The organism is Kitasatospora sp. NPDC093550 (genome assembly GCF_044764985.1).
GTDB lineage: Bacteria > Actinomycetota > Actinomycetes > Streptomycetales > Streptomycetaceae > Kitasatospora.
This window is the reverse complement of the sequence record NZ_JBIWJF010000017.1, coordinates 1-183141: the sequence shown is the minus strand read 5'-3', so window position 1 is coordinate 183141 and position 183141 is coordinate 1. Positions and strand designations below refer to the sequence as shown.

The following is a 183141-nucleotide window of genomic DNA, read 5'->3' as shown; positions in this document are numbered from 1 at the left end:
CCCCCCCCCCCCCCCCCCCCCCCCCCCCCCCCCCCCCCCCCCCCCCCCCCCCCCCCCCCCCCCCCCCCCCCCCCCCCCCCCCCCCCCCCCCCCCCCGACCCCCCACCCTCCCGAAAGCCACCACCCACCCCCCAGCCCCGCGCAGCGGCACGGCACGCCCCCCGAACAGCCCAAAGGCCCCCACCGATCACCTCGGCAGGGGCCCCAAGCCACCCTCAGCGGTGGTCAAGCGCCGGATTCACCGTCACCTCGACCCGCTGGAACTCCTTGAGCTCCGTGTACCCCGTGGTCGCCATCGCCCGCCGCAGCGCCCCGAACAGGTTCATGGTCCCGTCCGGCGTGTGCGAGGGCCCGGTCAGGATCTCCTCGGTGGTGCCGACGGTCCCGAGGTCCACCCGCTTGCCGCGCGGCAGCTCCTCGTGGACGGCCTCCATGCCCCAGTGGAACCCCTTGCCCGGGGCATCCGTCGCACGGGCCAGCGCCGCACCGATCATCACCGCGTCCGCACCGCAGGCGACGGCCTTCGGGATGTCCCCGCTGTAGCCGACCCCACCGTCCGCGATCACGTGCACGTAGCGCCCGCCCGACTCGTCCATGTAGTCGCGACGAGCCGCCGCCACGTCCGCCACCGCGGTCGCCATCGGCACCTGGATGCCCAGCACGTTGCGGGTGGTGTGGGCGGCGCCGCCGCCGAAGCCGACCAGCACGCCGGCCGCGCCGGTCCGCATCAGGTGCAGCGCCGCGGTGTACGTGGCGCAGCCGCCGACGATCACCGGGACGTCCAGCTCGTAGATGAACTGCTTGAGGTTGAGCGGCTCGGCCGCGCCGGAGACGTGCTCGGCCGAGACGGTGGTGCCGCGGATGACGAAGACGTCGACGCCGGCGTCCACCACGGCCTTGGAGAACTCGGCGGTGCGCTGCGGCGAGAGCGCGGCGGCGGTGACGACACCGGAGTCACGGACCTCCTGGATCCGCTGCTTGATCAGCTCGGCGCGGATCGGCGCGGCGTAGATCTCCTGCAGGCGGCGGGTCGCGGTGGACGCGTCGGTGATCGAGGCGATCTCGTCCAGCAGCGGCTGCGGGTCCTCGTAGCGGGTCCACAGGCCTTCCAGGTTCAGCACGCCCAGGCCGCCGAGGCGGCCGATGGCGATGGCCTGCTGCGGCGAGACCACGCTGTCCATCGGGGCGGCCAGGAACGGCAGCTCGAAGCGGTAGGCGTCGATCTGCCAGGCGATCGAGACCTCCTTCGGGTCCCGGGTACGGCGGCTGGGGACGACGGCGATGTCGTCGAAGGCGTACGCCCGGCGGCCGCGCTTGCCTCGCCCGATCTCGATCTCAGTCACTTCGAGCCCTTCTGCTGTGTTGCTCATGCCCGCCGGGTCACCCCGGCCGCCCCCAGTATCCCGTACCGGAGCAGGCACCGCCCCGACGGCCCGCTCCCCGGACACCCCGAAGAGCCCCGCCACCGCGACCCCGGACACGCCGGAGGGCCCGCCCCTGCACCGCAGCGACGGACCCTCCTCGACACTCAGGCCACCGGCCCCCCGCTCACCGCGTCGAGTAGTTCGGCGCCTCGACGGTCATCTGGATGTCGTGCGGGTGGCTCTCCTTGAGGCCCGCCGAGGTGATCCGGACGAAGCGGCCCTTGCTCTCCATCTCACCGATGGTGGCGGCGCCGACGTAGCCCATGGTCTGGCGCAGACCGCCGACCAGCTGGTGCAGCACGGCCGACAGCGGACCGCGGTACGGCACCTGGCCCTCGATGCCCTCGGGGACGAGCTTGTCGTCCGAGGCGACCTCGGCCTGGAAGTAGCGGTCCTTGGAGTACGAGCGGCCCTGGCCGCGGGACTGCATGGCGCCCAGCGAGCCCATGCCGCGGTACGACTTGAACTGCTTGCCGTTGATGAACATCAGCTCACCCGGGGACTCCTCGCAGCCGGCCAGCAGCGAGCCGAGCATCACGGTGTCGGCGCCGGCGGCCAGCGCCTTGCCGATGTCGCCGGAGTACTGCAGGCCACCGTCGCCGATGACCGGCACGCCGGCCGCCTGGCAGGCCACCGCGGCCTCGTAGATGGCGGTGATCTGCGGGACGCCGATGCCGGCGACCACGCGCGTGGTGCAGATGGAGCCGGGGCCCACGCCGACCTTGACGCCGTCCACGCCGGCGTCGATCAGCGCCTGGGCGCCGTCCCGGGTGGCGACGTTGCCGCCGACCACGTCGACGCCGACGGCCGACTTGATCTTGGCGATCCAGGCCAGCGCGTTGTGGCTGTGGCCGTGCGAGGTGTCCACCACCAGGAAGTCCACGCCGGCCTCGACCAGGGCCTGGGCCCGGTCGAACGCCTCGGCGCTGGCGCCGACGGCGGCGCCGACCAGCAGCCGGCCCTCGGCGTCCTTGGCGGCGTTCGGGTACTGCTCGGCCTTCACGAAGTCCTTGACGGTGATCAGGCCCTTGATCCGGCCCTCGTCGTCGACCAGCGGCAGCTTCTCGATCTTGTGGCGGCGCAGCAGCGCCATCGCGTCCACGCCGGAGATGCCGACCTTGCCGGTGATCAGCGGCATCGGGGTCATGATCTCGCGGACCTGGCGGCTGCGGTCCGACTCGAAGGCCATGTCGCGGTTGGTGACGATGCCGAGCAGCTTGCCTGCCTCGTCGGCGATCGGGACGCCGGAGATGCGGAACTTGGCGCACAGCGCGTCGGCCTCGGCCAGCGTGGTGTCCGGGCCGACCGTGATCGGGTCGCTGACCATGCCGGACTCGGAGCGCTTCACCAGGTCCACCTGGTTGACCTGGTCCTCGACCGAGAGGTTGCGGTGCAGCACGCCGACGCCGCCCTGGCGCGCCATCGCGATGGCCATCCGCGACTCGGTGACCTTGTCCATCGCCGCGGAGAGCAGCGGGATGTTCACACGGACGTTCCGGGAGACCCGCGAGGAGGTGTCCACCTGGTTCGGCAGCACCTCGGAGGCCCCGGGCAGCAGCAGGACGTCATCGAACGTGAGCCCGAGCATGGCGAACTTCTCGGGTACGCCTGCGGCGTTGTAAGACATTTGGGGGGTACCTTCCGTGGCCGGCCTAATCCGCTCACGCCCTGACGGTGCGGGCGCATTCATCGCTCACTCGCGCAGACCACCGAAGCCGGATGCAATGGGAGGATCCTCCAAGAAGACCCTGCGCGCACCCGTGAAACTTTGGCAACCCGCCCAGGCGCCGATACCCCATGGTACTGGCACCGCGAATGTGTCCTCGTGTGCCCTTGACAACAACCCCGCCCGAAGGCTCATTCCGGCCGCCCGGGCAACCCCCGAAGACCTACCCGCACCAAGGGGCCCAGCTCAGGAGGACTCCTCCGCGAGCGCCCGCAGCCGGCTGAGCGCCCGGTGCTGGGCGACCCGGACGGCGCCCGGCGACATCCCGAGCACCTCGCCGGTCTCCTCCGCCGACAGCCCGGCGGCCACCCGCAGCAGCACCAGCTCGCGCTGACGGGCCGGCAGGTTGGACAGCAGCTCCTTGGCCCAGGCCGCGTCGCTGCTCAGCAGCGCCTGCTCCTCCGGGCCGAGCGCCTCGTCCGGCACCTCGGGCAGGTCGTCCTGCGGGACGACGGTCGAGCCGGGCCCGCGCATCGCGGCCCGCTGCAGATCGGCGATCTTGTGCGCCGCGATCCCGTACACGAAGGCCTCGAACGGCCGCCCCTGGTCCTTGTACCGGGGCAGCGCGCAGAGCACCGCCACGCAGACCTCCTGGGCGACGTCGTCCACGTGGTGCCGGGCCCCGCCCGGCAGCCGGACCAGCTTGGCGCGGCAGTACCGCAGCGCCAGCGGGTGGACGTAGGCGAGCAGCGCGTCGATCGCCGGGCCCTCGCCGCGCACCGCGGCCGCGACCAGCTCACCCACCAACGGCGAGCCACTCGAACCGATCACCGGCGGACGGACCGGCCCGACCGCGGCTCCCGAGCCGCCCGAACCCCCCGGAACACCGGGGCCACCCGGACCGCCCGCATCGGCGTACGACGGATCGTGACCCGGGTCGGAGGGCTCGGCCTCCACCGGGTCCGCCTGGCCGGCTGCGCCGGCGACGTCGTCGCGCATCGGTCCATGGTGCCTGGTCGAGCGGGAAAACGCGGCACCGCGTCCGGAGTTGTGCACCGGAACGTTATGCGCTGCCGCACCGTGGGGCGTGCCGCGCACCACCGGCCCCTCCTGCACCGTGCCGCCTCCCGCCCCGCCGTCGGTGGTCCCGTCCGTCGTGCCGTCCGCCGAGTGTCCTGCGGCTGCGTGGTTCGCCGCAGTGCCTGTCCGCTGGTCCCCGAGGTGCTCCACTCCTCCATGGTGCAACCTCGGGACCGTAACGTCACACGCCTGTGCGGCGCCCGTTCCGGAGACCACCGGCGGTGCGCCGCACCCGGCGGCGCCGCCGGCGGTCAGCGGACCAGGCCCCAGCGGAAGCCCAGCGCCACCGCGTGCGCGCGGTCGGAGGCCCCGAGCTTCTTGAACAGCCGTCGGGCGTGGGTCTTGACGGTGTCCTCGGACAGGAACAGCTCGCGCCCGATCTCGGCGTTGCTGCGGCCGTGGCTCATGCCCTCCAGCACCTGGATCTCACGCGCCGTCAGGGTCGGCGCCGCGCCCATGTCGGGGCTGCGCAGCCGACGCGGCGCGAGCCGCCAGGTCGGGTCGGCGAGGGCCTGGGTGACGGTGGCCCGCAGTTCGGCGCGCGAGGCGTCCTTGTGCAGGTACCCGCGGGCACCCGCGGCCACCGCGAGCGCGACACCGTCGAGGTCCTCGGCGACGGTGAGCATGATGATCCGCGCGCCCGGGTCGGCGGACAGCAGCCGCCGGACCGTCTCGACCCCGCCGAGGCCGGGCATCCGGACGTCCATCAGAACGAGATCGGAGCGGTCGGCCACCCAGCGGCGGAGGACCTCCTCCCCGTTCGTCGCGGTGGTGACCCGGTCCACACCGGGTACGGTCGCGACCGCGCGGCGAAGCGCCTCGCGGGCGAGCGGGGAATCGTCGCAAACGAGAACGGAAGTCATGACCGTCGTCCTCCGCAGCTGATCCGCGTCACGTTGAGCCTCCTGGCTGGTACGAACCTCTCCGACACGGCCGATCGGCGACAGACTCCGTGCTGATCGCCCCAACTTGCCCGCGATCGTTCCCGACGTCCGGCGCCCGCTAACCGCCTCCGCACTTCCAACGACCGTCACTCGAATGAGTTACGGCCTTCAGGGCCATCTCCACCACTGTACGTGGCCAACCCATTACGGATCAGCCGCATCGCGGTGCACACGCCGCACTTTTGCGCAGCTCGCGCGCGGTCGGCGCACGACCCGCACACCGTTTCGGGGCGTCCGCGCGCCCGTCGGCCACCCGATTGCCACGTCCGCGCCCGCCGAAGACCATTGCCCACTTTGCCCGTTTTTATAGCTTTCGTATGGTCATTGACTGTTGTGCCGGTGTGTGGGTGACTTGTCCATGGAGTTGCCTTAAGTCATATTTCCAGGTGTCCACACCAGTGCATCGAAGCCCCGCCGTACCGCTCGGCAGCAGCCCGCCGAGCGCCCGGCCGACGGCCGACGGCCTCTGAAGGGAATGAGCCATGGCAGATTTCTCCCGCCTCCCCGGTCCCAACGCGGACCTCTGGGACTGGCAGCTCTCCGCAGCCTGCCGTGGCGTGGACAGCTCGCTCTTCTTCCACCCCGAGGGCGAACGCGGGGCCGCACGCAGCTCGCGCGAGGCCAGCGCCAAGGAGGTGTGCATGCGCTGCCCGGTGATCGCCGAGTGCGCGGCGCACGCGCTGGCGGTCCGCGAGCCGTACGGCGTCTGGGGCGGGATGACGGAGGACGAGCGCGAGGAGATGCTGGGCCGCTCGCGGCACCGGCTGGTGGAGGTCCCGCTGACGCCGCCGGCGGTCGCACAGCACTAGATCCGACTCCGCGGCGCGCCGTGAAGAAACGTTTCTTCGCGGCGCCTCAGGGCGTTCGCGGCCGGTAGGGGGATCCACCCTCCCCCGGGACCAGCCGTCAGCGGGCGGCCGCCGCCCCCGCCAGCCGCTCCAGCATCAGGGCCACGGCCGGCACCTCGGCCAGGTCCGACAGGGTCAGCGCGACCACCTGGCGCACCGCCGGCGCCCCCGACGCCGTCCGCACCGGCACCGTCGACACGCCGTCAGGACGCACCGACTGCAGCGCCAGCCGGGGCAGCACCGCCACTCCGAGCCCGGCCGCCACCAGGCCGACCACCGCCGGGTAGTCGTCCGTCGCGAAGTCGATCCGGGGCTCGAACCCGGCACCCGCGCACAGCTCCACCAGGTGCCCCCGGCACTGCGGGCAGCCGGCGATCCACTGCTCCCCCGCCAGCTCGGCCAGCTCCACCGCCCCGCCCCGCCCGGCCAGCGGGTGGGCGGCGGGCAGCAGGCCCACCAGCGGGTCGTCCAGCAACGGGGTGACCACCAGATCGGACCAGTCGGTGCCGGCCGTCAGCTGCTGGGCCTCCAGATTGGCCTCGGCCCGCGCCTCGCGCGGCGTGCCGTGGGCGGGCGCCGGCAGCGCGGCGGCGCCGTCGGAGTGCGGGTAGCGGAAGGCCAGCGCGATCTCGCACTCGCCGCCGCGCAGCATCGCCAGCGACTCCGGCGGCTCCGCCTCGACCAGCGACACGCGCACCCCCGGATGGCCGTCCCGCAGCCGGGCGACGGCGGGCGGCACCAGGGTGGAACTCGCGGTCGGGAAGGACACCAACCGCACCCGCCCGGCCCGCAGCCCGGCGATCGCGGCCACCTCCTCCTCGGCGGCGGAGAGCCCGGCCAGGATCCCGGTGGCATGCTTGAGCAGGACCCGCCCGGCCTCGCTGAGCTGCATCCCGCGGCCCGAGCGGACCACCAACGGGGTGTCCACGGACTTCTCCAGCGCCTTCATCTGCTGGCTGATGGCGGGCTGGGTGCACCCCAGCTCCCGGGCGGCGGCGGAGAAGGAGCCGGTGCGGGCGACGGCACGCAGGACGCGCAGGTGGCGGGCCTCGATCATGCCTCAGTTATAAGGCAATCTTTGCGTTATGCAAAATTCTACTGATAGTTGAACCCTCAAGGGCGGCGCCCGCCACGAGCCCGTACGGCCCTACGGGCGGGCGGACAACGGCCGGAGGCCCGGCCCGCCTCCCCTCGCGGGGCGCGGACCGGGCCTCCGGTCAGTGGCTCGGGCCTCAGTGGGAGTGGCCGTGACCGTGGGAGTGGCCGTGACCGTTGTCGGCCTCCTCCTCCTTCTTCTCCACCACGAGGGTCTCGGTGGTGAGCAGCAGGGAGGCGATCGAGGCGGCGTTCTCCAGGGCGGAGCGGGTGACCTTGACCGGGTCGATGACGCCGGCCTTCACCAGGTCGCCGTACTCGCCGGTGGCGGCGTTGTAGCCCTGGCCGATCTCCAGCTCGGAGACCTTGGAGGTGATGACGTAGCCCTCCAGGCCGGCGTTCTGGGCGATCCAGCGCAGCGGCTCGTGCAGCGCCTTGCGGACCACGGCGACACCGGTGGCCTCGTCACCCGACAGGCCCAGGCCGTCGTTCAGCACCTTGGCGGCGTGGACCAGGGAGGCGCCACCACCGGCGACGATGCCCTCCTCGACCGCGGCGCGGGTCGCCGAGATGGCGTCCTCCAGGCGGTGCTTGCGCTCCTTCAGCTCCACCTCGGTGGCGGCGCCGACCTTGATGACGCAGACGCCGCCGGCCAGCTTGGCCAGGCGCTCCTGCAGCTTCTCGCGGTCCCAGTCGGAGTCGGTGGCGGCGATCTCGCCCTTGATCTGGGCGACGCGGCCGGCCACGGCCTCGGCGTCACCGGCACCGTCGACGACCGTGGTCTCGTCCTTGGTGATGGTCACGCGGCGGGCGGTGCCCAGCACGTCCAGGCCGACCTGGTCGAGCTTGAGGCCGACCTCCTCGGAGATGACCGTGCCGCCGGTCAGGGTGGCCAGGTCGCCGAGGATCGCCTTGCGGCGGTCGCCGAAGCCCGGGGCCTTGACGGCGACGGCGTTGAAGGTGCCGCGGATCTTGTTCACGACCAGGGTCGACAGCGCCTCGCCGTCGACGTCCTCGGCGATGATCAGCAGCGGCTTGGAGGCACCGCCCTGCAGGATCTTCTCCAGCAGCGGCAGCAGCTCCTGGATGGAGGAGATCTTGCCCTGGTTGATCAGGATGTACGGGTCCTCCAGGACCGCCTCCTGCCGCTCCGCGTCGGTGACGAAGTACGGCGACAGGTAGCCCTTGTCGAACTGCATGCCCTCGGTGAAGTCCAGCTCCACGCCGAAGGTGTTGGACTCCTCGACGGTGATGACACCGTCCTTGCCGACCTTGTCGATCGCCTCGGCGATCAGCTCGCCGACCTGGGTGTCCTGCGCGGAGAGGGACGCGACGGCGGCGACGTCGTCCTTGCCCTCGATCTCGCGGGCGACGGACAGCAGGTGCTCGGAGACGGCGGCGACGGCCTTGTCGATGCCCTTCTTCAGGGCGGCCGGGCCGGCACCGGCGGCGACGTTGCGCAGACCCTCGTTGACCAGGGCCTGGGCCAGCACGGTGGCGGTGGTGGTGCCGTCACCCGCGACGTCGTTGGTCTTGGTGGCGACCTCCTTGACGAGCTGCGCGCCAAGGTTCTCGTACGGGTCGTCCAGCTCGACCTCACGGGCGATGGTGACACCGTCGTTGGTGATGGTCGGGGCGCCGAACTTCTTGTCGATGACGACGTTGCGGCCCTTGGGGCCGATGGTCACCTTGACGGTGTCGGCCAGCTTGTTGACACCGCGCTCCAGCGAGCGGCGGGCGTCCTCGTCGAACTGCAGGATCTTCGCCATGTTCCCTATTCCCTCGGGGCTGCGGCCGGCCCACCGACCGCTGAACAACGTGAGCCAACAACCGCGCCCCGGGCCACTGTCACGAAGGACACGGATCCGGGGCGGGTCGGGACGTCTTACTTCTCGATGATCGCGAGGACGTCGCGGGCGGAGAGAACCAGGTACTCCTCGCCCTGGTACTTCACCTCGGTGCCGCCGTACTTCGAGTACAGGACGATGTCACCGACGGCGACGTCGAGCGGCAGACGCTGGCCGTCCTCGAAGCGACCCGGGCCGACGGCCAGGACGACGCCCTCCTGGGGCTTCTCCTTGGCGGTGTCCGGGATGACCAGGCCGGAGGCCGTGGTCGTCTCGGCGTCGAGCGGCTGGACCACGATGCGGTCCTCAAGCGGCTTGATGGCAACCTTGCTGCTGGTGGTCACGTCCGAGCTCCCCTTCGGAGATTACGGGGTTTTCTAACGGGTAGGGGCGAGCCTGCGAGCCTGCCGTCGCGGGGGTCAGACACGCTTCTTCGCGTTAGCACTCCCCCGGTGGGGAGTGCCAAGGACGACCATAGGCCCGTGTTAGCACTCAGTCAACCAGAGTGCCAACGGCGCGCCCGGGCAGTACCGGCTCACGGATGAGCGGCCGTACTCACGTGCGACCACCGGCGCCCTCTGCACACTCGTGCCACCGCCCCCTTCGTGATCCCCGTACTGCTCTGCCCGGGGATCTTCCGGTGAGTGCGGCGTCGCGCCGACCCGCGAGAATGGGCCCGTGGACACCGAGAACCTCCAGCCCCTGCTGACCCCCGAAGGCCAGGCCCTGCTCGCCGAGTTGCGCGAGTTCACCCCCGAGGAGGAGCTGGCGCTGGCCACCCGGTTGCGGCGGGAGCACCCGGCGGAGCTGGTGTCGGCGGCCTTCGGGCAGGCGCGGCTGCGGCAGCGGGCGCGGGCGAAGTTCGGGGCGGACGCGGACCTGATGTACTTCACGCCGAACGGGGTCGAGCAGTCCACCCGGCGCAGCGTGGCCGAGTGGCGGGCCCGGCGCTTCGCCGAGCTGGGCGTACGGCGGCTGGCGGACCTGTGCTGCGGCATCGGCGGGGACGTGCTGGCGCTGGCCCGGGCGGGCATCGAGGTGCTGGCCGTCGACAAGGACCCGGCGGCCTGCGCCGCCACCGCCGCGAACGCCGCCGCGCTGGGCCTGGCCGAGCTGGTCGAAGTGCGCTGCGCGGACGTCGCCGAGGTGGACGTCGCCAGCTACGACGCGGTGTTCACCGACCCGGCCCGGCGGACCTCGCGCGGCCGGGTGTTCGACCCGGAGGCGTACGCCCCGCCGCTGTCCTGGGCGATCGAGGCGGGCCGGCGGACCCCGATCGGGGCGCTGAAGGTCGCGCCGGGCATCCCGCACGAGGCCGTCCCGGCGGACGCCGAGGCCGAGTGGGTCTCCGACCACGGCGACGTCAAGGAGGCGGTGCTCTGGTTCGGCACCAAGGCCGCCCACCCGCACCGCGCCACCCTGCTGCCCCGGGCCGCCAGTCTGACCGGCGGCGACCTGCCCGACCCGCCGGCCGGCCCGGTCGGGCGCTACCTGTACGAACCGGACGGCGCGGTGATCCGGGCCCATCTGGTGGCCGAGGTCGCCGAGCAGGTCGGCGGCCGGCTGATCGACCCGAAGATCGCCTACCTGACCTCCGACGAGCTGGTCGCCACCCCGTACGCGCACGCCTTCGAGCTCACCGACGTGCTGCCCTTCCACATCAAGAAGCTGAAGGCGCTGCTGCGCGAGCGCGCCGTCGGCACCGTGGTGATCAAGAAGCGCGGGATGGCGATCACCCCGGAGGAGCTGCGCCGCCAGCTCAAGCCCTCCGGACCGAACACCGTCACGGTGATCCTCAGCCGCACCGACCACGGCCCGTTGATGATGCTGGGGCAGCCGGTCCGGGCGTCCTGACGGCGAGGGGAACGCCGGTTTACGAGGCCGGGGCCTGGATGTAGTCCTCCAGCCGGGCCACCGAGAAGCCCTGCTCCTGGATCCGGGCCAGCAGGTCGCCGAACATCTGGGTCATCGTGGCGCCCTTGAGCTCCTTGGGGCCGCGGAAGTGCGCCAGGACGATGTCGCCGGGCTTCAGCTTCTTGTCCGCCGCCTGGTACTGCATGTCGTGGATCTGCATCGACTCGCGCCACAGCACGATCGCGCGCGGCCCGCACTCCTGCACCGAGGTGTTGAGCGTCGGGGTGTTGGCGCCGTCGCCGAACGGCGGGCGGAACAGCAGCGGGGCGGTGCCGTACTGCTGGGTGAGCGCGGCCTGGTCGTCGCAGATCTCGGACTTCTGCTTGTCGGCCGGGAGCTTGCTCATCACCGGGTGGGTGACAGTGTGGTTCTGCACGTGGTTGCCCAGGGCCTGGAGCGGCTTGAAGTAGCCGTAGTCGTTCTTGACGATGTCCTTCGTCAGGAACATCGAGATCGGCACCTTGAGGTCGGTCAGCATCTCGACGAACTTCGGGTCCTTCTCGGCGCCGTCGTCGATGGTGATGAAGACGACCTTGTCGCTCGTCTTCACCTCGCTGAACACCGGCACCGGGCCGGTCCGTTGGAGCTTGACGGGCTTGTCGGCGGGCGGTGCCGGGGCGGGTGCGAGCGGGGTGAGGTTCCACTTCGCCCAGGCCGCCGCGTCGGCGCCCGCCGGGGCGGTGGCCCCGGCGGTGGCGGCGCCGCCGGTCGGGGCGGGCGCGGCTCCGCTGGGCTTGGACGCGGCCGGCGCCGTCGTGCCGGCCGCCGGGGCGGCGCTGCCGCCGCCGTCGTCGCCGCACGCGGTGGCGAACGCCAGCAAGGCCAGCGCCCCCGCCGCGTACGTCCTGGTCCTGCTCAGCCCGTTCCTGCTCACCGCACCGCGCTCCCGGTTCCCGTCCAGCTTCCTCTCAGCTATGCACGGTAACGGCCGGGGTCCCGGTTCCCGCTGAAGGCCTATTCGACGGGCAGGGCCCGTTCGACGTGCTCGCTGGTGAAGGACCAGCGGTGCACCGGGCGGCCGAGCAGCTCGGCCGGCGGGTCGGCGACCGGCACCGGCTCGCCGCTCCACCAGGTGATCAGCAGCACCCGCTCGCCCGGTGCGGAGAGCAGCTCGGCGCGTTCCAGCCCGGCCGCACCGCGCACCGCCGGCAGCGCCGATTCCCGGACCCAGGCGGCGAGTTCGGCTCCCCGGCCGACTGCCGCCCGGGCCTCCCACATCGCGGCGACGGTCACGCGGCGCCGCCGCCGAGGGCGTCGTAGGCCTGGCCGTGGAGGTCCCCGTGCCCGATGCCCGCAGCCGGCACGTGGACGTCGGTCACCGGCAGCGAGGAGTCGGCGGAGAGGTCGAGGGAGGACGGAGCGCGGTCGCGCCACACCATCTCGGCGCCCAGCGCGGCGACCATCGCGCCGTTGTCGGTGCACAGGCCCGGCCGGGGCACCCGCAGCCGGATGCCGGCCCGGTCGCAGCGCTGCTGGGCCATCTCGCGCAGCCGCGAGTTGGCCGCCACACCGCCGCCGATCATCAGGTGGTCGACGCCGTTGTCCTTGCAGGCCTTGACGGCCTTGCGGGTGAGCACGTCGGTGACCGCCTCCTGGAAGGACGCCGCCACGTCGGCGATCGGCACCTCCTCGCCGGCCCGGCGCTTGGCCTCCACCCAGCGGGCGACGGCGGTCTTCAGGCCGGAGAAGGAGAAGTCGTACTCGGGGTCGTTCCGGCCGGACAGGCCGCGCGGGAAGGCGATCGCCTTGGGGTCGCCCTCGCGGGCCGTCCGGTCGACCACCGGGCCGCCGGGGAAGCCCAGGCCGAGCACCCGGGCGACCTTGTCGAAGGCCTCGCCGGCCGCGTCGTCGATGGTCGCGCCGAGCGGGCGCACGTCGGTGGTGATGTCCTCGCTGAGCAGCAGCGAGGAGTGCCCGCCGGAGACCAGCAGGGCCATCGTCGGCGAGGGCAGCCGGCCGTGCTCCAGCTGGTCGACGCAGATGTGCGAGGCGAGGTGGTTGACCCCGTACAGCGGCTTCTCCAGCGCCCAGGCGTACGCCTTGGCGGCGCTGACGCCGACCAGCAGCGCGCCGGCCAGGCCGGGGCCCGCGGTGACCGCGATGCCGTCCAGGTCGGTCGCCTTGACCCCGGCGGTGTCCAGCGCGCGCTGGATGGTCGGGACCATCGCCTCCAGGTGGGCGCGGCTGGCGATCTCCGGGACGACGCCGCCGAAGCGGGCGTGGTCGTTCACGCTGGAGGCGACCGCGTCGGCCAGCAGCGTGGTGCCGCGCACGATGCCGACGCCGGTCTCGTCGCAGGAGGTCTCGATGCCGAGGACGAGCGGTTCGTCAGCCATGGCGGGTGTCCTCAATGTCCTTCGGGTCAGTGCTGTCAGTGCGGGGGTGGTCGAGGCGCATCACCAGCGCGTCGACGTTGGCGGGCTGGTAGTAGCCGCGCCGGATGCCCACCGGTTCGAAGCCGTGGCGCTCGTACAGCCGCTGGGCGCGCGGGTTGTCCACCCGCACCTCCAGCAGCAGTTCGGCGCAGCCGCGCCGGACGGACTCCCGGATCAGGTCGGTGAGCAGCGCCGTGCCGAGGCCGGCGCCCTGGTGGCGATCGTCGACGGCGATGGTCTGGACGTCGCCCTCGCCGGCGATCGCCATCAGCCCGGCGTAGCCGACGATCGCGCCGTCGGCGGCGGTGGCGACGGTGTAGTGGCGGGTGCCGCCGGGGTGGGCCTCGGCCAGCTCGGACCAGAACATCCCGGTGGACCAGGCGTCCTCGGGGAAGAGCCGCTGCTCCAGTTCCATCACCGGCGCGATGTCCCACCAGCGCATCGGGCGCAGGGTGGTGCCGTGGTTCACGCCGGCAGCACCGCCTTGCCCCCCAGAACCGTCTTGTAGCCGGCCGGCACCTGGGCGTCCGGGCGGCGCAGGTACAGCGGGACGTTCGGCAGCAGCTCGCGCCCGGCGGCCAGCTCGGCGGCGGCGAAGCCGGCCAGGGCGCCGGCCGACACGTGCTCGGGGCCGTGCGCGTCCGGGAAGGCGTCGGGGTAGAGCAGCGCACCGGCGCCGACGGCGCGCGGCCGCGCTGCCAGCTCGGCGGGGCGGTCCACGCCGGGGCCCTCGCTGCGGCGGCCCTCGGCGTCGTAGGAGGCCCAGTAGACCTCCTTGCGGCGCGCGTCGGTGGCGACCGTGAACGGTTGCCCGGCCAGGCCCTCGGCGCGGGCCTGGAAGGCGATCGCGTCCAGGGTGCAGACGCCGTGCACCGGCAGCCCGAGGGCGTGGCCCAGCGCGGCGGCGGTCACCAGGCCGACCCGCAGGCCGGTGTACGGGCCCGGACCGACGCCGACCGCGATCCCGGTCAGCCGGTGCTTGTCCACCCCGGCCGTCCGCAGGACCCGGTCGATCGCGGGCAGCAGCAGTTCGCCGTGGCGCCGGGCGTCGACCTGGTGGGTCTCGGCCAGGACGGCGGTGCCGTCGTGGACGGCGGCGGTGACGGCGGGGGTAGCGGTGTCGAACGCGAGCAGCAGCACGGGTCAAGGTTAGACCGACGTTGGGCCGACCGGCCGATCGGCAAGGTGTGCCAGCCGGGAACACACATCCGAGGCGCTGCGAACCGGACGGACGGACCTGGCACGATAAGGCCGTACGGAATGGGACGGCAGCGGGAGCGCACGTGGCGAAGATGGGTCCTGGAGTGGTGGTCACGGGGCTGACCCTGGGGGCCCTGGCGGTGGTGAGCCTGCTGGCCTTCCAGGCCAACGGCGCCCAGGACCGGGCCGGCGGTGCCAAGCCCACCGTCACCACCACGGCGGCCGGCACGGCCACCGCGCCGGCGCCGACCGCCTCGGCCACCCCGACCGTCCCGCCGCTGCCGGCCACCTCGGGCGCGGGCACGCGGGTCGTCTACTCGGTCAGCGCGCACTACGTCTGGCTGGTCGACCCGAAGAAGAACCCGCAGGTCGCGGCCGCCTTCCCGGTCATCCCGGGCACGGTCGAGCCGGCCCCGGGCAGCTACGCGGTGACCAGCCGCACACCGACCACGACGGGCACGGACGGCCGGCAGATCGAGCACGTGGTGCGCTTCGCGCAGCAGAGCGGCGTGGTGTTCGGCTTCAGCGCGGCGGTGGACGGCACGACCCCGACCGCCGACCCGAAGGCCAAGACCGGCGGCATCCGCAGCGGCCGCGCCGAGGGCCAGCTGCTCTGGGACTTCGCGCCGAACGGCACCAAGGTGGTCGTGGTCGCCTAGCGCCCGGGGGACGCACCCCGCATCACGAAGAGCGGGCCCCTCACGCGGCCCGGGGTGTCTCCGCCTCGGGCTCCTCGGCCTGCCTGGGCGCGGGTTCGGGCGGTGTGGACACCGCCTCGGCGGCCGCGCAGGCGGCCAGCAGCGCCCGCATCGGCTCCCCCGGAGCGGGGCGGGCGGACTCTCCGGCCCCGGCGGCGCGGACGGCGCGCTCCGGGGCGGGGGTGGTGCTCGACATGGCGCCTCCCTAGTTAGGCAGACCTAACCGCAGCACCCATCCCACCACGCCCGGCACCCGGCCCGCAACATCTTGCCGACAGTCCGTCGGCAAGTCGGCGCGACCCGCCGCGCGGCCGGAGGGCCGCGCGGACACGCGGCTACGCCAGCTTCGCCAGCTCCACGTCCGCCCAGCGCGGGCCGATGCCGGTCAGCACCACCCGGCGGGGGTCGTGGTCGTCCCCGGCGGTGTCGCCCAGGGCCCGCTCGATCCGGACCTCCAGCCGGTCCTCGGACAGCCGCTCGACCTTGCCCTCGCCCCACTCGACCACGATCACCGACTCCGGCAGCGAGACGTCCAGGTCGAGGTCCTCCATCTCGTCCAGGTCCCCGCCCAGCCGGTACGCGTCCACGTGCACCAGTGACGGGCCGCCGACCAGCGAGGGGTGCACCCGCGCGATCACGAAGGTCGGCGAGGTCACCGCCCCGCGGACCTGCAGTCCCTCCCCCAAACCGCGGGTCAGCGTGGTCTTCCCGGCTCCCAGCTCGCCGGAGAGCAGCACCAGGTCACCCGGCCGCAGCAGCGCGGCCAGCTCCCGGCCGAGCCGGCCCATCCGGTCCGGGGTGGGGACGGTGAGAGTGGCGTGCGAGCCCATGCGCGATTCTTGCCCTTCGGTCCGTACCGGCGCGCCGACCACCGGCCGCCACCGCTACCGTGCCACATCGCCGCTCCCGGGTGCGGCGGGCGGGTGTCGGGACGGGCTGTCAGACGGGGTCGACGGCCGACTCGGCGGACGGCGCGACGGCCGACTCGGCCACCCGTTCCCGAGCCAGGTCGAGGACGGCCGCGGGCAGCGGCGCGGCCCCGGCGGACTCGGCGGCCCGGCGCAGCAGCAGGGCCAGCTCGCGGTCGACCGGCTCCGGTCGCTCCAGCATCACCAGGTGCCCGGCCCCCTCGGCCAGCACCAGCTCGGCGCCCGGCAGCCGCGCGACCATCGCCTCGCTGTGTGCCGAGGGCGTCAGCAGGTCCTTCGTCCCGGCCAGCACCAGGACCGGCAGACCGCGCAGCGCGGCCAGCGCCTCGTACTTCTCGTGCGCCCCGAAGACCGGGTAGAACTCGGCGACCACGTCGATCGGGGTGGCGTCCAGCAGTTGCTCGGCGAAGCGCACCACGCCCGGGTCGACGTCCCGGCTCCCGAAGGAGAACTTCCGGTAGAAGACCGCGGTCACGTCCGAGCCCAGCCGCCTGGTCGCCTCCACCAGGTCCACCTGGCGGCCCAGCAGCCTCACCACCCCGGGCGCGACCTTCTTGAACAGCTTCGCGCCGGCCGTCGGCAGGCCGAGGTTGACCTCGTTCCAGTCACCCGCGAGCGTGCCGATCAGGGCGACCCCGGCGACGCGCTCCCGGAACAGCTCCGGGGCCTGGTCGGCCAGCGCCATCACCGTCATGCCGCCCATCGAGTGGCCCACCAGCACCAGCGGTCCGGTCGGCGCGACGGCGTCGATCACCGCCTTGAGGTCGCCGCCCAGCTGGTCGATGCTGGCAGGCTCGCCCGCCAGGTACGTGCGGGAGCGCTCGGAGCGGCCGTGGCTGCGCTGGTCCCAGAAGACCAGCCGCATGCCCTCGCGCAGCGCGGCCCGCTGGAAGTGCCAGCTGTCCTGGTTGAGGCAGTAGCCGTGGCAGAACACCACCGTCAGTGGTTCGGCGCCGCTCGCCCGCCCGTCGGGCCCGGGGCGGTCCCCGGCGCCGTCCGGCGAGTCCCAGCCGGTGCCGTCCAGCTCCACGTACAGCTCGGTGCCGTCCGGTGCGGTCACCGTGCGCGGGCGCCCGCGCAGCGAGCCGTACGGGGCACCGGCGTCCAGCTCGGCCCTGGCCCGGCGGCGCATCGCCCGGCCGACCGTCAGCCGCTCGATCGCCACACCCGCGGCCGCACCGGCCGCCAGCACACCGACCGAGATCCCGATCACGCCCGCCCGGCTCACCCCGGAGGCCGCGCCGGCCGCCTTGGCGACCGCCGCGACCGCTCCGTCCCCGGTCGGCGTCTCGGTCATGCCGACGGCACCCGGGGGTGGCTGCCGCCCAGGTAGCGGCGGGGCACCCGGGCGCCGATCCGGGTGACGATCTCGTACGAGATGGTGCCGCAGGCGCGGGCCCAGTCCTCGGCGGTCGGCTCGCCGCGCTCGCCGTTGCCGAACAGCAGGGCCTCGTCGCCGATCCCGGGGGTGTCCCCGCCGAGGTCCACGACGAACTGGTCCATCGCCACCCGGCCGGCCACGGTGCGCCACTTGCCGCCGATCTGCACCGGCCCGGTGCCGCTGGCGTGCCGGGGGACGCCGTCGCCGTAGCCGACCGGGACCAGGCCCAGGGTGGTCGGGCCGGGGGTCGTGTAGTGGTGGCCGTAGCTGACGCCGTGCCCGCCGGGGACCTCCTTGACCAGCGCGAGCCGCGCGGTCAGCGCCATCACCGGGCGCAGCCCGAAGTCGGCCGGCGAGCCCACCTCGGGCACCGGCGACAGCCCGTACGCGGCCAGGCCGGTGCGGACCAGGTCGAAGTGCGACTCCGGCAGCAGCAGGGTGGCCGGCGAGTTCGCCAGGTGCCGCACCTCGGGGCGCAACCCGGCCGCCTCGGCCACGGCCAGCGCGCTGCGGTAGGAGTCCAGCTGGGCCCGGATCGACGGGTGGCCCGGCTCGTCGGCGGCCGCGAAGTGCGACCAGACGCCGACCACCGTGAGCAGCCCGTCGGCCTCGGCGCGCCGGGCGGCGGCCACCAGCTGCGGCCAGTCGTGCGGCTGGCAGCCGTTGCGGCCGAGGCCGGTGTCGGCCTTCAGGTGCACGCGCGCCGGGATGCCGGTCTCGCGCACGGCCGGGAGCAGCTCGTCCAGCGCCCACCGGCCGCTGACCGAGATGTCCAGGTCGGCCCGGAGCGCCTCGCGCCACGGCCCGCCGGGCGTCCACAGCCAGCACAGGATGCGGGCCCGCTCGGGGCCGATGCCCGCGGCCCGCAGCGCCAGCGCCTCGTCGGGCGTCGCGCAGCCGAGCCAGCCGACCCCGTTCGCGACCGCCTCGCGGGCGCACTCGACCGCGCCGTGGCCATAGGCGTCCGCCTTGACCGCGAGCATCACCGCCGTGCTGCCGACGCGCTCGCGCAGCGCCGCGAGGTTGCCGCGCAGGGCGGCGAGATCGATGGTCGCCTCGGCCCGTACGCCGTCGGTCAGGGTGGCTGTGCCGGTCGTGTTCGCAGTTGTCATCAGGGTCAGTCTCCCAGACGTCCCGGAGTCCTCGCCGAACGGCCCGTCGGTGCGGCGGCCGACGGGCCGCGGGCGGTGGTCGGCCGGGCCGCTCGTCGTACCCTCCTCGGACGCCGCGGACGGAGCGCTCGGTTCCGCCGGTCAGTCCTCCCGGACGGCACGCCAGACGGCCGGCAGCGCCTCGGCCACCGCGAGTGCCGTCACCGGCGCGCCGGGCGTGCCGGCCGCCTCGCGGCCCGCCAGTCCGTGCAGGTAGGCGGCCACCGAGGCGGCGTCCAGCGGCGACAGGCCCGCCGCCAGCAGGGCGCCGGCCAGCCCGGCCAGGACGTCGCCGCTGCCCGCCGTGGCCAGCCAGGAGGTGCCGGTCGGGTTCACCCGGACGGCTCCGCCCGGATCGGCGACCACGGTGGTGGAGCCCTTCAGCAGCACGGTCGCGCGGTAGGCGGCCGCCAGTCGGCGGGCGGTGGTCAGCCGGGCCGCGGCCAGGTCGTCGGCGGCCGGCGGCGGGGTGCCCTCGGCGCCCGCGAGCAGCCGGGCGGCCTCGCCGGTGTGCGGGGTGAGCAGGGTCGGCGCGGTACGGCCGGCCAGCGCCTCCGGGCCGAGCCGGCCCAGCTCGGTCAGCCCGTCCGCGTCCACCAGCACCGGGACGTCGCCCGCCAGCGCCTCGGTCAGCGCCTGCCGCGCCCCCTCGCCGCCGCCCGGGCCGACCACCCAGGCCTGCACCCGCCCGGCACCGGCCGGCCCGCCCTCGGTGACCAGCGCCTCCGGGAAGCGCCGCACCACCTCCTCGGCCGCGGTGCCCACGTACCGGACGGCGCCCGCGCCGCCCCGCAGCGCCCCGGCGACCGCCAGCAGCGCCGCCCCCGGGTACCTCGCCGAGCCGGCCGCCACCCCGACCACGCCGCGCCGGTACTTGTCGCTCTCCGCGCCCGGCAGCGGCAGCAGCGCCGCCACGTCCGCGTGCTGCAGGGCCGTCACCTCCGCCTCCGGCGGCTCCAGCCCGATGCCGACCAGCTGCACGGCACCCGCGTACGAGGCCCCCGGGTCGACCAGCAGGCCGGGCTTGTACGTGCCGAAGCAGACCGTGACGTCCGCGCGCAGCGCGGCTCCCGGCACCTCCCCGGTGTCGGCGTCCACCCCGCTGGGCAGGTCCACGGCGACCACCACCCCGCGCCGTTCGGCCCGCGCGTACGGCTGCGCCCCGGGGCGCAGCCCGCCCCGGCCGCCGATGCCGACGATCCCGTCCAGCACCAGGTCCGCGCGCGAGAAGTCGGCCAGGCCGACGTCCTGCTCCGCCGTCACCCGTCCGCCGGACGCCCGCAGCGCGGCCAGCCCGCCCGCGTGCACCCGCTCCGGCGCCAGCAGCACCGCCGTCACCCGGGCCCCGCGCCGGGCCAGCGCGGCCCCGGCGTACAGCGCGTCACCCCCGTTGTCCCCGCTGCCCGCCAGCACCACCACCCGGCTCCCGTACACCCGCCCCCGACGCCGGGTGAGCAGCCGCGCGCAGGTCACGGCCAGCCCCGCGGCCGCACGCTGCATCAGGGTGCCCTCCGGCAGCCGCGCCATCAGCGCGCCCTCGGCGGCCCGGACGGTTTCCACAGGGTGTGCATGACGCATGGGGACTCCTTCGGCAGGCGCGGCTACCGCCGACGCTAGCCCGCGTCACGGCTCCGCGGCAGCCGGGCTTGCGGCACACTTTCGAGTGACAACCACTTCGATCCCCCACCGGTGTCGGTCCGTATGCCTACCTTGTGGTTCGGCGCGGACCCACAGGAGGGAGAAGGGCCATGGTCGCCATGCCGGCAGTCGAGCACCCGCTGGGCGAGGACAGCGTCCTCCAGGCGTTTCTGGAGCTGGACACACCGCTGGGATTCAAGGCTGAACTGATCGAAGGGGAGATCGTCGTGACGCCGCCACCGGACGGGGCACACGAGACTGCGTTCTCGCTGCTCACCCGCCAGTTCATGCGCAAGGCCGAGGCCGAGCTGGACATCTCCGGCAACAAGGGACTGATCACACCGAAGGGGCGGTTCATCCCTGACGGCACGCTGAGCCCGGTCGGCCACTTCGAGCACGCCGATTCGTGGGCCCCCGCGGAAGGGGTCCTGCTGGTATTCGAGATCACCTCGACCAACCCGCACAAGGACCGCGAGCCCAAGCGCAGGGGCTATGCGGCCGCAGGCATCCCCTGCTACCTGCTGCTCGACCGCACGGCGGGCAAGGTCACGCTGTTCACCGACCCCGAGAACGGCGACTACACGGCACACACCCAGACCGACTTCGGCAAACCCATCGACCTGCCCGCCCCGTTCTCCTTCACGCTCGACACGGCGCCCCTGCGGTAGGACGCAGCCACCGCAGGGACGCCGTCGTCGGAAGGTCCCGGCTACTCGACGGTGACCGACTTCGCCAGGTTGCGAGGCTGGTCGACCTCGTGGCCCTTGGCCGTGGCCAGCTCGCAGGCGAAGACCTGCAGCGGGACGGTGGAGACCAGCGGCTGGAGCAGGGTCGGGGTGACCGGGATGCGGATCAGGTGGTCCGCGTACGGCACGACCGCCTCGTCGCCCTCCTCGGCGATCACGATCGTGCGGGCGCCGCGGGCCCGGATCTCCTGGATGTTGGAGACGATCTTGTCGTGCAGGATCGACCGCCCGCGCGGCGAGGGGACGACCACCACGACCGGCAGCCCCTCCTCGATCAGCGCGATCGGGCCGTGCTTGAGCTCGCCCGCCGCGAAGCCCTCGGCGTGCATGTACGCCAGCTCCTTGAGCTTGAGCGCGCCCTCCAGGGCCACCGGGAAGCCGACGTGGCGGCCGAGGAACAGCACCGAGCGGGCGTCGGCCAGCGAGCGGGCCAGCTCGCGCACCGGCTCCATGGTCTCCAGGACCTGCTCGACCTGCTTCGGCGCGTCGCCGAGCTCCTTGATGACGGCGAAGATCTCGTCGCCCCACTTGGTGCCGCGCACCTGGCCCAGGTAGAGGGCGACCAGGTAGCAGGCGACCAGCTGGGTGAGGAACGCCTTGGTGGACGCGACCGCGACCTCCGGACCGGCGTGCGTGTACAGCACCGCGTCCGACTCGCGCGGGATGGTGGAGCCGTTGGTGTTGCAGATCGCCAGCACCTTGGCGCCCTGCTCGCGGGCGTGCCGCAGGGCCATCAGGGTGTCCATGGTCTCGCCGGACTGCGAGATGGCGATGACCAGCGTGCCCGGGCCCATGATCGGGTCGCGGTAGCGGAACTCGGACGCGACCTCGACCTCGCAGGGGATGCGGGTCCAGTGCTCGATCGCGTACTTGGCGATCATGCCGGCGTGGAAGGCGGTGCCGCAGGCGACGATGACGACCTTGTCCACCGAGCGCAGGTCGGCGTCCGAGATGCGCAGCTCGTCGAGGGTCAGCCGGCCGTCGGTGCCGATCCGGCCGAGCAGGGTGTCGGCGACGGCCTTCGGCTGCTCGGCGATCTCCTTGAGCATGAAGTAGTCGTAGCCGCCCTTCTCGGCGGCCGAGGCGTCCCAGTCGACGTGGTACTCGCGCACGTCGGCCGGGGTGCCGTCGAAGTTGGTGACGGTCACGCCCTCGCGGCGCAGCTCGACGACCTGGTCCTGGCCCAGCTCGATCGCCTCGCGGGTGTGCGCGATGAAGGCGGCGACGTCCGAGGCGAGGAAGTTCTCGCCCTCGCCGCGGCCGACGACCAGCGGCGAGTTGCGGCGGGCGCCCACGACGACGTCCGGCGCGTCCGCGTGCACGGCGACGAGGGTGAAGGCGCCCTCCAGCTGACGGCAGACCACCCGCATGGCCTCGGCGAGGTCGCCCTGGTAGGACTCGCCCAGGAGGTGGGCGACGACCTCGGTGTCGGTCTCGGACCGGAGGGTGTGGCCGCGCTCGGCGATCTCGGCGCGCAGCTGGGCGAAGTTCTCGATGATGCCGTTGTGCACCACGGCGACCCGCAGGTCGTCGTCCAGGTGCGGGTGGGCATTGGCGTCCGTCGGGCCGCCGTGGGTGGCCCAGCGGGTGTGGCCGATGCCGGTGGTGCCGCCGGGCAGAGGGTTCTCGGCGAGCGACTTCTCCAGGTTGGCGAGCTTCCCGGCCCGCTTGTCGGTCGACAGGCTCCACTGCCCGTCGGAGTCCTGAACCTGCACCGCGACACCGGCCGAGTCGTAACCCCGGTACTCCAGGCGCTGCAGGCCTGCGATAACTACGTCGAGGGCGGACTGCGCGCCCACGTATCCAACAATTCCGCACATGCGTGCCAGCATAAGGGCGGTTCTGTGGCCGTTTTCCCGCTTCTCGCGAACGCTGCGTGACCGACACCACAACCACCGTGAACGCCGCCACGGCTCACAATGGAGCATGTGCTGACCGAACTCTGTACGCGGGGCGCCGCCACGCCCGGCCCGTCACCGTCCCCCTACGTGGACCTCAGCCGGGCCGAGTGGAGCGCGCTGCGCGAGCGTACGCCGCTGCCGCTGACCGCCGAGGAGGTGGAGCGGCTGCGCGGCCTCGGTACCGCCCTCGACCTGGACGAGGTCCGGGACGTCTACCTGCCGCTGTCCCGGCTGCTGAACCTGTACATCCACGCCACGCACGATCTGCGCGGCGCCCTGGGCACCTTCCTGGACACCCCGGACACCGAGCGCACCCGGACCCCGTTCATCATCGGCGTGGCCGGCTCGGTCGCCGTCGGCAAGTCCACCACCGCGCGCCTGCTGCAGGCGCTGCTCGCCCGCTGGCCGGAGCACCCCCGGGTCGAACTGGTCACCACCGACGGCTTCCTGCTGCCCAACGCCGAGCTGCGCCGCCGCGGCCTGATGGCCCGCAAGGGCTTCCCCGAGTCGTACGACCGCCGGGCGCTGATGCGCTTCGTCGCGGACGTGAAGGCGGGCAAGGAGCGCGTCAGCGCCCCGGTCTACTCGCACCTGGTGTACGACATCGTCCCGGACGAGCGGCTGACCGTGGAGCGCCCGGACATCCTGATCGTCGAGGGCCTGAACGTGCTCCAGCCGGCCCTGCCCGGCACCGACGGCCGCACCCGCCTCGCGGTGGCCGACTACTTCGACTTCTCGATCTACGTCGACGCCCGGACCGACGACATCGAGCACTGGTACCTGGACCGCTTCCGCAAGCTGCGGCAGACCGCCTTCCAGGACCCGAACTCCTACTTCCGCCGCTTCACCGAGGTGCCGGAGGAGGAGGCGATGGAGTACGGCCGACAGGTCTGGCGCACCATCAACAAGCCCAACCTGCTGGAGAACGTGCTGCCGACCCGCGGCCGGGCCACCCTGATCCTGCAGAAGGGCGCGGACCACAAGGTCCGCCGGGCGCTGCTGCGCAAGCTCTGACCGTACGACAGCGGGCCTGCGCCGCAGGCCCCGTGAGCGCCCCACGACACAGGGCCCCCGCCGACACCGGCGGGGGCCCTGCGCGGTTCCGCGGGCTCAGCCCAGGTGGGTGCGCACGGCCTCGGAGAGCCGCTGCGCGACCGCCTCGGCCTGCGCCGGGTCGGCGGCCTCGACCATGACCCGGACGAGCGGCTCGGTGCCCGACGGGCGCAGCAGGACCCGGCCGGTGGAGCCCAGTTCGGCCTCGGCCCCGGCCACCGCGGCGGCCAGCTCGGCGCTGGTCCTCACCCGGGACTTGTCGACGCCCTTGACGTTGATCAGGACCTGCGGCAGCCGGGTCATCACGGCGGCCAGGTCGGCCAGCGGCTGCTTGGTGGCGGCCAGGCGGGCGCCCAGCATCAGGCCGGTCAGGGTGCCGTCGCCGGTGGTGGCGTGGTCCAGCAGGATCACGTGGCCGGACTGCTCGCCGCCCAGCGCGAAGCCGTGCTCCTTCATGGCCTCCAGCACGTAGCGGTCGCCGACGGCCGTCTCCACGAGCTCGACGCCCTCGCGCTCCATCGCCAGCTTGAAGCCGAGGTTGGACATCACGGTGGCCACCGCGGTGTTGCCGCGCAGGGTGCCGGCCTCCTTCATGGCGACCGCGAGGATGGCGATGATCTGGTCGCCGTCCACCTCGTTGCCGTCGGCGTCGGCGGCCAGGCAGCGGTCGGCGTCGCCGTCCAGGGCGATGCCGAAGTCCGCCTTGTGCTCCTTCATCGCGGCGCGCAGCCGGTCCAGGTGGGTGGAGCCGACGCCGTCGTTGATGTTCAGGCCGGTGGGCTCGGCCCCCAGGGTGTGGACGACCTCGGCGCCGGCCCGGGCGAAGGCCTCGGGGGCGACGTAGGCGGCCGCGCCGTGGGCACCGTCGATGACGACCTTGACGCCGTCCAGGCGGTTGGGCAGCACGCCGATCAGGTGGGCGACGTACTTGTCGAAGCCCTCGGTGTACTCGCGGACCCGGCCGACGGCGGCGCCGGTCGGACGGTTCCAGTCCTCCTCGCCCAGCGTGTGCTTGCGGTAGTGGGACTCGATCGCGTCCTCGATCCGGTCGTCCAGCTTGTGGCCGCCGCGGGCGAGGAACTTGATGCCGTTGTCCGGCATGGCGTTGTGACTGGCGGACAGCATCACGCCGAAGTCGGCGCCGAGCGCGCCGGTGAGGTAGGCCACGGCGGGGGTGGGCAGGACGCCGACGCGCAGGACGTCGACCCCGGCGCTGGCCAGACCGGCGATGACGGCGGCCTCCAGGAACTCGCCCGAGGCGCGCGGGTCACGGCCCACCACCGCGACCGGCCGGTGGCCGTCGAAGGCGCCCGCCTCGCCCAGCACGTGTGCCGCCGCGACCGACAGGCCGAGCGCGAGCTCCGCCGTCAGTCCCTCGTTGGCCACGCCGCGTACGCCGTCCGTACCGAAGAGTCGTCCCACTGTCCCGTCCTCCATCACCACTGCTCGGAACCCAACCGATGATCCCGGCCGCCGCACAGTAGCCGGGGAACACGTCGCCCCGGAGTACACGGGGTACTCCGGGGCGACGGTTTCGCGCAATCCAGGGGGTGCGCCGCCAGGGCGGAACGCACCCCCGGGGACGCGATTAGCGCTTGCTGTACTGCGGCGCCTTGCGGGCCTTCTTCAGACCGGCCTTCTTGCGCTCGACGGCGCGGGCGTCACGGGTCAGGAAGCCGGCCTTCTTCAGCGCGCCGCGGTTGTTGTCCACGTCGGCCTCGTTCAGGGCACGGGCGACGCCGAGGCGCAGCGCGTAGGCCTGGCCGGAGACGCCGCCGCCGCTGATGCGGGCGATGACGTCGTAACGGCCGTCCAGCTCCAGGAGCTTGAAGGGCTCGTTCACGGTCTGCTGGTGCACCTTGTTCGGGAAGTAGTCCTCGAGGGTGCGACCGTTGATCTTCCACTGGCCGGTGCCGGGGACGATGCGCACGCGGGCGATCGCCTCCTTGCGACGGCCCAGACCGGCGCCGGGGACGGCCTCGCCGAAGCGGCCGGCCAGCGACTCGGAGGTGTAGCTCTCCTCGGAGGTGTACTCGCCCTCGACGACGGTCTCGTCGAAGTCGACCTCAAGGGTTTCAGTGGTCTCGGCCACGGTGTTCCTCAGCTCTTTTCAGTGATGGGGGGCTTGGTGGCCGGAATTACTGCGCGACCTGGGTGATCTCGAACGGCACCGGCTGCTGGGCAGCGTGCGGGTGCTGGTCGCCCGAGTAGACCTTCAGCTTCGAGAGCATCTGACGGCCCAGGCTGTTCTTGGGGATCATGCCCTTGATGGCCTTCTCGACGGCCTTCTCCGGGTTCTTGTCCAGGAGGTCGTCGTAGCGCACCGAGCGCAGACCGCCCGGGAAGCCCGAGTGGCGGTAGGCCAGCTTCTGGGTCTTCTTGTTGCCGGACAGGTGCACCTTGTCGGCGTTGATGATGATGACGAAGTCACCAGTGTCAACGTGCGGCGCGTAGATCGCCTTGTGCTTGCCCCGGAGGAGGTTGGCGGCCTGGGAGGCCAGGCGGCCGAGCACGACGTCGGTCGCGTCGATGACGTGCCACTGACGCTGGACGTCGCCGGGCTTGGGGCTGTACGTACGCACGGTCGTAGCCTTCGCTTTTCAGTGAGTGGGTCCTGACAGGAGCACCCGGTCGGAAGAGCAGCCTGGCCACCCTTGGACGCAATTCAAGGGAGGACCGCTGGTCGACGACCTGATGTCTCCGGCGTACCGACCTCTCACGTGAGATAGAGCGAGCCAATACGCACATCAAGCGTCCAGGTTACCGGCCAGGCCCGAAGGGGTCAAAAGCGCCCCGGCCCGACCCCCGTCGTCACTCAGCGTTCGCGCTCCACCCGGGTGACGTCCCAGACCGGCTCGGGCGACTCGTACACCCGGCCGTCCGCGCCGAACACCAGGAAACGGTCGAAGGTCCTGGCGAACCAGCGGTCGTGGGTGACGCACAGCACGGTGCCGTCGAAGGCCTCCAGCCCGGCCTGCAGCGCCTCGGCGCTCTCCAGGTCCAGGTTGTCGGTCGGCTCGTCGAGCAACAGGGCCGTCACACCGGAGAGTTCGAGCTTGAGGATCATCAGCCGGGCCTGCTGTCCGCCGGACAGCGACTCGAACTTCTGCTCCTCCTGGCGGTCCAGCTCGTACCGGCGCAGCGCGCCCATCGCGGCGCCGCGGCTGAGCGCGTGCTCCTCCTCGACGATCGAGCGGACCGTCCGGCCGAACAGCTCCGGGTGGGCGTGGGTCTGCCGGAAGTGGCCGGGCACGACCCGGGCGCCGAGCTTCCACTCACCGGTGTGCTCCACCGTGCCGTCGCCCGCCAGCAGCCGCAGCAGGTGCGACTTGCCGGCGCCGTTGGCGCCCAGCACGGCGACCCGCTCGCCGTAGAAGACCTCCAGGTCGAAGGGCTGCATCAGGCCGGTCAGCTCCAGCCGCTCCATGGTGAACGCGCGCACGCCGGTGCGCCCGCCCTTGAGCCGCATGGTGATGCTCTGCTCGCGCGGCGGGGCCTCCGGCGGGCCGGCCTCCTCGAACTTCTTCAGCCGGGTCTGGGCGGCGGAGTAGCGGGAGGCCATCTCGTGGCTGACGGCGGCGGCCTGGCGCAGGGTGACGACCAGCTTCTTGAGCTTGGCGTGCTCCTCGTCCCAGCGGCGGCGCAGCTCCTCGAAGCGCTCGAAGCGGGCCTTGCGGGCCTCGTGGAAGGTGTCGAAGCCGCCGCCGTGCACCCAGACGCTGCTGCCGGCCCCGCCGGACTCGACGCTGATGATCTTGTCGGCCGTCCGGGAGAGCAGCTCGCGGTCGTGCGAGATGAACAGGACGGTCTTCGAGGTGGCCTTGATGGCGTCCTCCAGCCAGCGCTTGGCCGGGACGTCCAGGTAGTTGTCGGGCTCGTCGAGCAGGAGCACCTCCTCCGGGCCGCGCAGCAGCGCCTCCAGCACGAGCCGCTTCTGCTCGCCGCCGGAGAGGGTGTTCAGGCCGCGCCACTGGGCCTTGTCGAACGGCATCCCGAGGGCCGCCATGGTGCAGACGTCCCAGTCGGTCTCGTAGTCGTAGCCGCCGACGTCCGCCCAGTCGGAGAGCGCCTGGGCGTAGGCCATCTGCGTCTTCTCGTCGTCCTGGGCGATCATCGCCAGCTCGGCGGCGTCCACCGCGCGGGCGGCCACCGCGATCCGCTCGGGGGCGACCGAGACCAGCAGGTCGCGCACCGAGGCGTCGGAGGGCAGCGCGCCCGGGGAGGACTGCTGGTCCTCCCGGCCGGTGGTGCCGACGAACTGGCGCATCACGCCGAGTCCGCCGCTGATCGTCACCGAGCCGCCGTGCGGCTGGAGGTCCCCCGCGATCATCCGCAGCAGCGTGGTCTTGCCGGCGCCGTTCGCGCCGACCAGGGCGACCGCGGCGCCCTCGCCGACCCGGAAGGACGCGTCGTCGAACAGCACCCGCCCGTCCGGCAGGTAGTACTCCAGGTGCGAAATCTCGACGTGTCCCATGGGAGGGATTGTCCCAAGCGGACGCGCCGGGCCAAAACCGATTATCCCGTGACCGCCGGCTGCCCCGGGAGGGTGCGCATCCGCCGGGCCGCCCGGTTGCGCTCGGCCAGCTGGTCGTCCGGCGGGTAGCCGACCTCCTCCAGCGTGAGCCCGTACGGCCGGATCACGTTGACGGCCGAGTTGCGCACCCCGCCCGCCAGCACCTCGCCGGGGAACTCCACCGGCCGGTGCCCGTCGCCGACCAGCAGCATCGCGCCGACCAGCGCCCGGACCATGTTGTGGCAGAAGGCGTCGGCCCGGACGGTGGCGACCGCGAGCGAGCCCTCCTGGGCCGCGTAGGAGTCCACCGGGACGCGGTCCCAGTGCAGCTCCAGCAGGGTGCGGATGGTGGTGGCGCCCTCGCGCTTCTTGCAGTACGCGGCGAAGTCGTGCTCGCCGAGCAGCAGCTTCGCGGCGGCGTTCATCCGGTCCAGGTCCAGCGGGCGGTCGTGCCACAGCACGTGGCCGCGCAGCAGCGGGTCCACCCCGCCCGGGTGGTCGGCGACCCGGTAGGCGTACCGGCGCCAGATCGCCGAGAAGCGGGCGTCGAACCCGGCCGGCGCCTCGCCGACCCGGTAGATCCGGACGTCCCCGGGGAGCCGGCCGGCCAGCCGGCGCAGCAGCTTCTCCCGGTGCGCCTCCCACAGCTCGGCGGGCAGGTCGACGTGCGCGACCTGGCCGCGGGCGTGCACCCCGGCGTCGGTGCGGCCGGCCACGGTCAGCGGGAACGACTCCGGGCTGCGGGTGACGATCTGCAGCGCGGTCTCGATCTCCTCCTGGACCGTCCGGCGGCCGCCCTTCTGGCGGGCCCAGCCGGAGAACTCGGCGCCCTGGTAGGCGAGGTCGAGCCGGACCCGGACGTACCCGTCGGCCGGACCGTCCTTCACCGGCGGCTGCTCGGCGCAATCGTTGACCACTGCTTCTCTTCTCCCGGGTCCTCGAAGACAAGGAACGGGCCCGCTCCCCCATCACTGGGAGAGCGGGCCCGCGCAACACCTAGAGGTGTCAGGCCTGCTCGGCGGCCTCGGCCTCGTCGGCCTTGCTGCCCTCGTCGGCCTTGGCGACGGCGGCGGCCTCGTCGGCCTCCTTGACGGCGCGCTTGGTGGCGGCCTCGGCCTCACCCACGGCGGTCTGCGCGACGGTCAGCGCCTCGACCAGCTCGATCACGGCCATCGGGGCGTTGTCGCCACGACGGGGACCGATCTTGGTGATGCGGGTGTAGCCACCCGGGCGGTTCTCGTAGCGCGGCGCGATCTCGGTGAAGAGGGTGTGCAGCACCGACACGTCGGTGATGGTCTTGCGCACCAGGCGACGGTTGTGCAGGTCGCCCTTCTTCGCCTTGGTGATCAGCTTCTCCGCCAGCGGGCGCATCCGACGGGCCTTGGCCTCGGTCGTGGTGATGCGGCCGTACTGGAACAGCTCCCGGCACAGACCGGCGAGCAGCAGCGGCTCGTGGTGCGGGCCGCCGCCGAGGCGGGCACCCTTGGTGGGACGCGGCATGGAATTACTCCTCGAATCTCCGACTGCGGCCGTACCAGGTACCACAGCGGGCGTACGGGCACTGTGCCCGCACGACTTTCACGACAGCGGAGGCGGTTCCGGGGAACCGCCCCCGCGGTCAAGTCTCTCAGTACTGCTCGGTCTCCGCGTAACCCGCGTCGTCCAGGTCGTCGGCGCCGAAGGCGTCGGCGGCGGCGGTCGGGTCGAACCCGGGCGGGCTGTCCTTGAGGGCCAGGCCCATGCCGGCCAGCTTCGCCTTGACCTCGTCGATCGACTTCGCACCGAAGTTGCGGATGTCGAGCAGGTCGGCCTCGGAGCGGGCGACGAGCTCACCCACGGTGTGGATGCCCTCGCGCTTGAGGCAGTTGTAGGAGCGGACGGTGAGCTCCAGCTCCTCGATCGGCAGCGCCAGGTCGGCGGCCAGGGCGGCGTCCGTCGGGGACGGGCCCATGTCGATGCCCTCGGCGTCGATGTTCAGCTCGCGGGCGAGGCCGAACAGCTCCACCAGGGTCTTGCCGGCCGAGGCCATGGCGTCGCGCGGACGCATGGCGGGCTTGGTCTCGACGTCGACGATCAGCTTGTCGAAGTCGGTCCGCTGCTCGACACGGGTGGCCTCGACCTTGTAGGTGACCTTCAGCACGGGGCTGTAGATCGAGTCGACCGGGATGCGGCCGATCTCCTGGCCGGAGGCCTTGTTCTGGACGGCGGAGACGTAGCCGCGACCGCGCTCGACGGTCAGCTCCATCTCCAGCTTGCCCTTGCCGTTCAGGGTGGCGAGGACCAGCTCGGGGTTGTGCACCTCGACACCCGCCGGCGGGGCGATGTCGGCGGCGGTGACGACACCCGGGCCCTGCTTGCGCAGGTACATCACGACCGGCTCGTCGTGCTCCGAGGAGACGACCAGCTGCTTGATGTTGAGGATGAGGTCGGTCACGTCCTCCTTGACGCCCGGCACGGTGGTGAACTCGTGCAGGACGCCGTCGATGCGGATGCTGGTGACAGCGGCACCCGGGATCGACGACAGGAGCGTGCGGCGCAGGGAGTTGCCGAGGGTGTAGCCGAAGCCCGGCTCGAGCGGCTCGATCACGAACCGCGAGCGGAACTCGTCGACGACCTCTTCGGTCAGCGAGGGACGCTGAGCGATAAGCATGGGGGGTAATCCTCCAGTTGTCTTCGGCACCCACTATTTGATGCCGACAGGACCAAGCGTACGGGCTCCCGTCCAAAACGGGAGCCCGTACGAGGTTTACAGCAGAACCCAGCGTGACCGGGTCGCCCCCGAAGGGACGATGGGGTCAGACGCGGCGGCGCTTCGGCGGACGGCAGCCGTTGTGCGGGGTGGGGGTGACGTCCTGGATCGAGCCGACCTCCAGGCCGGTGGCCTGGAGCGAACGGATCGCGGTCTCGCGGCCGGAGCCCGGACCCTTCACGAAGACGTCAACCTTGCGCATGCCGTGCTCCTGCGCGCGACGGGCAGCGGCCTCGGCGGCCATCTGCGCGGCGAACGGGGTGGACTTGCGCGAGCCCTTGAAGCCGACGTGGCCGGCGGAGGCCCAGGAGATCACGTTGCCCGACGGGTCGGTGATCGAAACGATGGTGTTGTTGAACGTGCTCTTGATGTGCGCGTGGCCGTGAGCGACGTTCTTCTTTTCCTTGCGGCGGATCTTCTTCGCGCCGGCAGCCTGACGACCCTTGGGGGGCATAAGTCTGTTCTCCTACTGAGGTGGTCGGTCCGCTGACCCGCGGGCCGGAGGGATGTCCGGTTACGGGACGGACTACTTCTTGCCCGGCTTCTTCTTGCCGGCGATCGCGCGACGCGGGCCCTTGCGGGTACGCGCGTTGGTGTGGGTGCGCTGGCCGCGGACCGGCAGGCCACGGCGGTGACGCAGACCCTCGTAGCAGCCGATCTCGACCTTGCGGCGGATGTCGGCGGCCACCTCACGGCGGAGGTCACCCTCGACCGTGTAGTTGGCGTCGATGTACTGGCTCAGCTTGACCAGGTCTTCCTCGGAGATGTCGCGAACGCGGACATCCGGGTTGACGCCGGTCTCGGCGAGGGTCTGCTGGGCGCGGGTACGGCCGATGCCGTACACGTAGGTGAGGGCGATCTCGATCCGCTTCTCACGGGGGAGATCAACGCCGGCGAGGCGTGCCATTCATGGCTCCTGTGGTTCTTCAGAGGTCTTGCGTGCTACCTACTCCGACACCTCACGGTGAGGGAGCCCCGGCCTCTGACCGGGGGCGGCAGTCCGTACGGAACGGATCGGGTAGCCCGCTCATGACGTTTTCGCGTCGCGCGAAGTACTACGAGAAATGCTGGGGAGAGATCAGCCCTGGCGCTGCTTGTGGCGCAGGTTGTCGCAGATCACCATGACCCGGCCGTGACGGCGGATCACCTTGCACTTGTCGCAGATCTTCTTGACGCTCGGCTTGACCTTCATGTTTCAGGTTCTCCGGGTCTAGATCTGACGTTCTTACTTGTAGCGGTAGACGATCCGGCCGCGCGTGAGGTCGTAGGGGCTGAGCTCCACGACGACCCGGTCGTCCGGCAGGATGCGGATGTAGTGCATGCGCATCTTGCCACTGATGTGCGCGAGGACCTTGTGACCGTTCTGCAGCTCGACCTTGAACATCGCGTTCGGAAGAGACTCGATCACGGTGCCCTCGATCTCAATGGCGCCTTGCTTCTTAGCCATGAACTGCGAGATCCACCTTCCGGGACCGGCTACCGTATGCGGAACGCTCGTGCGAACCTGGGTTCACCCCGCCCCCGAGGGGAAGAGGGCGTGCTGAAGCACGCTACGAGTGAGCCGACGGTCCATCCTACGCCAGCGCGTCCGGTGGACCAAAACGGGGGTACCGGAAAGCGGCACCTGTCACACCGGCCCCGTCAGGCCCCGGTGGACACCACCAGCGGCTCCACGTGCGCGGTGCAGGCCGAGCAGCGGCGGGCGGCCTCGGGGATCTCGGTGAGGCATTCGGGGCACGGACGCTTCGGGGCCTTCGGCTTCTTCGGCAGGTAGCGCTCGGTCGCCTTGGTGATCGGCAGCACCACGCAGAAGTAGAGCACCGCGGCGGTCATGACGAAGGCGATCAGGACGTTGAGGAACTGACCGTAGGGGAAGGTGACCCCGGCGACGTGCGCCTTGTACGAGCTGAAGTCGCCCGCCGCGCCGACCACCACGCCCACCAGCGGGGTGAGGAAGGCCGACACGAAGCCGGTCACGACCGCGGTGAACGCGGCACCGATGACCACACCGACGGCCATGTCGACGACGTTGCCGCGCATCATGAAGTCGCGGAATCCCTTGAGCACGCGCTCTCTCCTGCATCGCTCGTGAACCGGTCAGGCCACAGCGGCCCCCTGTCAGCCGATAAAAATAGGACAAAAGCCCTGGAGGTCCAAACCTCCAGGGCCCTGATCCCTCGTCAGTGACGGCCTCCGGCCGCCCCCGCGACTACGCGAGCGGGTCCGGAGCTGCGGTGATGCCCAGCTTCGCCAGTTCGGCCTTGCCGCCGTCGAAGGCGGTCAGCACCAGCGGACCCTCCTCGGTCACGGCCACGGAGTGCTCCCAGTGCGAGGCCCAGGTGCCGTCGTTGGTGACGACCGTCCAGTCGTCCTCCAGCACGGTCGTGTGCGGGGTGCCGAGCGAGACCATCGGCTCGATCGCCAGCACGGTGCCGGGCACCAGCTTCGGTCCCTTGCCGCGGCCGCGCTCGACGTAGTTCAGCACGTGCGGCTCCATGTGCATCGCGGTGCCGATGCCGTGGCCGCCGTAACCCTCGGTGATGCCCCACTTGCCCTTGGGCGGCAGCGGCTGGCGGCGGATGTAGCCCTCGATCGCCTTGGAGACGTCGACCAGGCGGTTGCTCTTCTTCATCTGGGCGATGCCGGCCCACATCGAGCCCTCGGTCACCCGGCTCAGCATCTCGACCTCGGGGCGGACCTCGCCGACCGCCACGGTGATCGCCGCGTCGCCGTGCCAGCCGTCCAGGATGGCGCCGCAGTCGATCGAGATGAGGTCGCCCTCCTGCAGCACCCGCTCGCCGGGGATGCCGTGCACGACCTCGTTGTTCACCGAGGCGCAGATCACGCCCGGGAACCACAGGCCGCCGTGGTGGGCCCGGAAGTTCGAGGTGGCGCCGTGGTCGGTGATGACCTTGTCCGCGACGTCGTTGAGCTCCTGGGTGGTCACCCCCGGCGCGACCGCCGCGCGGCAGGCCTTGAGGGCCTCGGCGACGACCAGCCCGGCCGCTCGCATCTTCGCGATCTGCTCGGGGGTCTTGATCTCCACCATCTGGTCACGCCTTCCAAGTCCGGATTACCACTGCCTACCACCGTACGACGCCGAAACGGCCGGGCCGCCCGCTGGGCGGGCGACCCGGCCGTACCGTCGTACGTTCGCCGAGAGACTCAGCTGTCCTGCTTCAGCGCCTCGATCGCGCGGGCGGTGACCTCTTCCACCTTGCCGAGGGCCGGGATGGTCACCAGGAGACCCTGCTCCTTGTAGTACCCGATGATCGGCTCGGTCTCCGTGTGGTAGACCTCCAGGCGCGTGCGCACGGCCTCCTCGGTGTCGTCCGAGCGCTGGTACAGCTCGCCGCCGCACTCGTCGCAGACGCCCTCGACCTTCGGCGGGTTGTACGCGACGTGGAACACGTGGCTGCCGTTCTTGCGGCACAGGCGACGGCCGGCGATCCGGCGGACGACCTCGTCCTCGGGGACCTCCAGGTCCAGCACGCCGTCCAGCTTGATGCCCTGCTCGGCGAGGAACTCGTCCAGCGCCTCGGCCTGGCCGAGGTTGCGGGGGAAGCCGTCGAGCAGGAAGCCGTCGGCGGCGTCCTCCTGGAGCATGCGGTCCTTGGCCATCCCGATGGTGACCTCGTCCGGTACCAGACGGCCCGCGTCCATGTAGCCCTTGGCCTCGAGCCCCAGCGGGGTGCCCTGGCCGATGTTGGCACGGAAGAGGTCGCCGGTGGAGATGTGGGGAATGGACAGGGTCTTGGCGAGCAGGTGCGCCTGAGTACCCTTCCCGGCCCCGGGAGGACCAACGAGGACGATACGCATCAGCGGAGGAACCCTTCGTAATTGCGCTGCTGGAGCTGGCTCTCGATCTGCTTCACAGTTTCGAGTCCGACGCCGACGACGATGAGAACGCTGGTGCCGCCGAACGGGAAGTTGGTCTGCTGTCCGAAGGCGACCAGGGCGATCATCGGGATCAACGCGATCAGGCCCAGGTAGAGCGAACCCGGCCACGTGATTCGGGTCAGCACGTAGTTCAGGTACTCGGCCGTCGGCCGGCCGGCCCGGATGCCCGGGATGAAGCCACCATACTTCTTCATATTGTCGGCAACTTCTTCGGGGTTGAAGGAGATGGCGACGTAGAAGAACGCGAAGAAGACGATCAGCAGGAAGTAGGTGGCCATGTAGATCGGGTGGTCACCCTTGACGAAGTTCGTCCGGATCCACGTGGCCCAGCCCGCCTGGCTGTTGGTCAGCTGGACCACCAGGGCGGGGATGTACAGCAGCGACGAGGCGAAGATGACCGGGATGACACCCGCCTGGTTCACCTTGAGCGGGATGTAGGTCGAGGTGCCGCCGAACGCCCGGCGGCCGATCATCCGCTTCGCGTACTGCACCGGGATCCGGCGCTGGGCCTGCTCGACGAAGATGACCAGCATCACGACGACGATGCCGACCGCGACCACGGAGAGGAACTCGACCCAGCCGTCGCCGATGGTGCCGGACTGCTTGATCGCCCACATCGAGGACGGGAACTGCGCCGCGATCGAGGTGAAGATCAGCAGCGACATGCCGTTGCCGATGCCGCGGTCGGTGATCAGCTCGCCCAGCCACATGATGACCGTGGTGCCGGCCGTCATGGTGAGGACCATCACCGCGATCCGGAACACACCGGTGTCCGGCACGATCTGGTTGGCCAGCGGGCAGCCGGAGAACAGCGCACCGCTGGAGGCCGTCGCCACGATGCCGGTGCCCTGGAGCACGGCGAGCGCGATGGTCAGGTAGCGGGTGTACTGGGTGATCTTGGCCTGGCCGGCCTGGCCCTCCTTCTTCAGCATCTCCAGTCGCGGAATCACGACCGTGAGGAGCTGGAGGATGATGCTCGCCGTGATGTACGGCATGATCCCGAGGGCGAAGATCGTCAACTGGAGGAGCGCGCCACCGCTGAACAGGTTGACGAGCCCGAAGAGGCCGCTGTTCTTGGTCTCCTTCACGCACTCGTTCACGGCCGTGAAGCTCACGCCCGGAATCGGAATGTGCGAGCCCAGCCGGAACAGCACCATGATGCCCAGCGTGAACAGCAGCTTCTTGCGCAGGTCGGGCGTCTGGAACGCCCGCGCGAACGCACTGAGCACGGTGCCTCCTGCGCCTCCCGCGCGTCGTCGGCGGGAGGGTCGGTCCTGAATTGGGGAGTTTGCGGTTCGGGCCCCCGTACAGACGGCACAGGCGAGCCTACGCGCAGCCTACAAGGGAACTCCACGGACTCTAACAGTGCGCGGCCACTCCGAAGAAGCGCGCACGGTCGCTCCCCCACTCACGGGGTACGGGATGCCCGGTTTTGCCACACAAAAGAACGAGGGCCGTTCCGGCCTTTTTTCCGTCCGTGGCCGAACCGGACAAGGCGCGAGCCCCGCACCTCCCGGGGGAGGTGCGGGGCTCGAAGCCGGGTGTCAGCGGGCTCAGACGAGCTCGGTGACCGTACCGCCGGCGGCCTTGATCTTCTCGGCGGCCGAGCCGGAGACGGCGTCCACCGTCACCTGCAGGGCGACCGAGACCTCGCCGGTGCCGAGCACCTTGACGAGGGAGTTCTTGCGAACCGCGCCCTTCGCGACCAGGTCCTCGACCGTGACCTCGCCACCCTGCGGGTAGAGCTCGGCCAGCTTGTCGAGGTTGACGACCTGGAACGTGATCTTGAACGGGTTCTTGAAGCCCTTCAGCTTCGGCAGACGCATGTGGAGCGGCATCTGGCCACCCTCGAAGCGCTGCGGAACCTGGTAGCGGGCCTTGGTGCCCTTGGTACCACGACCAGCGGTCTTACCCTTGGAGCCCTCACCACGACCCACGCGGATCTTGTCGGTCTTGGCACCCGGGGCGGGACGCAGGTTGTGGATCTTGATCGGGTTGTCGCCCATGATCAGTCCACCTCCTCAACCGTCACCAGGTGACGGACCGTGTGGGCCATCCCGCGGATCTCGGGACGGTCCTCCTTCACCACGACGTCGTGCATGCGCTTCAGGCCGAGCGAACGCAGGGTGTCACGGTGGTTCTGCTTGCTGCCGATGTACGACTTGGTCTGCGTGATCTTCAGGCGAGCCATCAGGCGCTCACCCCAGCAGCACGCGCCCGCAGCAGAGCGGCGGGGGCCACGTCCTCCAGCGGCAGGCCACGACGGGCGGCGATCTCCTCGGGGCGGACGAGGCCCTTCAGAGCAGCCACGGTGGCGTGCACGATGTTGATCGCGTTGTCCGAGCCGAGCGACTTCGACAGGATGTCGTGGATGCCGGCGCACTCCAGGACGGCACGCACCGGACCACCGGCGATAACACCGGTACCGGGGGCGGCGGGCTTCAGCAGCACCACGCCGGCGGCCTTCTCACCCTGAACCGGGTGAGGGATGGTGCCCTGGATACGGGGGACGCGGAAGAAGTTCTTCTTGGCCTCCTCAACGCCCTTGGCGATGGCGGCCGGAACCTCCTTCGCCTTGCCGTAACCGACACCCACGGTGCCCTCGCCATCGCCCACCACGACGAGCGCGGTGAAGCTGAAGCGACGGCCACCCTTGACAACCTTGGCGACACGGTTGATCGCGACGACGCGCTCGACGTAAGCGGTCTTCTCGACGGCCGGGGCGTTGCCCTGACCATCACGCTTACGGTCGCGCCGCTCGCCACCCGTGCCGCGACCGGCGCCGCCTTCGCGGCGCTGGGGTCCAGCCATTGGAATTACCTCTCTCGTTTACGTCCGTCGACAGAGTCGACGAGCGGCTTAGAAGTCGAGCCCGGCCTCGCGAGCCGCGTCCGCCAGGGCGGCGATGCGGCCGGCGTACCGGTTGCCCGCGCGGTCGAAGACGACCGACTCGATGCCGGCGGCCTTGGCGCGCTCGGCGACCAGGCTCCCGACCTTCTTGGCCAGCTCGGTCTTGTCGCCCTCGGCGCCCTTGATGGACACGTCGAGGGTGGACGCCGACGCCAGGGTGTGACCCTTGGCGTCGTCGATGACCTGGGCGACCATGTGACGGTTCGAGCGCGTCACGACGAGGCGCGGACGCACCTCGGTGCCGACGACGCGCTTGCGAACGCGGATCGCGCGGCGCTTGCGAGCGGCGCTCTTGTAGGCGTTGCCCTTGCCGATCTTGACAGAGACACTCATCGCTTACTTACCACTCTTTCCGACCTTGCGGCGGATGACCTCGCCCGCGTACTTGACGCCCTTGGCCTTGTACGGGTCGGGCTTGCGCAGCTTGCGGATGTTCGCGGCGACCTCGCCGACCTTCTGCTTGTCGATGCCGTCCACGTGGAACTTGGTGGGGGACTCGACGACGAAGGAAATACCCTCGGGCGCGGTGACCAGGATCGGGTGGCTGTAACCGAGCGAGAACTCCATGTCGGAGCCCTTCGCGTTCACACGGTAACCAACACCGCTGATCTCCAGCGACTTGCGGTAGCCCGCGGTCACGCCGGTGATCATGTTCGCCACCAGCGTGCGGGTCAGGCCGTGGAGGGCCTTCGAGCGACGCTCGTCGTTGGGGCGGGTGACGAGCACGGTGCCGTCCTCGCCCTTGCCGATCTCGATCGGCTCGGCGACGACGTGGGTGAGGGAGCCCTTCGGGCCCTTCACCGAGACCGCCTGGCCATCGATGGTGACGTCCACGCCAGCGGGGACCTGGATGGGCAGCCGTCCAATGCGCGACATTGCTGTACCTCCGTTTCCCGAATTACCAGACGTAGGCGAGAACTTCTCCGCCTACGCCCTTCTTGGCGGCCTGCTTGTCGGTCAGGAGGCCGGACGACGTGGAGATGATCGCCACGCCCAGGCCGCCGAGAACCTTCGGCAGGTTGGTGGACTTTGCGTAAACGCGCAGACCCGGCTTGCTGATGCGCTTGATGCCGGCGATGGAGCGCTCACGGTTGGGGCCGAACTTGAGCTCGATGGTCAGCTTCTTGCCGACCTCGCCCTCGACGGGCTCCTCAACCTTGTAGGAGGAGATGTAACCCTCCTGCTGCAGGATCTCGGCGACGTGCGCCTTGATCTTGCTCGACGGCATCGCGACAGAGTCGTGGTACGCCGAGTTCGCGTTACGCAGACGCGTGAGCATGTCTGCGATGGGGTCGGTCATGGTCATGATGGCCTCAGGCCTCTCTCGCCGTGGTTTCTCCGCGCCAGGTCCCCCTTCCGCACTCTCGCGAGTTCGTCAGGGGCACAAGCGCAGGGGACCTGCGACGTAGTAAGACTGGGTGCGAGCCCTTCAAGAGGGCCACGGACGTCCATGGGGAAGCCGTGGCAGGGGGCCCGACCCCACTACCTTACGGGAATCCGTACGGCAGCCCAAAAACGGGCCGTGTGGGATCGGGCACCTCTGCGTCGCTGCGTACCTAAAGCTCCGGGACTACCAGGAGCTCTTGGTCACGCCCGGCAGCTCGCCGCGGTGCGCCATCTCACGGAGGCAGACACGGCACAGGCCGAACTTGCGGTACACCGAGTGCGGACGGCCGCAGCGCTGGCACCGGGTGTAGGCCCGGACGCCGAACTTCGGCTTGCGCTCGGACTTCGCGATGAGGGACTTCTTCGCCATTGGCTCACGCCTCCTTGAACGGGAAGCCCAGAGCGCGCAGGAGCGCCCGGCCCTCGTCGTCGGTCTGAGCGGTGGTCACGACGGTGATGTCCATACCGCGCTGACGGTCGACCTTGTCCTGGTCGATCTCGTGGAACATAACCTGCTCGGTCAGACCGAACGTGTAGTTGCCACGGCCGTCGAACTGCTTCGGGGAGAGACCACGGAAGTCACGGATACGCGGCAGGGCCAGCGACACCAGACGGTCCAGGAACTCCCACATGCGGTCACCGCGGAGGGTGACGTGGGTGCCGATCGGCTGACCCTCGCGCAGCTTGAACTGCGCGATGGACTTGCGGGCCTTGGTGACGGCCGGCTTCTGACCGGTGATCGCGGTCAGGTCCTTGATGGCACCCTCGATCAGCTTGCTGTCACGGGCAGCCTCGCCGACACCCATGTTGACCACGACCTTGACCAGGCCGGGGATCAGCATGACGTTCTCGTACGAGAACTGCTCCTGCAGCTGACCCTTGATCTCGGAGCGGTAGCGCTCCTTGAGACGGGGGGTCACCTTCTCAACAGTCGTCTCAGACATCAGATGTCCTCACCGGTTCGCTTGGCAACGCGGATCTTGTTGCCCTCGTCGTCGAAGCGGTAGCCAACGCGGGTGACGACCTTCTTGCCGTCCTTCTCCACGACCAGCTGGACGTTGGAGACGTGAACCGGGGCCTCGACGGTGACGATGCCACCCTGGGTGCCCGGACCCGGCTTGGTGTGCTTCTTGACCCGGTTCACACCCTCGACCAGGACCTTGTTCTCAGCCGGCATGGCCTGGATGACCTTGCCCTGCTTGCCCTTGTCCTTGCCGGTGATGACCTGAACCAGGTCACCCTTCTTGATCTTCATGCTGTTCGCCATGGGTTAGAGCACCTCCGGCGCCAGCGAGATGATCTTCATGAACTTCTTGTCGCGCAGCTCGCGGCCGACCGGGCCGAAGATGCGGGTGCCACGGGGGTCACCCTCGGTGTTCTTCAGCACGACAGCGGCGTTCTCGTCGAAGCGGATGTACGAGCCATCCGGACGACGACGCTCCTTGACGGTGCGGACGACGACGCACTTGACGACGTCACCCTTCTTCACCGAACCACCGGGGATCGCGTCCTTGACGGTCGCGACGATGACGTCCCCGATACCGGCGTAGCGGCGACCGGAGCCACCGAGAACACGGATGCAAAGGATCTCCTTGGCACCAGTGTTGTCGGCGACACGCAGTCGCGACTCCTGCTGGATCACAGCTTTCTCCTGATCGTCAACGAGAGTCGACGGGCCGGCCGCTGCTCACACCGGCGCCCCCGGGGGGACCCGCTGCACATACGGCCGTACCTCATCGGCTTCGTTACTTGGCCTTCTCGAGGATCTCGACGACGCGCCAGCGCTTGGACGCGGACAGCGGGCGGGTCTCCGCGAGGAGGACCCGGTCGCCGATGCCGCAAGCGTTCTGCTCGTCGTGCGCCTTCAGCTTGTTCGTACGGCGGATGACCTTGCCGTACAGAGCGTGCTTGACGCGGTCCTCGACGGCGACGACGACGGTCTTGTCCATCTTGTCGCTGACGACGAGACCCTCACGGGTCTTGCGGAAACCGCGCGTCTCGTTGGTGTTCTCAGTCATCAGGCGTTCTCCACCGTCTCGATGCCCAGCTCGCGCTCGCGCATCAGGGTGTAGATCCGCGCGATGTCCTTGCGGACGAGCTTGAGCCGTCCGTGGTTGTCGAGCTGCCCGGTCGCCGCCTGGAAGCGGAGGTTGAACAGCTCCTCCTTGGCCTCGCGCAGCTTGGCAACGAGACCCTCGTTGTCCAGCGAGCGAAGCTCAGCAGCCTTGGTAGCGGCCGACATCAGCTCTCACCGTCCTCGCGCCGGACGATCCGGCACTTCATCGGCAGCTTGTGCGCGGCGCGGGTGAGCGCCTCGCGAGCAACCTTCTCGTTCGGGTACGACAGCTCGAACATGACCCGACCCGGGTGCACGTTCGCGATCCACCACTCCGGCGAACCCTTACCGGAACCCATGCGGGTCTCGGCCGGCTTCTTGGTGAGCGGGCGGTCCGGGTAGATGTTGATCCAGACCTTGCCGCCACGACGGATGTGACGGGTGATCGCGATACGAGCGGACTCGATCTGACGGTTCGTCACGTAGGCCGGGGTCACGGCCTGGATGCCGAACTGGCCGAACGCCAGCTCGGTGCCACCCTTGGAGGCGCCACGGCGCTTGGGGTGGTGCTGCTTGCGGTGCTTGACCCGACGGGGGATCAGCATTGCGGTCAGGCCTCCGTTCCGGTGTTCTCGGCAGCCGGAGCCTCGGCGACCGGGGCCGCGGGGGCCTCGGCAGCGGCGGGACGACGGCCGCGGCCACCGCGCTCGCCACCACGACGCTCGCCACCGCGGGCGGGACGACCACCCTCGGGACGGGCCGGGCGGTTGCCCGAGCGGGCAGCGGCGTTCTCAGCGCGGACCTCGGCGATGTTCTTGACGTCGCCCTTGTAGATCCAGACCTTCACGCCGATGCGGCCGAAGGTGGTCTTGGCCTCGAAGAAGCCGTAGTCGACGTTCGCACGCAGGGTGTGCAGCGGCACGCGACCCTCGCGGTAGAACTCCGAACGGCTCATCTCGGCGCCGCCGAGACGACCGGAGCACTGGACCTTGATGCCCTTGGCGCCGGACTTCATGGTGCCCTGCATCGACTTGCGCATGGCACGACGGAACGAGACGCGGGAGGACAGCTGCTCCGCGACGCCCTGAGCCACGAGCTGGGCGTCCAGCTCGGGGTTCTTGACCTCGAGGATGTTCAGCTGGACCTGCTTGCCGGTCAGCTTCTCGAGGTCGCCGCGGATGCGGTCGGCCTCGGTGCCACGGCGACCGATGACGATGCCGGGGCGGGCGGTGTGGATGTCGACGCGGACGCGGTCGCGGGTGCGCTCGATCTCGACCTTGGAGATGCCGGCGCGCTCCATGCCCTTCGTCATCATGCGACGAATGGCGACGTCTTCCTTGACGTAGTCCTTGTACAGCTTGTCGGCGTACCAGCGGGACTTGAAGTCCGTGCTGATGCCGAGGCGGAACCCGTGCGGGTTAACCTTCTGGCCCATTACCGGGTCCCTTCCTTGCTGCTGACGACCACGGTGATGTGGCTGGTCCGCTTGCGGATCCGGTAGGCGCGGCCCTGGGCACGCGGACGGAACCGCTTCAGGGTCGGGCCCTCGTCAACGTACGCCTCGGAGATGTAGAGGTCGTCCACGTTGGAGTGGTTGTAGTTGTGCGCGGCGTTGGCGATGGCGCTGTCGAGCACCTTGCCGACCGGCACGGTGGCGGCCTGCGGAGCGAAACGCAGGACGGCCTGGGCCTCCGTGGCATTCATGCCACGGATGAGGTCCACCACGCGGCGGGCCTTCATGGGCGTCACGCGGATGTACCGCGCCTGAGCCCTGGCTTCCATGGTTGTCCCCTTAATGGAGTAAGTCATTGAGTCTTTTTGGCGCGCAAGCTCAGGCTTAGCGGCGCTTCGACTTCCGGTCTTCCTTCACGTGACCACGGAAGGTACGGGTCGGAGCGAACTCGCCGAGCTTGTGGCCGACCATCGACTCGGTGACGAACACCGGGACGTGCTTACGGCCATCGTGAACCGCGATCGTGTGACCGAGCATGCTCGGGGAGATCACGGAACGACGGGACCAGGTCTTGATGACGTTCTGGGTACCCGCCTCGTTCTGAGCGTCCACCTTCTTGATGAGGTGGCCGTCGATGAAGGGGCCCTTCTTGAGACTGCGCGGCATCTGACCTGCTCCTAGCGCTTCTTGTTGGTCTTGCGGCGGCGCACGATGAGCTTGTCCGACGCCTTGTTCGGGCGACGGGTACGGCCCTCGGGCTTACCCCACGGCGAGACCGGGTGGCGACCACCGGAGGTCTTACCCTCACCACCACCGTGCGGGTGGTCGATCGGGTTCATGGCGACACCACGCACGGTCGGGCGGACGCCCTTCCAGCGCATGCGGCCGGCCTTGCCCCAGTTGATGTTCGACTGCTCGGCGTTGCCGACCTCGCCGACGGTGGCGCGGCAGCGCGCGTCAACCAGGCGGATCTCACCGGAGGGCATGCGCAGGTGCGCCATCTTGCCCTCACGCGCCAGCAGCTGGATGCCGGAGCCGGCCGAGCGGGCCAGCTTGGCACCGCCGCCGGGACGCAGCTCCACCGCGTGGATGGTGGTACCGACCGGGATGTTGCGCAGCGGCAGGTTGTTGCCCGGCTTGATGTCGGCGCCAGCGCCGTTCTCGATCCGGTCACCCTGCGCGATGCCGCGCGGCGCGATGATGTAGCGCTTCTCGCCGTCCGCGTAGTGCAGGAGCGCGATGCGCGCGGTGCGGTTCGGGTCGTACTCGATGTGCGCGACCTTGGCCGGCACGCCGTCCTTGTCGTGACGACGGAAGTCGATCACGCGGTAGGCGCGCTTGTGACCGCCACCCTGGTGGCGAGCGGTGACACGACCGGCGTTGTTACGGCCGCCCTTGCTGTGCAGCGGGCGAACCAGCGACTTCTCCGGAGTGGACCGCGTGATTTCTACGAAGTCGGCCACGCTGGAGCCACGACGGCCCGGCGTAGTCGGCTTGTACTTGCGGATGCCCATTTGGCTCTCTCGTCCTCGTCCTAATCGACGATCACGATCTCCCTGTTCAGGAGACCGGACCACCGAAGATGTCGATGCGGTTGCCCTCGGCCAGCGTCACGATGGCGCGCTTGGTGTCCTTGCGCTTGCCAAAGCCCGTCTTGGAGCGCTTGCGCTTGCCCTGACGGTTGATCGTGTTGACAGCCTCGACCTTGACCGAGAAGACCGCCTCGACGGCCTGCTTGATCTGGGTCTTGTTGGCGCCCGGCGACACGATGAACGTGTACTTGTTCTCGTCGAGAAGGCTGTAGCTCTTCTCGGAGATGACCGGCTTCACCAGGACGTCACGGGGGTCCGTGAACGTCTTGCTCGTAACGTCGCTCATCAGGCGGCGCTCCCTTCGAGCTCGCCCTCAGCGGCAACGGCCTTGGCGGACGCGGCCGGACCGGCCACGAAACGCTCGAAGGCGGCCTGGGTGAAGACCACATCGTCGGAGACGAGCACGTCGTAGGTGTTCAGCTGACCGGCGTCCAGGATGTGCACGTGCGGCAGGTTGCGAGCGGACTTGAGGCCCAGCTCGTCGTCGCGCTCGACGACCAGGAGGACGTTCTTGCGCTCGGTGATCTTGCCGAACAGGCTCTTGGCGGCCTTGGTCGACGGCGCCTCGGTCGCGGTCACGCCGGTGACGACGTGAATGCGGTTGTGGCGGGCCCGGTCGGTGAGCGCACCGCGGAGGGCGGCGGCGATCATCTTCTTCGGGGTCCGCTGCGAGTAGTCGCGCGGCACGGGACCGTGCACGACGCCACCGCCGGCGAACTGCGGCGCACGGGTCGAGCCCTGACGGGCGCGGCCGGTGCCCTTCTGGCGGTACGGCTTCTTGCCGCCACCGCGGACCTCGCCACGAGTCTTGGTCTTGTGGGTGCCCTGACGGGCCGCAGCGAGCTGCGCCACGACGACCTGGTGCATCAGCGGAACGCTGACCTTCGCGTCGAAGATCTCGGCCGGCAGCTCGATGCTGCCGGTCTTGTCGCCAGCCGGCGACAGGATGTCAATGGTGCTCATTTCCTCACAGCCCCTTCGCCGCGGTGCGGACGAGGACGAGGCCGCCGTTCGGGCCCGGGACGGCGCCCTTGATGAGCAGCAGACCCTTCTCCGCGTCGACCGCGTGCACGGTCAGGTTCTGGGTCGTGACACGCTCGTGGCCCATCCGACCAGCCATGCGCAGGCCCTTGAACACACGGCCCGGGGTGGCGCAGCCACCGATGGAACCGGGCGAGCGGTGCTTGCGCTGGGTGCCGTGACCGGCGCCGAGACCACGGAAGTTGTGGCGCTTCATGACACCGGCGAAGCCCTTGCCCTTGGAGGTGCCGGTCACGTCGACCTTGACACCCGCCTCGAACAGCTCGGCGGTGATCTCCTGGCCCAGGGTGTACTCGGAGGCGTCCGAGGTACGCAGCTCGACCAGGTGACGGCGCGGGGTGACACCGGCCTTGGCGAAGTGACCCGCGAGGGGCTTGTTCACCTTGCGGGGGTCGATCTCGCCGAAGCCGATCTGGACGGCGTCGTAGCCGGCCGGGCTGTCGGCGGTGTGGACCTGGGTCACGACATTCGGCCCGGCCTTGACGACGGTCACCGGGACGACCCGGTTGTTCTCGTCCCAGACCTGGGTCATGCCGAGCTTCTCGCCCAGGATGCCCTTAATCTGCTTAGCCATCTTCGGTGCGCCTCTCAGAGCTTGATCTCGATGTCGACGCCGGCCGGCAGGTCGAGACGCATCAGCGAGTCAACCGTCTTCGGCGTGGGGTCGAGGATGTCGATCAGACGCTTGTGAGTACGCATCTCGAAGTGCTCGCGCGAGTCCTTGTACTTGTGCGGCGAGCGGATGACGCAGTACACGTTCTTCTCAGTGGGCAGCGGCACCGGGCCCGCGACCTGCGCACCAGTACGGATCACCGTCTCGACGATCTTCTTCGCCGAGGAGTCGATGACCTCGTGGTCGTAGGCCTTGAGCCGGATGCGGATCTTCTGTCCCGCCATGGCTACTCAGTAGTCCTTTGTCCTTAGTTGCCACACGACTCCCCCTCCGGCCCCCGCGCTCGGGCGTGTCGCCTTCGCGCTTGCAAAAAACCGGCGAAGAGGTCTCGTCGGTTTCGAACTTCGGGGTAGGGGGCAGCCGGGCCGAGGCCCCGCACACGCTTCCCGGAAGATTCCCGTACTTTCGCCCCGCAGCTGCCGTGGCGTAGAACTCACGCTTGACGGCCATCACGGGAACGACGAGTACATGGGACTCGCTTCCGGTCCTCCCGGCGGGAGGCGCGCAGCATCGGCACTCAACCGAGCAACTTGGACATACTGCCACATGGAGCAGCCCGGATGCCAATCGGGGCCGGTGAGGTGCTCCTCACCGGCCCCGACGGGGTGATCGCGAAGGTCAGTTCTTCTTCGGCGGGCGCCCGCAGGTGACGTCCGCGTCCTTCGACGTGACGTTGGCGCACCAGAGGTGCCCCTCGTCCGGGCCGAAGGTGTACTCGGAGAGGTCCATGTTGATCGGGTTGCAGTTCTGCTTGCCCTTGTACGGCGAGTACTTGGGGCACTGCCCGTTGTCGAGCTGCTGCAGGTGGGCGCGGAGCGCGTCCAGGCCCATGTCCTCGACGCCCGGGTTGGTGGACGGCATGAAGCGGTTGGCCGACCAGGAACCGCCCATGGTCGCGAACAGCGCGAGCGCGCACACCAGGCCCGCGGCCAGCTGGGACATCACCCGCGGCGAGATCCGCGCGGCCCGGGCCGGGGCCACCTCCTGCAGCGTGCCGCGGATCCAGCCGAAGCCGCGCTCGTACGTCAGCATGACGCCCATCACGGCCAGGATGATCAGGCAGTAGAAGATGATCCAGGTGGTGCGCGGGTACAGCTGGACGGCCTGGTTGTGCTCCATGTGCGAGGCGAACCAGAAGCGCATCAGCCAGGCGCCGGCCAGGACGAAGCCCGCGGTGCGGACCACCATGTTGCGCAGGCCGAGGCCGACGCCGATGCCCACGCCGACGAGCAGCAGCACGCCGAAGCCGGTCTGCCCGGCGATGTCACCCTCGCCCGGCCAGTTGTGGTAGGTCAGGGAGCCCGAGCGGTCCGAGGCCCAGCCCATGACGTAGGCCGGGTCGATGTAGGTGTTGATGTAGGCGTACCGGTCCATCGTGGACGCGCCGAGGCGGGCCAGCTGGTACAGCAACGGGGCTCCGATCACGCCGGCGGTGACCAGCATGGTGGCCAGGAACACCAGCCCGCGCTTCAGGGCTATCCGGCCGCGGCGCCACGGGAAGAGCATCAGCACGAGGATGAACGAGCCGGGGGCCGCCCACAGGTACCAGCCCGAGTACCAGAGGAACATCACACCGAACGCGGCGCCGAAGCCGAGGCCGCGCAGCACCGCCGAGCGGGTCGAGAGCTCGTCGGCCCGGCGGATCTCCCGGAAGCAGGCCGCCAGCAGCGGCAGCAGCACCAGCATGGAGCCGTGGCTGTAGGGGCGGATCGGGTCGAGGAAGACGATCGAGGCCGGCACCGCGACCGCCATGGCCCAGAACGGGCGCAGCAGCAGCCGCCAGGAGAGGTAGGCCATCGGGCCGACCAGCGCGCTGAGGATCAGCTGCAGGTCCTTGAGCGCGTGGCCCACCCCGGCGACGCCGTTGTGGAAGACCTTGGCCCAGGCGGCGAGCAGCGCCGGGAACAGCGGGGGGTAGACCCCGGGCAGGCCCTTGCCGCGCAGCATGTCGTTGGCCATGCCCATGAGGTTGCCCGGGTCGCCCTCCTGGCCCCCGAGGCCCCAGGGGGTGCCGTGCAGGGCGACCACGATGCCGCCGGCCACGACGCCGGTGCCCAGGCCCGCGACGGCCGCGCACGCCAGCCGCTGCGCGACCCGGTAGTAGCGCAGCGTCCCGCGGTAGGCGAGCAGCAGCAGCACCGCGAGGACGGGGATGCCGAGGAGCGCCGCGTACTGCTGGATCTTGGCGAGGCCGCTGACCTGGCCGATCCGGGTGGTGGGGTTGACGCTGATGTGCGTGCACAGCAGCATGAAGCCCAGCGCGACGCCGACGCTGACGACGCCTTCCGCCAGTGGGAGGAACCACCGCTTCTCGGTCCACCGCGAGAAGCGGTCGCCCCGCCGCCCGGTCGGCGACCCGGCGGACGCCGTGGTCGCGTCGTCGGGCACGGTGGCACGGCCGCCGACGACGTCCGGGGCCAAATCCGTCATGTCTCTTCGCTTCCGTGAAGCGGCGCAGTGCCGCGGGTCGGACGGACTCGCCGGATGGGGGCGAGCTCGGCGGGCGGCGGCCGGGCGCCCGATCGGCACAGGTCGGCCGAAACTCTCGGAGGTGCTGCGGGCGTCCGGCGGATGTGTCATCGCCGACGGCGATGCCGGGCCCGGGCCGCGACTTATGGTAATCGCACCCCCAAGAGCGTGTCATGGCGCGTCACCCCGCCATCAGGGGCCTCTTGCGCCCCGTCGGGGGCCGCGGCCGGGCGGATAGGGTGAGCTCCGCGCATTCCGTCCCCGCCCACCCCACCACGGCCCGGAGCCTCCCGCCCATGTCTCGCACCGCACGCACGAGGTCGGTTCTGACGGCCTCTCCGCCCTTGGCCCAGGCCCTCGGACGGAAGAACGGCTTCGGCCTGCTCCGGCTCGTGCTCGCCCTCGCCGTGATCTTCGCCCACGCGATGCCGCTCGGGATGGGCAAGCCCGACCTCGGGCTGCTGGAGAGCCGGGGCCAGACCAACGTCGGCGCGATCGCGGTGAGCGGCTTCTTCGTGCTCTCCGGCCTGCTGATCACCCGCAGCGGCATGCGGCTGAGCCCGGCGCGCTTCCTCTGGAACCGGGCCATCCGCATCCTGCCCGGCCTCTGGGCCTGCCTGCTGCTCACGGCCTTCGTGGTCGCCCCGGTGGTCGCGTACCACCAGGGCCGACTGGCCGGTTTCTGGTCGCACCCGCAGGGCCCGCTGGAGTACCTGGAGGCCAACTGGTCGATCGGGGTGTACCAGTGGGGCATCTCCGGGCTGCTCGACCACGTGCCGCACCCGACGGCCTTCAACGGCTCGGTGTGGTCGCTGGCGTACGAGGTCCTCTGCTACCTGCTGGTGGTCTCGCTGGCCGCGGTCGGCGTGCTGCGGCGGGCGCGCTGGGCCGTCACCCTGATGGTCCTCGGGCTGTACGCGTACATGGTCCACCTCGCCTCGGCCTTCCACCTGCTGCGGGCCCCCGAGTACGCGCCGACCGGCCTCACCGGCTGGCAGCTGCCGTTCCTGGGCTCGATCAGCCTGGACATGTTCATACCCCTGACCTTCATGTTCGGCCTCGGCGCGCTGGCGGAGCTGTACAAGGACCGCCTGCCGGTCAACGACGTGGCCGGTGTGCTGGCCGCCGTCGCCTTCCTCGGCTCCGCCCGGTTCGGCGGCTTCACGGTGCTCGGGCTGCCGGCCTTCGCCTACCTGCTGGTCTGGCTGGCCTGCCGGATGCCCGGCCCGCTGACCAAGGTCGGCACCAGGGTCGACCTCTCCTACGGGGTGTACATCTACGCCTTCCCGATCCAGCAGTGCCTGGCGCTGTGGGGCGTCGGCAAGCACGGCTACTGGGCGTACACGGCGGCCTCGGTGGCGCTCTCGGTGGTCGCCGCGTTCTGCTCCTGGCACACCGTCGAGAAGCCCGCGCTCAAGCTGAAGGACCTGGGGCTGCGCAAGCCGCCGCGGGGCCCGGAGCGCCCGGGGGCCGTCCCGGCGGAACGGCCGCTCTCCCCGGCGGCCTCCTGAACCACCGAAGAGCACCGGGCCCGGTACGCGCACTGCGTACCGGGCCCGGTGCTTCCGCGGTCCCGCGGGGACCGTTGGGAGCTAGTTGGAGACCTTCTCGTCGAAGCGCTCCTGGTTGAGCCGCGCGCCCTCGGTGATGGCGACGGTGCGGGCCATGTCGGTGAGCTTCTTCTCCAGGGAGCGGAAGCGCAGGTAGGTGTTGAGCGCCAGGAAGGCCAGCGCCAGGACCATCAGGTACAGCACCAGGTCGGTGCCGCGGCCGACGCCGAGCCGGTTGGCCACCCAGGTGACGTCGTTCGGACGCAGCACGGCGTAGATGTTCGCGATCACGAACAGCACGAAGCCGATGCGCTTCCAGGCCCTGGTGTTGGTCCGGTCCCAGCGCCGGATGAAGATGAGCGCCGCGGTGCCGGCGCCGAGCACCAGCACCAGCTGGATCCAGAAGTACTTCATCGCCGGCCACGCTCCCGGAGCGAGATGTCGAAGAGGATGTTGACGCCGTTGATCAGGGACTGGCCCTTGGCGCGGGAGTAATCGGTGTAGAGGATGTCCACGGGGACCTCCACGACGCGCAGCGAGGACTTCGCCAGCAGGCCGACGATCTCCGAGGCGTGCGCCATCCCGTTCATGGTGATGCGCAGCTGGGAGGCCGCCTCGCGGTTGATCACGCGCAGACCGTTGTGCGAGTCGGTCAGCTTGAGCTTGCGGGCGGTCGGGCTGACGGCGGCCGCGGTGCGGAGCACCACGCGCTTGATCATCGGGACCTGCTCGGACTGCTCGATGAAGCGGGAGCCGAGGACCACGTCGGCGCCGCCGTCGCGCAGCACGGCGACCATCTTCTCGACGTCGTGCGTCTGGTGCTGGCCGTCCGCGTCGAAGGTCGCGAAGTACTGGGCGCCGGGCTGCTTCAGCGCGTAGGAGAGACCGGTCTGCAGGGCGGCGCCCTGGCCCAGGTTGACCGGGTGGCGCACCAGGTGGGCGCCGGTGGTCAGGATGTGCTCGGCCGAGCCGTCGGTGCTCCCGTCGTCGACCACGACGATGTTCGGGAACGTCTTGCGGGCGTTCTCCACCACATCGGCGATCACCTGGCCTTCGTTGTAGGCGGGGATCACCAGCCAGACGTCGTCGTATTGGGACATGGTCGCTTCCTGGGCACTGGGAGGGGGTTGCTGGAGGGGTCTCACGGGTCAGGCCCGGCGGCCGGCCACATGGCTCAGCATCGCCCCGACGCCTCGCAGGCCCGCCTTGCGGCCGGCCGCGGGGATCATGCTGAGCGCGTGCAGCCGGGAGGAGATGAAGCGGCGGGAGATGGTGGCCGCCCGGTGCCAGCCGTGGGCGTCCAGGCGGTCCGCGGTCTCCCGGAAGAAGCGGCGGGCCTCGTCGAACCGCTTGCCCGTGAAGGCGGTGACCGAGGACTCGCTGACCGCGTGCCGCCGGTAGCTGAAGCACACCTCGGGCACGACCGCCAGCGACACGTCCGCGAGCAGCAGGTCGACGATGATCGCGAGGTCCTGGATGACGCCCAGGTCCGCCCGGAAGGCGGTCGCCTGCATCTCCTTGGTGCGCCAGCACACGGACGGGAAGTACAGCCAGTCGCCGCGCATCAGGCTCATCGCGAGCGGCTCGCCGGACATCAGCAGCGGGCCCGGGTCCTTCGGCGCGTACAGCCGGCGCTTGACGGTGTCGGCGAGGCTGCTCACCGGGTTGCCGTCGGCGCCGATGACCAGCACGCCGGGCTGGACCATGCCCGCGTCCGGGAAGCGCGCCAGCGCGTCCCGGACCACGGTGAGGTAGTTGGGGTGCATCAGGTCGTCGCAGCCCATGAGCACGAGGTACTCGTACTCGGCGAGCTGGACGCAGCGGTTGAAGTTGCCGCTGACGCCGAGGTTGGTCTCGTTGCGCAGGTAGCGCACCCGCGGGTCCGCGAGGGACTCGAACCAGCCGGGGACGTCCGGCTCCTTGCCGTCGTCGACGACCGTCAGGCGCCAGTCGTCACCGTCCTGGGCCAGCACGCTGCGGACGGCGTCCTGCATCAGCCGGACGTCGCCGTAGTACGGCATCAGGATCTCGAAACGGGACATCGTGGTACCTAGACCTTGCCGATGAGCTCGGGCCGACGGGCGGCGGCGCGGGTGGCGGGCTCGATGGCCTTCACGTTCGCCGGCATCCGGCGGATGAGGGCGAGCAGCAGCACCAGGCCGGCCCGGGCCAGGTAGATCGTCGCCTTGATCGGGGAGGCGGAGGGCGTGCCGGTGGTCCGCTCGCGCATCGCGACCGGGACCTGGCGGATGACGAAGCCGCAGCGCGCGGCGCCGACCATGCTCTCGATGGTGTCGCCCAGGTACTCGACCGGGTACCAGTGCGAGAAGAACTCGATCATCGGCTTGTTGCAGGCCTTGAAGCCCGAGGTGGTGTCGGTGAGCCGGGTCTTGGCGACCCGCGACAGCACCACCGAGAGCAGCTTCATCGCCCAGGCGCGCGGGCCGCGCACCTTGTACGAGCCCTCGCCGGCGAAGCGGGCGCCGATGACCAGGTCCGCGGTGCGGAGCTGCTCCAGCAGCGCCGGCACGTAGGCCGGGTCGTGCTGGCCGTCGGCGTCGCACTGGATCGCCACGTCGTAGTCGTGCAGGTGCGCGTAGCGGTAGCCGAAGCGCATCGCGCCGCCGACACCGAGGTTGTACGGCAGCTGCGCGACCTTGGAGCCGTAGGCGGCGGCGACGGCGGCGGTGCTGTCCGTCGAGCCGTCGTCGACGACCAGGGTGTCCACGCCGGGCAGCTTCTGCTGGATCTCGCGGAGGATCTTCGGCAGGCCCTCGGCCTCGTTCCAGGCCGGGAGGATGATCAGTACCCGCTTGCCGTCGATCATGCCTTCACCTCGGGGTCGTTCACGTCGCTGCCGGAGCGGGCAATCGGGAAGTCGTGGTGCTCGGCGAGGTGGGCGCGCATCATCGCGACGTCCTCGGCCAGGGTGCGGGTCTCGGCCTCCAGTCGGCTGGTCTCCCAGCTGAGGTGCACGCAGACCAGCAGGACCAGCACGAAGCCGGCGAACAGGACGAGGCTGACCCCGGAGGCCACGCCGAGCCGGCGCGCGGTCGAGTCCAGCAGCCGCGGGAAGAAGCCCAGCGGGGCGATCACCACGCCGATGGCCAGCCAGAGCGCCGCGTACTTCTCCCGGAGCTGCTGGCGTCGCAGCAGCTCCAGGATCCACACGAGCACCAGCACGCCGGTGATCGAAGTCAGCACACTCAGCTGCACGATGGATCTCGCCTTTCACGCGTTGGTGAGGCATGGGGGTGAATGGAGCACATGGTAGGGACGCCGCGACCGCGGGGCATCGCCGGGGGGAGCCGTGACGACATCGCGATCAGCCCGCGGAGACCGTGTCCGGCGAGACGGCGACGTGCGGCTTGTCCGTACCGGCGCCGCGCACGCTACCGTCGCCGCGCAGCGCCAGCAACATGACCATGAGCACGACGAGCGGACCGACGGTGTACGCGGCCTCCACCCGGGTCGCCGGGGCGCCCGGCAGGCAGGTGATCAGCAGCAGCGCGGCGGTGCCGAGCACCCAGCCGAGCAGCTGCCGGCGGTGGTGGCCGCGGGCGATGACCGCCTGGCCGACCACCGTGGCGAGCAGGTAGGCGAGGGTGCCCACCGACAGCCAGAGGAAGTCCACCGGACCGAGAGCATGCCGGTCCGCGTTGAACGCGACGTGAATCATCCATGGCCCGAGGACCACGGCGGGCACTCCGCCGAGGACGCCGAGGGCCGTCACCACGCCGCAGGTCTTGGTGAGGAGCTTGCGGAAGCCGGCCCGGTCGCCGGTCGCCACGGCCGTCGACAGCCCCGACATCAGCGAGGCCTGCAGCGCGCCGAAGACGAACAGCGGGACCCGGCTGAGCACCATCGCGCCGGTGATCGCGCCGACCAGCACGGCCTGCGAGGGCGCCAGCACCTGGATGCTGAGCACGGCGGCGTTGGCGACGAACTGGGCGAGCAGGAACGAGGCGGTGAGCATGCCCAGGCCGCTGTACAGCTCACGCCAGCCGATGGCCGGGCCGGGGCGGGCGATCCGCAGCGTCCGCGGCAGGCTCACCAGCATGGCCAGCACCGGGGAGACGGCCAGGACCAGGCTGTACGCGAGCGCCGAGTGCACGCCCGCCACCAGCAGTCCGACCGAGAACGCCATCCGCAGGAAGCCGTCCAGGCCGAGCTGGAAGCCGTACGCGCCGAAGTGCCCGAGGCCGGCCAGCACCCCGCGGGTCAGGTAGCAGGCGGCCGGGCCGACGAAGGCGGCGGCCAGCGCCACCACCAGGCTCCGGTCGCCGTGGAAGAACGTGTCGGCGAGCTGCCGGGAGAACACTCCCAGCCCGGTGAGGACCACCAGCAGCAGCCCGCCGGTCAGCACCGTCGCCTTGCGCAGCACCGGGGCCGCGCCCTCGCCCCGGGCGGTGCGGGCGGCGATCACCCGGGTGAGCTCCTGCTCGACCGGGAAGAACAGCCCGAGCGCGAACGCCATGGCGATCGTCCACAGGACGTTGACGTCGGCGATCGCCTGGCGGTCGAGCGCGTGCCCGGCCACCCCGAGGTGGACGTACGAGGCGCCCCCGAGGGTGACCGTCCCGACGCCGACCGCCAGCAGTCCCGGCGGCAGCGCGCGCGTCAGCCGGCCGAGCACGCCGATCACCGCTCCGCCGCGGTGCGCAGCGCCCGGAACTCCGGGCGCTCCAGGGCCTCGGCCAGCATGGTCCGCCACTCGGCGAGCGGCGCCAGGCCGGCGGCGGCCCAGCGGTCGTGGCCGAGCACGCTGAAGGCGGGGCGGACGGCCGGGCGGACGAACGCCTCCGAGGTGGTCGGGCGGATCCGCTCCGGGTCCAGCCCGCTCAGCGCGTAGGTCTCGCGGGCCAGCCCGAACCAGGTGGTCCGGCCGCTCGCGGTGCCGTGGTAGATCCCGGCCGGGGCCCGCCCGCCGAGCGCGGCCCGGCCGAGCTCGACCAGGCGGACGGCCAGCGCGTACGACCAGGTCGGCTGGCCGTGCTGGTCGTCGACCACGTCGAGGGTGTCGCGCTGGGCGGCCAGCTTGAGCATGGTGGCCACGAAGTTCGGGCCGTGCTCGCCGTACAGCCAGGCGGTGCGCACGACGTAGCCGTGCTCGGGGAGCAGCTCGGTGACGGCCCGCTCCCCCACCAGCTTGCTGCGGCCGTACGCGTTGACCGGCGCGGTCGGGGCGTCCTCCGGGCAGGGCTCGGTGGCGTCGCCCGGCAGCACGTAGTCGGTGGAGACGTGCAGCAGCCGGGCGCCGGTCTTGGCGCAGGCCGCGGCCAGGTGGCGCACGCCGGTGCCGTTGACGGCGGTGGCGGCGTCCTCCTCGGTCTCCGCGCCGTCGACGTCCGTCCACGCGGCGCAGTTGACCACGAGGTCGTGGCCCTCGACGGCGGCCTGCACGGCCGCGGCGTCGGTGATGTCGAGGTCGGCCCGGCGCAGCGCGGTGACCTCGGCGGTCGGGTCGCCGGCCAGGACCTGCAGCAGGTCCCGGCCGAGCATCCCGGCCGCGCCGGTGACCAGCCAGCGGACCCGGCCGGCGGCGTTCGCGGTCACTTGGCCAGGGCCGCCTTCTGCTTCAGCGGCTCCCACCAGGCGCGGTTCTCGCGGTACCAGGCGATGGTCGCGGCGAGGCCGTCCGGGAAGGAGACCTGCGGCTCGTAGCCGAGCTCCTCGCGGATCTTGCTGATGTCCAGGGAGTAGCGCAGGTCGTGGCCCTTGCGGTCCTCGACGTACTCGACCATGTCCCAGCCGGCGCCCGCGGCCTCCAGCAGCAGGCCGGTCAGTTCCTTGTTGGTGACCTCGGTGCCGCCGCCGATGTTGTAGACCTCACCGGCCCGGCCGCCGCGCATGACCAGCTCGATGCCCCGGCAGTGGTCCGAGACGTGCAGCCAGTCGCGGATGTTGCCACCGTTGCCGTACAGCGGCACCTTCTTGCCGTCGATCAGGTTGGTGGTGAACAGCGGGATGACCTTCTCCGGGAACTGGTAGTGCCCGTAGTTGTTGGAGCAGCGGGTCACCACGACGTCCATGCCGTGGGTGCGGTGGTACGCCAGCGCCAGCAGGTCGGAGCCGGCCTTGGAGGCCGAGTACGGCGAGTTGGGGGCCAGCGGCCAGGACTCCGTCCAGGAGCCCTCGCTGATCGAGCCGTAGACCTCGTCGGTGGAGACGTGGACGAAGCGGCCGACGCCGTGCTTGCGGGCGGAGTCCAGCAGGACCTGCGTGCCGAGCACGTTGGTCACGACGAACGGGCCCGCGCCGGCGATCGAGCGGTCCACGTGCGACTCGGCGGCGAAGTGCACCACCACGTCGTGGCCCGGCATGACCTGGTCGACGGCGTCCGCGTCGCAGATGTCGCCCTGGACGAAGGTGTAGCCCTGGTGGCCGGCCACCGGGGCCAGGTTCTCCAGGACGCCCGAGTAGGTGAGCTTGTCGAAGACGGTGATCCGGGCGCTCTCGTCCGCTCCGAGGAGCTGACGGACGAACTCCGAACCGATGAATCCGGCGCCGCCGGTAACGAGGATGCGCATAATGCGCGTAGTCTACCGTCGCCGATCGGCCCCCTCGCACGGCCCGGGACGGACCGTACACGGCCCTCACTTAAGCTGCTCGCATGCGTGGAATCCTCCTGGCCGGTGGGACCGGCTCGCGTCTGTGGCCCCTCACCCGGGCGGTCTCGAAGCAGCTGCTCCCGGTCTTCGACAAGCCGATGATCTACTACCCGCTGTCCACCCTGGTGATGGCGGGCATCAGCGAGATCCTGATCATCACGACCCCCGCCGACCGCGAGCAGTTCGAGCGCCTGCTGGGCGACGGCTCGCAGCTCGGCCTCAAGCTGCAGTACACCGTCCAGGAGAAGCCCGAGGGCATCGCCCAGGCCTTCGTGCTCGGTGCGGACTTCATCGGCGACGAGTCGGTCGCCCTCATCCTCGGCGACAACATCTTCCACGGCAGCGGCCTGGGCACCCGCCTGGCGGAGCACACCGACTCCCCCGGCGGCCGGGTCTTCGCGTACCCGGTGGCCGACCCGACGGCGTACGGCGTGGTCGAGTTCGACGAGAACGGCCAGGCGATCTCCATCGAGGAGAAGCCCGAGAAGCCCAAGTCCCGCTACGCCGTCCCCGGCCTGTACTTCTACGACAACCAGGTCGTGGAGATCGCCCGCGGCCTGGAGCCCAGCGCGCGCGGCGAGCTGGAGATCACCGCGGTCAACGACGCCTACCTGCGCAAGGGCGAGCTGAACGTCACGATCCTGGACCGCGGCACCGCCTGGCTGGACACCGGCACCTTCGTCTCGATGGTGCAGGCCTCGGAGTTCGTCCGGGTCATCGAGGAGCGCCAGGGCTTCAAGATCGGGTGCATCGAGGAGGCCGTCTGGCGGGCCGGCCTGATCGGCTCCGAGCAGCTGCGCGCGCTCGCCGAGCCGCTGCTGAAGAGCGGCTACGGACAGTACCTGCTGGCCCTGCTGGACGAGGAGGACGCCAAGTGAAGTTCCAGGAACTGGGCATCGAGGGCCTGATCGAGATCACCCCTCAGCTGCACGGCGACCCGCGCGGCCTGTTCACCGAGTGGTACCGCTTCGACCGGCTGGCCGAGGTCGTCGGCCACCCGCTGCGGCTGGCCCAGGCCAACCTCTCGGTCTCCTCGCGCGGCGTGGTCCGCGGCATCCACTTCGCCGACGTGCCGCCCGGCCAGGCCAAGTACGTCACCTGCGTGCGCGGCGCCGTGCTCGACGTCATCGTGGACCTGCGGGTCGGCTCGCCGACCTTCGGCCGCTGGGAGGGCGTGCGGCTCGACGACGTGGAGCGCCGCGCGGTCTACATCCCGGAGGGCCTCGGCCACGGCTTCTGCGCGCTGACCGACGACGCCACGCTCTCGTACCTCTGCTCCGAGACGTACAACCCGACCGGTGAGCACTCGGTCCACCCGCTCGACCCCGACCTGGGCATCGAGTGGCCGGCCGACCAGCCGCTGCTGTCGGCCCGGGACGAGGCCGCGCCCTCGCTGGCGGAGGCGGTCTCCTCCGGCCTGCTGCCGAACTACGAGACCTGCAAGGCGTTCACCGAGAGCCTGCGCACCCGGTAGCACCGGGAGCGCCGCGCGAACGCGCGAAGGCCCGGCCGGAGGGATCCGGCCGGGCCTTCGTCGTCCCGGTCACGCCGTCCCGGTCACTTGTCCTTGAAGACCCAGTACTTGTAGCCGAAGTAGTTCACGACCGAGAGGATCACCAGCGCGAGCGCACGGGCCAGCAGGTAGAACAGGCCCAGCTTCACGAAGCCGCCGACCAGCAGCACGGTGCCGACCCAGTTGCCGCCCGCCATCACCAGGTAGCGGGCGGTCTGCTTGCCGACCGGCGAGGAGCTCTCGAAGGCCCAGATCCGGTTCAGCACGAAGTTCGTGGTGAAGCCGGCCAGCACCGCGGCGAAGGTGGACGGCGCCAGCGGCAGGTCGAGCACCCCGTGCAGGAGGTACAGCAGGCCCATGTCGACCGTGGTGCTGGTGACGCCGGCGGCCAGGAACCGCACCGCGCTATGGCCCAGAAGTCCGGCGATCCGGCCCTTCACGGTGGATCCGGACACTTCCGAGGGCGATTCCAGTTGAGTCACGGGGGCATCGTAAGTGCAAGGCCGGTCGCGCACACAGCCGCCCGGGCAGGGCGAATTCGGACACCCGTTATCTTGGTCGCGTGTCCTCATACTCCCCCGCCGTGACCACTCCTCCCGCGCCCGCCGCGAGCAGATCCGGCCACGGCTCCGGCCGTTCGGGCCGCCTGCTGTTCCGGCGGACCTGGTGGACGGCGTTCATCGGGTTCTTCCTCGTCTGCGCGGGCTGGGCCCTCGCCTCGCCGTACGACGCGAGCCCGGACGAGCGGGAGCACATCGTCCGCGCCGTCGGGGTGGCCCGCGGGGAGTTCGCGCCCAAGCCGGAGGCCGCCGGCGGCGGCACCGGGGCGTTCCAGCACGTGCCGGCCTCGATCGTCCGGGACAACTGCTGGTGGTTCCACCCCGACAAGTCGGCGGCCTGTGCCAAGGCCCCCGGCGGTGACGACACGCAGGTCGAGCGGGTGGGCACCCGGGCCGGCCGGTACAACCCGGTCTACTACGCGCTGGTCGGCTGGCCGATGGCCCTGTGGCCGAACTGGCTGGGCCTGACCCTGGCGCGGCTGATCAGCTCGGCCCTGGTCGCGGCGCTGCTGGCCTCGGCCGCGCACGCCCTGGTCGCCTGGACCAGGCACCGGATCGCGGCGGCCGGGCTGCTGGTCGCGGTCACCCCGATCACCGCGCACCTGGCCGGCTCGATCAACCCCAACGGCATCGAGATCGCGGCCGGCGTGGCCCTCGTCGCGGCCCTCGTCCCGACCATGCTGGACCCGGAGCAGCCGCTGCGGCGCGCGGCCATGGTGCAGATCGGGATCGCCGGCTCGGTGCTGATGACGGTGCGCGCGCTCGGACCGCTGTGGTGCGCGGCCGTCCTCGGCATCATGCTGGTCCCGGCGACGCGGGAGCGGCTGAAGGAGCTGCGGCGCTTCCGGCCGGCCTGGTGGGCGGCCGGCACGCTGTTCGCGGCCGGCGCCGCGGGGGCGCTGTGGACCGTGGTCATGAAGGCCTCGGAGATGATGCCCGTCCAGGTACCGCCCGGCATCACGGTGTCCAACGCGATCCGGCACGAGGTGGTCATGCGCTGGCCGGACTACTTCACCGAGCTGATCGGTGTGCCGTCCTGGCTCGACGTGCGCCTGCCCGGCACCGCGTACTACCTCTGGTTCCTGGCCATCGGCTGCCTGGTGCTGCCCGCGCTCGCCTTCGGCGCGTGGAGCGACCGCTGGCGGGTGCTCGCCTTCTTCCTCGCCCCGTTCGCGGTGATCACACTCTCCGACGCGGTGGCCGCGCACAAGGTCGGCTTCGCCGGCCAGGGCCGCTACATGCTGCCGGTCGCCGTGGGCGTGCCGATCGTCGCCGCCTTCGTCCTCGGGCGTCGCGGCGTGCTCGACGGGGCCCGGTCGGCCTCGATGGTGCGGATGATCGCGCTGCTGGTGCTGCCGCTGCAGCTGGCCTTCCTGGCGTACACGATGATCCGCTGGCAGTCCGGCCTCGGCGGCTCGGTGACGTACACCCCGCTCAACCCGCTGGCCGGCACCTGGCACCCGCCGACGGGCTCGGCGACGGCGCTGCTGACCGCCGTGGCCGGCTGCGCGGTGCTCGGGTACTGGGCGTGGACGAGTACCGGCCGCCGGGCCGGGGACGCGCAGGAGCGGCCGCTCCCCGCCGTCAGCGCTTCCTGAAGACCCACAGCTTGAGGAGGACGAACCTGGCCACGGTGGCGAGGCCGTTGGCCACCACCAGCCCGGTCACCTCGACCACCCGGGACGCGTGCGGTACGGCCACGTCGAGCAGCGCGAGGACACCGCTGCTCAGGCCGAGCCCGATCAGGAACGCGACCGCGCCCTGGAGCTGGTGGCGCACCGCGCCGTCCGAGCCGGTGATGCCGAAGGTGAAGCGGCGGTTGGCCGCGGTGTTGGCCACCGCGCTGACGGCCAGTGCGACCAGGTTGGCCACCTGCGAGGAGGCGACCAGCCGCAGCAGGACGAACAGCGCCAGGTAGAAGAGGGTGCTCAGCACCCCGATGACCAGGAAGGACGGCAGCTGCCGCCGGATCGGTCGCGGCCCGGTGGAGGCCGCCCCGTGCTCGTGCCGGCCGTGGGGCCCGTCGTGCCCGTCGTGCTCGTCCCGGTCGCTGGAGAGGATCTCGTTCACTCGCCGTTACCGTACCGGTCGTGCTCCTCGGCCGAGTCGTAGCCGATGAAGTAGGCCGGCCGCGCCTGGACCGCCGAGTAGATCCGGCCGACGTACTCGCCGAGCAGTCCGACGCAGACCAGTTGGACGGCGCCGATGAACAGCATCCCTATGAACAGCGAGGACCACCCGGGCACGGTGGAGCCCAGCGCGTACGCGACCGTGGTGTAGAGCGCCAGCGCGATGCAGACCAGGAAGCTGAACAGGCCGAGCCAGGTGGCCAGTCGCAGCGGGGCCGCGGAGAAGTTGGTGACGCTGTCCAGCGCCAGCCGGACCATCTTGGACAGCGGGTAGTGGGTGCTGCCGGCGACCCGCTCCTCGCGCACGTAGACCACCTCGCCGCTGGGGAAGCCCAGCCACGGCACCAGCAGCCGGTAGACCGGCTGGTGCTCGGGCATCGCCTTCAGCGCGTCCACCGCGGCCCGGCTGAGCAGCCGGTAGTCGCCGGCCTGGTTGGGCATCCGCTGGCCGACCAGCTTGCGCATCAGCCAGTAGTAGGCCCCGGCGGTGTGCCGCTTGAAGGACGTGTCGGTGCCGCGGTCGCCGCGGACGCCGTAGACGATGTCGAGGCGCTGCTCGCGGGCGAGCTCCAGCATCTCCGGGATCTTCTCCGGCGGGTCCTGCAGGTCGGCGTCGATGGAGACCACGTAGTCGCCGAAGGCCCGGTGGATGCCGGCCGTGAGCGCGGCCTGGTGCCCGGAGTTGCGGGCGAAGCGGACGATCCGGAACTCCGGCCAGTCCTGGCGGATCTTCTGCATCAGCACCGGGGTCGCGTCGGTGCTGCCGTCGTCGACGCCGACCACCTCGTAGCTGACGTCGAGGCCGTCGAGGATCGGCCGCAGCCGCTCGACGGTCAGCGGGAGCGCCTCCTGCTCGTTGTAGATCGGCATCACGATCGACAACAGCGGTGCCGTTGACATGCGTTGGGTCCCACTTTCCGCGACGGCGGGAGCTTGTTGGTGGCCCGACCATAACAGTCGGCGATGAGCGGCCCGTGAAGGGAAGCGCGCTCCCCTGAATACCTCGTGAACCGGTGGCCGGACGAACGCCGAAGGGCCCCGCGCACCGTGCGGTGCGCGGGGCCCTTCGGACTCAGCCTGTACGGGGCAGGCAGGTCAGAGCGTCAATTACTTGACGATCTTGGTGACCTGGCCGGCGCCGACGGTGCGGCCACCCTCACGGATGGCGAACTTCAGGCCCTCCTCCATGGCGATCGGCTGGATCAGCTGAACCGACATGGCGGTGTTGTCGCCCGGCATGACCATCTCGGTGCCCTCGGGGAGGGTCACGACGCCGGTCACGTCCGTGGTACGGAAGTAGAACTGCGGGCGGTAGTTGTTGAAGAACGGGGTGTGACGGCCACCCTCGTCCTTCGACAGGATGTAGGCCTGGGCCTCGAAGTCGGTGTGCGGCGTGACCGAACCCGGCTTGATGATGACCTGGCCGCGCTCGACGTCCTCGCGCTTGATGCCACGGAGCAGCAGACCGACGTTCTCACCGGCCTGGCCCTCGTCGAGCAGCTTGCGGAACATCTCGATACCGGTGACCGTGGTGGTGGTCTTCTCGTTCTTGATGCCGATGATGTCGACGGTCTCGTTGACCTTGAGGATGCCGCGCTCGATACGACCGGTGACGACGGTGCCACGACCGGTGATCGTGAAGACGTCCTCGATCGGCATCAGGAACGGCTGGTCCACGGCGCGGGCCGGGGTGGGGATGTTCTCGTCGACGGCCTTCATCAGGCCGAGGAGCTTCTCGCCCCACTCGGCGTCGCCCTCGAGGGCCTTCAGCGCGGAGACGCGGACGACCGGCAGGTCGTCGCCCGGGAACTCGTACTCGGAGAGCAGCTCGCGGACCTCGAGCTCGACGAGCTCCAGGATCTCCTCGTCGTCCACCATGTCGGCCTTGTTCAGGGCGACGACGATGTACGGAACGCCGACCTGGCGGGCCAGGAGGACGTGCTCCTTGGTCTGCGGCATCGGGCCGTCGGTGGCGGCGACCACCAGGATGGCGCCGTCCATCTGGGCGGCACCGGTGATCATGTTCTTGATGTAGTCAGCGTGACCCGGGCAGTCGACGTGCGCGTAGTGACGGTCCTCGGTCTGGTACTCGACGTGCGCGATCGAGATGGTGATACCGCGCTGACGCTCCTCCGGGGCCTTGTCGATCTGGTCGAACGGCGTGAAGGGGTTCAGGTCCGGGTACGCGTCGTGCAGCACCTTGGTGATGGCCGCAGTCAGCGTGGTCTTGCCGTGGTCGATGTGACCGATGGTGCCGATGTTGACGTGGGGCTTCGTCCGCTCGAACTTCGCCTTCGCCACTGAGTCCTCCTGAGGACAGTTCCTGTACGCCGTGCTGACGTCAGTTGGTCTTGATCGGGCTTGGTCCGTGGTGCCGGAAGCACCTCGCACCGTCCCGCGGGTGGGGGCCGGAGGCCCCGGGAGGATCCGTGCGGATCCTCCCGGGTCGCCTCCTAATAGCCTAAGGGGTCGGAATCATCCCGAATGTCGGACTGGTTCCGAGGCCGGCAGAGCCGGACCTACTCGCCCTTGGACTTGGCGATGATCTCCTCAGCCACGGCCTTGGGGACCTCGGCGTACGAGTCGAACTGCATCGAGTAGCTGGCGCGACCAGAGGTCTTGCTGCGCAGGTCACCGACGTAGCCGAACATCTCGGAGAGGGGCACCAGCGCCGTGACGACGCGGGCACCGTGACGCTCGTCCATGGACCGGATCTGGCCACGGCGAGAGTTGATGTCGCCGATCACGTCGCCCATGTAGTCCTCGGGCGTGGTGACCTCGACGGCCATCATCGGCTCGAGAAGGACCGGCTTGGCCTTCTTCGCGCCTTCCTTGAAGGCCATCGAACCGGCGATCTTGAACGCGAGCTCGGAGGAGTCGACGTCGTGCGACTGGCCGTCGAGCAGCTTCACGCGGACACCCTGCAGCGGGTAGCCGGCGAGAACACCGAACTCCATGGCCTCCTGGCAACCGGCGTCGACCGACGGGATGTACTCCCGCGGCACGCGACCACCGGTGACCAGGTTGACGAACTCGTAGCCCTCGGCCTTCTCGAGCGGCTCGATCGCGATCTGCACCTTGGCGAACTGACCGGAACCACCGGTCTGCTTCTTGTGGGTGTAGTCGATCCGCTCGACGGCCGCACGGATGGTCTCGCGGTACGCGACCTGCGGCTTGCCGACGTTGGCCTCGACCTTGAACTCACGCTTCATGCGGTCGACCAGCACCTCGAGGTGCAGCTCGCCCATGCCCGCGATGATGGTCTGGCCGGTCTCCTCGTCCGTGTTGACCTGGAAGGACGGGTCCTCCTCGGCGAGACGCTGGATGGCGACACCCAGCTTCTCCTGGTCACCCTTGGACTTGGGCTCGATGGCGACGCGGATGACCGGGGCCGGGAAGTCCATGGACTCCAGGATGACCGGGTTCTTCTCGTCGGCCAGCGTCTCACCGGTGGTGGTCTGCTTCAGGCCCATGACGGCGACGATGTCGCCGGCGCCCACCGACTCGATCTCCTCACGCTTGTTCGCGTGCATGCGGTAGATCTTGCCGATGCGCTCCTTCTTGCCCTTCACGGCGTTCAGCACGGAGGTGCCGGACTCCAGGCGACCGGAGTAGATCCGGACGAAGGTGAGCTTGCCCAGGTGCGGGTCGGACATGATCTTGAACGCCAGCGCGGCCAGCGGCTCGTCGTCCGAGGCCTTGCGGTTGATCTTGGTGTCCGGGTCGTTCGGCTTGGTGCCCTCGATGGACTCGATGTCCAGCGGCGACGGCAGGTACTTCACGACCGCGTCGAGCAGGGGCTGAACGCCCTTGTTCTTGAAGGCGGTACCACAGAAGATCGGGGTGAAGTCCGAGTTCAGGGTGCCCTTGCGGATCGCGTCCTGCAGCAGCTCGACCGGGATCTCCTCGCCCTCCAGGGCGAGCTCCATGATCTCGTCGCTGACGTTCGAGACGGTGTCGATCAGCTGCTCGCGGTACTCGTCAGCCTGCTCCTGCAGCTCGGCCGGGATGTCGACGACGTCGTACATCTCGCCCTTGGCGGCCTCGGCGGACCAGACCAGCGCCTTCATGCGGACCAGGTCGACGACGCCCTGGAAGTCCGACTCGGCACCGATCGGCAGCTGCATGACCAGCGGGGTGGCGCCGAGGCGGTCCACGATGGTCTGCACGCAGAAGAAGAAGTTCGCGCCCGTGCGGTCCAGCTTGTTGATGAAGCAGATGCGCGGGACGCCGTAGCGGTCAGCCTGCCGCCACACGGTCTCGGACTGGGGCTCGACACCGGCGACACCGTCGAACACCGTCACGGCACCGTCGAGGACGCGCAGCGAACGCTCCACCTCGACGGTGAAGTCGACGTGACCCGGGGTGTCGATGATGTTGATGGTGTTGTCGACGCCGTCGACCGTCCAGTGACAGGTCGTCGCGGCCGACGTGATCGTGATGCCGCGCTCCTGCTCCTGCTCCATCCAGTCCATGGTGGCAGCGCCATCGTGGACCTCACCGATCTTGTACGAGACACCGGTGTAGAACAGGATCCGCTCGGTGGTGGTGGTCTTGCCCGCGTCGATGTGCGCCATGATCCCGATGTTGCGGACCTTGGCGAGGTCAAGGGAGGTTGCAGCCATGGTGGCTCGTTCTCTCTCTGTCTAGTGACGGGGTACGGACTACCAGCGGTAGTGCGCGAAGGCCTTGTTGGACTCGGCCATCTTGTGGGTGTCCTCGCGACGCTTCACGGAAGCGCCCAGACCGTTGCTGGCGTCGAGGATCTCGTTCATCAGGCGCTCGGTCATGGTCTTCTCGCGACGGGCGCGGGAGTAACCGACCATCCAGCGCAGCGCCAGGGTGCTGGCGCGGCCCGGACGGACCTCGACCGGAACCTGGTAGGTCGCGCCACCGACACGGCGGGACTTGACCTCGAGGGCCGGCTTGACGTTCTCCAGCGCGCGCTTCAGCGTCACGACCGGGTCCGAGCCGGTCTTGTCACGGACGCCCTCGAGGGCGCCGTAGACGATCCGCTCGGCGGTGGAGCGCTTGCCGTGCAGCAGGATCTTGTTGACCAGCTGGGTGACGACCGGGGAGCCGTAAACCGGGTCGATGATGACCGGGCGCTTCGGGGCGGGGCCCTTACGAGGCATTCTTACTTCTCCTTCTTGGCGCCGTAGCGGCTGCGGGCCTGCTTGCGGTTCTTGACACCCTGGGTGTCGAGCGAACCGCGGATGATCTTGTAGCGGACACCAGGAAGGTCCTTCACACGACCACCGCGCACCAGCACGATGGAGTGCTCCTGCAGGTTGTGGCCCTCGCCCGGGATGTAAGCGGTGACCTCGATCCCGCTGGTGAGGCGCACACGGGCGACCTTACGAAGCGCCGAGTTCGGCTTCTTCGGGGTGGTCGTGTACACACGCGTGCAGACCCCACGGCGCTGCGGGGAGCCCTTCAGCGCGGGAGTCTTGTTCTTCTCGACCTTGTCCTGCCGGCCCTTTCGGACCAGCTGCTGGATCGTAGGCACCGTTTCTCCGTTTTCTGTGTGCCAAGGCTTGGTGGAACTAACCTGCGGTGTCTTCCCTCACACACAACCCCGTGGTCGACCCACGCGGTCGGGTGTGTTGGGCTTGTTACGACACGGAATCCCATGAGCTGATGTACAGCGACGGCGCTCTACGCGCGGCGCGCCCGGAGGCGCTCCGGCTCGGCGCGGCGACCGGTGTGCATGCACGCACAAGGACCCGGGGACACCCCAGGCACAAGGTCAGAGCGTACCTAGCGCATGGGGCGCGGTCAAAACAAATGCAACGCCGCAGGTCGCCGCCTTCGGCCGGGCGTCACGCGGGTGTCCCGTACGTGTCCGTCCGGTGTCCGGCCGTCTTCACCCCGCTCTACCACAGTCCTCGGCCGACCGCCACCGGAGCACGCGCGGCCGGGCGGGCGTCAGGCGATGCCCAGCACGAACAGCAGGGCCCAGAAGGCGGTGCCCATGTAGCCGAGGACCAGGCCGATGACGGCCGCCCAGTCACCGTCCATGTCGCGTTCGCGGATCTGCGCCCGGGCGATGTGGCCGGTGATCACCGCGGGCAGCACCGGCAGCGCCAGGAAGCCGGACAGGCCGCAGATCAGGGAGACGACCGCCAGCGCGTTGGTGGGGCGGACCCGCGGGGGCGGCGGGACGGCCAGGAAGGTGGCCGGAACCGGCGGCGCGAGCGGGGCGGGCGCCACCATCGGGCCGGCCGGCAGGTCCGCCACCAGCGCGGCCAGCTGGCCGTAGGTCTGCGCCGCGGCCACCGCCTCGTGGCGCTGCTCGTACTCCTGGGCGGAGAGGCGGCCCTCGGCGAACGCGGCCTTCAGCACGTCCAGCGTGCGGTCGCGGTCCGCGTGGCCCGCCCGCATCGCGGCCTGCGGGGACGGGGCGGGCGCCTGCGCGGGCTGCCAGCCGACGACCGGCCGGTGGCCGTAGCCGTAGCCCTGGTGACCGGGGCCGTAGCCCTGGTTCTGGCCGGGGCCGTGCTGGTAGCCGGGACCGGGTTCGCCCCACGGTTGAACGGCCATCCGCCACCTCCCGGTACCTCGGCACCCCCGCGCGCCCTCACTGCCCCTCATAGTGCAGGACGAACGGGGGAACTGAGTAGTTGCCAAATCGGACCGGCAACCGTCGGCGGGGATCCCGGGCGGACGCCTCACCCGTTCGGCGGACACGCTCAGGGGATCCTCAACTCGGGCGACAGTCCGTTCGGGCGGTGACAGTCTGAAGGCCGAGAGTCCCGTCCCACCACGAACAGAGAAGGCCGCGATGCAGGCGTCAGCACCACCGTCCGCCGACCTCCCCGAGCCGGGCACGCCGTCCGCCGTCAGCATCCGGGGGCTGTGGAAGCACTTCGGCGCCCAGGCCGCCGTGGCCGGGCTGAGCCTGGAGCTGCCGGCGGGCTCGTTCATCGGCCTGGTCGGCCCGAACGGCGCCGGCAAGACCACCACGCTGTCGATGGCCACCGGGCTGCTGCGGCCCGACCAGGGCACCGTCCTGGTGCACGGCGCCGACGTGTGGGCCGACCCGGTCACCGTCAAGGCCCGGATCGGCATCCTGCCCGAGGGCCTGCGGATGTTCGAGCGGCTCAGCGGCCGCGAACTGCTGCAGTACACCGGGCGGCTGCGCGGCCTGCCCGGCGCCGAGGTGGACCGCCGCGCCGAGGAGCTGCTGGCCGTGCTGGACCTCGGCCGGGACGCCGACAAGCTGGTCGCCGACTACTCCACCGGCATGCGCAAGAAGATCGGCCTGGCCGCGGCGCTGCTGCACAACCCCGACGTGCTGTTCCTGGACGAGCCCTTCGAGGGCGTCGACCCGGTCTCCGCCCAGACCATCCGCGGCGTGCTCAAGCGGTACGCGGCGGCCGGCTCCACCGTGGTCTTCTCCAGCCACGTGATGGAGTTGGTCGAGCAGCTCTGCGACTGGGTCGCGGTGGTGAACGCGGGCCGGGTGATCGCCCACGGCCCGCTGGACACCGTCCGCGGCGGGCGCAGCCTGCACGAGGCCTTCCTGGAGCTGATCGGCGTCCGCGAGGACGACGGGCAGGCGCTCGGCTGGCTCGGCGGCGGGCAGGCCGGGGGCGCCCGGTGAGTACGGCCCCCGTGCCCGACGGGCGGACGGTGGTCCGCGCCCTGGTGGCGCTCAAGCTGCGGCTGCTGCGCAACGGGCTGCGGCGCAGCCCCGGCCGGACGGCCGTCTACGTGATCGGCGGCGTCGTCGGCCTGGCCTTCGCGGGTGGCATCGCCGTCGCCATGGCCGCGCTGAACGGACGGTTCGCGGGCTCCGGGGACGCCGGGGTGATGCTGCTGGGCGTGCTGACCCTGGGCTGGGCCGCGCTGCCGCTGTTCCTGTTCTCCAGCGACGAGAGTGCCGACCCGACCCGGCTGACCATGCTGCCGCTGCGGCCCGGACCGCTGCTGCGCGGTTCACTGCTGGCGGCGCTGGTCGGGCCCGGGCCGCTGATCAACCTGGTGCTGGTGACCGGCGCGGTGCTGGCCGGCGCCGGCGGCGGCGTCTCGGCCGCCGTCGCGGTGGCCGGCGTGCCGCTCGCGCTGCTCTGCCTGGTCACGCTCTCCCGGGCGGTCGCGGCCGGCAACGCCCGGATGCTCTCCAGCCGTCGCGGCAAGGACTTCGCGATCTTCGGCGGGCTGGCCTTCGCGATGCTGGTCCAGGCCGCCAACGTCGGTTCGCAGAGCGTGTTCGGCCGCCCCGGCTCCGAGATCGACCTCAGCCCGCTGAAGCCGATCGCCTCCGTGCTGCGCTGGATCCCGCCGGTCAGCGCGGCCGACGCGCCGCGCACCGCCGCCGAGGGCCGGTACGGGCTCGCGCTGCTGCAGCTCGCGGCGGCCGGCCTGCTGCTGGCCCTGCTGCTGCGCTGGTGGCGCGGCAGCCTCCAGGAGCTGATGGTCACCGCCGACTCCTCGACGCTGGAGGTGGCCCGCAGCGTGCAGCGCTCGCGCGGCTGGGGCTTCCTGCCCGCGGGCCGGGCCGGCGCGGTGATGCAGCGCCACCTGCGGTACGCCTGGCGGGAGCCGCGGGCCAAGGCCGCGCTGTTCACCAGCATCGGCATGACGGTGGTGATCTGCCTGCTGTCGATGGTCCAGGGCTGGGCGAGCGTCTACCTGCTGGCGATGACCGGCATGTTCCTCGGGCTGCAGATGCTCAACCTGTTCGGCATGGACGGCTCGGCGTTCTGGATGGTCGCCGCCACCCTGCGCACCCCGGCCGACGCGCGGGACGAGCTGCGCGGCCGCGCGTACGCGGTGCTGTCGTACGCCGTCCCGGTGACGGTGGTGCTCGGGCTGGTGCTGGCGGCCGTCACCGGCCGGTGGGGCGAGCTGCCGTCCGCGCTCGGCCTGGCCTTCGCGCTGCTCGGCTGCGGGGTGGCGCTCGGCGCGGTGTTCAGCGTGCTGGTGCCGTACACCATGCCGGCCGACAGCAACCCGATGCGCAACGCCGCCCCCGGCCAGGGCGGGCTGATCATGCTCAACTCCTTCGGTTCGATGATCGGTGTCGCGCTGCTCGCCCTGCCGGTGGGCGGCTACCTCGGCTGGGCGCTGGTCTCGGACGGGCCGAGCTGGCCGGTCCTGCTGATCGGTCCGCTCTACGGCGTCCTGATCGCCGTGCTCGGCGTGCGGTCGGCGGCCACCCGGCTGCTGGAGCGCGCCCCGGAGATCCTGGCCAAGGCCGTCGAGCGCTGATCCGAACCCGTCGGTGCGGGGCCGGGCGGCGCCGTCCCGCCGCGGACGCCCGCCCGGCCGCGCCCGTCGGCTCCGGCATCATGGGCAGGAGGAAACCGGGCCGTCGAGGAGAGCAGGGACACACCGTGGGCAAGCGCGCGCAGCAGGGCGGGGACGCCGGGCCACTGCTGGAGCAGGCCGTGCGGTCGGTGCTGACGGCTCCGGAGGAGGGGCTGGACCTCGCCCTGGACACCGGGGCGTCACTGCTGGCCGCGGCACCCGGGCAGTGGCCGGCGGTCAGCCGGGCGCTGCTGGGGTACGCGGACACCGTCGTCGGCCGCTGCTGGTCCGCCGGGTGGCGCCCGGCCGACCTGGTGCGGGTGGTGCGGCGCGGGCTGAAGCCCGTCCACCTGGCCCTCGCGGTGGACCTGATCGCCGCGGAGGACCGCCGTCACCCGTCGGCGGCGCTCGACCGGCGCTGGCGGGAGCAGCTGCGCGAGCTGGAGACCGAGGTCTGGTGGCCCGGTGACGAGCAGTACCTTGGCGCCTTCGCCCAGCGGCACCGGCTGGACCGCTTCGCGCTCGCGACCGCCGTCCTGGAGCTGCTGCGCACCTGGGGCCGGCTGCCGCCGATCGCCCCGGTCGGCCCGGCCCCCGGGCAGTCGGTGCCGCCCCGGTCCGGGTCGCAGCCCGGGTCGCAGCGGCCCGGCCCGGTGACCGGGGAGCCGAGGATGCTGGCCCGGATCCGGGCGCTGCTCGCCAAGGCCGAGTCCACCGAGTACCCCGAGGAGGCCGAGGCGCTGACCGCCAAGGCCCAGCAGCTGATGGCCCAGCACAGCATCGACGAGGCGCTGCTGGCCGCCGCCGGCGCCGACCGGGACGCCCCCGGGGCACTGCGGATCGGGGTGGACAACCCGTACGAGGGCCCCAAGACGATGCTGCTGGACGCGGTCGCGGCGGCCAACCGGTGCCGGGTGGTGTGGGCCAAGGAGTTCGGCTTCTGCACGGTGGTCGGCTTCGACGGCGACCTGGACGGTGTCGAGCTGCTCTACACCTCGCTGCTGGTGCAGGCCACCCACGCGCTCAACAAGGCGGGCTCCGGCCGGGATTCGCGCAGCAAGGCGTTCCGGCAGTCCTTCCTGGTCGCGTACGCGGCGCGGATCCGCGAGCGGCTGACCACCGCCACCGAGCGCACCACCAGCGCCGCCGCGGCCGGCCGGCACCTGCGCGAGGACGGCACCGAGGAGCAGCTGCTGCCGGACGAGCGGCTGCTGCCCGCGCTCGCCGCCCGCTCGGAGGCGGTGGACGAGGAGGTCGGCCGGCTGTTCCCGAAGCTGGTCTCGCAGCGGGTGCGGGTCAGCGACGGCGAGGGCTGGGCGGCCGGGCGCGCCGCCGCCGACCGGGCCGCGCTGCACGGACGCGCCGGGGAGATCCGCAGGTAGCGCCCGACCTGATAGAACGTACTCCGCCACGAACCAAGGGGGATTCGACGTGACGGAGCCGGCGGCCGAGTCGGGGTACCGGGACCGGGTGCGCGGAGCGCTGCTCGGCGGAGCGATCGGCGACGCGCTGGGCTGGCCGGTGGAGTTCCAGCAGCTCCACCAGATCCAGGACCGGCACGGCCCGGCGGGCGTGACCGCGCTGCCGGCCGGCCCCGGGCCGGTCGAGGTCACCGACGACACCCAGATGACGCTGTTCACCGCCGAGGGCCTGATCCGCGGTTTCGTCCGCGGCTGGACGGGCGGTGGCGGTTCGGTGCCGGAGGCCGTCCACGGCGCCTACCGGCGCTGGCTGCTGACCCAGTACCAGCCCGCCCCGGACGCCGAGCCGCAGCCCCGCCCGTACGACGGCTGGCTGCTGCGGCAGCCCTTCCTGTACGCGCGGCGGGCGCCGGGCAACGCCTGCCTGAGCGGGGTGTCCGAGCACCCGGTCTTCGAGGCGCCGTCCGTGATCGGGCGACCGGGGCCGATCAACCCCGGGTCCAAGGGCTGCGGCACGGTGATGCGCTCGGCGCCGTTCGGGCTGGCCCGGCTCGGCGTCGAGCAGGCCTTCGGGCTGGCCGTGCAGTGCGCCCAGCTCACCCACGGGCACCCGACCGGCTACCTCGCGGCGGGCGCCTTCGCGGCGCTGGTCGAGCGGCTGGTGAACGGGACGGAGCCGTGGGCGGCGGTCGGCGAGACGGTGGAGCAGATCCGCGAGCTGCCGGCCTCCAAGGAGACCGTGCAGGCGCTGGCGCGGGCGGTGCGGCTGGCCCAGGAGTCCGAGCCCTCGGCGGAGACCGTGGAGCGGGTCGGGCTCGGCTGGACCGCCGAGGAGTGCCTGGCCATCGCGGTGCACTCGCTGCTGGCGGCCACCCTCGACCCCGACCCGGTGCGCACCGCGCTGCTGCTGTCGGTGAACCACTCCGGGGACAGCGACTCGACCGGCGCGGTCTGCGGCAACCTGGTCGGGGCCGCGTACGGCGCCTCGGCGCTGCCCGCCGAGTGGGCCGGGGCGGTCGAGGGACGGGCCGAACTGCGGCAGGTCGCGGACGACCTGCTGGTGCTGTTCGGCAGCCGCGACCCGCTCCACCCCGGGCTCGGCGAGCGCTACCCGGCCTGGTGAGCCGCCCCGACGGCCCGGTGGCTACCCGGCCCGCGGATCGGTGACCTGGCCGAGGAACAGCGGCCGCCCGCCGGAGGTGTCCCGGATCAGGAACAGGAACGGCCGGTCGATGTGCAGCCGGGCGGCCGGCTGCGGAGCCGGCGCCGCGGCGACGCCGACCCCGACGCCGCTGCCGGCCGCCGCGACCGTGCCCTCCTCGTCGACCTGCACGGTGGCCTTCTGCACCACCGTGCTGACGGCGAGCGGCTCCTTGGCGATGCCTCCGAGGTCGGCGTGGTCGAAGGCCGCGTGGACGCCGAGCGAGCGCAACGCCGAGGTGAGCTCCTTGGACGTGTCGAAGTGGAAGCGCGGCAGCTGCAGGTCGACGGGCTGCGCGCTGAGGGCGCCGAGGATCCGGTCGAGCTGGGCCTGGTCCAGGCCCTTGGTGAAGGCCGCGAAGCCGCCCTGCGCGGGGACGATCAGGTCCATCGCCACATTGCCGCCCGCGTAGGGGAGTTCGACGGCCTGCCAGGGCTCCCCGACGATCCCGCCGGAGCCCTCGGCGTACTTGAACTCGCCGGTCTGGCTCATCGTGGAGACGTTGGGGGTGGTGCCGTCGAGCGGGTGGAACGGGCGGTCCTCGGTGTGCGAGGGCTTGAACTCGGAGGCCCACTTCGCCTTGAGGTAGAGCGCGTCGGTGAGCACGAGCCGGGTGTCCGGGTTGATCGCCTTCGGGGGGGCGAAGAGGTCCTTGATCCGTCCTTCGGTGGCCTTCTCCACGGCCGCGTTGACCGCCTTGCGGCTGCCCTCCGGATCCTTCGCGAAGTCGGTGGTGTGCACTCCGGCGTCGAAGGCGGCCGCGAGGGTGGCCAGGTAGTCGGGCTCCACCGGGAAGCCCTGCTGCGTCCAGACCTCGTCGGCCTGCCGCAGGGTGAGCCCCTCGGCGGCCGGCACCGGGCGGTTCAGCGCGCCGGCGGCAAGGGCGTACTGCTTCGGGTCGAGGTCCGTGTGCAGGGCCTTGGCGAGCTCGTCGGCGGTCGCGCCCCGGGCGCCGGGCAACAGCATCCCGAGCACGGTGGCCAGGCCGGACGGCGAGACCACGAGGTTGTGCCCGGCGTCGTCCGGCGTCGCGGTGAGGGTGTGCAGGAGGTCCAGGCCGAAGGCGTCGGTGGCCCGCGCGGTGGCGGCCACCCGGGCCGGGTCCACCGCGGGCCGGACGGCCGGCGCGGAGGCCCTCACCTCCGTGCCGGTCGCGGCGGCGCCGTTGCCGCCGCAGCCGGCGACCAGCGGTGCGGCGAGCGCGGCGGCGAGGAGCAGCGCCGCCGGGCGACGGGACGTACGACGGGTTCCGGTGCTGCGGTTCGTCATGGCCCTTCGACGCACCACCGCGCCCCCGGGTTCCGCCTCAGTCCCAGAGCGCCCCGAGTTCCAGCAGCTCGTCCCGGTACTCGATCCGCTCCACCCACTCGGCCGGCCAGGGCGCCTCGCCGTGGTGGGCGCCCGCGAAGGCGCCGGTCAGGCAGGCGAGCGAGTCGGAGTCGCCGCTGGAGTAGGCGGCCCGGCGGACGGCGGCCACCGGGTCGTCGGGCAGCAGCAGGAAGCAGAGCAGACCGGTGCCGAAGGCCTCCTCGGCGACCCAGCCCTCGCCGGTGGCCAGGCAGGGGTCGGCCTCGACGTCGGGCGCGGCCAGCGCGGCGTCCAGCTGGTCGAGCACCTTCAGGCAGTCGTCCCAGCCGCGGGCGAGGACGGCCTGCGGCGAGGCGCCGTACCAGCGGTCGGCGAGGTCGCCGAGCCAGAACCCGTCGTACCGCTCCCGGCCCGCCAGCGCGTACGCCCGCAGCGCGGCGGGCAGGTCGGCCGGCGGCAGGCCGTCGGCGAGCCGGCGGACGGCGTACGCGGTGAGGTCGCTCGCGGCGAGCGCGGTGGGGTGGCCGTGGGTGAGCGCGGACTGCAGCTGGGCGGCGCCGGAGAGCTGCCGGGCGTCCAGCTCGCGGACCAGCCCGATCGGGGCGACCCGCATGTTGGCGCCGCAGCCCTTGGAGCCGACGTCGCTCGCCTGCTGCCAGCGGTACTCCTCGCGGCTGAGCCGCTCGCAGGCGCGCAGGCAGGTCATGCCGGGGGCGCGGGTGTTCTCCGGGGAGCGCCACCAGTCGACGAACTCCTCGCGGACCGGCCGCACCAGGCGCAGCGGGGTCAGCGGGCCGCGGGCCAGGGCGGTGCGCAGGCCGCGGGCCAGGGCGAGCGTCATCTGGGTGTCGTCGGTGACCAACGCCCTTTCCGGCAGCGGGAGTCGCCGCCAGTCAGGGTGGTCGGCGGCGATCCGCTCGACGTCCTGGAACTCGGTCAGCCGACCGATCGCGTCCCCGATCGCCAGCCCCAGCAGTGCCCCCGTCGCCTTGCCCACGACCGCTCCCCCTCGTCTCCGTCAGACCTCGACCTGCAGTTCCTTGAGCCCGCGGATCACGTAGCCGGGGTTCCACTCGGGCTCGCGGACCAGCCGCAGGCCCGGGGCCCGGCGCAGCAGGGTGCCGTAGGACTCGGTGAGCTCCAGTCTGGCGAGCGGGGCGCCCAGGCAGAAATGGATTCCGGCGCCGAAGGTGATGTGCGGGTTGTCGGCGCGGGCGAGGTCGAGCCGGTCGGGGTCGGCGAAGCGCTCGGGGTCGCGGTTGGCGGAGCCGAAGAGCAGGGCGATCTCGGCGCCGCGCGGGATGGTCACGCCGCGGACCTCTATGTCCTCCAGGACCCAGCGCTCGAACATCTGCAGCGGGGTGTCCCAGCGCATCAGTTCCTCGATCGCGGTGGGCAGCAGTCCGTCCACCGCGCCGCGCAGCCGGGCGAGTTCCCCGGGGTGGCGGAACAGCGCCCACCAGCCGTTGCCGGTGGTGTTGACGGTCGCCTCGTGGCCGGCGTTGAGCAGCAGCACGCAGGTGGAGACCATCTCCTGCTCGCTGAGCGCGTCGGAGCCCTCCTGGGCCTGGATGAGCGCGCTGATCAGGTCGTCGCCCGGGTTCGCCCGGCGCTCGCGGATCAGCGCGCGCAGGTAGTCGGAGAACTCCGTGCTCGCGGTGACGGCCCGGCGGGCGGCCTCCTCGGTCGGGTTGAGCTCGAACATCCCGGTGATGTCGGCGGACCACGGCCGCAGCAGGTGCCGGTCGCCCGCCGGGACGCCGAGCATCTCGGCGATCACGGCGACCGGCAGCGGCTCGGCGACGGTGGCGATCAGGTCGCCGCCACCGGCCGCGAGCAGGTCGTCGACCAGTTCCCCGGCCAGCCGCCGCACGGTCGGGCGCAGCCCCTCGACCATGCGCGGGGTGAAGGCCTTGGAGACCAGCCGGCGGATCCGGGTGTGGTCGGGCGCCTCCAGGTCGAGCAGCCCGTGGTCGTTGAGGGTGTGGAAGGGCTCGTGCGCCGGGTCGGGTTCGGGGCGGCCGAACTCCGCGTGGCTGAAGCGGTGGGTGTAGGTGCGGCCGAGCCGGCGGTCGCGCAGCAGCGCGCTGACGTCCTCGTGGCGGGCGACGAGCCACTGGTTCGTCGGCTCGAAGTAGCTGACCGGCGCGTGTTCGCGCAGTTCGGCGTACGCGTCGTACGGGTGGGCCACGAACGCCGCCGACCAGGGGTCGAACTTCGCCGTCGTCGTCATCGGTCGATCACTCCTGGCCGTGCGGGGGAGCCGGAAGGATCATCGTACGCACGCGGTACGTCTGTGAAGAGACCCCTGCGGCCGCCGTTTCCTCAGCCCCGTTCCGTCACCAGCCGCCGCACGAGCTCCGGCAGCGCCCGGGAGATCGGCTCCCGGATCACCTCGGCCGCGGCCGCGTCGAAGGGGGTCGGCTCGCCGTTCACCACGATCAGCCGCGCACCGGCTTCCAGCGCGATCTGCGGCAGCGACGCCACCGGGTAGACCTGCAGGCTGGTGCCCACCGCGATGAAGAGGTCGCAGGCCTTGGCGATGGCGTCGGCCTGCTGGAGCACCGCCGGGTCCAGCGCCTCCCCGAACATCACCGTGCGCGGCTTGAGGATCCCCCCGCACTCCCGGCAGGCCGGATCCGGCTCCCCCGCCACGACCCGCTCCAGCGCCTCCGCCATCGAACCGACCACCCGGCAGCGCAGGCACTGCGTCTCCCGGGCGGTGCCGTGCAGTTCGAGCACCTTGCGCGGGGTCAGCCCGGCCGCCCGGTGCAGCCCGTCCACGTTCTGGGTGAGCACCCGCAGCGGCAGCCCGGAGCGCTCCAGGTCGACCAGCGCCCGGTGCCCGGCGTTCGGCTCGGCGGCCGACGCGCCGGTCTCCAGCCGCATCCGCCAGGACCGTCGGCGCACGTCCGGATCGGCCTTGTACGGCCCGATGGTGACCAGCTCCTGCGCCGACGGGTCCTTCTGCCACAGGCCGTTCGGGCCGCGGTAGTCGGGGATGCCGGAGTCGGTCGAGATGCCCGCGCCGGTGAGCACGGCGATCAGGGGGCGCTTCGCGTTCATACCCGGGACGGTACGGGCGCCCGCCCCGCCCCGGCCACCGAAAATCCAGGTGCGCCGGGTCAACTCCCCCCGCACACTGGGCCGGTCGCCCGCCGTACCGCGAAGGAGCCCCGTGCAGGGAGCAGTCAGCGTCTCGCCCGCCCAGATCCCCGAGCTGCTGCTCGGACTCGCCACCGTCCGTCCGGTGTTCCTCTGGGGCGCACCCGGGATCGGCAAGTCCTCCCTGGTCAGGGCGTTCGCCGAGTCGCTCGGCCTGGAGTGCGTGAGCCTGGTCGGCACCCAGCTCGCCCCGGAGGACCTGATCGGCGTCCCGCAGCTCACCCCGGACGGCCGCTCCCGGTTCTGCCCGCCCGAGCAGATCGCCCGCGACGAGCCGTACTGCCTCTTCCTGGACGAGCTCAACGCCGCCTCACCGGACGTCCAGAAGGCCTTCTACTCGCTGATCCTGGACCGCCGGATCGGCTCCTACGAGCTGCCGCCCGGCTCGATCGTGATCGGCGCCGGCAACCGCGCCACCGACGGCGCGCTCGCCCGCCCGATGGCGTCCGCGCTGGTCAACCGCATGATCCACGTCCATCTGCGGGCCAGCGCCGAGGACTGGCTGCGCTGGGCGGCCGGCGCCGGCATCCACCCCTGGGTCGTCGACTACCTCACCGACCGCCCCGACCACCTGTGGTCCGCCCCGCCCAAGACCGAGGAGCCGTTCTCCACCCCGCGCGCCTGGCACATGCTCTCCGACGCGCTGCACTCCTTCGGGCCCACGCTGGACGAGGAGACCCTCAAGGTCCTCGGGTACGGCCTGCTCACCCCGCAGCACGCGATCGCCTTCAGCGGCTACGCGAAGATCGTCCGCAACTCGTACGGCATCGAGGCGATCCTCAAGGGCGACGCCCGCTGGCCGCACCGGCCGGAGGACCGCGACCTGCTCTACTACCTCGCCGACTCCTTCCGCGGCCGCCTCGTCAAGGAGCTGCCCGCCAGCAAGGAGCACGCCTCCGGGGCGTAGCGGCAGACCGCCTTCCGGGCCAAGTCGCTGCTGGTACAGCTGGCCGAGATCTCGGTCGAGGTCGCCCAGACGGTGATCGCCGACGGCGCCGACGGCAACCCGCTGCTGCCCTCCTGGTTCCTGATCGAGGCCGCCCGGGACATGCCCCGCCTGGTCGAGGCCCGCCGGTGAAGTCCGCCGCCGGGAAGAAGTCCGAGCAGAGGCCCGACCCGGGCGCCGAGGCCTTCGCCGAGGGTGTCCGGCTGCTGCGCCGCAACACCGCCCTCGCGGCCCTGCCCGCCGGGTTCTGCCGCACCGAGACGTGCGAGCTCGCCCCGCCGGGCGGCTGGGCGGTGGTGGACTCCAACGGCACCGTGCACGTCAACCCGCGCCGCCGGGCCGAGCCCGAGGAGTGGGCCTGGGTGCTCGCCCACGCCCTGCTGCACCTCGGCTTCGGCCACGTCCCGGCCGCCCGCGGCCCCCGGGTCCAGCCGGACGACCACGCGGCCGCCGCCCGCTGCGCGGTGGTCAACCGCTTCCTGGCCACCTTCACGGTCGGCCGCGCCCCGGTCGTCCTCCCGCAGGAGTACCCCGGCGGCGACGAGGAGGAGCTGGCCGCCCGCTGGCGCCGCGACGGGCTGCCGCCGGCCGGTGCCGCCGGGACGGCCGGCACCGCCGACCGCGACCAGCTGCTGGTCGAATGGACCGGCTGCGGCCGTGACCCCAAGGACTGGGAGACCGCCTTCGCGGCCGCGCTCACCCGCACCGTGTCCGCCGCGATGGACCGGGCCGGCGGCCGGGTCGACGAGAAGACCGGCGAGCGCCTGCCCGAACGCCCCTGGACCAGGGCGCTCAACTGGTTCGTCTCCTCGTACCCGCTGCTCGGCGGCATCGCGGCCGGGCTCACCCTCGTGGCGGACGCCGAACTCGCCCGCGCCCACGGCATCGACGTCGCCGCCGTCAACGCCGAGGCCGGGGAGGTCTACGTCAACCCGCTGCGCCGGTACACCGACGAGGAGTGGCGGTTCATCCTCGGCCACGAGATGCTGCACGCCGCCCTGCGGCACGGCGAGCGCCGCGGCGGGCGGGACCCGTTCCTGTTCAACGTCGCCGCCGACTACGTCATCAACGGCTGGCTGCTGGAGATGGGCGTCGGCGACATGCCCGAAGGCCTGCTGCACGACCCGCGGTTGAAGGGCCTGTCGGCCGAGGAGGTGTACGACCGGATCGTCCGCGACCAGCGCCGGATCCGCCGGCTCGCCACCCTGGCCGGGAAGAACCGCCCGGACATCCTCGGGCAGCCGCTGGACCGCGGCCCGCGCGACTACGTGGACCTCGACGACTTCTACCGGCGCGGCCTGCAGCAGGGCTTCGAGCTGCACGGGCGCGAACGCGGCCTGCTCCCGGCCGGGTTGGTCGAGGAGATCCGGGCGCTGGCCCATCCGCCGCTCCCCTGGGACGCCCGACTGGCCCGCTGGTTCGACGAGTTCGTCCCCCGACCGGAGCCGGTGCGCAGCTACTCCCGCCCCGCCCGCCGGCAGTCCGCGACCCCGGACATCCCCCGGGCCGGCCGCCACCACCCCGAGGAGGAGGTGCCGCGCTGCACCTTCGGGGTCGTCCTGGACACCTCCGGCTCGATGGACCGGGTGCTGCTCGGCAAGGCGCTCGGCGCGATCGCCTCGTACGCCGCCGCCCGGGACGTCCCCGCCGCCCGGGTGGTGCACTGCGACGCCGCCCCGCACGACGCCGGGTACCTCCCGGTCGACGACATCGCCGGACGGGTCAGGGTGCACGGGCGCGGCGGCACCGTCCTCCAGCCCGGCATCGACCTGCTGGAGCGGGCCGAGGACTTCCCGCCCGGAGCGCCCGTCCTGGTCATCACCGACGGCGAGTGCGACGTGCTGCGACTGCGCCGCGAGCACGCCTTCCTCGTCCCCCGCGGTGCCGGGCTGCCCTTCACCCCGCGTGGACCGGTCTTCCGGATGAGCTGACCGGCGTCACCGGAAGGTCAGACCAGTACCGGCCGCGGGGCGGCGGCCGGACGGGCCAGCGGCGCCAGCGCGACCAGGTAGCAGGCGGCGGCGAGCGGGACGAAGGCCAGGTCGGCGCCCGCGGCGACGGTGCCCAGCAGCACCAGCACCGGGCTCCACCAGCGCAGCGTCCGGGCCGCTCCCACCGACGCGGCCGTCACCAGCGCCAGCAGACCGACGTAGAACAGCAGCGGCCCGTCCTGGTAGACGACCGGCAGCACGCCCGGGACCTCCTGCACCCGGTCGAACAGCCGCGACTGCTCGGCCTTGTCCGCCGCCACCACGCCGACGACCAGGTCGATGCCGATCTGCGCCAGCGAGCAGAGCAGCCCCGCGAACGCCGTCCCCAGCGCCGCCCCGACCGCGATCCGCCCGGCCGCGCCGCCCGGGGCGAGCCGCCGGCGCAGGGCCAGGAAGACCGGGGCGAACAGCAGCAGTCCGGCGAACATCGCGGTGTGGCCGGCCGTCCAGCCGAGGCCCGGCTGGCGGGAGCCCGGCACCAGGCGGATGCCGCCGTAGAGCGCCATCAGGGCGGGCGCGCCGACGACGGCGTACGGGGTGAGGCGGCTGAGCTGCGTGGCGTTCATCTGCGGTCTCCTGCGGTGTCCGTGGTCCGTTCCGACACCGCACAGCCTGTCCGCCGGGGCCCTCGTCCCGGATCGCCCGCACCGGCGAACCCGCCGCCTCCCCCGCAGGAGGGATCCCGCGCGCGGGCGCCGGTCAGGACTCCCCCGCCACCACCGCCCCCGCCTCGTACGCGAACACCACCGCGTGCACCCGGTCCCGCAGTCCGAGCTTGCTCAGCACATTGCTGACGTGCGTCTTCACCGTGTGCTCGCTGACCACCAGCTCGGCCGCGATCTCCGCGTTGGACAGCCCCCGCGCGATCAGCCGCAGCGTCTCCTGCTCGCGCAGGGTGAGCTGCTCCAGCAGCTTGGACGGCGGCCGCACCGCCCGCTCGGGAGCCCCCGGCCGGCGGGCGGCGAACTCGCCGATCAGCCGCCTGGTCACCGAGGGCGCGAGCAGCGCCTCCCCCGAGGCGACCATCCGCACCCCGTGCGCCAGGTCGTCCCGCCGGACGTCCTTGAGCAGGAAGCCGCTGGCGCCCGCGTACAGCGCGTCGAAGACGTAGTCGTCGATGTCGAAGGTGGTCAGCATGATCACCTTGGTGGCCGGGAACTCCGCGCACACCCGGCGGGCCGCCTCCAGCCCGTCCATCACCGGCATCCGGACGTCCAGCAGCAGGACGTCCGGGCCGTGCGCGCGCACCGCCTCGACCGCCTCGGCCCCGTCGGACGCCTCGGCCACCACCTCGATGTCCGGCTGCGCGTCCAGGATCATCCCGAACCCGGCCCGCACCAACTCCTGGTCGTCCGCGACGACCACCCGGATCGGCGTCATCCGCCCACCCCCTCCACCGTGCCCGCGCCCAGCGGCAGCCGGGCGCTCACCAGAAAACCCCTGCCCTGCGGCCCCGGCCCGGCCTCGGCCCGTCCGCCGCAGGCCGCCGCCCGCTCCCGGATGCCGACCAGGCCGCGCCCGCCGGACCAGCCGACCACCGTGCGGTCGGCCTTCGGCGCCACCCCGTTGCCGTTGTCGGAGACCACGACCTCCAGCACGTCCCCGGCCCGGCGCACCCGGATCGCCGCCCGGTCGGCCCCGGAGTGCTTGACCGTGTTGGTCAGCGCCTCCTGCACGATCCGGTACGCCGCCGCCTCCACGTCGGCCGGCAACCCGCCCCCGCCCTCCGGGAGTTCGAGGTCCACCCGCAGGCCCGCCCCGCGCACCCGCTCGGCCACGTCGGCGAGTTCGGCCAGCCTGGGCTGCGGCGCCAACTCCCGGCCCGCCTCCGGGTCCTTCAACACCCCGAGCACCCGACGCAGTTGGACCATCGCGTCGCGGCCGGCGTCGGCGATGGTGTCGAACGCGCGGATCGCCCGGTCCGGATCGCTGCGCACCACCACCGGCCCGGCCTCGGCCTGGATCACCATCAGCGAGACGGCGTGCGCCAGGATGTCGTGCATCTCCCGGGCGATCCGGGCGCGCTCCTCCGCGACCGCCCGCGCGGCATCGCTCGCCGCCCGCTCACCGGCCTCCCGGGCCCGCTCCGCCTGCACCCGGGCCAACTGCCGCTGAGCCCGCACCAACGAGCCGAAGACGTACGAGCCGACCGAGGTGAGCAGGCTGAACACCATGCCGTTCGGCGAGTGCGTCCCGACCACGTTGCCGACCACCGTGATCGCCAGCACCGACCAGCGCACCCGGTCAGAGCAGCGCTCCGCCACCGTGTAGAGGCCGATGACGCCCGCCAGCGGCACCTGGGCGTTCGCCGAGTGCGCCAGCACCGACAGCGCGATCTCGGCCGCGCTGTACAGCGCGAGCACGGTCAGCGGCGCCCTGCGCCGCCACGGCAGCGGCGCCGCGGTGGCCACCGCCAGCAGGTAGACCCACGCGGACCAGTGCGGTTCGTCGTTGTACACGGCCCAGGCCGCGACGCCCGCGGAGGCCACCGCCAGCAGCGAATCCAGCACGTACGGGTTCAGCCCGTCCGTCCGGCTCCGCCGGCACGTCGCACGCTCCACCCCGGTACCTCCCCCGTCGCCGGGGACCCGGCCCCCGCGGAGAAGATCATGCCCTACCGGCAGGACCTCCGGTACGGCCCGGTCAGGCACCGCTGACCGTCACACCGCCGGACTCCGCCCGCGCGGTGATGCTGTGCGCCGCCCCCGGCTGCGTGGGGACGCCCACGTCCACCCCGCCGTTCGCCGCGTGCGCGTCCACCGCGTACGCCTCGCCGCGCGGCACGCTCACGTGCACCCCGCCACTGGTCGTCCTCGCCTCCAGGGTCGACGGCGCGGCGGCGAAGTCGGCCCTCACCCCACCGTTCACCGAGGTCAGCTTCGCCTTCGGGGAGGTCAGCCCGCTCGCCTCCACCCCGCCGTTGGTCACCTCGGCCACCGCCTCGCCGGCCAGCCCGTTCAGCTTGACGCCGCCGTTGGTCTCCTTCACCCGCACCGTGGTCCCGGCCGGCACCCGCACGGTGTACCCGATCCCGCAGCTGTCGCAGTCGTACGTCAGCCGGAGCACGCCGTCCTTCACCTCGTGCGTGCTCTTCGGCGCGTCCCCCCGGTAGTTCTGCTTCTCGACCACGTGCACGGTGTCGCCGTCGCCGGTCACCTCCACACCGCCGTTCCGCCCCTCGACCACCAGCTCCTTGATCGACTCGGCCACCCCGTAACTGACCGTCCGGTGCTCGGAGTCGTCCCCGATCGGCAGACAGCCCGACATCCCGACCAGCACCCCCGCCGTGATCGCCATCGCGCCCAGCGCCCGCTTCATTCCGGCTCCCTTCGCAAGCCCCGTCCTGCCGACACCGAGAACCCTGCCGCGGCCACCCCCGCGCCGCCTCCCTCCCCGGAGCGGTTCCCGCGACTCCCCCGCACGGGTGAGTCCGTCGGGCGCGCCCTCCCCGCCCGGCCCCGGGAACGCCGCAGGGCGGCCACCCCGTGAGGGGTGACCGCCCTGCGATCAGCGGCCGTCGCCGGCCGGAGAGGTGACTCAGCCGGTGTACGGGCCGTAGTCGTAGTCGTCCAGCGGAACCGCCTGGCCGGAGCCGGCGCCGAAGGGCGACAGGTCGTAGTCGTCGTAGCCGACGGCCGAGTACATCGCGGCCTTGGCCTCCTCGGTCGGCTCGACCCGGATGTTGCGGTAGCGGGGCAGACCCGTACCGGCCGGGATGAGCTTACCGAGGATGACGTTCTCCTTGAGGCCCAGCAGCGGGTCCGACTTGGCGTGGATCGCCGCGTCGGTGAGGACCCGGGTCGTCTCCTGGAAGGAGGCGGCCGACAGCCAGGACTCGGTGGCCAGCGAGGCCTTGGTGATACCCATCAGCTGCGGACGGCCGGAGGCGGGGTGACCGCCCTCGGCGACCACACGACGGTTCTCGGTCTCGAAGCGGCCGCGCTCGACGAGCTCGCCCGGGAGCAGCTCGGCGTCGCCCGACTCGATGATCGTCACGCGGCGGAGCATCTGCCGGATGATGATCTCGATGTGCTTGTCGTGGATCGACACACCCTGCGAGTTGTAGACCTTCTGGACCTCGGCGACCAGGTGGACCTGGACGGCACGCTGGCCCATGATGCGCAGGACGTCGTGCGGGTTGGTGGCACCCATGGTCAGCTTCTGGCCGACCTCGACCGCCTCGCCCTCGCTGACCAGGAGCTTGACACGCTTGGAGACCGGGTAGGCGATCTCGTCGGTGCCGTCGTCCGGGGTGATGACGATCTTGCGGGTCTTCTCGGTGTCCTCGATCCGCGCCCGGCCGGTGGCCTCCGAGATCGGGGCCACACCCTTGGGGGTACGGGCCTCGAACAGCTCGACGACACGCGGCAGACCCTGGGTGATGTCGTCACCGGCCACACCACCGGTGTGGAAGGTACGCATCGTCAGCTGGGTACCGGGCTCACCGATGGACTGGGCGGCGATGATGCCGACCGCCTCACCGATGTCGACCAGCTTGCCGGTGGCCAGCGAGCGGCCGTAGCAGAAGGCACAGGTGCCGACGGCCGACTCACAGGTCAGGATCGAGCGGGTCTTGACCTCGCTGATGCCGTGGCGGATCAGCTCGTCGATCAGCACGTCACCGAGGTCGGTGTTCGCGGTGGCCAGCAGCTTGCCGTCGACGGTGATGTCCTCGGCGAGCATGCGGGCGTACACGCTGGTCTCGACGTCGTCGGCCTTGCGCAGCACGCCGTCCGCGCCCACGGAGCCGATCGCCAGCTTCAGGCCGCGCTCGGTGCCGCAGTCCTCCTCGCGGATGATGACGTCCTGGGAGACGTCGACCAGACGACGGGTGAGGTAACCGGAGTCGGCGGTACGGAGGGCGGTGTCGGCCAGACCCTTACGGGCACCGTGGGTGGAGATGAAGTACTCCAGCACGGTGAGACCCTCACGGAACGACGCCTTGATGGGTCGCGGGATGGTCTCGTTCTTGGCGTTCGACACCAGACCACGCATACCGGCGATCTGGCGCATCTGCATCATGTTTCCACGAGCACCCGAGTCGACCATCATGAAGATGGGGTTCGTCTTCGGGAAGTTCGCGGCCATGGCGTCCGCGACCTCGTTGGTCGCCTGGGTCCAGATGCCGACGAGCTCCTGCTTGCGCTCGTCGTTGGTGATCAGACCGCGCTCGTACTGCTTCTGGACCTTCTCCGCCTTCGCCTCGAAGCCCTCCAGGATCTGGGGCTTGCTCGGCGGGACGATGACGTCCGAGATCGAGACGGTGACACCCGAGCGGGTCGACCAGTGGAAGCCGGCCGCCTTCAGGTTGTCCAGGGTCGCCGCGACGACGACCTTGGGGTAGCGCTCCGCCAGGTCGTTGACGATCGCGGAGAGCTGCTTCTTGCCCACCTCGTAGTCGACGAACGGGTAGTCCTCGGGCAGCAGCTCGTTGAAGAGCGCGCGGCCCAGGGTGGTGGTCAGGCGGAAGGGCTCGCCGTCGTACCAGGTCGGCTGACCGTCCTCGTCCACCGGAGCGGTCCAGCCGCGCGGCGGCACGGTGCCGGCCGGCAGGCGCAGCTCGATCGGGGCCTGGACGTCCAGGTCGCGGGCGTCGAAGGCCATGATCGCCTCGGCGGTCGACGAGAAGGTGCGACCGGCGCCCTTCACGTTCTCGCGGTCCGAGGTCAGGAAGAACAGACCGAGCACCATGTCCTGGGTCGGCATGGTGACGGGACGACCGTCGGCCGGCTTCAGGATGTTGTTCGAGGACAGCATCAGGATGCGGGCCTCGGCCTGCGCCTCCGCGGAGAGCGGCAGGTGGACGGCCATCTGGTCACCGTCGAAGTCCGCGTTGAACGCGGTGCAGACGAGCGGGTGGATCTGGATGGCCTTGCCCTCGACCAGCTGCGGCTCGAAGGCCTGGATGCCGAGGCGGTGCAGGGTGGGCGCACGGTTCAGCAGGACCGGGTGCTCGGCGATGACCTCTTCGAGCACGTCCCACACGACCGGACGGGCACGCTCGACCATGCGCTTGGCCGACTTGATGTTCTGCGCGTGGTTCAGGTCGACCAGGCGCTTCATCACGAACGGCTTGAAGAGCTCCAGCGCCATGGCCTTCGGCAGACCGCACTGGTGCAGCTTGAGCTGCGGGCCGACGACGATGACCGAACGGGCCGAGTAGTCGACTCGCTTGCCGAGCAGGTTCTGGCGGAAACGACCCTGCTTGCCCTTCAGCATGTCGCTGAGGGACTTCAGCGGGCGGTTGCCCGGGCCGGTGACCGGACGGCCGCGGCGGCCGTTGTCGAACAGCGCGTCGACGGCCTCCTGGAGCATGCGCTTCTCGTTGTTCACGATGATCTCGGGGGCACCGAGGTCGAGCAGGCGCTTCAGGCGGTTGTTGCGGTTGATCACGCGGCGGTACAGGTCGTTCAGGTCGGAGGTCGCGAAGCGGCCACCGTCCAGCTGCACCATCGGACGCAGGTCCGGCGGGATGACCGGGACGCAGTCCAGCACCATGCCGTTGGGCTTGTTGGTGGTCTGCAGGAACGCGGAGACGACCTTGAGGCGCTTCAGCGCACGGGTCTTCTTCTGGCCCTTGCCGGTGCGGATGATCTCGCGGAGACGCTCGGACTCCTCCGCCAGGTCGAAGTTCTCCAGGCGGTCCTTGAGGGCCGCCGCGCCCATCGAGCCGGAGAAGTAGGTGCCGAAGCGGTCGCGCAGCTCGCGGTAGAGCAGCTCGTCGCCCTCCAGGTCCTGGACCTTGAGGTTCTTGAAGCGGGCCCACACCTCGTCGAGGCGGTCGAGCTCGCGCTGCGCGCGGTCGCGCAGCTGCTTCATCTCGCGCTCGGCGCCCTCGCGCACCTTGCGGCGCACGTCGGCCTTGGCGCCCTCGGCCTCCAGCTCGGCCAGGTCGGTCTCGGCCTTCTTGGCGCGGGCTTCGAGGTCGGAGTCGCGGCGGTTCTCGATCTGCTGGCGCTCGACCGAGACGTGCGCCTCCAGGGACGGCAGGTCGCGCTGGCGGCGCTCGTCGTCGACCCAGGTGATCATGTAGGCGGCGAAGTAGATGACCTTCTCGAGGTCCTTCGGCGCCAGGTCCAGCAGGTAGCCCAGGCGGGACGGCACGCCCTTGAAGTACCAGATGTGGGTGACCGGGGCGGCCAGCTCGATGTGGCCCATCCGCTCACGGCGCACCTTGGCGCGGGTCACCTCGACGCCGCAGCGCTCACAGATGATGCCCTTGAAGCGGACGCGCTTGTACTTGCCGCAGTAGCACTCCCAGTCCCGGGTGGGGCCGAAGATCTTCTCGCAGAAGAGCCCGTCCTTTTCCGGCTTCAGGGTGCGGTAGTTGATGGTCTCCGGCTTCTTGACCTCGCCGTGCGACCACTGGCGGATGTCGTCGGCGGTGGCCAGGCCGATGCGGAGCTCGTCGAAGAAGTTGACGTCAAGCACTGGTCGTCAAGCCCTCTTTCGTAAGTCGAGAGTCGTTCATGTGGTCTGAGGGGGGCCTGGGGGCGGGCCGGCCGCGGTCGTGCGGCCGGCCCAACCTCCGTCAGACCTCTTCGACGCTGCTGGGCTCGCGCCGGGACAGGTCGATGCCGAGCTCCTCGGCGGCGCGGAACACGTCCTCGTCGGAGTCCCGCATCTCGATGGACTGGCCGTCCGAGGACAGCACCTCCACGTTGAGGCAGAGCGACTGCATTTCCTTGATGAGGACCTTGAAGGACTCGGGAATGCCGGGCTCGGGGATGTTCTCGCCCTTGACGATGGCCTCGTAGACCTTGACTCGGCCGAGGACGTCGTCGGACTTGATGGTGAGCAGCTCCTGCAGGGCGTAGGCCGCGCCGTACGCCTCGAGGGCCCACACCTCCATCTCACCGAAGCGCTGACCACCGAACTGCGCCTTACCACCGAGCGGCTGCTGGGTGATCATCGAGTACGGGCCGGTCGACCGGGCGTGCAGCTTGTCGTCGACCAGGTGGTGCAGCTTGAGGATGTACATGTAGCCGACCGAGATCGGCATCGGGAACGGCTCGCCGGAGCGGCCGTCGAACAGCCGGGCCTTGCCGGTGGAGTTCACCAGGCGCTCACCGTCACGGGTGAGGGTGGTGTTGTCCAGCAGGCCGGTGATCTCGTCCTCGCGGGCGCCGTCGAAGACCGGGGTGGCGAGGTTGGTGCCGCCCTCGACCTGGTCGGCGCCGATCGCCTGCAGGCGCTTGGCCCACTCGTCGGCGAGGCCGGAGACGTCCCAGCCCTGCTTGGCGAGCCACCCGAGGTGGATCTCCAGGACCTGTCCCGGGTTCATTCGGGACGGGACACCCAGCGGGTTGAGGATGATGTCGACCGGGGTGCCGTCCTCCAGGAACGGCATGTCCTCGACCGGCAGGATCTTGGAGATGACGCCCTTGTTGCCGTGACGGCCGGCGAGCTTGTCACCGTTGGTGATCTTGCGCTTCTGGGCCACGTAGACGCGGACCAGCTGGTTGACGCCCGGGGGAAGCTCGTCGCCCTCCTCGCGGTCGAAGACGCGGACGCCGATGACCTTGCCGGACTCACCGTGCGGCACCTTCAGCGAGGTGTCGCGGACCTCGCGCGCCTTCTCACCGAAGATCGCGCGGAGCAGGCGCTCCTCGGGGGTCAGCTCGGTCTCACCCTTCGGGGTGACCTTGCCGACCAGGATGTCGCCGGTGACGACGTCGGCGCCGATGCGGATGATGCCGCGCTCGTCGAGGTCGGCGAGGACCTCCTCGGAGACGTTCGGGATGTCCCGGGTGATCTCCTCGGGGCCGAGCTTGGTGTCACGGGCGTCGACCTCGTGCTCCTCGATGTGGATCGAGGAGAGGACGTCGTCCTGCACGAGGCGCTGCGACAGGATGATCGCGTCCTCGTAGTTGTGACCCTCCCACGACATGAACGCCACGAGCAGGTTCTTGCCGAGGGCCATCTCGCCCTCGTCGGTGCACGGGCCGTCGGCCAGGACCTGGCCGGCCTCGACCCGGGCGCCCTCGTCCACGAGCACCTTCTGGTTGAAGGAGGTGCCCTGGTTGGAGCGGGTGAACTTGGCGGCGCGGTACGTGGTGTACGTGCCGTCGTCGTTGGCCACGGTGACGTAGTCGGCCGAGACCTCCTGGACGACACCGGCCTTCTCGGCGGTGATGACGTCCGCGGCGTCGACGGCGCAGCGGTACTCCATGCCGGTACCGACCAGCGGAGCCTCGCTCTTCAGCAGCGGCACCGCCTGGCGCATCATGTTCGAGCCCATGAGCGCGCGGTTGGCGTCGTCGTGCTCGAGGAACGGGATCATGGCGGTCGCGACCGACACCATCTGGCGCGGCGAGACGTCCATGTAGTCGATCTCGGAGCCCGGGATGTAGTCGATCTCGCCACCACGGCGGCGGACCAGGACGCGCGGCTCGGCGAAGTGCAGGTCCGCGGTCAGCGGCGCGTTCGCCTGGGCGATGACGTAGCGGTCCTCCTCGTCGGCGGTCAGGTAGTCGACCTGCTCGGTGACCACACCGTCGACGACCTTGCGGTACGGCGTCTCGATGAAGCCGAACGCGTTGACCCGGCCGTACGAGGCCAGCGAGCCGATCAGACCGATGTTCGGGCCTTCGGGGGTCTCGATCGGACACATGCGGCCGTAGTGCGAGGGGTGCACGTCACGGACCTCGAAGCCGGCGCGCTCACGGGAGAGACCGCCGGGGCCGAGCGCGGACAGACGACGCTTGTGGGTCAGGCCCGACAGCGGGTTCGTCTGGTCCATGAACTGCGACAGCTGGCTGGTGCCGAAGAACTCCTTGATGGAGGCGACGACCGGCCGGATGTTGATCAGGGTCTGCGGCGTGATCGCCTCGACGTCCTGGGTGGTCATGCGCTCGCGCACGACGCGCTCCATACGGGCGAGACCCGTACGGACCTGGTTCTGGATGAGCTCGCCGACGTTGCGCAGGCGGCGGTTGCCGAAGTGGTCGATGTCGTCGACCTCGACCACGATGTCGCGGCCCTCGCCGTCACGCCACTCGGTCTCGCCCGCGTGCAGCTTCACCAGGTACTTGATCGCACCGATGATGTCGGGCTCGGTGAGCACGCCGGAGTCCAGCGACTCGGCGTTGCCCAGCTTGCGGTTGACCTTGTAGCGGCCGACCTTGGCCAGGTCGTAGCGCTTCGGGTTGAAGTACAGGTTCTCCAGCAGCGTCTGCGCGGCCTCGCGCGTCGGCGGCTCGCCCGGACGCAGCTTGCGGTAGATGTCCAGCAGCGCGTCGTCCTGGCCCTGGGTGTGGTCCTTCTCCAGGGTGTTGCGCATGGACTCGTACTCGCCGAACTCCTCGAGGATCATCTCGTTGGTCCAGCCGAGGGCCTTCAGCAGCACGGTGACGGACTGCTTGCGCTTGCGGTCGATGCGGACGCCGACCATGTCGCGCTTGTCGATCTCCATCTCCAGCCAGGCACCACGCGAGGGGATGACCTTGCAGGAGTAGATGTCCTTGTCGGACACCTTGTCCAGGGTGGAGTCGAAGTACACACCCGGGGAGCGGACCAGCTGCGACACGACGACACGCTCGGTGCCGTTGATCACGAACGTGCCCTTGTGGGTCATGAGCGGGAAGTCGCCCATGAAGACCGTCTGAGACTTGATCTCACCGGTCTCGTTGTTGGTGAACTCGGCCGTGACGAAGAGCGGGGCCGCGTACGTGAAGTCGCGGTCCTTGCACTCGTCAATGGAGTTCTTCGGCGGCTCGAAACGGTGGTCGCGGAAGGTCAGGGACATCGACCCGCTGAAGTCCTCGATCGGCGAGATCTCCTCGAAGATCTCCTCCAGACCGGACTTGGTGGGGACGTCCAGACCAGACTCCAGCGCCTCCTCGACCCGGGACTTCCAGGCCGCGTTGCCGAGCAGCCAGTCAAAGCTCTCGGTCTGCAGGGCCAGGAGGTTCGGGACCTCGAGGGGCTCCTTGATCTTCGCGAAGGAGACGCGGAGCGGGGCGGTGGATGCGGCGGAATTGTTCGAGGCGTTGCGCGGCGCGGCCAAGAGGGGGGTCCTTCCGAGGGCTCGGAGCTCACTACGCGCGTACCAGCCGGGCCTGCATGGGCTTGGTCCCGCCTCCCTCGCCATCGGCCTCTGCCGGAGTCGAAACCCCAGGTCAGAGCCGCTTTGCGGAGGCGGTGCCAGACCCCTTCAGGGCAACGCAAACTCCGGGCGACGAGTCACGGAGCAGCTAACAGGCAGCGCAAAGGGACAGTGTAGCCAAAGGCCACACTGCTGTCCAGCTCTGATTCGGAGACCGAATCGGAGACTCCTCCCGGTAGCCGGCGGGCGCGGACGCCCACCGGGTACTGCTCTAACTCACGTGGAGTCACTTCCCGCCGGAGCCACTGGTTATGCATCCAGCAGCGGACCAACCGGGCGGACTCGCGCCTTGAGAATCGCGCGCCGCGCCGGGTTCGTCAAGGGCCCGCCTGCGGGGCGGACCTCGCCCTGTTCATCGGTCCGGACGCCCCCGGCGTTACAGATGCCGTGGTGGGGACCACCCCGACGACGGTGATCACCATACCGCTCGCCACCGACAGTGCCGAGTGAGCGATCGGCCACACCGGTGGACCGCGCCGGGCGGAACGGCGGAACGGGGCGGGAAGCGGCCCGCCCCGGGAACGCGAAAAGGCCGGGCCGACCACCCGCAAGGGTGATCGGCCCGGCCGTACGCCCCCTCAGAGGGGGCGCGAGATCACTTGACGGTGACCTTGGCGCCGGCGCCCTCGAGGGCAGCCTTGGCCTTCTCGGCAACGTCCTTGGCAACCTTCTCCAGGACCTTGGCACCAGCGGTGTCAACGAGGTCCTTGGCCTCCTTCAGGCCGAGGGAGGTCAGGGTGCGCACCTCCTTGATGACCTGGATCTTCTTGTCGCCGGCCGACTCGAGGATGACGTCGAACTCGTCCTGCTCCTCGACAGCGGCCTCGGCGCCACCGGCACCGCCGGCAACGGCGGCCACGGCGACCGGGGCGGCAGCGGTGACGTCGAACTTCTCCTCGAAGGCCTTCACGAAGGCAGCGAGCTCGATGAGGGTGAGCTCCTCGAACTGCGCGAGCAGCTCGTCCTGGGTCAGCTTCGCCATGATGGCGTCCTTCCACTAAATCGGCAGGTGGTGCCGTATGTACGGGTTGGGCGGGCACGGGCCCGCAGCGAGGCGTGAGCCTGCCGAACTACTCGGCGGCAGCGTCCTCGGCGGCGGGAGCCGGCGTACCGGCACCGCCCTGCTCGACCTTGTCGCGCAGCGCGTCCACGGTGCGGACGAGCTTCGACGGCAGGGCCTGGAAGAGCGCGGCAGCCTGGGACTGCTTGGCCTTCAGGGCACCCGCCAGCTTGGCGAGCAGCACCTCGCGGGACTCGAGGTCCGCGAGCTTCTTGATCTCGTCGGCGGACAGCGCCTTACCGTCAAGGACACCGCCCTTGATGACGAGAGCGGGGTTCTCCTTGGCGAAGTCACGCAGAGCCTTCGCCGACTCCACCGGGTCACCGGTGACGAAGGCGACAGCCGTCGGACCGTTGAACAGGTCGTCGAGCTCCGTGATCCCGACCTCATTGGCCGCGATCTTGGTCAGCGTGTTCTTCACCACGGCGTACTCGGCGTTCTCGCCGAGCGAGCGACGCAGGGTCTTGACCTGCTTCACCGAGAGACCGCGGTACTCGGTCAGCAGCGCCGCGGTGGAGCCACGGAACTTGTCCGTGATCTCGGCGACGGCGGCAGCCTTGTCGGGCCTGGCCATAGGCTTACGCCTCCTTCCGTGATGTCGAAGTCAGGCCGACCACGAAAGTCGACCAATTCCGCCGCGGACCGGCTGGGGGAAGGAAAGCTCCTGCGCAAATGCAATGAGCCCCGGTGCGCAGGCGCACGGGGCTCGTGACGACCTCGACGGGCCCTCGCGTGAACGCGAACCCGGAAGTCGAAGCTCCAGACACACCTGCGCGGGCTGCCTGCGACGAATCGCAGATCCTTCGGCCACCGGCTCCCTCACGGGCGCCCGGCGACAACCAGCGGTCTTTGGCTTCGGCCAGAGTAGCCGGAGGCGTTCGCAAGGTGCAAATCGCCCTCGGACGGAGCAACACCGGGCCCGGGTCGGCGGGGCTCAGCGGGCCAGCGGGGAGACCGTCCGCACGCCGGTGTCCGCGGTGTCCGTCTCGGCCGGCGCCTGGGCGGAGAGCAGGGCACCGGCGAGCTCGGTGTAGAGCACCGAGTCGTCCGTCCGGCCGCTGTCCCCGTTGCCGGTGCGCTGCAGCCGGACCAGCTGGTCCTTGTCGTTGAGCCAGAGGTCCAGGGTGAGCGAGAGCGAGCCGCCGGGCGCGAGCGCGGCCCGCAGGCCGTCCCGGCGGGCCTGGCTCAGCTGGGTCTGGGCGGCCGCGTACTTCTCGGCGGTGGTGGTGACCCGGTAGTGCTCGACGGTCGCGTCCTCGTACTTCTCCTCGCCGACGAAGGCGGCGTCCACCCCGTCCGCCCCGGCGGCTGCGAGCGCCTCGACCGGGTTCAGCAGGTCGATCAGCCCGGCGTACGGGATCTCCCTGCGGCCATCCCGGTCCGGCGGGACGGTGAAGCGCTCCCAGTGCCGACCGCCGTTGCGGGCCGCGGTGGCGGCGTCACCGCCCTGGTAGCCGACGGTGTCCACGACGATCAGCTGCTCGGCCTCGGCCGGGGTGGAGCGCTTGATCTGCAGCGCCGTCTTGGGCTGCCAGAACAGCGGACCCGATCCGGCGTCCGCGCCGAGCCGGTAGCTGACCTTGGCCCGGCGGGCGGTCTGCATGGCCAGCTGGGCGGAGAGCAGCACGCCGTGCGGGGAACGGTCGGTCGGCTTGGCCGGCCCGGTCGGGGAGGCGCCGGTGGGCGGGGCGCTGGTCGGGGTCGGGCTGCCGGAGGGCGTGGCCGGGGCGTCCGCTCCCCCGCCGCAGCCGCTCAGCCCGCTCACCAGCAGGGCGACGACGGCCACTGCCGCCAACCGCTGCCGTCCCGCCACGTCCGTTCCCTTCCTCACACGCTCCCCGGCCACCATGCCACCCGTCCCCGCCCGCCGGGTGGCGGCCCTCCGGTCGGGCCGCGCCGCCACCGGGCGGGTCCGGCGGGTCGGCCGGTCAGCCGAGCAGCTTGAGCAGGTCGGCCTCGTTGCCCAGGTCGGTGGCGGCGGGGGCGGTGATCGCGGCCGCCTTGCCGAGGTCCGAGTACTTGACCGTGACGGCCTGCTTCTCGCCGTTCGTGTCGCCGTACTCCTGGTACTGGACGAGCTCCTGCTTGCCGTTCAGCCAGAAGTCGAAGGTGAGGGTCTTGCCGTCCTCCTCCAGCGTCTTCTGGACGGCCTTGCGCTGGGCCTCGGGGAGCGCCGACATCCCGGCCACCAGCGCGGAGGTGTCCTCGACCGCGCGCAGGTGGGTGGTCTGCACGCCGCCCTGGCTCTCCTGGCCGACCTTGGAGAGCTTGCCGCTCTGGGCCGCGACGGTGAGCACGAGGACCGGGTTCAGCATCTGGCCGACCGCGCGGAAGGCGTCGCCGGCCTCGTTCCCGGCGGGCATCTTGACCCAGTGCTTGCCGCCCAGGGCCGGCGCCGCCTCGTCGCCGCCGAGGTAGGCGTCCGGGCCGACCACCCGGATCTTGAGCTTCTTGCCCCCCATGTCGCCGACCAGGTCCACGGAGACCTTCGCCGGGTCCTTCCAGTCCGCGTCCCCGGTGCCGCCGCCCTTGGAGTCGTCCGGGGCCACCATGCTGACCTTGCCGTTTCCGGCCTTCTGCATCACCAGCGCGGCGGCGGTCAGGGCCGCCTTCGGGTCCCCGGTCAGCGCCGCCGCGATCGGGTCGCCGCCCTTGGCGTCGCCCCCCTTGGCGTCGTTGCCGCCCTTGGCCCCGCTGCTGCAGGCGGTGGCCGCACCGAGCAGGACGGCCGTCGTCACGACCACCGAGGCGAGCCGAACAGCGCGCATGGAAGTACCCCCCGTGAGATCCGATGCGATCCGTGGCACAGCCGGCTCTCCGACTCCTCCCGGATCTTTCCAGGGCGGACTCTAACGGATCGCCGCGGCGGTCACGCGGCGGATGCCGGGCCCGCCGTCAGCCGCCCGCCGCGGGCGTCGCGGCCGCCGTCCCGACGGAGGGGACGTCCGTCGTGGTCACGGTGGTTCCGGCGCTCCCGCGGACCGTCTCACGCAGCCTCAGCAGCCGCTCGCCGGGGCCGACCCAGACGTCGAACGCGATCGTCGTCACCCCGCGCCGCCGGTACCAGTCGACCGTGGCGGCGCGCCGCTGCGGGGTCAGCTCCTGGTCCGCGCCGAAGAACCCGTCCACCGGCGCGGAGCCCCGGTAGTGCGCGACGGTCGTGCCGGCCAGCTCCTCGCCGCCGAGCGACACCAGCGGGACGTTCTGGGCGACGGCGTAGGCACGGCTGCCCGGGTTGGTGACCAGCGCGGTCGTCCAGCCGCCCGCGTAGCCGTCCGGCCCGGGGGCGGCCTGCGGGTCCAGTGACTCGGCGGTGGACCGGTCGGCGTGCTCGGTCGCGCCGCCCTGGTACGCGAGGTCGATCGCGCCGTCCTTCAGCGTCAGCTGTCCGGTGCCCGCCTCGTCGGTGACGGTCAGCGCGGCCTCGTCCTGGGCGCCCCAGACCAGCGTGCCGCTCGCGGTGCGCCGGCCCTCCGGCCCCTCCCGGACCACGTCGATCCGGGCGCCGCCCGCGTCGTCCAGCGCCTGCGCGGCCTTGAGCACCACCTGCTTGGGCGGCACCGGGGCGGGGGTGCCGGGGGTGCGGGTGTCCGGGGCGGCCAGCAGGCTGCAGCCGGTGCCGGCGACGAGCACCAGCAGGACCGCCGCGACGGCGGCGGAGCGGGAGGTGGGCAGCACGGTGCGCTCCGGCGGTCACGGGTTCTCCGGTGGGCTGACCGCCCGAGCGTACGACGACTCGGTCATCCGTTCCCATCCGGGCCGGTCCCGATCCTGCAACGGGAACGACGACGGGCCCGCACCCCCGGTGAAGGGGGTACGGGCCCGTCGTACGGACTGCTCTAGAGCACTGGGGCTCAGACCGCGGCCGGGTCCTCCTCGACGAGGAGGTTGCGGGTGCGGTTCGGGTCCACCTGGATGCCGGGGCCCATGGTGGTCGAGAACGCGGTCTTCTTGATGTAGCGGCCCTTGGCGGCGGACGGCTTGGCGCGGAGCACCTCGTCCAGCGCGGCGGCGTAGTTCTCGACCAGCTGCTCGTCGGTGAAGGAGGCCTTACCGATGATGAAGTGCAGGTTCGAGTGCTTGTCGACGCGGAACTCGATCTTGCCGCCCTTGATGTCGTTGACAGCCTTGGCGACGTCCGGGGTCACGGTGCCGGTCTTCGGGTTCGGCATCAGACCACGGGGACCGAGCACGCGGCCGAGGCGGCCGACCTTGCCCATGAGGTCCGGGGTGGCGACGACGGCGTCGAAGTCCAGCTTGCCCTTCGCGACCTCGTCGATCAGCTCGTCGGCACCGACGATGTCGGCACCCGCAGCACGCGCGGCCTCGGCACGCTCGCCGGTCGCGAAGACCAGGACCCGAGCGGTCTTACCGGTGCCGTGCGGGAGGATCACGGTGCTGCGGACCATCTGGTCGGCCTTGCGCGGGTCGACACCCAGACGCATGGCGACCTCGACGGTGCCGTCGAACTTGGTGGTGCTGGTCGCCTTGGCGAGGCGGACGGCCTCGAGGGGGGCGTAGAGGCGCTCGCGGTCGACCTTGGCGTCCGCGGCCTTCAGAGCCTTGCTGCGCTTCACTGCTGCTCCTGAATGGTGATTGGAGTTGTGGTAGTCAACGGGCCTGCGCAGGCCCTACCACGGGAACGGCTGAGCCGGTATGTCCCTGGCGGGACGGGGAAGGCTGATCAGCCCTCGACCGTGATGCCCATCGACCGGGCGGTGCCGGCGATGATCTTCTCCGCCGCGTCCAGGTCGTTGGCGTTGAGGTCGGGCATCTTGGTGGTGGCGATCTCGCGGACCTGGGCGCTGGTGAGCTTCGCGACCTTGGTCTTGTGCGGCTCGCTGGAGCCCTTCTCGATACCGGCGGCCTTCAGGATGAGGCGCGCGGCCGGCGGCGTCTTCGTGATGAAGGTGAAGGAACGGTCCTCGTAGACCGTGATCTCCACCGGCACGATCATGCCGCGCTGCGACTCGGTCGCAGCGTTGTAGGCCTTGCAGAACTCCATGATGTTGACGCCGTGCTGACCCAGCGCGGGGCCGACCGGCGGCGCCGGGTTGGCCGCACCGGCGTTGATCTGGAGCTTGATAAGCCCCGTGACCTTCTTCTTCTTGGGAGGCATGTCTCTCCGGGTCCTTCCGAGAGGTGATTGCTGGTGCGTGCGGAACCGGGGCGACACCCGGCCGCCAGCACACACATCGGACCAGGCTAACGCGTTCGCGCCGCTGGACCAAAACGGATCCGGGGCGGGGCCTCGGCCCCGCCCCGGATCCGAAGACCGTGTTAGTTCTTCTGGATCTGGTCGAAGGAGAGCTCGACCGGGGTCTCCCGGCCGAAGATCTCGACCAGGCCCTTGACCTTCTTCGAGTCGGGGTTGATCTCGTTGATGGTCGCCTGCAGGGTCGCGAACGGGCCGTCGGTGACGGTGACCGAGTCGCCGACCTCGAAGTCCAGCACCTGGACCTCGACCGGGCGGACCGGCGAGGCCTTGCCGGCCTCCTTGGCGGCCTGGCGCTCCACGTCCGGGGCGAGCATCTTGACGACCTCGTCCAGGGTCAGCGGGTACGGGTCGTAGGCGTTGCCGACGAAGCCGGTGACACCGGGGGTGTTGCGCACGACGCCCCAGGACTCCGGGGTGAGGTCCATGCGGACCAGGACGTAGCCGGGGAGCTTGTTCTGGCGGATGGTCTTGCGGTCGCCGTTCTTGATCTGGACGACCTCCTCCTGCGGCACCTCGGCCTGGAAGATGTACTCCTCGACGTTCAGCGAGACGGCGCGCTGCTCCAGGTTCTGCTTCACCCGGTTCTCGTAGCCGGCGTAGGTGTGGATCACGTACCACTCGCCCGGCATGAAGCGCAGGTCCTCGCGGAACTTGGCGACCGGGTCGACCTCCTCGGCCTCCTCGGTCTCCTCGACCTCTTCGGCCTCGGTCTCCTCGGCGGCGGCCTCGACGTCCTCGCCCTCCACGTGCAGCGCGGACTCCTCGGCGGGCTCGCCGGCCTCGGCCTCGTCGTACGCCTCGACCTCGTCCTCGTCGCTGTCCGCGGCGTCGACGATCTGCTCGGCGGACTCGGTGTCGTCAGCCAGCTCGGCCGCGTCCAGCTCGGCGGCGACATCCGCCTCGCGGACGGTCTCGTCGGCGTCGTACAGGGGGGACTCAGACACGGTGGCTGCTTCTTTCCTGGAGATGGTGAAGGTGGCGCGCTCCGAAACCGGACCCGGCACGCTGCCGCTGACGCGGGCGCCTGGCGAGGTCTCGGAGACTTCAACAGTACCGAGTCCACGGTAACGGCGCGTACGTCCGCCACCGACAGCTCGACCCGGGCCGAAGGTCGGCCCGGGTCGGGATGCTGTTTCGAAGGTGGTCGGCCGCGTCAGCCGAAGATCCAGAGGCTCAGCTTGGAGAAGCCGTAGTCCAGACCGGCCACGAAGGCCATCACGACCACGACGAACACGACCACGACGGTGGTGTAGTTGGTGAGCTCGCTCCGGGTGGGCCAGACGACCTTGCGCAGTTCGGCGATGATCTGGCGGTAGAACAGCCCCATGCGGGCGAACAGGCCCTTCTTGGCCCGCTTGCCCGACTTCTTGTCACCGGAGCGGTTGGCCCGCTTGCGGTCGCGGCGCGACAGCGCCTTCTCCTCGCCCTCGACAGGCGTGGTCTCGGCAGCGCCGTCGGCACCCTCGGGGTTGCCGCTCTCAGGCGTTGCGGTGGAGCCCGTGGTCTCCGTCACTCGTCCTCACCTGAATCCGGGTCCTGCCGAACTTCGCCGCGCACCCGGTGGGGCACGACCAGCCGGCGTAGCGGTGCTGATCGGTGCCATCTCCGCATCAAGCCCGCTCGCTCTGTGGAGCGAACGGGCTGGAACGGATCTAGCAGCAGGGCAAGAGGGACTCGAACCCCCAACCGCCGGTTTTGGAGACCGGTGCTCTACCAATTGAGCTATTGCCCTACGGTGCCTCGCGGCTCCGGTGTCGACCAACCTACCGCATCTCTCCCCGCTGTCTGCACAGGCGGTGAAAGCTCCGGTTCTTTTCGGCGGGCCGTCGAGCAGCGAGTGTACGTGGTCGAGGGGTGTTTGGTCGAACCTCTTCTTCCGGGACGACCGGTCGCCCGGCGGATGTGCGGTCCGCGGGCGCGCCCACCGGCGGATCGCCGGGCGCCGGGATGCGGACGGGCCCGTACGGATACTGGAACCCCGATGCCCGGTCCGTCCCGGTTCTGCGACGATGCAGGCATGAGCGCTTCCACCCCGCAGCCCGACCAGTCCCTCCGCCCCGCCGACCGCCGGGTGTCCGCCCGGATCGGCGCGATCGCCGAGTCCGCGACCCTCGCCGTGGACGCCAAGGCCAAGGCCCTCAAGGCCGCCGGCCGCCCGGTGATCGGCTTCGGCGCCGGCGAGCCCGACTTCCCGACGCCGGGCTACATCGTCGAGGCGGCCGTCGAGGCCTGCCGCGACCCCAAGAACCACCGTTACACCCCGGCGGGTGGCCTGCCCGAGCTGAAGGCCGCGATCGCCGCCAAGACGCTGCGCGACTCCGGCTACCAGGTGGACGCTTCCCAGGTGCTGGTGACCAACGGCGGCAAGCAGGCGATCTACGAGGCCTTCGCGGCGATCCTGGACCCGGGCGACGAGGTCATCGTCCCGGCCCCGTACTGGACCACCTACCCGGAGTCGATCCAGCTGGCCGGCGGTGTCCCGGTGGAGGTCGTGGCGGACGAGACCACCGGCTACAAGGTCTCGGTCGAGCAGCTGGAGGCCGCCCGCACCGAGAACACCAAGGTGGTGCTGTTCGTCTCGCCGTCCAACCCGACCGGCGCGGTGTACACCCGGGCCGAGGCCGAGGCGATCGGCCGCTGGGCGCTGGAGCACGGACTGTGGGTGCTCACCGACGAGATCTACGAGCACCTGGTCTACGGCGACGCGGAGTTCACCTCGCTGCCGGCCCTGCTGCCCGAGCTGGCCGACAAGTGCATCGTGGTCAACGGCGTCGCCAAGACCTACGCGATGACCGGCTGGCGGGTGGGCTGGGTGATCGGCCCCGAGGACGTCATCAAGGCCGCGACCAACCTGCAGTCGCACGCCACCTCGAACGTCTCCAACGTCGCCCAGCGCGCCGCCCTGGCCGCCGTCGCCGGCGACCTGGACGCCGTCGCCGAGATGCGCGAGGCCTTCGACCGCCGCCGCAAGACCATCGTCCGGATGCTCAACGAGATCGAGGGCGTCATCTGCCCCGAGCCCGAGGGCGCCTTCTACGCCTACCCGTCGGTGAAGGGCCTGCTGGGCAAGGAGATCCGCGGCAAGCGCCCGCAGACCTCCGGCGAGCTGGCCGCCCTGATCCTGGACGAGGCCGAGGTCGCGGTCGTCCCGGGCGAGGCCTTCGGCACCCCCGGCTACCTGCGGCTCTCCTACGCGCTCGGCGACGCCGACCTGGTCGAGGGCGTCAGCCGGATCCAGAAGCTGCTCGGCGAGGCCCGCGACTGACGTCATGTGACGTCAAGCCGACATACGGGATTCACCCGGCACACCGCCCTCTTTCACCCCTTCGGGGGACGAAAAGAGGGCGGTTCCCGTTTGGGGGCCGCATACGGCAGTATCGGTGAATGGAACGCCTGTTGATCCCGCGAGACGTCAGGGGCCTCCCGAAGGCCCACCTGCACCTGCACTTCACCGGCTCGATGCGGCCCGCCACGCTGCTGGAGCTGGCCGACAAGCACGGCGTCCGGCTGCCGGAGGCGCTCAGCTCCGGCGAGCCCCCGAAGCTGCGGGCCACCGACGAACGCGGCTGGTTCCGCTTCCAGCGCCTGTACGACACCGCCCGCTCGGTGCTGCGGGACGAGGAGGACATCCGCCGGCTGGTCCTGGAGACCGCGCAGGACGAGCGGCTCGACGGCTCCCGCTGGCTGGAGATCCAGGTCGACCCGACCTCGTACGCGCCCCGGCTGGGCGGGCTGATCCCCGCACTGGAGCTGATCCTGGACGCCGTGGAGCAGGCCGCCGGGGCGACCGGGGTGGGCATCCGGGTGCTGGTCGCCGCCAACCGGATGAAGTCCCCGATGGACGCCCGGACGCTGGCCCGGCTGGCCGTCCGCTACGCCGACCACGGGGTGGTCGGCTTCGGTCTCTCCAACGACGAGCGCCGCGGCCTCGCCCGGGACTTCGACCGGGCCTTCGCGATCGCCCGCAGGGGCGGGCTGCTGGCCGCCCCGCACGGCGGTGAGCTGGCCGGCCCGGAGTCCGTCCGGGACTGCCTGGACGACCTGGACGCCGGCCGGATCGGCCACGGGGTGCGGGCCGCCGAGGACCCGCGGCTGATGGAGCGGCTGGCGGCCCGGCAGATCACCTGCGAGGTGTGCCCGTCCTCGAACGTCTCGCTCGGCGTCTACGAGAACCCCGAGGAGGTCCCGCTGCGCAAGCTCTTCGACGCCGGGGTGCCGCTGGCGCTCGGCGCCGACGACCCGCTGCTGTTCGGCAGCCGGCTGGCCGCCCAGTACGACCTGGCCCGGGACGTCCTGGGCTTCAGCGACGCCGAACTCGCCGAGCTGGCACGGCAGTCGGTGCGCGGCTCGGTCGCGCCGGAGGCCGTCCGCAAGGAGCTGCTGGCGGACATCGACGCCTGGCTGGCGAACGGGCACGCCCCCGCGGACGCACCCGTCACCGCCGCCGCGGGCACGAGCTCCTGAGCTGCCGGGCTCCCGGGCTCCGAGCCGCGGGCGGAACCACGACCGGAACCGCGACTAGAGCGCGACGCCCACCATCACCGGCTCGTTCACCAGCTCCACCCCGAAGGCCTCGCGGACCCCGTCCCGGATCTCCCGGGCCAGGGCCAGCAGGTCCTCGGCGGTGGCCGAGCCGCGGTTGGTGAGCGCCAGGGTGTGCTTGGTGGAGAGGGTCGCCGGGCCGCTGCCGTAGCCCTTGCCGAACCCGGCCTTGTCGATCAGCCAGGCCGCCGAGGTCTTGGTTCCGCCGTCCGGGGCCGGGTAGGCGGGGGCGTTCTCGGTGCCCGGGCGGGTGCGGAAGGACTCGTACTGCGCGGCGGTGAGCACCGGGTTGGTGAAGAAGGAGCCCGCCGACCAGGTGTCGTGGTCCGCCGGGTCCAGCACCATGCCCTTGCCGGCCCGCAGGCGCAGCACCGCCTCGTAGGCCTCGGCCAGCGGCACCCGCTCGTCCTGCCCGACGCCGAAGTGCTTGGCCACCTCGGCGTACTTGACCGGGCTGGAGAGCCCGCCGTGGTCCGCCAGCGCGAACCGGACCCGCAGCACCACGTAGCGGTCCGGCTCGGCCTTGAAGCGGCTGTGCCGGTAGGAGAACGCGCACTCGGCGTTCGCGAGGGTGACCACCTCGCCGGCCGCGCGGTCGTAGGCGACCACCTCGGTGATCGTCTGGGCGACCTCCTGGCCGTACGCACCGACGTTCTGCACCGGGGTGGCGCCGGCCGAGCCGGGGATGCCGGCCAGGAACTCGATGCCGGCCAGGCCGTGCTCGCGCACCGCCCGGGTGACCGCCTCCGACCACACCTCGCCGGCGGCCAGCTCCAGCCCGGTGCCGTCCAGGGCGAAGCCGGCGGTGGCGATCCGCAGCACGGTGCCGGGGAAGCCGGCGTCACCGATCACCAGGTTGGAGCCGCCGCCGAGGACCAGCAGCGGCTCGCCGGCCGCGTCGGCCTCGCGCACGGCGGCGATCACCTCGTCGTCGGTGTGGGCGGTCACCAGGCGGCGGGCCGGGCCGCCGAGCCGGAGCGTGGTCAGCGGGGCGAGGGGGGCGTCGTTTTCTACCAGCACGCCCACCAGCGTACGGGGGGAAGGACGGCCCCCGGCCGCCCTTCCCCCCGCACCCGCCGCGCACCGGCTCACACCCGGGCGGCTTCGGCCCGGTCCGCCGCCGACCGCCCCGCCGCGGACGCGGCTGCGGCCGTGCGCCGACGCGGGATGATCACCGCGGCGACCGCCCCGGCCGCGACCGCCAGCGCGCCGACGTAGAGCGCGGGCACCAGCCCGTCCGTGAAGGCCCGCGCCGACTGGTAGCCGCCCTGGGCCGAGAAGACCGCCGAGAGCGTGGCGACCCCGAGCGCCCCGCCGACCTCGCGCAGCGCGTTGTTGGCGCCGGAGGCGATGCCCTGCTCCTGCGGCCGGACGCTCGCCATCACCAGCTGGGCGGTCGGGCCGAAGTAGAGCGACATGCCGATCCCGCAGATCACGATCGCGGGTATCTGGGCGGGGTAGTCGAACCCCGAGCCGCCGTCCACGACCAGGGCGAACAGCCCCAGGCCGAGGGCCTGCAGCGCCAGCCCGGCGGCCACGATCGGCCGGCCGCCGATCCGGTCGGAGACGATGCCCGCGATCGGCGAGACCAGCAGCGGCATCGCGGTCCACGGCAGCATCCGGACGCCGGCCTCCTGCGGGCTGTAGCCGCCGACGCCCTGGAGGTACTGGCTGATCAGGAAGATCGAGCCGAACATCCCGAGGTACATCAGCAGACTGGCGGCGTTGACGGCGGAGAAGGTGCGGCTGCGGAACAGCCGCATCGGCAGCATCGGGTGGGCGGCCACCCGCTGCTCGTACCAGACGAAGGCGGCCAGCAGCGCGACTCCGGCGATCAGGGCGCCGAGCACCAGCGGGCTGGTCCAGCCGTCCGGGTTGCCGCGGATCAGGCCGAGCACCACCCCGAACATCCCCAGGCTGACCAGGGCCGTCCCGGGGACATCCAGCGCCCGGTCCGCGCCCCGGCTCTCGCGCAGGCGCAGGAACGCGAGCGGCAGCAGGGCGAGGCCGACCGGGACGTTCACCCAGAAGATCCACTGCCAGGAGAAGTGCTCGGTCAGCGAACCGCCGATCAGCGGCCCGGCGGCGACGGCGAGGCCGCTGACGCCCGACCAGATGCCGAAGGCCAGCCCGCGCTTGGCCTCGGGCACGGCGGCGGTCAGCAGGGTGAGGGTGAGCGGCATCATCACCGCGGCACCGACACCCTGGACGGCCCGGGCGGCGATCAGCTCGCCGATCTCCGGGGAGAGGGCGGCCGCCGCGGAGCCCGCGGTGAAGATCGCCAGGCCGATCAGGAAGATCCTGCGGCGGCCGAAGCGGTCACCGAGGGCCGCGCCGAACATCAGCAGCACGGCGAAGCTCAGGGTGTAGGCGCTGACCGTCCATTCGAGGTCGGACAGCCCGCCGCCGAGCTCCTCGCGGATCGACGGCAGTGCGGTGGTGACCACCAGGTTGTCCAGGGCGGCCATGAAGCTTGCCGCGCTGACGATCACCAGGGTCCAGATCGCGGTCCTGCCGAAGGCCGGTTTCTCCGTCATGACTCCCCCACTTCCTCTCGTTGTTCCGCTCTTCGAAGTCCAGGTAGTTATTGCTCAATAACTTTCAAGGGCCGAAAAAGAGGCCGCACGGCACCACCGCGCGGCCCGACTACTCGGCCTGCTCGCACGCGTTCTCGAAGCCGCCCCAGATCCGGTGGTCCGGCGGATAGCCCAGGGCCACCAGGGTGTTGATCAGCATCCCGTACGCGAAGAACTGCGTGGCGTCCTTCATGTCGCCGCCGATCCTGATCCTGACCCGGTCGAACAGGCCCTCCCACAGCCGCCGGGCGCCCTCCCCGATCTCCTCCTCGCCGGCCGCCCTGGCCGCGAACACCGAGACGTACAGCTGCATCTGCATCATCAACTGGTCACGGTCCTCGACCAGCCCCATGTACGCCGCGGACATCGCCTCGGCGGCGGCCTCGCCGGTCAGGCCGGCCGAGGCCTCGTCGAAGACCCGCCAGGTCTCCTCGACGCAGCGCTCGGCGGCCGCCTCGAAGATCGCCTGCTTGCCGGGGAACAGCCGGAACAGGTACGGCTGCGAGACGCCCACCCGGCGGGCGATCGCCTCGGTCGAGGTGCCCCGGTAGCCACCCCGGGCGAACTCGATCATCGCCGCGCGGACGACGCTCTCGCGCCGCTCCTCCGCACTCATCCGCATGCTCGACCTCGCCATGCTTCCAAGTTAGTGGCCAATCACTACCTACGCAAGACCCGGCCGCGGCCGGGCTCCGCCTGGGCGGCCCCGGTCGCGGCCGGGCCGGCGAACCGGCCGGCAGCAGCGGCTCAGCCGAGCCGGACGACCGCCCGGGACATCCCGAGGACCTTCTGACCGCCCGTGGTGGCCAGCAGGTCGACCTGCACCTTGCGGTCGTCCAGCTTCTTGGCGACCTTGGCCGAGACCTCGATCACCGCGCCGACCCCGTCGTTCGGCACCGGCACCGGGCGGGTGAACCGCACCCCGTACTCGACCACCGCGGCCGGGTCGCCGACCCAGTCGGTGACCACCCGGACGGCCTCGGCCATGGTGAACATGCCGTGCGCGATGACGTCCGGCAGGCCGACCTCCAGGGCGAACTTCTCGTTCCAGTGGATCGGGTTGAAGTCGCCCGAGGCGCCCGCGTAGCGCACCAGTGTGTCGCGGGTCACCGGGAAGGACTGCGCCGGCAGCTCGGTGCCGACCTCGACCTCGTCGTAGCTGATCGCCATCGCGCTCACTCCCCCGCCTCGTCGGCGGCCCGGGCCACCAGGGTCATGACCGACGTCACCACGTGCTCGCCGGTCGCGTCCGTCACTTCGCCGCGCACGGTGAGCACGTCGTTGCCCGCCAGCGACTTGATGTTGTCGATGGTCACCTCGACCGAGAGCCGGTCGCCGGCCCGCACCGGACGGGTGTAGGCGAACTTCTGGTCACCGTGCACGACCCGGGTGAAGTCCAGCCCCAGCTCCGGGTCCTCGACGACCTGGCCGGCCGCGCGGTAGGTGATCACGAACGGGAAGGTCGGCGGGGCGATCACGTCCGGGTGGCCCAGCGCCTTCGCCGCCTCCGCGTCGGTGTACGCCGGGTTGGCGTCGCCGATCGCGATCGCGAACTCGCGGATCTTCTCCCGGCCGACCTCGTACGGCTCGGTGGGCGGGTAACTGCGCCCGATGAAGGAGGGGTCGAGTGCCATGGCAGCTCCTCGGAACACGGATGGATACGAAGCGGACGGGTACGAAAAAGACTCCGGGCCACACCCCTCGTGAGGGATGCGGCCCGGAGTCGAAGACCTGAATTCACACAGGCCCGATGCCCTGCGAGGGGGTCAGCGGGTCTCGCGGTGCGCGGTGTGCGAGTTGCAGCGGGGGCAGTGCTTCTTCATCTCAAGACGGTCCGGGTCGTTACGCCGGTTCTTCTTGGTGATGTAGTTCCGCTCCTTGCACTCCACGCAGGCCAGCGTGATCTTCGGGCGGACGTCGGTGGCAGCCACGGGAGTGCCTTCCTTGGACAACGAATAAGAACACAACAAGAGTAGCCGACCGGGAGTGCGATCTCCCGACCGACTACGCGGGGTAGCGGTGACCGGACTTGAACCGGTGACACAGCGATTATGAGCCGCTTGCTCTACCAACTGAGCTACACCGCCACAGTGATCCGCGGCACAGCCGGAGCTGACCGCTTCTCACCAGAGCCCCCATGCGGAATCGAACCGCAGACCTTCTCCTTACCATGGAGACGCTCTACCGACTGAGCTATAGGGGCGAACGAGGAAGAGATTACACGTTTCGCGCCCGGAGGTGAAATCCGTATCCCGCGGCGAAGACCGCAGGTGGGCGAGGTGCACGGACGAGCGATCCAAGGCAGGGCGTTCGATCGGCCCGCGAGCCGTGCGGCCCGACCCGATACGACTATTGCCCGCCTCCCGGCGCCCCGCCCCCACGCGCCATAGGCTCGACCCTCATTGACCGGGTTGATCGGGATCGACTGGCCGACCGCACGGGCGGCGCGAGAGGGGGCCGGCGATGGACAGCCCAGCCGCCGACGGGCCGCACCACGGGCCCGGCCCGGCGGCCAACCCGCTCGGGCACGGCCCGGTCCTGCTGCTCACCGGCGCCCGGCTGGCCGACGGGCGGGTGGTGGACGTCCGGATCAGCGGCGACCGGATCCAGGCCGTCGGCACCGTCGGCAGCCTCGGCCCGCTGCCCGCCCTGCCGGGCGCGCCCACCGTCACCACCGGCGCCCGGATCGACCTCAAGGGCTATCTGCTGCTCCCGGCCCCCGCCGAGGCCCACGCCCACTACGACACCGCCTTCTCCGCCGCCCTGCCCGCCCCGCCGCCGGACACCCAGACCGACCTCACCCGCCGGGTCACCGAGGCCGCGCTCACCTCGCTCGGCTACGGCGCCACCGCCCAGCGCACCCACGTCCGGATCGGCGACGTGCACGGGCTGCGCCGACTGGAGGCGGTGCTCACGGCCCGGCAGGCGCTGCGCGGGCTGGCCGAGCTGCAGGCGGTGGCGATGCCCCGGCTGCTCACCGGCCGGGCCGGCGCGGACGGCCGGGCACAGCTGCGCGAGGCGCTCAAACTGGGCGCCACGGCGGCCGGCGGCTGCCCGGAGTTGGACCCGGACCCGGCCGGGTACGTCCAGCTGCTGCTGGAGGCCGCCCGGGAGGCGGACTGCCCGGTGGACCTGCACACCACCGCCGCCGACGCGCCCCAACTCGCCCGGCTGGCGGGCGCCTTGGCCCCGCTCCGGCCGCGGGTGACGCTCGGACCGTGCGGCGCGCTGGCCCGGGGCGCGTCGACGGTGCTGGCGACCAGCGGGGTGCGGGTGGTCTGCCTGCCGCAGAACGGCGGCTGCGCCGGCCTGGAGGGCCGGGCGGTGGGCCTGCGGCCGGGCCTGCTGCGGGAGTTGGCGGCGGCACGGGTGCCGCTGGCGGCCGGCAGCGGGGCGCTGCGCGACCCGTCCAATCCGGTCGGCCGGGCGGATCCGCTGGAGTCGGCGTACCTGCTGGCGGCGGGCGGCGAGTTGGACCCGGAGGCGGCGTACGACGCGGTCGCCAACCAGGCCCGGGCCGCGCTCGGGCTGCCACCGGTCCGGGTGGACGCCGGGTTCCCGGCGGAGCTGTTGGCGGTGCGCGGTGACAGCCTGGCCGGGGCGCTCGCGGGCGGGCACAGCCGGCTGGTGGTGCACAGCGGCCGGGTGGTCAGCCGGACCAGCGCGGTACGGGAGTTCGCGGACACCGTGGCGCTGGCGCTGCCGCGGCAGTCCGGGAGCACGGAGGACTGAGCCGTACGGTCCCGGCCGCACGGGCCGCGGGGCGTACGGCCGAAGGCGTACGGGCCAAGGCGCACGGGCGAAGGCGCACGGGCAGAACGAGACGGACAAAAGGGGCGCGCGGCACAAGGCCGCGCGCCCCTCCCCCACCTGCCGGCCGCCGTTCGACGGCGGCGTGAGCGGCCCCTGGTCTCCCCCACACGGAGCAGGACCCGCCCGGTTCGGTACCGACGCTACGCCCACGGAACACCGCGCCCGGCCGCCCTTGACGGCCTCCTGTCGTGTCCGGCACGGCTCTTGACGGCTCGTTGACGCACCGGGCGCCCGGGCGGCTACGGCACGTAGCGGTACCCGATCCCCGGCTCGGTGATCAGGTGCCGCGGCCGGGCCGGGTCGCGCTCCAGCTTGCGGCGCAGCCCTGCGAGGTAGACCCGCAGGTAGTTGCCGCGCCCCTCCTGGGCCGGTCCCCACACCTCGCGCAGGATCTGCCGCCCGGGCACCAGCCGACCGGGGTTGGCGAGCAGCAGAGCGAGGATCCGCCACTCGGTCGGGGTGAGCCGTACGGCGCCGGCGGGGCCGCTCACCGTGGTGGCGGCGAGGTCCACGGTGTGGTCGCCGATCACCGGCCGGGCCGGCGGGACGCCGCCCAGCGGTCGGCGCAGCACGGCGCGCAGCCGGGCCAGCAGTTCGTCCATCAGGAACGGTTTGGTGAGGTAGTCGTCGGCGCCCGCGTCCAGGGCGCCGACCTTGTCGGCGGCGTCGCTCCGGCCGGAGAGCACGATGATCGGCATCGCGCTGTGGGTGCGCAGGCCGCGCAGCACGTCCATGCCGTCGAGGTCGGGCAGGCCGAGGTCGAGCAGGACGGCGTCCGGGAGCGCGTGCGCGGCGCGGTCGAGCGCCTCGCCGCCGCTGGCGGCGGTGCGGACGGCGTAGTGCCGGGCGCTGAGGTTGATCCGCAGGGTGCGCAGTAGGGCCGGTTCGTCGTCGACGATCAGGATTTCACTCATGCGCCGGAGGCTCCTCCCGGGTCGCGGCTGGCAGGGTGAGCAGCATCGTGGTTCCGCCGCCGGGGGTGTCCTCGACCTCCAGGCTGCCGCCCATGGCCTCGGCGAGGCCGCGGGAGAGCGCGAGGCCGAGGCCGACGCCGGTGGTGTTGTCGGTGTCGCCGAGGCGCTGGAAGGGCAGGAAGACCCGGTCGCGGTCCTCGGGGGCGATGCCGGGGCCGCGGTCGATCACCCGGATCTCGACCTGCTCGGCGTGGTGGCTGGCCGTGACCAGGACGGGTGCGCCGGGGGCGTTGTGGCGCAGCGCGTTGGTGATGACGTTGGCGAGCACGCGTTCCAGCAGCGGGGGGTCGGCGAGCACCGCCGGGGCGGTGTCGAGGTCGAGCGGCTGGACCGGTGCGTAGGGGTCGGGGAGGCTGTCGAGCGCCCGGGGCAGGATCTCGTCCAGGTGGGTCTCGGTGAGGTGCAGGGTGAGGGCGCCGGCCTGGAGGCGGCTCATGTCGAGCAGGTTGTCGACCAGCCGGGTGAGCTTGACCAGGGATTCGTCGGCGGTGGCGAGGAGTTCGGCCTGGTCCTCGGGCGAGAACTCGACGTCGGGGCTGCGCAGCGAGCCGACCGAGGCGCGGGCGGCGGCGAGCGGGGTGCGCAGGTCGTGGCTGACGGCGGCGAGCAGGGCGGTGCGCATCCGGTCGGCGGCCTTGATCGGCTCGACCTCGGCGGCGACCACGGCCAGCCGGTCGCGTTCCAGGGCGGCGGCGACGTGGGCGGCGAAGGCGGTGAGCACGCGCTGGTCGGCGGCGGGCAGCCGGCGGCCGGTGAGCACCAGGACGGCGTCCGCGCCGACCGGCACCTCGGTGGTCTCCTGCGGGCCGTCGTCCTGGTGCTCGCCCTCGCTGTGCGCGAGCACCTCGCCGTCGGTGCGGGAGAGCAGCGCGACCGCCCCCATGCCGAAGGCCGTCCGGGACTTCTCCAGCAGGGCGGGCAGCGCGTCGGCGCCGCGCAGCACGCTGCCCGCCAGGGTGGAGAGGGTCTCGGCCTCGGCGGTGGCGCGGGCGGCCCGGGCGGTGAGCCGGCCGGCGTGGTCGACCACGGTGGAGACGGCGAGCGCGATGGCGGCGAAGACCACCAGGGCGACGATGTTGTTGGTCTCGCCGATGGTCAGGCTGTGGATCGGCGGGATGAAGTAGTAGTTCAGCAGCACGGAGGCGACGAGCGCGGCCACCAGGGCGGACATCGCGCCGCCGAGCAGGGCGACGATGACCACGCCGAGCTGGAAGATCAGCGCGTCGGTGGTGAGGTTGATCCGGTGGTGCGCCTGGGAGAGCGCGGCGGTGAGCAGCCAGGGCAGGGCGAGGCCGGCCGCGTAGCCGAGGACGGTGCGGCGCCGGGAGTGGCGGCGGCCGAGCGCGGGCAGTCGGCCGCGGCCGGTGAACTCGTGGGTGACCATGTGGACGTCGATGTCCTCGGAGGCGTCCACGGTGGTCTGCCCGGTGCCGGGGCCGGTGAGGAAGCGGTTGATCCGGCCGCGGCGGCTGGTGCCGAGCACCAGCTGGGTGGCGTCGTGGGCGCGGGCGAAGGCGAGCAGCGCGGTGGGGACGTCGTCGCCGATCACCACGTGGTAGCTGCCGCCGAGGGTCTCCACGAGCTGCCGCTGCTGGGCGAGCGCGCCGGAGGAGGCCCCGGCCAGGCCGTCGCTGCGGGAGACGTGGACGGCCAGCAGCTCGCCGCCGGCCGTGCGGTCGGCGATCCGGGCGGCGCGGCGGATCAGGGTCTCGCCCTCGGGGCCGCCGGTGAGGGCGACCACGACGCGCTCCCGGGTCTCCCAGACCCGGTCGATCTTGTGGCTGGCCCGGTAGTCGCGCAGTCCCTCGTCGACCCGCCCGGCGACCCAGAGCAGGGCGAGTTCGCGCAGGGCGGTGAGGTTGCCGACCCGGAAGTAGTTGGAGAGCGCGGCGTCCACCTTCTCCGCCTTGTAGACGTTGCCGTGGGCCATCCGCCGGCGCAGCGCCTGCGGGGCCATGTCGACGAGCTCGATCTGGTCGGCCCGGCGGACCACCTCGTCCGGGACGGTCTCGCGCTGGGGGATGCCGGTGATCTTCCGGACGACGTCGTTCAGCGATTCCAGGTGCTGGATGTTGACGGTGGTGATGACGTCGATCCCGGCGGCGAGCAGTTCCTCGACGTCCTGCCAGCGCTTGGCGTGCCGGCCGCCGGGGATGTTGGTGTGCGCCAGTTCGTCGACCAGGACGACGGACGGGCGGCGGGCGAGCACCGCGTCGAGGTCCATCTCCTCGAACTCGGCGTCCCGGTAGGAGCGGTGGGCCCTCGGCAGGACCTCCAGGCCGGCCAGCATGTCCTCGGTGCGGCGCCGGCCGTGGCACTCGATGTACCCGACCACGACGTCCGACCCGCGCTCCTGTCTGCGCCGGGCCTCGTCCAGCATCCGGTAGGTCTTGCCGACCCCCGGCGCGGAGCCGAGGTACACCCTCAGCCGGCCGCCGCGGATGCCGGCGCCGGGGGTGAGGTCGCGGGCCATGGCCACTGCTCTTTCCATCGTGGGTCGGGCGCCCCTCGGGGGGCGTACGCGCGGACACGGGTCGGGGCCGGCCCGGGTGCGGGAGGACGTCTCCCGCACCCGGGCCGGCCCGGTCACTCTGCTGCCTGACGTATCGTCACTTCTGCTCGCCGAGAGCCTTGTTGAGCAGGACGACGTTGACCGCCTCGTTGCCGAGGAAGCCGGCCGAACGGCTCTCGGTGTACGTGTCGACCAGCTGGTTCACCTTCTCCGCCGGCAGGTTGCGGGCCTTGGCGACGCGGTTGACCTGCTCCTTGGCGTAGGCCTTGGAGATGTCCGGGTCGAGGCCGGAGCCGGAGGCGGTCAGCGCGTCGGCCGGCACGCTCGCCGGATCGACGCCGTCGAACTCGGCGACGGCGGCGCGACGGTCGTTGACGGCCTTCAGCAGGTCCTCGCTGTTGGGGCCCTGGTTGGAGGCGCCGGAGGAGGAGGCGTCGTAGCCGGTCCCGGCGGCGGAGGGGCGGGGCTGGAACCACTTCGGGTCCGGCTTGGCCTCCTCCTTCGGGTCGTCCGGGTTGGCCTTGGGCAGGTTGAAGTTCTGGCCCAGCAGGCTGGACCCGACCTCCTTGCCGTCGGCCTTCACGATCGAGCCGTTGGCCTTGTCGCTGAAGGCCACCTGGGAGATGCCGGTGACCAGCAGCGGGTAGGCGACTCCGAGGATCACGGTCAGCACCAGCAGCGCGCGCAGCGCGGTGACGTGGGTGCGGACGGAGGTCGGCAGGGGCTTGGACATGGTGTTTCTCTCCTTCCCTGCGTCAGCTGAGGCCGGGGATGAACTGGACGATCAGGTCGATCAGCTTGATGCCGACGAACGGCACCACCAGGCCGCCGAACCCGTAGATCCCGATGTTGCGGCGCAGCAGCGAGCTGGCGTCGGACGGGCGGTAGCGCACGCCGCGCAGGGCGAGCGGGATCAGGCCGATGATGACCAGGGCGTTGAAGACGATCGCCGAGGTGATCGCGGACTGCGGGCTGTGCAGGCCCATGACGTTGAGGTGGCTCAGGCCCGGGTAGACCCCGGCGAACATCGCGGGGATGATCGCGAAGTACTTGGCCACGTCGTTGGCGATGGAGAAGGTGGTCAGCGCACCGCGGGTGATCAGCAGCTGCTTGCCGATCTCCACGATCTCGATCAGCTTGGTCGGGTTGGAGTCCAGGTCGACCATGTTGCCGGCCTCCTTGGCCGCCATGGTCCCGGTGTTCATCGCGACGCCGACGTCGGCCTGGGCGAGCGCGGGGGCGTCGTTGGTGCCGTCGCCGGTCATCGCGACCAGCTTGCCGCCCTCCTGCTCCTTCTTGATCAGGGCCATCTTGTCCTCGGGGGTGGCCTCGGCGAGGAAGTCGTCCACGCCCGCCTCCTCCGCGATCGCCTTGGCGGTCAGCGGGTTGTCACCCGTGATCATGATGGTCTTGATGCCCATCCGGCGGAGCTCGTCGAAGCGCTCCCGCATGCCCTCCTTGACCACGTCCTTGAGGTGGATGACCCCCAGGACCCGGGCGGGCCGGTCACCGATCCTGGTGGCCACGACCAGCGGGGTGCCACCGGCGGCGGAGATGCCGTCGACCAGGGTGGACACCTCGTCGGTGACCCGGCCGCCGTTCTCGGTGACCCAGGTGGACACGGCCGCGGCGGCGCCCTTGCGGACCTGGTGGACGCCGTCGGCCTCCTCCAGGTCCACCCCCGACATCCGGGTCTGGGCGGTGAACGGCACCCAGGTGGCGTGCGTCAACTCGCCCTGGGCGCGGGCCCGCAGGCCGTACTCGGTCTTGGCCAGGACCACGATCGAGCGGCCCTCGGGGGTCTCGTCCGCGAGGGAGGAGAGCTGCGCGGCACTGGCGAGCTCGTCGGTGGAGACGCCGCTCACCGAGAGGAACTCGGCGGCCTGCCGGTTGCCCAGGGTGATGGTGCCGGTCTTGTCGAGCAGCAGGGTGTTGACGTCGCCGGCGGCCTCGACGGCGCGGCCGGACATCGCCAGCACGTTGCGCTGCACCAGCCGGTCCATGCCGGCGATGCCGATCGCGGAGAGCAGCGCGCCGATGGTGGTCGGGATGAGCGCGACGATCAGGGCGACCAGGACGATCATCGACTGCGGGGCGCCCGCGTAGGTGGCCATCGGCTGCAGGGTCACCACGGCGACCAGGAAGACGATGGTCAGCGAGGCCAGCAGGATGTTGAGCGCGATCTCGTTCGGCGTCTTCTGCCGGGCGGCGCCCTCCACCAGGGCGATCATCCGGTCGATGAACGACTTGCCGGGCTCGGACGCGATCTTCACCACGATCCGGTCGGACAGCACCTTGGTGCCGCCCGTGACGGCGCTGCGGTCGCCGCCGGACTCCCGGATGACCGGCGCGGACTCACCGGTGATCGCCGACTCGTCCACGGAGGCGACGCCCTCGACCACGTCACCGTCGCCGGGGATGACCTGCCCGGCCTCGACCACGACGTGGTCGCCGAGCCGGAGCGCGGTGCCGGGCACCTCCTCCTCGTCCTGGGTGGCGGGCCAGTTCGTCAGCCGGCGGGCGACGCTCTCGGTCTTGGTCTTGCGCAGCGTGTCCGCCTGGGCCTTGCCGCGGCCCTCGGCGACGGCCTCGGCCAGGTTGGCGAAGACCGTGGTGAGCCAGAGCCACACGGTGATGGCCCAGGCGAACACCGACGGATCGGCGATCGCGGAGACGGTGGTGACCACCGAGCCCACCTCGACCACGAACATCACCGGGTTCTTGACCATCACCCGGGGGTCGAGCTTCTTCACCGCGTCCGGCAGGGACGCGACGATCAGCTTCGGGTCGAGGAGGCCGCTGGCCACTCTGTGCGGCGCGGCGGGCTCGGCAGCGGTCTTGTCGGCCCGGCCGGTCCGGTCGGCCGGTGCGGGGTTGAGCGTGGGGGTGGACATCAGGAGGTGAGACCTTCCGCGATCGGCCCGAGAGCCAGGGCCGGGAAGTAGGTGAGGCCGACGACGATCAGGATCACGCCCGACAGCAGGCCCACGAACAGCGGCTTGTGGGTGGGCAGGGTGCCCGGGGTGGCCGGGACCGGCTGCTGCTGGGCGAGCGAGCCCGCCAGCGCCAGGACGAAGACGATCGGCAGCAGACGGCCGAAGATCATCGCCAGGCCCAGCGCGGTGTCGTACCAGTCGGTGTTGACGGTGATGCCGCCGAAGGCCGAGCCGTTGTTGTTGGCGGCGGAGGTGAAGGCGTACAGCACCTCCGAGAAGCCGTGGGCGCCCGAGTTGAGCATCCCGGCCCGCTCGCCCGGCAGGGCCATCGCCACACCCGTGCCGACCAGCACGATCGTCGGCGTGGTCAGGATGTACAGCGAGGCGAACTTCATCTCCCGGCCGCCGAGCTTCTTGCCCAGGTACTCGGGGGTGCGCCCGACCATCAGGCCGGCCACGAACACCGCCACGACCGCCAGCACGAGCATGCCGTACAGACCGGAGCCGGTACCGCCGGGCGCGATCTCGCCCAGCATCATGTTGAAGACCGTCAGCCCGCCGCCGAACGGCGTGTACGAGTCGTGGAAGGAGTTCACCGCGCCGGTCGAGGTCAGCGTCGTCGAGGCGGCGAACAGCGAGCTGGCGGCGATGCCGAAGCGCTGCTCCTTGCCCTCCATCGCGGCGCCCGCGGCCTGCAGCGCACTGCCGGAGTGCTGGGACTCGGCGAAGGTGAGCAGGGCGGTCGAGGCGATCCAGAACAGGCCCATCACGGCGACGATCGCGTAGCCCTGGCGGTTGTCGCCGACCATCCGGCCGAAGGTCCGGGGCAGGGCGAACGGGATCACCAGCAGCAGGAAGATCTCGACCAGGTTGGAGAAGCCGTTGGGGTTCTCGAAGGGGTGCGCCGAGTTGGCGTTGAAGAAGCCGCCGCCGTTGGTGCCGAGCAGCTTGATGACCTCCTGGGAGGCCACCGGGCCGCCGGGGATCTTCTGCACCTCGCCGCTGAGCGTGGTGACCTCGTGGAAGCCGTGGAAGTTCTGGATCACGCCGGAGGCGGCCAGGACCAGGGCGAACACGATCGAGATCGGCAGCAGCAGCCGCAGGGTGATCCGGACCAGGTCGACCCAGAAGTTGCCGACCCGGTCGGTCCGGTTGCGGGTGAAGCCCCGGATCAGCGCGGCGACGACGGCTATGCCGACGGCCGCGGAGACGAAGTTCTGCACCGCCAGGCCGGCCATCTGCGCCAGGTGGCCCATCGCCTGCTCGCCCGAGTAGGACTGCCAGTTGGTGTTGGCGACGAACGAGATCGCGGTGTTCCAGGCCTGGTGGCCCTCCATCTGCGGAACGCCCAGGTTCAGCAGCAGGTAGCCCTGGAGGCGGATCAGGCCGTACAGGAAGAGGACGGAGACCGCCGAGAAGGCCAGCACCGAGCGCAGGTACACCGGCCAGCGCTGATCGGCGTCGCCGTCGACGCCGATCACCTTGTAGATGCCGCGCTCGACTCTGAGGTGCTTGGAGGTGGTGAGCAGCCTGGCGACGTAGTCGCCGAGGGGGCGGTAGCACAGGGCCAGCGCGCCGACGATGGCGAGGGCCTGCAGCCAGCCCGCGAGAGTGGATCCCATGTCAGAACTTCTCCGGGAAGATCAGCGCCACGACGAGATAGCCGACGAGCGCGACGGCCACGATCAGACCAGTGACGTTCTCGACGCTCACAGCTTCTCCACCCCCCGAGCGATCAGGGCGATGACGGCGAACACGGCGACCGTGACACCGACGTAGATGAGATCGGACATGGGCTCCACCAGCGTGGTTCGGAGGATGCCGCGACCGGGCCGAGGGGCTCGCGCGGCGCCGGCGGACGACCGGCAGATGCAGCAAACCAGCCGTCAGGGGCGCGTTATCGGGCCCTGACGCCCTCCATACGGGTGACGGCGCCGCGTTGACGCGACCTTGACGCGAAAGGGTGGTGGGACGGCGAACGGCCCCGGGCGGCAGCCTGCCGCCCGGGGCCGTCCAACGGTTTCCCGCCGGTCACCTCCCCATCGCCCGGTCGCGTCCCCGGTCGCCTCGCGGTCACCTCCGCATCGCCCGGTCGCGTCTTCGGTCGCAGCGCCCGGTCGCGTCTCCGGCCGCAGCACCCGGTCACACCGCCGTCACATCCGCATCCGCAGCCGGCAGACCACCGCGTCGGTGTGCCGGCGCAGCGCGCGGTCGATCACGGCGCCGCGCCGGTTCTGCAGCGCCCGCTGCCACCAGCGGGCGGGCTCCACCTCGGGGATCAGCACGGTCAGCCGGTCGTAGGCGTGCTCCGACCCGAGCTCGTTGACGAAGTCGGCGATGGGCCTTCCCAGGCGCCGGTGGTCGTCCGGGATCTCCACCAGCGGGACGCCCGGCTGCCACAGCTCCCAGTCCCGGCGCAGCGCCTCCGCGGCGGTCGGCTCGTGCACCACGGTGACCGCCATGACCTCGTCGCCGAGCGAGAGCGCCGCCGACAGGCCGTCCCGGGTGAGCCGGGTGATCGCCGTCACCGGGACGACGACCAGACTCCGCTGCCGGGTCACCGGGCCGGGCACCCGGCCCAGCTCCAGCCGCTCGCCGATCCGCCCGTAGCTGCGGTGGACCGCCTCGAACAGCACCACCAGCAGCGGCAGGGCGACCACGATGCCCCAGGCGCCCTCGGTGAACTTGGTGCCGGTGACGACCAGGGCGGCGACACCGGTGAGCAGCGCGCCGAAGCCGTTCAGCGCGGCCTTCCACCGCCAGCCGTCCGGCCGGTGCAGGACCCAGTGCCGGACCATGCCGACCTGACAGACGGTGAACCCGACGAAGACGCCGATCGAGAACAGCGGTACCAGGCTGTTGACGTCCCCGCCGGAGCCGACCAGCAGCGCCGCCGACACCGCGGCCAGGAACAGCACGCCGTACCGGTACACCTGGCGGTCGGCGCGCAGCGCGAACACGTGCGGGAGGTGGTTGTCCCGGGCGAGCAGGTCGAGCAGCACCGGCAGGCCGCCGAAGGAGGTGTTGGCGGCCAGTCCGAGCAGGACCACGGTGGCGAACTGGACGACGTAGAAGCCGGCGCCGTGGCCGAGCGAGGCGTCGGCGAGCTGGGCGAGCACCGTGACGCCCTCGACCGGCCGCAGGTGGAAGCGCCCGATCAGCACGGCCAGCCCGATCAGCATCACGCCGAGCAGCGCACCCAGCGCGACCTCGGTGTGCTGGGCGCGCTTGACCCGCGGGGTGCGGAAGGAGGGGACGGCGTTGGCCACCGCCTCCACGCCGGTCAGCGCGGAGCAGCCGGCCGCGAAGGACTTGAGCAGCAGCAGCGCGCCCACGGTGGTGGCGTTCTCGGCGAGCGACGAGGCGTGCCCGGCGGCGGCCGCGGTGCTGGCCGGGCCGTCCCGGAACAGGCCGACCACGATGATCGCCAGGATCGACAGCACGAAGACGGCCGTCGGCGCCATGAACCAGCGCGCCGACTCGGCGATCCCGCGCAGGTTCACCAGGGTCACCAGCGCGAGCACGCCCAGGCACAGCCAGACCCGCTGGCCGTACAGGCCCGGCACGGCCGAGGTGAGCGCGGCCACGCCGGCGGTGACCGAGACCGCGACGTTCAGCACGTAGTCGATCACCAGCGAGGCGGCCGCGGTCAGCGCCGTCCGACGGCCCAGGTGCGCCTTGGCGACCGCGTAGGAGCCGCCGCCGTCCGGGAACGCCGCGATCACCTGCCGGTAGGAGGCGACCAGCACCGCCAGCAGGACGGCGATCGCCACGGTCACCGGCAGCGTGAAGCCCAGCCCGTACGCGCCGGCCGCGGCCAGCACCAGGACGATCGACTCCGGCCCGTACGCGACGGAGGCCATCGCGTCCAGCGAGAGCGCCGCCAGTCCGCCGAGCGCGCTGAGCCGGTGCCGCTCGTCGCCCGCGCCGGTGTCCGGAGGCTCGGGTTCGGCCGTGACGGCCGGGGTGGTGGTGGCGCTGGACATCGGACGGAACCTCCGCGGGTCGGCAGTTGCTCCGATCCTGCGGTCCGCGCTCCCGCCCCTCCCCCGGCCCCTACGCGTTCCTGACGCGGCCACGAGCGGCTTTGACGCGCCCTTGACGCACCGGCCGCGCGACGTCCGGGGGCTGTTGGCGGGGGTGGGCGAGCCGTTGTCCCGGCGGGCGCCGGTTGGGAAGACGATCAGCTCAGTCGAAGGACTCCCACCCCCGGGCCCCACTCTGCTGCCTGCACCCAGCAATTGCAAGTAATGCGCAATAACTCCACCCGTCCGCGCCGGGGAAAACGAAACAGGCCCTGATCTGCGTTTCCGCAGATCAGGGCCTGTTCTCTATCCTGTGGCTGGTGCAGGGTTCGAACCTGCGTAGCTTGCGCGACAGATTTACAGGCCGCTGACCAGGCATGTTCTGACCTGCGGACTCTTGATCGCGGACCGGATCTGGTCCGTCACCGGTCCGGATCATGATCTCTGGACCACACAACCCGCCCGGCGGCAACCCCTGACACCGGCCCGCCCCTTGTGCGCGCCAGGCGACGGCGGCAGGTTGCCCTCTCGCAGCCCACCCCAGGCCGTGCCGGCAACCCTCGGGGCCATCAAACCTTCCATTCCTATTCACTCATGTGATCAAGTTCATAATCAGACCATCGAGGCGTAGCGTGGTCAACCGCACCGCCCTCCTGACACAACCTCGAAGTTGGGTTACGCTCTTGTCGCTGCCCTCGCTCAACCCGTCTGGCCTCCTGCCCCCTGGCGACCACGAGGCGTCATGGAACGAGCTCGACCGTGCCTTCGGAACTAACTTCAAGCGCAAAGACCTCATGGTCAACTTGCACCACACGGTGAAGAGTCTCGTTGACCTGGGAGTCACCGAGATCTACATCGACGGCTCCTTTGTCACCGCGAAGGAGCGCCCGAGAGATGTCGAAGTTATCTACGTCCCGCCGAGTGGAGCAGATACGTCCACCTGGGGCTTGTTCTCTTTTGGCCAGCACGAAATGCTCAAGCGGATGCATAAGATTGACTTGTGGCCATATCCCTCGCCGCAGCCCACAGTCACAGGGTGGGTCACCATAAAGGACTTCTTCTCCACAGATCGCGACGGCACGCCCAAGGGAATCATTCGCCTGAACCTGGAGGGGTTCTCATGATCCGAAATGAGCGTCAGCTTGGTGTCGCCAAGAAAAAGATCACGGAACTCCGAGAGGCTGCGGAGAGCGCATCTAGCGACGAGCGGGCGGTGTGGATGACGCTGGCCAGCAAGCTCGCCTACGAGATCGACGAGTATGAATCAATCAAGCGCGGAGAGACCGTCACGTTCGAGATTCGAGGACTCGATGACGTACCCGATGCACTCATCAAGGCGCGAATCTCAAAGCGGCTAAATCAGGCCGAGCTTGCTGAAATTCTAGGCGTCACAGAACAAATGGTACAAAAGGACGAATCTGGCGGCTACGAAAATGCGCGCTTCTCGCGCATGGCAGATGTTGCAGACGCCTTGGGATACGAATTGGTTGGCCGCTTGCAGCCTGCTGGCAAACCCCATGTCACCCTACTCAGCGCTTCCCCATCAACGCCGGTAGTCCGACCTTCAACAGTCATTTTGTCCACCCCCACACCAAGCGTTGTCCAGACAGCCGTCGGACAGGCAGCCATTACTGTCGTCACCTCGATTGGATCCGCAGTCACATGAAGATCGACCATGTCATCCTCGCAGAGGGGGCAGCAGCAGATCTGCGGGGCGCGCTCACGCTCGTGGGGGTCAACCAGCGTGTTGTGAACGCCCCAAGCCTCCCGTTCAGCTTCAAACAGTCCCTGGCCATCACATTCACTTCGGGCCCGGCAAGTACAGCCAACGAGGCAGCGCAAAACGGCCAGCTTTCGGTAGCCGTCACAGGCCCGGGCGGCGACACAACATTTGCAGTTTCAACAGCGATTCCGATTGCGCCATCGGCGCGCAAGGATGCGCCATCGATTGGCCATATTCTGCTTGAACTGCCGATCTCGGGAACGAGCCACGGGACTTACCGAGTTAGTGTGACTTGGGAAGCCCCGGAGGACGATCGCGACACACGCAATATCGACCTCTATGTTGTAGCCCCCGAGCAAGCATAGCCGCGAGAATGCTTTGGCTCGGCTAGATTTTCACCGAGCCACTGAGCCCGCTTTCGCCTAATGATACTTACGTAATCATCGTGGCAATTTCCTCCAAGGAGCTCACCACAACCACCGCTCCAGCAACAGCCAAGCGTTCCGCTTTCCCCGGTTTGTTGGCATAGCCGATCGTCGGGACGTCGGCGGCCTCCCCGGCTTCGACATCGCGGGTTGCGTCGCCGATGAAAATGCAATGCTCCGGCCCGATGCTTGCGGCTTCCACCGCTTCGAGCAGAAGGCGCGGACTAGGCTTCATGGATGAAGGGTCACCCGGGACGCGACCAAAGACGCCAGCCACGTATTTGCTGAGGCCGTGCTCGGCGAGGTAGGACTCGATGGCCGCGCCCGCGTTATTGCTAACCACGGACACTAGGCGGCCGGAGCGGGCACAGGCATGGAGAACCGATTCTCCGCCCGGGGTCGGGCGGGCGACCCGGACGGCTTCGGTCTCCAGCGCGGCCAGTGCGGCATCCGTGCCCTCCGTGAGGTCAGGACGAGCGTCCGCGATCAACCGCAGCAGGGCGAGTGGGTCGCTCTCCTCCTCCGCCCCGGCCGGGGCCTGCTCGCCCGCGGCGAGCAGGCCCTCACGGAGTCGGCGCGCGACCTCCGGGGCGGGGAGGCCGGCGAAGACCGAGCACACCGGGCCGTCGAAGTCGAGGAGGACGTGCTTCACCGGCCGCAGCACGTCGGCGAGTTGCTGAGGGGTGGCGGTCATGGCTGGCGCTCGTAGGCGATGGTGTTCCACACGCTGTCGAACCACATCTGGGCCTGCTGGACATACTGCGATCCGAGCGAAGCGTCGTCCGGGCCGGCGGCGTGGTGGAACAGGGTGGTGTCCTTGCCGGTCACGTCGTAGAAGGTGTGGGCGGTGTCGTCGATCGACATGGTGCGCTCGCGGAGCGGGTAGAAGCCGAAGAAGGCCTCCGACCGGTTCAGGATGTACAGCTTGAACAGGCTGGACGCCCGGTGGACCTTGACCTGGACGCTTGCCTTCTGGACCAGGCCCAACTCGGCCAGCATCTCCACGGAGTGCGCGATGCCGCCGGCGTTCGTCAGGGCGATGTTGCGGGCGCGCTGCCGGAGCGCGGCTTCGTCCTGGAGCCCGTCGACCAGGACCGGCACGGCCATCGGCATCATGGTGTCCGGCAGCAGCAGGCGGACCGTGATGGACTCTGGCGCCAGCCGGCCGGAGCGGACCTTGTCGAGTGGCTCCTGCAGCGCGTTGTGCAGCGTCTCGCTGGAGAAGCCGGCGAAGTCGAGAGTCACCTGCTGCTGCTCGAAGGCCGCCTCCAGGTGCGGGCGAAGCCCGACCGGGCGCGAGGTGCGTTCCCGCACGAAGGAGCCGCTCCCCTGCCGGGTCACGATCAGCCCTTCGGTGCGGAGCAGGTCGAGCGCCTTGTCCACCGTGCCGCGCGCCACGCCGAAGTGCTTCGCCAGCTCGGGGCCGGAGGGGAGCTTGTCGCCGGTCTCGAAGCCCGGCTTCTTCGTGAGGATCGAGGCCCGCAGAGAGCTGCCGACCTGCTGATACGGGGGGCGAGAGTCATCCGGGTCCAGAGCCATGGGCCAATGCTAGGGGAGGTGCCCAACAGGCGCGAGAAACCCAACTCTCTTGACCTGCCTAAGCAGGTTGTCTATGTTGTGCATGTCGCACCGAGTGAGACAGGGGTGACACAGAGGGGCCTTCTTTGGGCTGCTCTGAGCTGCACGAATGCGCCTATGGGGATAGGCGAAGGGGCCCGGGACAGATCGGGCCGAGGTCGACCGCGCCTTGGCATGCGGATGGCATGGACCGAAAGGTCCGCGTCTGCCCTGAAAGACGCACCTCCCGCCAGCTCACCGCCGGACTTCCCGGCGCCGGAGCGGGCGTGGTCTCAGCGAACGAGTGTCTTTGGTCCCCGATCCGCGCGCCGTCTGCGGCGGGTCGGGGGTCATGGCTGCTCGTGACGTGACGAGTAGCTGGCCCTGGATTCGGGGCCGCCGCGCATTCCTTGGCCGGGCGCGCGGCAGCCCCTGGGGCCCACCTCCCACTGGAAGAGGTAGATCCGTGAAGTCGATTGTTGCAGGTCAACACGCCTTGGGCGCCGAGGAGTTCGCGGAGCTGGCGTTGGGCGTGGACGAGGAGCTGTTCGCCGGCGTGACCGGCGAGTCGGCGATCGAGCGCCAGGCCCGGTTGGACGTGGCGTACGCGGTGCTGGCGGACCTGCGCCGGGAGGACCCGGAGCTGGCCGCCTACGCGGAGCGGCTGCTGGACATGGCGCCGGTGCCGCTGCGGCGCCCGGCGGTCATCCGCCGCACCACCGGCGTCGAGCGGGCGGCGGCGTGAGGACCGGGCTCCCGCTCACGGCGCTCACGCCCGCTCACGACACGCTCACCGGACGCTCGCGGGGCACCGGGCGGTGGTCGTGGTGAAGGCGCCGATGAGCCCGGAGCAGATCCGCTCGGCCGAGAAGGCGTTGGCCGTGGGGACGTGGACGATCACGCTGGGCGCGGTCCTGTACAGCGTGCTCACGGTGACCCCGCTCATGTCCCACCACACCCCGAAGGACTGGGGGTGGACGGCGCCGATCCTGCCGCTGGTCGTGGACGCGGCGGTGGTGATCGTGGTCCGGATGGACAGCACGCTCGCCCGCCTCGACGGCGACGGCGGCCGCTGGCCTGTCGTGCTGCGCTGGATGACCGGCACCATGACGGTGCTGCTCAACATGGGTCAGTCCGCCCTGGAGCACGACGAAGTCGGGGTGGCGGTCCACTCGGTGGCGCCGCTGTTGCTGATCGTCACGGCGGAAACCTCCCTTGCCTACCGGCGGGCGATCGCCGCCGCGCTGGCCGCACGAGCGGCCCGTGAGCGCGATGAGCGGGCCGAGCGCGACCGCCGTCAGGAGGAGCGCCGGAAGCAGGAACGCGAGGACCGGCTGGCCGACTTCGCCCAGGCCGAGCAGCGCGAGCGCGAGCGCCGTGAGCACGACGAGCGGATGGCCGACAAGCAGCGTGAGCACGAGGAGCGCATGGCCCGCGAACAGCGGGACGAGCAGGCCCGCCGGGAAGACGCCGAGCGCGACGAACGGCGGCGCCAGCAGGACTCCGAGCGGCGTGATCGTGAGCGCCGTGAGCGCGAGGCGAGTGAGCGTGAGCGCCGTGAGCGTGAGCGTGAGCGTGAGCAGGACGCCGAGCGGGAGATCGAGCGGCTCCGGAAGGAACTCATGTCCGCGCCCGCCGTGGACGGGCGGCTGCCCGAGGACCAGGCCCGGATGAAGGTCCAGGACTGCGTCGTGGCCCGCATCCCGCAGCGCCGAGCGGTCGACCTGACCGGCTGGTCCGCCGGCTGGATCGCCAGCCGCTACCAGGAACTGCGCTCCACCGAGCGCCCCGCCCTGCACGCCGTACCCGTCACCGACGAAGAGACCACCCCGCCCGAGGAGCAGGCATCGTGACCACCGGCATCGAGACCACCGCCGTTGCCAGCAACCAGATCCGCGCCGCCGCTCTGCTGGCCATCCTCACCGCACACACCGACCTGCCCACCCCCACGCCGGCGCTGCACCGGTTCCTCCAGCCCGGCACCGACATCCCGTGGGGTGCGTGGGGCGTGAAGCTGTCGCTGCACCGCGGCCTCGACACGTTCGAGCAGTGGCGCGAGGCCCTGGGTCTGGATCCCGCCACCACCGACAACGGCGAGTACGGCACCAGCCGATGGCTGACCGCCTACGGCTTCAGCCACGGCGTCCCCGTCGAGGTGACCGGCTTCTACCCGCACGACACGGACGACGCGCGGTAGGTCGCCGACAGCGCTGGAACCTGGACGGCCCTCGCTGGATGGCCCCTGCCTGACCTGCGCCAACTGCACCGCCGTCGCGGCCCGCAGCCTCCCCACATCTGCTCCGCTGATCCTCAGCAAGGAGACCCCTGTCATGGCCCTGACCATGATCGCGCCCCCCATCCCCCCGATCACCTCCGAAGACCGCACCCGCGCCGCCGCCGGCGCCGACCGCGTGCTGACCGTCCAGGTCGGCAAAACGGGCGGTGCCCGGTGAACACCGTCCGCAACGTGCCCGGCCTGGGCATCGCCCGCCTCGACCGCGGCGGCCTCGCCTACCGCCTCTCCGAGCCGCTGACGATCGATGAGGTCGCCGACCTGCTCCGCGAGACCTGGTGCCGCCGCCTGACGGTCACCGACGCCTCCGCCGACGGCGAGCACCCCGCCGAGTTCCGCGCGCTCTGCGAGCTGGACGGCGAGCCGTTCGTCCTCGTCGGCCGGATCGGGGAGGGCGCCTGATGTTCGGCATCGGCAAGAAGCCGCCCGCCCAACCCGCACAGTCCCGCCAGCAGCGCAGGGCGAAGGCGGTTCGTGCCGCCGACCGCGCGGGCCATGCCGCCATGGACGCCAAGACCCGCCGCACCACGGCTCTGGAGGCCAACCCCGTCCGCACCTGGTGGCGCTCCTCCTGACCCGCCGTCCGGGGCCCGGCCCCAGCCGGGCCCCCTTCTCTCCCAAGAGGAGACAGCCATGATCTACCTGCTCTGCCTGCTGCTGATCCTGGTCGACGTCGGGCTCGCCGTGTGGGGCCTTTGCGAGTTGGCCCGCCGGGGGTGGCTCCGGTGACGATCCCCCCGCCCCCGACCGAGCCGCCCACCGCCGGCATGCCGACTCCCGAGCCGATGGGCGAGCGGTGGCGCAAGACCGGCCCCCGTGTCCCCGCCCCGGTCCAGCCGGAGCCCGACGTCCACATCCCGGTCCCGATCGACACCGGCCCCGCCCAGGCCGCCTCCATGGAGGACGCCGCGCAGGCGTTCTGGGCCCCGTTCGGCCGGATCCTGTCCGAGCAGGCCTCCACGATCACCTCCCAGGTCGGACAGCTCCTCACCGAGAGCGAGGCCCAGCGCGCTGCCCGCCAGCAGGTCGAGTACGAGGACCTGCTCGCCGCACAGCGTGCCCGGATGGACTCGGCGCTCGGCAAGGTCGGGGAGACCTCCAAGGAGCGCGCCGAACGCCACCGCGTCGAGGACGTCCTCGCCCCCGACCGCCCCATCCAGCGGGACGACCTGGTCGGCTTTGCCGATCTGCTCGCCGAGCGGATCTCCGAGACCCCGGAAGACCGGGCCCAGCGCCGGGAGGCCGAGCGCGAGCTCGCCAAGCAGCGCGCTCGCGCCCAGGAGGACCGGGAGCGCGCCGCGGCCGGGGAGACCCCCGCCCAGCGCGCCCTGCGCCATCGTCAGCAGCAGCTGGCCGATCGGCGCGAGGCCCGCACCCGAGCCCGCCGGCAGCAGCGCCGGGCCGCCCGCACCACCGGCCCCACCGACCGTGTCCGGCGGTTCCGGCGCTGGGCGGCCCTCACCGCGATCAGCGCGATCGGCGGCTACGCGACCGGCCTCGTCCAGATCACCACCCCCGGCGGCCCCATGGTCGGCGCGCTGCTCGCGCTCTTCGGCTGGGGGCTCGACACCCACCTTCGGGACCGGGGACGACTGCGCGTGAGCGAGGTCCGCGGCACCCGGCCGCTCACGCTCCTGGTCCTCGCTCGCATCCCGATCGCCTCCGGCCTCACCGTCGCCTGCGGCCTCGCCCCCCTCCTGGCCGCCACCGGCCACCAGCTCCACATCTACTGACCACACCAGAGGAGTTCACCACCATGTTCGGAGCCATCGGGTCCGGCGGCATGATCCTGCTCATCATCGTCGCGCTGTTCATCCACAAGAAGGGCGGCGGCAAGCTCCAGCCGGTCAAGGACCACCACGTCATCTACTGGGGCGCGGCCCTCGGCCTGCTCGCCGCCAGCGCCGGGACGGCCCTCTCGCAGATCGGCACCGTGTCCACCAGCATCAGCGACTCGATCAACTCGCAGTCCGGCACCGTCGGCCCGGTCGGCGCCGGCGCCGTCGCGCTGATCCTGCTCCTGATCGGCTTCGGCACCAAGCCGGGCATGGCCAAGGACCTGATCGTCGGCGTTGCGCTGCCCGGCGCACTGTCGACCGCCGGGGGACTGCTGGCTGTCCCGGTGACCGTCCTGGGGTCCCTGCTCCACGGGCTCGGCGCCTGATGGACAACCACCTCGCAGAATCGCTTGCCGTGCACGCCCAGGCCCTCGCTGCGTGGCGCGAGTGCCGCACCAAGGCGCAGCAGATCGAGGACCCGGAGCAGCGCGCCGCCGCGCTCCGGACCCTCGCGGGGGAGCGGCCCGTCCACCCCTACCTCGGCGGCCTCTCCCTCACCGCGCTCCGGCAGGGCAACCGCCGCATGCTGGCCCCGATCCGCACCCGGCACGCCGACGCCCGCGCCGAGCACGCCGAAACCCTCGCCGCATGGAAGACGCGGCGCACCAAGGCACAGCAGATCGAGGACCCGGAGCAGCGCGCCGCCGCGCTCGACGCGCTCAAGCGCGAGCGGCCGACCCACCCCGCTCTCCTTGCCGTCGGGTGCGCGGTGGTCTCCGCCGTCGTCCTTGCCGGCATCCCCGCCGTCCGCCAGCACGCCGGGGCCATCCTCGGCGGCGGCCTCACCCTGTGGCTGATCACCGCCCTGATCCTCGGCAACACCACCGCCCCGGAGAAGCCCAAGCAGACCCTCACCGCCGACGCCGACGTCGGCGCCTCCGAGGCCGCCGACGAGGACCAGGAGGAGGAGCCCGAGACCACCGTCCCGACCCCCGCCGACGCCCACCGGCTGACGGCCTCCCTGACGGCCCGCGAGACCTCCGTTCTGCTCACCCGGCTGGCCTCCGATCTGGCCGCCAACCACCCCGGCTGGGAAGCCTCCACCAAGGCCGTCCGGACCCTCCTCTCCGAGGCCGGCATCCCGGTCCGCGCAGGGGTCCGCACCCCGGACGGCAACGGGCCCGGTATCCACCACCAGGACGTGCCCCCGCTCCCCTCCCCCTCCCAGACCGCCCCTGTCCCCCACGTTGTTGCCAACGTTGGCGCAGGTCAGAGCGCCAACGCCAACGCCAACAACACCGACGAGTGGTCCACCCGAGAGGGGTTCGTCATGCGCGCCGACCCCGATAACCCCGCCCGAACGATCATCGTCGGCCGCGCCACCGCCGCCTGATCCACCCAACCGAAAGGCACCCGTCATGACCGACCGCTGGCCGAACAAGACCGTCCCCGAGTTCACCGACGCCGAACTCGCCACCGCGATCAAGCGGCACCAGGACGACCCCGACCCCGTGACCCAGAGCATCGTCTGCAGCTGCTGGGGCGAGTGGGAGCGCCGCCACGGGCTCACCCCGACCGAGGACTGAGCCAGAGCCTCCCCCGCACCCGAAAGGGCATCACCGTGCACGACGACTACGACGAGTTCGACGCCGCCGACTGGGCGCCGGGCGAGTGCGACCACTGCACCGGCGGCGAGCCCGTCGAAACCCCGCTCGGACTCATCTACTGCGCCTGCCAGATCGGCCAGGGCACCACGCCCGAGAACTGCCTCTGCGGCCCCGAAGACGACTGACCGACACAGCACGAAGCCCCGCAGCAACCGTCGACCTTGGCGGGTGACAGCCGGTTGCTGCGGGGCCAGTCCGATCCCTCTCAGAGACCAGAGGACTCCAGCATGCCCGGAAACACCACCGCGCCGCAGCCCCGCTGCGAAGCCGCCCACCTCGGCGACGCCAGCCCCTGCGAGGGCCCGCTCGACGCCGTGACCGTCCTCAACCGGTACGGCGACGCCGCCAAGGCGTGCGTGCACCACGGCACCCGTCTGTACGCCAGTCTCATCGGCCCGCGCGTCCAGCCCGGCAGCGTCCCCGGTGCGGCCGTCGAGGTCCACAACCGCGCCCAGACCACCTCCGCGTTCGCCTGGCTCGACCACCACCAGCTCCCCAACGAGGAGGAGCGGTGACCGAGAACTCCCTGAACGTGATCCCGTTCCGGCCGGAGCCCGCCGACGTGAAGGCCGCCGAGCAGGCCGTCATCGGCGCCGCCCTGCTCGACCCCGCCCAAATCCCCGCCCTCGCCGCCCAGCTCGGCGACCCGAGCGCGTTCTACCACCCCTCGCACGAGACGATCTGGCGCGCCATCACCCGGATGGCGGGCGGCGAGCGACCGGTCGACCCGATGCTGCTGGCCGGCGTCCTGCGCGCCCAGGGCGACCTGGGCCGCGTCGGCGGGCCCAGCTACCTTCACGCCTGCATCGAGGCGACCCCGACCGCCGCCAACGGCGACTACTACGCCGAGATCGTGCGCCTCGCCGCCGAGCGGCGCCGGATCGGCACCGCCACCAGCCGCCTCGCCAACATGGCCATGGCCGGCGAGGACCAGGCCGACCTCGACGCCGTGCGCACCGCCGCCCTCTCGGTACTCGCCGACCTCGCCGCCGGCGACACCTGGCTCGACCCCGTCCCGCTCGGCTCCCACGGCGCCTTGCCGACCTTCCCCGTGAAGGCCCTGCCCGGATGGGTCGGCGCCTACGTCGAAGCGGTCGCCGAGTTCACCCAGACCCCGCCCGACGCGGCCGCCACCATGGCCCTCGCCGCGCTGTCGACCGCCGCCGGCGGGCGGGTGAACGTGGAGATCCGGCCCGGCTGGCGCGAGCAGTCCAACCTCTACCTGACCTGCGCGATGCCCCCGGCCAGCCGCAAGTCCGACGTGTTCGCGTTCACGATGGGCCCGGTCTACAGGGTCGAAGCGGAGCTCCAGGCTGGCGCCAGGGCGGTGATCATCGAGGCCGAGACCGCCAAGGACGCTGCGCTGGCGGAGGTCGACGCCCTGATGGCCAAGGCCCGTAAGAACCCCGACCTCGACCGCACCCGGCTCATCGCGGAGATCTCCGCCGCGAAGATGCTCGCCGAGGAGATCACCGTCCCGCCGAGCCCGCGCCTGACGCTATCCGGGGACATCACCCCGGAGACCGTCACCAGCCAGCTCGCCGTTCACCGGTGCCTGGCCGCGCTCTCCCCGGAGGGCGACCTGTTCGACAGCATGGTCGGCCGCTACAGCAGCAAGCCGAACCTGGGGGTGTTCCTCCAGGCCCACAAGGGCGAGCGCCTCCAGGCCGACCGCATCACCCGCGAGCAGCCCACGGTCGACAAGCCCGCGCTCACGATCGGCGTCACCCCGCAGCCCGCCGTCCTCCAAGAACTCGGCTCCGCCCCGGGCGCCCGTGACCGGGGCCTGCTCGCCCGGTTCCTCTACTCCCTGCCGCCCTCCAACCTGGGCTACCGCAAGGTCCGTACCGCCCCTATCCCCGACAAGGTCGCGAGCGCCTACGACCGAAACCTGACCCGCCTGCTCCGCGCCATGACCGACCTCACCGAGCCGGTCACCGTGCTCATGGACCAGGCCGCCGACCTCGCCGTCGAGCGCCTCCAGGAGCGCGTGGAGGTCCAGCTCCGCCCCGACCAGCCACTCGCCCACATCAAGGACTGGGCCGGCAAACTCGTCGGCCACATCGCCCGTATCGCGGTCCTCCTCCACCTCGCCGACCACGTCGCCTCCGACCAGGACAGCAACGCCTGGCGGGCCGACCTGGAGGCCACCGCCGTCGAACGCGCCGCCCGGATCGCCGACTACTTCACCGCCCACACCCTGGCCGTGTTCGACCTCATCGCCGCCGACCCGGCCACCGAGGACGCCCACGCAATCCTCCAGTGGCTCCAGCGGCCGAAGAAGGACGGCACCCCCCGCACCCACATCAAGGCCCACGACGCCGTCGCCAGCAGCCGACGGTTCAAGAAGGTCGCCGACGTCGAGCCCGCACTGAACCTGCTCGAACAGCACGGCCACCTCCGCGCCGACCAGCCCATCCCCACCGGCCAGCGAGGCCGCCCCCAGTCCGTCACTTACCGTGTCCACCCCGCGATCGGCAACCCCGTAGACGGAGCGGAAGCCCCGTAACCGTCAGGAATGTCAGGACAAACCTCTGACCAGCCGAAACGACCCCGGACACAGCGTCAGGGATTGTCAGGGATGTCAGGGGAAGTCGCCGTTTCCCTGACATCCCTGACAATCCCTGACGCCCCGCCAGGAGCCAAACCCGCAGGTCACCAGTTTGCCCTGACATCCCTGACACTTTCCGGCCCCAACCCCCGTCCGCGCGTAGGGGCCATCACGCACCGCAACCACCATCCGTACCCGCAGACGGAGATGACTGCATGCCCAAGCCGGAGTACATGAAGCTCCCCGCCGTCCTTGCAGAGATCGAGATGTCCCGTGCCGCGTTCTACCGAATGCGCGCCCGGGGCAAGGCCCCCAGGCTCATCAAGCTGCCGAACGGGCAGCTCCGCGTGAGCCGCGCCGACCTCGACGCCTGGTGGGCGGCGCAGGAGGTGGCCGCCTGATGCCCACCTCCTACAAGGTCAAGTTCTGGGATCACCGACACCGCCCGGACCGGCGGGCCCCCTGGATGGTCCGCTGGACCGTCGCCGGGAGGGAGTTCTCCGAGTCCTTCCTCACCAAGACCGCGGCCGACGGCCGAAAGGCCGAGCTGATCTCCGCCCTCCGCGACGGGGATCCGTTCGACGTCGACCGTGGTCTGCCGATCTCCGAGCTCCGCAAGGAGAAGCAGATCACCTGGTACGAACTCGGCCGGAAGTACGTCAAGGCCCGATGGGAAGGTGCTCCGGCCAAGACCCGCACGACCTGGGCCGACGCCCTCGCCACGGTCACCTTCGAGCTGGTGAAGTCGAAGGCCGGCATGCCGGACAAGCGAATCGTCCGCCGGGCGCTCTACAGCTGGGCCTTCAACGTCAACGCCTGGGCGGAGGAGCCGCCGGCGGACTGGGCCAAGGCCCTGGCGTGGGTGCAGAAGCAGTCCGTGTCGGTCTCCGCCTTCGAGGAGCCTCCGATGGTCCGCCGCCTGCTGAACGCCCTCGCGGTGAAGCTGGACGGCAAGAAGGCCGCCCCCTCCGTGATCCTGCGCAAGCGCCGCATCCTCGGCCACCTCTTCGGCTACGCGGTGGAGGAGGGCTACCTGGCCGCCAACCCCCTCCCGACCGTCCAGTGGCAGCCGCCGGAGACCGAGGAGGAGGTCGACCCGGGCGTGGTGGTCAACGAGGACCAGGCCGCCGCGCTCATCGAGGCAGTAGGACGCCAGGGGAAGCGCGGGGCCCACCTCCGGGCCTTCTTCGCCTGCCTCTACTACGGCTGGCTGCGGCCGGCCGAGGCGGTGTTCCTCACCCTCGCGCGCTGCCACCTCCCGGTCGAGGGGTGGGGCTACGTCGTCCTGGACGAGACCCGGCCGCGAGTCGGCTCGGCCTGGACGGACGACAGGACCTCGCACGACAAGCGCGGGCTGAAGCACCGGGCTGAGAAGGCGACCCGGCGCGTCCCGATCCCGCCCGAGCTGGTGGCGATCCTGCGGGAGCACGTCGCCGCCTTCGGCGCCGCTCCCGACGGGCGGCTGTTCCGTACGTCCCGGGGCGGGATGGTGCAGGAGAGCGGGTACGGGGTCGTCTGGCAGCGGGCCCGCGCCGAGGTGCTGTCGCCCGCCGAGTGCGCCACGAAGCTCGGCAAGCGGCCGTACGACCTGCGGCACGCCGGGATCTCGCTTGGGCTGAACTCCGGGGTCGACCCGACGGAGGTCGCCCGGCGCGCGGGGCACAGCGTGGCCGTCATGCTCCGGGTCTACGCGAAGTGCCTGCACGGCACCGTCGAGTACGCGAACGAGCTGATCTCGAAGCGGCTCAACCGGAACCGTCCGGCGGCGCCGCCGACCTCGGATTCTGGTCCGTAGCTGGTCCGTACGCGCCGGTCAGCACCGGGATCCGGGCGAAACGAGGTGAGACAAACCACCCAAAACGACCATCCGGCGTGACCGGTGTTCGAGCACAACGAAACAGGCCCTGATCTGCGTTTCCGCAGATCAGGGCCTGTTCTCTATCCTGTGGCTGGTGCAGGGTTCGAACCTGCGTAGCTTGCGCGACAGATTTACAGTCTGCTCCCTTTGGCCGCTCGGGCAACCAGCCAGGATTTTCGCCGCCCGGGGTGTTCGCCCCGTTCGACTTGGTAAACCATACCCGATGCCGGGGGGTGCTCCGCCACTCGATGGGTCATCCGACGATCAACGCGACGATCAAGGACAGGCACGCCGTCGTCGCGGGCGAGGGCGGGGCGGCGCTGGATAGGCTGGGGCGGCGGACGCCCGGTGGGGCGGACCGTGCCAGTGAAGCCAGAGCATCAAGGAGACCAACACCCATGGCCGACTCCAGTTTCGACATCGTCTCGAAGGTCGAGTGGCAGGAGGTCGACAACGCGATCAACCAGACCTCCCGTGAGATCGCGACGCGCTTCGACTTCAAGGGCGTGGGCGGCGAGATCAGCCGCTCCGGCGAAAAGATCGAGATGAAGGCCAACGGCGAGGAGCGCGTGCGCGCCATCCTCGACGTGCTGCAGACGAAGTTCGTCAAGCGCGGCCTGTCGCTGAAGGCTCTGGACGCCGCCGAGCCTCAGCTCTCCGGCAAGGAGTACAAGATCTTCGCCAACATCAAGGAGGGCATCACCACGGAGGACGCGAAGAAGGTCGCGAAGATCATCCGTGACGAGGGCCCGAAGGGCGTCAAGGCCCAGGTCCAGGGCGACGAGCTGCGCGTCAGCTCGAAGAGCCGCGACGACCTCCAGGCCGTGCAGGCCCTGCTCAAGGGCAAGGACCTGGACTTCGCGATCCAGTTCGTGAACTACCGCTGATCGCGGACCGGCCCCGGCCGGTCGGACGTACGGCCCCGCTCCCCGGTGAGGGAGCGGGGCCGTCCGCGTCCGCGGGGAGGGTCAGCGGGCGGCGGCCGGGTGGGAGCGGGCCGCGGTCAGGGCCTGCGCCCGGGCGCGGAGGGCGTCCAGCTGCTGCTGCACGGTGGCGGCGTCGACGTGGGTCGAGGTCGCGGTGCCGGGGAGCTTGGGCGGCGTCGGGGTGGGCACCGGCGGCAGGGACGGCAGTTGCCCGAGCAGCCCCTGGAGGATCGTCTGCAGGGAGGCGATGAGCTGCTGGAGGGCCCCGAGGTCGGGGACGGCGGAGGTCACCGTCGAGAGCAGGCCGGTGACCAGCTTGACGATGTCGTCGACCGCCCCGAGGGCGGCGCTCGGGTCCGGTGTGGCCGGGAGGGCCGGCAGGGCGGGGACCGCCGGGTCCGCGACGGGGAGAGCCGGGGTCGCCGGCGTCGCCGGATCGGCGACCGGGAGCGTGTTCGGCGCGGCCGGGACCGTCACGGGGCTGACGGACGGGGCGAGCGCGACGGGCAGCGCGGGCATCGCGGGCATGGCGGGCATCGCGGGCATGGCCGGAACGGCCCGGGTGGAGGCGGTGGAACGGGAGGCCGGGGCTTCGCTGCCGGCGGCGGTGGCGGACGCGGTGGCGACCGTGGTCAGCGCGAACGCTGCGGTCAGCACGACGGCCATCCGGATGGCACGCATGGGTACTGCTTCCTCTCACTGTGGATCAGGCGAGATCGCCTGCATCACACGCTCGGGCAGCAGTTCGGGCCCGGCCACCGCTGGTACGCCGAACGGTGCGCGGCGGCTCAGCCGGCGGCGGCCCAGCCCGCGGTGCTGCGGTACGCGCCCAGGCCGACCGAGTCGAACTCGTCCGCCCGGCCCTCCTCGGTGCGCGCGCCGAGATGGCGCAGGGCGCGGGAGATCGGGGCCCCCTCGGGCGGTGCGGGCTCGAACTCGCCGATGGCGAGCGGGCCGAGGACGACGCGGCCGTCCGACCACACCGCAGCCCGCTGGCTGCCGCTGCCGCCGAAGTACTCGGCCTCCACGCACGCGACCGGACCGGCCTTCGACCAAGCGGCGAGCCGGAGTTCGAAGCCGTCCGAGTACCAGCCGGACCCGCCCCCACCGGCCGGCTTCCGCACGCTGTCGTCGCCCTGGAGCGCGGCGAGGACTCCGGAGGTGACCGGGATCAGCGCCAGCCCCTGGGCCAGCGGTACCAGCCGGGCCGCCGGAACCTCCGCGGCGGCCACCCGCAGCAGCTCCAATGTTCCTATCAGCGCATGGAGTTCGTAGGACATGCCGGACATGCTGTCCCACCGCACTGACAGTCGGCCCGGAATTTATGATTCCGTGCCCGGCCGGAGACCGTAGAGCAGGCTGAGCACCGTCAAGTTCCGGACGGACCGCGGCCGGGAACACGGCCGGCGCCCGCGGCACCCACCGCACCCCCGACCGGGAGCGCACCGGCACCCCGCGGACGGTCACCGGGTCGCCCCCGACGGTCACCCGCTCGGACGTGTCCGCATGCGGCGGCTGCGGCGCCCGGATGGACTGGCCGCGGCGCCCGTCGCCCCGGTGATCGGATCTGACGTTCTTACGATCCGGTCATACTTCATCCAGAGTCCTTCAAGTTTGGCTTGCTAATTTCGGTGCGCATGACCAAGACCCTCTCCCCGGCTCCGCGGACCCCGCGGACCGGGCAGCCGCGCCCGGTGCCTCCGCCCCGCCCCCGCGTGACGGGCTGGTCGAGACTCCGCTTCCTGGCCTGGCCGCTCTACCTGGCCGGCCTCGCCCGGTTCCTGAGCGTCGAGGGCATCCCGTCCGCCAACGACGTGCTGTTCCTCTGGCTGATCGGCGCCCTGCTCACCGCCGCCGTGCACAGCGGGCACGGCCGGCGCGGCTTCCTCCTGGTGCTGCGCGACTGGGTGCCGGTGATGGCCGTGGTCTGGGCGTACTCGCTGCTGCGCGGCTTCGGCGCGCACACCCCGTGGGCCCCGCACTGGCTGCCGCAGCTGCGCTTCGACGAGGTGCTCGGCTTCGGCGAGACCTGGACCGTCCGGCTCCAGCACGCCCTCTACACCCCCGGCTCGCCGCACTGGTACGACTACGCGGCGGTGTGCGTCTACCTGTCGCACTTCTTCGTGGTCTTCCTGCTGCTCGCGGTGCTCTGGCGGCGCGCGCACCACCGGTTCCGGCAGTTGCTGGCCTGCTACCTGACGCTCACCTTCGCGGGCTTCGCCACCTACCTGCTCTACCCGGCCGACCCGCCGTGGCTGGTCGCCCAGGAGGGCAACCTGCCGCACCTCTCCCGGGTGGTCTGGGAGGTGATCTCGGTGAGCGGGCTGCCGCAGGCCGACTCGCTGCTGGAGAACGGCAGCCAGTTCGCCAACGACGTCGCCGCGATGCCCTCGCTGCACTCCGCCTACCCGGCGATGCTGCTGTTCTTCTTCTGGCCCACCGCCCGGCCCTGGCTGCGGGCGGTCCTGGTCGCCTATCCGCTCGCGATGACGTTCACCCTGGTCTACGGCGCGGAGCACTTCATCATCGACGTCTTCGTCGGCTGGGCGTACGCGGCCGTGGTGGTGTTCGGCCTGCGATGGCTGCGCCACCGCCGTACGGCGGTGGCGGTGGCGGGCACGGCAGACTTGGCCCGGTGAAGCCGCAGACGCCGACGAACCCCTCCCGAGAACCGGTGCAGCCCACCCCTGCGCCGGTCCGGCCCGCCCCGGCACCGACGACCGCCCCGGTACCGATGAAGCCCACCGCCGAACAGCTGCTCGCCGCCAAGGACACCACCATCCCTGACGTGATCGGGCCCGGGCTGCGGGTGCTGTTCTGCGGCATCAACCCGGGCCTGTGGTCCGGAGCCACCGGGCACCACTTCGCCCGGCCCGGCAACCGCTTCTGGCCCGCCCTGCACCGCTCCGGCTTCACCGAGCGCCAGTACCGCCCGGACGAGCAGGACCGGCTGCTCGCGCTCGGCCTCGGCATCACCAACGTCGCCCCGCGCACCACCGCCAAGGCGGACGAGCTCACCGCCGAGGAGCTCCGCGAAGGAGGCGCCGCGCTCCGCGAGCGGGTGCTGCGGCTGCGCCCGCGCGTGCTGGCCGTCCTCGGCATCGGCGCCTACCGGACGGCCTTCGGGCAGCGGCGGGCCGCGATCGGACGCCAGCCGGAGGGCATCGGCGACACCGAGGTGTGGGTGCTGCCCAACCCCAGCGGCCTCAACGCGCACTACACCCTGGACGGGCTGGCGGCGGAGTTCCGCAGGCTGCGGGAGGCCGTCGACGGCACGGCCGACGACGAGGGCTGAGCAGCGGTCCGGAGCCGACCGGCCGGCGAGGGCCCAACGGGCGGCGAAGGCTGACCGGCCGACGAGGACCCGACCGGCGCCGCGGGGCTGGCGGGCGCCAGCCCCGCCGGCAACCGGACCTCGCGCAGCTCGCGGATCAGCGCCCGGAGCGCCGCCGTCCCGGCCAGCTCGGGCGTGGTGACGTACCCGACGAAGCGGCTGGGCGGGCGCGGTCCGAGGTCGGTGACGGCGAGCCCGGCCGGGGCCCCGAGCAGGGCCGTCCGGGGCATGATCGCCATGCCGAGGCCCTGGGCGACGAGCGACAGGGCCACCGTGTCGTCCTCCACGTCCACGGTCGCGGGCGGGATCCAGTCCTGCCGCTGCCACCAGTCCCGGGTGTACGAGCCGCAGTTCTCGTCCCAGTCGACCAGTGGGAGCTCGCGCGGCGCGGGGTGGCCCTGCGGGTGCGCCAGCGCGTACGTCTCCTCGTACAGGCGCACCGCGACCAGACCGGGGACGGGCGACGGGCCATCGGCGTCCAGGGTGGCCAGTCCGAGGTCGGCGCGGCCGTCGGCGACCTCCCCGGCGGTGCCGCGGCCGATCTCCCGGACGATCCGGACGTGCGTGCCGAGCCCGGGGTGACGCTCGGCGAGCCGGGCCAGGACGGCCGGCAGCAGGTGGGCGGCGACACTGCGGAAGGCGGCGATCCGCAGCGTGCCGGTCAACGGACCGTCCGCGCCGGCGCCGCGCACCTCGGGGCCCATCGTGTCCAGCAGCCGCAGGATCCGGCGGGCGTACACCACCGCCCGGGCGCCGGCCTCGGTGGGGCGCGCGCCGTGGCGCCCGCGGTCGAAGAGCACCGCGCCGAGCTTCCGCTCGCAGGCGCGCACGGCGTGCGATACGGCGGACTGGGTGGTGGCCAGGCGCGTGGCGGCCGCCGTGAAGCTCTGCTCCTCGTCGACGGCGACCAGGATCCGCAGCTCGTGCGGGGCGAGATCGGTCATGCGCCCGAATCTAGCCCCCAGGTCCATCGATCCCGATCCATCGATCCTGGTCCATCAGTCCTGGTCCATCAGTCCTGATCCTTCAGTCCCGATCCATCGATCCCGTTCATGGAAGGCGCCGTTCCATCGGCCGGGACCCCTGCCCGGCCGATCCCCCGCTTCCTACGGTGATCACGTCCCGCCGTCCTCACCCCGTCCGGAGCACCCGATGTCCCGCCCCACCGCCCGCGCCGTCCACCTGGTCTCCCGCCCCGCCGGTGCGCCGACCGCCGAGAACTTCGCCTTCGTCGAGGAGACCGTGCCGGCGCTCGCGGCCGGTGAGGCCCTGGTCGAGAACCTCTACCAGTCCGTCGACCCGTACATGCGCGAGCTGATGGACGAGGGCGGCTGGGAGCTGCACGCCCCGCTGGAGGGCCGCACCCTCGGCCGGGTGGTGGAGTCCCGGTCCGACACCCTGCCCGTCGGGGCGGTGGTCTTCCACCGCCAGGCCTGGCGCACCCACTCGGTGGTCACCGCCGAGCGGGCGAGCCTGCTGCCCGACTTCGCCGGGGTCCCGCTCAGCGCCCACCTGTCGGTGCTCGGCGGCACCGGCCTGTCCGCCTGGGTCGGCCTGACCAGGATCGCCCGCCTCCAGCCGGGCGAGACGGTGTTCGTCTCGGCGGCCGCCGGCGGCGTGGGCACCGCCGCCGGACAGCTCGCCCGGCTGCTCGGCGCGGGGCACGTCGTCGGCAGCACCGGCTCCGCCGCCAAGGCCGCCCGCCTCATCGAGCACCTCGGTTACGACGCCGCCTTCGACTACCACGACGGCCCGATCGCCGACCGGCTGCGCGAAGCCGCCCCCGAGGGGCTGCACGTCTACCTCGACAACGTCGGCGGGGACCACCTGGAGGCGGCCATCGGCGCCCTGCGCGACCACGGCCGGATCGCCTGGTGCGGCGCCGTCGCCCAGTACAACCACCTGCAGGACCCGCCGCCCGCGCCGCGCAACCTCTACGACGTGGTCGGCAAGAGCCTGCGACTGGAGGGCTTCCTGGTCCGCAACCACCTGGACGCCCGGCCCGAGCTGTACGACTTCCTCGTCCCGCACCTGCGCTCGGGCGCCGTCGTCCCGGACGAGACGGTCGTGGACGGCTTCGACCGCGTGGTGGAGGCCTTCCTCGGCATGCTGCGCGGCGCCAACACCGGCAAGATGCTCGTCCGGATCGCCGACTGAGCCGACGGCGCCGACAGGGCCGACAGGGCCGACAGGGCCGCCCGCCCCGTCCACCCCGGCGGCCGTCCACCCGGCTCGCCGCCCTCACCCCGGCGACCGCCTCGTCACCGGCCACCCGCTGCTGCGGGCTGACGCCCGAGCGAGCTGACGGCTACAGCGGGGTGACGGCTACAGCGGGGTGACGGCCTTCAGCACCACCAGCAGGGCCACGGCGGCGTTGAGCGCGCACAGCGCCGACGCCGCCGTGCCGATCGCGGCGACCATCGCCGCCAGGCCCGCCGGGGTCTTGGCCGGCGGCCAGTTGCGCGAGGTCGGCACCGGCCCGAGCAGCGCGGCGACCCGGCGCGGCACCGGCCCGGCCGCCGCGCCCGGGGCGGCGAAGGCCGCGAAGCCGGGCGCCGGGGCGGCGTGCGAGACCAGGGCCGCCCGGGCCACCGCCCGCGCGGTGATCCGGCGGTCCCCGACGACCTGGGCCGAGTCCTCGTCCGCCCACCGCTCCGCGCTGTACGCCACCGCGTTCTGCAACGGCCGCAGGAAGGGGTTGACGCAGGCGGCGAGCTGGGTGGCCAGCAGGTACCGGTGGTGGCGGTGGCGCAGGTGCGCCCGCTCGTGCGCGAGCAGCGCCTCCCGCTCGTCCGCCGCCAGGCCGTCCAGCATCCCGGTGGAGACCACCACCCGCCCGGGCGAACCGGGCAGGGCGTAGGCGTAGGGGCTGCGGTCCGGCAGCACCGCGAGGTCGTCGGACGGCCCGGCGCCCGCGGGCAGTCCGGCCAGCGCACGCCGGGCCCGGGCGCGCACCCGCAGGTGCCGGACGACCGTCCGGCCGCAGGCGATGCCGACCAGGGCGAGCAGCCACATCGCGGCCGTGCCGACCGTCTCGTGGTACGGCAGCGCGGCCCGCACCTCCGGGTCGGACCAGCTGTCCGGCAGCGGGTTCCCGGGGATCTGCGCGGTGCCCACCACGCCGATCAGGCCGAGGCAGAGCACGCTGCACACCGCCATCACCGCGCTGATCGCGGTCATCAGCCGGGCCGCGCCGCGCGGGTGCAGGTGCTGCTCGGTCAGCCGAGCGATCGGGACCGCGGTGAGCGGCAGGACGAGCGGGAGGAAGACGAAGAAGCCCACGGGTCAGCTCTCACGGTCGGTCGCTGCCGGATCGGCGGAGGCGGCGTCCAGCAGCGCCCGGAGCAGTTCCTCGTCGTGCGGCAGCAGCGCGCTGACGAAGCTGGCCAGGACGGCGTCCCGGTCCGCCTCCCCGTCGAGCATCCGGCGCATCCGCAGCGCCGCCAGGCCGGCGGCGTCGGAGGAGGCCTGCCAGAGGTAGGAGCGGCCGGAGCGGCTGCGGGAGACGGCGTTCTTGGCGTGCAGCCGGGACAGGATGGTCATCACCGTGGTGTACGCCAGGTCGCCCTCCAGGCGTTCCTGGACCCACCCCGCGGTCGCCGGGCCCGGCGCCTGCTGGAGCACCGCCAGCACCTGCGCCTCCAGCTCGCCCTGGCCGCGGCGTCTGGCCGGCGCGTCACCGGCGGCCGGGGCGTACCTCTCGTCTGCCATGGCGGCCCACTCCCTCCGGATGCCGCGCCCGGACCGACGGGCGCGGCTTCATCCTAACGAGCGAGGGTCGGCCCCGGACCGGTCGGCGCAAGGGCCCGGGGGCGTACGGGCGGTGGCACCCGTGTCCGGCGGCTACCCCTTTCCCGGGCCCGGCGCGTCGGCGCCGGTCCGGCCGCGCTGAGCGCGCCGGAAAGCGGCTCAGGTCCGCGCCCGCTGGGTCACCGCGATGCAGACCAGCACCACCACGGCGGTGAGCGGCGCGGCGGCCGGCAGGTCCTCGCCGAGCAGCAGCACCGACCACACCAGCGTCAGCAGCGGCTGCCCGAGCTGCAGCTGACTGGCCCTCGGCACGCCGATCGCGGCCATCCCCCGGTACCAGAGCACGAACCCGCCGAACTGCGACACCGCCGCGATGTACGCCAGCCCGGCCAGCGCCTTCGGCCCGACCTGCACCGGCTCGGTGGCCAGCCCGAACGCGGAGGTCAGCAGCATCACGGGCAGCGCGGCCACCACCGCCCAGGCGATCACCTGGGCGCCCGGGAGGTCCCGGGAGAGCCGGCCGCCCTCGGCGTACCCGGCCGCGCAGACCACCAGCCCGACGAAGAGGAAGAGGTCCGCGACGGTCGGCCGGCCGTGGCTCTGCACCAGGGTGAAGACGAGCACGGCCGCCGCGCCCGCCAGCGCCGCCGCCCAGAACGCCCGGGACGGCCGACGGCCGGTGCGCAGCGCCGAGGCCACCGCGGTGGCCAGCGGCAGGACGCCGATCACCACCGCCGAGTGGGCGGTCGAGGAGGTGCGCAGGGCGAGCGTGGTCAGCAGCGGGAAGCCGAGGACGCAGCCGCCGGAGACCACCAGCAGGGCGGGCCAGTGCCGCCGCTCCGGCAGCCGGGCGCCGGCGGCCAGCAGGTAGAGCGCGGCCAGCACCCCGGCCAGGGCGCCGCGCAGACCGGTGGCGGACCACGGGCCGAAGCCGCTCAGGGACCACGCGGTGGCCGGGAAGCTGAGCGAGAAGGAGGCCACCCCGAGGGCGGCGAGGGCGGTGCCGGAGGCCGCGCCGTACCGCGGGGCCGTCGACGGTGCTATCGCCCGGACGAGGGTAGCGCTATCTTGTGTCTTCATGAATGAGCGTAGCAGTGTGGCCGAGCTCGCCGAAACCCTGCGGCGAGAAGTGGAGCGCTACCCGGAGGGGCGGAAGCTGCCGGCCAGCCGGGCCCTGATGGAACGTCATCAGGTCAGCCCGGTGACGGTCTCCCGGGCCATCGCGGTGCTCGTCGCCGAGGGGCTGGTGGTCTCCCGGCCGGGCGCCGGGGTCTTCCGGGCGGCCGCCTTCGCCGCCGCCCCGGCCGCCCCCGCCGCGCCGCCCGCCCGCAGCGGCGACCTCTCCTGGCAGGAGATCGCACTCAGCGCCGACTCCGGCCCGCGCGACCTGTTCGCCGACCCGGTCCTCGCCACCCTCCGGGTGCCGCCGCCCGACGTCATCGACCTCAACAGCGGCTACCCGCACTCCTCCCTGCTGCCCGAACGCCTGCTCGCCACCGCCCTCGCCCGCGCCGGCCGGCGCCCCGGGGCCTGGGACCGCCCGCCCGTGGACGGCCTGACCGAGCTGCGCGGCTGGTTCGCCCGCGACATCGGCGGCCACGGCGGGCCGATCGGCGCCGGGGACGTCCTGATCACCTCCGGCGGGCAGGGCGGGCTCACCGTCGCCATGCGCTCGCTGGCCGCCCTCGGCTCGCCGGTCCTGGTGGAGTCACCGACGTACTCCGGCATCCTGGCGGTCGTCCGGGCCGCCGGGCTGCGCCCAGTCCCCGTCCCGGTCGACGCCGACGGCGTCCGCACCGACCTGCTGGCGGACGCCTTCGCCGCCACCCGGGCGCGGGTCTTCGTCTGCCAGCCCCTGTTCCAGAACCCCACCGGCGCGGTGCTCTCACCCGGCCGGCGGGAGGAGGTCCTGCGGATCGCCCGGGCGGCCGGGGCGTTCGTGGTCGAGGACGACTTCGCCCGGCTGCTGGTCCACGCGGACGCCCCCGCGCTGCCGCGCCCACTCGCCGCCGACGACCGGGACGGGGTCGTGGTGCACCTGCGCTCGCTCACCAAGGCCGCCTCCCCCAACCTGCGGATCGGCGCCCTCACCGCCCGCGGCCCGGCCCTGGCCCGGCTGCGGGCCACCCAGGTGGTGGACAGCTTCTTCGTACCCCGCCCGCTCCAGGAGGCGACGCTGGAGCTGGTCGCCGACCCAGGCTGGGCCCGCCACCTGCGCACCCTCGGCGCCGAACTGCGCGACCGCCGCACCGCCGCCGTCGCCGCCCTCCACCGCGAGCTGCCCGGCCTCCTCGACCACCACCGCCCCGGCGGCTACCACCTGTGGCTGCGCCTCCCGGACGGCACCGACGACGGCGCCCTCACCGCCGCCGCCCGGCGCGCCGGCGTCCAGATCACCCCCGGGCGCCCGTACCACGCCGCCGAACCCCCGGCTCCCCACCTTCGCCTCAGCTACGCCGCCGCCGACAGCGCCGCCCAGGTGGCCGAGGGCGTGCACCGCCTCCGGCTGGCGTACGAGGAGACGACGGGCTGACTGGCGTACGAGGAGACGACGGGCTGAGTCGCGCCGCCCCCGGGGCGGGAACGGCCCGGCGGATCGCTACCGCCCGTACCCCGCCATCCGCTCCAGGCGGGCGATGCGCTCGGCCATCGGCGGGTGGGTGGAGAAGAGCCGGGCGCCGGCCTCGCCGGGGCGGAACGGGCTGGCGATCATCATGTGGCTCGCCGTCTGGAGCTGCGGCTCGGGCGGCAGCGGAAGCTGCCGGGTGCCGGCGTCCAGCTTGCGGAGGGCGCCGGCGAGGGCCAGCGGGTCCCCGGTGATCCGGGCGCCGTCGGCGTCGGCCTGGTACTCGCGGGAACGGCTGACCGCCATCTGGATCAGCCCGGCGGCGAGCGGCCCGAGGATCATGATGGCGAGCATCCCGAACAGGCCGGGCCCGTCGTCGTCCTCGTCGCGGCCGAACGGGACCAGCCAGGCGAAGTTCACCAGGAACATCACCACCGAGGCGAGCGCCCCGGCGACCGAGGAGATCAGGATGTCCCGGTTGTAGACGTGGCTCAGCTCGTGACCGAGCACGCCCCGCAGCTCGCGCTCGTCCAGGATCCGCAGGATGCCCTCCGTGCAGCAGACCGCGGCGTTGCGCGGGTTGCGGCCGGTGGCGAAGGCGTTCGGGGCCGGGGTCGGGGAGATGTAGAGGCGGGGCATCGGCTGACGGGCGGCCGTGGAGAGCTCGCGCACGATCCGGTACAGCTGCGGGGCCTCGAACTCGCTGACCGGCCGGGCCCGCATGGCCCTCAGCGCGAGCTTGTCGCTGTTCCAGTACGCGTAGGCGTTGGTCCCGAGGGCGACCAGCAGGGCGATCACGAAGCCGGTGCGGCCGAAGAAGCTGCCGATCACCAGGATCAGCGCCGAGAGGCCGCCGAGCAGGACGGCGGTCCTCAGTCCGTTGTGCCGGCGGTGCACGTCAGGCCCTCCAATGGTGCGGTGGGGAAGCCCTTTCTGCCTCGTCCCTCTTGCCCGCTCAACGGGTGGGGCCGGGGACCTTGTTCCCTTGTGACCGACGCGACACCGCCGCCGCGGCCCCGCGACGGCGGCGGGCCGGCCCGCCGCACCACCGACCGGTACGGGTACCGCCCCGGCGGAGCGGCGCCGGTTCGGACCAGCGGCCCCGGCTCAGAACAGCGAACCGCCCGCGACCTGCAGCACCAGCTGCGGCGCGACCGAGAGGACCACCGCCACCGCGGCGGTGAGGCCCAGCGTCGCGGTGAGGCTCACCGGCAGTCGGCGCTCGGCCGCGGTCACGGTCGCGGCGCCCGCCGGCTCCCCGGCGCCCGGGGCGAACAGCCGGGCCGTCCAGAGCAGGTAGTAGTACAGGGCGACGACCACGTTGACGGCCATCACCACGGCCAGCCAGCCCAGCCCGGCGTCGACCGCCGCGCGGAACACCACGACCTTGCCGAAGAGGCCGATCACGCCCGGCGGCAGTCCGGCCAGGCAGAGCAGGAAGAAGGCGAGCGCCAGCGCCGTCCAGCGGCGGCGGGCGAACAGGCCGCGGAAGTCGTCCACGCTGGTCCCGGCCCGCCGGCCGACCGCCGCGACCACCGCGAAGGCACCGAGGTTCACCACGCCGTAGATCAGCGCGTACGCGGCGGTGGCGCCGAGGGCGTCGGCCCCGGTGGGCGCGTAGCCGGCCGCGGCGAGCGGCACCAGCAGGTACCCGGCCTGGCCGACCGAGGACCAGGCGAGCAGCCGCACCGCGCTGTACCGGGTGTCGAAGCGCTGCCGCAGCGCGCCGACGTTGCCGACCGTCATGGTGACGGCGGCCAGCACCGCGAGCGCCAGGCCCCAGGTGTGCGCGTACGGCCGGAAGGCGATGGTGGTGGCGAGCGCCAGTCCGGCGAGGCCGGCCGCCTTTCCGACCACCGAGAGGTAGCCGGCCACCGGCAGCGGGGCGCCGGTGTAGGTGTCGGGCACCCAGAAGTGGAAGGGGACGGCGGCGACCTTGAACGCGAAGCCGACCAGGGTCAGCACCGCACCCGCCTCGGCCAGCGGCTTGAGCTGTCCGGGGGCGTGCTCCAGCCCCTGGGCGACGGCGCCCAGGTGCAGGCTGCCGCCGGCCGCGTAGACGAAGCCGATGCCGAGCAGCATCACGGCCGTCGCGGTGACCGAGGAGACGAAGAACTTGAGCGCGGCCTCGGCGCCCCGGCCGTCCCGGCGCAGCGCGACCAGGGCGAAGGCGGGCAGCGAGGCGACCTCCAGGGCGATCACCAGGGTGGCGAGGTCGCGGGAGGCGGGCAGCAGGGCGGCGCCGGTGGCGCTGGAGAGCAGCAGGAACCAGTACTCGCCGCGCGGGAGCTTCTCGTCCTCGACCGTGTGGGCCGACAGCAGCGCCGCGATCAGCGCACCGCCGAGGGCGAGCAGCTGGAACACCAGCGCGAAGTGGTCGGCGACGTACGAGCAGCCGCTGATCGACGGAGTGTCAGTGGCGCCTGTTACGTTCCGCACACAGAAGGTCGCTCGGGGTGAGCCGCCGGTGAGGGGGAGGAGCGCGATGAGGGCGAGGGCGAGTCCGGCCGCGGTGATGCGGCCGAGCCACTTCTTGTGCCGCTCGGGCAGGAACAGGTCCGTGACCAGGACGGCGAGGGCGGCCACGGCGGCGATCAGCGGGGGCGCGATCGCCACCCAGTCCACGGACTGGATCAGGCTGCCCGGATTGGCTACGGCGAGGGAGGTCACAGTGTGCTGCCCCGTGGAGTGAGGTCCGAGTGCGGCGGTCTGGGCGGCGAGCACGGTCAGCCACCCCCGAGGAGGTGCTTGACGGCGGGGTTCGAGAGGCCGAGCAGCAGCGCGGGCCAGAGGCCGGCGAGCAGGGTGAGCGCGGCCAGCGGCGTCCAGCTGACGGCCTCGTACGGGCGCACGTCGGCCACCTCGGCCACCGGCGCGGGCTGCTCGGGGTCACCCATGCAGACGCGCTTGACCATGATCAGCAGGTACGCGGCGGTGAGGAGGGTGCCGAGTCCGGCCAGGACCATGTAGGTGACGAAGGCGGGGCGCGACAGGCCGCCCGCCGGGTCGAAGGCGCCGAACATGGCGAGCAGCTCGCCCCAGAAGCCTGCCAGGCCGGGCAGGCCCAGGCTGGCGACGGCGGCGAAGGCGAGCAGCGCGCCGAGTCGCGGCGCCCGGCCGTACAGGGCGGCGCCGGTGGCCCCGGAGAGGGTGTCCAGGTCCGCCGTGCCGTAGCGGTCCTTGAGCGCGCCGACGACGAAGAACAGCAGACCGGTGATCAGACCGTGGGCGATGTTGGCGAACAGCGCGCCGTTGACGCCCACCGGGGTGAGGGAGGCGATGCCGAGCAGCACGAAGCCCATGTGGCCGACGGAGGAGTACGCGATCAGGCGCTTGAGGTCGCCCTTGGCGCCTGGGCGCGCCAGCGCCAGGCAGGCCAGCGATCCGTAGACGATGCCGACGGCCGCGAAGGCGCCCAGGTAGGGCGCGAGCGTGGTGGTGCCCTCCGGCACGACCGGGAGGAGGACGCGGACCAGACCGTACGTCCCCATCTTCAGCAGCACGCCGGCGAGCAGCACCGAGCCCACCGTCGGGGCGGCGGTGTGCGCGTCGGGGAGCCAGCTGTGCAGCGGCCAGGCGGGGGCCTTGACCGCGAGTCCGACCAGGATCGCCAGCGCGGCGATCACCTGGGTGGTGTGGCTCAGGCCGCTGCCGTGCGCGGCGGCCAGGGCCTGCATGTCGAAGGTGCCGGCCTTGCTGCCGATCAGCAGGAAGCCGAGCAGCATCACGGCCGAGCCAAGCAGCGTGTAGAGGATGAACCGGTTGGCGGCCGGAGCCTTCGCGTCGCTGCCCCAGCGGGCGATCAGGAAGTACATCGGGATCAGCACGATCTCGAAGGCCAGGAAGAAGAGCAGGAGGTCCAGCACCGCGAAGGTGGCGAGCATGCCGACTTCGAGGAGGAGGAACAGCCCGACGAAGGCCTGCGCGGAGGGCACGCCGTCCCCGTTCGGCAGCCGCTTCTCCGAGTACAGCGCGCAGAGGAAGGTGAGCAGCGCGGTCAGCACGACCAGCGGCAGCGAGATGCCGTCCACGCCGAGGTGGAGGCGCACGTGCAGGGCCGGGATCCAGGACACGTCGGTGGTGGCCTGCATCCGGGCGGGTTCGTCGTGGTCGAAGCCGGCCGCGAGGGCGACGGTGAGCAGCAGGACCGCGCCGGTGACGACGGAGTTCAGCCGCAGGGCCCGCCGGTCGGCGACGGCCCGGTCAGGACCGAACACCGGCGCCAGGGTGAGCGCGGCGCCGAGCAGTGGCAGCACCAGGAGGGCGATGAGGACCGCGTTCATCGGGGGCTCCTAGGTGCTGCGGCGGTCGAGGGGGCGGGAGTGGAGGACGGCACCGGCTACACCGCCACCAGGACGGCCAGCAGGACGACGCCGGCCAGCAGGGCGCTGAGGTAGGTCTGCGCGTTGCCGGTCTGGGCGAGCCGGACGGCCCGGCCGAGCAGGTTGGCACCGATGCCGCTGCCCTGCACGTAGCCCTCGACGACCTCGCGGTCGAGGAAGCGGACCAGTCGGGCGGCGCCCAGCACCGGCTGGACGAACAGTGCCCGGTACAGCCGGTCGACGCCGAACCCGTGCCGGGCCGGGCCGAACAGCGGGCCGAGCAGGGTGCGCCCGGGGTCGGCGACGATGACCTCGGCGGCCGGGGCCCCGGCCTGCTCGGGCACCCGGCCGGCGGCGGCCGGGGCCGGCCTGCCGGTGCCCAGCCGGGCGGTCGCCGAGCGCCAGGCGCCGTACGCGGCGAGCACGCCGACCACGGCGAGCCCGGTGCCGGTGACGGCGGTGACCCCGGAGGGCCGCAGCGTGCCGCCGTCCAGCAGCGCGGGCAGCCAGTCCGAGCGCAGGCCGGCGACGCCGAAGCCCATGGTCGGAACGGCCAGCACCCAGAGCGGCCAGCGCATCGCGGGCGGCTCGGCGCTGCCCGGGTCGGCCTCGTCGAGCTCGGGCGAGTACGGCGCGTCCGCCTCGTGGTCGGCCACCACGGTGGCCCGGTCGGCGGCGGGCAGCACCTGCGGTGCGGCCGCGGCGGCGCCGGCCGGGCTGTGGAACGCCACCAGGAAGAGCCTGGTCGCGTACGCGGCGGTGAGCAGCGCGGTGAGCGCGGCGGAGATCAGCACGATCCACCCGGCAGCCTGCGGCACCGCCGAGGCCGGGCCGAGCCCGTTGGTGAGCGCCTCGCCGTTGGCGGCGTGCTCGGCCGCGGAGAGCACCGCCTCCTTGCTGAAGAAGCCGGAGAACGGCGGCAGCCCGACCAGGGCGACGAGCGCGATGCCCATCGTCCAGTAGGCGTCCGGGACGCGCCCGCGCAGCCCCGGGATCCGGGACATCGCGGAGATCGAGTTGGTGTGCGCGGCGTGGATCACCACACCGGCGGCCAGGAACAGCAGCGCCTTGAACGCACCGTGGCTGACCAGGTGGAAGACGGAGGCCTCTCGGTCGCCGCTGGCCAGGGCGCCGGCCATGTAGCCGAGCTGGCCGACGGTCGAGTAGGCGAGGACCCGTTTGAGGTCGTCCTGGGCGAGCGCGCACAGCGCCGAGCCGATCATCGTCACCGCGGCCATCACCGCGAGCACGACCAACGCCGCCCCCGACAGCAGGAACACCGGCAGCAGCCGGGCGACCAGGTAGATGCCGGCCGCGACCATGGTGGCGGCGTGGATCAGGGCGGACACCGGCGTCGGGCCGGCCATCGCGTCCGGGAGCCAGGTGTGCAGCGGGAACTGCGCGCTCTTGCCGGCGACCCCGGCGAGCAGCAGCAGTGCGATCAGCGTCGGGTGGCCGAGCCGGCCCTCGCCCGCGGCGGCCAGCACGTCCGGGATCCGGAAGCTGCCGGCGTCCGCGCCCAGCAGGAAGATCCCGAACAGGAACGGCACGTCGCCGAGCTTGGTGACCAGGAAGGCCTTGAGCGAGGCCGAGCGGGCGTCCGCGCTCTCCCAGTGGTGGCCGATCAGGAAGTACGAGCAGAGGCCCATGACCTCCCAGCCGACCAGCAGCACGATCAGGTCGCCCGAGTAGACCACCAGGAACATCGCCGCGGTGAACAGCGAGACCAGCGCGGCGTACGAGGGGTAGCGCGGGTCCTTCTTCAGGTAGGCGGTCGAGTAGACCTGGACGCAGGTGGCGACCAGCCCGACCAGCACCGAGATCAGCGAGCTGAAGCCGTCCAGGTGGAGGGCGAGCGCGATGTCCGGTCCGCCGGTCGGGGTGAGCCGGGTGGCCGCGTCGAGGGTCCGGCCGGTGCCGAGCTGGAGGGCGACCACCAGGGCGAGCACGGCCGAGACGGCGACCGGCACGATCGCCAGTGGCCGGGCCAGCCCGGGTGCCTTCTTGCCGGTGGCCAGGGTCGCGGCCGCGCCGAGCGCGGGCAGCGCGGGGACGAGTGCGGGCAGGGCGAGGTTCATGCGGCGGCCTGGCCCTTCAGCGCCTCGGCTCCGGCCGGCGCCTCCTCGGTGGCGAGCGTCTCGGCCGGGTCGCCGAGCGCGGTGGCCCGGTCGATGTCCGCGGTGCCCCGGGCCCGGAAGAGCAGCAGGACGATGGCGAGCCCCAGGCCGATCTCGGCGGCGGCGACGGTGATGGTGAACAGGGTGAGCGCCTGTCCGGCGTGCAGCGAGTCGCGCAGCCAGGCGTCGAAGGCGACCAGGTTCAGGTTGACGGCGTTGAGCATCAGCTCGACCGACATCAGCACCAGGACGGCGTTGCGCCGGGCGAGCACGCCGTACACGCCGACGCTGAACAGCAGCACGGCGAGGACGACGGGGTAGGCGAGGTGCATCAGCTCTTCTCCTCCGGCTCGGCGGAGCCCGGCCCGGCCGAGCTCTCCGTGCCCACGCCCGGAACGCCCGAGCCCGGCGCGTCCGGCTTGGGCGCGTCCGGCTTCGGCGCGTCCGGCTTCGGCGCGTCCGGCTTCGGCGCGTCCGGCTTCGGCGCGTCCGGCTTCGGCGCGTCCTGCTTCGGCGCGGCCTGCTTCGGCGCGGTCGCGGCGACGGTCCCGTTCGACCCGACCGGCCGCCCGGCCCGCAGCCGGCCCGCCCGGGGCGCCGGCACCCGCCGCTTGTCCCCGCGCGACAGCACGATCGCACCGACCAGCGCCGCCAGCAGCAGGACGGACAGCGCCTCGAAGGGCAGCACCCAGTTCCGGAACAGGCCGGCCCCGGTGACGGAGGCGGAGCCGCCACCCGCACCGAGGTCGATCCAGGAGCTCCGGAAGGCGTCGACCACCAGCGTGACCAGGGTCCCGGCCGAGGCCAGCGCCACGACCAGGGCCACCCAGCGGTTCTTGGAGTCGGCGTCCGGGGAGCGGCCGATCGGCGCCTTGGTGAGCATCAGCCCGAACAGCACCAGGACGACCACCGAGCCGAGGTAGATCAGCACCTGCACCCAGGCGATGAACTCGGCCGTGAGCAGCAGGAACTCCACCGCCAGCCCGCCGAGCGCGACCACCAGCCAGAGCGCGGCGTGCACCAGCTGCTTGGTGGTGACGGCGACGACGGCCGAGCCGAGCACGGCGATGCCGACCAGCAGGAAGACGATCTCCTGGCCGGTCGGGGACAGGAACGAACGGGCGGCCGGCTCCAACGAACCGGTCGCCGCGAGAAGCGTGCCGCCGAGACTCATGCGTCGTCACCCTTCTCCTCCAGGGCCGCGGCGGCGGCCGCGGCCAGTTTGTCCGCGGCCTTGCGCGCGGTGGCGATCTCCTTGGGCTCCTCGGCCGCCGGGTCCAGCGCCGGCGGCGCCGGGACGGTCCACATCCACTCGCGGAGCTTCTCCCGCTCGTGGGTCAGCTCGTGGATGTCCGTCTCGGCGTACTCGAACTCCGGCGACCAGAACAGCGCGTCGAAGGGGCACACCTCGATGCAGATCCCGCAGTACATGCAGAGCGAGAAGTCGATGGCGAACCGGTCCAGCACGTTGCGGGTGCGGGCCCGGGCGTTCGGCTCGGCGGCGGGAAGCGTCTCCTTGTGGGAGTCGATGTAGATGCACCAGTCCGGGCACTCGCGCGCACAGAGCATGCACACCGTGCAGTTCTCCTCCAGCAGCGCGATGACGCCGCGCGAACGCGGCGGCAGCACCGGCTGCACGTCGGGGTACTGCGCGGTGACGGTCTTCTTCGTCATCGTCCGCAGCGTCACGGCCAGGCCCTTCGCGAGGCCGGCACCGGGAAAACTCATGAGATCGCCACCTTGATGATGCCGGTGAGGGCCAGCTGGACCAGGGCGAGCGGGATCAGCACCGTCCACGCGAAGCGCATCAGCTGGTCCTCGCGCAGCCGCGGGTAGGTGACCCGCAGCCAGATGACCACGAAGGCCAGCGCGAAGGTCTTGAGGATCATCCAGAGCCAGCCGAGCTGGTCCGCCATCGGCCCGTGCCAGCCGCCCAGGAAGAGCACCGCGGTCAGCGCGGACACCACCAGGATGCCGACGTACTCGGACAGCAGGAACAGCGCGAACCGCAGACCGGTGTACTCGGTGTACGCGCCGAAGATGATCTCCGAGTCGGCCACCGGCATGTCGAACGGCGGGCGCTGCAGCTCGGCCAGACCGGCCGTGAAGAACACGAACGCGCCGATGATCTGCCAGGGCAGCCAGTACCACTGCCAGGAGTCCACGATCCCGGGCAGCGAGAGCGTGCCGGCGGCCATCGCCACCGAGGCCGCCGCCAGCACCATCGGCAGCTCGTAGGACATCAGCTGGGCGGCCGTCCGCAGACCGCCGAGCAGCGAGAACTTGTTCGCCGAGGCCCAGCCGGCCATCAGCTTGCCGATCACGCCGACGCCCATCACGGCCAGCACGAAGAACAGTCCGGCGTCGACCGCCTGGCCGACGAAGCCGTTCGGGCCGACCGGGATCGCCAGCAGCACGAACAGGTACGGCAGCAGCGAGACGGCGGGCGCCAGCTGGAAGATCCGGCGGTCCGCCCCGGCCGGGACGATGTCCTCCTTCTGCGCGAACTTCACGCCGTCCGCGACGAGCTGCGCCCAGCCGTGGAAGCCACCCGCGTACATCGGGCCGAGCCGGCCCTGCATGTGCGCCATGACCTTGTGCTCGGTCTGGCCGATGACCAGCGGGAAGACCAGGAAGACGACGAGGGTCGCGACGCAGCGCAGCACCGTGTCGAGCAGGTTCACGCGCCGTCTCCGTCCCGGTCGGCCGGGGCGGCCGCCGTCTCGTCCTTCTGCTCGGGCCCGCCCGGCCCGGCCGCGGGCTCGCCGCCCGAGGGCGCGTCGGCCGACGCCCGGTCACCCGACGGCTCGTCGCCCGACGGCTTCTCGGTCGACGGCTTCTCAGCCGAGGGCTTCTCGACCGAGGGCTCGTCGCCCGACGGCTTGTCGTCGTGGGCCGGTACCGGGTTGTGCCAGGGCGCGTCGGAGGATGCGGGCCGCCCGGGAGCGGGACGCTCGGGCGTCCTCGGCTCGTCGGCGGTCTGGCTGACCGACCCGTCGGAGACCGACCTGGTCCGCCGCGGCCGGTCCGCCCGCACCGCGGGCGCCTCCCCGCTGCCCGCGGCGGCCTCGGGGGCGGCGGCGTCGGGAGCCGCCTGGCTCGCCGACCCCTCCGACACCGAGCGCGTCCGCCGCGGCCGGTCCGCCCGCACGGGCGCGCCCTCGCCGGCCGAACCGGCAGCACCGGCAGCATCGGCACCCGCCCCCGCAGCGGCCGCAGCCGCCCGGGGCGTGCGCGCCGCCGCGCCCGCCGCCCGCGCACCGCGCGCGGGCCGCTCGGCGACCGGCGGCAGGGTGCCCTTGAGCGGCCCCCACTCGTTCGGGTCCGGCACACCGGCCGGCTGCATCTTGCGCCGGGCCGGCCCGCCGCCGTGGTCCGACTCGCCCGGCTCCTTGGCGCCCGGCCAGTCCTTGGCGACCCGGGCCGCGAGCACGAACTCCTTGCGCAGCGGGTGCCCCTCGAAGCCGTCCGGCAGCAGCAGGGTGGCCAGGTAGGGGTGCCCGGGGAAGTCGATGCCGAACATCTCGTGCGTCTCGCGCTCGTGCCAGGCGGCACCGGCGTAGACCGGGACGGCGGTCGGCAGCGCCGCCCCGTCCCGCGGCACCCGGGTGCGCAGCGCGAGGTGCCGCACGCCCGGCGCGTCGACGGCGGCCAGGTGCGCGACCACCGAGAAGCCCTCGGCGAGCTCGTCGACGGCGCTCAGCCAGTCGAAGTAGGCCAGGCCGAGGACGTCCCGGGCGTTGGTGAGCGCCTCGATCCAGTTCGCGGCCGGGACGTCGACGGTGATCAACCCGTACGCCTCGGCGCCGGTCGCCCACTCCCCGACCGACGCCGCGTACTGCTCGGCCGTGAGCCGCTCGACAGTTCGCTCGCTGTACTCGCTCACGAGACCCCTCCCTGGTCCGAGGGCCCCGCCACCAGCGGTCGGCGCAGCGCCGCCGCGGGCGCGGTGTAGCGGCCGGGCAGGGACTCCTCGGCGATCTTCTCCTGCAGCTTGAGGATGCCCTGGAGGAGCGCCTCGGGCCGGGGCGGGCAGCCGGGCACGTAGACGTCGACCGGAATGATCTGGTCCACGCCCTTGGTGACCGAGTACGAGTCCCAGTAGGGGCCGCCCGAGTTGGAGCAGGCGCCGAAGGAGATGACGTACTTCGGCTCCGGCATCTGCTCGTACAGGCGCTTGACGGCGGGCGCCATCTTGTCGGTGACCGTCCCCGAGACGATCATCAGGTCCGCCTGACGGGGACCGGGCGCGAACGGGATGACGCCCATCCGGATGAAGTCGTGCTTGGCCATGGACGCGGCGATGAACTCGATCGCGCAGCAGGCCAGGCCGAAGTTGAAGCACCAGAGGCTGTAGCGGCGGCCCCAGTTGAGGACCACCTTGACCGGGTCCGGCGCGAGCCGGGCCAGCGGGCCGATGCCGCGGCGCTCGACGGCGGCGCCGGGGCGTGCCGGGTCCGGCAGGCCGAGCGGGACGGGGCCGCCCTGGGCGCCGTGCGAGTGGGAGTGCGTCACGTCCATTCCAGAACGCCCTTCTTCCAGGCGTAGAGCAGCCCGACCGCGAGGAAGCCGATGAAGAGGAACATCTCGATCAGCGTTCCGGCGCCGTACCCGGCGGTGGCGAAGACGGTCGCCCACGGGAACAGGTAGATCGCGTCGACCGCGAAGATCACGTACAGGAAGGCGTACACGTAGTAGCGGATCTGGGTGTGCGCCCAGTCCTCGCCCACCGGGTCCACGCCGCACTCGTAGGCGAGGAGCTTCTCGGGCGAGTGGACCACCGGCCGCAGCAGCCGGTTGGCGGTGAACGCCACGGTGACGAAGAGCACCCCGACGACGGCCAGCAGGCCCATCGCGGCGTACGCGTCGAAGTAGCCGCTGCCGACCGCGGGGTCGGCCACGACGGCAGCCGCGTGCTGCCCCTCCATGTCCTTCGCCTCCACCTCGGTCGTGAACCCGCCCCTCAAGGCAGTTCTACGACGTTTCCTCGCACGGACCTAACCACGGTCATGATCACGATCACAACCATGGCCAATGCGTGAGTCTAAGGGGACGGCTCCGGTCCGCCCGAACCCTGCCCGCTCCGCAAGACGGCCCGTGGACACCCCGGTGAACACCCGGCGGCCGGGACGGGGGGTGGGGATAACCCCCGGCCGGGAAGATGTATCACCCCCATGGCATCCACCGCCCCCGGTTCGGGAAGCTTGGTCCAGCCGCACGATCAAGAGGGACGGTAGATCCGGATGAAGCCGCTGCACCGCCGCGCCGTGGACGCCATCAAGGAGCAGGACGCCCGGATGGAGCGCCCCCCGCTGTACGGCGCGCGGATGTGGCGCCAGGCCGGGCAGCTGCTGCTGAACCTGCCGCTGGGCATCGCCGGCTTCGTCCTCGCCGTCCTGACGCTCTCGGTCGGCCTGGGGCTGGCCGTCACCGTGGTCGGCCTGCCGCTGCTGGCGGTCGGACTGGCCGCCCAGCGCACCCTGGGCGCACTGGGCCGCCGCCGGGCGCGGACGGCGTACGGCTCCGCGATCGACGAACCCGAGCCGGTGCGCCCGCGCCGCCCGGGCGTGGTCGGCTTCACCATCGCCCAGGTCACCGACCTGCTGAACTGGCGCACCGCGCTCTACAACGTGCTGATGCTGCCCTGGGGCATCCTCAGCTTCACCCTGACCCTGGTCGCGATCGTGGTGATGTGGCCGGTGCTGCCCTGGGTGATCCGCGGGATGGCCGCGACCGACCGGATCCTGATCGAGTCGCTGCTCTTCCCCGGCGCCCTGGCCGAGCGGGTGCGCGAGCTGGAGGACGACCGCGGCACCGTCGTCGACACGGCCGCCGCCGACCTGCGCCGGATCGAGCGCGACCTGCACGACGGCGCCCAGGCCCGGCTGGTCGCGCTGGCGATGGACCTCGGCATGGCCAAGGAGCGACTGCGCGAGGTGGAGTCCGAGGAGGACGTGGCGGTCGCCGCGAAGATGGTCGACAACGCGCACGGCGAGGTGAAGCTGGCCCTGCAGGAGCTGCGCGACCTGGCCCGCGGCATCCACCCGGCGGTGCTCACCGACCGGGGCCTGGACGCCGCGCTGTCCGCGGTCGCGGCCCGCTGCACCGTCCCCGGCGGGGTCAGGGTGAACGTCGACCTGACCGACGGGGACGGCGAGCCCGAGCGCCCGGACTCGGCGGTCGAGGGGATCGCCTACTTCACCGTCAGCGAGCTGCTGACCAATGTCTCCAAGCACGCCGGCGCCCGCACCGCCTCGGTCGACGTCTGGCGCTCCGACCACCAGCTGATGGTGCTGGTCCAGGACGACGGCAAGGGAGGCGCGGCCCCCTACCCGGGCAGCGGCCTGGCCGGGCTCGCGGAGCGGATCCGGGCGGTGGACGGGGTCTTCCTGGTGGAGAGCCCGGAGGGCGGCCCGACCACCGTGACCGTCGAGCTGCCCTGGCGCACCCACGGCGGCCGCCGCTGAGCCCCCGACGCGGCCGCCCCCGTACACGGCGCCGGGCCCCCGTCGAGGCAGTGACGGGGGCCCGGCGCCGGTCCGGTACGGCGATCGGCCCGCGGAACCCTTGCGCGGTGTGCGGCCCGGTGGCGCCGTACCGGGGTTACGGGGTTTCCAGCTGGCCGAGGGTGACGTCGGCGGTCTGCGTCTTGCCGTCCCGGGTGTAGGTCACGGTGACCTTGCTGCCGGGGGTGAGCGAGGCGAGCGCGGTGGTGAGCGCGTTCAGCGAGTCGACCGGGGTGTCGCCGAGCTTGGTGATGACGTCCCCGGTCTGCAGCCCCGCCGAGGCGGCGGCGCCACCGGGGGTGACCGACACGATCACCGCGCCGGCCGGCTGGAACTGCTGGTCGAAGGCGGTCCTGGCGGTGATGCCGAGCGCGGCCCGGCCGGAGTTGGTGACCTTGCCCTGCTTGATCAGCTGGTCGGCGATGTTGGTGATGGTGGACGCCGGGATGGCGAACCCGATGCCCGGGGCGGCCGCGCCGTTGGTCTGGGGCTCGGTGGCGGCGAGCGTGTTGATGCCGATCACCTGGCTGTCCAGGTTGACCAGCGCGCCGCCGCTGTTGCCCGGGTTGATCGCGGCCGAGGTCTGCACCATGTTGCCGATGGTGGCGCCCGGCGAGCCACCGCCCTGGGGCTCGGAGACGGTCCGCCCGGTGGCCGAGACGATCCCCTGGGTGACGCTGCTGGAGAGCCCGAGCGGACTGCCCATGGCGAGGGTGATCTGACCGAGCTCGACCTTGCCGGAGTCACCGAAGACCGCGGGCTTGAGCGCGCTCGGCGGGTTGGTCAGCCGGATCACCGCGAGGTCGGAGTCGGGGTAGCTGCCGACCAGGCTGGCGTCCAGCGCCTTGGTGCTGTTGGCGAGCAGGACGGTGAAGCCGGTCGCGGAGCCGACCACGTGGGCGTTGGTGACGATGTCGCCCTTGTCGTCGTAGACGATCCCCGAGCCGAGGCTGTCGCCGGTGGTGATCTGCACCACCGAGGGCAGCACGTCGGCGATCACCTTCTGGTAGGCGTCCTGCAGCTGGTTCCCGCTCTGCGAGGGCGCCGGGGAGGCCTGCTTGGCGGTGGAGCCGGTCGAGGCGCCGGACGCGGCCGAGGACGGGGAGGAGGAGGTGGAGGAGGAGCCGCTGCTGCACCCGGCCAGCGCCACCGCGGCGGCCACGGCGGCCGCACCCGCCGCCGGCAGCCGGGTGTGCGCCGCCTTCGGTCCGGTCGGCCGGGGGCCGGCCGGGGCAGGGCGGGTGTGTTCCTTCTTACGGCTCACCTTCGCTGCCTCCGATTCGTCACCACGCCGAGGGCGCGGGGCATGAGAGCACGGAAATCTTTGTCAGCATTTCACCGTTTTGTCCGGTTCGCTGGCCGGACTCGCCCGGAAGGCCCACCGAAACCGGCACCGGGGGGCCCACCTAGGATTCGCCGCATGACTTGGTTGATCACCGGCGGTGCCGGATACATCGGCGGGCACGTCGTCCGCCAGCTGCTCGACGCCGGTGAGCGCGTCGTCGTCCTGGACGACCTGAGCACCGGCGACGCGTCCCGCCTCCCGGCCGGTGTCGCCCTGGTCGAGGGCTCCACCCTGGACCGCGCCGTGCTGGACGCCGCGATCCGCGAGCACGACGTCCGGGGCGTCCTGCACTTCGCCGCCAAGAAGCAGGTCGGCGAGTCGGTCGAACAGCCGTTCCTGTACTACCGCGAGAACATGATCGGCCTGCAGACCGTCCTGGAGGCCGCCGCCGAGGGCGGGGTCAAGCGCTTCCTGTTCTCCTCCTCCGCCGCCGTCTACGGCATGCCGGACGTCGACCTGGTCACCGAGTCCACCCCCTGCGCCCCGATGAGCCCGTACGGCGAGACCAAGCTGGCCGGCGAGTGGCTGGTCGCCGCGGCCGGCAAGGCCCACGGCATGTCCACCGTGGCGCTGCGCTACTTCAACGTGGCCGGTGCCGCCTCCCCCGAGCTCTCCGACGCCGGGGTGTTCAACCTGATCCCGATGGTCTTCGAGCGGCTCACCGCCGGTGAGGCCCCGCGGATCTTCGGCGACGACTACCCGACGCCGGACGGCACCTGCGTGCGCGACTTCATCCACGTCTCCGACATCGCCTCGGCCCACGTCGCCGCCGCCGCGCGGCTGGCCGCCGACCCCGCCGGGGCCACCTCGCTGGTGCTCAACATCGGCCGCGGCGAGGGCGTCAGCGTCCAGGAGATGCTGGCCGTGATCGGCGAGGTCACCGGCTACGACACCACCGCCGAGGTGACGCCGCGCCGCCCCGGCGACCCGGCCCGGGTGGTGGCCTCCGCCGACCTGATCCACCGCGAGCTGGGCTGGAAGGCCCGTCACGGCGTGACGGAGATGGTCTCCTCCGCGTGGGACGGCTGGTGCAGCCGCCACCCGGAGGCCCGCAAGGCCTGACGGCCCCCGGGGCCGACGTACCGGTGGCGGCGGGGGCCGGTGGCCCCCGCCGCCGACCGGCCCCGGCTCAGCGGGCGGGCACCGCCGTGCCGTAGAAGGCGTCCAGCGCGTACACGCAGCGGTCCTTGGAGCCGACGAAGACCCGCCCGCCGACCGCCACCGGCGAGCCGGTGAGCTCGCCCTTGGTGCCGAGTTCCCAGCGCAGCTGACCGCTCGCCAGGTCGAGGGTGTGCAGCGAGTGGTCCCGGCTGCCCAGGTGCACCAGCCCGTCGGCCACCGCCGGGGAGCCGACGATCTCGCCGCGGGCGGTGTAGCGCCAGCGCTCCCGGCCGGTCGCCGCCTCGAAGGCGTACAGCACCTCGCCGCTGCCGACCAGCACCATGCCGTCCCCGACCACCACCGGCTCGGCGCCCTGGCGGCTGCCGGTGACCCCGCGCCAGCGGTCCCGGCCGGTGGCCGCGTCCAGCGCGTAGACCGTGCCCAGGTAGTCGGCCACGTAGACCGCGTCGGCGTCCAGGGCGGGCGGGGTGAAGAGCACCACCGGGGCCTCGAAGCGCCAGCGCTCGGCCCCGCTGGCCGCGTCCAGCGCGTACACCCGGGTGCCGGCCGTCACGTACAGCACGCCGCCGCGCTCGACCGGGTGCGAGGGCACGTCCTCGCCGACCGGGAAGGACCAGCGCAGGCCCGCGCCGCGCGGATCCACGCAGCGCAGCCGCCCGGCGCCGTAGTAGTAGGCGGCGCCGCCCACCAGGACCGGGCCGGACTGGGGGTTCTCGTAGTCCTGCTGGGCGTCGTCGGCGCGCCACAGCTCGGCGCCGTTGGCCGCCGAGCGGAGCTGGACGCCGCCGCCCCTGACGCCGCAGCAGAGCACGCCGTCGGCGGCGGACAGCGAGTACACCCAGCCGTCCAGCGAGGTGCGCCAGCGCTCGGTGCCGTCCGCGGCGTCCACGGTGTACAGGTGCGGGCCGTCCGCGGCGTGCACCCGGCCCGCGTCCACCGCGAGCGCCCAGGCGACGTCCCGGGTCTTGTAGCGGCGCTCGCCGGAGCCGATGTCCAGCGCGTGCACCTCGAAGCTGGAGACGAAGAGCGTGCCGTCGGCGACCACCGGGGTGCCCCAGACGTCGTTGGACATCCGGAACCGCCAGGGGCGCCAGCGGGCGGCCGGAACGGGCGGGGGCGGCGGGGTGGCGGCCGCCCGGCGGACCCAGTCGGTCGCGGCCGGGGCGGTGTTCGGGCCCGACTGCTCGTGCTCGGCCCGCGGCCCCGGGCCTATCCGCACCGAGGCGCCGGACAGCTGCACCTCCACGGCGCCGCCACCGCTCGGCGCGCGGTGCCGGTTCGGGGAGGCGATCTTCGCGGTCGGGATCTCGGCGTCCGAGGCCTGGCCCGGCGGCGGCCCGGCGTGCACCGGACCGGCCGGCGGCTGCGCGTGCCGGCCCGGGTTGGTGCGCGGGTCGGCGGGGCCGGCCTGCGGCGGGACCTGCGGGTGCGGCGGCGGGTACGCGTGCGGGGGCTGCCGCGGCGGCTCGGCCGGGCCCTGGGGCGGACGGGGCGGCGGCGCGGTCTGACGACGGCCCCGCTTGCGCTCGATCAGCTCCAGCGCGTTGGTCGGCAGCCAGTCCCCGACCTCGCCGGCGGCGTCGTCCCGGGAGAACAGGTGCGGGGCCAGCTCGGCCTGGATCTGCGCCGGGGTGGGCCGGCGCTCGGGCGCCTGCTGCATGCAGGCCCGCACCAGGTCCATCAGCTCCGGCGGCATGCCGGTCAGGTCCGGCTCCTCGCGCAGCAGCTGGAACACCGTCTCGACCGGGTTGGAGCCCCGGTACGGCGGGTGTCCGGTGGCGCAGAAGACCATCAGCGAGCCGAGCGAGAAGACGTCGCTGGCGCCCCGGACGGTACGGCTGTCCCGGGCCTGCTCGGGGGACATGTAGGCGGGGGTGCCGACCGCGACGTTGGTCATGGTGAGCCGGGTGCTGGAGACCCCGGCCGCGATGCCGAAGTCGATCACCTTCGGGCCGTCCTCGACCACCAGGACGTTGGAGGGCTTGAGGTCCCGGTGGATCAGCCCGGCCGCGTGGATGGACTGCAGGGCCTCCGCGATGCCGGCGACCAGCCAGCGGGTGGCGTCCACCGGCAGCGGGCCGCACTCCTCGACCAGGTCCTCCAGCGAGGGCGCCGGGATGTACGCGGTGGCCAGCCAGGGCACCCGGGCGTCCGCGTCCGCGTCCACCACCGCCGCCGTGTAGAAGCCGCCGACCGTCTTGGCGGCCGCGATCTCCCGGGCGAAGCGGACGCGGAACAGCTCGTCCTCGGCCAGCTCCCCCCGGACGGTCTTGATGGCCACCCGTCGCCCGGACGCGGACCGCGCCAGGTAGACCAGGCCCATCCCGCCCGCGCCGAGCCGCCCCAGCACCTCGAAGGGCCCGATCCGCCTCGGATCGTGCGCCGTCAGCTGGTCCACTCCGCTGCCACCTCCCCGTTGTCCGCACCCGCCGCGGGGTGCCGGACCCGATTCTCCAATGCCGCCCGGCGCATCTCCAACCTCCCCCGCCCGGAGAGCACCGCCGGGCGCCCCCCGGTCAGCCCGGACGGAACGGCCGGATCCTGACGCCGCCTCCGGCTGCGACTTGCACCCGAGCCTCCGGACCGTCCACTTCGGGACCGATGCGGCCCCACCGTCAGTCGTCACGCTCTGTCACTCGACCATCCCTCAGCGGACTCGCCGTCACGCTGTGAGATCAAAAGCACACGGGGGGGCTTCAACAAGGGCTTCGGAGCGCGGTGAATATCCGTCCGAAGTGGTTGATGCCGCTATAGCAACCCCCGTGCGGAGTAATAGTCGCATCACCGAATCGCGCCAAGATCGTGCCACGGTAAGCTGACGGCATGACAGGACAAGTTCGCACCGTCGACGGTCGCGTCGCCGGGCGACGCGGACAGGAGACGCGGCAGAAGCTGCTCGACTGCCTCCGCGAGATGCTCAGCACGTCGCCGTATCGGGACGTCAAGGTCATCGACGTCGCCCGTATGGCGGGTACCTCCCCCGCGACCTTCTACCAGTACTTCCCGGATGTCGAGGGCGCCGTCCTCGAAATCGCCGAGGAAATGGCCAAGGACGCCGACACCCTCAAAGAGCTGGTGGCCGGAAAGTCCTGGGCAGGGAAGTCCGGACCGACCACTTCGGAAGAACTGGTCGACGGATTCCTCGCCTTCTGGCGCAAGAACGACGCCATTCTCCGAGTGGTCACGCTCGGTGCCGCCGAAGGGGACAAGCGGTTCTTCAAGATCCGCATGACGGTCCTCAACGCGGTCGCCAAGCCACTCGCGGAAGCCGTCAAGGAACTCCAGGCGAAGGGTCAGGCGGACAAGTCGCTCGACCCGAACGCCGTGGCCGGGGCCCTGGTCTCGCTGCTCGCTTCGGCGGCCGAGCACCAGAAGGCCTTCACCTCCTGGGGCGTCAAGGTCAAGGACCTCAAGCCCAACCTCGCTCCCCTGGTGTACCTGGGCGTCACCGGCAAGAAGCCGCCCAAGTAGCGACCAGCCGACCCACCATCCGCTCCGCGCGCAGCCCCGGCCTCCTGTCCGGGGAACGACGGACGGCGGCCGTGTCCTCGGGGGAGGTCCGCCGACGTACCGCACGCGCGCCAGACATGCCGGTGGGCGGGCACCCTCACACGGGTGCCCGCCCACCGGCATGCGTCGTTCAGGCCGATTTTTCCCCGCCCCAGCGCGCCTCCGGACCGACGGGAGCGGACGAACCGACCCGGCGTCCCCTCGGGAGAGGGGCCTCGGAGCGCCGACCGTCGGCACCGGGTCAGAGCGCCCCGGAGGCGAGCGGGCGAATCACCGCCCCGAGCCGAAGGGGCGCGCCGGTGCCGAAAGGGAGAAGCGAGGAGGCCCGAGGGACGAGGGCCTTGGAGCGCCGACCGTCGGCACCGGGTCAGAGCGCCCCGGGGGCGAGCGGGCGAATCACGGACAGCGGACGACCTGGCCGGCGTAGGCGAGGCCGCCGCCGAAGCCGAAGAGCAGGACCGGGTCGCCGGGCGAGAGTTCGCCGCGCTCGACCAGCTTGGAGAAGGCCAGCGGGATGGAGGCGGCCGAGGTGTTGCCGGAGTCGACCACGTCCCGTGCCACCACCGCGTCGGCGAGGCCCAGCTTGCCGGCGATCGCGTCGATGATCCGCAGGTTGGCCTGGTGCGGCACGAAGCCCTTCAGCTCGGCCGGGTCGATCCCGGCCCGCTCGCAGGCCTGGCGGGCCAGCGGGGCGAGCTGGGTGGTGGCCCAGCGGAACACCGACTGGCCCTGCTGGCTGATCACCGGGTCCCAGCCGGTGATCACCACGGCGTCGCCCTTCTCCGGCTCGGAACCCCAGACCACCGGCCCGATGCCGGGCTCGGCACCCTCCTCCTGGGCCTCGACCACCGCGGCGCCCGCGCCGTCGCCGAAGATCACGCAGGTGGAGCGGTCGGTCCAGTCGAGCGTGTCGGACATCCGCTCGGCGCCGATCACCAGCGCGCGGCGGGCCGCACCGGCCCGGATGGCGTGGTCGGCGGTGGCCAGGGCGTACGAGAAGCCGGAGCAGACCGTGTTGATGTCGTACGCGGCGGGCGCGCGCACGCCCAGCCGGGCGGCCACGGCGGCGGCGGTGTTGGGGCTGCGCTCGATGGCCGTGCAGGTGGCGACCACGACGAGGTCGATCTCCGCCGCCGTCCGGCCGCTGTTGGCGAGGGCCTTCTGCGCGGCCTCGGCGGCGAGGTCGACCAGGGTCTCGCCCTCGGCGATGTGCCGGGTACGGATGCCCACCCGGCTTCGGATCCACTCGTCGTCGGTGTCGACGAGCGCCGCCAGGTCGTCGTTGCTGAGGACCTTGGGGGGCTGGTAGTGCCCGAGTGCCACAATGCGCGAACCGCTCATGCTGCCATGGAACCGGGTTACCCGCTGGTCAGCCGGGCACGACCGGCGACAGGATCCACGCTCATGATCTGTAGGAGATCGACAAGGCCCGTTGGGGGGCCCGGGTCGCGGGGGCGGGCGGGGTCGGCGCCGGTCGGGCGGGTCGGGCGGGTCAGGCGGCCAGCGAGGCCGCGTCGCCCATCACGATGACCGGGTGGGCGGCCGGGTCCAGGGTGCGGATCAGCTGGGCCATCTTGTCCTCGGGTATCGACACGCAGCCGTGGGTCGGGCCGTCGTGGTCCACGTGGAGCCAGATGCCGCCGCCCTTCTTGGCGCCCATCGGGCGGCGCGGGTCGAGCGGGGTGGTGCCGGTGACGCGGTTGTAGTTGATCGCGACCACGTAGTCGAAGGAGCCGGCCAGCTGGTCGCCGAAGAAGCCGGTGCCGGAGACGACGAAGCTCGGGTCCTTGTCGTAGGGGAGCTTGCTGCCCGGGTCGTCCTTGCGGCCGCCCGCGTCGGTGAGGCTGAAGACGCCGATCGGGCTGCGCAGGTCGCCCTCGTTGTGGTCGGTGGTCCAGCCGTTCTTGCCGTTGTGGCCGTGCCAGGTCTCCCCGGCCAGCCAGCGGCCCTCGGGGGTGCGGGTCCAGAGGACGACGGTGTTCTTGTCGGTGCCCTTGTCCGCGCCGGAGGCGACCACGACCTGGGTGGTCTCGGCGGGGATCTTCGCGGTGAAGGCGGCACCGAGGCCGGGTATCGCGGCCACCGAGGCGTCCGGGCGGGCCTCGCCGCGGGCGGCGGGCTGGGCGGCGGCCTGCCGGTCGGCGGCGGCCTGGACGGCAGCGGGCGCGGGACCGGGCTGGTCGGGCTTGCTGACGCCCTCGGGGCCGGGGCCGTCCGCGGCGGTGAGGCCGGGCTTGGCGCCGTCCTGGCCGACGGTGTACCAGCCGGCGGCGGCCGCGACCAGCAGGGCGGTGCCGGCCATCACGGCCTTGCCGTGACGTTTCTGCTTCACCTTGCGCCGCCGGCCGCGAGCGGCCGCCCGGCCTCCGTCGACCGGGGCGGCGGCGGGCACGACGGGGGCGAGGGGCTCGGGGGCCGCCTCGCGGGCGAAGGGCTCCGCCTCGTGGGCGACGGGCTCGGCCTGGTGGGCGAAGGGTTCCGGCTCCTGGCCGTACGACTCCGGCGCGGACCCGTAGGACTGGAACGGCTGGTCGTACGCCTCGAAGTACCCGTCAGGGGCCTGCTGGTACGACTGTCCGTAAGGCTGCCCGTACGACTGCTCGTAGAGCTGCTCATGGGACGGCTGGTCGTGGAACTGCTGCGCCGAGAACCGCTGCGCGTCGGACTGCTCGAAAGGCTGCTCGAAGGACTGCTCGAAGGGCTGCCCGTACGACTGGTACACGCCCTCGCCGTACTCCTGCGAGCCCGGCTGCGGGTACGGCTCGTACGCGCCGTACGGCACCTCGTGCGACTGCTGCGGCACCCCGTACACCGGCTCCTGCATCGGCTCGTACGGCGGGTACTCGGTGGCGCGATGAGAACCGGACATGCCGTCGATCCTGCCAAACGCCATACCCGTTGGTAAACCCGGGTCACGTGCGGAGGCCGTGAAGGCCGCGCCGCCCGGGCCCCAGCAGGGCCCGGGCGGCGGGGAACCGCGCAGGTCGGAGGGCAGGTCAGAGGCGCATCGCCTGCGGGGACTCACGGCGCATCGGGTCCGGGCCCTCGTACTCGCGGATGACCTCGTAACGGGTGTTCCGCTCGACCGGGCGGAAGCCGGCGTCGCGGATCAGGCCGAGCAGGTCGTCGCGGCCGAGCTTGTTCGGGGTGCCGAAGTTGTCCGCGTCGTGGGTGATCTTGTACTCGACCACCGAGCCGTCCATGTCGTCCGCGCCGTGGCTGAGCGCCAGCTGGGCGGTGGTGACGCCGTGCATCACCCAGAAGACCTTGACGTGCGGGACGTTGTCGAAGAGCAGCCGGGAGACCGCGAAGGTCTTCAGCGCCTCGGCGCCGGTGGCCATCTCGGTGCGGGCCATCAGCTTGTTGCGCACGACGCCGTCCTTGGAGTCGTGGAAGTCGTGCTGGTAGCGCAGCGGGATGAAGACCTGGAAGCCGCCGGTCTCGTCCTGCAGCTCACGCAGCCGCAGCACGTGGTCCACCCGGTGGCGGGGCTCCTCGATGTGGCCGTACAGCATGGTGGCCGGCGTCTTGAGGCCCTTGGCGTGCGCGAGGCGGTGGATCCGCGACCAGTCCTCCCAGTGGGTGTCGTGGTCGACGATGTGCTGGCGGACCTCCCAGTCGAAGATCTCCGCGCCGCCGCCGGTCAGCGACTCCAGGCCGGCGTCGATCAGCTCGTCCAGGATCTCGTCGGCGGGCAGGCCGCTGATCTTCTCGAACCAGTGGATCTCGGTGGCGGTGAAGGCCTTCAGCGAGACGTTCGGCAGGGCCGCCTTCAGCTCCCGCAACGAGCGCGGGTAGTAGCGCCACGGCAGGGTCGGGTGCAGACCGTTGACGATGTGCAGCTCGGTGAGGGACTCGACCTCCATCGCCTTGGCGAGCCGGACGGCCTCCTCGATGCGCATCGTGTACGCGTCCTTCTCGCCCGGCTTGCGCTGGAACGAGCAGTACGCGCAGGACGCGTTGCACACGTTGGTCATGTTGAGGTGGCGGTTGACGTTGAAGTGGACGACGTCGCCGTTCTTCCGCGTCCGCACGTGGTGGGCCAGCCCGCCCAGCCAGGCCAGGTCGTCGCTCTCGTAGAGCGCGATCCCGTCCTCGCGGGTCAGCCGCTCACCCGCGTAGACCTTCGCCTCCAGCTCGCGCTTGAGCCCTGCGTCCATGCGGTGCCCCGCCTCCTCCGACTTCGATTCCTTGCCGGAACGAGCGTACGCCTATGCCGGGGGGCAGCTCGGCGAGGGCTTGCGCCTACGCCGAGAGCAGCTCGGCCAGCAGCGCGGGTTCGATGTTCCCGCCGCTGACCACCGCTGCCACCTCCTGGCCCCCGGTCTCGGCGGCGCGGTGGAAGTACGCGGCCGGGGCGACCGCCCCGGACGGCTCGGCGACCAGCCGGCCGCGGCGGGCCAGCAGGGCGACGGTGGCGCGGATCTCGTCCTCGGTGACGGTGACGATGTCGTCCACGTAGGTGGTGATGTGCTCGTACGGCAGCACGCCGACGGACGGGGTGCGCAGCCCGTCCGCGATGGTGCGGTAGGTGTCGGCGACCGGCCAGGAGAGCCGGCGGCCGGCCCGCAGGCTGGCCCGGGCGTCGGCGGCCAGCTCGGGCTCCACGCCGATCACCCGGATGCCCGGGCGGGTCAGCTTGAGCGCGGCCGCCGTGCCGCCGATGAGTCCGCCGCCGCTGACCGGCACCAGGACGGTGTCCAGTCCGGCCGGGGCGTCCTCGGCGATCTCCAGGCCGACCGTGCCCTGGCCCGCGATGATGAACGGGTCGTCGTAGGGCGGCACCCAGACGTAGCCGTGCTTCTCGGCGAGCTCGGCGGGCAGGGTGTCCCGGTCCGCCGGGGGCACCAGGACCACCTCGGCGCCGAACGCCCGGGTGGAGTCCACCTTCACCGTCGGCGAGGTGTCCGGCATCACGATCACGGCCTTGATGCCGAGCAGCTGCGCCGCGTAGGCCACCGCCTGCGCGTGGTTGCCGCTGGACTGGGCCACCACGCCGCGGGCCCGCTCGTCCGCGGTGAGCGCGGCGAGCCGGTTGTAGGCGCCGCGGGTCTTGAAGGCTCCGGTCGGCTGGAGGTTCTCGGGCTTGAGCCAGAGCCGCCGCTCCCCCTCGGCCGCCCAGGGGGCGGGAACCAGCGGGGTGCGCACGGCGACCCCCGCGATCCGCTGCCGAGCCGCGCGCAGCTCCTCCAGACCGACCAGTGCCATGCGTCACTCTCCTACAGGAGGAAGTTCACTCACCCGGTTCTCCCACTTCGTGGAGAGTACGACGGTGGTGCGGGTCCTGGCCACGCCTTTCGTGCCGGAGATCCGCTTCACCACCGACTCCAGGCCGGCCACGTCGGCCACCCGGACCTTGAGCATGTAGGAGTCGTCACCCGCGATGAACCAGCAGTCCTCGACCTCGTTGAGGTCCTTCAGCCGGAACGCGACGTCCTCGTGGTCGGCGGCGTCCGTGAGCTGAAGGCCGATCAGGGCCGTGACGCCGAAGCCGAGCGAGGCCGGGTTGACCGTCGCGCGGTACCCCGTGATGACCCCGGCCTGCTCCAGGCGGTTGATGCGGTCCGTGACGCTCGGGCCGGAGAGTCCGACCAACCGGCCCAGCTCGGCGTAGGACGCACGGCCGTTCTCCCGGAGCGCCTGGATGAGCTGTCTGTCCACCGTGTCCATATACCGTCCGCGTCCTTCCGAACCTCACCAGACCCACAGATCATTATCCGGATTCAAAGGCGCCGTGCGCCGACCGACCCGGATATCGCAGAGAACATACTCTCCCGCCCTCGCTCTCCTTACTCCCCCTCAGCCCCTGGGCCCGGTTTTCCGTCGGCCCGGCGGGCCGCCGCCCCCAACTCCCCTTCCCAGCGCAGGTACAGGGAATGCGGGACGCCGACGGCGTCCAGCACCCGTCCCGCCACGAAATCCACGAGTTCGCGCACGGTGGAGCCGCCGGCGTAGAAACCGGGCGAGGCGGGCAGCACCACCGCGCCCTGCGCGTCGAGTTCCACCAGGTGCTTCAGCGTCACCCCGTTGAGTGGCGTCTCGCGCACGCACACGACGAGCGGGCGGCGCTCCTTGAGGGTGACGCTGGCGACCCGCTGCAGCAGGTCCTTGCTCAGCCCGAGCGCGATCCCGGCCACCGCGCCGGTGGTCGCGGGCACCACCAGCATGCCCTTGGCCGGGTACGAGCCGCTGGACGGGCCGGCCGCGAAGTCCCCGGCGGGCCAGTAGCGGACGTCGTCCAGTCCCTGGTCACCGCCGAGCCAGGCGGCGAGGTCGGCGCGCCAGTGGGCGTCCCGGAAGGAGATCCCGGTCTCGTCCAGGATGGTCAGCCGGGCGGCCCGGCTGACGATCAGGTCGACCGACTCGCCCGCGGCCAGCAGCCCCCGGACCACCGAGGCCGCGTACGGCGTCCCCGACGCACCCGAGACCCCGACCACCCACGGCTGACGCTTCGCAGTTCCCATGGGGCATTTCTATCCGGCTTCGGCCGACCGGGCCGCATCCGCCGTCCCCCCTGGGAGGATGGGGGCATGGCTGCGACCCTCGTCGACCTCACCCACCAGGTGACCACCGCGATGCCGGTCTACCCCGGCGATCCGGCCGTCCTGCTGGCACCCGCGCTCACCACCGCCACCGCCGGGGTGAACGTGCTGGCCCTGCACCTCGGCTCGCAGTCCGGGACGCACGTGGACGCGCCGTACCACGTGGACGTCACCTGGCCGACCCTGGACGGGCTGCCGCTGGAGCGGTTCACCGGGCCGGCCGTGGTCGCCGACCTGCGCGGGCTGGAGCCCCGGGCCGCCGTCACCCCCGAGCTGCTGGCGCCGGCGCTGGAGCGGGCCGCGGACTCCGGCGAGGGCACCGTCCTGCTGCTGGCCACCGGCTGGGTCCGGCACTGGGGCACCGATGCCTACCTGGCCCACCCCAGCCTGACCCCGGACGCCGCGGAGGCGATCGTCGCCGCCGGGGTGCGGACCGTCGGGGTGGACGCGCTCAGCGTGGACCCGACGCCCGACCCGGGCCCGGGCGACCCCGCGGTGGCCGCGCTGCTCGCCGACCTCACCGACGAGCACGACCAGTCCACCGCCGAGGAGCCCTCGCTCGCCGCGCACCGGGTGCTGCTCGGGGCGCCCGGCGGCGGGGTGATCGCCGAGAACCTGACCGATCTGCGGGCGCTGCTGGAAGCACAGCGGGCCGGCCGCCCGGTGGAGGTCTCGCTGTTCCCGCTGCGGCTGGTCGCGGCGGACGGCGCACCCGTGCGGGCGGTGGCCCGGCTGGGCTGAACCGACCGGCCCGGACCACGCCGACGGCCCCCGCCCGTACGCCACTTGGTCTAGACCATCCCCCGGTGGCGCCAGTACGCTGTCCGCCCATGGCTGAGATCATCGGAGTGATCGAGCGACTCTGGCGCTACCCCGTGAAATCCACCGGCGGCGAGCGGCTCGACTCCGTCGAGGTGGACGAGCGCGGCCTGGCCGGCGACCGCCTCTACGCCGTCCGCGACGCGGCCGGGAAGCTCGGCTCCGGCAAGAACACCCGCCGCTTCCGCCGGATGGACGGCCTGCTGCGCCTCTCCGCCCGCCTCGGCCGGCGGATCGACGGCCCCGAGCTGTTCGACCCGCTCGGCCGCCCGGTCGACCGGCCGACCGCCTTCCTGCGCGCCTACCTGCAGCTCCCGGACGTCGAACTCGCCCGCGAGGACGCCGTCTCGCACGTGGACCGGCTGCCGGTCAGCCTGCTCACGACCGCGACCCTGGACTGGGTCCGCGAGGCCGTCCCCTTCGCCGTCGTCGACGAGCGCCGGTTCCGGCCCAACATCGTGCTGCGCACCCCGCCCGGTACCCCGCCGTTCGTCGAGGACACCTGGTTCGGCCGCCGGGCCCGCGGCGAGGCCCCGGGCAGCGCCCGGCTCGCCTTCGCCACCTCCAGCGAGCGCTGCGCGATGACCGGCGCCCCGCAGCCGGGGCTGCCGCACGCGCCGGAGATCCTCAAAGCCGTCGTGCACGCGCACGACGGCCGGCTCGACGTCCTCGCCGAGGTCGCCGCCCCGGGCCGGCTCCGGGTCGGGGACCGGCTGGTCGTCGACTGACGTACCGTCACCTCCCGGTGCTCGGGGGACCGATCAGGCAGAACGGGTGCCCGGCCGGGTCCGCGAAGACGCTCCACCGGCCCTCGTCGGACAGACGGGTGGCGCCGAGGGCGACCGCCTCCCGGCTCGCGGCGGCCAGGTCCTCGACGTCGACGTCCAGGTGTGCCTGCTGGGGGTGCTCCGGGTCGGGCCAGCGCGGCGGGCGGTGGTCGGCGACGCACTGGAAGCAGATCACCGCGCCGCCGTCGAGGTGCAGCGTGGACCAGTCCTCCCCCAGCGACCAGCGGCGGTCCGGGCGGTCCACCTCCCCGCCGAGCAGGCCGGCGTAGAAGCGGGCCAGCGCCGCCGGGTCGGGGCAGTCCAGGACGAGGCACTGCAGGGTGCCGATCACGGTTCTCCTCGGGTCGGGTACGGCTCGCGACCCCCGGATCCTTCCCCAGTGAGACCGGATTCCGCCCCGGGAAGGGCGACCGCCCTCAGGTAGGAGTCGGCGAAGAGGTCGATGGACTCCTCCAACGAGGGCAGCCCGGCCCCCAGGGCGGGTTCGAGCACCGGCCGCAGCAGGATGTGCGTGATCAGCGGGCCGAGCATCAGCTGGACCAGCACCGGGAGCGGCAGCGGCCGCAGCCGTCCGGCCTCGACGTGCGGCCGCAGCAGCCGGTCGAGGCCGCCGAACATCCGCGGCAGACTGGCCGCCATCATCCGGGCGGCGGGGCCGTCCGGGCGGCTGAAGAGGTCGGCGAAGACGGCCGGGACGATCCGGGGCTCGCGCTGGAAGGCCGCGGCGAAGGCGTCGTAGAACGCCCGGACGGTGTCCGCCAGCCGCTCCGGCGGGTCGGCCGCCAGCGCCTCCAGGTCCGGCAGCGGGCCGTACTGCTCGAAGACGGCGGCGAGCAGGCCGTCCCGCCCCTCGAAGACGGTGTGCAGGCTGGGCAGCGAGCACCCGGCCCGGTCCGCGACGGCGTCCAGGGTGACCGCGGCCAGGCCGCGTTCGGCGACCAGTGCGGCGGCCGCCCCGACCGCGCGCTCGCGCACCGGGGGCCGGCCGCCCGGGTCGACCCCCGACCGCCGGACCGCCTCGTCCAGGGCCGTCCGGGAGCCGCCGAGCCGGCGCAACAGCGTGCTGCGGGAGATCCCGGCCGCCGCGGCGATCGCCGTCAGCGGAACGTCGGCGACGTCCTGCCCCCGCTCCTTGGCCGCCGCGAGGGCGGCCGTCACCAGATCCTTCATGTGAAGCATCGTACTACTTGACACCTGAGACGGTTCCATAGATTCTATTAATGCGAGTTCCACACGGAACGCGAGCAGTCGGACACCGAAAGGGGAGAGCCATGAGCGTCGTGATCTCCGGGGGCGGCCCCGCCGGGATGGTGCTGGGCCTGATGCTGGCCCGCGCGGGCGTCGAGGTGACGGTGCTGGAGAAGCACGGGGACTTCCTGCGCGACTTCCGCGGCGACACCGTCCACGCCTCCACCGTGCGGCTGATGGACGAGCTCGGCCTCGGCCGGGAGTTCGCCGCACTGCCGCAGAGCAAGCTGGGCAACATGGTGGTGACGGTGCCCGGGGTCGGCCGGGTCGCCCTCAGCGCCTTCGAGCAGCTGGCCGCGCCGTACGACTACATCGCGATGATCCCGCAGTGGGACCTGCTCGACTTCCTGGTCGCGGCGGCGAAGCGGGAGCCCACCTTCTCGGTGCGGATGAACACCGAGGCGACCGGCCTGCTGCGGGAGGGAGGCCGGGTGGTCGGCGTGCGGTACCGGACCCGGGACGGCGAGGAGGGCGAGCTGCGCGCCGAGCTCACCGTCGCCGCCGACGGCCGGCACTCCACCCTGCGCCGGGACGCCGGGCTGCGGCCCGAGGAGTTCCCGGTGCCCTTCGACACCTGGTGGTTCCGCCTGCCCCGGAACGCCGACGAGCAGGGCGCGCCGCCCAACCTGGCCCCCGGCTTCGGCCACGGCGACATGGCGCTGAGCCTCACCCGGGACGACTACTTCCAGATCGCCTACTTCCGGGCCAAGGGCAGCGACCCGCAGCTGCGCGCCGAGGGCATCGAGCGCTTCCGCGAGCGGATCGCCCTGCTGCTGCCCCAGTACGCGGACCGGGTCGACCGGCTGGCGAGCCTGGACGACGTCCACCTGCTCGATGTCAGGCTCAACCGGCTGGACCGCTGGTACGCCGACGGGCTGCTGCTGATCGGCGACGCCGCCCACGCGATGTCCCCGGCCGGCGGGGTGGGCATCAACCTCGCCATCCAGGACGCCGTCGCGGCCGCCGCCCTGCTCGCCGAGCCGCTGCGGCGCGGCCGTCCGACCGTCGCGGCCCTGGCCCGGGTGCAGCGCCGCCGGTGGCGGCCGACCGTGATCATGCAGCGGCTGCAGCGGGTCCTGCACCACGTGATGTTCGAGCCCGTCCTCAGCGGCCGCCGGGTCGGCCCGCCCACCCACCTGGTCCTGCTGGCCCGCCAGGTCCCCGGCTTCCCGCGGCTGCTGTCCCGGATGGTCGCCTTCGGCCCGCTCCCCGAGCACGCCCCGGCCTTCGCCCGCCGGCCGGCGGCCTGAGCCCGCGGGTTCTCGCCCCCGCCCGTCCCGAACCGGCCGTTCGGACGGGCCGGTTGCGGGGAAGGACCGCTGGCATGACGATCCCTCACCGCCTGACCGGCACGGGCGACCACCACGTCCTGGTCCTGCACGACTGGTTCGGCACCAGCGCGGGCTGGGGCCCCTTCCTCGACTACCTCGACGGCCGCGCCTTCAGCTACGCCTTCCTCGACTACCGCGGCTACGGCGAGCGCAAGGACGTCACCGGCGACTACACGCTCGCCGAGATCGCCTCCGACGCGCTCGCCCTGGCCGACCAACTCGGCTGGGACCGCTTCTCGTTGGTCGGCCACTCGATGGGCGGCAAGGCCGCCCAGCAGGTGCTCGCCGAGGCCCCGCTGCGGGTGCGCAAGCTGGTGGGCCTGGCCCCGGTGCCGGCCGGCGCCTACCCGCTGGACGAGGCCGGCGAAGCGCTGTTCTTCGGCGCCGCCGAGGACCGGGAGAAGCGCCTCGCGATCCTCGACCTGGTCACCGGGCAGCGGGCCGGCCGGGTCTGGCTCGACCGGATGGTCGACCAGTCCCTGCACCTGTCCACTCCGGAGGCCTTCGGCGGCTACGTCCGGGACTGGGCGACGGCCGACCTGGAGCGCCGGATCAGCGGCAACCCGGTACCGGTCAAGGTCATCGTCGGCGCGCACGACCTGGCGCTCACCGCCGACGTCATGCGCGGCACCTTCCTCGCCCACTACCCCAACGCGGAGCTGGAGGAGCTGGGCGGCAGCGGCCACTACCCGATGTACGAGGCGCCGGTCGCCCTGGCCGCCTCGCTGGAGGGCTTCCTGCACAACTGACGCCCTGGGGCCGGGCCTGACGCCCACGGCGTCAGGCCCTAGACGATGACGCATGGACCCTAGACCCGTGCGCATTGGGCGTCTCATCATCCTCGCTTACGTTCGATACATGACAGACAAGCGAGTTGAGGACGCGTCGCCGGTACTGGTGGTCGGCGCCTCCGGGACGGTCGGGCGGCACGTCGGGCTGCAGCTCGCGGCCGCCGGGGTACGGGCGCGGACGCTGCCCCCGCGGGCACTGCTCGACCCCGGGTCGCTGGAGGCGGCGGCGCAGGGGGTCGGCGCGGTGCTGCTGGGGTGGCCGCACCCGACGACGGAGGCGGCGACCGACGCGGTCGGCGTGCTGGCCCGGGAGGTCGGCCGGGTGGTGCTGGTCTCCTCGGCGGCCGTCCGGGACGTTCCCGAGCACCTGGAGGGCGAGATCGAGGCGCTGGTGGTCCGCAGCGGCGTGCGGCACACCGTGCTGCGGGCGTACGGGTTCGCCGCCGCGCTGCAGTGGGCGGAGGAGATCCGCGCCGGGGGCACCGTCCGGGGCTACGGCGGTACGGCCGAGCTGAGCCCGGTGGACGAGCGGGACGTCGCCGCGGTCGCCGTCCGGGCCCTGGTCGAGGACGGCCACGACGCCGCCCGGTACGTGCTGACCGGCCCGGAGTCGCCGACCCAGGCGGAGCAGGTGGGCATCATCGGCGAGGCGGCCGGCCGCCCGGTGACGTGGGAGGAGATCCCGCGCGAGGCCGCCCGGCACCGGCTGTCCGCCGCGGGCCGGCCCCGGACGGCGGTCGACAGCACGCTGGACTTCGTCCGCGCCCGCCTGGCCGAACCGCAGCCGGCCACCACCACCGTCCGGGACCTCACCGGCCACCCGGCCCGCAGCTTCCGCATCTGGGCGACGGAGCACGCCGCCCTGTTCCGCTGAAACCGGGGCAGGCCTCGACCCGGTCGGCCTGCGAGCCGGCCGCCGGGGTGACCGGCGGCCGACTCAGATGCCGAGCCCGCGGACGACCAGGTCCAGCAGGGCGAAGCAGAACAGCGAGATGCCCACGAAGCCGTTGGTCTGGAAGAAGGCGCGGTTGAGCTTCGACAGGTCGTCGGGCTTGACGATGGTGTGCTCGTAGACGAAGGCGCCCGCGACGACCACCAGGCCGATCCAGAAGGCCACGCCGGCGTGCGTGAGCACCGCGAACCAGCCCAGCAGCAGCGTCGTCAGGACGTGGCACGCCCGCGCGCCGCGGATGGCCGCCGGGACGCCGAAGCGGGCCGGCACCGAGCGGACCTTGCCGTGGCGGTCGGACTCGACGTCCTGGCAGGCGTAGATGAGGTCGAAGCCGCCGATCCAGATGCCGACGGCCACGCCCAGCACCACGGCCTCCCAGGACCAGCTGCCCGTGACGGCGAGCCAGGCGCCGACCGGGCCCATCGCCTGGGCCAGGCCCAGGATCGCCTGCGGGAAGTCGGTGAACCGCTTGCCGTACGGATAGACCACCATCGGCACCACGGCCACCGGCGCGAGCGCCAGGCAGAGCGGGTTGAGCATCGCGGCCGCGCCGAGGAAGACCACCAGCGCGACCGCCGAGCCGACGTACGCGGTCTTCAGCGACACGGCGCCGGTGACCAGTTCACGCCCCGCCGTGCGCGGGTTCCGGGCGTCGATCTCCCGGTCGATGATCCGGTTGGCGGCCATCGCGAAGGTCCGCAGCCCGACCATGCAGACCGTGACGACGAACAGCTGGCCCCAGTGGACCCGCTTGTCGGCGAGGAACATGGCCGTCAGCGCGGCGATGTACGCGAAGGGCAGGGCGAAGACCGAGTGCTCGATCATCACCAGGCGCAGGAAGGCCCTGGTGCGCCCCGGGGTTTCGACGGCGGCCGTGCTCACAGCCCGTACTCCTTCCAACGGCGCGAGACCAGGGCGGCCGTCGCCGGGTCCGAGGACACCATCTCGGGCCAGCCGCCGTCCCGGGTGTAGCCCTCCTCGGGCAGCTTGCGGGTGGCGTCGATGCCGGCCTTGCCGCCCCAGAACTGCTGGTACGAGGCGTGGTCGAGGTGGTCCACCGGGCCCTCGACCACCGTGAGGTCCCGGCTGTAGTCGACGTTGCCGAAGGCCCGCCAGGCGACTTCCTGGTAGTCGTGCACGTCGCAGTCCGCGTCCACCACGATGATCAGCTTGGTCAGCGACATCATGTGGGCGCCCCAGATCGCGTGCATCGTCTTCTGGGCGTGCTTGGGGTACTTCTTGTCGATCGAGACGATCACGCAGTTGTGGAAGCCGCCGGCCTCGGGCAGGTCGTAGTCGACGATGTCCGGGATGATGATCTTCAGCAGCGGCAGGAAGAAGCGCTCGGTGAACTTGCCCAGCGGGCCGTCCTCCGTCGGCGGGCGGCCGACCACGATGGACTGCAGGATCGGGCGGCGGCGCATCGTCACGCAGTCGATGGTGAGCGCCGGGAACGGCTCCTGCGGGGTGTAGAAGCCGGTGTGGTCCCCGAACGGGCCCTCGGGCAGCATCTCGCCGGGCTCCAGCCAGCCCTCCAGCACGACCTCGGCGTCGGCCGGGACCTGCAGCGGGACGGTCTTGCAGTCGACCATCCGCACCCGCTCGCCCGCGATGAAACCGGCGAAGAGGTACTCGTCGATGTCCCCGGGCAGCGGTGCGGTGGCCGCGTAGGTGACGGCCGGCGGGCAGCCGAAGGCGATCGCGACCGGGAGGCGCTCCCCGCGCCTGGCCGCCACGGCGTAGTGGTTGCGGCTGTCCTTGTGGATCTGCCAGTGCATGCCGATGGTGCGGCGGTCGTGCCGCTGCAGCCGGTAGAGGCCCAGGTTGCGGATGCCGGTGTCCGGGTCCTTGGTGTGGGTGAGGCCCAGGTTGAAGAACGAACCGCCGTCCAGCGGCCAGGTGAAGAGGGCGGGCAGCTCGTCCAGGTTGACGTCGTCGCCGGTGAGCACGACCTCCTGCACCGGGGCGTCGCCGGACTTCACGTTCCGCGGCGGGACGTGCGCCATCGAGGCGAGCTTGCCGAAGGCGTCCCGGAAGCCGGTGAAGCCCTGCGGCAGTTCGGGCTTGAGCAGGCCCGCGATCTTCTCGGAGACGTCGTCCGGCCCCTTGAGGCCGAGCGCCTTGGCCAGCCGCCGCTCGGTGCCGAAGACGTTCATCGCGAGCGGCATGGACGAGCCCTTGACGTTCTCGAACAGCAGCGCCGGGCCCTTGGCCTTCTGCACCCGGTCGACGATCTCGCCGATCTCCAGGTGGGGATCCACCTCCGCCTTGATGCGCTTGAGGTCGCCCTCGCGGTCGAGGGCCCGGAGAAACGAGCGGAGATCGTCGTATGCCATGCCAGTCAGTATCCGCCACGGGATAGCCTGGCTTGCGTCAAGGGCCCGGGAAGGCGCCCGCCACCGTCGCCCGCTGGGGGGGAGATCGCAGCCATGTTGCGGATCCTGCTGACCATCGTCCTTCCGCTCGCGCTCTGGGTCTGGGCGTTCGTCGACTGCCTGACCACGCCCGAGGACGAGGTGAAGCACCTGCCGAAGGTGGTCTGGGTGCTGATCGTCCTGCTCTTCCCGCCGCTGGGCCCGATCGCCTGGCTGATCGCGGGCAGGCGGCGCGGCTTCCTGCCGGCCGCGTCCGCCGGCCACCCGGCCGCCGACGGCCCGGGGCGCCCGGCCGGCCGCGGTGGCCGCCCGCTCGCGCCGGACGACGACCCGGAGTTCCTCGCCTCGTTGAAGAGGAGCGACAAGGACCACGAGTCGATGCTCCGGCAGTGGGAGGCCGATCTGCGCCGCCGGGAGCAGGAGCTGCGCGACCGCGACGAGCCGGAGGACGGCCGGAAGAGCTGATCACCGGTGGTTCGCACAGTCCCTCCAACAGCCCACCCGGGCAGGCCCGGGTGGGCTGTGGCCTTTTTGGCGCTTCCCTACGACTGAACGCCCTCTCACCCGGATGGCCGCCGCTCCGGCGCCCGGCTTGAGCGGACCTTGAGCGGCACCCAAGACGGGCGGCCTACATTACTGAGGGACGGCCCTGACCTGCGCTTTTCTTCACGCTCAGATCATCGGACCATCATCTGTCCGACAACCCCCGGTATTCGAACGACCACCGAGCGCTCCGGCTCCCACCCGGCCGCTTCTGTGCAGGCCTGACAGCTAAACGAACCCGACCTTGTACGGAATCGACGCCGAAACCAGCGCACGGCCCCTCGTACAGTCATAAGTGAAGAACGTGATTGGCGGCCGGGGGCACAGCAGACGTTGGCTGTCGGACAGTTCCCTCACCCTTGGAGTGGTTCGAGATGACGGTTGTGCATGAGGCGCCGGTCGACGGCGAGGTCCCCGAAGTCCCGGCCGACGCCCGCGGGCGGGTCGCCGAGCTGCACGAGCTGCGCGAGAAGGTCCGCCGCGGCCCCAGCGACAAGGCCACCGAGGCCCAGCACGCCAAGGGCAAGCTGACCGCCCGCGAGCGCATCGAGCTGCTGCTGGACGAGGGCTCCTTCCACGAGGTCGAGCCGCTGCGCCGGCACCGCGCCCAGGGCTTCGGCCTGGAGGCCAAGAAGCCGCACACCGACGGCGTCGTCGTCGGCTGGGGCACCGTGCACGGCCGCACCGTCTTCACCTACGCCCACGACTTCCGGATCTTCGGCGGCGCGCTGGGCGAGGCCCACGCGCAGAAGATCCACAAGATCATGGACATGGCCATCGCGGCCGGTGCCCCGCTGGTCTCGCTGAACGACGGCGCCGGCGCCCGCATCCAGGAGGGCGTCACCGCGCTGGCCGGCTACGGCGGCATCTTCCAGCGCAACACCAAGGCCTCCGGCGTCATCCCGCAGATCTCGGTGATGCTCGGCCCGTGCGCCGGCGGCGCCGCGTACTCCCCCGCGCTGACCGACTTCGTCTTCATGGTCCGCGAGACCTCGCAGATGTTCATCACCGGCCCGGACGTCGTCCAGGCGGTGACCGGCGAGAAGATCACCCAGAACGGCCTCGGCGGCGCGGACGTGCACGCCGGCGTCTCGGGTGTCGCCCACTTCATCTACGACGACGAGCAGTCCTGCATCGAGGAGGTCCGCTACCTCCTGTCGCTGCTCCCGCAGAACAACCGCGAGATGCCGCCGTCCGTGATGAGCGAGGACCCGGTCGAGCGGCGCAACGACAGCCTGCTGGACCTGGTGCCCGCCGACGGCAACCGCCCGTACGACATGCGCAAGGTGATCGAGGAGATCGTCGACCACGGCGAGTACCTGGAGGTCCACGAGCGCTGGGCCACCAACGTGCTGTGCGTGCTGGCCCGCGTCGACGGCCACGTCGTCGGCATCATCGCCAACCAGCCGCAGTCGCTGGCCGGTGTGCTGGACATCAACGCCAGCGAGAAGGCCGCCCGCTTCGTGCAGATGTGCGACGCCTTCAACATCCCGCTGGTCACCCTGCTCGACGTCCCCGGCTTCCTGCCCGGCGTCGACCAGGAGCACGGCGGCATCATCCGCCACGGCGCCAAGCTGCTGTACGCGTACTGCAACGCCACCGTGCCGCGCATCTCGCTGATCCTGCGCAAGGCCTACGGCGGCGCCTACATCGTGATGGACTCCCGCTCCATCGGCGCCGACCTGTCCTACGCCTGGCCGACCAACGAGATCGCCGTCATGGGCGCCGAGGGCGCGGCCAACGTCATCTTCCGGCGCGAGATCAACGCCGCCGAGGACCCGGACGCCATGCGCGCCCAGAAGATCAAGGAATACAAGAACGAGCTGATGCACCCGTACTACGCGGCCGAGCGCGGCCTCGTGGACGACGTCATCGACCCGGCCGAAACCCGTCAGGTGATCGCCGCGGCCCTGGCCATGCTCCGCACCAAGCACGCCGACCTGCCCAGCCGCAAGCACGGCAACCCGCCGATGTAGCAGCGCGGCACGCACCGCAGCAGGCCGTACCGAGCCACCTCAGACCACAGCCACCGGGGGAGAAACCAGGACATGAACGCTTCCGCCGAACCGCTCGTCCGCATCGTCCGCGGCAGCCTCACCGACGAGGAACTCGCCGCCCTGACCGCCGTCCTGATGGCGCGCGCCGCCGCCGCGCAGCAGGCTGGCGCCATCGCGCCGATCGAGCCGATCGCCAACTGGCACCGCCTGGAGCGCCGCCCGGCGTACTTCTCGCCGGTCAGCTGGCAGCAGGCCGCCTGACGCACCGCGGCTTCCGCCGACGGCCGGTCACCCCGCTCGGGTGGCCGGCCGTCGGACGTTCCCGCCAGTGGCGGCGGAGTCCGGCGGCGGGCGCACGCTTCGCGTCCCACCGACTTCTCCGAGGCCCGGAACGGCCCGGGGGCGGCTCGGTAGGATGCCTACTGGACGGTATGCCTCCGACGCCCCGTCGGCCCCCATAGGATCGGCCGCTGCCGAGGTACCAGAACTTTTCCAGGGAGGCTGCGATGGCCAGGCAGGCCCGCGCGCTGGCGACCCGCCAGGCGGTGCTCCTCGCGGCGGCCGAGGTGTTCGACGAGCGGGGCTACGCCGCCGCCACGATGTCCGACATCCTGGACCGCGCCGGCGTCACCAAGGGCGCGCTGTACTTCCACTTCCGCTCCAAGGAGGAGCTCGCGCTCGCCGTCATCGAGGGGCAGGGCGCCTGGATCGCCGGCTGGGAGCCGTCCTCGGACAGCTCGGTGCAGAACCTGATCGACCTCGGGTACGCCTTCGCCCGCGCGCTCCAGGACGATCCGCTGGTGCGCGGCAGCATCCGGCTGACGATCGAGCACGGCAGCTTCACCCAGCCCCAGATCGCCGCCTACCAGGGCTGGATGGACCTGGTGCGGGAGCTGCTGGAGCACGCCCGGGACGCCGGCGACCTCCACCCGGGGATCGACCTGGTCGCCGCCTCCGGGGTGATCACCGGGGCCGTCACCGGGATCCAGCTGAGCTCCCAGGTGCTGGCCGACCGGCAGGACCTGATCCAGCGGATGGCCGACCTGTGGACGCTGCTGCTGCCCGGCCTGGTCCAGCCGCACGCGCTCGCCCGGCTGAGCGTGGCCGAGCGCGCCTGAGCGGACGGACGCCGCGGGGCCGACACCGGTCGGCCCCCGCGGGGATCAGACCCGGTAGCCGGCCCGCCGCTCCGCCGCCACCAGGGCCGGCAGCGTGGCCGTCCAGACCCGGCGCACGGCCTCCGGCCGGGGCCGGTCGACCTCGTCGCCCGCCAGCAGCACCTGGCCGGCCGCCACCGCGGTGAGCAGCTCGGCGGTGGCCCGCCGGTCCACCCCGGGGCGCAGCTCGCCGGCCTCGGCGGCCCGGTCCAGCAGCCGGTGGACGACCGCGGTGAGACTGCGCCAGGTCGCGTCGGGGCCGGGCGGGCCGGACGGGGTGTCGTCCCGCCGGGGGCCCTGGCGGCCGAGCCGGACGCCGGCCCGCACCACCACGTCCTCGCGCAGCATCCTGGCCAGTTCGTGCGAGAAGTCGATCAGCCCCTGGAGGGCCGGCCCTTCGGCGCGCAGGGCGCGCAGTGCGGCCGAGCCGACCTCCCGCCCGGCGGCGCGGCGCACCCCGTCGGCGAGGGCCTGCTTGGACACGAAGTGGAAGTAGAGGGCGCCCTTGCTGACCCCGGCCCGACGGCTGATCTCGACCAGGCTGGCGGCTTCGAAGCCCACCCGTGCGAAGCTCTCCGCCGCGGCGAGCAGCACGGCCTGCCGGGTCCGCCCAGCCCGTTCCTGCTTGACCACTGGCCCCCTCCGGACTCCACCGGACGCGATTCCCGCCCCGCCCGGCTGCTGTCGGCTCGCCCCCTGCCGGGAGCGACGCTCGCATGCGGACGGCCGCGACCGAAACCGCATGGTTGGTATCTAATCTAGCGCCTGCGTCGCCCCCGCCGTCCAGCGGGGACGGTCCCCCGTCCAAGGTCTGCGGTCGCCCGCAGGGCATTGCCCCAGCCCACCGGGCAGGTAGCGTGAACGGGCCGGGCTGTGCGGCCGGGGCACCCCAGTCGTCGAACACAAACCGGGTGGTATGTATGTTTTGCTCGGGCGTCCATGGCGGCCGCTCGACCGACACCCTGGAGCGGGGGCCAGTCATGCCATCGATCGTAGAGCCGGACCCCCACGGCGCTCACGCCCACCCCGGCCCCGACCACGGCTCGGGCGCCGGGTACGACCTCGGGCACGACGTCGGCGCCGGGTACGACTTCCACGACCGGACCGTCTCCCGGCACCTGGTGCACCGCGCCTCGGTCTCCGAGGTCTTCCTCACCGGCTGGCAGGCCACCGGCCCCTACGACTTCCTGCTCGGCGCCCAGTGGCCCCGGCTGCACGGCTTCTACCGGCTGCCCGGGGACCGCTACCACGACCCGGTGCTGATGGCCGAGACCGTCCGGCAGGCCGGGCTGCTGATCGGCCACGCCGGGTTCGGGGTGCCGCGCGGCCACCACTTCGTCATGGAGGACCTCTCCTACGCGCTCGCCGAACCGGGACTGTCCGGCCTGGCCGTCGCCGGCGGCCCGGCCTCGCTGATGCTCGCCGTGGGCTGCGAGGACGTCCGGATGCGGCACGGCCGGCTGGCCTCGCTGCGGGTGCACGCCGAGATCACCCGGGACGGCCGGCCGATCGGCCGGGGCTCGGGCCAGCTGCGGGTGCTCTCCCCCGCCTCGTACGCCCGGCTGCGCGGCCCCGCCCGGCACGCCGTCGTCCCCTCCCGGCCGCCGGCCCCCGCCGCGCCCGAACTCGTCGGCCGCGCGCAGCCCGCCGACGTGGTGCTCAGCCCGACCCTGCGGCCGGACACCTGGCTGCTGCGCGCCGACGCCGCCCACCCGGTGCTGTTCGACCACCAGCTGGACCACGTGCCCGGGATGCTGGTGCTGGAGGCCGCCCGGCAGGCCGCCCAGCGGCTGCGCCACCCCGAACCGGTGGTGCCGGTCGAGCTGGTGACCTCCTTCGACCACTACATCGAGCTGGACCGGCCCTGCTTCGTCCGGGCGCTCCCCGAGCCGGCCGCGGACGGCGGCCGGACACCCGTACGGGTCCTGCTGGTCCAGGACGGCCGGACGGCGGCCGAGTGCCGGCTGCTCACCGAGCCGCTGGACGGCCCGCTGGACGGGCCCGCCGAGCGCCCGACGGTGCCGGCCCGGCGGGACGCCCTCGACGACCGCCCCGCCGCGCCGGGCCTCGGCAGCACCCGGCTGCCGCTGGCCAGCTGACGGCGGCCGCTAAAGCTTGTTGCAGAAGGGCGGAGACAGGGCATTTCTGCTGTATGGGTGGGGTGCTGCGGGCTGAGCCGGTGTGGGTGGAGACGTTCACGGTT

General features: G+C 71.9%; 188 protein-coding genes, 4 tRNA genes and 2 pseudogenes. 54 read left to right on the top strand and 140 right to left on the bottom strand.

Annotated elements, in window-relative coordinates; all coding sequences use genetic code 11:
- Window positions 1–215: 215 nt before the first annotated feature.
- The 4 genes from ACIRD3_RS26555 to ACIRD3_RS26540 form a co-directional block, all read right to left on the bottom strand.
- Complete coding sequence (locus tag ACIRD3_RS26555; protein ID WP_402221259.1) at window positions 216–1343, bottom strand: GuaB3 family IMP dehydrogenase-related protein; 1128 nt, start codon at window positions 1341–1343, stop codon at window positions 216–218.
- A 205-nt stretch (window positions 1344–1548) separates the two neighbouring features.
- Window positions 1549–3051 (bottom strand): IMP dehydrogenase, encoded by a 1503-nt coding sequence (gene guaB, locus ACIRD3_RS26550; protein WP_402221257.1) that lies wholly within the window; start codon window positions 3049–3051, stop codon window positions 1549–1551.
- A gap of 285 nt (window positions 3052–3336) precedes the next feature.
- Window positions 3337–3918 carry an RNA polymerase sigma factor ShbA gene (shbA, locus tag ACIRD3_RS26545; protein WP_402221278.1) on the bottom strand — a complete coding sequence of 194 codons (582 nt, stop codon included), beginning with the start codon at window positions 3916–3918 and terminating at the stop codon, window positions 3337–3339.
- Window positions 3919–4421: 503 nt separating this feature from the next.
- Window positions 4422–5033: a response regulator transcription factor gene (locus ACIRD3_RS26540; RefSeq protein WP_014136228.1), complete on the bottom strand. Its 612-nt coding sequence runs from the start codon at window positions 5031–5033 to the stop codon at window positions 4422–4424.
- Window positions 5034–5596: 563 nt separating this feature from the next.
- Here ACIRD3_RS26540 and ACIRD3_RS26535 point away from each other — a divergent pair.
- Window positions 5597–5923, top strand: a complete 327-nt coding sequence (locus ACIRD3_RS26535) for a WhiB family transcriptional regulator (RefSeq protein ID WP_030055868.1) — start codon at window positions 5597–5599, stop codon at window positions 5921–5923.
- Window positions 5924–6020: 97 nt separating this feature from the next.
- Here the strand turns inward: ACIRD3_RS26535 and ACIRD3_RS26530 are convergent, their stop codons facing one another.
- The 3 genes from ACIRD3_RS26530 to groES all read right to left on the bottom strand — a co-directional run bounded on the left by ACIRD3_RS26530 (window position 6021) and on the right by groES (window position 9248).
- Window positions 6021–7019 (bottom strand): LysR family transcriptional regulator, encoded by a 999-nt coding sequence (locus ACIRD3_RS26530; protein ID WP_402221253.1) that lies wholly within the window; start codon window positions 7017–7019, stop codon window positions 6021–6023.
- A gap of 175 nt (window positions 7020–7194) precedes the next feature.
- Complete coding sequence (gene groL, locus ACIRD3_RS26525; protein WP_402221250.1) at window positions 7195–8826, bottom strand: chaperonin GroEL; 1632 nt, start codon at window positions 8824–8826, stop codon at window positions 7195–7197.
- 116 nt (window positions 8827–8942) lie between these two features.
- The gene (groES, locus tag ACIRD3_RS26520) at window positions 8943–9248 is read right to left on the bottom strand and encodes a co-chaperone GroES (protein ID WP_014136232.1); all 306 of its coding nucleotides are present in this window, start codon (window positions 9246–9248) and stop codon (window positions 8943–8945) included.
- A gap of 334 nt (window positions 9249–9582) precedes the next feature.
- On the opposite strand from groES, the gene ACIRD3_RS26515 reads away from it, so the two are divergent.
- Window positions 9583–10758 carry a methyltransferase domain-containing protein gene (locus ACIRD3_RS26515; protein ID WP_402221247.1) on the top strand — a complete coding sequence of 392 codons (1176 nt, stop codon included), beginning with the start codon at window positions 9583–9585 and terminating at the stop codon, window positions 10756–10758.
- Between the two features lie 19 nt (window positions 10759–10777).
- Here ACIRD3_RS26515 and ACIRD3_RS26510 read toward each other — a convergent pair whose 3' ends face one another.
- The 5 genes from ACIRD3_RS26510 to tsaB form a co-directional block, all read right to left on the bottom strand.
- Window positions 10778–11692, bottom strand: coding sequence for a polysaccharide deacetylase family protein (locus tag ACIRD3_RS26510; RefSeq protein ID WP_402221244.1), 915 nt, complete (start codon window positions 11690–11692; stop codon window positions 10778–10780).
- An 80-nt stretch (window positions 11693–11772) separates the two neighbouring features.
- A complete protein-coding gene (locus ACIRD3_RS26505; RefSeq protein ID WP_402221242.1) occupies window positions 11773–12051 on the bottom strand; it encodes a hypothetical protein in 279 nt (92 codons plus the stop codon).
- Entirely contained in the window at window positions 12048–13154 is a 1107-nt protein-coding gene (tsaD, locus tag ACIRD3_RS26500) for a tRNA (adenosine(37)-N6)-threonylcarbamoyltransferase complex transferase subunit TsaD (RefSeq protein WP_402221240.1), read from the bottom strand. Before tsaD ends, ACIRD3_RS26505 begins: the two co-directional genes overlap by 4 nt.
- Window positions 13147–13635 (bottom strand): ribosomal protein S18-alanine N-acetyltransferase, encoded by a 489-nt coding sequence (gene rimI, locus ACIRD3_RS26495; RefSeq protein WP_402221275.1) that lies wholly within the window; start codon window positions 13633–13635, stop codon window positions 13147–13149. The genes tsaD and rimI overlap by 8 nt, the downstream gene beginning before the upstream one ends.
- 23 nt (window positions 13636–13658) lie before the next feature.
- Window positions 13659–14333, bottom strand: a complete 675-nt coding sequence (tsaB, locus tag ACIRD3_RS26490; RefSeq protein WP_402221238.1) for a tRNA (adenosine(37)-N6)-threonylcarbamoyltransferase complex dimerization subunit type 1 TsaB — start codon at window positions 14331–14333, stop codon at window positions 13659–13661.
- A gap of 152 nt (window positions 14334–14485) precedes the next feature.
- Here tsaB and ACIRD3_RS26485 point away from each other — a divergent pair, with 152 nt between their 5' ends.
- Window positions 14486–15052, top strand: a complete 567-nt coding sequence (locus ACIRD3_RS26485) for a hypothetical protein (protein WP_402221272.1) — start codon at window positions 14486–14488, stop codon at window positions 15050–15052.
- Between the two features lie 40 nt (window positions 15053–15092).
- Here ACIRD3_RS26485 and ACIRD3_RS26480 read toward each other — a convergent pair whose 3' ends face one another.
- The 5 genes from ACIRD3_RS26480 to ACIRD3_RS26460 form a co-directional block, all read right to left on the bottom strand.
- Entirely contained in the window at window positions 15093–15287 is a 195-nt protein-coding gene (locus ACIRD3_RS26480; RefSeq protein WP_402221236.1) for a hypothetical protein, read from the bottom strand.
- A gap of 139 nt (window positions 15288–15426) precedes the next feature.
- Window positions 15427–15921 (bottom strand): tRNA (adenosine(37)-N6)-threonylcarbamoyltransferase complex ATPase subunit type 1 TsaE, encoded by a 495-nt coding sequence (gene tsaE, locus ACIRD3_RS26475; protein WP_402221233.1) that lies wholly within the window; start codon window positions 15919–15921, stop codon window positions 15427–15429.
- Window positions 15922–16030: 109 nt separating this feature from the next.
- Complete coding sequence (locus ACIRD3_RS26470) at window positions 16031–17317, bottom strand: alpha/beta fold hydrolase (protein WP_402221231.1); 1287 nt, start codon at window positions 17315–17317, stop codon at window positions 16031–16033.
- On the bottom strand, window positions 17314–18513 hold the full coding sequence (alr, locus tag ACIRD3_RS26465; RefSeq protein WP_402221229.1) for an alanine racemase: 1200 nt from the start codon (window positions 18511–18513) through the stop codon (window positions 17314–17316). Before alr ends, ACIRD3_RS26470 begins: the two co-directional genes overlap by 4 nt.
- 141 nt (window positions 18514–18654) lie before the next feature.
- Window positions 18655–20130, bottom strand: coding sequence for an NAD(P)H-hydrate dehydratase (locus ACIRD3_RS26460; protein WP_402221227.1), 1476 nt, complete (start codon window positions 20128–20130; stop codon window positions 18655–18657).
- A 179-nt stretch (window positions 20131–20309) separates the two neighbouring features.
- Between ACIRD3_RS26460 and ACIRD3_RS26455 the strand changes: the two genes are divergently transcribed.
- Complete coding sequence (locus tag ACIRD3_RS26455; protein WP_402221270.1) at window positions 20310–20858, top strand: Uma2 family endonuclease; 549 nt, start codon at window positions 20310–20312, stop codon at window positions 20856–20858.
- Window positions 20859–20899: 41 nt separating this feature from the next.
- On the opposite strand, the gene glmS is transcribed toward ACIRD3_RS26455, so the two are convergent.
- Window positions 20900–22756 (bottom strand): glutamine--fructose-6-phosphate transaminase (isomerizing), encoded by a 1857-nt coding sequence (glmS, locus tag ACIRD3_RS26450; RefSeq protein WP_402221226.1) that lies wholly within the window; start codon window positions 22754–22756, stop codon window positions 20900–20902.
- A gap of 99 nt (window positions 22757–22855) precedes the next feature.
- Between glmS and coaA the strand changes: the two genes are divergently transcribed.
- Window positions 22856–23851, top strand: a complete 996-nt coding sequence (coaA, locus tag ACIRD3_RS26445) for a type I pantothenate kinase (protein WP_402221225.1) — start codon at window positions 22856–22858, stop codon at window positions 23849–23851.
- 96 nt (window positions 23852–23947) lie between these two features.
- On the opposite strand, the gene glmM is transcribed toward coaA, so the two are convergent.
- From glmM to ACIRD3_RS26260, 37 genes are all read right to left on the bottom strand, one after another.
- Window positions 23948–25312 (bottom strand): phosphoglucosamine mutase, encoded by a 1365-nt coding sequence (gene glmM, locus ACIRD3_RS26440; RefSeq protein WP_402221223.1) that lies wholly within the window; start codon window positions 25310–25312, stop codon window positions 23948–23950.
- Between the two features lie 166 nt (window positions 25313–25478).
- Entirely contained in the window at window positions 25479–25982 is a 504-nt protein-coding gene (rpsI, locus tag ACIRD3_RS26435) for a 30S ribosomal protein S9 (protein WP_402221221.1), read from the bottom strand.
- A gap of 46 nt (window positions 25983–26028) precedes the next feature.
- Window positions 26029–26472 (bottom strand): 50S ribosomal protein L13, encoded by a 444-nt coding sequence (gene rplM, locus ACIRD3_RS26430; protein ID WP_035848207.1) that lies wholly within the window; start codon window positions 26470–26472, stop codon window positions 26029–26031.
- Window positions 26473–26705: 233 nt separating this feature from the next.
- Window positions 26706–28364, bottom strand: coding sequence for an ABC-F family ATP-binding cassette domain-containing protein (locus tag ACIRD3_RS26425; protein WP_402221219.1), 1659 nt, complete (start codon window positions 28362–28364; stop codon window positions 26706–26708).
- Between the two features lie 41 nt (window positions 28365–28405).
- Entirely contained in the window at window positions 28406–29320 is a 915-nt protein-coding gene (gene truA / locus ACIRD3_RS26420; RefSeq protein WP_402221218.1) for a tRNA pseudouridine(38-40) synthase TruA, read from the bottom strand.
- Window positions 29321–29408: 88 nt separating this feature from the next.
- The gene (rplQ, locus tag ACIRD3_RS26415; RefSeq protein WP_402221216.1) at window positions 29409–29903 is read right to left on the bottom strand and encodes a 50S ribosomal protein L17; all 495 of its coding nucleotides are present in this window, start codon (window positions 29901–29903) and stop codon (window positions 29409–29411) included.
- Window positions 29904–30030: 127 nt separating this feature from the next.
- Window positions 30031–31053, bottom strand: coding sequence for a DNA-directed RNA polymerase subunit alpha (locus ACIRD3_RS26410; protein WP_030055844.1), 1023 nt, complete (start codon window positions 31051–31053; stop codon window positions 30031–30033).
- 145 nt (window positions 31054–31198) lie between these two features.
- Window positions 31199–31606 carry a 30S ribosomal protein S11 gene (gene rpsK / locus ACIRD3_RS26405; RefSeq protein ID WP_014136257.1) on the bottom strand — a complete coding sequence of 136 codons (408 nt, stop codon included), beginning with the start codon at window positions 31604–31606 and terminating at the stop codon, window positions 31199–31201.
- Window positions 31607–31678: 72 nt separating this feature from the next.
- Window positions 31679–32059 carry a 30S ribosomal protein S13 gene (rpsM, locus tag ACIRD3_RS26400; RefSeq protein ID WP_097237495.1) on the bottom strand — a complete coding sequence of 127 codons (381 nt, stop codon included), beginning with the start codon at window positions 32057–32059 and terminating at the stop codon, window positions 31679–31681.
- A 171-nt stretch (window positions 32060–32230) separates the two neighbouring features.
- On the bottom strand, window positions 32231–32344 hold the full coding sequence (gene rpmJ / locus ACIRD3_RS26395; RefSeq protein ID WP_003956441.1) for a 50S ribosomal protein L36: 114 nt from the start codon (window positions 32342–32344) through the stop codon (window positions 32231–32233).
- Between the two features lie 33 nt (window positions 32345–32377).
- Entirely contained in the window at window positions 32378–32599 is a 222-nt protein-coding gene (gene infA, locus ACIRD3_RS26390; RefSeq protein ID WP_003956442.1) for a translation initiation factor IF-1, read from the bottom strand.
- Between the two features lie 194 nt (window positions 32600–32793).
- Entirely contained in the window at window positions 32794–33219 is a 426-nt protein-coding gene (mscL, locus tag ACIRD3_RS26385; protein WP_402221211.1) for a large conductance mechanosensitive channel protein MscL, read from the bottom strand.
- A 142-nt stretch (window positions 33220–33361) separates the two neighbouring features.
- Window positions 33362–34201: a type I methionyl aminopeptidase gene (gene map, locus ACIRD3_RS26380; protein WP_402221208.1), complete on the bottom strand. Its 840-nt coding sequence runs from the start codon at window positions 34199–34201 to the stop codon at window positions 33362–33364.
- 116 nt (window positions 34202–34317) lie between these two features.
- Entirely contained in the window at window positions 34318–34971 is a 654-nt protein-coding gene (locus tag ACIRD3_RS26375) for an adenylate kinase (protein ID WP_402221205.1), read from the bottom strand.
- On the bottom strand, window positions 34971–36281 hold the full coding sequence (gene secY, locus ACIRD3_RS26370) for a preprotein translocase subunit SecY (protein ID WP_350519915.1): 1311 nt from the start codon (window positions 36279–36281) through the stop codon (window positions 34971–34973). The genes ACIRD3_RS26375 and secY overlap by 1 nt, the downstream gene beginning before the upstream one ends.
- Window positions 36282–36605: 324 nt before the next feature.
- Window positions 36606–37058 carry a 50S ribosomal protein L15 gene (gene rplO, locus ACIRD3_RS26365; protein ID WP_030280790.1) on the bottom strand — a complete coding sequence of 151 codons (453 nt, stop codon included), beginning with the start codon at window positions 37056–37058 and terminating at the stop codon, window positions 36606–36608.
- Window positions 37059–37060: 2 nt separating this feature from the next.
- Window positions 37061–37243, bottom strand: a complete 183-nt coding sequence (rpmD, locus tag ACIRD3_RS26360; RefSeq protein WP_030055835.1) for a 50S ribosomal protein L30 — start codon at window positions 37241–37243, stop codon at window positions 37061–37063.
- A complete protein-coding gene (gene rpsE, locus ACIRD3_RS26355) occupies window positions 37243–37863 on the bottom strand; it encodes a 30S ribosomal protein S5 (RefSeq protein WP_402221202.1) in 621 nt (206 codons plus the stop codon). Before rpsE ends, rpmD begins: the two co-directional genes overlap by 1 nt.
- A gap of 48 nt (window positions 37864–37911) precedes the next feature.
- Entirely contained in the window at window positions 37912–38295 is a 384-nt protein-coding gene (rplR, locus tag ACIRD3_RS26350; RefSeq protein ID WP_030280785.1) for a 50S ribosomal protein L18, read from the bottom strand.
- 3 nt (window positions 38296–38298) lie between these two features.
- Window positions 38299–38838, bottom strand: coding sequence for a 50S ribosomal protein L6 (gene rplF, locus ACIRD3_RS26345; RefSeq protein ID WP_402221200.1), 540 nt, complete (start codon window positions 38836–38838; stop codon window positions 38299–38301).
- A 22-nt stretch (window positions 38839–38860) separates the two neighbouring features.
- A complete protein-coding gene (rpsH, locus tag ACIRD3_RS26340; protein WP_402221197.1) occupies window positions 38861–39268 on the bottom strand; it encodes a 30S ribosomal protein S8 in 408 nt (135 codons plus the stop codon).
- 264 nt (window positions 39269–39532) lie between these two features.
- A complete protein-coding gene (locus tag ACIRD3_RS26335; RefSeq protein WP_030055830.1) occupies window positions 39533–39718 on the bottom strand; it encodes a type Z 30S ribosomal protein S14 in 186 nt (61 codons plus the stop codon).
- Window positions 39719–39722: 4 nt separating this feature from the next.
- A complete protein-coding gene (gene rplE / locus ACIRD3_RS26330) occupies window positions 39723–40292 on the bottom strand; it encodes a 50S ribosomal protein L5 (RefSeq protein WP_402221194.1) in 570 nt (189 codons plus the stop codon).
- On the bottom strand, window positions 40292–40603 hold the full coding sequence (gene rplX / locus ACIRD3_RS26325) for a 50S ribosomal protein L24 (protein WP_030232484.1): 312 nt from the start codon (window positions 40601–40603) through the stop codon (window positions 40292–40294). Before rplX ends, rplE begins: the two co-directional genes overlap by 1 nt.
- Window positions 40604–40618: 15 nt before the next feature.
- Window positions 40619–40990 carry a 50S ribosomal protein L14 gene (gene rplN / locus ACIRD3_RS26320; protein WP_030232481.1) on the bottom strand — a complete coding sequence of 124 codons (372 nt, stop codon included), beginning with the start codon at window positions 40988–40990 and terminating at the stop codon, window positions 40619–40621.
- A 103-nt stretch (window positions 40991–41093) separates the two neighbouring features.
- Window positions 41094–41366: a 30S ribosomal protein S17 gene (gene rpsQ / locus ACIRD3_RS26315; protein ID WP_097237488.1), complete on the bottom strand. Its 273-nt coding sequence runs from the start codon at window positions 41364–41366 to the stop codon at window positions 41094–41096.
- Window positions 41366–41590, bottom strand: coding sequence for a 50S ribosomal protein L29 (gene rpmC, locus ACIRD3_RS26310; RefSeq protein ID WP_030232478.1), 225 nt, complete (start codon window positions 41588–41590; stop codon window positions 41366–41368). Before rpmC ends, rpsQ begins: the two co-directional genes overlap by 1 nt.
- Entirely contained in the window at window positions 41590–42009 is a 420-nt protein-coding gene (gene rplP, locus ACIRD3_RS26305; RefSeq protein ID WP_030300385.1) for a 50S ribosomal protein L16, read from the bottom strand. Before rplP ends, rpmC begins: the two co-directional genes overlap by 1 nt.
- Window positions 42010–42014: 5 nt before the next feature.
- Window positions 42015–42839, bottom strand: coding sequence for a 30S ribosomal protein S3 (rpsC, locus tag ACIRD3_RS26300; protein WP_030055823.1), 825 nt, complete (start codon window positions 42837–42839; stop codon window positions 42015–42017).
- The gene (gene rplV, locus ACIRD3_RS26295; protein ID WP_030280773.1) at window positions 42839–43186 is read right to left on the bottom strand and encodes a 50S ribosomal protein L22; all 348 of its coding nucleotides are present in this window, start codon (window positions 43184–43186) and stop codon (window positions 42839–42841) included. The genes rpsC and rplV overlap by 1 nt, the downstream gene beginning before the upstream one ends.
- Window positions 43187–43241: 55 nt before the next feature.
- Window positions 43242–43523: a 30S ribosomal protein S19 gene (gene rpsS / locus ACIRD3_RS26290; RefSeq protein ID WP_030280772.1), complete on the bottom strand. Its 282-nt coding sequence runs from the start codon at window positions 43521–43523 to the stop codon at window positions 43242–43244.
- 11 nt (window positions 43524–43534) lie between these two features.
- A complete protein-coding gene (gene rplB, locus ACIRD3_RS26285) occupies window positions 43535–44371 on the bottom strand; it encodes a 50S ribosomal protein L2 (RefSeq protein ID WP_030232466.1) in 837 nt (278 codons plus the stop codon).
- A gap of 46 nt (window positions 44372–44417) precedes the next feature.
- Window positions 44418–44735, bottom strand: coding sequence for a 50S ribosomal protein L23 (rplW, locus tag ACIRD3_RS26280; RefSeq protein ID WP_030280768.1), 318 nt, complete (start codon window positions 44733–44735; stop codon window positions 44418–44420).
- A complete protein-coding gene (rplD, locus tag ACIRD3_RS26275) occupies window positions 44735–45412 on the bottom strand; it encodes a 50S ribosomal protein L4 (RefSeq protein ID WP_402221186.1) in 678 nt (225 codons plus the stop codon). Before rplD ends, rplW begins: the two co-directional genes overlap by 1 nt.
- Window positions 45413–45416: 4 nt before the next feature.
- Complete coding sequence (gene rplC / locus ACIRD3_RS26270) at window positions 45417–46064, bottom strand: 50S ribosomal protein L3 (RefSeq protein ID WP_153460994.1); 648 nt, start codon at window positions 46062–46064, stop codon at window positions 45417–45419.
- A gap of 14 nt (window positions 46065–46078) precedes the next feature.
- Entirely contained in the window at window positions 46079–46387 is a 309-nt protein-coding gene (gene rpsJ / locus ACIRD3_RS26265; protein WP_012785157.1) for a 30S ribosomal protein S10, read from the bottom strand.
- Between the two features lie 394 nt (window positions 46388–46781).
- Complete coding sequence (locus ACIRD3_RS26260; protein ID WP_402221184.1) at window positions 46782–48593, bottom strand: hypothetical protein; 1812 nt, start codon at window positions 48591–48593, stop codon at window positions 46782–46784.
- Between the two features lie 383 nt (window positions 48594–48976).
- Between ACIRD3_RS26260 and ACIRD3_RS26255 the strand changes: the two genes are divergently transcribed.
- Window positions 48977–50143: an acyltransferase family protein gene (locus ACIRD3_RS26255; protein ID WP_402221182.1), complete on the top strand. Its 1167-nt coding sequence runs from the start codon at window positions 48977–48979 to the stop codon at window positions 50141–50143.
- A gap of 81 nt (window positions 50144–50224) precedes the next feature.
- Here the strand turns inward: ACIRD3_RS26255 and ACIRD3_RS26250 are convergent, their stop codons facing one another.
- The 8 genes from ACIRD3_RS26250 to rfbB all read right to left on the bottom strand — a co-directional run bounded on the left by ACIRD3_RS26250 (window position 50225) and on the right by rfbB (window position 56712).
- The gene (locus ACIRD3_RS26250) at window positions 50225–50596 is read right to left on the bottom strand and encodes a DUF2304 domain-containing protein (protein ID WP_402221179.1); all 372 of its coding nucleotides are present in this window, start codon (window positions 50594–50596) and stop codon (window positions 50225–50227) included.
- Window positions 50593–51282: a glycosyltransferase family 2 protein gene (locus ACIRD3_RS26245; RefSeq protein WP_402221177.1), complete on the bottom strand. Its 690-nt coding sequence runs from the start codon at window positions 51280–51282 to the stop codon at window positions 50593–50595. The genes ACIRD3_RS26250 and ACIRD3_RS26245 overlap by 4 nt, the downstream gene beginning before the upstream one ends.
- A gap of 48 nt (window positions 51283–51330) precedes the next feature.
- Entirely contained in the window at window positions 51331–52224 is an 894-nt protein-coding gene (locus ACIRD3_RS26240) for a glycosyltransferase family 2 protein (RefSeq protein WP_402221174.1), read from the bottom strand.
- An 8-nt stretch (window positions 52225–52232) separates the two neighbouring features.
- The gene (locus ACIRD3_RS26235) at window positions 52233–53009 is read right to left on the bottom strand and encodes a glycosyltransferase family 2 protein (protein WP_402221171.1); all 777 of its coding nucleotides are present in this window, start codon (window positions 53007–53009) and stop codon (window positions 52233–52235) included.
- On the bottom strand, window positions 53006–53398 hold the full coding sequence (locus ACIRD3_RS26230; RefSeq protein WP_360254645.1) for a DUF2304 domain-containing protein: 393 nt from the start codon (window positions 53396–53398) through the stop codon (window positions 53006–53008). The genes ACIRD3_RS26235 and ACIRD3_RS26230 overlap by 4 nt, the downstream gene beginning before the upstream one ends.
- Before the next feature lie 109 nt (window positions 53399–53507).
- Window positions 53508–54827, bottom strand: coding sequence for a hypothetical protein (locus ACIRD3_RS26225; protein WP_402221168.1), 1320 nt, complete (start codon window positions 54825–54827; stop codon window positions 53508–53510).
- The gene (gene rfbD, locus ACIRD3_RS26220; protein ID WP_402221165.1) at window positions 54824–55738 is read right to left on the bottom strand and encodes a dTDP-4-dehydrorhamnose reductase; all 915 of its coding nucleotides are present in this window, start codon (window positions 55736–55738) and stop codon (window positions 54824–54826) included. The genes ACIRD3_RS26225 and rfbD overlap by 4 nt, the downstream gene beginning before the upstream one ends.
- Window positions 55735–56712, bottom strand: a complete 978-nt coding sequence (rfbB, locus tag ACIRD3_RS26215) for a dTDP-glucose 4,6-dehydratase (RefSeq protein WP_402221163.1) — start codon at window positions 56710–56712, stop codon at window positions 55735–55737. Before rfbB ends, rfbD begins: the two co-directional genes overlap by 4 nt.
- A gap of 83 nt (window positions 56713–56795) precedes the next feature.
- Here rfbB and rfbA point away from each other — a divergent pair, with 83 nt between their 5' ends.
- Together rfbA and rfbC are read left to right on the top strand one after the other, a co-directional pair.
- Entirely contained in the window at window positions 56796–57671 is an 876-nt protein-coding gene (gene rfbA, locus ACIRD3_RS26210; RefSeq protein WP_402221160.1) for a glucose-1-phosphate thymidylyltransferase RfbA, read from the top strand.
- The gene (gene rfbC / locus ACIRD3_RS26205) at window positions 57668–58267 is read left to right on the top strand and encodes a dTDP-4-dehydrorhamnose 3,5-epimerase (protein ID WP_402221158.1); all 600 of its coding nucleotides are present in this window, start codon (window positions 57668–57670) and stop codon (window positions 58265–58267) included. The genes rfbA and rfbC overlap by 4 nt, the downstream gene beginning before the upstream one ends.
- A gap of 83 nt (window positions 58268–58350) precedes the next feature.
- Here rfbC and ACIRD3_RS26200 read toward each other — a convergent pair whose 3' ends face one another.
- Entirely contained in the window at window positions 58351–58788 is a 438-nt protein-coding gene (locus tag ACIRD3_RS26200; RefSeq protein ID WP_402221155.1) for a GtrA family protein, read from the bottom strand.
- Window positions 58789–58889: 101 nt separating this feature from the next.
- On the opposite strand from ACIRD3_RS26200, the gene ACIRD3_RS26195 reads away from it, so the two are divergent.
- On the top strand, window positions 58890–60464 hold the full coding sequence (locus tag ACIRD3_RS26195) for a DUF2142 domain-containing protein (protein WP_402221152.1): 1575 nt from the start codon (window positions 58890–58892) through the stop codon (window positions 60462–60464).
- Here ACIRD3_RS26195 and ACIRD3_RS26190 read toward each other — a convergent pair.
- The 7 genes from ACIRD3_RS26190 to ACIRD3_RS26160 all read right to left on the bottom strand — a co-directional run bounded on the left by ACIRD3_RS26190 (window position 60451) and on the right by ACIRD3_RS26160 (window position 67538).
- Window positions 60451–60936 (bottom strand): GtrA family protein, encoded by a 486-nt coding sequence (locus ACIRD3_RS26190; RefSeq protein ID WP_402221149.1) that lies wholly within the window; start codon window positions 60934–60936, stop codon window positions 60451–60453. The genes ACIRD3_RS26195 and ACIRD3_RS26190 overlap by 14 nt on opposite strands.
- Window positions 60933–61895 (bottom strand): glycosyltransferase family 2 protein, encoded by a 963-nt coding sequence (locus tag ACIRD3_RS26185; protein WP_402221146.1) that lies wholly within the window; start codon window positions 61893–61895, stop codon window positions 60933–60935. The genes ACIRD3_RS26190 and ACIRD3_RS26185 overlap by 4 nt, the downstream gene beginning before the upstream one ends.
- 207 nt (window positions 61896–62102) lie before the next feature.
- Complete coding sequence (gene tuf / locus ACIRD3_RS26180) at window positions 62103–63296, bottom strand: elongation factor Tu (protein WP_402221143.1); 1194 nt, start codon at window positions 63294–63296, stop codon at window positions 62103–62105.
- A 218-nt stretch (window positions 63297–63514) separates the two neighbouring features.
- The gene (gene fusA / locus ACIRD3_RS26175) at window positions 63515–65620 is read right to left on the bottom strand and encodes an elongation factor G (protein ID WP_402221141.1); all 2106 of its coding nucleotides are present in this window, start codon (window positions 65618–65620) and stop codon (window positions 63515–63517) included.
- A 39-nt stretch (window positions 65621–65659) separates the two neighbouring features.
- The gene (rpsG, locus tag ACIRD3_RS26170; protein WP_030232420.1) at window positions 65660–66130 is read right to left on the bottom strand and encodes a 30S ribosomal protein S7; all 471 of its coding nucleotides are present in this window, start codon (window positions 66128–66130) and stop codon (window positions 65660–65662) included.
- 2 nt (window positions 66131–66132) lie between these two features.
- Window positions 66133–66504 carry a 30S ribosomal protein S12 gene (gene rpsL, locus ACIRD3_RS26165; RefSeq protein ID WP_014144289.1) on the bottom strand — a complete coding sequence of 124 codons (372 nt, stop codon included), beginning with the start codon at window positions 66502–66504 and terminating at the stop codon, window positions 66133–66135.
- Window positions 66505–66923: 419 nt separating this feature from the next.
- Complete coding sequence (locus tag ACIRD3_RS26160; RefSeq protein WP_402221136.1) at window positions 66924–67538, bottom strand: DUF1707 and DUF4190 domain-containing protein; 615 nt, start codon at window positions 67536–67538, stop codon at window positions 66924–66926.
- A gap of 241 nt (window positions 67539–67779) precedes the next feature.
- Here ACIRD3_RS26160 and ACIRD3_RS26155 point away from each other — a divergent pair, with 241 nt between their 5' ends.
- The 4 genes from ACIRD3_RS26155 (at window position 67780) to ACIRD3_RS26140 (ending at window position 72794) form a co-directional block, all read left to right on the top strand.
- Window positions 67780–68601, top strand: coding sequence for an ABC transporter ATP-binding protein (locus tag ACIRD3_RS26155; protein WP_402221133.1), 822 nt, complete (start codon window positions 67780–67782; stop codon window positions 68599–68601).
- A complete protein-coding gene (locus ACIRD3_RS26150) occupies window positions 68598–70211 on the top strand; it encodes a transporter (protein WP_402221130.1) in 1614 nt (537 codons plus the stop codon). The genes ACIRD3_RS26155 and ACIRD3_RS26150 overlap by 4 nt, the downstream gene beginning before the upstream one ends.
- 125 nt (window positions 70212–70336) lie before the next feature.
- Window positions 70337–71632, top strand: a complete 1296-nt coding sequence (locus ACIRD3_RS26145; protein WP_402221127.1) for a DUF2786 domain-containing protein — start codon at window positions 70337–70339, stop codon at window positions 71630–71632.
- A 49-nt stretch (window positions 71633–71681) separates the two neighbouring features.
- Window positions 71682–72794, top strand: coding sequence for an ADP-ribosylglycohydrolase family protein (locus ACIRD3_RS26140; protein WP_402221126.1), 1113 nt, complete (start codon window positions 71682–71684; stop codon window positions 72792–72794).
- Between the two features lie 21 nt (window positions 72795–72815).
- Here ACIRD3_RS26140 and ACIRD3_RS26135 read toward each other — a convergent pair whose 3' ends face one another.
- From ACIRD3_RS26135 to ACIRD3_RS26120, 4 genes are all read right to left on the bottom strand, one after another.
- Window positions 72816–74141, bottom strand: a complete 1326-nt coding sequence (locus tag ACIRD3_RS26135) for a serpin family protein (RefSeq protein WP_402221124.1) — start codon at window positions 74139–74141, stop codon at window positions 72816–72818.
- A gap of 37 nt (window positions 74142–74178) precedes the next feature.
- Window positions 74179–75177, bottom strand: coding sequence for an ADP-ribosylglycohydrolase family protein (locus ACIRD3_RS26130; RefSeq protein WP_402221121.1), 999 nt, complete (start codon window positions 75175–75177; stop codon window positions 74179–74181).
- 21 nt (window positions 75178–75198) lie between these two features.
- Window positions 75199–76413 (bottom strand): cytochrome P450, encoded by a 1215-nt coding sequence (locus ACIRD3_RS26125; RefSeq protein ID WP_402221118.1) that lies wholly within the window; start codon window positions 76411–76413, stop codon window positions 75199–75201.
- Window positions 76414–76505: 92 nt separating this feature from the next.
- On the bottom strand, window positions 76506–77246 hold the full coding sequence (locus tag ACIRD3_RS26120; protein ID WP_402221116.1) for an SIR2 family NAD-dependent protein deacylase: 741 nt from the start codon (window positions 77244–77246) through the stop codon (window positions 76506–76508).
- 112 nt (window positions 77247–77358) lie between these two features.
- On the opposite strand from ACIRD3_RS26120, the pseudogene ACIRD3_RS26115 reads away from it, so the two are divergent.
- Both ACIRD3_RS26115 and ACIRD3_RS26110 read left to right on the top strand, forming a co-directional pair.
- Window positions 77359–78423: pseudogene (locus tag ACIRD3_RS26115) on the top strand (ATP-binding protein).
- Window positions 78420–80222, top strand: a complete 1803-nt coding sequence (locus ACIRD3_RS26110) for a hypothetical protein (protein WP_402221113.1) — start codon at window positions 78420–78422, stop codon at window positions 80220–80222. Before ACIRD3_RS26115 ends, ACIRD3_RS26110 begins: the two are co-directional and overlap by 4 nt.
- 17 nt (window positions 80223–80239) lie before the next feature.
- Here ACIRD3_RS26110 and ACIRD3_RS26105 read toward each other — a convergent pair whose 3' ends face one another.
- From ACIRD3_RS26105 to ACIRD3_RS26030, 16 genes are all read right to left on the bottom strand, one after another.
- Window positions 80240–80848 (bottom strand): hypothetical protein, encoded by a 609-nt coding sequence (locus ACIRD3_RS26105; protein WP_402221110.1) that lies wholly within the window; start codon window positions 80846–80848, stop codon window positions 80240–80242.
- 133 nt (window positions 80849–80981) lie between these two features.
- Window positions 80982–81662, bottom strand: coding sequence for a response regulator (locus ACIRD3_RS26100; RefSeq protein WP_402221107.1), 681 nt, complete (start codon window positions 81660–81662; stop codon window positions 80982–80984).
- The gene (locus ACIRD3_RS26095) at window positions 81659–82843 is read right to left on the bottom strand and encodes a sensor histidine kinase (protein ID WP_402221105.1); all 1185 of its coding nucleotides are present in this window, start codon (window positions 82841–82843) and stop codon (window positions 81659–81661) included. Before ACIRD3_RS26095 ends, ACIRD3_RS26100 begins: the two co-directional genes overlap by 4 nt.
- Window positions 82844–82925: 82 nt before the next feature.
- Window positions 82926–83600, bottom strand: coding sequence for a DUF4097 family beta strand repeat-containing protein (locus tag ACIRD3_RS26090; RefSeq protein WP_402221104.1), 675 nt, complete (start codon window positions 83598–83600; stop codon window positions 82926–82928).
- A gap of 219 nt (window positions 83601–83819) precedes the next feature.
- Window positions 83820–87713 (bottom strand): DNA-directed RNA polymerase subunit beta', encoded by a 3894-nt coding sequence (locus tag ACIRD3_RS26085; RefSeq protein WP_402221101.1) that lies wholly within the window; start codon window positions 87711–87713, stop codon window positions 83820–83822.
- A 100-nt stretch (window positions 87714–87813) separates the two neighbouring features.
- On the bottom strand, window positions 87814–91290 hold the full coding sequence (gene rpoB / locus ACIRD3_RS26080) for a DNA-directed RNA polymerase subunit beta (RefSeq protein WP_402221099.1): 3477 nt from the start codon (window positions 91288–91290) through the stop codon (window positions 87814–87816).
- A 694-nt stretch (window positions 91291–91984) separates the two neighbouring features.
- Window positions 91985–92371, bottom strand: coding sequence for a 50S ribosomal protein L7/L12 (gene rplL / locus ACIRD3_RS26075; protein WP_402221096.1), 387 nt, complete (start codon window positions 92369–92371; stop codon window positions 91985–91987).
- A gap of 88 nt (window positions 92372–92459) precedes the next feature.
- Complete coding sequence (rplJ, locus tag ACIRD3_RS26070; protein WP_402221094.1) at window positions 92460–93023, bottom strand: 50S ribosomal protein L10; 564 nt, start codon at window positions 93021–93023, stop codon at window positions 92460–92462.
- A gap of 360 nt (window positions 93024–93383) precedes the next feature.
- Complete coding sequence (locus ACIRD3_RS26065) at window positions 93384–94262, bottom strand: hypothetical protein (protein WP_402221092.1); 879 nt, start codon at window positions 94260–94262, stop codon at window positions 93384–93386.
- 115 nt (window positions 94263–94377) lie between these two features.
- Entirely contained in the window at window positions 94378–95217 is an 840-nt protein-coding gene (locus ACIRD3_RS26060; protein WP_402221089.1) for a hypothetical protein, read from the bottom strand.
- A 127-nt stretch (window positions 95218–95344) separates the two neighbouring features.
- Complete coding sequence (locus ACIRD3_RS26055) at window positions 95345–96127, bottom strand: hypothetical protein (RefSeq protein ID WP_402221086.1); 783 nt, start codon at window positions 96125–96127, stop codon at window positions 95345–95347.
- Between the two features lie 176 nt (window positions 96128–96303).
- Window positions 96304–97026, bottom strand: coding sequence for a 50S ribosomal protein L1 (rplA, locus tag ACIRD3_RS26050; protein WP_030290441.1), 723 nt, complete (start codon window positions 97024–97026; stop codon window positions 96304–96306).
- A 107-nt stretch (window positions 97027–97133) separates the two neighbouring features.
- Window positions 97134–97568 (bottom strand): 50S ribosomal protein L11, encoded by a 435-nt coding sequence (rplK, locus tag ACIRD3_RS26045; protein WP_224278191.1) that lies wholly within the window; start codon window positions 97566–97568, stop codon window positions 97134–97136.
- 161 nt (window positions 97569–97729) lie between these two features.
- Entirely contained in the window at window positions 97730–98611 is an 882-nt protein-coding gene (gene nusG, locus ACIRD3_RS26040) for a transcription termination/antitermination protein NusG (RefSeq protein WP_402221082.1), read from the bottom strand.
- A 209-nt stretch (window positions 98612–98820) separates the two neighbouring features.
- The gene (gene secE, locus ACIRD3_RS26035) at window positions 98821–99078 is read right to left on the bottom strand and encodes a preprotein translocase subunit SecE (RefSeq protein ID WP_402221267.1); all 258 of its coding nucleotides are present in this window, start codon (window positions 99076–99078) and stop codon (window positions 98821–98823) included.
- 248 nt (window positions 99079–99326) lie between these two features.
- A tRNA-Trp gene (locus tag ACIRD3_RS26030) sits at window positions 99327–99399 on the bottom strand.
- A 285-nt stretch (window positions 99400–99684) separates the two neighbouring features.
- On the opposite strand from ACIRD3_RS26030, the gene ACIRD3_RS26025 reads away from it, so the two are divergent.
- Window positions 99685–100932, top strand: coding sequence for a pyridoxal phosphate-dependent aminotransferase (locus tag ACIRD3_RS26025; RefSeq protein WP_402221079.1), 1248 nt, complete (start codon window positions 99685–99687; stop codon window positions 100930–100932).
- Window positions 100933–101051: 119 nt separating this feature from the next.
- A complete protein-coding gene (locus tag ACIRD3_RS26020; RefSeq protein WP_402221076.1) occupies window positions 101052–102131 on the top strand; it encodes an adenosine deaminase in 1080 nt (359 codons plus the stop codon).
- A 54-nt stretch (window positions 102132–102185) separates the two neighbouring features.
- On the opposite strand, the gene ACIRD3_RS26015 is transcribed toward ACIRD3_RS26020, so the two are convergent.
- From ACIRD3_RS26015 to ACIRD3_RS25980, 8 genes are all read right to left on the bottom strand, one after another.
- Window positions 102186–103229 (bottom strand): UDP-N-acetylmuramate dehydrogenase, encoded by a 1044-nt coding sequence (locus tag ACIRD3_RS26015; protein ID WP_402221073.1) that lies wholly within the window; start codon window positions 103227–103229, stop codon window positions 102186–102188.
- A 68-nt stretch (window positions 103230–103297) separates the two neighbouring features.
- The gene (locus ACIRD3_RS26010) at window positions 103298–104746 is read right to left on the bottom strand and encodes an MFS transporter (protein WP_402221070.1); all 1449 of its coding nucleotides are present in this window, start codon (window positions 104744–104746) and stop codon (window positions 103298–103300) included.
- A gap of 109 nt (window positions 104747–104855) precedes the next feature.
- Window positions 104856–105422, bottom strand: a complete 567-nt coding sequence (locus ACIRD3_RS26005; protein WP_402221068.1) for a TetR/AcrR family transcriptional regulator — start codon at window positions 105420–105422, stop codon at window positions 104856–104858.
- A gap of 110 nt (window positions 105423–105532) precedes the next feature.
- Window positions 105533–105955 carry a MaoC family dehydratase gene (locus ACIRD3_RS26000; RefSeq protein ID WP_402221065.1) on the bottom strand — a complete coding sequence of 141 codons (423 nt, stop codon included), beginning with the start codon at window positions 105953–105955 and terminating at the stop codon, window positions 105533–105535.
- A gap of 5 nt (window positions 105956–105960) precedes the next feature.
- Window positions 105961–106419: a MaoC family dehydratase N-terminal domain-containing protein gene (locus ACIRD3_RS25995; protein ID WP_402221063.1), complete on the bottom strand. Its 459-nt coding sequence runs from the start codon at window positions 106417–106419 to the stop codon at window positions 105961–105963.
- A gap of 132 nt (window positions 106420–106551) precedes the next feature.
- The gene (rpmG, locus tag ACIRD3_RS25990) at window positions 106552–106716 is read right to left on the bottom strand and encodes a 50S ribosomal protein L33 (RefSeq protein ID WP_006604855.1); all 165 of its coding nucleotides are present in this window, start codon (window positions 106714–106716) and stop codon (window positions 106552–106554) included.
- A gap of 83 nt (window positions 106717–106799) precedes the next feature.
- Window positions 106800–106872 (bottom strand) — tRNA-Met (locus tag ACIRD3_RS25985).
- Between the two features lie 43 nt (window positions 106873–106915).
- A tRNA-Thr gene (locus ACIRD3_RS25980) sits at window positions 106916–106988 on the bottom strand.
- A 260-nt stretch (window positions 106989–107248) separates the two neighbouring features.
- On the opposite strand from ACIRD3_RS25980, the gene ACIRD3_RS25975 reads away from it, so the two are divergent.
- Window positions 107249–108517, top strand: a complete 1269-nt coding sequence (locus tag ACIRD3_RS25975) for a hydrolase (RefSeq protein WP_402221060.1) — start codon at window positions 107249–107251, stop codon at window positions 108515–108517.
- A gap of 320 nt (window positions 108518–108837) precedes the next feature.
- Here the strand turns inward: ACIRD3_RS25975 and ACIRD3_RS25970 are convergent, their stop codons facing one another.
- The 7 genes from ACIRD3_RS25970 to ACIRD3_RS25940 form a co-directional block, all read right to left on the bottom strand.
- Window positions 108838–109512: a response regulator gene (locus ACIRD3_RS25970; protein ID WP_402221057.1), complete on the bottom strand. Its 675-nt coding sequence runs from the start codon at window positions 109510–109512 to the stop codon at window positions 108838–108840.
- Window positions 109505–112045: an ATP-binding protein gene (locus ACIRD3_RS25965; RefSeq protein ID WP_402221055.1), complete on the bottom strand. Its 2541-nt coding sequence runs from the start codon at window positions 112043–112045 to the stop codon at window positions 109505–109507. Before ACIRD3_RS25965 ends, ACIRD3_RS25970 begins: the two co-directional genes overlap by 8 nt.
- Window positions 112046–112181: 136 nt before the next feature.
- Window positions 112182–112817, bottom strand: a complete 636-nt coding sequence (gene kdpC, locus ACIRD3_RS25960) for a potassium-transporting ATPase subunit KdpC (RefSeq protein ID WP_402221052.1) — start codon at window positions 112815–112817, stop codon at window positions 112182–112184.
- A gap of 22 nt (window positions 112818–112839) precedes the next feature.
- Window positions 112840–114978 carry a potassium-transporting ATPase subunit KdpB gene (gene kdpB / locus ACIRD3_RS25955; RefSeq protein ID WP_402221050.1) on the bottom strand — a complete coding sequence of 713 codons (2139 nt, stop codon included), beginning with the start codon at window positions 114976–114978 and terminating at the stop codon, window positions 112840–112842.
- A complete protein-coding gene (gene kdpA / locus ACIRD3_RS25950; protein ID WP_402221048.1) occupies window positions 114978–116642 on the bottom strand; it encodes a potassium-transporting ATPase subunit KdpA in 1665 nt (554 codons plus the stop codon). The genes kdpB and kdpA overlap by 1 nt, the downstream gene beginning before the upstream one ends.
- 1 nt (window position 116643) lies before the next feature.
- Window positions 116644–116733, bottom strand: a complete 90-nt coding sequence (gene kdpF, locus ACIRD3_RS25945; protein WP_402221046.1) for a K(+)-transporting ATPase subunit F — start codon at window positions 116731–116733, stop codon at window positions 116644–116646.
- Between the two features lie 440 nt (window positions 116734–117173).
- A complete protein-coding gene (locus ACIRD3_RS25940) occupies window positions 117174–119006 on the bottom strand; it encodes an APC family permease (RefSeq protein ID WP_402221044.1) in 1833 nt (610 codons plus the stop codon).
- 671 nt (window positions 119007–119677) lie between these two features.
- Here ACIRD3_RS25940 and ACIRD3_RS25935 point away from each other — a divergent pair.
- From ACIRD3_RS25935 to ACIRD3_RS25925, 3 genes are read left to right on the top strand one after another with little or no spacing between them, the layout of a single operon-like run.
- Window positions 119678–120169, top strand: coding sequence for a DUF6932 family protein (locus tag ACIRD3_RS25935; RefSeq protein WP_402221042.1), 492 nt, complete (start codon window positions 119678–119680; stop codon window positions 120167–120169).
- Window positions 120166–120711: a helix-turn-helix domain-containing protein gene (locus ACIRD3_RS25930; RefSeq protein ID WP_402221039.1), complete on the top strand. Its 546-nt coding sequence runs from the start codon at window positions 120166–120168 to the stop codon at window positions 120709–120711. Before ACIRD3_RS25935 ends, ACIRD3_RS25930 begins: the two co-directional genes overlap by 4 nt.
- The gene (locus tag ACIRD3_RS25925; protein ID WP_402221037.1) at window positions 120708–121133 is read left to right on the top strand and encodes a hypothetical protein; all 426 of its coding nucleotides are present in this window, start codon (window positions 120708–120710) and stop codon (window positions 121131–121133) included. Before ACIRD3_RS25930 ends, ACIRD3_RS25925 begins: the two co-directional genes overlap by 4 nt.
- Window positions 121134–121200: 67 nt before the next feature.
- Here the strand turns inward: ACIRD3_RS25925 and ACIRD3_RS25920 are convergent, their stop codons facing one another.
- Both ACIRD3_RS25920 and ACIRD3_RS25915 read right to left on the bottom strand, forming a co-directional pair.
- On the bottom strand, window positions 121201–121887 hold the full coding sequence (locus tag ACIRD3_RS25920; RefSeq protein ID WP_402221034.1) for an HAD family hydrolase: 687 nt from the start codon (window positions 121885–121887) through the stop codon (window positions 121201–121203).
- The gene (locus tag ACIRD3_RS25915) at window positions 121884–122732 is read right to left on the bottom strand and encodes a GntR family transcriptional regulator (RefSeq protein WP_402221032.1); all 849 of its coding nucleotides are present in this window, start codon (window positions 122730–122732) and stop codon (window positions 121884–121886) included. The genes ACIRD3_RS25920 and ACIRD3_RS25915 overlap by 4 nt, the downstream gene beginning before the upstream one ends.
- Before the next feature lie 484 nt (window positions 122733–123216).
- On the opposite strand from ACIRD3_RS25915, the gene ACIRD3_RS25910 reads away from it, so the two are divergent.
- The gene (locus ACIRD3_RS25910; RefSeq protein WP_402221029.1) at window positions 123217–123495 is read left to right on the top strand and encodes a hypothetical protein; all 279 of its coding nucleotides are present in this window, start codon (window positions 123217–123219) and stop codon (window positions 123493–123495) included.
- 45 nt (window positions 123496–123540) lie between these two features.
- Here the strand turns inward: ACIRD3_RS25910 and ACIRD3_RS25905 are convergent, their stop codons facing one another.
- A complete protein-coding gene (locus ACIRD3_RS25905) occupies window positions 123541–123681 on the bottom strand; it encodes a hypothetical protein (RefSeq protein ID WP_402221027.1) in 141 nt (46 codons plus the stop codon).
- 1 nt (window position 123682) lies between these two features.
- On the opposite strand from ACIRD3_RS25905, the gene ACIRD3_RS25900 reads away from it, so the two are divergent.
- The 14 genes from ACIRD3_RS25900 to ACIRD3_RS25835 all read left to right on the top strand — a co-directional run bounded on the left by ACIRD3_RS25900 (window position 123683) and on the right by ACIRD3_RS25835 (window position 132834).
- Window positions 123683–124603 carry a DUF2637 domain-containing protein gene (locus ACIRD3_RS25900; protein WP_402221024.1) on the top strand — a complete coding sequence of 307 codons (921 nt, stop codon included), beginning with the start codon at window positions 123683–123685 and terminating at the stop codon, window positions 124601–124603.
- Window positions 124600–124947: a hypothetical protein gene (locus tag ACIRD3_RS25895; RefSeq protein ID WP_402221022.1), complete on the top strand. Its 348-nt coding sequence runs from the start codon at window positions 124600–124602 to the stop codon at window positions 124945–124947. The genes ACIRD3_RS25900 and ACIRD3_RS25895 overlap by 4 nt, the downstream gene beginning before the upstream one ends.
- A 133-nt stretch (window positions 124948–125080) precedes the next feature.
- Complete coding sequence (locus tag ACIRD3_RS25890; RefSeq protein ID WP_402221020.1) at window positions 125081–125203, top strand: hypothetical protein; 123 nt, start codon at window positions 125081–125083, stop codon at window positions 125201–125203.
- Window positions 125200–125445, top strand: a complete 246-nt coding sequence (locus tag ACIRD3_RS25885) for a hypothetical protein (RefSeq protein ID WP_402221017.1) — start codon at window positions 125200–125202, stop codon at window positions 125443–125445. The genes ACIRD3_RS25890 and ACIRD3_RS25885 overlap by 4 nt, the downstream gene beginning before the upstream one ends.
- Window positions 125445–125618 (top strand): hypothetical protein, encoded by a 174-nt coding sequence (locus tag ACIRD3_RS25880; protein ID WP_402221015.1) that lies wholly within the window; start codon window positions 125445–125447, stop codon window positions 125616–125618. The genes ACIRD3_RS25885 and ACIRD3_RS25880 overlap by 1 nt, the downstream gene beginning before the upstream one ends.
- 150 nt (window positions 125619–125768) lie before the next feature.
- Window positions 125769–126776, top strand: a complete 1008-nt coding sequence (locus ACIRD3_RS25875; RefSeq protein WP_402221012.1) for a hypothetical protein — start codon at window positions 125769–125771, stop codon at window positions 126774–126776.
- A gap of 23 nt (window positions 126777–126799) precedes the next feature.
- Window positions 126800–127207 (top strand): hypothetical protein, encoded by a 408-nt coding sequence (locus ACIRD3_RS25870; RefSeq protein WP_402221010.1) that lies wholly within the window; start codon window positions 126800–126802, stop codon window positions 127205–127207.
- Window positions 127208–127236: 29 nt separating this feature from the next.
- The gene (locus tag ACIRD3_RS25865; RefSeq protein ID WP_402221007.1) at window positions 127237–128214 is read left to right on the top strand and encodes a hypothetical protein; all 978 of its coding nucleotides are present in this window, start codon (window positions 127237–127239) and stop codon (window positions 128212–128214) included.
- A gap of 25 nt (window positions 128215–128239) precedes the next feature.
- Window positions 128240–128407 (top strand): hypothetical protein, encoded by a 168-nt coding sequence (locus tag ACIRD3_RS25860; protein ID WP_402221004.1) that lies wholly within the window; start codon window positions 128240–128242, stop codon window positions 128405–128407.
- A 35-nt stretch (window positions 128408–128442) separates the two neighbouring features.
- Entirely contained in the window at window positions 128443–128613 is a 171-nt protein-coding gene (locus ACIRD3_RS25855) for a hypothetical protein (protein WP_402221001.1), read from the top strand.
- Between the two features lie 102 nt (window positions 128614–128715).
- Complete coding sequence (locus tag ACIRD3_RS25850; RefSeq protein ID WP_402220998.1) at window positions 128716–129003, top strand: hypothetical protein; 288 nt, start codon at window positions 128716–128718, stop codon at window positions 129001–129003.
- Window positions 129000–130997: a DUF3987 domain-containing protein gene (locus ACIRD3_RS25845; RefSeq protein ID WP_402220996.1), complete on the top strand. Its 1998-nt coding sequence runs from the start codon at window positions 129000–129002 to the stop codon at window positions 130995–130997. Before ACIRD3_RS25850 ends, ACIRD3_RS25845 begins: the two co-directional genes overlap by 4 nt.
- A 257-nt stretch (window positions 130998–131254) precedes the next feature.
- Window positions 131255–131440 (top strand): helix-turn-helix transcriptional regulator, encoded by a 186-nt coding sequence (locus ACIRD3_RS25840; protein ID WP_402220993.1) that lies wholly within the window; start codon window positions 131255–131257, stop codon window positions 131438–131440.
- Window positions 131440–132834 (top strand): tyrosine-type recombinase/integrase, encoded by a 1395-nt coding sequence (locus ACIRD3_RS25835; RefSeq protein WP_402220991.1) that lies wholly within the window; start codon window positions 131440–131442, stop codon window positions 132832–132834. Before ACIRD3_RS25840 ends, ACIRD3_RS25835 begins: the two co-directional genes overlap by 1 nt.
- A gap of 151 nt (window positions 132835–132985) precedes the next feature.
- On the opposite strand, the gene ACIRD3_RS25830 is transcribed toward ACIRD3_RS25835, so the two are convergent.
- A tRNA-Tyr gene (locus tag ACIRD3_RS25830) sits at window positions 132986–133066 on the bottom strand.
- A gap of 229 nt (window positions 133067–133295) precedes the next feature.
- Between ACIRD3_RS25830 and ACIRD3_RS25825 the strand changes: the two genes are divergently transcribed.
- Window positions 133296–133784 carry a YajQ family cyclic di-GMP-binding protein gene (locus ACIRD3_RS25825; RefSeq protein WP_045693084.1) on the top strand — a complete coding sequence of 163 codons (489 nt, stop codon included), beginning with the start codon at window positions 133296–133298 and terminating at the stop codon, window positions 133782–133784.
- A gap of 81 nt (window positions 133785–133865) precedes the next feature.
- On the opposite strand, the gene ACIRD3_RS25820 is transcribed toward ACIRD3_RS25825, so the two are convergent.
- Both ACIRD3_RS25820 and ACIRD3_RS25815 read right to left on the bottom strand, forming a co-directional pair.
- Window positions 133866–134504, bottom strand: a complete 639-nt coding sequence (locus ACIRD3_RS25820) for a hypothetical protein (protein ID WP_402220989.1) — start codon at window positions 134502–134504, stop codon at window positions 133866–133868.
- A 107-nt stretch (window positions 134505–134611) separates the two neighbouring features.
- Window positions 134612–135103, bottom strand: a complete 492-nt coding sequence (locus tag ACIRD3_RS25815; RefSeq protein ID WP_402220986.1) for a hypothetical protein — start codon at window positions 135101–135103, stop codon at window positions 134612–134614.
- 357 nt (window positions 135104–135460) lie between these two features.
- Between ACIRD3_RS25815 and ACIRD3_RS25810 the strand changes: the two genes are divergently transcribed.
- Complete coding sequence (locus ACIRD3_RS25810; RefSeq protein WP_402220983.1) at window positions 135461–136462, top strand: phosphatase PAP2 family protein; 1002 nt, start codon at window positions 135461–135463, stop codon at window positions 136460–136462.
- A 95-nt stretch (window positions 136463–136557) separates the two neighbouring features.
- Window positions 136558–137118, top strand: coding sequence for a G/U mismatch-specific DNA glycosylase (gene mug, locus ACIRD3_RS25805; RefSeq protein WP_402221264.1), 561 nt, complete (start codon window positions 136558–136560; stop codon window positions 137116–137118).
- A gap of 122 nt (window positions 137119–137240) precedes the next feature.
- Here the strand turns inward: mug and ACIRD3_RS25800 are convergent.
- Window positions 137241–138101 (bottom strand): annotated as a pseudogene (locus ACIRD3_RS25800) (LysR family transcriptional regulator); the annotation flags it as partial.
- A gap of 208 nt (window positions 138102–138309) precedes the next feature.
- Here ACIRD3_RS25800 and ACIRD3_RS25795 point away from each other — a divergent pair.
- Entirely contained in the window at window positions 138310–139314 is a 1005-nt protein-coding gene (locus tag ACIRD3_RS25795) for an NADP-dependent oxidoreductase (RefSeq protein ID WP_402220980.1), read from the top strand.
- Between the two features lie 168 nt (window positions 139315–139482).
- Here ACIRD3_RS25795 and ACIRD3_RS25790 read toward each other — a convergent pair whose 3' ends face one another.
- The 3 genes from ACIRD3_RS25790 to ACIRD3_RS25780 form a co-directional block, all read right to left on the bottom strand.
- Entirely contained in the window at window positions 139483–140439 is a 957-nt protein-coding gene (locus ACIRD3_RS25790) for a M48 family metalloprotease (RefSeq protein WP_402220977.1), read from the bottom strand.
- 3 nt (window positions 140440–140442) lie between these two features.
- Window positions 140443–140868: a BlaI/MecI/CopY family transcriptional regulator gene (locus ACIRD3_RS25785; RefSeq protein WP_402220974.1), complete on the bottom strand. Its 426-nt coding sequence runs from the start codon at window positions 140866–140868 to the stop codon at window positions 140443–140445.
- 198 nt (window positions 140869–141066) lie between these two features.
- Window positions 141067–141987, bottom strand: coding sequence for a DMT family transporter (locus ACIRD3_RS25780; RefSeq protein WP_402220971.1), 921 nt, complete (start codon window positions 141985–141987; stop codon window positions 141067–141069).
- On the opposite strand from ACIRD3_RS25780, the gene ACIRD3_RS25775 reads away from it, so the two are divergent.
- On the top strand, window positions 141986–143440 hold the full coding sequence (locus ACIRD3_RS25775) for a PLP-dependent aminotransferase family protein (RefSeq protein ID WP_402220969.1): 1455 nt from the start codon (window positions 141986–141988) through the stop codon (window positions 143438–143440). The genes ACIRD3_RS25780 and ACIRD3_RS25775 overlap by 2 nt on opposite strands.
- A gap of 66 nt (window positions 143441–143506) precedes the next feature.
- Here ACIRD3_RS25775 and htpX read toward each other — a convergent pair whose 3' ends face one another.
- From htpX to ACIRD3_RS25720, 11 genes are all read right to left on the bottom strand, one after another.
- Window positions 143507–144370, bottom strand: a complete 864-nt coding sequence (htpX, locus tag ACIRD3_RS25770) for a zinc metalloprotease HtpX (protein ID WP_402220966.1) — start codon at window positions 144368–144370, stop codon at window positions 143507–143509.
- A 210-nt stretch (window positions 144371–144580) separates the two neighbouring features.
- The gene (locus ACIRD3_RS25765; RefSeq protein ID WP_402220963.1) at window positions 144581–146143 is read right to left on the bottom strand and encodes an NADH-quinone oxidoreductase subunit N; all 1563 of its coding nucleotides are present in this window, start codon (window positions 146141–146143) and stop codon (window positions 144581–144583) included.
- A gap of 56 nt (window positions 146144–146199) precedes the next feature.
- Entirely contained in the window at window positions 146200–147756 is a 1557-nt protein-coding gene (locus tag ACIRD3_RS25760; protein WP_402220960.1) for a NuoM family protein, read from the bottom strand.
- A 56-nt stretch (window positions 147757–147812) separates the two neighbouring features.
- Window positions 147813–149873 (bottom strand): NADH-quinone oxidoreductase subunit L, encoded by a 2061-nt coding sequence (locus tag ACIRD3_RS25755; protein WP_402220957.1) that lies wholly within the window; start codon window positions 149871–149873, stop codon window positions 147813–147815.
- Window positions 149870–150244, bottom strand: coding sequence for an NADH-quinone oxidoreductase subunit NuoK (nuoK, locus tag ACIRD3_RS25750; RefSeq protein WP_402220955.1), 375 nt, complete (start codon window positions 150242–150244; stop codon window positions 149870–149872). The genes ACIRD3_RS25755 and nuoK overlap by 4 nt, the downstream gene beginning before the upstream one ends.
- Window positions 150244–151086 (bottom strand): NADH-quinone oxidoreductase subunit J, encoded by an 843-nt coding sequence (locus ACIRD3_RS25745; protein WP_402220953.1) that lies wholly within the window; start codon window positions 151084–151086, stop codon window positions 150244–150246. The genes nuoK and ACIRD3_RS25745 overlap by 1 nt, the downstream gene beginning before the upstream one ends.
- The gene (locus ACIRD3_RS25740) at window positions 151083–151640 is read right to left on the bottom strand and encodes a NuoI/complex I 23 kDa subunit family protein (protein ID WP_402220950.1); all 558 of its coding nucleotides are present in this window, start codon (window positions 151638–151640) and stop codon (window positions 151083–151085) included. The genes ACIRD3_RS25745 and ACIRD3_RS25740 overlap by 4 nt, the downstream gene beginning before the upstream one ends.
- Window positions 151637–152596: an NADH-quinone oxidoreductase subunit NuoH gene (gene nuoH, locus ACIRD3_RS25735; RefSeq protein ID WP_402220948.1), complete on the bottom strand. Its 960-nt coding sequence runs from the start codon at window positions 152594–152596 to the stop codon at window positions 151637–151639. Before nuoH ends, ACIRD3_RS25740 begins: the two co-directional genes overlap by 4 nt.
- Window positions 152593–153798 (bottom strand): NADH-quinone oxidoreductase subunit C, encoded by a 1206-nt coding sequence (locus ACIRD3_RS25730; protein ID WP_402220946.1) that lies wholly within the window; start codon window positions 153796–153798, stop codon window positions 152593–152595. Before ACIRD3_RS25730 ends, nuoH begins: the two co-directional genes overlap by 4 nt.
- The gene (locus ACIRD3_RS25725; RefSeq protein ID WP_402220944.1) at window positions 153795–154433 is read right to left on the bottom strand and encodes an NADH-quinone oxidoreductase subunit B; all 639 of its coding nucleotides are present in this window, start codon (window positions 154431–154433) and stop codon (window positions 153795–153797) included. Before ACIRD3_RS25725 ends, ACIRD3_RS25730 begins: the two co-directional genes overlap by 4 nt.
- The gene (locus tag ACIRD3_RS25720) at window positions 154424–154840 is read right to left on the bottom strand and encodes an NADH-quinone oxidoreductase subunit A (RefSeq protein ID WP_402220941.1); all 417 of its coding nucleotides are present in this window, start codon (window positions 154838–154840) and stop codon (window positions 154424–154426) included. The genes ACIRD3_RS25725 and ACIRD3_RS25720 overlap by 10 nt, the downstream gene beginning before the upstream one ends.
- Before the next feature lie 315 nt (window positions 154841–155155).
- Between ACIRD3_RS25720 and ACIRD3_RS25715 the strand changes: the two genes are divergently transcribed.
- Window positions 155156–156379 carry a sensor histidine kinase gene (locus ACIRD3_RS25715; RefSeq protein WP_402220938.1) on the top strand — a complete coding sequence of 408 codons (1224 nt, stop codon included), beginning with the start codon at window positions 155156–155158 and terminating at the stop codon, window positions 156377–156379.
- Between the two features lie 136 nt (window positions 156380–156515).
- Here ACIRD3_RS25715 and ACIRD3_RS25710 read toward each other — a convergent pair whose 3' ends face one another.
- Window positions 156516–157604: a S1C family serine protease gene (locus ACIRD3_RS25710; protein ID WP_402221262.1), complete on the bottom strand. Its 1089-nt coding sequence runs from the start codon at window positions 157602–157604 to the stop codon at window positions 156516–156518.
- A gap of 234 nt (window positions 157605–157838) precedes the next feature.
- Between ACIRD3_RS25710 and galE the strand changes: the two genes are divergently transcribed.
- Complete coding sequence (gene galE / locus ACIRD3_RS25705; protein WP_402220936.1) at window positions 157839–158825, top strand: UDP-glucose 4-epimerase GalE; 987 nt, start codon at window positions 157839–157841, stop codon at window positions 158823–158825.
- Between the two features lie 67 nt (window positions 158826–158892).
- Here the strand turns inward: galE and ACIRD3_RS25700 are convergent, their stop codons facing one another.
- Window positions 158893–161283 carry a PQQ-binding-like beta-propeller repeat protein gene (locus ACIRD3_RS25700; protein WP_402220933.1) on the bottom strand — a complete coding sequence of 797 codons (2391 nt, stop codon included), beginning with the start codon at window positions 161281–161283 and terminating at the stop codon, window positions 158893–158895.
- A gap of 425 nt (window positions 161284–161708) precedes the next feature.
- Here ACIRD3_RS25700 and ACIRD3_RS25695 point away from each other — a divergent pair, with 425 nt between their 5' ends.
- On the top strand, window positions 161709–162356 hold the full coding sequence (locus ACIRD3_RS25695) for a TetR family transcriptional regulator (RefSeq protein WP_030055725.1): 648 nt from the start codon (window positions 161709–161711) through the stop codon (window positions 162354–162356).
- A 435-nt stretch (window positions 162357–162791) separates the two neighbouring features.
- Here the strand turns inward: ACIRD3_RS25695 and ACIRD3_RS25690 are convergent, their stop codons facing one another.
- The 6 genes from ACIRD3_RS25690 to ACIRD3_RS25665 all read right to left on the bottom strand — a co-directional run bounded on the left by ACIRD3_RS25690 (window position 162792) and on the right by ACIRD3_RS25665 (window position 168859).
- A complete protein-coding gene (locus ACIRD3_RS25690; RefSeq protein ID WP_402220930.1) occupies window positions 162792–163736 on the bottom strand; it encodes a beta-ketoacyl-ACP synthase III in 945 nt (314 codons plus the stop codon).
- Window positions 163737–163887: 151 nt separating this feature from the next.
- On the bottom strand, window positions 163888–165264 hold the full coding sequence (locus ACIRD3_RS25685; RefSeq protein WP_402220928.1) for a L,D-transpeptidase family protein: 1377 nt from the start codon (window positions 165262–165264) through the stop codon (window positions 163888–163890).
- 127 nt (window positions 165265–165391) lie between these two features.
- Window positions 165392–166555, bottom strand: coding sequence for an aminofutalosine synthase MqnE (mqnE, locus tag ACIRD3_RS25680; protein WP_402220925.1), 1164 nt, complete (start codon window positions 166553–166555; stop codon window positions 165392–165394).
- 85 nt (window positions 166556–166640) lie between these two features.
- Entirely contained in the window at window positions 166641–167603 is a 963-nt protein-coding gene (locus ACIRD3_RS25675) for a threonine/serine dehydratase (RefSeq protein ID WP_402220922.1), read from the bottom strand.
- 3 nt (window positions 167604–167606) lie between these two features.
- On the bottom strand, window positions 167607–168065 hold the full coding sequence (locus ACIRD3_RS25670; protein WP_030055719.1) for an Lrp/AsnC family transcriptional regulator: 459 nt from the start codon (window positions 168063–168065) through the stop codon (window positions 167607–167609).
- 119 nt (window positions 168066–168184) lie between these two features.
- The gene (locus ACIRD3_RS25665) at window positions 168185–168859 is read right to left on the bottom strand and encodes a UbiX family flavin prenyltransferase (protein ID WP_402220919.1); all 675 of its coding nucleotides are present in this window, start codon (window positions 168857–168859) and stop codon (window positions 168185–168187) included.
- Between the two features lie 66 nt (window positions 168860–168925).
- Between ACIRD3_RS25665 and ACIRD3_RS25660 the strand changes: the two genes are divergently transcribed.
- Entirely contained in the window at window positions 168926–169678 is a 753-nt protein-coding gene (locus ACIRD3_RS25660; RefSeq protein ID WP_402220916.1) for a cyclase family protein, read from the top strand.
- 89 nt (window positions 169679–169767) lie between these two features.
- Entirely contained in the window at window positions 169768–170484 is a 717-nt protein-coding gene (locus tag ACIRD3_RS25655; RefSeq protein WP_402220915.1) for an MOSC domain-containing protein, read from the top strand.
- A gap of 7 nt (window positions 170485–170491) precedes the next feature.
- Here the strand turns inward: ACIRD3_RS25655 and ACIRD3_RS25650 are convergent, their stop codons facing one another.
- Complete coding sequence (locus tag ACIRD3_RS25650) at window positions 170492–170875, bottom strand: VOC family protein (protein WP_402220912.1); 384 nt, start codon at window positions 170873–170875, stop codon at window positions 170492–170494.
- Window positions 170872–171714, bottom strand: a complete 843-nt coding sequence (locus ACIRD3_RS25645; RefSeq protein WP_402220909.1) for a TetR/AcrR family transcriptional regulator — start codon at window positions 171712–171714, stop codon at window positions 170872–170874. The genes ACIRD3_RS25650 and ACIRD3_RS25645 overlap by 4 nt, the downstream gene beginning before the upstream one ends.
- 101 nt (window positions 171715–171815) lie before the next feature.
- On the opposite strand from ACIRD3_RS25645, the gene ACIRD3_RS25640 reads away from it, so the two are divergent.
- The 3 genes from ACIRD3_RS25640 (at window position 171816) to ACIRD3_RS25630 (ending at window position 174788) form a co-directional block, all read left to right on the top strand.
- Complete coding sequence (locus ACIRD3_RS25640) at window positions 171816–173042, top strand: FAD-dependent oxidoreductase (RefSeq protein ID WP_402220906.1); 1227 nt, start codon at window positions 171816–171818, stop codon at window positions 173040–173042.
- Between the two features lie 74 nt (window positions 173043–173116).
- Window positions 173117–173872: an alpha/beta fold hydrolase gene (locus ACIRD3_RS25635; protein ID WP_402220903.1), complete on the top strand. Its 756-nt coding sequence runs from the start codon at window positions 173117–173119 to the stop codon at window positions 173870–173872.
- 109 nt (window positions 173873–173981) lie between these two features.
- Entirely contained in the window at window positions 173982–174788 is an 807-nt protein-coding gene (locus ACIRD3_RS25630; RefSeq protein ID WP_402220900.1) for a hypothetical protein, read from the top strand.
- Between the two features lie 63 nt (window positions 174789–174851).
- On the opposite strand, the gene mqnP is transcribed toward ACIRD3_RS25630, so the two are convergent.
- Entirely contained in the window at window positions 174852–175766 is a 915-nt protein-coding gene (gene mqnP, locus ACIRD3_RS25625) for a menaquinone biosynthesis prenyltransferase MqnP (RefSeq protein WP_402220897.1), read from the bottom strand.
- Window positions 175745–177202 carry a menaquinone biosynthesis decarboxylase gene (locus tag ACIRD3_RS25620; protein WP_402220894.1) on the bottom strand — a complete coding sequence of 486 codons (1458 nt, stop codon included), beginning with the start codon at window positions 177200–177202 and terminating at the stop codon, window positions 175745–175747. The genes mqnP and ACIRD3_RS25620 overlap by 22 nt, the downstream gene beginning before the upstream one ends.
- Window positions 177203–177295: 93 nt before the next feature.
- Here ACIRD3_RS25620 and ACIRD3_RS25615 point away from each other — a divergent pair, with 93 nt between their 5' ends.
- The 4 genes from ACIRD3_RS25615 to ACIRD3_RS25600 all read left to right on the top strand — a co-directional run bounded on the left by ACIRD3_RS25615 (window position 177296) and on the right by ACIRD3_RS25600 (window position 180899).
- The gene (locus ACIRD3_RS25615) at window positions 177296–177706 is read left to right on the top strand and encodes a PLD nuclease N-terminal domain-containing protein (RefSeq protein ID WP_402220891.1); all 411 of its coding nucleotides are present in this window, start codon (window positions 177296–177298) and stop codon (window positions 177704–177706) included.
- Window positions 177707–178158: 452 nt separating this feature from the next.
- Complete coding sequence (locus ACIRD3_RS25610) at window positions 178159–179760, top strand: acyl-CoA carboxylase subunit beta (RefSeq protein WP_402220888.1); 1602 nt, start codon at window positions 178159–178161, stop codon at window positions 179758–179760.
- Window positions 179761–179832: 72 nt separating this feature from the next.
- On the top strand, window positions 179833–180042 hold the full coding sequence (locus ACIRD3_RS25605) for an acyl-CoA carboxylase subunit epsilon (protein WP_402220885.1): 210 nt from the start codon (window positions 179833–179835) through the stop codon (window positions 180040–180042).
- Window positions 180043–180287: 245 nt separating this feature from the next.
- Window positions 180288–180899 (top strand): ScbR family autoregulator-binding transcription factor, encoded by a 612-nt coding sequence (locus ACIRD3_RS25600; RefSeq protein WP_402220882.1) that lies wholly within the window; start codon window positions 180288–180290, stop codon window positions 180897–180899.
- 45 nt (window positions 180900–180944) lie between these two features.
- Here ACIRD3_RS25600 and ACIRD3_RS25595 read toward each other — a convergent pair whose 3' ends face one another.
- Window positions 180945–181571: a ScbR family autoregulator-binding transcription factor gene (locus tag ACIRD3_RS25595; RefSeq protein ID WP_402220879.1), complete on the bottom strand. Its 627-nt coding sequence runs from the start codon at window positions 181569–181571 to the stop codon at window positions 180945–180947.
- 347 nt (window positions 181572–181918) lie between these two features.
- On the opposite strand from ACIRD3_RS25595, the gene ACIRD3_RS25590 reads away from it, so the two are divergent.
- The gene (locus ACIRD3_RS25590) at window positions 181919–183037 is read left to right on the top strand and encodes a ScbA/BarX family gamma-butyrolactone biosynthesis protein (protein ID WP_402220876.1); all 1119 of its coding nucleotides are present in this window, start codon (window positions 181919–181921) and stop codon (window positions 183035–183037) included.
- Window positions 183038–183141 lie beyond the last annotated feature (104 nt).

What these genes read in the sequence shown, in the direction of transcription:
- guaB (WP_402221257.1), bottom strand. Translation starts at nt 3,051, where the DNA reads ATGTCTTACAACGCCGCAGGCGTACCCGAGAAGTTCGCCATGCTCGGG.
- ACIRD3_RS26540 (WP_014136228.1), bottom strand. Translation starts at nt 5,033, where the DNA reads ATGACTTCCGTTCTCGTTTGCGACGATTCCCCGCTCGCCCGCGAGGCG.
- ACIRD3_RS26535 (WP_030055868.1), top strand. Translation starts at nt 5,597, where the DNA reads ATGGCAGATTTCTCCCGCCTCCCCGGTCCCAACGCGGACCTCTGGGAC.
- ACIRD3_RS26530 (WP_402221253.1), bottom strand. Translation starts at nt 7,019, where the DNA reads ATGATCGAGGCCCGCCACCTGCGCGTCCTGCGTGCCGTCGCCCGCACC.
- groL (WP_402221250.1), bottom strand. Translation starts at nt 8,826, where the DNA reads ATGGCGAAGATCCTGCAGTTCGACGAGGACGCCCGCCGCTCGCTGGAG.
- tsaD (WP_402221240.1), bottom strand. Translation starts at nt 13,154, where the DNA reads ATGGCTGACGAACCGCTCGTCCTCGGCATCGAGACCTCCTGCGACGAG.
- rimI (WP_402221275.1), bottom strand. Translation starts at nt 13,635, where the DNA reads ATGCGCTGGTGGGACATCGCGCCGGTGATGGAACTGGAGCAGCGGCTC.
- ACIRD3_RS26485 (WP_402221272.1), top strand. Translation starts at nt 14,486, where the DNA reads ATGGGTCCTGGAGTGGTGGTCACGGGGCTGACCCTGGGGGCCCTGGCG.
- ACIRD3_RS26480 (WP_402221236.1), bottom strand. Translation starts at nt 15,287, where the DNA reads ATGTCGAGCACCACCCCCGCCCCGGAGCGCGCCGTCCGCGCCGCCGGG.
- tsaE (WP_402221233.1), bottom strand. Translation starts at nt 15,921, where the DNA reads ATGGGCTCGCACGCCACTCTCACCGTCCCCACCCCGGACCGGATGGGC.
- ACIRD3_RS26470 (WP_402221231.1), bottom strand. Translation starts at nt 17,317, where the DNA reads ATGACCGAGACGCCGACCGGGGACGGAGCGGTCGCGGCGGTCGCCAAG.
- alr (WP_402221229.1), bottom strand. Translation starts at nt 18,513, where the DNA reads ATGACAACTGCGAACACGACCGGCACAGCCACCCTGACCGACGGCGTA.
- ACIRD3_RS26460 (WP_402221227.1), bottom strand. Translation starts at nt 20,130, where the DNA reads ATGCGTCATGCACACCCTGTGGAAACCGTCCGGGCCGCCGAGGGCGCG.
- ACIRD3_RS26455 (WP_402221270.1), top strand. Translation starts at nt 20,310, where the DNA reads ATGCCGGCAGTCGAGCACCCGCTGGGCGAGGACAGCGTCCTCCAGGCG.
- glmS (WP_402221226.1), bottom strand. Translation starts at nt 22,756, where the DNA reads ATGTGCGGAATTGTTGGATACGTGGGCGCGCAGTCCGCCCTCGACGTA.
- coaA (WP_402221225.1), top strand. Translation starts at nt 22,856, where the DNA reads ATGGAGCATGTGCTGACCGAACTCTGTACGCGGGGCGCCGCCACGCCC.
- ACIRD3_RS26425 (WP_402221219.1), bottom strand. Translation starts at nt 28,364, where the DNA reads ATGGGACACGTCGAGATTTCGCACCTGGAGTACTACCTGCCGGACGGG.
- rplQ (WP_402221216.1), bottom strand. Translation starts at nt 29,903, where the DNA reads ATGCCGCGTCCCACCAAGGGTGCCCGCCTCGGCGGCGGCCCGCACCAC.
- ACIRD3_RS26410 (WP_030055844.1), bottom strand. Translation starts at nt 31,053, where the DNA reads ATGCTTATCGCTCAGCGTCCCTCGCTGACCGAAGAGGTCGTCGACGAG.
- rpsK (WP_014136257.1), bottom strand. Translation starts at nt 31,606, where the DNA reads ATGCCCCCCAAGGGTCGTCAGGCTGCCGGCGCGAAGAAGATCCGCCGC.
- rpsM (WP_097237495.1), bottom strand. Translation starts at nt 32,059, where the DNA reads ATGGCACGCCTCGCCGGCGTTGATCTCCCCCGTGAGAAGCGGATCGAG.
- rpmJ (WP_003956441.1), bottom strand. Translation starts at nt 32,344, where the DNA reads ATGAAGGTCAAGCCGAGCGTCAAGAAGATCTGCGACAAGTGCAAGGTG.
- infA (WP_003956442.1), bottom strand. Translation starts at nt 32,599, where the DNA reads ATGGCTAAGAAGCAAGGCGCCATTGAGATCGAGGGCACCGTGATCGAG.
- map (WP_402221208.1), bottom strand. Translation starts at nt 34,201, where the DNA reads ATGGTGGAGATCAAGACCCCCGAGCAGATCGCGAAGATGCGAGCGGCC.
- ACIRD3_RS26375 (WP_402221205.1), bottom strand. Translation starts at nt 34,971, where the DNA reads ATGCGTATCGTCCTCGTTGGTCCTCCCGGGGCCGGGAAGGGTACTCAG.
- rplO (WP_030280790.1), bottom strand. Translation starts at nt 37,058, where the DNA reads ATGGGCGACAACCCGATCAAGATCCACAACCTGCGTCCCGCCCCGGGT.
- rpmD (WP_030055835.1), bottom strand. Translation starts at nt 37,243, where the DNA reads ATGGCTCGCCTGAAGATCACGCAGACCAAGTCGTACATCGGCAGCAAG.
- rpsE (WP_402221202.1), bottom strand. Translation starts at nt 37,863, where the DNA reads ATGGCTGGACCCCAGCGCCGCGAAGGCGGCGCCGGTCGCGGCACGGGT.
- rplR (WP_030280785.1), bottom strand. Translation starts at nt 38,295, where the DNA reads ATGAGTGTCTCTGTCAAGATCGGCAAGGGCAACGCCTACAAGAGCGCC.
- rplF (WP_402221200.1), bottom strand. Translation starts at nt 38,838, where the DNA reads ATGTCGCGCATTGGACGGCTGCCCATCCAGGTCCCCGCTGGCGTGGAC.
- rpsH (WP_402221197.1), bottom strand. Translation starts at nt 39,268, where the DNA reads ATGACCATGACCGACCCCATCGCAGACATGCTCACGCGTCTGCGTAAC.
- ACIRD3_RS26335 (WP_030055830.1), bottom strand. Translation starts at nt 39,718, where the DNA reads ATGGCGAAGAAGTCCCTCATCGCGAAGTCCGAGCGCAAGCCGAAGTTC.
- rplE (WP_402221194.1), bottom strand. Translation starts at nt 40,292, where the DNA reads ATGTCTGAGACGACTGTTGAGAAGGTGACCCCCCGTCTCAAGGAGCGC.
- rplX (WP_030232484.1), bottom strand. Translation starts at nt 40,603, where the DNA reads ATGAAGATCAAGAAGGGTGACCTGGTTCAGGTCATCACCGGCAAGGAC.
- rpsQ (WP_097237488.1), bottom strand. Translation starts at nt 41,366, where the DNA reads ATGACTGAGAACACCAACGAGACGCGCGGTTTCCGCAAGACCCGTGAG.
- rpmC (WP_030232478.1), bottom strand. Translation starts at nt 41,590, where the DNA reads ATGTCGGCCGCTACCAAGGCTGCTGAGCTTCGCTCGCTGGACAACGAG.
- rplP (WP_030300385.1), bottom strand. Translation starts at nt 42,009, where the DNA reads ATGCTGATCCCCCGTCGGGTCAAGCACCGCAAGCAGCACCACCCCAAG.
- rpsC (WP_030055823.1), bottom strand. Translation starts at nt 42,839, where the DNA reads ATGGGCCAGAAGGTTAACCCGCACGGGTTCCGCCTCGGCATCAGCACG.
- rplV (WP_030280773.1), bottom strand. Translation starts at nt 43,186, where the DNA reads ATGGAAGCCAGGGCTCAGGCGCGGTACATCCGCGTGACGCCCATGAAG.
- rpsS (WP_030280772.1), bottom strand. Translation starts at nt 43,523, where the DNA reads ATGCCGCGCAGTCTCAAGAAGGGCCCCTTCATCGACGGCCACCTCATC.
- rplB (WP_030232466.1), bottom strand. Translation starts at nt 44,371, where the DNA reads ATGGGCATCCGCAAGTACAAGCCGACTACGCCGGGCCGTCGTGGCTCC.
- rplW (WP_030280768.1), bottom strand. Translation starts at nt 44,735, where the DNA reads ATGAGCGACGTTACGAGCAAGACGTTCACGGACCCCCGTGACGTCCTG.
- rplD (WP_402221186.1), bottom strand. Translation starts at nt 45,412, where the DNA reads ATGAGCACCATTGACATCCTGTCGCCGGCTGGCGACAAGACCGGCAGC.
- rplC (WP_153460994.1), bottom strand. Translation starts at nt 46,064, where the DNA reads ATGGCTAAGCAGATTAAGGGCATCCTGGGCGAGAAGCTCGGCATGACC.
- rpsJ (WP_012785157.1), bottom strand. Translation starts at nt 46,387, where the DNA reads ATGGCGGGACAGAAGATCCGCATCCGGCTCAAGGCCTACGACCACGAG.
- ACIRD3_RS26260 (WP_402221184.1), bottom strand. Translation starts at nt 48,593, where the DNA reads ATGACGGATTTGGCCCCGGACGTCGTCGGCGGCCGTGCCACCGTGCCC.
- ACIRD3_RS26250 (WP_402221179.1), bottom strand. Translation starts at nt 50,596, where the DNA reads ATGAAGTACTTCTGGATCCAGCTGGTGCTGGTGCTCGGCGCCGGCACC.
- ACIRD3_RS26245 (WP_402221177.1), bottom strand. Translation starts at nt 51,282, where the DNA reads ATGTCCCAATACGACGACGTCTGGCTGGTGATCCCCGCCTACAACGAA.
- ACIRD3_RS26240 (WP_402221174.1), bottom strand. Translation starts at nt 52,224, where the DNA reads ATGTCCCGTTTCGAGATCCTGATGCCGTACTACGGCGACGTCCGGCTG.
- ACIRD3_RS26235 (WP_402221171.1), bottom strand. Translation starts at nt 53,009, where the DNA reads ATGATCGACGGCAAGCGGGTACTGATCATCCTCCCGGCCTGGAACGAG.
- rfbB (WP_402221163.1), bottom strand. Translation starts at nt 56,712, where the DNA reads ATGCGCATCCTCGTTACCGGCGGCGCCGGATTCATCGGTTCGGAGTTC.
- rfbA (WP_402221160.1), top strand. Translation starts at nt 56,796, where the DNA reads ATGCGTGGAATCCTCCTGGCCGGTGGGACCGGCTCGCGTCTGTGGCCC.
- ACIRD3_RS26185 (WP_402221146.1), bottom strand. Translation starts at nt 61,895, where the DNA reads ATGTCAACGGCACCGCTGTTGTCGATCGTGATGCCGATCTACAACGAG.
- fusA (WP_402221141.1), bottom strand. Translation starts at nt 65,620, where the DNA reads ATGGCTGCAACCTCCCTTGACCTCGCCAAGGTCCGCAACATCGGGATC.
- rpsG (WP_030232420.1), bottom strand. Translation starts at nt 66,130, where the DNA reads ATGCCTCGTAAGGGCCCCGCCCCGAAGCGCCCGGTCATCATCGACCCG.
- ACIRD3_RS26160 (WP_402221136.1), bottom strand. Translation starts at nt 67,538, where the DNA reads ATGGCCGTTCAACCGTGGGGCGAACCCGGTCCCGGCTACCAGCACGGC.
- ACIRD3_RS26155 (WP_402221133.1), top strand. Translation starts at nt 67,780, where the DNA reads ATGCAGGCGTCAGCACCACCGTCCGCCGACCTCCCCGAGCCGGGCACG.
- ACIRD3_RS26135 (WP_402221124.1), bottom strand. Translation starts at nt 74,141, where the DNA reads ATGACGAACCGCAGCACCGGAACCCGTCGTACGTCCCGTCGCCCGGCG.
- ACIRD3_RS26125 (WP_402221118.1), bottom strand. Translation starts at nt 76,413, where the DNA reads ATGACGACGACGGCGAAGTTCGACCCCTGGTCGGCGGCGTTCGTGGCC.
- ACIRD3_RS26120 (WP_402221116.1), bottom strand. Translation starts at nt 77,246, where the DNA reads ATGAACGCGAAGCGCCCCCTGATCGCCGTGCTCACCGGCGCGGGCATC.
- ACIRD3_RS26105 (WP_402221110.1), bottom strand. Translation starts at nt 80,848, where the DNA reads ATGAACGCCACGCAGCTCAGCCGCCTCACCCCGTACGCCGTCGTCGGC.
- ACIRD3_RS26100 (WP_402221107.1), bottom strand. Translation starts at nt 81,662, where the DNA reads ATGACGCCGATCCGGGTGGTCGTCGCGGACGACCAGGAGTTGGTGCGG.
- ACIRD3_RS26090 (WP_402221104.1), bottom strand. Translation starts at nt 83,600, where the DNA reads ATGAAGCGGGCGCTGGGCGCGATGGCGATCACGGCGGGGGTGCTGGTC.
- rplL (WP_402221096.1), bottom strand. Translation starts at nt 92,371, where the DNA reads ATGGCGAAGCTGACCCAGGACGAGCTGCTCGCGCAGTTCGAGGAGCTC.
- rplJ (WP_402221094.1), bottom strand. Translation starts at nt 93,023, where the DNA reads ATGGCCAGGCCCGACAAGGCTGCCGCCGTCGCCGAGATCACGGACAAG.
- ACIRD3_RS26060 (WP_402221089.1), bottom strand. Translation starts at nt 95,217, where the DNA reads ATGCGCGCTGTTCGGCTCGCCTCGGTGGTCGTGACGACGGCCGTCCTG.
- rplK (WP_224278191.1), bottom strand. Translation starts at nt 97,568, where the DNA reads ATGCCTCCCAAGAAGAAGAAGGTCACGGGGCTTATCAAGCTCCAGATC.
- ACIRD3_RS26025 (WP_402221079.1), top strand. Translation starts at nt 99,685, where the DNA reads ATGAGCGCTTCCACCCCGCAGCCCGACCAGTCCCTCCGCCCCGCCGAC.
- ACIRD3_RS26020 (WP_402221076.1), top strand. Translation starts at nt 101,052, where the DNA reads ATGGAACGCCTGTTGATCCCGCGAGACGTCAGGGGCCTCCCGAAGGCC.
- ACIRD3_RS26010 (WP_402221070.1), bottom strand. Translation starts at nt 104,746, where the DNA reads ATGACGGAGAAACCGGCCTTCGGCAGGACCGCGATCTGGACCCTGGTG.
- ACIRD3_RS26005 (WP_402221068.1), bottom strand. Translation starts at nt 105,422, where the DNA reads ATGGCGAGGTCGAGCATGCGGATGAGTGCGGAGGAGCGGCGCGAGAGC.
- ACIRD3_RS26000 (WP_402221065.1), bottom strand. Translation starts at nt 105,955, where the DNA reads ATGGCGATCAGCTACGACGAGGTCGAGGTCGGCACCGAGCTGCCGGCG.
- ACIRD3_RS25995 (WP_402221063.1), bottom strand. Translation starts at nt 106,419, where the DNA reads ATGGCACTCGACCCCTCCTTCATCGGGCGCAGTTACCCGCCCACCGAG.
- ACIRD3_RS25975 (WP_402221060.1), top strand. Translation starts at nt 107,249, where the DNA reads ATGGACAGCCCAGCCGCCGACGGGCCGCACCACGGGCCCGGCCCGGCG.
- ACIRD3_RS25970 (WP_402221057.1), bottom strand. Translation starts at nt 109,512, where the DNA reads ATGAGTGAAATCCTGATCGTCGACGACGAACCGGCCCTACTGCGCACC.
- ACIRD3_RS25965 (WP_402221055.1), bottom strand. Translation starts at nt 112,045, where the DNA reads ATGGCCCGCGACCTCACCCCCGGCGCCGGCATCCGCGGCGGCCGGCTG.
- kdpC (WP_402221052.1), bottom strand. Translation starts at nt 112,817, where the DNA reads ATGTCCAAGCCCCTGCCGACCTCCGTCCGCACCCACGTCACCGCGCTG.
- kdpB (WP_402221050.1), bottom strand. Translation starts at nt 114,978, where the DNA reads ATGTCCACCCCCACGCTCAACCCCGCACCGGCCGACCGGACCGGCCGG.
- kdpA (WP_402221048.1), bottom strand. Translation starts at nt 116,642, where the DNA reads ATGGGATCCACTCTCGCGGGCTGGCTGCAGGCCCTCGCCATCGTCGGC.
- ACIRD3_RS25940 (WP_402221044.1), bottom strand. Translation starts at nt 119,006, where the DNA reads ATGTCCAGCGCCACCACCACCCCGGCCGTCACGGCCGAACCCGAGCCT.
- ACIRD3_RS25930 (WP_402221039.1), top strand. Translation starts at nt 120,166, where the DNA reads ATGATCCGAAATGAGCGTCAGCTTGGTGTCGCCAAGAAAAAGATCACG.
- ACIRD3_RS25925 (WP_402221037.1), top strand. Translation starts at nt 120,708, where the DNA reads ATGAAGATCGACCATGTCATCCTCGCAGAGGGGGCAGCAGCAGATCTG.
- ACIRD3_RS25920 (WP_402221034.1), bottom strand. Translation starts at nt 121,887, where the DNA reads ATGACCGCCACCCCTCAGCAACTCGCCGACGTGCTGCGGCCGGTGAAG.
- ACIRD3_RS25915 (WP_402221032.1), bottom strand. Translation starts at nt 122,732, where the DNA reads ATGGCTCTGGACCCGGATGACTCTCGCCCCCCGTATCAGCAGGTCGGC.
- ACIRD3_RS25890 (WP_402221020.1), top strand. Translation starts at nt 125,081, where the DNA reads ATGGCCCTGACCATGATCGCGCCCCCCATCCCCCCGATCACCTCCGAA.
- ACIRD3_RS25880 (WP_402221015.1), top strand. Translation starts at nt 125,445, where the DNA reads ATGTTCGGCATCGGCAAGAAGCCGCCCGCCCAACCCGCACAGTCCCGC.
- ACIRD3_RS25870 (WP_402221010.1), top strand. Translation starts at nt 126,800, where the DNA reads ATGTTCGGAGCCATCGGGTCCGGCGGCATGATCCTGCTCATCATCGTC.
- ACIRD3_RS25860 (WP_402221004.1), top strand. Translation starts at nt 128,240, where the DNA reads ATGACCGACCGCTGGCCGAACAAGACCGTCCCCGAGTTCACCGACGCC.
- ACIRD3_RS25850 (WP_402220998.1), top strand. Translation starts at nt 128,716, where the DNA reads ATGCCCGGAAACACCACCGCGCCGCAGCCCCGCTGCGAAGCCGCCCAC.
- ACIRD3_RS25840 (WP_402220993.1), top strand. Translation starts at nt 131,255, where the DNA reads ATGCCCAAGCCGGAGTACATGAAGCTCCCCGCCGTCCTTGCAGAGATC.
- ACIRD3_RS25835 (WP_402220991.1), top strand. Translation starts at nt 131,440, where the DNA reads ATGCCCACCTCCTACAAGGTCAAGTTCTGGGATCACCGACACCGCCCG.
- ACIRD3_RS25825 (WP_045693084.1), top strand. Translation starts at nt 133,296, where the DNA reads ATGGCCGACTCCAGTTTCGACATCGTCTCGAAGGTCGAGTGGCAGGAG.
- ACIRD3_RS25820 (WP_402220989.1), bottom strand. Translation starts at nt 134,504, where the DNA reads ATGCGTGCCATCCGGATGGCCGTCGTGCTGACCGCAGCGTTCGCGCTG.
- ACIRD3_RS25815 (WP_402220986.1), bottom strand. Translation starts at nt 135,103, where the DNA reads ATGTCCTACGAACTCCATGCGCTGATAGGAACATTGGAGCTGCTGCGG.
- ACIRD3_RS25810 (WP_402220983.1), top strand. Translation starts at nt 135,461, where the DNA reads ATGACCAAGACCCTCTCCCCGGCTCCGCGGACCCCGCGGACCGGGCAG.
- mug (WP_402221264.1), top strand. Translation starts at nt 136,558, where the DNA reads ATGAAGCCCACCGCCGAACAGCTGCTCGCCGCCAAGGACACCACCATC.
- ACIRD3_RS25795 (WP_402220980.1), top strand. Translation starts at nt 138,310, where the DNA reads ATGTCCCGCCCCACCGCCCGCGCCGTCCACCTGGTCTCCCGCCCCGCC.
- ACIRD3_RS25785 (WP_402220974.1), bottom strand. Translation starts at nt 140,868, where the DNA reads ATGGCAGACGAGAGGTACGCCCCGGCCGCCGGTGACGCGCCGGCCAGA.
- ACIRD3_RS25775 (WP_402220969.1), top strand. Translation starts at nt 141,986, where the DNA reads ATGAATGAGCGTAGCAGTGTGGCCGAGCTCGCCGAAACCCTGCGGCGA.
- ACIRD3_RS25780 (WP_402220971.1), bottom strand. Translation starts at nt 141,987, where the DNA reads ATGAAGACACAAGATAGCGCTACCCTCGTCCGGGCGATAGCACCGTCG.
- ACIRD3_RS25760 (WP_402220960.1), bottom strand. Translation starts at nt 147,756, where the DNA reads ATGAACGCGGTCCTCATCGCCCTCCTGGTGCTGCCACTGCTCGGCGCC.
- ACIRD3_RS25755 (WP_402220957.1), bottom strand. Translation starts at nt 149,873, where the DNA reads ATGAACCTCGCCCTGCCCGCACTCGTCCCCGCGCTGCCCGCGCTCGGC.
- nuoK (WP_402220955.1), bottom strand. Translation starts at nt 150,244, where the DNA reads ATGCACCTCGCCTACCCCGTCGTCCTCGCCGTGCTGCTGTTCAGCGTC.
- ACIRD3_RS25745 (WP_402220953.1), bottom strand. Translation starts at nt 151,086, where the DNA reads ATGAGTCTCGGCGGCACGCTTCTCGCGGCGACCGGTTCGTTGGAGCCG.
- ACIRD3_RS25740 (WP_402220950.1), bottom strand. Translation starts at nt 151,640, where the DNA reads ATGAGTTTTCCCGGTGCCGGCCTCGCGAAGGGCCTGGCCGTGACGCTG.
- ACIRD3_RS25725 (WP_402220944.1), bottom strand. Translation starts at nt 154,433, where the DNA reads ATGGACGTGACGCACTCCCACTCGCACGGCGCCCAGGGCGGCCCCGTC.
- ACIRD3_RS25720 (WP_402220941.1), bottom strand. Translation starts at nt 154,840, where the DNA reads ATGGAGGGGCAGCACGCGGCTGCCGTCGTGGCCGACCCCGCGGTCGGC.
- ACIRD3_RS25715 (WP_402220938.1), top strand. Translation starts at nt 155,156, where the DNA reads ATGAAGCCGCTGCACCGCCGCGCCGTGGACGCCATCAAGGAGCAGGAC.
- galE (WP_402220936.1), top strand. Translation starts at nt 157,839, where the DNA reads ATGACTTGGTTGATCACCGGCGGTGCCGGATACATCGGCGGGCACGTC.
- ACIRD3_RS25695 (WP_030055725.1), top strand. Translation starts at nt 161,709, where the DNA reads ATGACAGGACAAGTTCGCACCGTCGACGGTCGCGTCGCCGGGCGACGC.
- ACIRD3_RS25690 (WP_402220930.1), bottom strand. Translation starts at nt 163,736, where the DNA reads ATGAGCGGTTCGCGCATTGTGGCACTCGGGCACTACCAGCCCCCCAAG.
- ACIRD3_RS25685 (WP_402220928.1), bottom strand. Translation starts at nt 165,264, where the DNA reads ATGTCCGGTTCTCATCGCGCCACCGAGTACCCGCCGTACGAGCCGATG.
- mqnE (WP_402220925.1), bottom strand. Translation starts at nt 166,555, where the DNA reads ATGGACGCAGGGCTCAAGCGCGAGCTGGAGGCGAAGGTCTACGCGGGT.
- ACIRD3_RS25675 (WP_402220922.1), bottom strand. Translation starts at nt 167,603, where the DNA reads ATGGCACTGGTCGGTCTGGAGGAGCTGCGCGCGGCTCGGCAGCGGATC.
- ACIRD3_RS25670 (WP_030055719.1), bottom strand. Translation starts at nt 168,065, where the DNA reads ATGGACACGGTGGACAGACAGCTCATCCAGGCGCTCCGGGAGAACGGC.
- ACIRD3_RS25665 (WP_402220919.1), bottom strand. Translation starts at nt 168,859, where the DNA reads ATGGGAACTGCGAAGCGTCAGCCGTGGGTGGTCGGGGTCTCGGGTGCG.
- ACIRD3_RS25660 (WP_402220916.1), top strand. Translation starts at nt 168,926, where the DNA reads ATGGCTGCGACCCTCGTCGACCTCACCCACCAGGTGACCACCGCGATG.
- ACIRD3_RS25655 (WP_402220915.1), top strand. Translation starts at nt 169,768, where the DNA reads ATGGCTGAGATCATCGGAGTGATCGAGCGACTCTGGCGCTACCCCGTG.
- ACIRD3_RS25645 (WP_402220909.1), bottom strand. Translation starts at nt 171,714, where the DNA reads ATGAAGGATCTGGTGACGGCCGCCCTCGCGGCGGCCAAGGAGCGGGGG.
- ACIRD3_RS25640 (WP_402220906.1), top strand. Translation starts at nt 171,816, where the DNA reads ATGAGCGTCGTGATCTCCGGGGGCGGCCCCGCCGGGATGGTGCTGGGC.
- ACIRD3_RS25635 (WP_402220903.1), top strand. Translation starts at nt 173,117, where the DNA reads ATGACGATCCCTCACCGCCTGACCGGCACGGGCGACCACCACGTCCTG.
- ACIRD3_RS25630 (WP_402220900.1), top strand. Translation starts at nt 173,982, where the DNA reads ATGACAGACAAGCGAGTTGAGGACGCGTCGCCGGTACTGGTGGTCGGC.
- ACIRD3_RS25620 (WP_402220894.1), bottom strand. Translation starts at nt 177,202, where the DNA reads ATGGCATACGACGATCTCCGCTCGTTTCTCCGGGCCCTCGACCGCGAG.
- ACIRD3_RS25615 (WP_402220891.1), top strand. Translation starts at nt 177,296, where the DNA reads ATGTTGCGGATCCTGCTGACCATCGTCCTTCCGCTCGCGCTCTGGGTC.
- ACIRD3_RS25610 (WP_402220888.1), top strand. Translation starts at nt 178,159, where the DNA reads ATGACGGTTGTGCATGAGGCGCCGGTCGACGGCGAGGTCCCCGAAGTC.
- ACIRD3_RS25605 (WP_402220885.1), top strand. Translation starts at nt 179,833, where the DNA reads ATGAACGCTTCCGCCGAACCGCTCGTCCGCATCGTCCGCGGCAGCCTC.
- ACIRD3_RS25600 (WP_402220882.1), top strand. Translation starts at nt 180,288, where the DNA reads ATGGCCAGGCAGGCCCGCGCGCTGGCGACCCGCCAGGCGGTGCTCCTC.
- ACIRD3_RS25590 (WP_402220876.1), top strand. Translation starts at nt 181,919, where the DNA reads ATGCCATCGATCGTAGAGCCGGACCCCCACGGCGCTCACGCCCACCCC.